At 56.1% G+C, this 225,517-nt stretch carries 228 protein-coding genes, 12 tRNA genes, 3 rRNA genes, 3 pseudogenes, 1 riboswitch and 1 other annotated feature (2 of these 248 cut by a window edge); of the genes and pseudogenes, 166 read left to right on the top strand and 80 right to left on the bottom strand.

From position 1 onward, the window contains the following. Positions 1-259, top strand: a pseudogene (mobQ, locus tag EFB11_RS13550) (MobQ family relaxase) (its annotated part extends 986 nt beyond the left edge of the window); the annotation flags it as partial. Positions 260-271: 12 nt separating this feature from the next. Here the strand turns inward: mobQ and EFB11_RS13545 are convergent. Further along, positions 272-586: pseudogene (locus tag EFB11_RS13545) on the bottom strand (plasmid mobilization protein); the annotation flags it as partial. 201 nt (positions 587-787) lie between these two features. Continuing rightward, positions 788-1,144 (bottom strand): helix-turn-helix transcriptional regulator, encoded by a 357-nt coding sequence (locus tag EFB11_RS13540; RefSeq protein WP_002584957.1) that lies wholly within the window; start codon positions 1,142-1,144, stop codon positions 788-790. A 398-nt stretch (positions 1,145-1,542) separates the two neighbouring features. Between EFB11_RS13540 and EFB11_RS13535 the strand changes: the two genes are divergently transcribed. The 11 genes from EFB11_RS13535 to EFB11_RS13480 all read left to right on the top strand — a co-directional run bounded on the left by EFB11_RS13535 (position 1,543) and on the right by EFB11_RS13480 (position 10,797). After that, positions 1,543-1,728 (top strand): cysteine-rich KTR domain-containing protein, encoded by a 186-nt coding sequence (locus tag EFB11_RS13535; protein ID WP_003431289.1) that lies wholly within the window; start codon positions 1,543-1,545, stop codon positions 1,726-1,728. A gap of 16 nt (positions 1,729-1,744) precedes the next feature. After that, the gene (rlmN, locus tag EFB11_RS13530) at positions 1,745-2,728 is read left to right on the top strand and encodes a 23S rRNA (adenine(2503)-C(2))-methyltransferase RlmN (RefSeq protein ID WP_002584956.1); all 984 of its coding nucleotides are present in this window, start codon (positions 1,745-1,747) and stop codon (positions 2,726-2,728) included. A 473-nt stretch (positions 2,729-3,201) separates the two neighbouring features. After that, positions 3,202-3,639 (top strand): sigma-70 family RNA polymerase sigma factor, encoded by a 438-nt coding sequence (locus EFB11_RS13525; protein ID WP_002604474.1) that lies wholly within the window; start codon positions 3,202-3,204, stop codon positions 3,637-3,639. Further along, a complete protein-coding gene (locus tag EFB11_RS13520) occupies positions 3,623-3,865 on the top strand; it encodes a helix-turn-helix domain-containing protein (RefSeq protein WP_002604473.1) in 243 nt (80 codons plus the stop codon). The genes EFB11_RS13525 and EFB11_RS13520 overlap by 17 nt, the downstream gene beginning before the upstream one ends. A gap of 47 nt (positions 3,866-3,912) precedes the next feature. After that, positions 3,913-4,599 (top strand): DUF6870 family protein, encoded by a 687-nt coding sequence (locus tag EFB11_RS17245; protein ID WP_205123935.1) that lies wholly within the window; start codon positions 3,913-3,915, stop codon positions 4,597-4,599. Positions 4,600-4,694: 95 nt separating this feature from the next. Then, on the top strand, positions 4,695-6,377 hold the full coding sequence (locus EFB11_RS13505) for a recombinase family protein (protein WP_007860184.1): 1,683 nt from the start codon (positions 4,695-4,697) through the stop codon (positions 6,375-6,377). Positions 6,378-6,926: 549 nt separating this feature from the next. Beyond that, positions 6,927-7,232, top strand: a complete 306-nt coding sequence (locus EFB11_RS17240) for a hypothetical protein (protein WP_243115236.1) — start codon at positions 6,927-6,929, stop codon at positions 7,230-7,232. 63 nt (positions 7,233-7,295) lie between these two features. Further along, on the top strand, positions 7,296-7,652 hold the full coding sequence (locus EFB11_RS13495; RefSeq protein ID WP_122790699.1) for a DUF4186 domain-containing protein: 357 nt from the start codon (positions 7,296-7,298) through the stop codon (positions 7,650-7,652). 202 nt (positions 7,653-7,854) lie between these two features. After that, positions 7,855-9,255: an MATE family efflux transporter gene (locus tag EFB11_RS13490; RefSeq protein WP_122790698.1), complete on the top strand. Its 1,401-nt coding sequence runs from the start codon at positions 7,855-7,857 to the stop codon at positions 9,253-9,255. Between the two features lie 64 nt (positions 9,256-9,319). Then, positions 9,320-9,730 carry an acyl-CoA thioesterase gene (locus tag EFB11_RS13485; protein WP_122790697.1) on the top strand — a complete coding sequence of 137 codons (411 nt, stop codon included), beginning with the start codon at positions 9,320-9,322 and terminating at the stop codon, positions 9,728-9,730. A gap of 20 nt (positions 9,731-9,750) precedes the next feature. Beyond that, positions 9,751-10,797, top strand: coding sequence for an alcohol dehydrogenase (locus EFB11_RS13480; RefSeq protein WP_122790696.1), 1,047 nt, complete (start codon positions 9,751-9,753; stop codon positions 10,795-10,797). Positions 10,798-10,837: 40 nt separating this feature from the next. Here the strand turns inward: EFB11_RS13480 and trxB are convergent, their stop codons facing one another. Further along, positions 10,838-11,764, bottom strand: a complete 927-nt coding sequence (gene trxB, locus EFB11_RS13475; protein ID WP_122790695.1) for a thioredoxin-disulfide reductase — start codon at positions 11,762-11,764, stop codon at positions 10,838-10,840. An 18-nt stretch (positions 11,765-11,782) separates the two neighbouring features. Further along, entirely contained in the window at positions 11,783-12,100 is a 318-nt protein-coding gene (locus EFB11_RS13470) for a thioredoxin family protein (protein ID WP_122790694.1), read from the bottom strand. A 466-nt stretch (positions 12,101-12,566) separates the two neighbouring features. Here EFB11_RS13470 and EFB11_RS17405 point away from each other — a divergent pair, with 466 nt between their 5' ends. After that, entirely contained in the window at positions 12,567-12,689 is a 123-nt protein-coding gene (locus EFB11_RS17405) for a hypothetical protein (RefSeq protein WP_279220547.1), read from the top strand. Between the two features lie 196 nt (positions 12,690-12,885). Here the strand turns inward: EFB11_RS17405 and EFB11_RS13465 are convergent, their stop codons facing one another. Both EFB11_RS13465 and cls read right to left on the bottom strand, forming a co-directional pair. Further along, a complete protein-coding gene (locus EFB11_RS13465; RefSeq protein WP_243115235.1) occupies positions 12,886-13,788 on the bottom strand; it encodes a DMT family transporter in 903 nt (300 codons plus the stop codon). A 123-nt stretch (positions 13,789-13,911) separates the two neighbouring features. Continuing rightward, positions 13,912-15,438: a cardiolipin synthase gene (cls, locus tag EFB11_RS13460; protein WP_164706777.1), complete on the bottom strand. Its 1,527-nt coding sequence runs from the start codon at positions 15,436-15,438 to the stop codon at positions 13,912-13,914. Between the two features lie 147 nt (positions 15,439-15,585). Between cls and EFB11_RS13455 the strand changes: the two genes are divergently transcribed. The 3 genes from EFB11_RS13455 (at position 15,586) to EFB11_RS13445 (ending at position 18,709) form a co-directional block, all read left to right on the top strand. Continuing rightward, positions 15,586-16,533, top strand: coding sequence for a calcium/sodium antiporter (locus EFB11_RS13455; RefSeq protein WP_122790692.1), 948 nt, complete (start codon positions 15,586-15,588; stop codon positions 16,531-16,533). A gap of 95 nt (positions 16,534-16,628) precedes the next feature. Beyond that, positions 16,629-17,828, top strand: a complete 1,200-nt coding sequence (locus tag EFB11_RS13450) for a M24 family metallopeptidase (protein WP_122790691.1) — start codon at positions 16,629-16,631, stop codon at positions 17,826-17,828. Between the two features lie 11 nt (positions 17,829-17,839). Further along, a complete protein-coding gene (locus tag EFB11_RS13445; RefSeq protein ID WP_122790690.1) occupies positions 17,840-18,709 on the top strand; it encodes a DegV family protein in 870 nt (289 codons plus the stop codon). A 93-nt stretch (positions 18,710-18,802) separates the two neighbouring features. On the opposite strand, the gene pgsA is transcribed toward EFB11_RS13445, so the two are convergent. The 9 genes from pgsA to EFB11_RS13400 all read right to left on the bottom strand — a co-directional run bounded on the left by pgsA (position 18,803) and on the right by EFB11_RS13400 (position 28,150). Beyond that, the gene (pgsA, locus tag EFB11_RS13440; protein ID WP_122790689.1) at positions 18,803-19,429 is read right to left on the bottom strand and encodes a CDP-diacylglycerol--glycerol-3-phosphate 3-phosphatidyltransferase; all 627 of its coding nucleotides are present in this window, start codon (positions 19,427-19,429) and stop codon (positions 18,803-18,805) included. Then, on the bottom strand, positions 19,426-20,763 hold the full coding sequence (gene rimO, locus EFB11_RS13435; protein ID WP_122790688.1) for a 30S ribosomal protein S12 methylthiotransferase RimO: 1,338 nt from the start codon (positions 20,761-20,763) through the stop codon (positions 19,426-19,428). The genes pgsA and rimO overlap by 4 nt, the downstream gene beginning before the upstream one ends. A gap of 114 nt (positions 20,764-20,877) precedes the next feature. After that, the gene (locus tag EFB11_RS13430; RefSeq protein ID WP_122790687.1) at positions 20,878-21,354 is read right to left on the bottom strand and encodes a regulatory protein RecX; all 477 of its coding nucleotides are present in this window, start codon (positions 21,352-21,354) and stop codon (positions 20,878-20,880) included. Further along, a complete protein-coding gene (gene recA, locus EFB11_RS13425; protein WP_122790686.1) occupies positions 21,355-22,545 on the bottom strand; it encodes a recombinase RecA in 1,191 nt (396 codons plus the stop codon). It abuts the gene before it with no gap. Between the two features lie 134 nt (positions 22,546-22,679). After that, positions 22,680-23,540, bottom strand: coding sequence for a peptide chain release factor N(5)-glutamine methyltransferase (prmC, locus tag EFB11_RS13420; RefSeq protein ID WP_164706776.1), 861 nt, complete (start codon positions 23,538-23,540; stop codon positions 22,680-22,682). Positions 23,541-23,628: 88 nt separating this feature from the next. Next, on the bottom strand, positions 23,629-24,582 hold the full coding sequence (locus EFB11_RS13415; protein ID WP_122790684.1) for a DUF1385 domain-containing protein: 954 nt from the start codon (positions 24,580-24,582) through the stop codon (positions 23,629-23,631). After that, a complete protein-coding gene (locus EFB11_RS13410; RefSeq protein ID WP_122790683.1) occupies positions 24,579-26,111 on the bottom strand; it encodes a sensor histidine kinase in 1,533 nt (510 codons plus the stop codon). Before EFB11_RS13410 ends, EFB11_RS13415 begins: the two co-directional genes overlap by 4 nt. Then, on the bottom strand, positions 26,108-26,797 hold the full coding sequence (locus EFB11_RS13405; protein WP_122790682.1) for a response regulator transcription factor: 690 nt from the start codon (positions 26,795-26,797) through the stop codon (positions 26,108-26,110). Before EFB11_RS13405 ends, EFB11_RS13410 begins: the two co-directional genes overlap by 4 nt. Positions 26,798-26,827: 30 nt before the next feature. Then, positions 26,828-28,150, bottom strand: a complete 1,323-nt coding sequence (locus EFB11_RS13400) for a hypothetical protein (protein WP_122790681.1) — start codon at positions 28,148-28,150, stop codon at positions 26,828-26,830. Between the two features lie 208 nt (positions 28,151-28,358). Here EFB11_RS13400 and EFB11_RS13395 point away from each other — a divergent pair, with 208 nt between their 5' ends. Beyond that, positions 28,359-29,039 carry a DUF554 domain-containing protein gene (locus EFB11_RS13395; RefSeq protein WP_122790680.1) on the top strand — a complete coding sequence of 227 codons (681 nt, stop codon included), beginning with the start codon at positions 28,359-28,361 and terminating at the stop codon, positions 29,037-29,039. A 42-nt stretch (positions 29,040-29,081) separates the two neighbouring features. Here the strand turns inward: EFB11_RS13395 and EFB11_RS13390 are convergent, their stop codons facing one another. Together EFB11_RS13390 and EFB11_RS13385 are read right to left on the bottom strand one after the other, a co-directional pair. Beyond that, positions 29,082-29,990, bottom strand: coding sequence for an asparaginase (locus tag EFB11_RS13390; RefSeq protein WP_122790679.1), 909 nt, complete (start codon positions 29,988-29,990; stop codon positions 29,082-29,084). Between the two features lie 28 nt (positions 29,991-30,018). Continuing rightward, the gene (locus EFB11_RS13385; protein WP_122790678.1) at positions 30,019-31,176 is read right to left on the bottom strand and encodes an iron-containing alcohol dehydrogenase; all 1,158 of its coding nucleotides are present in this window, start codon (positions 31,174-31,176) and stop codon (positions 30,019-30,021) included. Positions 31,177-31,915: 739 nt separating this feature from the next. Here EFB11_RS13385 and EFB11_RS13380 point away from each other — a divergent pair. From EFB11_RS13380 to EFB11_RS13340, 9 genes are all read left to right on the top strand, one after another. After that, complete coding sequence (locus tag EFB11_RS13380; RefSeq protein ID WP_122790677.1) at positions 31,916-32,758, top strand: GIY-YIG nuclease family protein; 843 nt, start codon at positions 31,916-31,918, stop codon at positions 32,756-32,758. A gap of 467 nt (positions 32,759-33,225) precedes the next feature. After that, positions 33,226-34,753: ribosomal RNA gene (locus EFB11_RS13375) — 16S ribosomal RNA — on the top strand. A 277-nt stretch (positions 34,754-35,030) separates the two neighbouring features. Next, positions 35,031-35,106 (top strand) — tRNA-Ala (locus EFB11_RS13370). 39 nt (positions 35,107-35,145) lie between these two features. Next, positions 35,146-35,222: transfer RNA gene (locus tag EFB11_RS13365), tRNA-Ile, on the top strand. A gap of 213 nt (positions 35,223-35,435) precedes the next feature. Continuing rightward, positions 35,436-38,272 (top strand): 23S ribosomal RNA (locus EFB11_RS13360). 166 nt (positions 38,273-38,438) lie between these two features. Next, a 5S ribosomal RNA gene (gene rrf / locus EFB11_RS13355) occupies positions 38,439-38,555 on the top strand. The 16S, 23S and 5S rRNA genes sit together here with 2 tRNA genes alongside, the layout of an rRNA operon. Positions 38,556-38,813: 258 nt before the next feature. Continuing rightward, positions 38,814-39,737, top strand: coding sequence for a calcium/sodium antiporter (locus tag EFB11_RS13350; RefSeq protein WP_122790676.1), 924 nt, complete (start codon positions 38,814-38,816; stop codon positions 39,735-39,737). A gap of 211 nt (positions 39,738-39,948) precedes the next feature. Then, complete coding sequence (gene secA, locus EFB11_RS13345) at positions 39,949-42,690, top strand: preprotein translocase subunit SecA (RefSeq protein WP_122790675.1); 2,742 nt, start codon at positions 39,949-39,951, stop codon at positions 42,688-42,690. Between the two features lie 149 nt (positions 42,691-42,839). Continuing rightward, positions 42,840-43,958 carry an FprA family A-type flavoprotein gene (locus EFB11_RS13340; RefSeq protein WP_122790674.1) on the top strand — a complete coding sequence of 373 codons (1,119 nt, stop codon included), beginning with the start codon at positions 42,840-42,842 and terminating at the stop codon, positions 43,956-43,958. 43 nt (positions 43,959-44,001) lie between these two features. Here the strand turns inward: EFB11_RS13340 and EFB11_RS13335 are convergent, their stop codons facing one another. The 9 genes from EFB11_RS13335 to EFB11_RS13295 form a co-directional block, all read right to left on the bottom strand. After that, the gene (locus tag EFB11_RS13335) at positions 44,002-44,595 is read right to left on the bottom strand and encodes a thiamine phosphate synthase (protein ID WP_122790673.1); all 594 of its coding nucleotides are present in this window, start codon (positions 44,593-44,595) and stop codon (positions 44,002-44,004) included. Beyond that, positions 44,582-45,781, bottom strand: a complete 1,200-nt coding sequence (thiH, locus tag EFB11_RS13330; protein WP_122790672.1) for a 2-iminoacetate synthase ThiH — start codon at positions 45,779-45,781, stop codon at positions 44,582-44,584. Before thiH ends, EFB11_RS13335 begins: the two co-directional genes overlap by 14 nt. A 14-nt stretch (positions 45,782-45,795) precedes the next feature. Next, complete coding sequence (locus EFB11_RS13325) at positions 45,796-46,563, bottom strand: thiazole synthase (protein ID WP_122790671.1); 768 nt, start codon at positions 46,561-46,563, stop codon at positions 45,796-45,798. Positions 46,564-46,586: 23 nt separating this feature from the next. Next, a complete protein-coding gene (gene thiF, locus EFB11_RS13320; RefSeq protein ID WP_122790670.1) occupies positions 46,587-47,219 on the bottom strand; it encodes a sulfur carrier protein ThiS adenylyltransferase ThiF in 633 nt (210 codons plus the stop codon). A 1-nt stretch (position 47,220) separates the two neighbouring features. Continuing rightward, positions 47,221-47,418 carry a sulfur carrier protein ThiS gene (thiS, locus tag EFB11_RS13315; RefSeq protein ID WP_122790669.1) on the bottom strand — a complete coding sequence of 66 codons (198 nt, stop codon included), beginning with the start codon at positions 47,416-47,418 and terminating at the stop codon, positions 47,221-47,223. A 148-nt stretch (positions 47,419-47,566) separates the two neighbouring features. Next, positions 47,567-47,761: a PspC domain-containing protein gene (locus EFB11_RS13310; protein WP_122790668.1), complete on the bottom strand. Its 195-nt coding sequence runs from the start codon at positions 47,759-47,761 to the stop codon at positions 47,567-47,569. 33 nt (positions 47,762-47,794) lie between these two features. Beyond that, on the bottom strand, positions 47,795-48,067 hold the full coding sequence (locus EFB11_RS13305; protein WP_122790667.1) for a hypothetical protein: 273 nt from the start codon (positions 48,065-48,067) through the stop codon (positions 47,795-47,797). Beyond that, complete coding sequence (locus EFB11_RS13300; RefSeq protein WP_122790666.1) at positions 48,064-48,708, bottom strand: DUF1700 domain-containing protein; 645 nt, start codon at positions 48,706-48,708, stop codon at positions 48,064-48,066. The genes EFB11_RS13305 and EFB11_RS13300 overlap by 4 nt, the downstream gene beginning before the upstream one ends. Positions 48,709-48,714: 6 nt before the next feature. Further along, the gene (locus EFB11_RS13295; RefSeq protein WP_122790665.1) at positions 48,715-49,023 is read right to left on the bottom strand and encodes a PadR family transcriptional regulator; all 309 of its coding nucleotides are present in this window, start codon (positions 49,021-49,023) and stop codon (positions 48,715-48,717) included. Positions 49,024-49,270: 247 nt separating this feature from the next. Here EFB11_RS13295 and EFB11_RS13290 point away from each other — a divergent pair, with 247 nt between their 5' ends. The 16 genes from EFB11_RS13290 to EFB11_RS13215 all read left to right on the top strand — a co-directional run bounded on the left by EFB11_RS13290 (position 49,271) and on the right by EFB11_RS13215 (position 62,630). After that, entirely contained in the window at positions 49,271-50,338 is a 1,068-nt protein-coding gene (locus EFB11_RS13290) for a D-alanine--D-alanine ligase family protein (protein ID WP_122791318.1), read from the top strand. Next, complete coding sequence (gene murI / locus EFB11_RS13285) at positions 50,331-51,128, top strand: glutamate racemase (protein ID WP_122790664.1); 798 nt, start codon at positions 50,331-50,333, stop codon at positions 51,126-51,128. Before EFB11_RS13290 ends, murI begins: the two co-directional genes overlap by 8 nt. Before the next feature lie 19 nt (positions 51,129-51,147). Further along, positions 51,148-51,588, top strand: a complete 441-nt coding sequence (locus tag EFB11_RS13280; RefSeq protein WP_164706775.1) for a DUF1934 domain-containing protein — start codon at positions 51,148-51,150, stop codon at positions 51,586-51,588. Between the two features lie 17 nt (positions 51,589-51,605). Next, complete coding sequence (gene argS / locus EFB11_RS13275; protein WP_122790662.1) at positions 51,606-53,300, top strand: arginine--tRNA ligase; 1,695 nt, start codon at positions 51,606-51,608, stop codon at positions 53,298-53,300. A 90-nt stretch (positions 53,301-53,390) separates the two neighbouring features. After that, on the top strand, positions 53,391-54,881 hold the full coding sequence (locus EFB11_RS13270) for a S41 family peptidase (RefSeq protein ID WP_122790661.1): 1,491 nt from the start codon (positions 53,391-53,393) through the stop codon (positions 54,879-54,881). A gap of 26 nt (positions 54,882-54,907) precedes the next feature. Continuing rightward, the gene (locus EFB11_RS13265) at positions 54,908-55,933 is read left to right on the top strand and encodes a hypothetical protein (protein ID WP_122790660.1); all 1,026 of its coding nucleotides are present in this window, start codon (positions 54,908-54,910) and stop codon (positions 55,931-55,933) included. A 28-nt stretch (positions 55,934-55,961) separates the two neighbouring features. After that, a complete protein-coding gene (prmA, locus tag EFB11_RS13260; protein WP_122790659.1) occupies positions 55,962-56,930 on the top strand; it encodes a 50S ribosomal protein L11 methyltransferase in 969 nt (322 codons plus the stop codon). Positions 56,931-57,070: 140 nt separating this feature from the next. Beyond that, the gene (locus EFB11_RS13255; protein ID WP_122790658.1) at positions 57,071-57,802 is read left to right on the top strand and encodes a 16S rRNA (uracil(1498)-N(3))-methyltransferase; all 732 of its coding nucleotides are present in this window, start codon (positions 57,071-57,073) and stop codon (positions 57,800-57,802) included. Positions 57,803-57,857: 55 nt separating this feature from the next. Continuing rightward, complete coding sequence (locus tag EFB11_RS13250) at positions 57,858-58,619, top strand: hypothetical protein (RefSeq protein WP_164706774.1); 762 nt, start codon at positions 57,858-57,860, stop codon at positions 58,617-58,619. 61 nt (positions 58,620-58,680) lie between these two features. Beyond that, entirely contained in the window at positions 58,681-59,451 is a 771-nt protein-coding gene (locus EFB11_RS13245) for a transglutaminase domain-containing protein (protein WP_164706773.1), read from the top strand. A 126-nt stretch (positions 59,452-59,577) separates the two neighbouring features. Further along, positions 59,578-59,654, top strand: a tRNA-Met gene (locus tag EFB11_RS13240). A 5-nt stretch (positions 59,655-59,659) separates the two neighbouring features. After that, positions 59,660-59,734: transfer RNA gene (locus EFB11_RS13235), tRNA-Glu, on the top strand. A gap of 2 nt (positions 59,735-59,736) precedes the next feature. After that, positions 59,737-59,812 (top strand) — tRNA-Val (locus tag EFB11_RS13230). Between the two features lie 456 nt (positions 59,813-60,268). Next, positions 60,269-60,529 carry an HPr family phosphocarrier protein gene (locus EFB11_RS13225; RefSeq protein WP_122790655.1) on the top strand — a complete coding sequence of 87 codons (261 nt, stop codon included), beginning with the start codon at positions 60,269-60,271 and terminating at the stop codon, positions 60,527-60,529. Positions 60,530-60,560: 31 nt separating this feature from the next. Then, the gene (locus tag EFB11_RS13220; RefSeq protein WP_122790654.1) at positions 60,561-62,171 is read left to right on the top strand and encodes a BglG family transcription antiterminator; all 1,611 of its coding nucleotides are present in this window, start codon (positions 60,561-60,563) and stop codon (positions 62,169-62,171) included. A 3-nt stretch (positions 62,172-62,174) separates the two neighbouring features. Further along, positions 62,175-62,630 carry a PTS sugar transporter subunit IIA gene (locus tag EFB11_RS13215; protein WP_122790653.1) on the top strand — a complete coding sequence of 152 codons (456 nt, stop codon included), beginning with the start codon at positions 62,175-62,177 and terminating at the stop codon, positions 62,628-62,630. A 164-nt stretch (positions 62,631-62,794) separates the two neighbouring features. Here the strand turns inward: EFB11_RS13215 and EFB11_RS13210 are convergent, their stop codons facing one another. Then, the gene (locus tag EFB11_RS13210) at positions 62,795-64,018 is read right to left on the bottom strand and encodes an IS110 family transposase (RefSeq protein ID WP_122788753.1); all 1,224 of its coding nucleotides are present in this window, start codon (positions 64,016-64,018) and stop codon (positions 62,795-62,797) included. Positions 64,019-64,359: 341 nt separating this feature from the next. Between EFB11_RS13210 and EFB11_RS13205 the strand changes: the two genes are divergently transcribed. The 6 genes from EFB11_RS13205 to EFB11_RS13180 are packed head-to-tail and all read left to right on the top strand — an operon-like array spanning position 64,360 to position 69,455. Then, on the top strand, positions 64,360-64,653 hold the full coding sequence (locus tag EFB11_RS13205) for a PTS fructose transporter subunit IIB (RefSeq protein ID WP_122790652.1): 294 nt from the start codon (positions 64,360-64,362) through the stop codon (positions 64,651-64,653). Positions 64,654-64,691: 38 nt separating this feature from the next. Next, positions 64,692-66,092, top strand: coding sequence for a PTS galactitol transporter subunit IIC (locus EFB11_RS13200; protein ID WP_122790651.1), 1,401 nt, complete (start codon positions 64,692-64,694; stop codon positions 66,090-66,092). A gap of 28 nt (positions 66,093-66,120) precedes the next feature. Continuing rightward, entirely contained in the window at positions 66,121-67,209 is a 1,089-nt protein-coding gene (locus EFB11_RS13195) for a 2-hydroxyacid dehydrogenase (RefSeq protein ID WP_122790650.1), read from the top strand. 32 nt (positions 67,210-67,241) lie between these two features. Further along, entirely contained in the window at positions 67,242-67,889 is a 648-nt protein-coding gene (locus EFB11_RS13190; protein ID WP_122790649.1) for a class II aldolase/adducin family protein, read from the top strand. A 12-nt stretch (positions 67,890-67,901) separates the two neighbouring features. After that, on the top strand, positions 67,902-69,086 hold the full coding sequence (locus tag EFB11_RS13185) for an iron-containing alcohol dehydrogenase (RefSeq protein ID WP_122790648.1): 1,185 nt from the start codon (positions 67,902-67,904) through the stop codon (positions 69,084-69,086). 21 nt (positions 69,087-69,107) lie between these two features. Then, entirely contained in the window at positions 69,108-69,455 is a 348-nt protein-coding gene (locus EFB11_RS13180; RefSeq protein WP_122790647.1) for a hypothetical protein, read from the top strand. Positions 69,456-69,489: 34 nt separating this feature from the next. Here EFB11_RS13180 and EFB11_RS13175 read toward each other — a convergent pair whose 3' ends face one another. From EFB11_RS13175 to EFB11_RS13165, 3 genes are all read right to left on the bottom strand, one after another. Beyond that, positions 69,490-70,011 (bottom strand): DedA family protein, encoded by a 522-nt coding sequence (locus EFB11_RS13175; RefSeq protein ID WP_122790646.1) that lies wholly within the window; start codon positions 70,009-70,011, stop codon positions 69,490-69,492. A 98-nt stretch (positions 70,012-70,109) separates the two neighbouring features. Beyond that, positions 70,110-70,385, bottom strand: coding sequence for a hypothetical protein (locus EFB11_RS17050; protein WP_206424192.1), 276 nt, complete (start codon positions 70,383-70,385; stop codon positions 70,110-70,112). A gap of 66 nt (positions 70,386-70,451) precedes the next feature. Further along, entirely contained in the window at positions 70,452-72,809 is a 2,358-nt protein-coding gene (locus EFB11_RS13165) for a SpoIIE family protein phosphatase (protein WP_122790645.1), read from the bottom strand. A gap of 318 nt (positions 72,810-73,127) precedes the next feature. Between EFB11_RS13165 and dusB the strand changes: the two genes are divergently transcribed. The 4 genes from dusB to EFB11_RS13145 all read left to right on the top strand — a co-directional run bounded on the left by dusB (position 73,128) and on the right by EFB11_RS13145 (position 76,262). Next, positions 73,128-74,096, top strand: a complete 969-nt coding sequence (dusB, locus tag EFB11_RS13160) for a tRNA dihydrouridine synthase DusB (protein ID WP_122790644.1) — start codon at positions 73,128-73,130, stop codon at positions 74,094-74,096. A gap of 18 nt (positions 74,097-74,114) precedes the next feature. Then, on the top strand, positions 74,115-74,726 hold the full coding sequence (locus EFB11_RS13155) for an RNA polymerase sigma factor (protein ID WP_122790643.1): 612 nt from the start codon (positions 74,115-74,117) through the stop codon (positions 74,724-74,726). Continuing rightward, positions 74,713-75,702, top strand: a complete 990-nt coding sequence (locus tag EFB11_RS13150) for an anti-sigma factor family protein (protein WP_122790642.1) — start codon at positions 74,713-74,715, stop codon at positions 75,700-75,702. Before EFB11_RS13155 ends, EFB11_RS13150 begins: the two co-directional genes overlap by 14 nt. Before the next feature lie 86 nt (positions 75,703-75,788). Further along, a complete protein-coding gene (locus EFB11_RS13145) occupies positions 75,789-76,262 on the top strand; it encodes a YbaK/EbsC family protein (RefSeq protein ID WP_122790641.1) in 474 nt (157 codons plus the stop codon). 651 nt (positions 76,263-76,913) lie between these two features. On the opposite strand, the gene EFB11_RS13135 is transcribed toward EFB11_RS13145, so the two are convergent. After that, positions 76,914-77,117 carry a helix-turn-helix domain-containing protein gene (locus tag EFB11_RS13135; protein WP_122790639.1) on the bottom strand — a complete coding sequence of 68 codons (204 nt, stop codon included), beginning with the start codon at positions 77,115-77,117 and terminating at the stop codon, positions 76,914-76,916. A gap of 84 nt (positions 77,118-77,201) precedes the next feature. Here EFB11_RS13135 and EFB11_RS13130 point away from each other — a divergent pair, with 84 nt between their 5' ends. From EFB11_RS13130 to EFB11_RS12955, 36 genes are all read left to right on the top strand, one after another. Next, positions 77,202-77,459 (top strand): hypothetical protein, encoded by a 258-nt coding sequence (locus tag EFB11_RS13130; protein ID WP_122790638.1) that lies wholly within the window; start codon positions 77,202-77,204, stop codon positions 77,457-77,459. A gap of 365 nt (positions 77,460-77,824) precedes the next feature. Then, on the top strand, positions 77,825-78,136 hold the full coding sequence (gene rpsJ / locus EFB11_RS13125; protein WP_122790637.1) for a 30S ribosomal protein S10: 312 nt from the start codon (positions 77,825-77,827) through the stop codon (positions 78,134-78,136). Positions 78,137-78,278: 142 nt separating this feature from the next. Continuing rightward, positions 78,279-78,977, top strand: a complete 699-nt coding sequence (rplC, locus tag EFB11_RS13120; protein ID WP_122791317.1) for a 50S ribosomal protein L3 — start codon at positions 78,279-78,281, stop codon at positions 78,975-78,977. Between the two features lie 18 nt (positions 78,978-78,995). After that, positions 78,996-79,619, top strand: a complete 624-nt coding sequence (gene rplD / locus EFB11_RS13115) for a 50S ribosomal protein L4 (RefSeq protein WP_122790636.1) — start codon at positions 78,996-78,998, stop codon at positions 79,617-79,619. Then, the gene (rplW, locus tag EFB11_RS13110; protein ID WP_122790635.1) at positions 79,619-79,912 is read left to right on the top strand and encodes a 50S ribosomal protein L23; all 294 of its coding nucleotides are present in this window, start codon (positions 79,619-79,621) and stop codon (positions 79,910-79,912) included. The genes rplD and rplW overlap by 1 nt, the downstream gene beginning before the upstream one ends. A gap of 136 nt (positions 79,913-80,048) precedes the next feature. Beyond that, positions 80,049-80,882, top strand: coding sequence for a 50S ribosomal protein L2 (gene rplB / locus EFB11_RS13105; protein ID WP_122790634.1), 834 nt, complete (start codon positions 80,049-80,051; stop codon positions 80,880-80,882). A gap of 18 nt (positions 80,883-80,900) precedes the next feature. Continuing rightward, entirely contained in the window at positions 80,901-81,182 is a 282-nt protein-coding gene (rpsS, locus tag EFB11_RS13100; RefSeq protein ID WP_122790633.1) for a 30S ribosomal protein S19, read from the top strand. A gap of 14 nt (positions 81,183-81,196) precedes the next feature. Continuing rightward, a complete protein-coding gene (rplV, locus tag EFB11_RS13095) occupies positions 81,197-81,532 on the top strand; it encodes a 50S ribosomal protein L22 (protein WP_122790632.1) in 336 nt (111 codons plus the stop codon). Between the two features lie 14 nt (positions 81,533-81,546). Next, positions 81,547-82,323, top strand: coding sequence for a 30S ribosomal protein S3 (gene rpsC, locus EFB11_RS13090; RefSeq protein WP_122790631.1), 777 nt, complete (start codon positions 81,547-81,549; stop codon positions 82,321-82,323). Then, a complete protein-coding gene (gene rplP, locus EFB11_RS13085) occupies positions 82,323-82,751 on the top strand; it encodes a 50S ribosomal protein L16 (RefSeq protein WP_122790630.1) in 429 nt (142 codons plus the stop codon). Before rpsC ends, rplP begins: the two co-directional genes overlap by 1 nt. Next, a complete protein-coding gene (gene rpmC / locus EFB11_RS13080; RefSeq protein WP_122790629.1) occupies positions 82,751-82,948 on the top strand; it encodes a 50S ribosomal protein L29 in 198 nt (65 codons plus the stop codon). Before rplP ends, rpmC begins: the two co-directional genes overlap by 1 nt. 14 nt (positions 82,949-82,962) lie before the next feature. Then, the gene (gene rpsQ, locus EFB11_RS13075) at positions 82,963-83,220 is read left to right on the top strand and encodes a 30S ribosomal protein S17 (protein ID WP_122790628.1); all 258 of its coding nucleotides are present in this window, start codon (positions 82,963-82,965) and stop codon (positions 83,218-83,220) included. Between the two features lie 12 nt (positions 83,221-83,232). Beyond that, positions 83,233-83,601, top strand: coding sequence for a 50S ribosomal protein L14 (rplN, locus tag EFB11_RS13070; RefSeq protein WP_122790627.1), 369 nt, complete (start codon positions 83,233-83,235; stop codon positions 83,599-83,601). 15 nt (positions 83,602-83,616) lie between these two features. Beyond that, entirely contained in the window at positions 83,617-83,934 is a 318-nt protein-coding gene (rplX, locus tag EFB11_RS13065; RefSeq protein ID WP_122790626.1) for a 50S ribosomal protein L24, read from the top strand. A 14-nt stretch (positions 83,935-83,948) separates the two neighbouring features. Continuing rightward, positions 83,949-84,491, top strand: coding sequence for a 50S ribosomal protein L5 (gene rplE, locus EFB11_RS13060; protein WP_122790625.1), 543 nt, complete (start codon positions 83,949-83,951; stop codon positions 84,489-84,491). Positions 84,492-84,510: 19 nt separating this feature from the next. Then, a complete protein-coding gene (locus EFB11_RS13055) occupies positions 84,511-84,696 on the top strand; it encodes a type Z 30S ribosomal protein S14 (RefSeq protein WP_016148784.1) in 186 nt (61 codons plus the stop codon). A 166-nt stretch (positions 84,697-84,862) separates the two neighbouring features. Next, positions 84,863-85,354 (top strand): hypothetical protein, encoded by a 492-nt coding sequence (locus EFB11_RS13050; RefSeq protein ID WP_122790624.1) that lies wholly within the window; start codon positions 84,863-84,865, stop codon positions 85,352-85,354. A gap of 43 nt (positions 85,355-85,397) precedes the next feature. Next, positions 85,398-85,574, top strand: coding sequence for a hypothetical protein (locus EFB11_RS13045; RefSeq protein WP_206424191.1), 177 nt, complete (start codon positions 85,398-85,400; stop codon positions 85,572-85,574). 733 nt (positions 85,575-86,307) lie between these two features. Beyond that, complete coding sequence (gene rpsH, locus EFB11_RS13040; RefSeq protein ID WP_122790622.1) at positions 86,308-86,706, top strand: 30S ribosomal protein S8; 399 nt, start codon at positions 86,308-86,310, stop codon at positions 86,704-86,706. 15 nt (positions 86,707-86,721) lie between these two features. Beyond that, positions 86,722-87,267 (top strand): 50S ribosomal protein L6, encoded by a 546-nt coding sequence (gene rplF / locus EFB11_RS13035; RefSeq protein ID WP_122790621.1) that lies wholly within the window; start codon positions 86,722-86,724, stop codon positions 87,265-87,267. Positions 87,268-87,285: 18 nt separating this feature from the next. Continuing rightward, on the top strand, positions 87,286-87,645 hold the full coding sequence (rplR, locus tag EFB11_RS13030) for a 50S ribosomal protein L18 (protein ID WP_122790620.1): 360 nt from the start codon (positions 87,286-87,288) through the stop codon (positions 87,643-87,645). 18 nt (positions 87,646-87,663) lie between these two features. Next, positions 87,664-88,173 carry a 30S ribosomal protein S5 gene (gene rpsE / locus EFB11_RS13025; RefSeq protein WP_122790619.1) on the top strand — a complete coding sequence of 170 codons (510 nt, stop codon included), beginning with the start codon at positions 87,664-87,666 and terminating at the stop codon, positions 88,171-88,173. A 19-nt stretch (positions 88,174-88,192) separates the two neighbouring features. Continuing rightward, the gene (rpmD, locus tag EFB11_RS13020; protein WP_122790618.1) at positions 88,193-88,375 is read left to right on the top strand and encodes a 50S ribosomal protein L30; all 183 of its coding nucleotides are present in this window, start codon (positions 88,193-88,195) and stop codon (positions 88,373-88,375) included. Between the two features lie 4 nt (positions 88,376-88,379). Next, the gene (gene rplO / locus EFB11_RS13015; protein ID WP_122790617.1) at positions 88,380-88,820 is read left to right on the top strand and encodes a 50S ribosomal protein L15; all 441 of its coding nucleotides are present in this window, start codon (positions 88,380-88,382) and stop codon (positions 88,818-88,820) included. A gap of 1 nt (position 88,821) precedes the next feature. Next, a complete protein-coding gene (gene secY / locus EFB11_RS13010) occupies positions 88,822-90,111 on the top strand; it encodes a preprotein translocase subunit SecY (RefSeq protein ID WP_122790616.1) in 1,290 nt (429 codons plus the stop codon). A 25-nt stretch (positions 90,112-90,136) separates the two neighbouring features. Further along, on the top strand, positions 90,137-90,766 hold the full coding sequence (locus EFB11_RS13005) for an adenylate kinase (RefSeq protein WP_122790615.1): 630 nt from the start codon (positions 90,137-90,139) through the stop codon (positions 90,764-90,766). 6 nt (positions 90,767-90,772) lie between these two features. Next, the gene (gene map / locus EFB11_RS13000) at positions 90,773-91,537 is read left to right on the top strand and encodes a type I methionyl aminopeptidase (RefSeq protein WP_122790614.1); all 765 of its coding nucleotides are present in this window, start codon (positions 90,773-90,775) and stop codon (positions 91,535-91,537) included. A gap of 2 nt (positions 91,538-91,539) precedes the next feature. Next, positions 91,540-91,809 carry a KOW domain-containing RNA-binding protein gene (locus EFB11_RS12995; RefSeq protein ID WP_122790613.1) on the top strand — a complete coding sequence of 90 codons (270 nt, stop codon included), beginning with the start codon at positions 91,540-91,542 and terminating at the stop codon, positions 91,807-91,809. Between the two features lie 47 nt (positions 91,810-91,856). Next, a complete protein-coding gene (gene infA, locus EFB11_RS12990) occupies positions 91,857-92,075 on the top strand; it encodes a translation initiation factor IF-1 (protein ID WP_122790612.1) in 219 nt (72 codons plus the stop codon). Positions 92,076-92,176: 101 nt separating this feature from the next. Next, a complete protein-coding gene (gene rpmJ, locus EFB11_RS12985) occupies positions 92,177-92,290 on the top strand; it encodes a 50S ribosomal protein L36 (RefSeq protein ID WP_016148768.1) in 114 nt (37 codons plus the stop codon). Positions 92,291-92,453: 163 nt separating this feature from the next. Continuing rightward, positions 92,454-92,822, top strand: a complete 369-nt coding sequence (gene rpsM, locus EFB11_RS12980) for a 30S ribosomal protein S13 (protein ID WP_122790611.1) — start codon at positions 92,454-92,456, stop codon at positions 92,820-92,822. Positions 92,823-92,838: 16 nt separating this feature from the next. Further along, positions 92,839-93,243 carry a 30S ribosomal protein S11 gene (gene rpsK, locus EFB11_RS12975; RefSeq protein WP_122790610.1) on the top strand — a complete coding sequence of 135 codons (405 nt, stop codon included), beginning with the start codon at positions 92,839-92,841 and terminating at the stop codon, positions 93,241-93,243. Positions 93,244-93,264: 21 nt separating this feature from the next. Further along, positions 93,265-93,858: a 30S ribosomal protein S4 gene (gene rpsD, locus EFB11_RS12970; RefSeq protein WP_122790609.1), complete on the top strand. Its 594-nt coding sequence runs from the start codon at positions 93,265-93,267 to the stop codon at positions 93,856-93,858. A 147-nt stretch (positions 93,859-94,005) separates the two neighbouring features. Further along, entirely contained in the window at positions 94,006-94,953 is a 948-nt protein-coding gene (locus EFB11_RS12965; protein ID WP_122790608.1) for a DNA-directed RNA polymerase subunit alpha, read from the top strand. A 130-nt stretch (positions 94,954-95,083) separates the two neighbouring features. Further along, the gene (rplQ, locus tag EFB11_RS12960) at positions 95,084-95,425 is read left to right on the top strand and encodes a 50S ribosomal protein L17 (protein WP_122790607.1); all 342 of its coding nucleotides are present in this window, start codon (positions 95,084-95,086) and stop codon (positions 95,423-95,425) included. Positions 95,426-95,583: 158 nt separating this feature from the next. Further along, the gene (locus tag EFB11_RS12955; RefSeq protein ID WP_122790606.1) at positions 95,584-96,660 is read left to right on the top strand and encodes an S-layer homology domain-containing protein; all 1,077 of its coding nucleotides are present in this window, start codon (positions 95,584-95,586) and stop codon (positions 96,658-96,660) included. Positions 96,661-96,679: 19 nt separating this feature from the next. Here the strand turns inward: EFB11_RS12955 and EFB11_RS12950 are convergent, their stop codons facing one another. Continuing rightward, positions 96,680-98,668 carry an LTA synthase family protein gene (locus EFB11_RS12950; RefSeq protein ID WP_122790605.1) on the bottom strand — a complete coding sequence of 663 codons (1,989 nt, stop codon included), beginning with the start codon at positions 98,666-98,668 and terminating at the stop codon, positions 96,680-96,682. Between the two features lie 361 nt (positions 98,669-99,029). Here EFB11_RS12950 and rimP point away from each other — a divergent pair, with 361 nt between their 5' ends. From rimP to eno, 17 genes are all read left to right on the top strand, one after another. Beyond that, entirely contained in the window at positions 99,030-99,494 is a 465-nt protein-coding gene (gene rimP / locus EFB11_RS12945) for a ribosome maturation factor RimP (RefSeq protein WP_122790604.1), read from the top strand. Between the two features lie 19 nt (positions 99,495-99,513). After that, on the top strand, positions 99,514-100,626 hold the full coding sequence (nusA, locus tag EFB11_RS12940; RefSeq protein ID WP_122790603.1) for a transcription termination factor NusA: 1,113 nt from the start codon (positions 99,514-99,516) through the stop codon (positions 100,624-100,626). Between the two features lie 22 nt (positions 100,627-100,648). Then, positions 100,649-100,927 carry an RNase P modulator RnpM gene (gene rnpM, locus EFB11_RS12935; protein WP_122790602.1) on the top strand — a complete coding sequence of 93 codons (279 nt, stop codon included), beginning with the start codon at positions 100,649-100,651 and terminating at the stop codon, positions 100,925-100,927. Beyond that, positions 100,917-101,303 (top strand): L7Ae/L30e/S12e/Gadd45 family ribosomal protein, encoded by a 387-nt coding sequence (locus EFB11_RS12930; protein ID WP_164706772.1) that lies wholly within the window; start codon positions 100,917-100,919, stop codon positions 101,301-101,303. The genes rnpM and EFB11_RS12930 overlap by 11 nt, the downstream gene beginning before the upstream one ends. A gap of 64 nt (positions 101,304-101,367) precedes the next feature. Beyond that, positions 101,368-103,683 carry a translation initiation factor IF-2 gene (gene infB, locus EFB11_RS12925; RefSeq protein ID WP_122790600.1) on the top strand — a complete coding sequence of 772 codons (2,316 nt, stop codon included), beginning with the start codon at positions 101,368-101,370 and terminating at the stop codon, positions 103,681-103,683. A gap of 74 nt (positions 103,684-103,757) precedes the next feature. Further along, on the top strand, positions 103,758-104,135 hold the full coding sequence (gene rbfA / locus EFB11_RS12920) for a 30S ribosome-binding factor RbfA (protein WP_122790599.1): 378 nt from the start codon (positions 103,758-103,760) through the stop codon (positions 104,133-104,135). Next, entirely contained in the window at positions 104,132-105,100 is a 969-nt protein-coding gene (locus EFB11_RS12915; RefSeq protein WP_122790598.1) for a DHH family phosphoesterase, read from the top strand. Before rbfA ends, EFB11_RS12915 begins: the two co-directional genes overlap by 4 nt. 9 nt (positions 105,101-105,109) lie before the next feature. Next, a complete protein-coding gene (truB, locus tag EFB11_RS12910) occupies positions 105,110-106,027 on the top strand; it encodes a tRNA pseudouridine(55) synthase TruB (RefSeq protein ID WP_122790597.1) in 918 nt (305 codons plus the stop codon). Positions 106,028-106,049: 22 nt separating this feature from the next. After that, positions 106,050-106,949, top strand: coding sequence for a riboflavin biosynthesis protein RibF (ribF, locus tag EFB11_RS12905; RefSeq protein WP_122790596.1), 900 nt, complete (start codon positions 106,050-106,052; stop codon positions 106,947-106,949). 93 nt (positions 106,950-107,042) lie between these two features. After that, entirely contained in the window at positions 107,043-107,642 is a 600-nt protein-coding gene (locus EFB11_RS12900; RefSeq protein WP_122790595.1) for an RNA polymerase sigma factor, read from the top strand. Continuing rightward, complete coding sequence (locus tag EFB11_RS12895; protein WP_164706771.1) at positions 107,533-108,495, top strand: hypothetical protein; 963 nt, start codon at positions 107,533-107,535, stop codon at positions 108,493-108,495. Before EFB11_RS12900 ends, EFB11_RS12895 begins: the two co-directional genes overlap by 110 nt. Positions 108,496-108,626: 131 nt before the next feature. Next, a complete protein-coding gene (gene trmL, locus EFB11_RS12890) occupies positions 108,627-109,127 on the top strand; it encodes a tRNA (uridine(34)/cytosine(34)/5-carboxymethylaminomethyluridine(34)-2'-O)-methyltransferase TrmL (RefSeq protein ID WP_206424190.1) in 501 nt (166 codons plus the stop codon). Between the two features lie 21 nt (positions 109,128-109,148). After that, positions 109,149-110,024, top strand: a complete 876-nt coding sequence (locus EFB11_RS12885) for a DegV family protein (protein ID WP_122790592.1) — start codon at positions 109,149-109,151, stop codon at positions 110,022-110,024. 267 nt (positions 110,025-110,291) lie between these two features. Beyond that, positions 110,292-111,482, top strand: coding sequence for a phosphoglycerate kinase (locus EFB11_RS12880; protein WP_122790591.1), 1,191 nt, complete (start codon positions 110,292-110,294; stop codon positions 111,480-111,482). Positions 111,483-111,610: 128 nt separating this feature from the next. Then, on the top strand, positions 111,611-112,384 hold the full coding sequence (tpiA, locus tag EFB11_RS12875; protein WP_122790590.1) for a triose-phosphate isomerase: 774 nt from the start codon (positions 111,611-111,613) through the stop codon (positions 112,382-112,384). A 90-nt stretch (positions 112,385-112,474) separates the two neighbouring features. Beyond that, positions 112,475-114,268, top strand: a complete 1,794-nt coding sequence (gene gpmI, locus EFB11_RS12870) for a 2,3-bisphosphoglycerate-independent phosphoglycerate mutase (protein WP_122790589.1) — start codon at positions 112,475-112,477, stop codon at positions 114,266-114,268. A 51-nt stretch (positions 114,269-114,319) separates the two neighbouring features. Further along, positions 114,320-115,633, top strand: coding sequence for a phosphopyruvate hydratase (gene eno, locus EFB11_RS12865; protein WP_122790588.1), 1,314 nt, complete (start codon positions 114,320-114,322; stop codon positions 115,631-115,633). A 53-nt stretch (positions 115,634-115,686) separates the two neighbouring features. On the opposite strand, the gene EFB11_RS16915 is transcribed toward eno, so the two are convergent. The 8 genes from EFB11_RS16915 to EFB11_RS12830 form a co-directional block, all read right to left on the bottom strand. After that, a complete protein-coding gene (locus EFB11_RS16915; protein ID WP_164706770.1) occupies positions 115,687-115,890 on the bottom strand; it encodes a hypothetical protein in 204 nt (67 codons plus the stop codon). 12 nt (positions 115,891-115,902) lie between these two features. Next, a complete protein-coding gene (locus EFB11_RS12860; RefSeq protein WP_122790587.1) occupies positions 115,903-116,859 on the bottom strand; it encodes a hypothetical protein in 957 nt (318 codons plus the stop codon). Positions 116,860-117,129: 270 nt separating this feature from the next. Continuing rightward, positions 117,130-120,657, bottom strand: coding sequence for a pyruvate:ferredoxin (flavodoxin) oxidoreductase (gene nifJ / locus EFB11_RS12855; protein WP_122790586.1), 3,528 nt, complete (start codon positions 120,655-120,657; stop codon positions 117,130-117,132). Positions 120,658-120,752: 95 nt separating this feature from the next. Continuing rightward, positions 120,753-121,913, bottom strand: a complete 1,161-nt coding sequence (locus tag EFB11_RS12850; RefSeq protein ID WP_122790585.1) for a UxaA family hydrolase — start codon at positions 121,911-121,913, stop codon at positions 120,753-120,755. Positions 121,914-121,925: 12 nt separating this feature from the next. Next, positions 121,926-122,216, bottom strand: coding sequence for a UxaA family hydrolase (locus EFB11_RS12845; RefSeq protein ID WP_122790584.1), 291 nt, complete (start codon positions 122,214-122,216; stop codon positions 121,926-121,928). Between the two features lie 30 nt (positions 122,217-122,246). Then, positions 122,247-123,614: a GntP family permease gene (locus EFB11_RS12840; RefSeq protein WP_122790583.1), complete on the bottom strand. Its 1,368-nt coding sequence runs from the start codon at positions 123,612-123,614 to the stop codon at positions 122,247-122,249. Positions 123,615-123,716: 102 nt separating this feature from the next. Next, positions 123,717-125,000, bottom strand: coding sequence for a lactate racemase domain-containing protein (locus EFB11_RS12835; protein ID WP_122790582.1), 1,284 nt, complete (start codon positions 124,998-125,000; stop codon positions 123,717-123,719). A gap of 372 nt (positions 125,001-125,372) precedes the next feature. After that, entirely contained in the window at positions 125,373-126,134 is a 762-nt protein-coding gene (locus EFB11_RS12830) for an IclR family transcriptional regulator (RefSeq protein ID WP_122790581.1), read from the bottom strand. Positions 126,135-126,374: 240 nt separating this feature from the next. Here EFB11_RS12830 and EFB11_RS12825 point away from each other — a divergent pair, with 240 nt between their 5' ends. Together EFB11_RS12825 and EFB11_RS12820 are read left to right on the top strand one after the other, a co-directional pair. Next, positions 126,375-127,049, top strand: a complete 675-nt coding sequence (locus tag EFB11_RS12825; RefSeq protein WP_122790580.1) for a response regulator transcription factor — start codon at positions 126,375-126,377, stop codon at positions 127,047-127,049. Further along, positions 127,046-128,254, top strand: a complete 1,209-nt coding sequence (locus tag EFB11_RS12820; protein WP_122790579.1) for a sensor histidine kinase — start codon at positions 127,046-127,048, stop codon at positions 128,252-128,254. The genes EFB11_RS12825 and EFB11_RS12820 overlap by 4 nt, the downstream gene beginning before the upstream one ends. Before the next feature lie 40 nt (positions 128,255-128,294). Here the strand turns inward: EFB11_RS12820 and EFB11_RS12815 are convergent, their stop codons facing one another. From EFB11_RS12815 to EFB11_RS12740, 16 genes are all read right to left on the bottom strand, one after another. Further along, entirely contained in the window at positions 128,295-128,927 is a 633-nt protein-coding gene (locus EFB11_RS12815) for a winged helix-turn-helix domain-containing protein (protein WP_122790578.1), read from the bottom strand. A gap of 4 nt (positions 128,928-128,931) precedes the next feature. Beyond that, positions 128,932-129,222, bottom strand: coding sequence for a TolC family protein (locus EFB11_RS17230; protein WP_243115252.1), 291 nt, complete (start codon positions 129,220-129,222; stop codon positions 128,932-128,934). Next, positions 129,219-129,929, bottom strand: a complete 711-nt coding sequence (locus EFB11_RS12805; RefSeq protein ID WP_122791316.1) for an efflux RND transporter permease subunit — start codon at positions 129,927-129,929, stop codon at positions 129,219-129,221. Before EFB11_RS12805 ends, EFB11_RS17230 begins: the two co-directional genes overlap by 4 nt. Then, entirely contained in the window at positions 129,926-130,618 is a 693-nt protein-coding gene (locus tag EFB11_RS12800; protein WP_122790576.1) for an efflux RND transporter periplasmic adaptor subunit, read from the bottom strand. The genes EFB11_RS12805 and EFB11_RS12800 overlap by 4 nt, the downstream gene beginning before the upstream one ends. A 39-nt stretch (positions 130,619-130,657) precedes the next feature. After that, positions 130,658-131,233 carry an efflux RND transporter periplasmic adaptor subunit gene (locus EFB11_RS12795; protein WP_122790575.1) on the bottom strand — a complete coding sequence of 192 codons (576 nt, stop codon included), beginning with the start codon at positions 131,231-131,233 and terminating at the stop codon, positions 130,658-130,660. A gap of 183 nt (positions 131,234-131,416) precedes the next feature. Continuing rightward, positions 131,417-131,863, bottom strand: coding sequence for a BCCT family transporter (locus EFB11_RS17400; RefSeq protein WP_122790574.1), 447 nt, complete (start codon positions 131,861-131,863; stop codon positions 131,417-131,419). 4 nt (positions 131,864-131,867) lie between these two features. Next, complete coding sequence (locus tag EFB11_RS12785) at positions 131,868-133,031, bottom strand: BCCT family transporter (RefSeq protein WP_122790573.1); 1,164 nt, start codon at positions 133,029-133,031, stop codon at positions 131,868-131,870. 91 nt (positions 133,032-133,122) lie between these two features. Continuing rightward, positions 133,123-134,535, bottom strand: a complete 1,413-nt coding sequence (locus EFB11_RS12780) for a trimethylamine methyltransferase family protein (RefSeq protein WP_164706769.1) — start codon at positions 134,533-134,535, stop codon at positions 133,123-133,125. Positions 134,536-135,065: 530 nt separating this feature from the next. Next, on the bottom strand, positions 135,066-136,256 hold the full coding sequence (locus EFB11_RS12775) for an IS256 family transposase (RefSeq protein ID WP_122790571.1): 1,191 nt from the start codon (positions 136,254-136,256) through the stop codon (positions 135,066-135,068). A gap of 209 nt (positions 136,257-136,465) precedes the next feature. After that, positions 136,466-136,541 (bottom strand) — tRNA-Val (locus tag EFB11_RS12770). A gap of 3 nt (positions 136,542-136,544) precedes the next feature. After that, positions 136,545-136,620 (bottom strand) — tRNA-Lys (locus EFB11_RS12765). Between the two features lie 98 nt (positions 136,621-136,718). Continuing rightward, a tRNA-Gln gene (locus EFB11_RS12760) sits at positions 136,719-136,793 on the bottom strand. Positions 136,794-136,844: 51 nt separating this feature from the next. Beyond that, positions 136,845-136,921, bottom strand: a tRNA-His gene (locus EFB11_RS12755). A 34-nt stretch (positions 136,922-136,955) separates the two neighbouring features. Beyond that, a tRNA-Arg gene (locus EFB11_RS12750) sits at positions 136,956-137,032 on the bottom strand. 90 nt (positions 137,033-137,122) lie between these two features. Continuing rightward, positions 137,123-137,196 (bottom strand) — tRNA-Gly (locus EFB11_RS12745). A 181-nt stretch (positions 137,197-137,377) separates the two neighbouring features. Then, on the bottom strand, positions 137,378-137,548 hold the full coding sequence (locus EFB11_RS12740; protein WP_122790570.1) for a DUF362 domain-containing protein: 171 nt from the start codon (positions 137,546-137,548) through the stop codon (positions 137,378-137,380). 366 nt (positions 137,549-137,914) lie between these two features. Here EFB11_RS12740 and EFB11_RS12735 point away from each other — a divergent pair, with 366 nt between their 5' ends. From EFB11_RS12735 to EFB11_RS12720, 4 genes are all read left to right on the top strand, one after another. Then, on the top strand, positions 137,915-138,367 hold the full coding sequence (locus EFB11_RS12735; protein WP_122790569.1) for a CtsR family transcriptional regulator: 453 nt from the start codon (positions 137,915-137,917) through the stop codon (positions 138,365-138,367). Between the two features lie 64 nt (positions 138,368-138,431). Further along, complete coding sequence (locus EFB11_RS12730) at positions 138,432-138,974, top strand: UvrB/UvrC motif-containing protein (protein ID WP_122790568.1); 543 nt, start codon at positions 138,432-138,434, stop codon at positions 138,972-138,974. Continuing rightward, positions 138,971-139,978 carry an ATP--guanido phosphotransferase gene (locus EFB11_RS12725; protein ID WP_122790567.1) on the top strand — a complete coding sequence of 336 codons (1,008 nt, stop codon included), beginning with the start codon at positions 138,971-138,973 and terminating at the stop codon, positions 139,976-139,978. The genes EFB11_RS12730 and EFB11_RS12725 overlap by 4 nt, the downstream gene beginning before the upstream one ends. Before the next feature lie 34 nt (positions 139,979-140,012). Next, on the top strand, positions 140,013-142,505 hold the full coding sequence (locus tag EFB11_RS12720; protein WP_122790566.1) for an ATP-dependent Clp protease ATP-binding subunit: 2,493 nt from the start codon (positions 140,013-140,015) through the stop codon (positions 142,503-142,505). A 45-nt stretch (positions 142,506-142,550) separates the two neighbouring features. Here EFB11_RS12720 and EFB11_RS12715 read toward each other — a convergent pair whose 3' ends face one another. Continuing rightward, entirely contained in the window at positions 142,551-142,874 is a 324-nt protein-coding gene (locus tag EFB11_RS12715; protein WP_122790565.1) for a hypothetical protein, read from the bottom strand. Positions 142,875-143,211: 337 nt separating this feature from the next. On the opposite strand from EFB11_RS12715, the gene ppdK reads away from it, so the two are divergent. Both ppdK and EFB11_RS12705 read left to right on the top strand, forming a co-directional pair. Beyond that, positions 143,212-145,845 (top strand): pyruvate, phosphate dikinase, encoded by a 2,634-nt coding sequence (ppdK, locus tag EFB11_RS12710; protein ID WP_122790564.1) that lies wholly within the window; start codon positions 143,212-143,214, stop codon positions 145,843-145,845. Positions 145,846-146,009: 164 nt separating this feature from the next. Beyond that, a pseudogene (locus tag EFB11_RS12705) lies at positions 146,010-146,162 on the top strand (AbrB/MazE/SpoVT family DNA-binding domain-containing protein); the annotation flags it as partial. A gap of 76 nt (positions 146,163-146,238) precedes the next feature. Here the strand turns inward: EFB11_RS12705 and EFB11_RS12700 are convergent. Next, positions 146,239-147,234 (bottom strand): sugar ABC transporter substrate-binding protein, encoded by a 996-nt coding sequence (locus EFB11_RS12700; RefSeq protein WP_164706768.1) that lies wholly within the window; start codon positions 147,232-147,234, stop codon positions 146,239-146,241. 411 nt (positions 147,235-147,645) lie between these two features. Between EFB11_RS12700 and EFB11_RS12695 the strand changes: the two genes are divergently transcribed. Beyond that, complete coding sequence (locus EFB11_RS12695) at positions 147,646-148,656, top strand: LacI family DNA-binding transcriptional regulator (RefSeq protein WP_122790562.1); 1,011 nt, start codon at positions 147,646-147,648, stop codon at positions 148,654-148,656. 121 nt (positions 148,657-148,777) lie between these two features. Then, entirely contained in the window at positions 148,778-149,524 is a 747-nt protein-coding gene (locus tag EFB11_RS12690; protein ID WP_206424189.1) for a sulfite exporter TauE/SafE family protein, read from the top strand. A gap of 33 nt (positions 149,525-149,557) precedes the next feature. Here the strand turns inward: EFB11_RS12690 and EFB11_RS12685 are convergent, their stop codons facing one another. The 3 genes from EFB11_RS12685 to EFB11_RS12675 all read right to left on the bottom strand — a co-directional run bounded on the left by EFB11_RS12685 (position 149,558) and on the right by EFB11_RS12675 (position 152,337). After that, the gene (locus EFB11_RS12685; protein ID WP_164706767.1) at positions 149,558-150,928 is read right to left on the bottom strand and encodes a D-alanyl-D-alanine carboxypeptidase family protein; all 1,371 of its coding nucleotides are present in this window, start codon (positions 150,926-150,928) and stop codon (positions 149,558-149,560) included. Further along, positions 150,918-151,154, bottom strand: a complete 237-nt coding sequence (locus EFB11_RS12680; protein ID WP_122790560.1) for a hypothetical protein — start codon at positions 151,152-151,154, stop codon at positions 150,918-150,920. The genes EFB11_RS12685 and EFB11_RS12680 overlap by 11 nt, the downstream gene beginning before the upstream one ends. Positions 151,155-151,233: 79 nt before the next feature. Next, a complete protein-coding gene (locus EFB11_RS12675) occupies positions 151,234-152,337 on the bottom strand; it encodes a nucleoside recognition domain-containing protein (RefSeq protein ID WP_164706766.1) in 1,104 nt (367 codons plus the stop codon). Between the two features lie 92 nt (positions 152,338-152,429). On the opposite strand from EFB11_RS12675, the gene EFB11_RS12670 reads away from it, so the two are divergent. From EFB11_RS12670 to EFB11_RS12660, 3 genes are all read left to right on the top strand, one after another. Further along, the gene (locus EFB11_RS12670; protein WP_122790558.1) at positions 152,430-152,702 is read left to right on the top strand and encodes a YabP/YqfC family sporulation protein; all 273 of its coding nucleotides are present in this window, start codon (positions 152,430-152,432) and stop codon (positions 152,700-152,702) included. A 12-nt stretch (positions 152,703-152,714) separates the two neighbouring features. Further along, positions 152,715-153,947: a sporulation protein YqfD gene (locus tag EFB11_RS12665; RefSeq protein WP_122790557.1), complete on the top strand. Its 1,233-nt coding sequence runs from the start codon at positions 152,715-152,717 to the stop codon at positions 153,945-153,947. A gap of 80 nt (positions 153,948-154,027) precedes the next feature. After that, positions 154,028-155,038 carry a PhoH family protein gene (locus tag EFB11_RS12660; protein ID WP_243115234.1) on the top strand — a complete coding sequence of 337 codons (1,011 nt, stop codon included), beginning with the start codon at positions 154,028-154,030 and terminating at the stop codon, positions 155,036-155,038. A gap of 78 nt (positions 155,039-155,116) precedes the next feature. Here the strand turns inward: EFB11_RS12660 and EFB11_RS12655 are convergent. From EFB11_RS12655 to malQ, 4 genes are all read right to left on the bottom strand, one after another. Continuing rightward, positions 155,117-155,192, bottom strand: a tRNA-Gly gene (locus tag EFB11_RS12655). An 88-nt stretch (positions 155,193-155,280) separates the two neighbouring features. Continuing rightward, positions 155,281-155,910, bottom strand: a complete 630-nt coding sequence (locus EFB11_RS12650; protein WP_122790555.1) for a helix-turn-helix domain-containing protein — start codon at positions 155,908-155,910, stop codon at positions 155,281-155,283. A gap of 99 nt (positions 155,911-156,009) precedes the next feature. Beyond that, a complete protein-coding gene (locus EFB11_RS17045; protein WP_206424188.1) occupies positions 156,010-157,236 on the bottom strand; it encodes an HAD-IIIA family hydrolase in 1,227 nt (408 codons plus the stop codon). A 36-nt stretch (positions 157,237-157,272) separates the two neighbouring features. Then, positions 157,273-158,853: a 4-alpha-glucanotransferase gene (gene malQ / locus EFB11_RS12635; protein ID WP_122790554.1), complete on the bottom strand. Its 1,581-nt coding sequence runs from the start codon at positions 158,851-158,853 to the stop codon at positions 157,273-157,275. A 262-nt stretch (positions 158,854-159,115) separates the two neighbouring features. Between malQ and trmB the strand changes: the two genes are divergently transcribed. The 4 genes from trmB to EFB11_RS12615 are packed head-to-tail and all read left to right on the top strand — an operon-like array spanning position 159,116 to position 162,480. Further along, positions 159,116-159,799 carry a tRNA (guanosine(46)-N7)-methyltransferase TrmB gene (gene trmB / locus EFB11_RS12630; RefSeq protein WP_122790553.1) on the top strand — a complete coding sequence of 228 codons (684 nt, stop codon included), beginning with the start codon at positions 159,116-159,118 and terminating at the stop codon, positions 159,797-159,799. Next, positions 159,796-160,719: a TIGR01212 family radical SAM protein gene (locus EFB11_RS12625; RefSeq protein ID WP_122790552.1), complete on the top strand. Its 924-nt coding sequence runs from the start codon at positions 159,796-159,798 to the stop codon at positions 160,717-160,719. The genes trmB and EFB11_RS12625 overlap by 4 nt, the downstream gene beginning before the upstream one ends. A gap of 17 nt (positions 160,720-160,736) precedes the next feature. Then, the gene (locus EFB11_RS12620) at positions 160,737-161,720 is read left to right on the top strand and encodes a sodium:calcium antiporter (RefSeq protein ID WP_122790551.1); all 984 of its coding nucleotides are present in this window, start codon (positions 160,737-160,739) and stop codon (positions 161,718-161,720) included. A gap of 16 nt (positions 161,721-161,736) precedes the next feature. Next, positions 161,737-162,480, top strand: a complete 744-nt coding sequence (locus EFB11_RS12615) for an EFR1 family ferrodoxin (protein WP_122790550.1) — start codon at positions 161,737-161,739, stop codon at positions 162,478-162,480. Between the two features lie 49 nt (positions 162,481-162,529). On the opposite strand, the gene EFB11_RS12610 is transcribed toward EFB11_RS12615, so the two are convergent. Next, positions 162,530-164,632 carry a hypothetical protein gene (locus EFB11_RS12610; protein ID WP_122790549.1) on the bottom strand — a complete coding sequence of 701 codons (2,103 nt, stop codon included), beginning with the start codon at positions 164,630-164,632 and terminating at the stop codon, positions 162,530-162,532. After that, positions 164,616-166,880: an efflux RND transporter permease subunit gene (locus EFB11_RS12605; RefSeq protein ID WP_243115233.1), complete on the bottom strand. Its 2,265-nt coding sequence runs from the start codon at positions 166,878-166,880 to the stop codon at positions 164,616-164,618. The genes EFB11_RS12610 and EFB11_RS12605 overlap by 17 nt, the downstream gene beginning before the upstream one ends. Before the next feature lie 190 nt (positions 166,881-167,070). On the opposite strand from EFB11_RS12605, the gene EFB11_RS12600 reads away from it, so the two are divergent. After that, positions 167,071-167,619, top strand: coding sequence for a TetR/AcrR family transcriptional regulator (locus EFB11_RS12600; protein ID WP_122790547.1), 549 nt, complete (start codon positions 167,071-167,073; stop codon positions 167,617-167,619). Between the two features lie 32 nt (positions 167,620-167,651). On the opposite strand, the gene recQ is transcribed toward EFB11_RS12600, so the two are convergent. Further along, positions 167,652-169,682 carry a DNA helicase RecQ gene (recQ, locus tag EFB11_RS12595; RefSeq protein WP_122790546.1) on the bottom strand — a complete coding sequence of 677 codons (2,031 nt, stop codon included), beginning with the start codon at positions 169,680-169,682 and terminating at the stop codon, positions 167,652-167,654. 109 nt (positions 169,683-169,791) lie between these two features. Between recQ and EFB11_RS12590 the strand changes: the two genes are divergently transcribed. The 25 genes from EFB11_RS12590 (at position 169,792) to EFB11_RS12475 (ending at position 197,790) form a co-directional block, all read left to right on the top strand. After that, a complete protein-coding gene (locus tag EFB11_RS12590; RefSeq protein ID WP_122790545.1) occupies positions 169,792-170,931 on the top strand; it encodes an exonuclease SbcCD subunit D in 1,140 nt (379 codons plus the stop codon). Then, positions 170,928-173,687: an AAA family ATPase gene (locus EFB11_RS12585; RefSeq protein ID WP_122790544.1), complete on the top strand. Its 2,760-nt coding sequence runs from the start codon at positions 170,928-170,930 to the stop codon at positions 173,685-173,687. The genes EFB11_RS12590 and EFB11_RS12585 overlap by 4 nt, the downstream gene beginning before the upstream one ends. A 99-nt stretch (positions 173,688-173,786) precedes the next feature. Continuing rightward, complete coding sequence (gene ybeY / locus EFB11_RS12580; protein ID WP_122790543.1) at positions 173,787-174,284, top strand: rRNA maturation RNase YbeY; 498 nt, start codon at positions 173,787-173,789, stop codon at positions 174,282-174,284. Continuing rightward, entirely contained in the window at positions 174,281-174,757 is a 477-nt protein-coding gene (locus EFB11_RS12575) for a diacylglycerol kinase family protein (RefSeq protein ID WP_122790542.1), read from the top strand. The genes ybeY and EFB11_RS12575 overlap by 4 nt, the downstream gene beginning before the upstream one ends. A 12-nt stretch (positions 174,758-174,769) precedes the next feature. Then, on the top strand, positions 174,770-175,666 hold the full coding sequence (gene era, locus EFB11_RS12570) for a GTPase Era (protein WP_122790541.1): 897 nt from the start codon (positions 174,770-174,772) through the stop codon (positions 175,664-175,666). A gap of 166 nt (positions 175,667-175,832) precedes the next feature. Continuing rightward, positions 175,833-176,618 carry a DNA repair protein RecO gene (gene recO, locus EFB11_RS12565; protein ID WP_122790540.1) on the top strand — a complete coding sequence of 262 codons (786 nt, stop codon included), beginning with the start codon at positions 175,833-175,835 and terminating at the stop codon, positions 176,616-176,618. Continuing rightward, the gene (locus EFB11_RS12560; RefSeq protein WP_122790539.1) at positions 176,615-179,005 is read left to right on the top strand and encodes an endonuclease MutS2; all 2,391 of its coding nucleotides are present in this window, start codon (positions 176,615-176,617) and stop codon (positions 179,003-179,005) included. Before recO ends, EFB11_RS12560 begins: the two co-directional genes overlap by 4 nt. A gap of 236 nt (positions 179,006-179,241) precedes the next feature. Beyond that, on the top strand, positions 179,242-179,505 hold the full coding sequence (locus tag EFB11_RS12555) for an HPr family phosphocarrier protein (protein WP_122790538.1): 264 nt from the start codon (positions 179,242-179,244) through the stop codon (positions 179,503-179,505). Between the two features lie 76 nt (positions 179,506-179,581). After that, a complete protein-coding gene (locus tag EFB11_RS17395; RefSeq protein ID WP_279220545.1) occupies positions 179,582-179,713 on the top strand; it encodes a hypothetical protein in 132 nt (43 codons plus the stop codon). A gap of 56 nt (positions 179,714-179,769) precedes the next feature. Further along, entirely contained in the window at positions 179,770-181,632 is a 1,863-nt protein-coding gene (uvrC, locus tag EFB11_RS12550) for an excinuclease ABC subunit UvrC (protein WP_122790537.1), read from the top strand. A gap of 1 nt (position 181,633) precedes the next feature. Further along, positions 181,634-182,203: a 16S rRNA (guanine(966)-N(2))-methyltransferase RsmD gene (rsmD, locus tag EFB11_RS12545; protein ID WP_122790536.1), complete on the top strand. Its 570-nt coding sequence runs from the start codon at positions 181,634-181,636 to the stop codon at positions 182,201-182,203. Next, complete coding sequence (coaD, locus tag EFB11_RS12540) at positions 182,200-182,685, top strand: pantetheine-phosphate adenylyltransferase (RefSeq protein ID WP_122790535.1); 486 nt, start codon at positions 182,200-182,202, stop codon at positions 182,683-182,685. Before rsmD ends, coaD begins: the two co-directional genes overlap by 4 nt. A gap of 5 nt (positions 182,686-182,690) precedes the next feature. After that, a complete protein-coding gene (locus tag EFB11_RS12535) occupies positions 182,691-183,152 on the top strand; it encodes a hypothetical protein (RefSeq protein ID WP_122790534.1) in 462 nt (153 codons plus the stop codon). A gap of 288 nt (positions 183,153-183,440) precedes the next feature. Continuing rightward, the gene (gene mraZ, locus EFB11_RS12530) at positions 183,441-183,857 is read left to right on the top strand and encodes a division/cell wall cluster transcriptional repressor MraZ (RefSeq protein ID WP_330510784.1); all 417 of its coding nucleotides are present in this window, start codon (positions 183,441-183,443) and stop codon (positions 183,855-183,857) included. 34 nt (positions 183,858-183,891) lie between these two features. Continuing rightward, entirely contained in the window at positions 183,892-184,839 is a 948-nt protein-coding gene (gene rsmH, locus EFB11_RS12525) for a 16S rRNA (cytosine(1402)-N(4))-methyltransferase RsmH (RefSeq protein ID WP_122790533.1), read from the top strand. 22 nt (positions 184,840-184,861) lie between these two features. Next, complete coding sequence (locus EFB11_RS12520; RefSeq protein ID WP_122790532.1) at positions 184,862-185,332, top strand: hypothetical protein; 471 nt, start codon at positions 184,862-184,864, stop codon at positions 185,330-185,332. A 111-nt stretch (positions 185,333-185,443) separates the two neighbouring features. Further along, positions 185,444-187,873, top strand: coding sequence for a penicillin-binding transpeptidase domain-containing protein (locus EFB11_RS12515; RefSeq protein WP_122790531.1), 2,430 nt, complete (start codon positions 185,444-185,446; stop codon positions 187,871-187,873). 13 nt (positions 187,874-187,886) lie between these two features. Further along, the gene (locus EFB11_RS12510) at positions 187,887-189,332 is read left to right on the top strand and encodes a UDP-N-acetylmuramoyl-L-alanyl-D-glutamate--2,6-diaminopimelate ligase (RefSeq protein ID WP_330510783.1); all 1,446 of its coding nucleotides are present in this window, start codon (positions 187,887-187,889) and stop codon (positions 189,330-189,332) included. A 79-nt stretch (positions 189,333-189,411) separates the two neighbouring features. Continuing rightward, positions 189,412-190,776 (top strand): UDP-N-acetylmuramoyl-tripeptide--D-alanyl-D-alanine ligase, encoded by a 1,365-nt coding sequence (locus EFB11_RS12505; RefSeq protein ID WP_122790529.1) that lies wholly within the window; start codon positions 189,412-189,414, stop codon positions 190,774-190,776. 3 nt (positions 190,777-190,779) lie between these two features. Continuing rightward, positions 190,780-191,838, top strand: coding sequence for a phospho-N-acetylmuramoyl-pentapeptide-transferase (gene mraY, locus EFB11_RS12500; RefSeq protein WP_330510782.1), 1,059 nt, complete (start codon positions 190,780-190,782; stop codon positions 191,836-191,838). A gap of 43 nt (positions 191,839-191,881) precedes the next feature. Beyond that, positions 191,882-193,063: an FtsW/RodA/SpoVE family cell cycle protein gene (locus EFB11_RS12495; protein WP_243115232.1), complete on the top strand. Its 1,182-nt coding sequence runs from the start codon at positions 191,882-191,884 to the stop codon at positions 193,061-193,063. A gap of 23 nt (positions 193,064-193,086) precedes the next feature. Next, positions 193,087-194,214, top strand: a complete 1,128-nt coding sequence (gene murG, locus EFB11_RS12490; RefSeq protein WP_122790528.1) for an undecaprenyldiphospho-muramoylpentapeptide beta-N-acetylglucosaminyltransferase — start codon at positions 193,087-193,089, stop codon at positions 194,212-194,214. Positions 194,215-194,242: 28 nt separating this feature from the next. Continuing rightward, entirely contained in the window at positions 194,243-195,262 is a 1,020-nt protein-coding gene (locus tag EFB11_RS12485) for a cell division protein FtsQ/DivIB (protein WP_164706765.1), read from the top strand. Between the two features lie 280 nt (positions 195,263-195,542). Next, on the top strand, positions 195,543-196,661 hold the full coding sequence (ftsZ, locus tag EFB11_RS12480; protein ID WP_122790526.1) for a cell division protein FtsZ: 1,119 nt from the start codon (positions 195,543-195,545) through the stop codon (positions 196,659-196,661). Between the two features lie 184 nt (positions 196,662-196,845). Beyond that, positions 196,846-197,790, top strand: a complete 945-nt coding sequence (locus tag EFB11_RS12475) for a magnesium transporter CorA family protein (RefSeq protein WP_122790525.1) — start codon at positions 196,846-196,848, stop codon at positions 197,788-197,790. Between the two features lie 28 nt (positions 197,791-197,818). Here the strand turns inward: EFB11_RS12475 and EFB11_RS12470 are convergent, their stop codons facing one another. The 9 genes from EFB11_RS12470 to potA all read right to left on the bottom strand — a co-directional run bounded on the left by EFB11_RS12470 (position 197,819) and on the right by potA (position 204,747). After that, complete coding sequence (locus EFB11_RS12470) at positions 197,819-198,022, bottom strand: helix-turn-helix transcriptional regulator (protein WP_442906886.1); 204 nt, start codon at positions 198,020-198,022, stop codon at positions 197,819-197,821. Next, complete coding sequence (locus EFB11_RS12465; protein WP_122790523.1) at positions 198,022-198,435, bottom strand: hypothetical protein; 414 nt, start codon at positions 198,433-198,435, stop codon at positions 198,022-198,024. Before EFB11_RS12465 ends, EFB11_RS12470 begins: the two co-directional genes overlap by 1 nt. Positions 198,436-198,514: 79 nt before the next feature. Beyond that, positions 198,515-198,733 (bottom strand): helix-turn-helix transcriptional regulator, encoded by a 219-nt coding sequence (locus EFB11_RS12460; RefSeq protein ID WP_122790522.1) that lies wholly within the window; start codon positions 198,731-198,733, stop codon positions 198,515-198,517. Then, on the bottom strand, positions 198,730-199,047 hold the full coding sequence (locus tag EFB11_RS12455) for a DUF6442 family protein (RefSeq protein ID WP_122790521.1): 318 nt from the start codon (positions 199,045-199,047) through the stop codon (positions 198,730-198,732). Before EFB11_RS12455 ends, EFB11_RS12460 begins: the two co-directional genes overlap by 4 nt. 127 nt (positions 199,048-199,174) lie before the next feature. Further along, the gene (locus EFB11_RS12450) at positions 199,175-200,572 is read right to left on the bottom strand and encodes an alanine/glycine:cation symporter family protein (RefSeq protein WP_122790520.1); all 1,398 of its coding nucleotides are present in this window, start codon (positions 200,570-200,572) and stop codon (positions 199,175-199,177) included. Positions 200,573-200,690: 118 nt separating this feature from the next. Then, positions 200,691-200,783, bottom strand: a riboswitch (glycine riboswitch). A 225-nt stretch (positions 200,784-201,008) separates the two neighbouring features. After that, positions 201,009-202,034 carry an ABC transporter substrate-binding protein gene (locus tag EFB11_RS12445; protein ID WP_122790519.1) on the bottom strand — a complete coding sequence of 342 codons (1,026 nt, stop codon included), beginning with the start codon at positions 202,032-202,034 and terminating at the stop codon, positions 201,009-201,011. Further along, positions 202,035-202,838, bottom strand: a complete 804-nt coding sequence (locus EFB11_RS12440; RefSeq protein ID WP_243115231.1) for an ABC transporter permease — start codon at positions 202,836-202,838, stop codon at positions 202,035-202,037. Beyond that, the gene (locus EFB11_RS12435; RefSeq protein WP_122791309.1) at positions 202,835-203,674 is read right to left on the bottom strand and encodes an ABC transporter permease; all 840 of its coding nucleotides are present in this window, start codon (positions 203,672-203,674) and stop codon (positions 202,835-202,837) included. Before EFB11_RS12435 ends, EFB11_RS12440 begins: the two co-directional genes overlap by 4 nt. Positions 203,675-203,682: 8 nt before the next feature. Continuing rightward, a complete protein-coding gene (gene potA, locus EFB11_RS12430; RefSeq protein ID WP_122790518.1) occupies positions 203,683-204,747 on the bottom strand; it encodes a spermidine/putrescine ABC transporter ATP-binding protein in 1,065 nt (354 codons plus the stop codon). 375 nt (positions 204,748-205,122) lie between these two features. Here potA and EFB11_RS12425 point away from each other — a divergent pair, with 375 nt between their 5' ends. The 5 genes from EFB11_RS12425 (at position 205,123) to EFB11_RS12405 (ending at position 209,902) form a co-directional block, all read left to right on the top strand. Then, entirely contained in the window at positions 205,123-205,635 is a 513-nt protein-coding gene (locus EFB11_RS12425) for a GerMN domain-containing protein (RefSeq protein ID WP_164706764.1), read from the top strand. Between the two features lie 135 nt (positions 205,636-205,770). Continuing rightward, positions 205,771-206,565: a DUF4358 domain-containing protein gene (locus EFB11_RS12420; RefSeq protein WP_164706763.1), complete on the top strand. Its 795-nt coding sequence runs from the start codon at positions 205,771-205,773 to the stop codon at positions 206,563-206,565. A gap of 82 nt (positions 206,566-206,647) precedes the next feature. Continuing rightward, on the top strand, positions 206,648-208,012 hold the full coding sequence (locus tag EFB11_RS12415) for an MBOAT family O-acyltransferase (RefSeq protein ID WP_122790515.1): 1,365 nt from the start codon (positions 206,648-206,650) through the stop codon (positions 208,010-208,012). 15 nt (positions 208,013-208,027) lie between these two features. Continuing rightward, positions 208,028-209,140 (top strand): DHHW family protein, encoded by a 1,113-nt coding sequence (locus tag EFB11_RS12410; protein WP_122790514.1) that lies wholly within the window; start codon positions 208,028-208,030, stop codon positions 209,138-209,140. A gap of 87 nt (positions 209,141-209,227) precedes the next feature. Continuing rightward, complete coding sequence (locus EFB11_RS12405) at positions 209,228-209,902, top strand: YoaK family protein (RefSeq protein WP_243115229.1); 675 nt, start codon at positions 209,228-209,230, stop codon at positions 209,900-209,902. On the opposite strand, the gene EFB11_RS12400 is transcribed toward EFB11_RS12405, so the two are convergent. Beyond that, on the bottom strand, positions 209,899-210,279 hold the full coding sequence (locus tag EFB11_RS12400; protein ID WP_164706762.1) for a DUF4363 family protein: 381 nt from the start codon (positions 210,277-210,279) through the stop codon (positions 209,899-209,901). The genes EFB11_RS12405 and EFB11_RS12400 overlap by 4 nt on opposite strands. A 4-nt stretch (positions 210,280-210,283) precedes the next feature. Further along, entirely contained in the window at positions 210,284-210,958 is a 675-nt protein-coding gene (locus EFB11_RS12395) for a DUF421 domain-containing protein (RefSeq protein WP_122790512.1), read from the bottom strand. Between the two features lie 150 nt (positions 210,959-211,108). Next, positions 211,109-211,363: a binding site (T-box leader), on the top strand. Between the two features lie 65 nt (positions 211,364-211,428). Here EFB11_RS12395 and ilvB point away from each other — a divergent pair. From ilvB to ilvD, 5 genes are all read left to right on the top strand, one after another. Then, the gene (gene ilvB, locus EFB11_RS12390) at positions 211,429-213,093 is read left to right on the top strand and encodes a biosynthetic-type acetolactate synthase large subunit (protein ID WP_122790511.1); all 1,665 of its coding nucleotides are present in this window, start codon (positions 211,429-211,431) and stop codon (positions 213,091-213,093) included. Between the two features lie 13 nt (positions 213,094-213,106). Then, complete coding sequence (gene ilvN / locus EFB11_RS12385; protein WP_122790510.1) at positions 213,107-213,583, top strand: acetolactate synthase small subunit; 477 nt, start codon at positions 213,107-213,109, stop codon at positions 213,581-213,583. A 54-nt stretch (positions 213,584-213,637) separates the two neighbouring features. After that, complete coding sequence (gene ilvC, locus EFB11_RS12380) at positions 213,638-214,633, top strand: ketol-acid reductoisomerase (RefSeq protein ID WP_122790509.1); 996 nt, start codon at positions 213,638-213,640, stop codon at positions 214,631-214,633. 30 nt (positions 214,634-214,663) lie between these two features. Then, positions 214,664-214,861 (top strand): hypothetical protein, encoded by a 198-nt coding sequence (locus EFB11_RS12375; protein WP_122790508.1) that lies wholly within the window; start codon positions 214,664-214,666, stop codon positions 214,859-214,861. 114 nt (positions 214,862-214,975) lie between these two features. Next, positions 214,976-216,640, top strand: a complete 1,665-nt coding sequence (gene ilvD / locus EFB11_RS12370; RefSeq protein WP_122790507.1) for a dihydroxy-acid dehydratase — start codon at positions 214,976-214,978, stop codon at positions 216,638-216,640. Positions 216,641-216,679: 39 nt separating this feature from the next. Here ilvD and EFB11_RS12365 read toward each other — a convergent pair whose 3' ends face one another. Beyond that, positions 216,680-218,611, bottom strand: coding sequence for a YgiQ family radical SAM protein (locus EFB11_RS12365; protein ID WP_122790506.1), 1,932 nt, complete (start codon positions 218,609-218,611; stop codon positions 216,680-216,682). Between the two features lie 239 nt (positions 218,612-218,850). Here EFB11_RS12365 and EFB11_RS12360 point away from each other — a divergent pair, with 239 nt between their 5' ends. The 8 genes from EFB11_RS12360 to EFB11_RS12325 form a co-directional block, all read left to right on the top strand. Further along, positions 218,851-219,714: a class I SAM-dependent methyltransferase gene (locus EFB11_RS12360; protein WP_122790505.1), complete on the top strand. Its 864-nt coding sequence runs from the start codon at positions 218,851-218,853 to the stop codon at positions 219,712-219,714. Between the two features lie 16 nt (positions 219,715-219,730). Next, positions 219,731-220,579: an energy-coupling factor transporter ATPase gene (locus tag EFB11_RS12355; protein WP_122790504.1), complete on the top strand. Its 849-nt coding sequence runs from the start codon at positions 219,731-219,733 to the stop codon at positions 220,577-220,579. A 26-nt stretch (positions 220,580-220,605) separates the two neighbouring features. Beyond that, positions 220,606-221,475: an energy-coupling factor transporter ATPase gene (locus tag EFB11_RS12350; RefSeq protein WP_122790503.1), complete on the top strand. Its 870-nt coding sequence runs from the start codon at positions 220,606-220,608 to the stop codon at positions 221,473-221,475. After that, positions 221,469-222,272 carry an energy-coupling factor transporter transmembrane component T family protein gene (locus EFB11_RS12345; protein ID WP_122790502.1) on the top strand — a complete coding sequence of 268 codons (804 nt, stop codon included), beginning with the start codon at positions 221,469-221,471 and terminating at the stop codon, positions 222,270-222,272. Before EFB11_RS12350 ends, EFB11_RS12345 begins: the two co-directional genes overlap by 7 nt. Beyond that, positions 222,269-223,078 (top strand): tRNA pseudouridine(38-40) synthase TruA, encoded by an 810-nt coding sequence (truA, locus tag EFB11_RS12340; RefSeq protein ID WP_330510781.1) that lies wholly within the window; start codon positions 222,269-222,271, stop codon positions 223,076-223,078. Before EFB11_RS12345 ends, truA begins: the two co-directional genes overlap by 4 nt. A gap of 87 nt (positions 223,079-223,165) precedes the next feature. After that, positions 223,166-224,392 carry a DUF5711 family protein gene (locus EFB11_RS12335; protein WP_122790500.1) on the top strand — a complete coding sequence of 409 codons (1,227 nt, stop codon included), beginning with the start codon at positions 223,166-223,168 and terminating at the stop codon, positions 224,390-224,392. A gap of 2 nt (positions 224,393-224,394) precedes the next feature. Next, the gene (locus EFB11_RS12330) at positions 224,395-225,018 is read left to right on the top strand and encodes a CvpA family protein (RefSeq protein ID WP_122790499.1); all 624 of its coding nucleotides are present in this window, start codon (positions 224,395-224,397) and stop codon (positions 225,016-225,018) included. A 28-nt stretch (positions 225,019-225,046) separates the two neighbouring features. Further along, positions 225,047-225,517 carry the beginning of an ATP-dependent Clp protease ATP-binding subunit gene (locus tag EFB11_RS12325; RefSeq protein WP_122790498.1) on the top strand. The gene runs 1,866 nt beyond the window's last position, so the window shows 471 of its 2,337 coding nt (coding positions 1-471); it begins with the start codon at positions 225,047-225,049; its stop codon lies off the right edge, out of view.

Raw genomic sequence — 225,517 nt, 5'->3', positions numbered from 1 at the left:
CAAGGTCATGGAAGCCCTTGACTTCCTGCGGCAGAAAGAGATCTCCACCGTGGAGAGCCTTGACGCCTATCTGGATAAGGTCAGCGGGGAGATACTTTCTGCCAAAACCGACATCCGAAAATCGGAACGCCGGATAAAGGCCATCGACACCACCCTTTCCCATATCGCCAACCACGGAGCCTACAAAGAGGTTTACAAGAAATACGCTTCCATCGGCTGGAAAACCCGAAAGGAGAAGTTTGCCGCCGAACACCGGGAGGAACTGGACGCCTAGGGTGCGTCTTTGTAACCGCCATATCTCGTCCACCGCCTTTTTTATATCCTCAATGTCCTGCTGGTAAACCGCCCCCGTCGCGTTGGCGCGTTTGGCAATTTGGTTGATGTTCCGGCTCACCGCTTGCAGTTCCCGGATATATGCTTTCGTGTCGCTTCGGTCAATGACAAGGATATACCCGTCAATCGCCATTTTGCGCAGATATGCCCCGTACTGCTTTATGGGAAGCTGCTTCATCTTCTCGTCGATCAGCCGCTTTTCTTCTTCCGTAACGTAAAACTTCATTTGGATATTTCTCTTTCGGTTTTCCATTTCCGCGCCGCCTTTCGGTATAAGGGTTTGGGATTATCCCAAAAAGCATTTTTCGCAAACGGGTACTCGTTTGCTGTGCTTGCTATCTACTCCATACCCCCACCGAAAGGCGGTATTTGTTGCGCGTTCCTTTGATTTTGGACGCAAAAAAAGATTGCAGCCGCCATGCGCTGCAATCTCCCGATTTCTCATATTGTGAGGTTAATCCTCTGCTTTTTCGACTTCCGTTATCTCCCTTGCTGTTGCGGTTACAATCCGTATGCCTTTATCGCTCATACCGTCCAGCAGCGCGTCAAGCTGCCGCCGCCCGGTGGATTTCTCCGCATTGCTGTTCGGGAAGAAAAATTGATCTACCGAAATATGATACCGGGTTACAAGGTCATAGAATACCTGTAAACTCGGCTGTTGTCCCTTGTTCTCGATATTCGCAAGGTAGCGCGGGGAAATATATAACTCGTCGCTTACCTTTTTGCGGCTCTCGCCGTATTCATTTCTCGCGGCTTTTATAGCTGCCCCGAAAGCCTTAAAGTCGTACAATGGTACGGGTCTTTTTGCCATTTTCATTCACCCTGTTACATTTTACAGTTCACCTTTCTTTTTGGATATGTCCACACAATTCATATCATTAGGTTAAATACTTCCTGTTGTGTATTGACAGTAGACTGATTTTCTGATAAAATAAAATTTATGTAAAAGGAGGCGGCGTTTATGTTGCATAGCATGCGTATTAGATAAGCATTGAAAAAAAGGATTTTCCCATTTTCAACATGGGCTTTTTTGTCATGCTTATTTTGCGGATGCTATACAAAAAACTAACGACGTATAGATATAGTATAGACATAGTGCAAGCTATGCCTTAGTTTTGTTGTACTGCTCTGTGCATTATAAATGCAGGTCAATGCTCATGTTGAGGATTGACCTGCATTTTTTTGTGTAAAAAGGACGAGTGAAATATAATGCTTAAAAAATATTGGATAAAATGTCCGATTTGTAACGGAAAGACGAGAGTTCAAGTATTTCATAATACTGTATTAAAAGATTTTCCTCTTTTCTGCCCTAAATGCAAATTGACGCATATCATTGATGTAGAAAAATTAGAGATTGTAATCAAAAATACAGAAAAACAAACTTTTATTATTTAGAAGAAAGGATATAAAAATGAAACGTTTACCTAAATATACGCCTGCGGAAGTACGGAATGATCCATACGGATTTACTTACAAAGAAATGTCGGAAGTTATTGGCGAGAATGAAGCAAAAGCCTTATATGAAGAATTATATAAGCAATTACCACGCAAAAAAAATCTATCAATGTTGGTAAAAAATATTTGCAAAAGCAGTGATACTGAAAAGTATGTTTACGAACTGAAAGACAACAAATACATTGAAACGGTTTTTATCAAGCGGCGAGATGGTGGAACTGTTTGCGTGAGCACACAAGTCGGTTGTCCTGTTGGTTGTATTTTTTGTGAGTCCGGGCGAAATGGCTTTGTTCGTAATCTAACATCGTCAGAAATCGTACAACAGATTATATTGTTGCGTCGAAAAGTAAACCGTATCGTTTTTATGGGTATGGGAGAGCCTTTATTCAATTATGACAACTTGATAAAAGCAATCCATATTCTCCGAGATAGATATGGGCTCAACTTTCCAACCGACGGCATTACCATATCAACAGTTGGTCCGGTCGATCAATTAAAAAAATTGCGCGAGGAACATCTTAAAATTCAGTTGACAATATCTTTACACGCAGCAACACAATCTGCAAGAAATCGTATTATTCCTCACATGCGCATATATGCTATTGAAGATGTTGTTAAGCAAGCCTTATCCTATTCTGAAAGGCATAATCGCAAAATTGTCTTTGCGTATTTGCTTTTACCGGGTATAAATGACCGGCCCTCAGATGTAAGACAACTTGCAAAATGGTTTCGGGGCAAAAAAGTTATGATTAACGTGTTACAATACAACCCAACAAGCAATTCAAGAATTAAAGCACCACAGAAACGGGAAATAGTTGCATTCAAACATCAATTAGAGCAAGCAGGACTTGAAGTTACTATGAGAGTTTCTCATGGCAGAGAGATTAACGCGGCTTGTGGACAGTTAGCTAACACATATAATAAATTCAAAAAAAAATGATTAAAAGTGCCAGACGCATAGACGCAGAGCCGATAACGCATTAGGTCAAAAAACCTATGTGTTATCGGCTTTTTTATTTAATATTGCGCAAAAGCCGCTGTTCCCTATTATAGAATGGATTGCGGGTAGTGTATTAAAGTCGCCCTTTTTTAAGGATACGGCGGTATCGGGGAGGTATCGCCGTGTCCATTTTTATTTACTGTAACCCGCCTAATGCTTTGCGGTCAAAAAAAGCTATGCTCCGCAAGCGGGATATTCCGGCTATGAATGTGAACTGTCAATACATTTAGCTACTGCTTACATTTCCTTTGCGCCCGTCCGCGTCTTGCGGACGGGCGCATTTTGCTTTTTTCAACTTTTTTCTGAAAAGCGCACTCAAGAGCCATCTCCCGAACGGGTACGGAGCGAAAGGGGCAGAGAGGACAAGCCCTTAACTCCCGTCCTCTACTCCACGCGGGAAGGAGGTGAACTCTATGGAGCTATCTTCTTCCGACAAGGAAAGAATACAACATCAGTACGACGCATTAGCAAAGAAAACTTTGGTCGGCGAAGCGAAAAGCCACCGCCGCACTCTTGCGAAACGCGCAGCACGCGAAGTTACTTTTTCGGATTTGAGCGAAAGCGAACTCGCGCAGCTTTTCACAACGGACGAATACGAAAGCGATTATTTCCGTTTTCAAGTGTCCGGCTTTGATGTACTCGTCAAAAATGAACTGCTTGCCGAAGCCCTTAACGCTTTGCCCGAAAGGAAACGCGACATTATCCTTTTGTCCTACTTCTTGGATATGAGCGACGCGGAAATTGGCGAACTGCTGAATGTTGTACGCACGACGGTTTTCCGGCACAGGAAATCCGCGCTTGCGAAAATCAAACAGTATTTGGAGGGAAAAGCAGATGATGAATACCGTTAGGAAATCTGAAAATCTGTTGCCGTTCCCTGTCATTTCCGCAGCGGCAAACGGCGACACAACCGCCATGTGCGCGATCTTGAAGCATTACGAGGGTTACATAGCGAAACTTTGTACCCGCACGCTGAAAGACGACGCGGGCAATACCTATTCCTATGTGGACGAGGAAATGCGTAACAGGCTGCAAGTGCGCCTTATTACCCGCACCCTTGCTTTTCATGTAGGATAATCTTTTAGCCCATGCGGGGAGCGTGTCCCCTTTCCACGATTCCCGTTATGGGCTATTTGTCGTTCCGCAAAAGCATATCCGCTGTTGATGTGCTTTTGCAGGCCGACAAAGCCTATTGTAACTTGACAAAGAAAGCGACCTTTGGTGCGCAGCATAACAGGCAACGGGTACATTCCGTCTGTATCGAGCCAGTCGGCGGGTACGCCATGACAGCTTTTCCCCTACGGGGAAAAGTCGAGCGACAACTACCGCGCCGTAAAACAGGTTTAGCAGCTTGTGGGCGACGACATACAAGGCGGCACAATGATACTCCCGCGTTGAACACCCTCAAAGTATTGCGCGGCGCACCCATAAGCATGGGCCGGGGTGAAACTCCCGTGAGGTTGCAGCTAACAACCGCCCGTTTCAGCCTTATTTCTCATATCGTACAAGCCGGAGCGCATATTCTGTACTATGCCGCTAACCGGGAGGGAAAGAAGATGATTACCAAGTTACAACTTCAACAAATGAGAAATGTTGATATTACACAGGTTGACCGCAGCACTTTGGTTGATATTCGTAATATCCATATTGACAGTTCTTTGCCAGCAGCAAAGAAAATGCAAAGCTACTTTGAGCAGATTGTAAATCCATACTGTTTTCTTTGTGGTGATACACCCGTAAGAATACGGTTTGTCGCAGAGGATAGAACGCTAAAGCAATCATTGTGTGATTACTTTTTAAGTCTGAAATAACCGCCGACTTTCCCTAACTCTACGGGTAAAGACCTTGTGATTACGGGGCGAAAATGGTATAATTAACTCGTAATTATAGGGGGAAAGGAGGTATAATGCCCCGCATACGCAAAGACAAAATGGCACGCAGTTATGCAGAGCCGTTTTGGAAAATTGGGCTATACATTCGACTATCCAGAGAGGACGACAACGAGGACGAAAGCGAGAGTGTTATCAACCAAGAAAAGATACTCCGCGACTTTGTAGACAGCTATTTTGAGCCGGGAACCTATGTGATTGTAGACGTGTTTGCCGACGACGGATTGACAGGCACCGACACAGCGCGACCAAACTTCAAACGGCTTGAGGGCTGCATTGTCCGCAAAGAAGTAAACTGCATGATTATCAAATCCCTTGCACGCGGTTTCCGCAACCTTGCCGATCAACAAAAGTTTTTGGAGGAGTTCATACCCATTCACGGCGCAAGGTTTATTTGCACAGGCACGCCATTTATTGACACTTACGCTAACCCCCATTCTGCAAGCGGTCTTGAAGTACCTATTAGGGGAATGTTCAATGAGCAGTTTGCCGCGACCACTTCCGAAGAAATCCGCAAAACATTCAAGATGAAACGGGAGCGCGGCGAGTTCATAGGCGCGTTTGCCCCTTATGGCTACAAGAAAGACCCAAACGACAAAAACAGCTTGATTGTAGATGAAGAAGCAGCGGAAGTTGTCAAAAGCATTTACCATTGGTTTGTCAATGAGGGGTACAGTAAAATGGGGATTGCAAAGCGGCTTAACCAAATGGGAGAGCCGAACCCCGAAGCCTATAAGAAGAAAAAAGGCTTTAAGTATAACAACCCTAATTCCGACAAAAACGATGGTTTGTGGTCTGCCAGCACGATTGCAAGGATATTGCAAAATGAAGTTTATACGGGCGTAATGGTGCAAGGCCGTAACCGCGTAATAAGCTACAAAGTACACAAGCAGATCAACGTCCCCGAAGAAGAATGGTTTGTCGTCCCCAACACACACGAAGCGATTATTGACAGGGAAACATTCGAGAAAGCGCAAGCCCTACATAAGCGCGACACAAGGACAGCCCCCGGCAAACAGGAAGTCTATCTCATGTCCGGCTTTGTCCGTTGCGCGGATTGCAAAAAGGCCATGCGGCGCAAAACCGCCCGTGATATTGCCTACTACTCTTGCCGTAGCTACACCGATAAGAAGATTTGCAGCAAACATTCTATCCGGCAAGACAAGTTGGAAAACGCGGTATTGGCAGCGTTGCAAATGCAAATTGCCCTTGTAGATCGGCTTGCAGAAGAAATTGAACGGATTAACAACGCGCCTGTTATCAACCGGGAAAGCAAGAGATTATCCCATTCCTTGAAACAGGCAGAAAAGCAGCTAAAACAGTACAATGACGCTTCCGACAGCTTGTACCTTGATTGGAAAAGCGGTGAGATTACCAAAGAGGAATATCGCCGCTTGAAAGGCAAGATTGCAGAACAGATACAACAGCTTGAAGCGAACATCTCCTATCTGAAAGAGGAAATGCAGGTAATGGCTGATGGTATCGGAACCGACGACCCGTATCTAACCGCCTTTCTGAAATACAAAAACATTCAGAGCCTTAACCGCGGGATTATGGTTGAACTCGTAAAAGCGGTTTGGGTGCATGAGAACGGGGAAATAACGGTTGACTTCAATTTTGCCGACGAGTACCAGCGAATTATTGATTACATTGAGAATAACCACAACGTTATCCGAGTGATTGAGAACAAGGCAATCTAACGGCTTGCCTACTCAACACAAAGGAAAATCTAATGTTGTGCATAAATACACGGCTCTACGGGACCCACCGGCCCGACGGGTGTTACAGGTGCAACCGGCCCCACCGGCCCAACAGGTGCCACAGGTGCAACGGGTCCGACCGGCCCGACAGGTGCCGCAGGTGCAACGGGCCCCACCGGCCCAACAGGTGTCGCAGGGGCAACCGGCCCCACCGGCCCCACCGGTGCAACGGGTCCGACTGGCCCAACCGGTCCCACCGGCCCACGAGGGGCAACAGGGCAGGATGGAACAGCAAGTACGGTTGCAGTTGGTACCGTCAAGACAGGTGATCCGGGCTCGGAGGCTTCAGTAACCAATAGTGGTACCAATCAAAATGCCATTTTGGACTTTGTCATTCCGCAGGGGCAACCAGGCACTACGACCACACCGGATCTTTTGTCGACAAACGATGTGCCTCCACAGCCGAGCACACAAAATCAAGCACTGCTGTTCCAAAACAATAATGTAACATCTGGCACATCGATCACGCATCAAGCGGGGAGTGGTCAGGTGACGATTCAGCAGCCAGGGATTTATCAGCTCTTCTTCTCGGGTGTTGTTGGAGTGCCGTCCGGCACTTCGCTTCCGGTATCGATCGGTATTTCGTTGCAGCAGAATGGAAACAACATTCCAGGCGGTGCGATCAATGAAGTCTTTTCCAACAGTGGCGAATCGAACAGCATCTCGCTGAGTGTACCATTTACGGTGACAACGACCCCGACAACGATCCAAGTCGTACCGACACAAAGCAATTTCCTGTTTAGCGATTTGACCATGACCGTTCTTCGCTTGGGCGATACGACTACTTCGGAATAAGTATTCCGGGTAGCACTGGAACACCGGATGTGCTATGATGGATATAGAAAGGGGGAACAATCGATGCAAACCATTTCACAGGCGCTGGATAAATTGCAGACTTCGGCATTCCGTTCCCGCTTTCATTTGTCGGAGACCGAAAAAGAGTATGTTCGGCAAAAAGGGATGGAGACCATCCGCCGGCATGCAAAAGATTTTATTCGGCAACGTCTGGCTCCGGTGGGTCTGCAAAACGATGGCCGTCAGACCCCGATGCATGGACATCCGGTCTTTGTCGCGCAGCATGCCTGTGCCTGCTGCTGCCGTAAATGCCTGCAAAAATGGTACCGTGTGCCAGTCGATGTGCCGCTGAATGCCAAGATGCAGCAGCAGATTGTCGATTTGTTGCTGACATGGATTGAGCGGGAAATGCAGGGTTAAGACCTGCCGGTATCGTGCAAACGAACAGGTAACGATTGCGACGATTTTGTGCAAAATTGCCTTTGCGCTGACTGCCGGAAAATCGATATAATAAAGATACCTGCTGTGGCAGCGGAAAATAAAAGAAAAGTCGAGTAGCGAAAAGCGTAAATCCAGACCATGGATTTACGCTTTTTTTTCGGCTTGTTTTAGGAGGATTTTTATGGAATCAGGACAAAACACACATAAATTAGGCAGCCAGCCGGTTGGGAGACTGCTGCTCACCATGGGGGCGCCGATGATCGTTTCCATGGTTTTGCAGGCCTTTTATAATATTGTGGACAGTGCTTTTGTTTCGAACATGCCAGAGGCAGGCGAAGCAGCGCTGAACGCGTTGACCTTGGCATTCCCCTTGCAAATGCTTATGGTTGCGGTGAGCATCGGCACCGGCGTTGGTGCCGGCGCCTTGCTTTCCACCAGCTTGGGCCAGGGAGACCGGGAAAAAGTCAATCATACAGCGGGAAATGCTTTGTTTCTGGGATGTGTGATCTATGCCATCTTCTTGATTTTTGGCCTGTTTGGGGTACATAGTTATATTGCTTCGCAGACAGTCAACCGCCAAATTGCCGGTATGGCAACAGATTATTTGCAGATTTGCTGCGTGATTTCGTTTGGAATCGTCTTTTTCTCCGTTTTTGAGAAACTATTGCAGGCAACTGGCCGGTCGATGTATTCCACCATTGCACAAGTCGCAGGCGCCTTGGTCAATATTGTATTGGACCCTATCATGATTTATGGATATTTGGGCTGCCCGGCATTTGGAGTGCGCGGTGCGGCATATGCCACAGTTCTTGGGCAATGTGTATCCTTTGTGCTGGCGTTGATGTTCCATGTGCGATATAATCGGGAGGTTCAAAATAAGTTAGTCTATCTCAAACCGCAGTTCAAGATTATTGGAGAAATTTATGCGATCGGCCTGCCTGCCATCGTGGCCCAGGCGTTGATGTCTGTCATGACTTATGGACTCAATATTATTTTGGTCAGCATCAGCGAATCGATGGTCACGGCATATGGCTTATATTATAAAATCCAGCAGTTCATCTTATTTGCTGCCTTTGGCCTGCGCGATGCCATCACCCCGACCATCGCCTTCAGTTACGGTATGGGCCATCCCGCGCGTATCCAGGATGGCATTCGATATGGGATGCTGTACACTCTGGCAATCATGCTGATTGGCCTAGTCATTTTGGAATGTTTTGCAGCACCCTTTGCAGCCCTGTTTGGCCTTTCCGGGCAGACACAAGACCTATGTGTCAGTGCGATGCATGTGGTATCCACCAGCTTTCTGTTTGCAGGCGCTAATATTGCTTTCCAAGGTATTTTTCAGGCATTGGGCGGCGGGATTCAATCGCTGGTCATCTCTTTCTGCCGGCAATTGATTTTTGTGCTGCCGGTCGCCTGGTTCTTTGCACAGATCGGCGGCCAATCGATCGAACAGGCTTGGCTGGTCTGGCTGACTTTTCCGCTGGCCGAAGGCTTGTCGGCGGCGCTGGCCTGTGTCCTGATGCAGCGGCTGTATCAAAAACGGGTGCTTCCGCTGCAAGTGAAAAAACAAAGCAGCTGATCGGTTATACTTTGCGGTTTCGGGAAAAATCTGTTATGATAAAAACAAAAACGAGGCGAATGCAATGATCGAACATGTCCACAAGGTGCAGTATTATGAAACCGACCGCATGGGTGTGACCCACCACTCGAATTATATCCGCTGGATGGAGGAAGCACGGGTGACGTTTTTGGACGCCATCGGCTGGAACTATGCGCGGCTGGAGCAGCAGGGCATCAGCTCTCCGGTTGTCAGCGTCCAAGGCGATTTTAAGAACACCACGACTTTTGACGATGCGGTTGTGATTAAGGTGTGGGTCAAAGAATGCAGCGGGGTCAAATTGGTGGTTTCCTATGAGATGCACAACCAGGCGACCGGACAACTGGTCTTTACCGGAACATCTTCCCACTGTTTTTTAGGGCAGGATGGCAAGATCATCCGATTGCAGCGCAGTTTCCCGGAATTTTATCAGGCGCTGCAAGACCAAAAGGCATAAAAGAAGGAAGGGATGGTTCTATGCTCGCTTATACGTATGTGAATCCCGGAGAATTTCGCTTGCTGGAAAAGCCCAAACCGGTCCTGCAAGACGAGCGGGATGCGATTGTGCGCGTTACCCTGGCCAGTATCTGTACGAGCGATTTGCACATCAAGCATGGTTCGGTACCGCGTGCGGTGCAAGGGATCACGGTGGGCCATGAGATGGTGGGTATTGTCGAGCAAGTGGGCTCCAAAGTGCAGAATGTGCAGCCGGGCGATCGGGTGACCGTCAACGTGGAAACCTTTTGCGGCAGCTGTTTTTTCTGCCAGCATGGGTTTGTCAACAACTGCGAAGATGAAAATGGCGGCTGGGCGCTGGGATGCCGCATCGATGGTGGGCAGGCAGAATATGTGCGGGTGCCGTATGCCGACCAGGGCTTAAACCGCATTCCCGATGCGGTATCCGATGAGCAAGCGCTGTTTGTCGGGGATATTTTGGCGACCGGTTTCTGGGCGGCCCGGATTTCACAGATCGGCCCGGAAGATACCGTTCTGGTCCTGGGCGCTGGCCCGACCGGGATTTGCACCCTGCTGTGTGCACAGCTCTATCATCCGGAACAGATTATCGTATGCGAAGCCGACCCTGTCCGGCGGCAATTTGTGTCCGGGCAGTATCCGTTTGCTACCGTGATCCCGCCCGAGGGGGCAGGTGATTTTGTGCGCAGTCATAGCCGGCACGGCGGCGCAGATGTGGTACTGGAAGTGGCAGGAACCGAGGAATCCTTTGCGCTCGAGTGGCAATGTGCGCGGCCCAATGCGAGCGTGACCATTGTGGCACTGTATGACCAGCCGCAGATCTTGCCGCTGCCATCCATGTATGGCAAGAATCTGACGTTCCGCACCGGTGGCGTGGATGGCTGTGACTGCGAAGAAATTTTGCGCCATATCGCTGCCGGACAGCTGGATACCACGCTGCTGATTACCCATACCTTTCCGCTGTGCCGTATTGAAGAAGCCTATGCCCTCTTTGAGCAAAAGCGCGACCGTGTGATGAAAGTCGCCATCGTGCCGGACGGCGAGAAATAACAACAACCGCCTGCTTCCAAACGAAGCAGGCGGTTGTTTGTTATGGAGCTTGAGTCGCTAGATAGTGGTCAGCAAAGTGGGCAGCTACCGCGCCATCGGCAGCCGCGGTGATGATCTGCCGCAGCGGCTTGGTGCGTACATCGCCAACTGCGAATACGCCCGGCAGACTGGTGCGGGTGGTCTCATCGGCCTGGATGTAGCCCTGTGCATCCAGCTCCAACACGCCCTGGAACAGCGCCGTTTCCGGAACCCGCCCGATGGCGGCAAATACGCCGTCACAAGCCAGCTCGGTTTGCGCCCCGGTTTGCGTATCTTCCAGCCGCAGGCCGGTGATGTGCGTATCGTGCAGCAGTTCGATGGGGCGTTTGTTCCAGATGATTTCGATGTTATCGGCAGCTTCGAGCGGTTTGGTATAGACCTGATCGGCCCGGAGGCTGTCCCGCCGATGGATGAGGTATACTTTCTGTGCCAGCTTGGACAGCGTGAGCGCTTCTCCGACTGCGGAATTGCCGCCGCCAATGACGGCGACCGTTTTACCGCGGAAGAACATCCCATCGCAAGCAGCACAATAGGCCATGCCGTGGCTGCGCAGCGCCTGTTCTCCGGGGAGGCCGAGCAGACGGGGGGAAGCGCCGGTCGCCAGGACCACCGTTTTACCCTGGAAGGTCCCCTCATCGGTGACGATTTCCTTGATGGGGCCGTCCAGTTTGACCGCGCTGGCCGAAGCAAGTACAGTTTCAGCGCCAAAGCGTTCGGCGGTCTGCTGCATGCGTTCGCCCAGTTCAAACCCGTCGATGCCTTCGGCAAAGCCGGGATAGTTGTCAACTTGCTCGGTGGTCGCCATCTGTCCGCCGGCCGAGAGTTTCTCAATTACCAGCACCGACTGTCCGGCGCGGGCGGCATAGAGGGCCGCGGTATAACCGCCCGGCCCGCCGCCTAAAACGAGCATATCATAAATTTTCGGCATGGCTGATTTCTCCTTTGTTTATACGCCCTGCTCGCTGAGCCAAGCTTCGATCGCCGCTTTGGAATCCGGGGCAATCAGTGCCGGACCGGGTTTGCCATCGCGGAAGAGCAGGAAGGTGGGAATGGTGTCGATGGAAAACTGAGCCGCCAAAGAAGGCTGCTCATCAATATTGACCTGGCCGACGGCAACTTTGCCTTCGCCCGCCAGCTTGTCCACAACCGCAGACAGACGGCGGCAGTATACGCACCAGGGTGCCCAAAACTCAACCAGAATCGGATGATCGGCCGCTGCAACAGCGCCTGCGAAATTTTCCTGCGTGATTTTCTGTATTGCCATTTGTATCGCTCCTTTGAATCGGGTGATTGTCTGTGTACTTGATTGGTATGCTTTTATTATACCCATTTTCTCCGGCCGTTCCGTGAGAAAATCACAATTTGCAGAAAAAGATTGCCGAGCCGTCTAATAAGAAACGATTTTGACAGATTTAAAATCAGTACGAAAAAAATCATCCCGATGGACAGCGAGCCGCAGAACGAAAGCACAAGCAAAAATTCAAAGAAATTTGTTAAATAGTTAACATGTTATTCAAAAAGATGCGAAAGCATGATTGTTCTCTGCTGAAAAAAGCCAACAAAAACACAGAATATAGCGAAATGCACAAAAAATAAACCATGATTATAGGTATATTGGATGAAAATACTGCTTGCTTTTTGGGGATATCCGCCTATAATAATACATGTAAAACAAAGAGGCCGATAAGGCACATAACCAGTTTGAATGTTATATGAATGGAGGGTCTACCATGAAAAAGAAGATGTCGTTTTTCCGTCAGCTCGTGGATGCGAACTATGCCTTCGCCTGCCAGAACAGCAGAGGCACGCGCACCAACACGCTTCAAGGCCGAGGCCCAGTGGAACATAATTGATATAAAATAACAAATCCACTGCGATAAAAGAAGGTGAAGGAGTATGAAGAACCTGTTCCGCATGTTGGTAGATGCCAACTGCAACATGATGGTTGCTGCAAACTATCATGGTGTACGCGAAAAGAACAAGGCCGCTCATAACGACCGGATGGAGAAGTAACAAAATAGCCGCCCAGGTAACTGGGCGGCTATTTTGCTATTTACGCAAAGCCAAAAGGACGATGGTAAGCAAGATACAGGCGAAGCCAAGCAGATCGGCTACGGTCAGGGTGACACCGAGCCAGAACACCGTAAACAGCGCGGCGCTGACCGGCTCAATGGAGGAGATCAGGCCAACGATGGATGGTCCGATGTGGCGTACGCCTTCGACGTACAAGGTAAAGGCGAGCACCGAACCAAAAACAATGACGCAGCCGATAAAGAAGATGGCTTCCCCATCCAGTACGACTGGGGTTCGCCAAGGTTGCTGCCAAAGCATGACCGCAATGCCGCCGACGAACATACCCCAGCCGACCACGGCAAACGAGTCATAATTGGCCAGCAGGGTGACCGGCGACACGGTATAGATGGCGACAAAGACCGCGCCGAGCAGTCCCCAGAACAGGGCCTGGCTGGAGAGCGCCAGCGAATGAAAGCTGCCATGCGTGGCAATTAGGAAAATACCGGTCAGGTCCAAAAGAAGCACAATGATCTCCACCGGCCGGGGGGCACGGCGGGTACGGATGCACATATACAGCATAATCAGGGCAGGCCCCAGATATTGCAGAACGGTTGCCGTACCAGCATTGGAATATTGAATGGAAGTCAGGTAGCTGTATTGGCAGCCGCTGATGCCCAGCAGGCCGAACAAAATGAGCAGCCGCACATGGCGCGGATTGCGCCAAATGGCGAAAGCCTCCCGCCCTTTGCGCAGGATCAGGATCACCACCATCAAGGTGCCGGCGATCATGAGTCGCCAAGGCACCAGCCAATCGCTCGTCAGGTTTTTATAGGTAAATAAGAATTGGCTGCATGCGCCCGAAAATCCCCAGAGGCAGCCGCCAGTAAAAGCCATCAAAAAGCCGAGCCATTGTTTGGTCTGCTGCTTTTGCGTTTCCATGATGCTCCGTCCTTTCGACAAATGGGTGTCTGATGTCTAGTATAGCAGCCCCAAATCGGGAACACAAGACAAAAAACTCCGGCAAACCGGAGTTTTTTGTATACCCATTTTTGGTGAATGTTACTATAAGAGCGGTGCGAACAAACGCATGATCGATGCCAGGATGGACGAGAGCCACGGCACATGCCGGAACCATTCCCGGTCGACCGAACGCGACTGGGCCATGATATCGAGCATATCGTTTTTGATGTCGTGGATGACCTGGCCGCCATACAGCACCGTGCCGCATTCAAAGTGCATGAAGAATGAGCGGAAGTCCATATTGATCGTGCCCACCACGCCCACGTCGTCATCGGATACGATCATTTTGGCGTGCAGGAAACCGGGGGTGTATTCATAGATGCGCACCCCGGAGCGCGAGAGCTGCTGATAAAACGAGCGGGTTGCCAGATATACCAGCTTTTTGTCCGGGATGCCCGGCGTGATGATGCGCACATCCACGCCGCTTTGTGCGGCCGTGGTCAGCGCCTGAATCATTTCGTTGTCCAGGATGAGATATGGGGTGGTGATATAGACATAATTGCGCGCATTGTTGATGATCTGCATGTAGACAGTTTCGCCGACGTTGAAGTCGTCCAGCGGCGTATCGCCAAAGGATTGCACATAGCCGTCGCCGGGACGGGACAGGGTGGGACGGTATTGCAGATGGTCGGCCGTCACAACGCCGGTGGCGTATTCCCACACCTCCAAAAACAGCTCGGTCATATTGGCGACCCCGGCGCCGCGCAGTTCCAGGCTGGTATCCTTCCAGTGACCAAAGGGCGAACTGCGGTTGATGTATTCGTCGGCAATGTTGGTGCCGCCCATGTAACCGACGTTGCCGTCGATGACCATGATCTTTCGGTGGTCGCGGTAGTTGAGATAGGTGTTGAGGGTGGGGATGAAGCGGTTAAAGCGTACCACCCGCATGCCCAGCGAGCGCAGATAACGATCATAGCCGGCCGGAAGTTTGGACAGACACCCCGCATCGTCATACATGATGCGCACTTCGACGCCCTGCTCAACTTTCTGCACCAGAATATCCAGAATGGCGTTCCACATTTCGCCGGGCTCGATGATGAAATATTCCATGAAGATAAAGCGCTTGGCTTTCTTCAGTTCTAAGCACATGGCTTCAAATTGTTTTTCTCCCACCGGGAAATAGCGAGTCGTCGTTTCGCCCCAGGCAGGCATACCGGTGAGCGATTCGATATAGTTGGTGCGGCGGGTATGGCGCGGCATGGCCGCGATTAACCGCCCGCCGGCCGGATGGGAAACGCCGACCGAAAAATCCGGCCGGGTATTGGGGAATTTGTGTTCCACCCGGGCACGGTTGAAGGGGGTGTTGCCCCAGAGAAGATAAAACAGTCCGCCAAACAAAGGGAAAAGCAGGATCAGGATGATCCAAGGGATCTTATAAGACGGATTGTCGTACTTGCGCACAAGCCAAATGATGATGACAACCGAAAGCATGGTGCAAAAGCGATCGACCCAAGGAACGTGTTCGATCACCTTGCTCATTCCCCAAACGACCAGAAAAGCCTGCAAAATGAGCAGAATGCCCCCCATAATGCGGCGGTCGCCTAAAAGTTTTCCCAGTTGCCTTTTCATAGTTGCCTCCCGTGAATTTGTTTGCGGCATTCCGATTTCATCATACCGCGTTCGCCCTCTTCTGTCAATCTTTGCACTGTGAAGTTCCCGTATAGTTTTTCTGTTTGGCGCATAGGGTGTAGGGAAAAGAAATGGGGGGATCGTGCCATGACGACCGTTTTGTTGGCCGCTGCGTTTTTTACCATCGGCCTGTATCTGACCATGCGCGGGGGCGACCAGTTCGTGGATGCTGCCGCCCGGCTGGCCGAGGCCAGCGGTATCCCGCGCTTTGTGGTGGGGGCCACTCTGGTCAGCCTGTGCACCACAGCGCCCGAGCTGACCGTGTCCGTGCTAGCCACGCTGCGTGGCTCGACCGATCTGGCGGTCGGTAATGCCGTAGGGTCAGCGGCCTGCAACACCGGTCTGATCCTAGGCCTTTCGGCCCTGCTCGCACCGGCCGCTTTCCAGGCGCGCGAAGCGCGGACCAAAGGCGGACTGATGCTCGGCGCGACCATCCTGCTGGGCTGCATGGCCGCCGATGGGATGCTCAATCCGGGCGAAGCGCTCGGCTTGCTGGCTGTTTTGTTCGCCTTTTTGGCTATGAACCTGCAAGGCGCGGCCAGTGGACGGCCGGATGCTTCGGTGCGCCGCTTCGCCCCTGGCGAGCGCGGGCGCACGATCATGCAGTTCGTGCTGGGCGGCGCGGCGGTGGTGCTCGGCGCCAAACTGATGGTCGACCATGGCGTCATTCTGGCGCGTATGCTGGGGGTACCGGAAAGTGTGATCGGTCTGACGCTGGTGGCGCTGGGCACTTCGCTGCCCGAACTCATGACCGCCCTGGCCGCCATCCGGCGGCGGGAGAGTACGCTGTCGGCCGGGAATATCGTGGGCGCCAATATCATCGATCTGACGCTCGTGCTGCCTGCCAGCGCGGCGGCAGGCGGCGGGGTGCTGCCCGTGAGCACCGACACCTTTTTGCGCGATTTGCCGTTTACCGTGACGCTGATGGCGCTGGCTATGCTGCCGCCCATGTTCGCCGGACGTCTGCGGCGAGCGCAGGGCGCTTTGCTTCTGGCGGTATATGGCGCGTATGTGTATTGTTTGACGCGGGGGTAGATGGAAAAATCCTTCATCTTTCGAGGGTGATGTGGTACAATAGGGGTATTATCATAGGGGTGAGCCATCCCCCTTATATAAAGGAGTATACCACGATGTTTGATTTCCATGCCCGTGTGCCCAAGGAAGAGCTCGACAATCGGCTCGCTGCTTTGCGTGCAAAGCTCCAAGAAACCGACCCGGAATGGTCGTTTGTCCTCATCTGCGATAAAATCAATTTGTATTACCTGACCGGCACGGTCCAGCAGGCCGCGCTGACCATCACCCCCGACGAGGCCATTTTGTGGGTGCGCCGCAGCCTGGAACGCGCCCAGCAGGAATCCTATTTTGCCGACATCCGGCCCATGCGTTCCTACCGCACCCTGGCCGAACATTTTCAGCATATGCCGTCGTGCGTGTATTTGGAAGCCAAAAACGCCACGCTCGACTGGCTGAACATGGTGCAGTCGCGCCTGCCGTTTGATTCTTGGAAGTCCATTCATCCGGTCATCGACTCCCTGCGTGCACGCAAGAGCGCCTATGAGATCGAATGCCTGCGCAAGGCCGGGGAAATTCTGGCTGACGTGACCGAGAGATTTATGCCCACCATCCTGCGCGAGGGGATGAGCGAATCCGAACTGTGCGGGGAAACCTTCTTAGAGCTGCTGCGTCAGGGTTCGATGGGCATTTGCCGGTATAACCAGTCGATGGGTGAGGACGCTGCCGGGATGGCTGGATTTAGCGAAAGCACGCTGGCCCCGCTGGCATTCGATGGTCCGGATGGCTGCATCGGCACCTGCGTTTCGGTACAGGCCATGGGTTCGCCCACGCGGTATCTGAAAAAGGGCGATCTGGTGATGCTCGATCAGGGCAGCGGTATTTTGGGATACCATTCGGACAAGACGGTCGTTTACTTCTATGGCAAGCTGGACGAGCATCCGCAGGCTGACCGCATCCGGCATGCCTATGACGTATGCGCGCGCATCGAAGCCTGGGCGGCATCGCAGCTCAAGCCGGGCGCCATTCCGGAGGAAATCTATGAAAAGGCTCTGGAAATGCTTCCGGAGGAATATCACAAGGGCTTCATGTCGGGCGCGAAATTCCTGGGCCATTCGATTGGTCTGGCGATGGACGAGGCTCCGGTGCTGGCCAAATCCTTCCGCGAGCCGATCGAAGAAGGCATGATCTTTGCCATTGAGCCCAAGATCGCACTCGATGGCATTGGTATGGTGGGCAGTGAAAACACCTATCTGGTCACCGCGAACGGCGGTGAATCGCTCAGCGGACATATCCTGCCCTTGACCGAAATCGAATAAAGGAGGGCGTTATGCGCAAATTTGTGTTGGTTGCCAACTCGACTACCGACGAAACCGGAGAATACTACGAAAAGAATGAGATTCGCTGTGCGCCCCTGTCGTTCACTATGGACGGGCGCACGGTGCGCGAGGATTTTGGGAAAACCATCCCGTTTCCTGAGTTTTATGACAACCTGCGTGCCGGCAAACTCAGCCAGACCTCCCAGGCCACGATGGAGGAATATCAGGAACATTTCCGCGCCGCCTGCCGCGAGGGGATGGACGTGCTGTATGTCGGTTTTTCGTCTGGTTTGTCCGGCTCGTTTCAGGCGGGCTGCATCGCAGCCGCCGAAGTGCGCGAGGAATTTCCCGACCGGGTCATTCGGTGCGTCGATTCGCTGGCTGCGGCTGGCGGCGAGGGCCTGCTCGTTGAGCGGGCGCGTCAGCTCCGCGACGCAGGCTATACCGCCGATGAAGCGGGCGATGCCATTGAAGAATTGCGGCTGAAAGTCATCCATCTGGTGACGGTCAACGACCTCAAACACCTGTGGCGCGGCGGCCGGGTGAGCAAATCGGCGGCGATTGTGGGCAGCCTGATCGGCATTAAGCCGATGATCTATGTCGATGATGCGGGTAAGCTGCAAGTGTGCGGCAAGATTCGCGGCCGCAAAAAAGCGCTCGATAAGCTGGTGGAAACCGCACTGGCACAAGTCGTCGAGCGGGATACGCCTATGCGCATCAGCCATGGCGACTGCGAGGAGGACGCGCGTTATGTTGCGGACAAGCTGCAAGCCGCTGGACTTCAGACCGAGATCCGCATGCTGGATACGGTCATCGGGTCGCACACCGGGCCGGGCGTGATGACCGTGTTCTTTGTGGGGAGCAAGCGCGGGCCGTTTTAAGCGGGGCTCTGCCCCACACCCCGCAAGCCTTTGAAAAGGCTTGACCGAAACTTAAAAAGCCCTCGGAATCTTAGATTCCGAGGGCTTTTTGTGTTAGTTCTTGGGCTTGACCGCGCCGTCTTTGATGAGGTCCCAGTTTTTGTACAGGTAATCGATGCCCGCATACAGCGTGACGAGCGTGACCACCCAGGCCACAATGGTCGTAAGCGGCAGGCCGCTGGTCATCACAGCGGTCGGACCGTCTGCGCCGCCGATGACGCCAACGCTGGAAGCGACGACCGCATCCGAAGTGCCGGTGACGATCAGGAACAGGAAGTCGATGATAATGCCTGCGATCTGGATGCAGGTCTTGACCTTGCCCGTCCAGGTGGCGGCGAGCACGCGGCCTTTGGCGGCCGCGACGTTGCGCAGCGAGGTGATGATGAATTCACGCGCCAGGATGATGAAGACCATCCACGCCGGGAAGATACCCTTTTCGATAAAGATGAGCAGGGCCGCGGTGACGAGCAGCTTGTCCGCGAGCGGGTCGACGAACTTGCCGAAGTCGGTCACCTGATTGTATTTGCGCGCAACATAGCCGTCTAAAAAGTCGGTGAACGATGCCAGGCAGAACAAAACGAGCGCCACAATCAGGCTGGTCGAGTCGTTTTGCAGAGCAAACCAGATAAAGAACGGGATCATGCAGATGCGCACAAGCGTGATTTTATTAGCTGTGGTCACGAAGCAGAACCTCCTACACGGACGCCTTCCAAATCAGCGCCCAAACTATTTTCCATACGGACCGGCACAAAGTCGCCGGGTTTGACCGGGGTTTCGGATGCAAAATAGACCTTGCCGTCGACTTCGACCGAATCGGCATAGGTGCGCCCGAAATACAGTCCCGAATCATTATCCCACCCTTCGCACAAAACGTCAAGCGTTTCGTGCATACGGGACAGGTTATAGTCGTCGATAACGCCCGATTGCAGCTCTTCGATGATCAGACGGCGGCGCATTTTGGTATCGTCGTCGATCTGGCCCGGCAGTTCGGCGGCTTCGGTGCCTTCTTCGGGGGAGAATTCAAACACGCCCGCGCGCTCGATACGGGTTTCCTGCAAAAAGGCACACAGTTCGGCAAATTCTTCTTCGGTTTCGCCCGGCAGGCCGACAATCAGGCTGGTGCGCAGCACCAAGCCCGGGATGCGCTCGCGCAGCATGTGGATGAGGGCGGTCAGTTCGTCGCGGTCGCCCGGTCGGTGCATGGCCCGCAGGATACGCTTCGACACATGCTGAAGGGGGATGTCCAGATATTTGACGATCTTGGGTTCCTGCGCGATCACATCCACCAGTTCGTCGGTGATCTGGTCGGGGTAGAGGTAGTGCAGGCGTACCCAGGTAAAGTCCATCTGGCACAGCTGCCGGAGCAGTTCGGGCAGTAGGCGCTTGTGTTCGGGCAGGTCCAGACCGTATTTGGTGATGTCCTGCGCGATGACGATGATCTCCTTGACGCCGGACGCAGCCAGTTCACGCGCTTCAGTGAGGACATCTTCCATCTGGCGGCTGCGATACGGTCCGCGCAGCTTGGGGATGATGCAGTAGCCGCACCGGTTGGAGCAGCCCTCGGCGATTTTCAGGAAGGCGGTGTAAGAGGGGGTCAGGCGGTCGCGTTCGCCTTCGAGCGCTGCGGCAGCCATGTCGCGCATGTAGACTGCTTTTTTGCCGTCCAGCACGTCGCGCACCGCGTCCACGATGTTTTCATAGCTACCCGTGCCGCAGATGGCGTCCACCTCGGGCAGGTCGCTTTCGATCTCGGCGCGGTAGCGCTGCGCCAGGCAGCCAGTCACGATCAGGCCCCGCAGTTTACCCTGCTCCTTATAACGTGCCACGTCCAGAATGGTTTCAATGGCCTCGGTTTTGGCCGCTTCGATAAAGCCGCAGGTGTTGACGATGCCGACCTCAGCTTCGGTGATGTCGTCGGTGATAGCATAACCCGCATCGCGCAGGCGGGCCAGCATATGCTCGGAATCGACCAGGTTCTTGGCGCAGCCGAGCGAGATAAGTCCGATCTTAGTCACAAAAACGGTTCCTCCTATTGATTTTTATTCATACCATTCTATCATATTCTGCCCCACTTGTCAGCACAAAAAAGCGCCGTTCGGGTTTGCCCCGAACGGCGAAAATGAACAATTTCAGTCAAACGATTCATCGATTGCGGTGCCATAGTCTTTGAGCGCCTGCCGGATGTCGCCCCAGGAAAAGCCGCGCCGCTGCAAAAAAGCGACCGCCCGCTGGACCGCTTTGGGATCGGAAGCATCGCCATTGAGCTTTTTGTCGAGCAGAGCGCGCAAAGTGTCCGGGTCGGGGGAAAAGTCCTCGAGCGCGGCGTCCGCGTCTTCGCGGGACACGCCGCGGCGGTGCAGTTCCTGCCGGATGCGGTGTTCGCCGTAGCCGCGTCGCTCATACGAGCGCACGGCCGTATCGGCAAAGCGGCTGTCGTCGAGCAGACGGCGTGCCTGCAAATAGGCGATGGCATAATCGGCGGCATCCTCGCTGTGGCCTTTTTTGACTAATTTTTCGCGCAGGGTCTGCGCGCTCAGGTCACGGTAAGAAAGCTGGCGGGCCGCTTCGTCCAGCGCGGCCCGGTAGGCTTTTTCCAGTTCTTCCATTTAGATTTCCAGATCGTCGTCAAAGTCGTCGGCGTCAATCGACACCGCCTTGGACGCGGTGACTGGGGCGGCCTTGGGGGCTGCCGGGGGTTCAGGCTTGCCGGACGCCGGTGCAGTATCGGCCTTGCCGCGGCCAGCTTTGCCGCCCTTTTTGAGCGCTTCCTCGCGCTCAGCCAGGATGGCCTGTTCGATCTGCTTGTGGACTTCTTCGGCTTCTTCGGGGTGTTCTTTAAAGTACAGCTTGGCATTGTCGCGGCCCTGGCCCAGACGGGTATCGCCCATGGAGAACCATGCGCCGGCCTTTTGGATAATGCCGTATTTGACGCCAAGATCGACCAGTTCGCCGGTGAACGAGATGCCTTCGCCGTACATAATATCGAATTCGGCTTCCTTGAACGGAGGCGCGACCTTGTTTTTCACGATTTTGCAGCGGGTATGGCTGCCGATGAGGTTGGCACCGTCCTTGAGGTGTTCGGTGCGGCGCACGTCGATGCGCACCGACGCATAGAACTTGAGCGCACGGCCACCGGTGGTGACTTCCGGGCTGCCGTAGATGACGCCCACCTTTTCGCGCAGCTGGTTGATGAAGATGACGCAGCAGTTGGATTTGGAGATCGAGCCCGCCAGCTTACGCATGGCCTGGCTCATCATGCGGGCGTGCAGGCCGACGAACGAATCGCCCATATCGCCCTCGATTTCGGCGCGCGGCACCAGAGCTGCGACCGAGTCCACGACCACGATATCGACCGCGCCCGAGCGCACGAGCGCTTCGGCGATTTCGAGGCCCTGTTCGCCCGTGTCCGGCTGGGATACGAGCAGGCTGTCGATGTCCACGCCCAGCGCCTTGGCATAGACCGGGTCCAGCGCGTGTTCGGCGTCGATGAAGGCCGCTTCGCCGCCCAGCTTCTGGGCCTGAGCGACCGCATGCAGAGCAACCGTGGTCTTACCGGACGATTCCGGCCCATAGATCTCAATGATACGGCCGCGCGGCAGGCCGCCGATGCCCAGCGCCATGTCCAGCCCGATCGAGCCGGTCGGGATGTGCTCGACGTTCATGCTCGAGTTTTCGCCCAGGCGCATGACCGCGCCCTTGCCGTAGTTCTTTTCGATCAGCCCGAGCGCCTGCTCCAGGGCTTTCTTTTTATCGGATACCGGTGCGACCAGTTCCAGATGCTTCTTCTTGTCTGCCATATACGATGACCTCCTGTAAGAGAACGCGCCCGCGGGCGCGGATGGTTTTCGGTTCTGCTGTCATCATACCATGGGTGAAGAAAATTTGCAAGAAGAATTTCGAAAATATGTTCGAGAAAAATAGATTCCAGAATTTACATTTTCGCCTTGACCACCACGATGCGCTGCACACCCGACAGGTCTTCGGCCAGGAAGATGTCGCGCATGCCGCGGGCCGAAAAAATATCGGCCACATCGGCCGCCTGCCGGTAGCCGCATTCGAAGTACATTCGGCCGCCTGGATTCATCATCTTGGCCCAGTGGCGGGCGATGTTGCGGTAAAAATCCAGACCATCCTCGCCGCCATACAGCGCCATGCGCGGCTCGTATTCGCTCACACTGGCGTCGAGTTCCTCCATTTCAGCGGCGGTGATATACGGCGGATTGCACAGCATGATGTCGAACGTGCCCAGATGTTCGTCCGGCAGGCCGAGCGCATCCCCGCACACCGAAAAATACCGGGCAGTTACGCCCAGACGGCGGGCATTTTCGCGCGCCACGATCAGCGCATCTTCGGAAAGGTCGACGGCTGCAATGCGCGCATCGGGCACCTCGGCGGCCAGCGTCAGGCCGATGCAGCCCGAGCCGCAGCACAGGTCGAGCACCTTGGGGCTTTCCAGTGTCTTGGCATCCTCGATGGCCAGCTGACACAGCGGTTCGGTGTCCGGCCGGGGAATGAGCACACTTTTGTTGACCACAAAGGTGCGGCCGAAAAAGTCCCATTCGCCTAAAATATAGGCCAGCGGTTCACCGGCCAGCCGGCGCGCGGCCATGTCCTCGGCTGCCTGCACGGTATCCGGGTCCAGATAGCGATAGCCCCAGTCGGCGGTTTTGTGCTTGTCAGCGCCGGATACAAAAGCCGCTAGTTCCCGGGCTTCCAGTTCGCCCATGGAGATGTCTGCGGCGCGGAACCGGCGGCGCAATTCGATGTATAGGTCGTTGATGGTCATGGTCATATATTTCATCCTCACTACTGTTTATTTCTCTCTTTTTCGATAGGGGAACCATAGAAAAGCTTCCTCCAAAGGGAGGAAGCTAAGGGGTTTACCATGTGTCGCTGTCGTCCGGGGGGATGACCCGCTGCATGCCTTCGATGGCAACTTCGATCATGCTGTCATCCGGTTCAAAGACGGTCAGGCGCTGGATCATCAGGCCCGGCCAGCGCAAAATGCGGCACAGCAGGTTGTCATGCCGTCCGGCGTAGCGGTTGAACTCATAGGAGATGCCAACGACGAGCGGCAGGATGATCAAATGGGTCAGCGCCCGCAAAAACGGGTTGGTGATGGTGATCAGCGAAAAGACAATGGACGATACCACGGTAGCCACAATGATGAGTACGAACATAAAACTCGTGCCGCACCGCGGATGGAACCGGGGCATTTTGCGCACGTTTTCGACCGTGAGCGGCAGTTCGGCTTCGTAGCAGAAGATGGTTTTGTGTTCGGCACCGTGGTATTCAAAGGTGCGTTTGATATCCTTCATGTGGCTCACCGACCACATGAACGCCAGGAAGATCAGGATACGCAGCGCCGCCTCGACCAGGTTGCGCGCGATGTTGGACGTACCGCCCGGCAGCAGGCCGCTGACAAACGAAGGCAGCAGCATGAACAGGCAGACCGGGATGGCGATGCCGACCACCATGGCAAAGCCCATGATGGCTTTTTCCAGCTTTTCCGAGCCCAGCTTGCGTTCCAGCCAAAGCTCGAATTTGGAAGGCTCGGTATCCTCATCGTCCTCGATGAATTGCGAAGAATAATCGATATCTTGCAGGCCCTCTTTCAGGGCCATGAACAGGCCAAACGCGCCGCGGCAGATGGGCAGCTTCCAAAACCGACTTTTGGCCACCGCGCTGTCGCGCTCCTTGATTTCCAGCGTGCCGTCGCCTTTGCGCACGACCACGCAGGTGCGTTTGGGGCCTTTCATCACAATGCCTTCGATGATGGCCTGTCCGCCAATGGTGGTTTTGCGGCGGCAGACCGGCATTTCATATTTGCTCATAGTGTGTTGTTCTCCTCCAGGGATTCGGGATCGTCTACATCATCCATCTGGATGGCCGGGACGCGCACATAAACAGCCGTACCGGCGCCCGGTTTGCTGGTGATGTCCAGCGAGCCGCCGTGCATTTGGACGATCTCGTCGGTGACGGCCAGGCCAATGCCGCTGCCGCGTTCCTTGGACGAGCCCTTGTAGAATTTTTCCTTGACAAAAGGAAGTTCGGCCTCCGGGATGCCCGGGCCCCAGTCGCGCACGCAGACGACGATGGTGTCCTCGGTGCGGCTGAGCGAAACTTCGATTTTGCCGCCCGAGCGGCCGTATTTGGCGGCATTGTCGATGATGTTGAGGAAGACCTGCTTCATGCGGTGCCGGTCGCCCGAGACAAAATAGCTGCCCGGCTCCTGGCTGTAATGCAGGGTCATCTCCGAGCTGCGCAGCAGGTTTTCATACATATAAACGGCTTCGTAAAGTTCAAGCGAAAGGTCAAAGACTTCCATTTCCAGCGTCATGCGGCCCGATTCGATGCGGGCGAAGTCCAAAAGTTCTTCGACCATCTGGGTCAGGCGGCGGCTTTCCTTCTGGATGATGTCCAGGCCCTGCATGATTTCTTCCGGGTCCTGGGCGCCGCCGGCGGCCAGCGTTTCGCTCCAGCCGGCAATGGCGGTCAACGGGGTGCGCAGTTCGTGCGACACCGAGGAAATAAAATCGTTCTTCATGCGCTCGGCGCGGGCAATTTCGTCCGACATGTGGTTGATCGAGTCGCAAAGCTGGCCGATCTCATCGTCGTAGGTCTTGTGCAGACGCATGCCGTATTGGCCGGAGGCGATCTCCTTGGCCACCTCGTTGATGCGCGTGACCGGCAGCAGAATAGAACGGATAAAGTAACTGTTCGACGCAATGACCAGGATCAGAAAAATTAGGCAGGCCGAAATCGAACACAGGATGACGATGGTAATTTGACGTTCGGCGATCCCGAGCGAGGAGATCATGCGCACCGCGCCGATCAGTTCGCCACGGGACGAGTACATGGGCTCGGATACGCTCATGATGCGCTCGCCGGTCAGCGGGTCCTCGCCCGAAAAGCTGCAAACGGTCTTTTCGGTCAGGGCGCGGCGGGCATCGTCGGTCGACGGGTTGGATTCGGTCGTCAGGTCCGAGGTCGAGCGGATGATGCGACCGGAATTGTCGATGAACTGCAATTCGACCTTGTCTTTGTCTTCGTAACTGAGCACATACTGGTCGATACCGCTCAGATATTGGTCATAGGTGTCGGTAAAATTGTCGCGGATCGAGGACATGGTGCTGTGCACCCGGCTTTTGAGGTTGTCCCGGATGCTGGAATAATAATAGCTCGAGATACCGACCGACACAAAGATGATGATGACCGCCAGAATGATGACGACAAAGCTCAGGGAGTTGACCAGCCAGCGGCCTTTCAGGCCGCCGGGCGCATGCTGCACGCGGTCTTCTTTGGGGGGCGCGGCGGCCGCCGAAGCATGCGGCGGGGAAGCGGCCTTCCAGCGATATTTCATGCTTCCCACATGTACCCATACCCGCGCACGGTGACGATATAGCGCGGGTGGGCCGGGTCATCCTCGATTTTGATGCGCAGACGGCGGATATTGACGTCTACGATCTTCAGTTCGCCCACATAGTGGTGCCCCCATACCATCTCCAGCAGATCATCGCGCGAAAGCGCCTTGCCGATGTTTTGCAGGAACGCCTTGAGGATGCCGTATTCGATCTGAGTCAGTTCGATCTTGCTGCCATTCTTATGCACTTCGCGGGCGCGCAGGTTCAGTTTGAACGGCCCGGACTTGATGATCTCCTCATCGGCGAAGCGGTTGCCGGAAACGCGACGGAACAGCGCGTCCACACGGGCGACCAGTTCGACCACCGAAAACGGCTTGGTGACATAGTCGTCCGCACCGGTCATCAGACCGGTGACTTTATCGGCCTCCTGGGTGCGCGCGGTGAGCATGATGACGCCCGCCGAATAGCCCTGCGCACGCAGGGTGCGGCAGACCTCATAGCCGTCAATGCCGGGCAACATCACGTCGAGTACGGCCACCGAGATGTCGGGATTTTCTTCATATTTGGCCAGCGCTTCTTCGCCCGAACCAGCCTGCACGATCTCATATCCGGCGCGCTTGAGGTTCAGGACAACGAAGCTGCGGATATTTTCTTCGTCCTCCAGCACTAAAACTTTGCGTTTCATGGAAAAAAGGCTCCTTTCCGTGCCTGTATTTTAATTGCTCCACGCCTGGGTGATGATGGAGAAGCGTTGCAGGATCTCTTCTTCACTCAGCGCAAACGAGCTGCCAGCCGCCTCAGGTGCGATGGAGGCGGTATAGATTTCCGAGCGGGTCTTGACCAGTTCGATCATGCTTTCCCGGGACGCATAGTAGTTGCGCATGTCGCCGGTCAGGCGGTAGATGGTAAAGAGCGGGACATTGGCTCCCTCTTCGACGTATTCATAGAACGTGGTCGTTGTCATATTTTCGCTGGTATTTTTGCTGACCGTGACATGGCTACGCCAGTTTTCCGGGAACAGGAACTGCCAGTTTTCCGATACATTCTGATAGGTGGTGCACACGCGCACCGGATCGTCCCCGGGGCTGTAAGCATACCAGTCGAGCATATAGATGGCATCGCTGGCCGAGGTGCCCGGCATGACGACCGCGGCAGGCACTTCGGTGACCTGGTCGCTGTTGACGTCAGTCGATGGGATGGAAACCGGGCGATAGGTGCCCTGTTCGCTGACCTCATCGCCTTCGAGCGCGATGTTGCGGAAGCCGTCCTCATCGTAGGTGAAGATATCGGTCATCAGGCCGGCGCTTAGTTCCAGTTTGCTTTCGGCAAAGACGGCCGGCTGATAGCCGCGCAGCCAGCCCTTTTTCAGGCTGACGACCGTTTGGCCTTCGGGGGAAAGCGAGGTTTCGCCCTTAAATTCCAGTTTGTTGTTCGCGTAGCTGTACAGCTGGGCGATGCGGCGGTCGGTCGCGTCGGTCGTGAGCAGGACCAAATCGTCGGCGCCATCGGTATCCAGATCGGAAGTGATGAACGACGTATAGGTGGTTTCAAGCAGGGTCTTGAGTTCGCCGTCCTGGAAGCAGCATACCGTCATGCCAAACAGGGCGCTTTCGCCGCTGAGTTTCCAGGACACGATGATGCCCTTTTCCCCGGTGGGCAGCAGGGTGGGGTAGGACACCGAGGCGATCTGCACGCCGGTGCCGGTCACGCTGCCGATGGTCGTATATTCGGTGCCATCCTTTTTAAATACATACACATGGAACTGGTCGGGATTGCGGGCCTCGCAGAAGAAGGCGATGGCCTCATCTTCGCCGTCCAAATCGAGGTCTTTGAGCTGCACCGAGGTGCGGTTTTCGCCTGTCTGCGGGGCGACCTGCACGGCGCCGTCGTCAATGATGCCGTTGATGCGCTTTTGCAGCGATTTATAGGTGGTGCTGGGCTGTGGCGCCTGCAAAAGCGCGTCGCCCGATTTAAATTCGCAGCCGCCGAGCGTCAAAAGTAGCCCGCACACGACGGCCAGAAAGAGTATGCGTTTCATAATTCCCTCCCAAAATGGGGTCGGGCCTGTCTGCATGGGCAAACAGGCATTCTCCATTTATTCTAACACAGCTTTCCCGGCCTGCATAGCTTGTTTTTCTCTGCTACATGGAAAAAATGCAACCGTCAGCTGGTCGATTTATTGCTTTTTTAAACTAAAGTTGTTATAATGGCAAAAGACAAAAAGCCAACCGGAAAGGGGACATGTTATGCTGGGTACCATCGTCAATACCGGGGCCATTTTGTGCGGCAGCCTGATCGGCGGCACGCTGCGCAAGGGCCTGCGCGAAGATTGGCAGGAGGCGATGATCCGTGCCATGGGCTTGGCCGCAACTGCGCTGGGCGTGAGCACGATTGCAAAAAACATGCCGGATAGCGTCTATCCGGTGTTATTTATTGTCAGTTTAGGGCTGGGCAGCGTGGTGGGCACGGCGCTAAAGCTGGAAGAACGGTTCACCGGCTTTGCCGACCGGCATTCCAAAACCAAGCTGGGCAAGGGCCTGTCGACCGCGGTGCTGATGTTCTGCATCGGGACGCTCTCCATCTTGGGCCCTATCGAAAGCGCGCTGCGGGGCGATAATACCTTTTTGTTCACCAATGCCACGCTGGACTTTATCACATCTATGGCGCTGGCTGCATCCTATGGGTATGGCATTGCGTTTGCCGCGCCCATCCTGTTTTGCTGGCAAGGGTCGATTTATCTGGGCGCAGGCGCGCTGAGCGGGTTCCTGAGCGGCGGCCTGCTGACCGAAATCTCGATTTTGGGCGGTATTTTGATCTTTGCTTCGGGCATCTCGATTTTGAAGATCCGCGACTGCAAAACCATGAATCTGCTGCCCGCTCTGCTGGTGCCGCCCCTGTGGTTTGTATTGGTATCTATATTTAGATAAACGAAAACCCGGAACGATTTGTTCCGGGTTTTTTGTGTGTTTTTAAATTTCGCCGCATTGGATGGATGCAATGGCATCTTCCACCGTGCGGTGGCCGAGAGAAACGGCGCCCATGGCTTCGGCGCGGCGGCCAACCGCATATTTGTGCAGGTCGACTTCGCCTTCCAGGCACTGGGTCGTGATATAGACCTTGGTGCCGGACAGAATGAGCTTCTGCACGACCTTTTCCAGACGAATCGGGATACCGCCTGCACCATAGCCTTCCAAAATGACCTTGTCATACCGGCGCAGGAATTCGATAATCGAGGGGTCGAGGTCGGGGACCAGCTTGAGCACAACAAAACTGGAATCGACGATGTCGACAAATTCCGGTTCGCCGCCCAGACGGGGCGGGATGTTCAGCAGCACCTTGCCGTCGTCGCGGATGGTACCCGCGAGCGGGGCGTTGATCGAACGGAACGCATTCATGGCTTTGGAGTGCACCTTGACCACATGGTTGCCGCGGATGACCTGGCCATGCAGCACGGCAGCGACGCCGGTCCAGCCCACGCAGGCAACGCGGAAGGAATCGAGCATATTGCGCTCTGCATCCGAACCGGGTTCACCCATGGGCCGCTGCGCACCGGTGATGATGACTGGCTTGTTGAAGTTGCGCAGCATGTGATAGAGCAGAGCGGCTGTATAAGCCAGCGAGTCGGTGCCGTGGGCAATGACGAAGCCGTCATACCGGTCGTAGTTTTCCCAAATCATCATCGCCAGTTCCCGGCGCTGGGACGTGGTGATGTCGGTCGAGTCCACACTAAAGGGATTGTCCACAAAAACGCGGCAGATCTTGCGAATCTCGGGCAGGAACTCGAGCAATTCCTCCCCGGTCAGAGAAGGCGCCAGACCACGTCCGCTTTCCCGGCAGGCAATCGTGCCGCCGGTTGCAATGAGTAAGATGTGTTTCATAATAAACCTGCCTTTATGGAAAAGATAATCAGCGATAGCTGCGCGTCAGGATGCCGATGATATCCTCACGGGAAACTTCGCGTGCGTCAAACCCGAACAGGCCGCCCATGGTCGTGCGAGCATTGTCGGCATATTCGCCGAAGCGGGACGGATCGACACCGTAGTCGCTCAGCTTAATCTGGTCGACCTTGCAGGCAACCTGCAAATCATGCAGCGCATCGATAAAGTCGGCGGGCTTGGAAGCATCATGCTTGCCCAGCGCACGCGCCATATCGACCAGCTTGCCTGCGCAAGCCTGCGTAAAGAGTTTATAGTACTCGAGCGAAATGGAGATCAGACCAGCGCCGTGCGGCAGGCTGGGATGATAAGCCGACAGAGCATGCTCGATCGAGTGCTCGGACGTGCACGAGGACATGCTCTCAACAAAACCAGCCAGGGTATTAGCCAGAGCGACATCGGCGCGCGCATCCTTGTCGGCGCCGTTGGCAACCGCACGGGGCAGGCTCTTGCCGATCAGTTCAATGGCCTTGAGCGAGAACATTTCCGAAATCGGGCTGGCGATGTTGGCAATGTATCCTTCGCAAGCATGGAACAGAGCATCGAATCCCTGGTAAGCGGTCAGATGCGGGGGTACGGTCATCATAAAGTCCGGGTCGACGATCGACAGGGTGGGGAAGGTCTTATCTCCGCCGCCGCCGATCTTTTCTTCACCGTTGGTGATGACCGTCCACGGGTCGGCCTCGGTACCCGTGCCGGCTGTGGTGGTGATGGCAACGATCGGAAGCGCGGGATTGGGGATCTTCTGGCCCTTGCCCGAGCCGCCGAATACATAATCCCACCAGTCGCCGTCGTTGGTAGCCATAACAGCTGCCGCCTTAGCGGTATCGATCGACGAGCCGCCGCCCAGACCAACGACAAAGGTGCAGCCCTGCTCGCGGGCCAGCGCTGCGCAAGCGCGCACGCCTTCAATGGTGGGGTTGGGCTGTACGTCCGCATATACAACGGTTTCGTGACCGCCTTCAGCCAGCGCCTGCGCAACCTTGTCGACATAGCCGAGCTTGCGGGTGGATGTGCCACCGGTGATGATCAGACCCTTGCCGGCCGGCAGCGCCGCCCGGGATAATTTTTTAACGCTGCCCGCGCCAAAGAAAATGCGGGACGGCATAAAGTAACTGAAATTTCTCATAGTTTCGGACCTCCTGAATAGAGGGCGTAAAATTGCCCTCATACATCCTTATTATATCAAAACCAGAAAGGGATAGAAAGAGTGAAAAGTGTAGAAATCACGGTGCTTTTTTGTACATTTAAAATGCCGATCGGGTGTTGACGCCCTGGGGCCTGCGTGCTATCATATAGTCACAGAAAAGAAAACCCCACTACCAAGAACCACTGAAAAGTTTCATATATATGTAAGCTTTCCAGGAAATTCGAATGAAAGGATGTGAGTCCAATGGTAAGTGAAAGTTCATATTTCGTTTCGTCGGGGCTCACCGCCAGAGACTGAGCAAGAAGTTAGCAAGAGCGACGGAATCCAAGATCCCTACTCCCGAAGGCCGAGGGGCATACCGATGGGTATGGAGAGGGCACACACCGTACGGCTAAAAACGAATGACCGCTGTGTTAAGCCAGCATGAGCGGCAGCTACCACGAAACGAAATCCATTCAGCGTCTTGTATTCGGGAATGTGGGTTGACTGGATGCAGGACAGAGCCAAAGCATCTATATAGATTTCGATAAGACATCAAGACTGGACACCTCCTTTTTATTACCGTTCTATTGAAATCGCAAAATAGGAATTGGCGAGAAAATTAAATATCTAAGATTTTAAAGGGCTCCGTGGGTTGCACACGGAGCCCTTGGTGCGTTTGATTGCGCTTTTCGTTCGGCTTTGCTATAATAGGGCAAAGAGAATGGAGAACGAGAAAATGAATTGTGTTTATATACTCCGCTGTGCGGATGATACGTATTATACCGGATGGACCAATGACTTGACCGCGCGGCTGACCGCGCATAACCGCGGCGTGGGCGGGGCTAAATATACGCGTTCCCGGCGACCGGTGCAGCTGGTTTATTGTGAAGAGCAACCCGACCGGCAGGCGGCCATGAAGCGGGAAGCGCAAATCAAGGCATACACTCGGGCAGAAAAGCAAAAACTGATCGATACCATGGTCGAAGGTGAGCGACTGACTATTTACGATGCGGACGAGCGGGTATGCGGAGTCATCCCGCGCGTGCTGGTGCACCGGCTGGGTTTGCGGCATCATGTGTGCCATTTGTGGTTGGTGCAGGAACAAGACGGCGTCTTGGGGCATTGGCTGCAACAACGCGGACTCGACCGGCCGCTGTATCCGGGAAAATATGATCTGGCAGCCACCGGGCATATCGATCCGGGAGAAACGGAATTGGAAGGCGCGCTGCGTGAGGCGCGGGAGGAAATTGGTCTGCACTTTACGGAAGAACAGGTATTGTCGATTGGCACCGCCGAGCAGAAATATTCCCGTCCCGATGGCGGATTGGACGATGAACAGGTGCATGCGTTTGTCGTGCGGGTGGACGATACGCCGGAGTTTGCGATTGGCAGCGAGGTAGAGCGGATGCTTTGGGTACCGTTTGAAAGCTTTTATCGGGCCGAAAACGGCGCGGAACAGATTGAAGTCCAGGGAGAAACCATCCAGGCCGAGCAGATGTGTTGCCTGCATAAAGGCGAGTGGGCGCTGTTCGAACGCCACCTGCAAAAAACTTTCTCGAAAACGGGAAAAAGGTGTTGACAAAAGAAGAAAGCTGGCGTATACTAATTAAGATGCTTTTCGGAAGCGGCGACCGTGAAAAGAAAACTTCGGAAACAATGAAAAAAGTTGTTGACAAGTGATTCGAAATGCGGTATACTAAATAAGCTGTCCGAAAGGATAGCGAACCGGCTCGAAAAGTTCCGAAAGAACTTGATAAACTAGATTCGAAGTTGAAAAACTTCGAAAAAAGTTAAAAAAGTTCTTGACAGAGCGAAATAAGTCTGGTATAATAAATAAGCTTTCACTCGAAAGGGTGAAGCAAATATTGCACCTTGCAAATTAAACAACGAAATGCTTACTTTAAATAGTATGTGACGAACCTGAAAATTCGCTTGAGTTTTTACTCTGGTAGAATCCAAACAGAAGTCGGAACTCTGTTTTAAAAGTCAAACCGACACGTCAGACTCTAAAGTCGATTAGATGAGCTTTTAGCTCTTTTAATAACATTTTTAGAGAGTTTGATCCTGGCTCAGGATGAACGCTGGCGGCGTGCCTAACACATGCAAGTCGAACGGAGTTATTTTGGAAATCTCTTCGGAGATGGAATTCTTAACTTAGTGGCGGACGGGTGAGTAACGCGTGAGCAATCTGCCTCGGAGTGGGGGATAACAGTCGGAAACGACTGCTAATACCGCATAATGCATCGAGATCGCATGGTTTTGATGCCAAAGGCTTGTCTGCTCTGAGATGAGCTCGCGTCTGATTAGCTAGTTGGCGGGGTAACGGCCCACCAAGGCGACGATCAGTAGCCGGACTGAGAGGTTGAACGGCCACATTGGGACTGAGACACGGCCCAGACTCCTACGGGAGGCAGCAGTGGGGAATATTGCGCAATGGGGGCAACCCTGACGCAGCAACGCCGCGTGATTGAAGAAGGCCTTCGGGTTGTAAAGATCTTTAATCAGGGACGAAATTTGACGGTACCTGAAGAATAAGCTCCGGCTAACTACGTGCCAGCAGCCGCGGTAATACGTAGGGAGCAAGCGTTATCCGGATTTACTGGGTGTAAAGGGCGAGTAGGCGGGCTGGTAAGTTGGAAGTGAAATCCCGGGGCTTAACCCCGGAACTGCTTTCAAAACTGCTGGTCTTGAGTGATGGAGAGGCAGGCGGAATTCCCAGTGTAGCGGTGAAATGCGTAGATATTGGGAGGAACACCAGTGGCGAAGGCGGCCTGCTGGACATTAACTGACGCTGAGGAGCGAAAGCGTGGGGAGCAAACAGGATTAGATACCCTGGTAGTCCACGCCGTAAACGATGGATACTAGGTGTGGGAGGTATTGACCCCTTCCGTGCCGGAGTTAACACAATAAGTATCCCACCTGGGGAGTACGACCGCAAGGTTGAAACTCAAAGGAATTGACGGGGGCCCGCACAAGCAGTGGAGTATGTGGTTTAATTCGAAGCAACGCGAAGAACCTTACCAGGTCTTGACATCCCTCTGACCGCCCTAGAGATAGGGTTTCCCTTCGGGGCAGAGGTGACAGGTGGTGCATGGTTGTCGTCAGCTCGTGTCGTGAGATGTTGGGTTAAGTCCCGCAACGAGCGCAACCCTTACGGTTAGTTGCTACGCAAGAGCACTCTAGCCGGACTGCCGTTGACAAAACGGAGGAAGGTGGGGACGACGTCAAATCATCATGCCCCTTATGACCTGGGCTACACACGTACTACAATGGCAGTCATACAGAGGGAGGCAATACCGCGAGGTGGAGCAAATCCCTAAAAGCTGTCCCAGTTCAGATTGCAGGCTGCAACTCGCCTGCATGAAGTCGGAATTGCTAGTAATCGCGGATCAGCATGCCGCGGTGAATACGTTCCCGGGCCTTGTACACACCGCCCGTCACACCATGAGAGCCGGTAATACCCGAAGTCCGTAGCCTAACCGCAAGGAGGGCGCGGCCGAAGGTAGGACTGGTAATTAGGGTGAAGTCGTAACAAGGTAGCCGTATCGGAAGGTGCGGCTGGATCACCTCCTTTCTAAGGAGACCTGCGATATGAAAGACTATCGCATATCCTATGGTCAATCGAGTTCGTTTAGCAGATCGTTGTTTAATTTGGAAGGTGTAAGCCTTCGAAAGAAGGAATGTACCTTCAAAAAGTGGAAATTGAGAAGAAAAACGTTCCGGAAGCCCTGCCGAAAATCATTTCGAAGCCCAGCGAAGCGGGTTTGGAATGAAGAGGAGGCGCAAGGAAGCATGTGAAGCTTTCAGATTTATCTGGAAGCGAAACAAAGCGAACTTTGCGATGACGACATGGGGGTGTAGCTCAGCTGGGAGAGCACCTGCCTTGCAAGCAGGGGGTCAGGAGTTCGATCCTCCTCATCTCCACCAAGGGCGAAGGAATGAAGAACCAACGTCCGTGATAACTATGGGCTTGTAGCTCAGGTGGTTAGAGCGTACGCCTGATAAGCGTAAGGTCGGAGGTTCGAGTCCTCTCAAGCCCACCAATTGCACCTTGAAAACTGAACAATAACGAAAGCAATAAGCAACAATAGAGGAAACAATTTGTTATTCCGCTTAAGAAATTAAGCAAAAAATAAATGGTTTTTCTGAATATTGTTGGGATACGATCGAAAGATCGTACTACAAATAGCTAAAATAACCGAGATAATCCTAATTCTTGCAATATAACAGCCATGATCGAAAGACCATGCCGAAGAGGTCAAGCTGTAAAGGGCGCAAGGGGAATGCCTTGGCACTGGGAGCCGATGAAGGACGTGACAAGCTGCGATAAGCTACGGGGAGCCGCAAATAGGCTTTGATCCGTGGATTTCCGAATGGGGAAACCCGGCAGAGCAATACTCTGTCAGCGTTAACTGAATCCATAGGTTAACGTGGGGAACCGCCTGAACTGAAACATCTAAGTAGGGCGAGGAAAAGAAATCAACCGAGATTCCGCTAGTAGTGGCGAGCGAACGCGGAAGAGGCCAAACCGTGAGGAGCAATCTTTGCGGGGTTTGGACAGCAATATGTAGTCTGTTTTGGTAGCCGAACGCTTTGGGAAGAGCGGCGATACAGGGTGATAGCCCCGTAGGCGAAACTGATAGGACGCTAGCTGGATCCAGAGTACCACAGGACACGTGAAACCCTGTGGGAAGATGGGGGGACCATCCTCCAAGCCTAAATACTACTCAGTGACCGATAGAGGAGCAGTACCGTGAGGGAAAGGTGAAAAGGACCCCGGGAGGGGAGTGAAATAGAACCTGAAACCTTGTGCCTACAAGCACCGAGAGCACGTTCATGTGTGATCGGGTACTTTTTGTAGAACGGTCCGGCGAGTTAATGTAAGTAGCAAGCTTAAGGTATTGGAATACCGGAGGCGCAGCGAGAGCGAGTCTGAATAGGGCGCTTAAGTTACTTGCATTAGACCCGAAACCGGGTGACCTATCCATGAGCAGGCTGAAGCGGTGGTAAGACACCGTGGAGGGCCGCACCCACGTCCGTTGAAAAGGCCGGGGATGACTTGTGGATAGCGGAGAAATTCCAATCGAACTCGGAGATAGCTGGTTCTCCCCGAAATAGCTTTAGGGCTAGCGTTATGATAGATTACCGGAGGTAAAGCACTGAATGGGCTAGGGGCCGCGAGGTTACTGAACCCTATCAAACTCAGAATGCCGGCTAATTGGTTCATGGCAGTCAGACTACGTGAGATAAGTCTCGTGGTCAAAAGGGAAACAGCCCAGATCTACAGCTAAGGTCCCAAATAGATGCTAAGTGGAAAATGATGTGAAACTGCGAAAACAACCAGGATGTTGGCTTAGAAGCAGCCACTCATTTAAAGAGTGCGTAATAGCTCACTGGTCGAGTGGTTTTGCGCAGAAAATGTAACGGGGCTAAGCATCTAACCGAAGCTTAGGCAGACGCAAGTCTGGGTAGGGGAGCGTTGTATGCGGGGTGAAGTCAGAGCGAGAGCACTGGTGGACTTCATACAAGTGAGAATGCCGGAATAAGTAGCGAGAATTATGTGAGAATCATAATGGCCGAAAATCTAAGGTTTCTTGGGGAAGGTTCGTCCGCCCAAGGTTAGTCGGGAGCTAAGGCGAGGCCTAACGGCGTAGTCGATGCACATACGGTAGAAATTCCGTAACCACCGAACTTTAAGCATAAGGGACGCTTTCATTAAGGTGAACCCGGGCGATGGTTGCCCCGGGCGTAAGGGACCGAAATTTAGTAGGGAAGTCACTGGCGTGAGAGACGAGAAAAGCTTATGTGTATACTAAGGTGCCCGTACCGCAAACCGACACAGGTAGATGGGATGAGTATTCTAAGGCCAACGGGAGAAGGGTTGTTAAGGAACTCGGCAAATTGGCCCCGTAACTTCGGGATAAGGGGCGCCTGCGAGAGTAGGCCGCAGTGAAAAGGCCCAAGCGACTGTTTAGCAAAAACACAGCTCTCTGCTAAATCGAAAGATGACGTATAGGGGGTGACGCCTGCCCGGTGCTGGAAGGTTAAGGGGAGTGCTTAGCGCAAGCGAAGGTGCGAACTTAAGCCCCAGTAAACGGCGGCCGTAACTATAACGGTCCTAAGGTAGCGAAATTCCTTGTCAGGTAAGTTCTGACCCGCACGAATGGCGTAACGATTTGGGCACTGTCTCAACAGCCCGCCCGGCGAAATTGTAGTACCGGTGAAGATGCCGGTTTCCCGCAACTAGACGGAAAGACCCCATGGAGCTTCACTGTAGCTTGATATTGGATTTCGGTATTCCATGTACAGGATAGGTGGGAGGCTTGGAAGCACGGGCGCCAGCTTGTGTGGAGTCAACCTTGGGATACCACTCTTGGGATACTGGAATTCTAACCTGCGGCCATGAATCTGGTCGGGGGACACTGTCAGGTGGGCAGTTTGACTGGGGCGGTCGCCTCCTAAAAGGTAACGGAGGCGCTCAAAGGTTCGCTCAGCACGGACGGAAATCGTGCAATGAGTGTAAACGCAAAAGCGAGCCTAACTGCGAGAATGACGGTTCGAGCAGTAACGAAAGTTGGAGTTAGTGATCCGGCGGTATGTGAATGGAAATGCCGTCGCTCAACGGATAAAAGCTACCCTGGGGATAACAGGCTGATCTCCCCCAAGAGTCCACATCGACGGGGAGGTTTGGCACCTCGATGTCGGCTCATCGCATCCTGGGGCTGAATTCGGTCCCAAGGGTTTGGCTGTTCGCCAATTAAAGCGGTACGCGAGCTGGGTTCAGAACGTCGTGAGACAGTTCGGTCCCTATCTGTTGCGGGCGTAGGAATATTGAGAGGAGCTGCCCTTAGTACGAGAGGACCGGGGTGGACGTACCTCTGGTGCACCAGTTGTTCTGCCAAGGGCATAGCTGGGTAGCTAAGTACGGACGAGATAAACGCTGAAGGCATCTAAGCGTGAAACTTCCCTCGAGATAAGTATTCCCATCCTTCGGGAGTAAGGCCCCACGTAGACTATGTGGTTGATAGGTCAGGAGTGGAAGCGTGGTAACACGTGCAGCGGACTGATACTAATAGGCCGAGGGCTTGACCTAAAATGAATTAGGAAAAAGCATCTCGATAAAAAAGCGATTGCGAGTAGGTATTGTTCAGTTTTCAGGGTGCAAACCTTTAAAAACCTTTGTGAAGGAAAGAAAAAAGAAACCGCGCAAAGCGCAAGTAAAGTTTCTTTTGCTCACTTTTCTTTACAAAGAAAAGTGAGTGCGTGTCAATGGTGACGAGGGTACACCTGTTCCCATCCCGAACACAGTAGTTAAGCTCGTTAACGGTGACAATACTTGGCTGGCGACGGCCCGGGAAGATAACTCGGCGCGCACACAAACCGGACAAATTTTTGTCCGGTTTTTTCTTTTCTTTCGAAACAAATGAATCTTGACGAATGTCCCATTTTCGGGTAAAATACAATCAATGAAAGGGAGTAGCTCACGAAAATAGCGTAAAGTATTTCCGTCATTACGGCGACACCGCCCGGAGTGCTTTGAAAGTAGCAAGACTTTTATTGCAGAACTTTTTCTGCAATAAAAGTCTTTTTTATTTTGCCTAAAATTGTGAGCGCTTTTGGAATGGAGGAACAATATGATTTCAATTGTGTATTTGGTGGTCGGCTTTGTGCTGCTGGTAGTCGGTGCCGACCGGTTTGTGGCAGGCGCTTCGTCTGCGGCTCACAAATTGGGCGTCCCCTCGCTCATCATTGGTTTGACCATTGTGGCGTTTGGTACATCGGCACCCGAATTGGCCGTCAGCGTTACGGCAGCGCTCAAAGGCGCCAACGAAATCGCGGTCGGCAATGTGTTGGGGTCCAATATCTTTAACTTATTGGGCGTTGCAGGCGTCAGCGCTATCGTCTGTCCGCTGGTGGCCAGTCGGGAACTGACCCGGCGCGATTGGCCGCTTTCCATTGCGGCAGCCGCGCTGTTGGGTATCTTCTTGCTGACCGGCAGCACCTTGGCCCGGTGGGAAGGCGCTATCTTGCTGGTGTTCTTCGCTGCACTGCTGGCAGCACAGCTGCGTCCGGCACTCCAGAATCGGCAGGTGGAAACAACAGAAGATCAGGTCATGCGCACCAGTAAAATCATTCTGCAGATCGTTTTCGGTCTGGCTGCGATCGTCATTGGCGGCGATTTGTCGGTCGATGGTGCGACCGGTCTGGCCCGAATGATCGGCCTGAGCGAAACGGTCATTGGTCTGACCATCGTGGCTATCGGTACGTCGCTGCCTGAACTGGTCACGTCGCTGATGGCCGCTCGCCGCGGGGAAAACGATATTGCGCTGGGCAATGTCATCGGTTCGAACCTGTTCAATATTTTGTTTATTTTGGGCGTTTCGACGGTGCTCAATCCGATTGGGGTGCAGTTCACATCGGTTTTGGATACCGTGTTCCTGATTGCGATTTCGCTCATCTTCCTGGTGCCCGCCTGGCGCGGTAAATTGTCCCGCCCGGTCGGCGCCTGCATGGCGCTGTGCTATGTGGGATATACGGCATGGCTGCTGGTGCGGTAAATGAAATTGTAGGGGCTGGCAAATGCCAGCCCATTTTTTTCTTTTCCACCGACAACTTGCCGAAACTTTCCGTTTTTCGGGATGGAAAAGCGCAGAAAACGCGCGTTTTAAATTTATTTACAACTTTTATATTTTGTTTGGGCGAGCGGTGTGTTATAATAAACGTTGGATTGCAATATTCAGAATAAGGAAAGTGAAAGGCTGATTTTCGATGGCGAAATTACTCGAAAAAATCTTTGGCACCTACTCCAGCCGTGAGGTCAAAAAGATTGAGCCTCTGGCCGATAAAGTGCTTGCGCTCGAAGACGAATACCGCGCGCTGACCGATGAACAACTGCGTGCGAAAACCGATGAATTTAAAAAGCGTTACCAGGACGGCGAAAGCCTGGACGATCTGTTGCCCGAAGCATTTGCGACCTGCCGCGAAGCGGCCGACCGTGTGCTCGGCATGCGCCATTACCGCGTACAGATCATTGGCGGCATTGTGCTGCATCAGGGCCGTATCGCGGAAATGAAGACCGGTGAAGGTAAGACCCTGGTGGCGACCCTGCCGGCATATCTGAATGCCCTGACCGGCAAGGGCGTGCACATCGTTACGGTCAACGATTACCTGGCCAAGCGCGACAGCGAATGGATGGGCAAGGTTTACCGTTTCTTAGGGCTCAAGGTGGGCCTGATTATCCATGCAGTCGACCCCAAGGACCGCAAGGCGATGTACGACGCCGACATTACCTATGGCACCAACAATGAGTTTGGTTTTGACTATCTGCGCGACAATATGGCGATCTATATGGCGTCCCGCGTACAGCGTGACCATGCCTTTGCCATCGTCGACGAAGTCGACTCCATCCTGATCGATGAAGCGCGTACCCCGCTGATTATTTCCGGGCAGGGCGATAAATCCACCCAGCTGTACCAGCTGGCCGACCAGTTTGCCGCTCGTTTGACCGCTTTGCGCGTCAAGGAAGTGGATGCCAAGGAGGAGCAGGACGATATCGACGCCGATTACATCGTTGATGAAAAGGCGCGTACCGCTACCCTGACCCCCAAGGGCACCGCCCGCGCAGAAGCATACTTTAAGGTTGAAAACCTGGCCGACCCGGCCAACACCACCCTCCAGCACCACATCAACCAGGCCATCAAGGCGCGCGGCGTCATGCAAAAGGACGTCGATTATGTGGTGCGCGATGGACAGATCATCATTGTCGATGAATTCACCGGCCGCTTGATGTTTGGCCGCCGGTATAACGAAGGTCTGCACCAGGCGATCGAAGCCAAGGAAGGCGTCAAGGTCCAGCACGAAAGCAAGACCCTGGCGACCATCACCTTCCAGAACTTCTTCCGTCTGTATGGCAAGCTGTCCGGTATGACCGGTACGGCGCTGACCGAAGAACAGGAATTCCGCGACATCTACAAGCTGGATGTCATCGAAATCCCGACTAACAAGCCGGTCATCCGTAAGGATAACCCGGATGCGGTGTATAAGAACGAAAAGGGCAAGACCATGGCGATCATTCGCCGCATTGAGGAATGCCACGCCAAGGGACAGCCCATTCTGGTCGGTACGGTATCCATTGAAAAGTCGGAAGAACTCAGCAGCCTGCTCAAGCGCAAAGGCATCCCGCATACGGTGCTCAATGCGAAGTATCACGAAAAGGAAGCCGAAATCGTTGCACAGGCCGGTAAGCTGGGCGCTGTTACCATTGCGACCAACATGGCAGGCCGTGGTACCGATATTATGCTGGGCGGCAACGCCGAATATCTGGCCAAGGAAGAAATGGCCAAGGCCGGTTACACCGAAGAAGTGATCGTGGAAGCCACCGGCCATGCGGATACCGACAACGAAGAGATTCTGGAAGCGCGCAATAAATACAATGAACTGTATAAGAAGTACAAGGAGCAGACCGACGCGGACGCCGAAAAGGTACGTGCTGCCGGCGGCCTGTACATCCTGGGCACCGAGCGGCATGAATCCCGCCGTATCGACAACCAGCTGCGCGGCCGTGCCGGCCGTCAGGGCGACCCGGGTGAATCCTCGTTCTACATCTCCATGGAAGACGACCTCATGCGCCTGTTCGGTTCCGAACGCATCCAGGGCATGATGGATTCCCTCGGCCTGGAGGATGATGAGCCGATCGATCAGAAAATCTTGTCCGGCGCCATCGAAAACGCGCAGAAGAAGGTCGAATCGCGCAACTTTGCCACTCGTAAGCACGTGCTGGAATATGACGATGTCATGAACAAGCAGCGTGAAATCATCTATGGCCAGCGTCTCAAGGTGCTGTCCGGCGAGGATGTCAGCGAGAACATCAAGAGCATGATCGATGACACCATCGATAAGGCGGTCGATACCGCGGTTGGCGAACAGCGCTTTATCACCGAAGAGATGATCGCGCAAATCGCCCGCCGGTTCCAGGGTATTTTCCTGGCGCCCGATGAACTGCACTTTGAAAAAGAAGAACTGGACGATCTGTCTGCCGACCAGCTCAAGAATCAGCTCAAGGACAAGGCACATGAAGTCTATGCCGCCAAGGAGCAGGCACTGGGTTCCCAGATCATGCGCGAACTCGAGCGCGTGGTTCTGCTGCGCAATGTCGATACCAAGTGGATGGACCACATCGACGCCATGACCGAACTGCGTAACGGCATCGGCCTGCGTGCTTACGGCCAGTATAACCCGGTTATCGAGTACAAGCGCGAAGGCTTTGATATGTTCGACGTGATGATCGACAGCATCCGGGAAGATACTGTGCGCATGATCTATCTGGCACAGGTACGCACCCGCGAAGAACCCAAGCGTGAGCAGGTCGCCAAGGAGACCGCAGCGGTGGGTGCCGACGACGGCACAGTCAAGAACCAGCCGGTGCGCGCGGCGAAAAAGGTCGGCCGCAACGATCCGTGTCCGTGTGGCTCGGGTCTGAAATATAAAAAGTGCTGTGGTAAGAACGAATAAGTGTTAAAAATTTGTCATTTTACAAAATGACAACCATGGCTAACTGTGATATACTAAGGGCAGAGAAAAGTAATGCCGGCCTTTGGGGCCGGCTGCCCTGGCACAGGTAAGGCCGTGCGGGGATAGAAAGAAAAAAGGAGAAATCGACAATGAGTGCTATCAAACTTCGTGATAATATTTACGCGGTCGGCGCCGTCGACCCTGAGGTACGTATCTTCCATGGTTATGAGACCCCGTTTGGTGCAACCTATAACTGCTATCTGGTGATCGACGAAAAGATCACTCTAATCGATAACGTCAAGGCTCTGTTTACCGAACAGTTCATTCAGAACATCGAAGAAATTGTACCGCTGGAAAAGATCGATGTGCTCATCCAGAACCACATCGAGCCGGACCACTCGGGTTCTTTCCCGGAAATCCTCAAGCGCAACCCCAATCTCGAGGTCTATCTGACTTCGGGTTCCAAGAACGGCATCAAGGCTTACTATGGCCTGGAAGATTACAACGCGCATGTCGTCAAGCTGGGCGATACCCTGTCGACCGGCAAGTATACCTATCATTTTGTGCCTGCACCGATGGTACACTGGCCGGATTCCATGCTGACCTACCTGGCCGAGGAGAAGATTCTGTTCTCCAACGACGCCTTCGGCCAGCACGTCTGCACCGGCGAAACCTATGACGACGAGATGGGTCTGGAACGCCTGATGGAGCGCGCCATGGACTACTACGGCAACATCGTGCTGCCCTTTGGCAACCAGGTGCAGAAGGTGCTCGAACAGGCTGCTGGTCTGGACATCGGCATGATCTGCCCGTCGCATGGCGTCATTCTGCGCAGCTACATCAAGGAAATCGTAGAAGCGTATGGCCGCTGGGCTCGGAATGAGTGCGACATGGACAAGGTCGTTATTGTTTATGACTCCATGTGGGGCTCGACCGAGGAAATGGCGTACAAGATCAAGAAGGAATATGAAGATCTGGGCAAGAAGGTGCACATGCACTGCCTGCGCGACGAGCATTATTCCCAGGTGATGGGTGATGTGGTCGAAGCCAAGTTCGTTTTCCTGGGTGCATCCACGCTCAACAATAACATGATGCCGACCATGGCAGCCTTTGTGACCTACATGAAGGGCCTGCGTCCCAAGGACCGCATCGGCCTGGCCTTTGGCTCTTACGGCTGGAGCGGCGAAGCCACCAAGCAGGTGGACGAGATCATGCAGGGCCTTGGCTGGCACACCATGCCGATTCGCAAGCAACTCTATCGCGGTTAAAACAAAAATCCCTCGCAGGGTTTCTGCGAGGGATTTTTTTGCGTCAGAGGGCCGCGCGTAAGCGGGCGACCTCGGCGGCTGGGTCGGGACAGACCATGAGGCCGCTCATCAGACAGGCGCCCGCCGCGCCTGCGTCGCGTACCGCGGCCAGATTTTCGGCTGCAATGCCGCCGATGGCATACACCGGAATGCACACCGCGCGGCAGGTTTCCCGCAGGAAGTCCAGCCCCCGACCGGGCAGGCCGCGCTTGCAGTCGGTCGCAAACACATGCCCAGCGGTCACATAGTCGGCGCCCAGCGCTTCAGCGCGGACGGCTTCCTCGGGCGCGTGGATGGATACCCCGAGCAGGTCTACTTGCTGCCGCAGTGTCGGGTTTTCCACAAGCTGTGGAAAAGAAACGTGCAGCCGCGGCGCGTGCAGGGCCGCGCAGGTAGACGGGAAGTGGTGCAGGACCACCCGGTCGCCGCCCGCGTCCAGCGCTTGCCGGGCGAGAGTAAGGTAAGCATGCTCAGACAAATCCTTTTCCCGCAGGATGATGCGGTCGATACCCGCCTCCGCCAGTGCGCCGATGCGCGCGATGAAATCGTCCGTGCACAGCTCGCGGCTCGTCACACAGATGAGATCAAACGTAGACATAGTCGTTCATCACCGGCTGCAAGCCTTGCGTCTGGATGGCGGCCACAACCTCGTCGACCGTGCGGTTGTCCGCGATCTCGAACTGGTCGTCGCCCTCCTCTTCGCCCGTGTGACCGCCGATGCCGGTGGATACCCCGGCCGAAATCTTGGTGGCCGCGATGTCGATGACCCGGTCGCGGAAGCCCGCGCGTTCGCGGGTCGAGATGGTCATACCGGCAAACGGCATGAACAGACGATAGGCGCACATGACCTGCAACAGCTGACGCTCGTGTACGTCCTTGGGGTTGATTTTATCGTTGTTGACGATCGGGCGCAGCCGCGGGCAGGAGAACGAGATCTCGGCGTGCGGATACTTGCGCTGCAAGAGATAGGCGTGCATGCCGGTCGCAAAGGCGTCGCGGCGGAAATCGTCCAGGCCGAGTAGGGCGGCGAAGGCTACGCCGCGCATGCCGCCCATCAGGGCGCGCTCCTGCGCCTCGATGCGATAGGGGAACACGCGCTTATGGCCTGCCAGATGCAGCTGCTCATAGCGGTCGGCATGATAGGTCTCCTGGAATACGGTCACATAGTCGACACCGCACTCGTGCAGATAGGCATATTCGTCCGAGTTCATCGGATAGACCTCAATGCCGACCATTTTGAAATACTTGCGCGCGATCTTGCACGCTTCGCCGATGTATTTCACATCGCTCATCGAGCGGCTTTCGCCCGTGAGGATGAGGATTTCCTCCAGTCCGGTCTGGGCGATGGCCGCCATTTCGCGCTCGATGGCCGGCATATCGAGTTTGGCGCGACGGATTTTGTTGTGGCAGTTAAAACCGCAATAGATGCAGTAGTTTTCGCAGTAGTTGGAGATATAAATAGGCGTGAACAGATAGACATTATCGCCGAAGTAGCGGCGCTTTTCCTGCCGGGCCTTTTCGGCCATCTCCTCGAGGAAGGGCGCAGCCGCGGGCGAGAGCAGGGCGGCAAAGTGTTCGGGCGTGCGGATGTCCGCGTCCAGCGCGGCGCGCACATCGGCGGCGGTGTAGGCGGTTTCGTCGTAGCTGTCGCGCGCGGCGACCACCTGATTACGGATGGTCGGGTCGATCTGCTCCATACCGGGCATATAGGCCATATGGTCGGTCTTGTTCTTGACTTCAACGACTTCAATACCCTCCATGGGCTGGTTGGTCTGGTTCTCCATGAATGTGTACCTCCTTAGTCGGCCAAAAAGCCGGTCAGCGGAGAGGAAGCCGACGCGCCGTGCTCAATGACGCGGCCCAGGCCGGACAGATAGGCCGTGCGGCCGGCTTCGATGGCTTTCTTGAACGCTTCGGCCATGGCCGGAATGTCGCCCGCCGTGGCGATGGCGGTGTTGGCCATCACAGCAGCAGCGCCCATTTCCATGGCTTCGCACGCCTGGCTCGGACGGCCGATGCCCGCGTCCACGATGATCGGTAGCTCGATCTCGTCGATCAGGATGCGGATAAAGTCGCGGGTCGCCAGACCTTTATTCGAGCCAATCGGCGCGCCGAGCGGCATCACGCAGGCTGCGCCCGCATTCACCAGGTCGCGCGCAACGTTGAGGTCTGGGTACATATACGGCATGACGACAAACCCTTCGTTTGCCAGGATTTCGGTGGCTTTGATGGTCGCCTGGTTGTCGGGCAGCAGGTATTTGCTGTCGCGCATAATTTCGATTTTGACAAAGTCGCCGCAGCCGCATTCGCGCGCCAGACGCGCGATGCGCACGGCTTCCTCGGCGGTGCGTGCGCCCGAGGTGTTGGGCAGCAGGGTGACGCCCTGCGGGATGTGGTCGAGAATGTTGTCGGTGTCCGAGTTCGCGCGGCGCAGTGCGAGGGTGATGATCTGCGCGCCTGCGTGCTCGACCGCAGCGCGGATGAGATCGAGCGAATATTTGCCCGAACCTAAGATAAAGCGGGAGGTAAATTCATGCCCGCCTAAAATCAGTTTGTCGTCCTTCATAGTTGTCATCCTTTCGGTTTTGTTTATGGATTGGTTTGCCCCAGCAGCAGGCGCATGACCATGGTCGCCTGATGGGCGGCGCACACGGCCACTCGCGGCGCAGTCAGCCCGACGCCGTCTGCAATGTCGCTTTCGCCGTCGCCGCAGACGTAAAAATGTCCGAATCGGCGCACGGTCTCAATGGCATTGGCCGAGCCCCAGCCCGCCATGCCCGAACCGGACACCAGCGGCGTGTCCGGCAGGCCGGTCAGGATGGCTTCGGTCAGCATAGCCTTCTGGTCGGCCTGGTCAAAGGCCTCGCAGATGACGTCACACCCGGCAAACAGGGTACAGGCGTTGTCCGCGGTCACGCGGACGGTGCGTGCGATATAATGCTGATAGGGATTGATGTCCGCCAGTTGTTCATAGAGTGCTTCGGCTTTGGGGCGGCCCAGATGCCGGAGAAAATAGTGCTGGCGGTTTAAGTTGGTGATGTCGACCGTGTCAAAATCGGCCAGCACCAGATGCCCGACCCCCAGTCGGGCCAGGGATACCGCGATATGCGAGCCCAGACCGCCCAGTCCGGCGATGCCGACCGTGGCGCGGGCGAGGATTTGCTGGTTTTCCGCGCCATGCCGGGCAATCAGGGCATTTGTCAGTTGTTCTTTGGTGACCATATCAGCCGCCCCCGACAAAATGGACGATTTCGATTTTGTCGCCGTCGGCAAGCAGCGTTTGTGCAAAATCGGCGCGGCGCACAATGGCGCCGTTTCGTTCGACCGCTACCCGCGCCGGGTCCAGCCCCCGGCTTTGAAGCAGCGCTTCGACGCTCGTCCCAGGCTCCAGGGCGGTCGATTGGCCGTTTACTTGGATCATGGATGTCCCTCCTTGTGTTCAGACAAACAAAAAAAGCGTCACGAAAAAATACACCCGCGGTGGTGTACCCCTTCGTGACGCTTTGTTCGTTCACTCTATTAGTATTATAAACCAATGGGCACGGCCCTGTCAAGCGGGAAGCGTCCGGTCAGGACGCTTCCTCGGGCATGATGACAGCCGCAATGATATACAAGATGATCCCCGTAAAGCAGCTGCACACGCAGACAACGGCAAACAGCAGCCGCACAATGGTAGGATCAATGTTGAAATATTCGCCCAGACCACCGCATACGCCGCAGAGCATGCGGTTTACCTGGCTGCGGAAAAGCTTTTTCCCTTGCATAAAAACCGTCCTTTCTTAAAAAAACGGGGAAAGTTAATCGTCAAAATGATGGAAATCGTCGTCCCAGTTGTCGATGTGCTCATCAAACCAGTCATCGCCTTTTTCAAACCAGCCGCGATGGTAGCCATCGTCATCATACCATTCGTGCAGCACGTAGTTTTTACCGGCGTCGAACGTTTCCCGCCAGGTGTGCATGGTGCCGTTCCACCAGGAGGAATAAACCGTGCCGCCCATGATCGCACCGCCCAGGCACAGCACTAGCCCGATGCCGAGCAGTCCCAAACAGAAATTGCGCAGAATTTTCATCGGAATAACCCCCTTATTTTGCCGCAGATCCAGCGGATGCCGTTCACGATGCCCCGGCATACCGGTGGCACGACCAGACGCAGGATCTTAATGATGAGCAGCGTGACCAGACCGCCGACTGCGAGCAGCACCAGACCCACGCCGAGCGTGAGCACGGCTGACGCCGGGGTCGCCCAGACGAAAAAGGAAAAGAAACACAGGGCAAGGCCCGCAAGCACCAGTCCGGCCGGCAGGGCGGCCAGAGCCACAACGGCTGCCACGATGACACCGACCACAGCGCCCACCAGACCGACGATCACCCCGAGCAGTCCTCCTGCGAGCGGGATGCCGAACAATAGGGCAGTCGGGACGGCCAGCAGCACCAGCACGATCAGCAGCCAGGGGCTGATGCCCGTGCGGCGCGCCGCTGTTTTGGCGCCGCCCGATGCGCTGCCCGACCGGGGCTGCAATTCGCGGTAATCGCGCAGAATGTCCTCGGCGATCTTTTGCGGGTCGCCCAGCCCGCGGATGATCTCCTCGTCGCTTTCCCCTTCGGCATCCAGGAAATAGTCTTCGTAGTATTTTATCACATTATCCCGCTCTTCATCCGGCAGCGCGGCAAGCGCCCGACGCAAGGCGGCGAAAAACTCCTTTTTGTTCATGGTTTGTTACCCTCCGAAAAATACTTTTTCGATCGAATCCCGATAGGCGGCCCAATCCTTGAGCGCTTCGGCCAGCCGCATGCGGCCGATCGGGGTGATGTGATAGTAACGCCGGATACGGCCGTCCACCGCCTGATCGTGTGTGGACAGGCAGCCGTCTTTGAGCAGCCGCCGCAGGACCGGATACAGGGTGGAATCGGAAACCTCCATCACCTGCCGCACATCCTGGGTGATCCGGTAGCCATAGGTGTCCTCCCGGGACACGATGGCCAGTACAATCGCGTCCAGCAGGGACGCGGAGATCGGAAACGACATGCAGGTTCACCTCACTTTGTGCCTATACTATACATCATATAATATTATCCGTCAAGCATTATTGTAGCAAAAATAGTGTGAACAAATTTTGAACAAGCGGGCGTTCGGTCTGTTTGCACAGATTTTCGCGCCCATCGGGGGGCGATTTGTCGTGTATTTTTTGTGTAAGGATTTGTTTTTTTGCAGATTATAGCGTATACTTAATACTGAATACTTATGGACACAAAAGGAGCGTCGGTTTTTGAAGATGAAGCTTTTGATTCTATTTGGCGGACTGTCGAGCGAACACGAAGTCTCGCGTGTTTCGGCGTCGTCGATTGTGCGCAATGCAGATAAAGAGAAATATGACCTGGTGACCGTGGGCATCACCAAGGATGGCCGCTGGCTGCTGTATGAAAACCCCGACCCGGACAAAATGGCGTCGGGCGCGTGGGAGCAGGACGCCTGCATCCCGGCGCTGCTGTCGGCCGACCGTTCGGTGCACGGGCTGACCATCCTGCGCGACGGCGCGGCCCAAACCATGCGCATCGACTGCTGCTTCCCGGTGCTGCACGGCTTTGGCGGCGAGGACGGCACCATCCAGGGCCTGCTGACCCTGGCCGGAATCCCGTTTGTCGGTCCGGGTGTGGCGGCGTCGGCCAACTCGATGGACAAAAGCCTGACCAAGGTGCTGGTCGACCGCGCCGGCGTCCGGCAGGCGGCTTATTATGTTGCGCTGCGCGCCGACTTTGAAAAAGATGCGCAGGCGCTCATGCAGGGCGTCATGCATACGCTGAGCCATTTCCCGGTGTTCATCAAGCCCTGCTCGTCCGGTTCTTCGGTGGGCGTACATAAGGCGACCGATTTGGAGACCCTGCGCGAAGGCTTGGAAGAGGCGTTCCACTGGGACGAAAAGGTCATGGTCGAGGAATTCATCGCGGGCCGTGAGATCGAAGTTGCGGTAATGGGCAACACCGAGCCGGTGGCCAGCCTTGCGGGCGAAATCGCACCGACCCAGGAATTTTATACCTATGACGCTAAGTATAAGGACGAATCTTCGGCGCTTTATATCCCGGCGCGCATCCCGGAGGAGGCCATGCAGACCGTGCGGCAGAATGCGCTGCGGGTCTATCAGGCCATGGGCTGCCGCGGCCTGTCCCGCGTGGACTTCTTCTGCACCTTTGAAAACAATGAGATCATCTTCAATGAGATCAATACCATTCCGGGTTTTACTTCGATCAGTATGTACCCCAAGCTGTTCGGCCATGCAGGCTATTCCTATCCGGCGCTGATCGATGCGCTGGTAGACCTCGCCATGGAGGCACAGCATGGATAACAGACCGATCGGCGTATTCGATTCCGGGATGGGCGGCCTGACCACCGTGCGCCGGATGCACGAGATCATGCCGCATGAAAATATCATTTATTTTGGCGACACCGGGCGCGTCCCCTACGGCACGCGCTCGCCCGACGCCATTTTGCACTATACCCGCCAGGATGTGGCGTTTTTGCGCTCGTTCGACATCAAGGCCATTGTCGTGGCCTGCAATACCGTGTCGGCCGTGGCGCTCGAAACCGTGGCGAGCGAAATCGACGTGCCCATGTTCGGCGTCGTTTGGCCGGCCTGCCGCAAGGCGGCCGAAACCACCCGCACCGGCCGCATCGGCGTGATCGGCACCGCGGCGACCGTGCGCTCGGGCGTGTATGAACGCATGCTCCAGCGGGCGCGCCCCGAACTGGAGATTTTCACCAAGGCCTGTCCGTTGTTCGTGCCGCTGGTCGAAAACGGCCGCGTGCAGCCGGGCGACATCGTCATTGAGACCGTGGTGGCCGAATATCTGGAGGAACTGAAGCAAAAGGGCATCGATACCCTGATTCTGGGCTGCACCCATTATCCGCTGCTGCATGACGTGATCGCCGCTTATATGGGACCGGAGGTTCGTTTGATCGATTCGGGCGCCGAAGTGGCCGATTTTGCGCGGCGCATGCTCATCCCGGCCCAAGGACAGGGCAAGACCCGCTATTTTGTATCCGATGACCCGGAATGTTTCCGCAGCCTGGCCGGTCTGTTTTTGCATGGGGAGATCGCCGACGAGGTCGGCCGTGTGGACATTGCGAAATATTGAGAGAAATAATGAGGAAGGCATGAAAAAGGACGTACTGTTGTCGATCGCTTCCACGCAGCGGTTTGAAGGCTGCGAAGAGGAGCACATCGACCTGATGACCCAGGCGCGGCTGTATGAGCGCCATGGGAAGTTTTATATCTCTTACGACGAAAGTGAACTGACCGGACTGGACGGTACCCGCACCACGGTCAAGCTGGACGGAGATACCGTGTCCATGATTCGCACGGGCACCTATCCGTCCGAGCTGCTCTTTGCCAAGGGCCAGCGCCATGTGGGCCTGTACCAGACCGAGTATGGGGCGATCACCATCGCCACCCATACCACCCAGCTGGACAACTCCATCGGCGAGTACGGCGGCGAGCTTTCGATCGATTACACCATTGAAGTGGACAATTCCCTGGTTGGGCGGCACCGGTTCCGCATGAGCGTGGCGCCGATCAGTGAAAATCTGGATAACTGAGGAACGGAGCGTATACAATGAACGTGATGGAAAATGCAAGACAGCAGGCAGCGGCGATCGTCAAGGCTGCCTACGAAAAGGCGGTCGCTCAGGGCGAACTGCCGCAGGCCGGACTGCCGGCCGTAACGGCCGAGACCCCCAAGGATGCCGCCAACGGCGACTGGGCATCCACGGTTGCCATGCAGTGTGCCAAGCCGCTGCGCATGGCCCCGCGCAAGATCGCCGAGAGCCTGGTCAAGAACATGGACCTTGCAGGCACCTGTTTTGAAAAGGTCGAGATCGCAGGTCCGGGCTTTATGAACTTCACGTACGCCCCGGCCTGGTATCAGGAGGCCGTACGCACCACGCTGACCGAAGGCAAGGATTACGGCCGTACCCACGTCGAAAAGCCGGAAAAGATCATGGTCGAGTTCGTATCGGCCAACCCGACCGGCCCGATGCACATGGGCAACGCCCGCGGCGGCGTGCTGGGCGACTGTCTGGCCGAAGTGCTCGATTGGGCGGGCGCGGATGTGACACGCGAATTTTATATCAATGACGCGGGCAATCAGGTCGATAAGTTTGCCCATTCGGTCGAAGGCCGCTATATCCAGGAGCTGCGCGGCGAGGATGCCATCGAGTTCGACCCCTCGTGGTACCAGGGCGCAGACATTAAGGAGCTGGCGCATATGCTGGTCGAGCAGCACGGCGACAAGCTGCTCACCATGACGCCCGAGGAACGCTTTGACGTGATCGTAAACTTCGGTTTGCCGCACAACATCGCCAAGATGCAGAAGGACCTCGAGCGGTACAAGATTCACTATGATGTATGGTTCCGCGAATCGACGCTGCACGACTCAGGAGCGGTCGAGGAAACGGTCAAGATGCTCACCGATGCGGGCGTCACCTACGAGCAGGACGGCGCGCTGTGGCTGCGCTCGACCGATTTCGGCTGCGACAAGGACGATGTTCTGCGCCGCGCCAATGGGTTCTACACCTATTTTGCCGCCGACATCGCCTACCACCGCAACAAGTTCCAGACCCGCGGCTTTGACCGTGTTATCAACATCTGGGGCGCCGACCACCATGGCCATGTGGCCCGCCTGAAAAAGGCGCTCGACGCCATTGGCCTGAACGGTTCGGAGCGGCTGGAAATCGTCCTGATGCAGCTGGTGCGCATGATGCAGGGCGGCGAAGTCGTGCGTATGAGTAAGCGTACCGGCAAGAGCCTGACCCTTTCCGATCTGCTCGATGAGATTCCGGTCGATGCAGCCCGCTTCTTCTTTAACTCCCGCGCAGCCGAGACCCAGATGGAGTTTGATCTGGACCTCGCCGTCAAGCAGGACTCGGACAACCCGCTGTATTATGTACAGTACGCGCATGCGCGCATCTGCTCGGTGCTGCGCGCCGCCGAAGAGGCTGGCATCGCGCTGCCCGACGCAGCAAAGACCGACCTGACCGTCCTGACGCACGAGGATGAAAAGGCGCTCATCAAGGCCATTGCGCTGCTGCCCGAGCAGATTCTGCTGGCCGCTCGTGACCGCGACCCCTCGCAGCTGAATAAATATGGCGTTTCGCTGGCATCGCAGTTCCACCGGTTCTACAATGCCTGCCGTATCAACGATGCCGAGCCCGCCCTGCGCGATGCCCGTCTGGCGCTGTGCATGGCAACCGTGCAGACGGTCAAGAACGTGCTGCACATCATCGGCGTCGACGCACCTGAGCACATGTAATCCACCCGCCCGCCCCGGTGGGAGGGGCGGACGGCATGGGGCAGCCTGTCCGAACCGGGCTGCCTCCGGCCTTCAAAGGAGGCGCTTTCTATGAAATCCCGTATGCGAAAGACCCTTGCTCTGCTGCTGGTGCTGACCTTTGCGATCGGCAGCGTATCCGCCTCGGCGGTGAGCACGATTACCACCAAGTTTGATTATGTGCTCCAGCAGATCGAGAGCAACAGCCTGTACACCCAGGACAAAGGCATGAGCCAGTCCGAAATCGACCAGTGGAACAGCTATCTGACCGAACACCCCGACCAGTTCAGCAAAGTCATCAACGACTATCTGGCGACGCTGGACACCCATTCGATGTATCTGACCAAAGAGGAGTATGAACAGGGCTTTTCCCAGCTGACCGGCTATGTCGGTGTGGGACTGGGCATGGAACAAAAGCCTGAGGGCGTGTTTGTATCCAGTGTCAACCGCTCGGGTCCGGCGTATGTGGCCGGCGTACAGGTGGGCGACCGCATTGTAAAAATTGATGGCAAGGATGTCACCAGCCTGACCAGCACCGATCTGTCGAACCTGCTGCGCGGCGAACTGGGCACCAAGCTGACGCTCACCATCGAGCGAAACGGCACCCAGATGGACTTTGTCCTCACCCGGCAGCAGATTCAGGAGGAATATGTTTCTTCGGAAACCGTGTCGGACGGCGTGGAGTACATCCGCATCGAAGCCATGGGCTCGAAAAACGATTTGGAGACCTTCAAGCAGATCTGGGACGGTCTGGATGAAAAGAATACCCGCGCGGTCATTTTGGACCTGCGCTCCAATGGGGGCGGCCTGGTGGATGACGCCTGGGGCATGGCAGATGCCATGATCGAACAGGCGGGCGTTTATATGGGCGCTATCCAGTGGCGCGAGGACCAGGGCGGCTTGGAAAAGCATTATTCGACCGGCGGCGGTCTGACGCTCAATGAGATTTGCGTGCTGGTCGATGGCAATACCGCATCGGCAGCCGAACTGCTGACCGGCATCTTAAAGGAAGCGGCCGGCGCCGAAGTCATCGGTACGACGACGTACGGCAAGGGCCAGGGCCAGTATCACATCAGCATGATGGACGGTTCGCGTCTGGTCATCACCTGCATGGAGATGAACCTGCCCCAGGCAGGTTGCTGGGAAGGCAAGGGCATTGAGCCGACCATCAAGGTGACTGGCAGCACGTCGGTACAGGGTTACTTACAGCAGCTGCCCGCACTCGACACCACGGCGACCATCCGGTACGGCGAACAGTCCGAGCAGGTGCGCGCGCTGTCCGGGCGTCTGTTCCTGCTGGGATACACCGAGGGCGCAAGCGATGTGTTTGACACCGAACTGCTCAGCGGCCTGCGCAAGTTCCAGAAGGAGAACGGCCTGACCGGGCGTATGGTCGCCGACCCGGCGACTTTGCAGGCAGTCGCACAAAAGACGACCGAACTGGGCAACGGCGCAAACCAGCTGGACAATGCCTATTATAAGGCGCTCGACCTGTGCAAACAGGCAGCGGCGCAGCCGCAGCGTTACACCAGCCTGGCCGATGGCAGCTGGCGCGCGGCCTAACCTGTGACAACAGAATTGGAGGAATTATGGAACCCATCCCTTTATGCACCCGGCAGGTCTTAGCGACATCCCGGGAGGATTATGTACTGCAAGAGCAGGCCGCCGGCGCACTAGCCGGCGGGCTGGCGACGTCCATGCACACCTTTGAACAGATCTTGCAGGAGAACGACGGCGTGCCGGCTGGCGTGACTTTGCCGTGCCCGGCCGTGCCCGAGGATATGGAATATCCGGCTACCGAACGGTACATTACCCTGTGCAAAAAGGCGTTCCGGCCGCGCATGCATGACAAAGCGGCCTTTTATTACTTGCGCGGCGCGGAGGATTTCCGCGCGCTGCGCGCTGCGGTCCTGGCGTTTACCGACATGTCCGGCCGTACCCTGATCGCCGAGCTGCCCGCCGGGGAGGAAGGCTGTATGCCCGACGGCACCGACTGTCTGGCTGCCGTGGGCGTTTTGCAGCGCATCGGCGTGTCGACGGTCATCTTTACCGCCGACCAGCCCGACTGGCTGGAAGAAGCGCTCGAGCGGGTCGCGCCGTATGCGCGGCTGTCGATTGGCGCCAGTGTGCCTACCCGCTGGCTGCGGGAAGGCATCCGGCTGACCAATGTGGAATTGCTGCTGCCGGCCGCGCACGAAAATGCGCGGCGGGTCTGGGAGGCTCTGCAAGAGTATACCGGCGGCCGTACGGTGGGCCGCGACCACGACGACTACATCCTGGCGCCCGATGGGCGCAACGCTCACTTCATCGATGCTGTGACCGGCATTTCGGACGAGATCGAGTGCGATCACCGGCTGGAAGAACGGCTGCTCGAAGTGGAGGATGAGGAAGCGGCAGCGCTCAAACTGGTGCTGTACGAAGAGGACGACCTGTACAATCTGGAAAACGATCTGTATATGCTGTCCCGGCCGGTGTGCCTGTGCGCCGAAGACCCGGAACTCTTAGAAAAGGCGCTGCGCATCTATGTCGGGCTGGCGCTGTATGACGGCACCTGGGAACAGGACCCGGCGGTCGTCAAGTATTTCTGTGAAAAGTACGGCATGATCTGGCTGTAACATGAGGGATGAAAGAAAGGATGAATCCATGGACTGGACCGAAGTGACCATCTTCACGACCACCGAAGGCATCTGGCCGGTGACCAACCTGCTCGATGACCTGGGGATCGAGGGCTATGCTCTGGAAGATGCGGCAGATTTTGAAGAATTTTTACACGACACCGAGATCTATTGGGACTATGTGGACGAAAACCTCAAAAAGGAACTGTCCAGTCAGGAAACCAAGATCAAGATTTATTTGTCGGACGACGCCGAAGGAAAAGACAAATTGCGGGAACTAAATGCGGGTTTGTCCGTCTTAAAAGAAGGAGACCATGAAAATACGCTGGGCCGTTTGACGACCGAAACCAGCCTGACCCGCCAAGAGGACTGGGAGTGGGGCTGGAAACAGTATTTCAAACCCTTCCCGGTGGGCGAACGGTTCCTCATCAAACCGTCCTGGGAGACCGTGGACGACCCCATGGGCCGCACGATTCTGGAAATTGACCCGGCGTCGAGCTTCGGCACCGGCACGCATGACACCACCCAGCTTTGTATGACCATGCTGGAGAAAACGGTCAAAGGCGGCGAAAAGCTGCTTGATATGGGCACCGGTTCGGGCATTTTGGCCATTGCAGCTGCTATGCTCGGCGCGCATGCGGATACAGCGGTCGACATTGATGAACATTGCTTGACCTGTGCGACCGAAAACGCAGAGCGCAACGGCGTGACCATTGGCCGGACACTCCATGGCGATGCGCTGCGCGACCCCGCGCTGGCCGAGGATATCGGCGACGGGTATCAGATCATTGTCGCCAATATCGTGGCCGATGTCATCATTGGTATGGCGTCCCTGTTTTGGGACAAGCTAAATGCAGGCGGTACGCTCATCTGCTCGGGCATCCTCAACGAGCGGGCAGACGAGGTGCAGGACGCTTTGCAAAAGACCGGGTTTGCCATCCAGGAACGCCGCGCCAGCGACGATTGGACAGCGTTTACCGCACAAAAACCGGTGTAAAAACCCGGCCAGAGCACAAAAATATCTGGACAATCGCACGCGATTTTGCTAGAATAAGAAAGTAGCCGCAAAAATGCGGCTGCGGGTGCTGCCTGCACGCCGGCATCGTTCGACGGCGGCGAGAACAGGAGGGAAGCCCCATGCCAAGGTTTTTTATCGATTCTCCACCGGTGGATGGCAAGGCCGTTGTCACCGGGGAGGACGCACATCATATGCTCAAAGTGCTGCGCATGAAGGCAGGCGAAAGCCTGATTCTGTGCGACGGCCAGGGGCACGATTATTCCTGCACATTTATGCAGGCAAACGGCGACACAGCCGAATGCCAGGTGCAGGAGGTTTTACCATCGCAAGGCGAACCCAATGTGCGGGTGACGCTGTATATGGGCCTGCCCAAAGGCGATAAAATGGATTTTATCGTCCAGAAGGCAGTCGAACTCGGCGCGGTCGAAATCGTACCGTTTTTAGCCGAGCGGAGCGTATCCCGCCCGGATGCAAAGACGCTTCGTAAAAAATGCGAACGGTGGCGCAAGATCGCCCGAGAGGCTGCCATGCAATGCGGCCGGGGCTGTGTGCCGGTTGTGGGGGAACCGCTCACACAGAAGCAGGCTGCCGAACAGGCAGCGACCTGCGATGCGCCGTTGTTTTTATATGAGGATGAACGGGAAGTTGGCATCCGGCAGGCGCTTCGGGGAAAGCAGCCGCGCTCGGTGGCGCTGATGATCGGCCCGGAAGGCGGGTTTGCCCCCGCAGAGGCCGAAACGGCCAAACAGGCCGGGATGCAAAGCGTATCCCTTGGCCCGCGCATCCTGCGGTGCGAAACCGCGCCGCTCGCCGCGCTGAGCGTGGTGATGTATGAGACCGGTAACCTGTAAGGCCGGAATAAAGAAATCTTGAAGACTGGAGTTGGTTTTTTTGGCGGCAAAAAACATGCCTCAAAAGAAGGAAGATTACATTACAAATAAGGTGCTCGCCGTATTTACCGTCTGCTTGGGCGGCGTGCTGATCTTGATGGGCCTGAAAAAGCTGATCGATTTCGGTACCACCTTCCTGATCGGCATGATGGTAGTCCGTATCCTGATGGGGGTCGCGGCTTTGGGCGTACTGGTCGGCATTTTCCTGGCCGTGCGCGAAAAGAAAAACGGTGTGGATAACACCTATCGCATCCTGACAGGACGCAATATCATCATCGTGTTTGCGGCGGCCTTTGTCATTCTGGCCTTGGTGCATCACTACGGTTTCCCGATTTTCAAGGTGTTCTATGGCCTGCTGCCGGTGCTGGCAGTGTATTATCTGATCTACCACTCCTATCAGCCGGAATTTTGTGTGATGTCGGTCGATTGTGGAGTCGCGATCGCGATGCTGCTGATCGTGCGTCGTGCACAGATCAGTGCTAACGTGAAGTATCTGGCGTGGGTGGCTGCGGCGCTGTGCATCGCGCTGGCCATTGTACAGATTGCAGCAGTGCTGCAGATCAAAAAGGCTGGCAGCAAGCTCAAGCTGGGCACCCATAAATGGGATTTCCGCTTCTCGTCCAATGCCTACGGCATGATGCTGGCAACGCCGGTCATCATGGCAGCGTTGGTTACGCTGGGCGCGGCTATGGGGCTGACTATTGCGCTGTATGCGATTTTTGTAGCTGCTGCGTACCTGTTTGTCACAGCGGTCTATTATACGGTAAAACTCATGTAAGAGGAAAAAGAGGCGGATGGCTCGGAGCTGTCCGCTTATTTTTTTCAGAAAGGAGTGCGCCATGAAACGGTGGCTTTGTCTGTTGCTGCTTGTGGGGACCTTGTCCGGATGCAGTTTGCTCATGCCTGCAGAAACCGCATCGACGCCAATCGATGCTGCGATGAAAACGGTGGACGTGTTAGCCGATGGCTCGGACAGCATCCGTCTGCGTGGCGCAGAGCTGGACGGGGATGAATTATTCCAGGCCATGGAGGCCGTATGGCCGTATGCCTTTACGATGGGTATGACGGTCTATGGCGATGGGACGACCGAAGTGAAGATCGAAGTGGCCGACCAGGCACGGCAGGAACAGGCTGCGACCCTGGCGCGTGGGATGGCCGAGCAGGCGACCGAGGGGCTCACCGACGAACGGGAAAAGCTGCGGGCGCTGCACGATGCTCTGGTGCGGCATTGCGTGTATGACGTGGAGACCGCTGAGAATGAGAGCAGCGTGGATGGCTCCAGTGCGCCCTTTACGGCATACGGTGCCCTGATCGATGGCAAGGCGGTCTGTGCGGGCTATGCGCGCGCCTTTGTGCTGCTGTGTCAGGCCGCGGGACTGGACGCCATTTATGTGGCCGACGATAGCATGAACCATGGATGGAATGCAGTGCGTGTGGATGGAGAAACGTACTTCATTGATTGCACCTTTGACGACCCGGTACCCGACCAGGGGGAATATGTTTCCGACGATTATTTTATGCTCACGACCGAGCAACTGCAAAGTACCCATGTTTGGGATGCAGAATTTTATGAACGGGTTATGGACGCAAAATGGGGCGTTTCGACGTAAAAACAGCATATATTCTGGTGCATCAGAAAAAACAAAAAAATATGAAAAAATATGTTGACAAATGGGTAGTGATGCCGTATAATAAATCATGTCGCTGGTGAGAACAAGCCGGTGAGCAAAAGAAATGGCGGTATAGCTTAGTTGGCTAGAGCGTTCGGTTCATACCCGAAAGGTCACTGGTTCAAGTCCAGTTACCGCTACCATATTCGGCCCGTTGGTCAAGTGGTTAAGACACCGCCCTTTCACGGCGGTAACACGAGTTCGAATCTCGTACGGGTCACCAATGGAAGTTTAGCTCAGCTGGGAGAGCATCTGCCTTACAAGCAGAGGGTCACAGGTTCGAGCCCTGTAACTTCCACCAGAAACGAAGGCATTCACAAACGTGAGTGCCTTTTTTCGTGTTTGCGAAAGGCCAAAGGAACGGGCTTCGTTCATCACAAAAAGCACTCACAAAAGTGAGTGCTTTTTTTATGCTCGTCACCAAGAGGAAAACACAAGATTTTTTATACTCCGAATGGCAAAGAGCAAGAATTGTGTTCCAAAAAAGAGTTAACATGAAAAAACAGGGTGAAAAATAAAAATATAGGAAATTTATTGGTAAAAACCAATAAATAAGCTTTTGGATATCGGATGATTTGACGAATCAAAAATGTGTAGAATTCAATATTTGGAAACAAAAAATGTGATTTTTAAAGCGACACAATCTTTGCACAAACTGCTGAAAATGATCAAAAACTTGGTATTTTTCCCGAGAAACCGGTGTGATATCATGAAATCACCAAGCAGATGACAGACGAAATGCAAGGGAGGAATCGATGTGGTTACAAAACGAATCATCATACAAAACAAAACCGGGATTCACGCCAGACCGGCGAGCGATCTGGTGAATTTGTGCAAGCAGTTCCCATGCGACATAAAGATCCTGGCAAATGGCAAAGCCCATGACGCTAAAAAAATTATGAACCTTCTTTTGGCCGGTCTAGTGAAGGGTACAGAACTCACCGTTCAGACCAATGGGCAGGAAGAAAAGGAAGCATTGGAAAAAGTCACCGCGTTCATTTTGGATCTGAAAGAATGATCTCGTAAACCCAAGACAGGAGGGATGAGGAATGGAGATAAATAGTCGGATGAGTTCCATTCTATATCTGATATTGGCGTCCAATGGCCAGATTCATACGGATAGCCTGTTGGACGAGATCGGTTTATCCCGCCGGGCACTGCAGTATGACCTTACCAAGATCAATACCTGCTTAGCCGATCATCATATCCCACCGATCCAAGTGAAAAATGGAAATTGCATCGTGCAAACCGAAAGCATCCCCGAAATCGAGCAGCTTTTGCAGACCCGGGCATCCTACTTGGCTTCCAGCCAGGAACGGATGACATTGGAAGCCATTTTCATTGCCCTCGATAACAATCAAACCACATTGGAAGGATTGCGGCAGGAATTGGATGTAAGCAAAAATACCATTCAATCGGATTTGCGTGTACTCAAGGAGCGGGTGACCGACAGCGGATTGCGGCTGCAATTTTCCCATAAGGACGGCTATTATTTTGAAGGCAAGGAACTGGCGATCCGTAATTTTATCTCGGATGAACTCAGTACAGTGAAAAATCGCGGCGTATGGCAGATGATCATTCAGCTGCTCAACCGGTCGGTGTGTCAAGTGCTGCAATGCAAGGAATGGGATGCCTATCGCACGGTGATTGCTGCCATTCAGCGCTATGGGGATGCGATTGCAGCCAGCTTTGTGGAGCAGTTTGTCCGGCATACAGCGGTGATGATCCTGGCAGCCGTTATCCGTGATCATATGACCGGACAGCCAATCGCCTTTGATCCCATGGAACGAAGGACATTGTGCTATACCGAAGAATTGGAACAGGTCAAAGATATGCTGCGGCAACTGGCTGCGGACCAGATTGTCCTACCCAAAGACGAAGAATTCTATGTGGCGTATTTGCTGCTGGGTATGAAACGTTTTGCGTTTGAAGGACAGTCCAATGGCGACATCATGGAAATGGTCGATGCTTTTTTGCGGAATTTGGAGATCAATCTGGGAAAACCCATTGAACGCAAACAGCAATTGCGGGAAAAAATAGCGTTGCACATGGGACCCATGTATTATCGGCTCAAACTGGGGTTTCACAGCAGCAATGCCTTGTTGGAAGATATCAAACAGATGTATCCGTGGGGCTTTGCCATTGTAGAACAGAGCATTGAGGGGATGGAAGGTGAAATTGCCAGCCTGATTACCGAAGATGAAATCGCATTTTTGGTAATGTTTGTCGAAAGCCATATGGCAGAACTGAAGATCGATGAGACCCGCCGGGATGCCTGCAAAATCCTGATCGTTTGCGGCGCCGGAGTCTCCACTTCGGTTTTTGTGCGCGCACAGCTGCAAGACCTGGTGGGTGAGGGATATCAATTTGAATTGAGCTCTGCATCTAAGCTGCAAGAACGAGATTTGACCGAATACAATCTGATCATTTCTACTATACGGGATACTCGTTTGCCGTCGGGAACCATCTATGTATCGGCTATTTTGGATGAAAAAGACATCGCGGATATCATTGACCGGTTATGTGATACGCCCTTGTCCATTACGCATACAACGGTCAATGAAATTGTAGAAGCATTTGCGGGGCATGTGAAGTCCAAGGACGAGCTGAAAAATATTAAGCAGAGCCTATTTGAATACTTTTGCAAAAGGAGGGATTGATCGGTGTCAATTATTGACAGACGACATGTATTGGTAGGGCTTTCGGCTTCCGGAAGGGAAGATGCACTGCGTAAAGTAGCTGGCCTGCTGCGCAGTACGGACTGTGTCAAAGAAAGTTTTACCGATGCGGTCTTGGCACGGGAGGAGGTTTATCCAACGGGACTCAACCTCAAATACAATGCCATTGCCATGCCGCATACCGATCCTCAGCATGTCAACCGACCGGGCATTGCCTTGGTGAAGCTGGACAAGCCGGTGGAGTTTTGGCATATGGGCGGATCAGGTGAACTGGTACAGGCCGAGATGATTTTTATGATGGCCATTACCGACCCAGAAGAGCAGATCAACAATTTAAAAAAAGTGATGCAGGTTTTTTTGGATGCTGATCTGGTCGCGAAATTCCGCAATGCGCGGGATGCGGATGAACTTTATGCCTTGGGCAAACAATATTTCGAATAATGGTTTTAGTCCAATGGTATGAAGTCAAGTAGGTGATGCAAGAAAATTTCAAATGGGAATGAGTAAAAAGGACCATGTAGGCAGGAAAAAGACAACACCAATCCAAGCCCTGTCCCTGAGTTTTTTGAAACAGGGCCTATGCGCCAGAGCGGCAAGCGGTACGCTCAGCCCTCCGGCAGGATATACAGGCGGTTGTCCTTCAGCAGCCGAAAGATCAACCGAACCAGTTTTCTGGCAGTGAGAGCGAGTGCGCGTTTATGCTGATACTTGTTGACCTCTTGATACTTGAGGTCATAGTAGCGCCGGAACTCGGAATCGCATCTTCTCACAGAGTTGGCGGCTTCCAGCAGGTAGTAGCGGAGATAGCGGTTGCCGGACTTGATCATCCGGGAGTGTTCAGCCTCAAATTCACCGGACTGGTGCTGTGTCCAGACAAGGCCGGCGAACTTGGCAACCGAGGCTTGAGAGCTGAAACGGTGAATGTCGCCGATCTCGGCGATGATCCCGGCGGAGTAGACCTTGCCAATCCCGGGGATAGAGGTCAGGGTGTTGGGAATGATTTCAAACTGCTGTTCAATGGCCTTGTCCAACACCTTGACCTGCTTTTCCAGAGCCCGCATAGAGGCAATAGAGACTGCCATCGCCTGATTTACAGAATTGTTCACAGTAACAGGCAGGCGGTAAGAGTCTCTGGCGGCAGTTCGAATAACCTTGGCTTTGGCAGCCGGGTCAGCGAAGTTTCTGCCCTTCTCATCCAGAAAGGCAGTCAGTTCGTCCAGGTCGGCGTTTGCCAGATCATCCACAGTTTCAAACCGCTCCATGAGCGCGATAGTGGTGGCGCTGGTGTTCTGGATGTCCTTGTCCTGGGCTATGCCGGAGCATTTGAGGAATAAGTAGTTAGCGAATCTCTGTTTCTCCCGGGTCAGGTTTTGGATCACGTCAAACCTGGCCCTGGTAAGGGTCCTGAGCGCCTGGTAGCGGTAGTCGTCCATATAGACCTCCTTGGCGATCCTGCCGAAACGGAGATGGTCGGCAATCACAAAGGCGTCCACAAAGTCATTCTTGGGCAGGTCGGGATAGGCTTCCTTGAACTTTTTGACCTGCTTTGGATTCAGGACATGGATCTTCCGCTGGAACCGGCCCAGGCTGCCATCCTCCCGGAGAGCGTAAACCAAGCTGTCTCCGTAGATGGAGGTGGCCTCCAGGCCGATCACCACATCGCTGAGCTGCATGGAACGCAGTGCCGACACGATCTTCTCTGATAACAGTTTAGCACCACCCAGGTTGTTCTGTATGGAAAAGCTGGAGTGCTTGCTGCCGTCGGGTTTCATCAGGTAGGCCACATTGTTTCTGCTGCTCACATCAATGCCAACGAATAGTGGGTTCATAATTTTCACCTCCCCACATGGAGATTTCAGGCCAGCAGGCTTTGAGATACCCATGATAACCGAAGCATCCGCAACCTCGCGTATCAGAATCATTCCGGGGCAGACCAATGCGAAAGCCCTCACTGCTGAAAGGGCGGCCTTGCCTCCGGCAAACAGCCAATGAGTTTGCAGCTGACTTCCGGCTCAGGGGAACAGACTAAAAATGAAGCAGCCTTGTGGCTCAACAAGGAGGTGGAGAGCTTGACCCTGCTGTCCTACAGCTATTGTATCACGGGCATCTCAATGCCTGCTGATGCCTGAAATTATTAACTTTGAATCTTATTATACGAGGAGGTTTTGATATGAAAAAGGTATGTGTATTGTGCGTTTGTGGTTCGGGGACCGTCACTTCTTCGATGCTGGCAGCCAAGCTCAAAGAAAAACTGGCTGAAAAGGGCTATGATGCCGATTGCATCGAAACCAATCCGGGCGGCGTAGAATCGACGATGAGTTCGCATCCGGTCGATTTCATGGCATGTTCCAGCCCGGTACCGGGGGATTATGGTGTGCCCAAATTGGCTGCGACCTCTTTCCTGATCGGGCTGGATGAAGAAGGCTTTATGGAAGAGGTTTTGGAAGTGCTCAAGGATAAATAAAGGCAAGCCGGGATGAAGGTGGGAAAGGAGCAATCTTCATGTTAGATGCAATGCAAAATATATTCAATGCGTTTGGTGCGATTGTATTTGTGCCAATCATCCTGTTCATTGTGGCAAAATTCATGGGCGTGCCCAGCAAAAAAGCAATCGACTGTGCGATTCTTTCGGCCATCGGCCTGGAAGGGTTTACGCTGATTATCAATTCGTACTCCGGAATCATTAGCCCCATCATTGAACAAATGGTAGAAACCACGGGCGTCAGCCTGGAAATCGTGGACATCGGCTGGCAGGCTACCTCGGTGGTGGCGTATTCAACGACCATTGGCGTCATTTTCTTTGCCATTGCAATTGTCTTGCAGCTTGTCCTGTATTTCTGTAAGTTTACCAATGTCTTTATGGTCAGTGATTTATGGAACAACTATGGCTTTATGGTTTGGGGCTCCATGTTGTATCTGCTGACCCATAACATCTTCCTGGCGTTCCTTCTGATGATTGTTCAGAACCTGTATTGTCTGCTGTTTTCCGAAGTGCTCGCCAAACGGTTTTCGACATATTATGGCTATCCCAACTGTTGCATGAGTGTGCCGATGCACATGGACGCGGTCCCGTTTGCGATTGTGATGAATTTCCTGCTCAATAAACTGGGCTTTCATAAGATCAAGGCCAGCCCCAAGGCATTGGCGGATAAAGCCGGTATGCTGGCAGACCCCAAGGTCATTGGCATGATCTTAGGCGCTATTATTGCGATCATCAGCTATTCAGGAAGTTTGGGCGAACTGGGAAGCTGGGGTGCAATTGCGACCTGCGCGATTGCCACGTCGGCGATTATGACCATTTTCCCCAAAGTCGCCGGTATTTTTGCTTCGGCGTTTACACCGTTGTCGTCCGCATATGCCAAAAAAGCCGCCGCAAGTGGCAAGGGACGCACCTGGTATATTGCTATTAACGATGCGGTCGCCTATGGCGAAACGGCAACCCTGACCACCGGCATTATCTTAATGCCGATTCTGCTGGTCATCGCGTTCATTCTGCCCGGCAACAAGTTTTTGCCGCTGGTTGATTTATGCGCAATTCCGTACATGATTGAAGTATTTATTTGCGTCACCAATGGCAACATTGTCAAGAGCACCATTTGCGGCACCATCTGGTATACCATCGGCCTTCTGTGCATTACCGCAGTATCTCCCTATTTTACCCAGGTCGCGGCATCGGTCGGTGTTGAGATGGCCATTGCGGGTACATTGGTGGCAAGCTTTGGTGTTATGGGACGTCCGCTCAACTGCCTGTCGTTCTTGGCGTTCCTCAGCGGCAATCCAGTCATCATTGGTGGTGTCATTGTCCTATATGTCATCCTATATGTGGCCTTTAAATGCAAAGGGCAAGTTCTGGTCGACTACATGGAAAACTGCAACGAAATTCCCCAGACGGGCAGAGCCTGAAAATTTTTAGACAAAGGGAGGAAGTTAGATGTTGGATACACTTATCCAGAATAAGGAGAACGTTCTGGTGATTGGCGATGTGTTTGTATCGTGCGAAACCATGGCGGATGCTGTCCGGCAGTCAGCCATTCCGGTGGGACAAATGCACACGGTTTTTTGGGGCGAGCATTCGGTGGAGTCCTTCTCGCAAAAGCAGGTCAATATCGAAAAAAATGGACCGGATGCCGAGCCGTATCCGGCTGAGATCGATGCCTGCATTCAAGATGTCCATGTGTTGATGACCCATTTTGCTCCCATTCCAGGGCACCTGATTGAAAAAGCCAAAAATCTGCGCTGTATCCTGACCTGCCGCGGCGGATTGGAACACATCGATGTGCAGGCCGCCAGTGCGCGCAATATTCCAGTAATCAACGTCATCCGCAACGCCGAACCGGTGGCTGATTTTACCTTGGGCCTGATCCTGGCGCTCACGCGCAACATTGCTACCGCCCATACCAAATTGATCGCAGGGGAATGGTCCAAGTCTTATCCTAATTATGAGTATACGACCACGCTCAGCAATCTGACGATTGGTCTGGCTGGACTGGGGAATGTAGGATTGGAAATTGCCAAGCGGCTGAAAGCCCTTGGGGTCAAGACCTTGGGATTTGATGAGTATGTAACGCAGGAGCGGCTGGAGAAGAACGGATTGGGCGATCTGGTACGGGTAGACCGGCTAGAGGACTTGTTTAAAACAGCCGATGTTATCAGTTTGCACCTGCGCCTGACCGAAGAAACACGGGGGATGATCGACCGGCGGTATTTCAGCCTGATGAAGCCAAGCAGTTATTTTATCAATACCTCGCGCGGCGGACTCGTCAAGCAGGCCGACCTGATCGAAACGCTGCGCGCGCACCGGATTGCCGGGGCAGCGCTGGATGTGTTCGAAAAAGAGCCAGTAACACGGGAGACCGGATTTGTCGGGCTGGATAATATCATCGTTACTCCGCACATTGCCGGGGACACGGTCAGCGCTGTGCCCAAATCCCCGTATCTGCTCATGCGCGAATTTGACAGCATGTGCCGGACCGACAATCCGGAACGAATGGTCAATTTTAAAAACATCCGGCTCAGCTGACCGGAAAAATCGAGAAAAGGAAGGATGCAATTATGAAATACCAAGAGATCCGAGAAAAAGTTCTGGCGGCAGCACAGCAGGCCAATGCAATGGGACTCATCCATGGCACTTGTGGCAATATCTCGATGCGTGACGCCACCGACGATGTCGTTGCGATCACCCCAAGCAATATGCCCTATGATTCATTGAAGCCAGAAGATATCACGGTGATTGACCTGCACGGTAACATCGTGGATGGCGCTTATATTCCGTCGTCCGAAACCCCAATGCATACCGCGGTTTATCGCGCACGACCGGATATCCGAGCAATCGTACATACCCATTCGCTGTATGCGACGGTAATGTCTATGCGGCTGGCTGACTTGGATCGGGCGACGGTGCCGTCGAATATGTATTACCCCATCCATACGGCGCCGTTTGCGATGCCGGGCTCGCAGGAACTGGCCGATGCCGCCGTCCACGCATTGGGTGAGCAAGGGGATGTTACCCTGCTGCAAAACCATGGCTTGCTGGCTACGGGATCGGATATGGAAGCGGCTATGAACTGTGCGGTCTATGTGGAAGAGGATGCACAGGTCGGGTATTATGCGGCGTTGCTGGGCGTTCCGGCCAGCCGGTATATCCCGGAAGAGGCTGCCCTGAAAATCCGTGCTACGGCGCTGTCCGGCCGCGCGGTATAAGAGGTGCAGACGATGCTCAATTTTCAATTTTGTTTCCCGACTCAGGTGATCTTTGGCGCCGGTGAATTTGCAAAGCTGGGCGATGAGGTCGCGAAATATGGACACCGTGCTCTTTTGGTTGAGCAGCCGGGTCCTTTGGAGAAAAACGGACTGTTTGCACGCGGCGTGCATTTGATGGAACAGGCAGGGATTTCTGTGCTGGAGCTGTCGGGTGTCGAAAGCAACCCGCGCTTGACCAAGATCGAAGAAGGTATCCAGTTGGTGCATGACCATGCGGTGGAAGTCATTGTCGCGATTGGTGGCGGTAGTACCATTGATACTGCCAAGGCCATTGCCCTTGGTGCAGCCGACCCGGCAAGGGGTGATGTTTGGGACTTTTTTGCCGGCGTACGGCCGGTGGAGCAAACACTGCCGGTGGTCGCGGTTTCCACCATTTCTGCAACCGGGGCCGAAACCAGCTGCCATTGTGTGGTGACCAACAACCGAGTGTCCGATCACACTGCCTGGAAAAAATGGGCGGTACACAATACGATCTTATGCCCCAAAACAGCGATCATCGATCCGGAACTGTTGGTATCTGTCCCAGCGCGGCTGACGGCAGCCGGCATGGCAGATACCATCTCCCACATCATTGAAGGTTATTTTGACGGTGTAGACGGCAATCCGATCTCGGATGCGATTGGCGAAGGTATTGTGCGGACGGTTTTGGAAAGCGAAGGCGTGCTGGAGCATCCGGAAGATGTGAATTTACGGGCACAGATCGCTTGGGCTTCCACGCTGGCGATGGGCGGCATTCAGGACTGTGGTCGCTTGAACGCCGGATGGCCAGCCCATTGGATTCAGCATGCCATTGGCGCGCTGACCGATTCTTCCCATGGAGAAGGCCTGGCAGTTATTAACCCGGCGTGGCTGGACTTTATCAATGAAGAAAACCCTGCAAAGTTTGTTCAGTTTACCGAGCGTATTTTCGGCTTGGAGCGTCCGCAGGGCATGCCCGATGTGGAATATGGTCAACTGGGACTGGATGCGCTGCGCGAACGGTTCCGTGCTTGGGGACTGCCGACCTGTTTGCAGGAACTGGGCGTCACGCGGGACATGTTCCCGGCTATCACGGATAGCATTCTTACGAATAACGAATCGTTTCAATTTACCCGCGATCAGATCGAGCGGGTGCTGGAGCGGTGCTACGAAGCATAAAACGATCAAGGAGGGAGCACAGTGCCGGAAAAGGATTGGATGTTATTGGTGGCCCTGATTGTCACCGTCGTTCTGACCCAATGGATGCGGTGTCATAAACAGCAGTTCTATACCCCCATCGCACAAAACCCCAGGATGGAAGGGCATGTGCTCAATCGAAAATATCACCTGCATACCAAACCAGGGGTCAATTACCGCAAAATCAACCGTTGGTATCTGGCAGCTTCGTTGGGGTCCTTTTTGACCGCGGCCGGTGTGGCGGTATGGATGGGATACCTAGCTGGTGCAGCCGCATTTTTGGCGTTTTATCCGCTTGGTTATGTTTTGGTGACTCAAATCGTGGCCCGCACAAATGGTCAGGTCCATTAAAAAAACAGGCGCCCCACAGGGGTGCCTGTTTTCTTTATAGAAAGGATAAGAAACCGCCGTTTAAAAACGCTTCGCTGAAAAAGTAACCGCAGGAAATCAAAATTGTATTCCAAATGGCGATACCCGCCGTCGACCAGACGACATATTCGTGCAGCGGCATGCGGACCAGGCCGGCGGGAATGGATACAATGGTGCGCAGCACCGGGATGAGTCGGCAGACAAACAGTCCCCGTCCGCGTCCCTTTTCCAGATAGTCGTGGCAGCGGTCCATGAAGTGATGAAATTTCGGGCTTTTGCTAAAAGCTTTCGTCAGAAGCGGCGCGCCGCCATAATAACAGATCGCATACATAACAAGGCATCCGGCCAGACTGGCTGCAATCGATATTCCAATCGACAAAATCAAATTGAGCTGACTTTGGCCGATCAGGATACCGACGGCGGGCATGATCACACCGGCCGGAAAACCAGGCAAATTTAGATATTCACAAAAAAACACGGCCGCCATCATCGGCAGGCCATACTGCTGAAAAAGGTCGATAAAATGCTGAACGGTCATAGATGCGCCATCCCCAGATTGTTTTCTTTCATGATAACAACCGGCGGCGGTCTATGCAAGAGCCGCCGCCGGTTGTTTAAAAAGAATTCACAGATCGGTCAAAAAATCCCCAAGATTGCGGTTGCCGCCCATAAAGCACCGACCGCGCTGCTGCCGCCCAGCGCCGCCAGGCCAAGCTGCACCCGGGTATACCGTTTGCGGGAATATCGCCGCACGCGCGGCGTGTGCAGATACCGTTCGGCGACCGCACAGGCCTCCCGCAACACATCGCGTGTGGCATCCTGCTGTTCCCGTACAATGAAAAACGCTTCTTCAAATACCTTGGAGTCGGGCGGCCGCACCACCACGACCCGGCGGGAAATCCCCTTGACCATAACTGCCTCCTCGTTCTTGTGATTTCCCTACCAGTATGCCCAGGACCCGCCAGCTTATACCGGATTTTACAGCGAAGATGGCCGGTGTTCCAGCCGGCATACCAGCGCGGTCAAATCGTCGTTGGAACCCCGTTCGGCAGCCGCGACCACCAGCCGTGCGGCCAGTTCTTTGGGCGTTTCCTTAGCATGCTGCTGCACCAGCGCGCGCAGCCAGCCATCGTCCGAACCGTCGCAGATGCCGTCGGACACCAGGACGAACAAATCTCCCGGCCCCATGCGGATGGGTACGCTCTGGTCGGCGGCCGGTTCGTCGGATAAGCCGACCGGCAGATTGCCGCCCGAAATGCGGATAACCCCGCCGCCGTTTTTCAGGAAGCTGGGCGCGGCTCCGCATTTCAGACACGTCCCCTTGCCGGTAAACAGGTCGAGCATCAGGATGTCGAGCGTCACACCCCGCGTGCCGTCGCAGCGCAGCCGGAAGGCCGGGGCTACCGTGCGCAGCGCGTCGGCAGGCGGGATATTGGCGCGCAGGAATCGCTCCATGAGCGATAGGATGGTGCGGCTGTCCTGGGCGGCCGCGGCACCGGTTCCCATGCCGTCGGCCAGCAGCAGGCAGGCATGGCCGGTTTCGGTGACAAACGACCGCGCCGTATCGCCCGAGACCTTTTCGCCCTGCTTTTGCCGCTGACCGATGCCGACCACGGCGCGATATGGCGCCTGTTCGCGCAGCATCAGGCGGGTGCCGAGCTCGTCCGAAATGCGTTCAGGCTCGGTCAGGCCGACCGATAACACCGCCGACAGCCCGGCGGCAAAGCCCTTTCGCTCGTGCAGGATGGCTTCCATTCCCTCGCCGTCTAGCTCGACCCGCAGCCGCCCGGAGCCGTCGCGGAATACGGCGACTTTATCGATGCGGCCAAAGGCCGACGCATAGCTGCGCACCTGCCGTTCCCGGGCGGGCAGGGAAGCTTGGTCGTGGCCGAGCGTGCCGCCGATCTGCCGTAAAATCCCGGTCAGACCGGCGTATTGCTGGGCAATGAGCGACCGGTTTTCATCACACCGGCGGCGGTATTGCTGTCGCTCGCGCAGCGCGAAAAGCGCCTCGTTCACCGCGCGCAGCAGTTCGGGGAAATGGATGCACCGCTCGGAAAAATGGCGGGGAAAGTCGCCTGCTTCGGCTCGGCCCCGCTTGAGCATGGGGCCGGAGACATCACCCAGCGCGGATAACGTAGCCACATAATCGCGCTGCCAGCAGTCCTTGCAGATCTTGCAGCGGCGGCAGACCTTGTCGGCCGCGCAGTCAAAGATGGCGTGGATGTCCTCGTCAGCCGCCGCCCGGCCGGTCTGGGCGCCGCTCATCATGGCGAGATACATCTCATAAAACGCATCCGACGCTTCGGCAGCATACCGCCCGGCCGAGTGGCGCATGCGCTCAATAGAATCCACGGTATCCTGCCGGGTGGGTAACAGGGTATCGCGTATGTACTGCCAAAGGGTATCGGGTACCATCCAAAACACCAGGGCGGCCAGGGCGCATTCATACAGCGCCGACAGAAACAGCGGATGGTCAATCCCCAGCAAACTGGCCGCGCCGGCAGCCAGCAGGCTGCTGCACACAAAGGCCGGACGGCCCGCGGTGCGGAACGCACCAGCCAGTAGGGCACTGAGCCCATACACACAGGTCAAAAAAGCGCCGCTGCCCGCCGTGACATCCATGGTCACGCCAAAGGCCACACCCAGCGCCGCACCGATGGCGCTGCCACCCAAAAACGCACCGGCCAACGTCATGGTGAAGGCAACCACCCGCGCTGGGGAAACCGCCCCAAACAACACCACATCGCCCAGCGCGACCAGTACGCTGGCCACGACAGCCAGCAGGCCGCCCGGATGCCGCAGATCGCCGCGGCCGCGCGGCGGGGACAGGGCCTGGATGTAACACCAGCTCAGCCCGCCGGTCAGCACACAGGTCGCCAAAAAGCGGAACACCTGTGCCGGCCGCAGCACATCGGGGGTGGGCAGCAACACAAAGTTGCAGCAGGCCATCATCAGGGCGCTCATGAGCGGCATGAACCAGGTGCGCCGGGACCCGGCTGGACGGTGGAAAATCTGTGCGCACACCAGCGTCAGCAGGGAAGCGGCGGCTGCGGTGATCCCCGTCATGCCGCCGCGCAGCAGGATGGCGCCAAAAAAAGCGCCGGCAAACGCGGGATAGCCTTTGCCAAGCGCGGCATATGCGCCGGTCATCGCAACGCCAAGGGGGGCAAACTCCCCGAATACCACGCCGCGCGCAAGCACGGCGCATAGCAGCAGCTGTTTCAGGCCGCCGCTGATCTGGCGCACCTCATCGGTGCGCGTCAGGCGCGTCCAGGTCTCGGCGGCGCGCGCCGCGGCCCGGAAGCTCCTCCTCTCTAAAGTATGCTTGTCCATGGTCGAACCTCCTTGTTTTCCCAGTATAGGCCGCGCCCCGGGGCGCGTTTTGTTGGAAAATACCCAGGGAAATGGCAGGATGAGATTTTGCCGGCTTTTTTTGTGCGCGATCAGGCCGCAAACAGCGGGAAATGGCGTCTTGCAGCGGGCAATGGCGACCGCAGGACAGCGGGAAATGGGGGCGGGCTTGTCATCGGTTTGCAATTTGCAATACCGGGCAAGCTGTGCTATAATATACCGTATTCATGTTAAGTTTTGAAAAGATGCCCGCCCCTTTTGGCGGGCAATTTGCCGAAAAAACGCAGCGGGAGGACAGGTATGCACATTGCAAACGTACCCATCCGCGGCCGGCTCATCCTGGCCCCGATGGCCGGCGTGACCGACCGCGCATTCCGGCAGATCTGCCGGGAGCAGGGCGCAGCCCTGACCGTGACCGAAATGGTCTCGGCCAAGGCCCTGCACTTTGGCGATAAGAAGACCCCGCGCCTGCTGGCGCTCGGCGCAGGTGAGCATCCGGCGGCCGCGCAGATCTTTGGCTCAGAACCCGAAACCATGGCCGAAGGCGCGGTGCGCGCGCGGGAGATTTCGGGCTGCGACATCATTGACATCAACATGGGCTGCCCGGCACCCAAAATTGTAAACAACGGCGACGGCTCGGCGCTCATGCGCGACATCAAAAAAGCCGAAGCCGTCCTGCGCGCGGTGCGCGCGGCGGTCGACTGCCCGGTCACGGTCAAATTCCGCCGGGGCTGGGACGAAAAAAGCGTCAACTGCGTGGAGTTCGCGCAGATGTGCGAACAGGCCGGAGCCGATCTGATCGCCGTCCACGGCCGCACCCGTGCCCAGCAATACGAGGGCAAAGCCGATTGGGACGCCATCGCCCAGGTCAAGCGGGCGGTGCACATCCCGGTGGCCGCCAACGGGGATGTCTTCACCCCCGAGGACGCGGCCGAAATTTTGTCGTACACGGGCGCGGATTTTGCCATGATCGGCCGGGGCGCGCTGGGCAATCCGTGGTTGTTTGCGCGGGCCAATGCCCTGCTGGAAACTGGCAGCGTGCCGCCCGAACCGTCCTTTTTGGAGCGGGTGGACACTGCGGTGCGCCAGATCGAGCTTGCGATGGACGACAAGGGGGAACGGGTCGCGCTGCTCGAAGCGCGCAAACACGTCAACTGGTATCTCAAAGGAGTACCGGGTCTGAAAGAATTTAAAAAGCGGGTCAGCACCCTGACCACGATGGACGAATTATATGCGCTGGCGCAGCAGCTGCGCGCGCTGGCAGACTGACAAAAAGGAGGGCTGTGGATGACAGGGGAGAAGGTACTGCTCCAGCGCGCCAAAAAAGGCGAGATCGCGGCATTTGAAGCGTTGGTGTCTGCCTACGAACGCCGTGTCTATGCGCTGGCCCTGCGTTCGACCGGGTCGGAGGACGATGCAGCCGATATCACCCAAGAGGTCTTTTTGCGCGCCTACCGGTCGCTGGATACCTTCCGGGGGGACAGCGGCTTTTCCACCTGGTTGTACCGCATTACCACCAACCTGTGCGTCGATCTGGCACGTAAAAAGAACAGTGCGCCCACCGATCCGCTTGATGAGGAAGCCATTGGCCGGGTGCCCGAAACGCGCAGCGAACACCGGCCGGAAGAAGCGCTGGAAAGCAGCGAACTACGGCGGGAACTGGACATCGCCCTAAGCATGGTGTCCGAAGAGCATCGCAAGATCGTCATTTTGCGCGATGTGGCGGGCATGACGTATGCCGATATTGCATCGGCACTGTCGATCGAGGAAGGCACGGTCAAGTCGCGTCTGGCGCGGGCACGCGCGGCGCTGCGAAAAATATTGATCGAACGTGGGAACATTTCCTTGCCATCCACGTCTAAACAGACAGGAAGGAGGCGGGAAGATGCCGAATTGTGAATACTTTGAAGAACTCTGTTCGTCCAGTCTGGACGGTGAATTGACCCGGGCCCAAAAGCGGGAGCTGGAAGCCCATTTGGCCGAATGTCCCGCCTGTGCGGCATATTTGGAGGACCTCAAGCTGATTCGTACCGCGTGGGGCGATTTGAAAGAACCCCTGCCCGAACAGCTGCATGAAAAGATCATGAGCGGTATTTTGGAAGAAGCCCAGAGTAAAGTTGTGCCGATGGAAAAGAAGAAACGCCGTCCGCCGGTGTTTACGATGATTGCAGCGGCAGCAGCCTGCGTGATGCTGGTCATGTCCGGTGCGGTCAATGACTTGCTGGGCGGTGTGAAGGTGGAAAATTCGTCGACCGGTGTCGCGGATACCGCGACCGGCGGCGCAGCGATGGAAGAGATTCCGGAATCGGAACAGTCCGACACAATGCTGCCGGAAACGACCGAAATTGTGCCTTCTACCATTGAACCGGCGCAAAGTGCGCAGCCCCAGCCCGAACCGGAGACCGATTCGCAAACCCAGGAAACCTATGGGCGTCAGGCTCCGCCACCGGTGGAAGAATCGACCCAGCAGGAAGAAACAACCGCAGGGGCAGGTTCATCGGCCGCATCCAGTTCGTCGGGGAATGCACCGGCTACGGCTTCGGCAGGTGTACCGCAGATGAATAACCGGCTTGCTGCCGTGAATGGTGCGGAAAAACAAGCGATATCGCTGCCGGAAAATCTTCGGACCCATCAGTTTAGCGGCTGCTATGTCGCGGTGGGCAGCGGAGATGTATCGGTGCTCAAAGACGCATCGCTGTTGGAAAAAATCGATAATGTGTACTATTTCGAAATCCGCAGCAGTGTCAGCAGCATGGATTCCTGCTTGAAAACCTTGCAGGAGAACGGTTTCGAAACCGCTCTGCGGCGGGATGTCGGCGTCACGATCAGTGACAATGCCGAATCGGTTCTGCTCATCCTGGTGCTCCAAGAATGAATCAAACGGAAGGGAGGAAGCCCCCCTTCCGTTTTTGTTTGTTTGCTGCTATAATGGGGAAAAAAGAAACAAAGGAGTCTTTTCCGATGTCCATGGAGCGTGCCAAGGCACATTTGCAGAAAAAAGGATTTTTAGACCGGGTGATCGAACCCGAAGTGCAGACGGCAACCGTAGCTGAAGCGGCGGCAGCGCTTGGCTGCGCGGAAAGTCATATTGCTAAGACGCTGTCTTTTTATGACGGTGAGGACAGCGCGATTCTGATTTTGGCGGCTGGCGATGCCAAAATCGACAACCGCAAATTCAAAGACAAGTTCGGCCGGAAGGCCAAGATGCTGGCGGCCGAGGATGTGGAGCCCATGACCGGGCATGCCATTGGTGGGGTGTGTCCGTTTGGCGTGAACGATGGCGTGCAGATTTACTGCGACGAGTCGCTCAAGCGGTTTGACTATGTATACCCGGCGGCGGGCAATGCGCATTCGGGGGTCAAGCTCACCTGTGAGGAGTTGTTTGGTGCAGCCGATGCGCTGGAATGGATTGATGTTTGCAAGGGATGGGAATGAAATCGATTTTCTGTGCCGCGCGGCGGGGAATGGTTGCCTGACCATTATGCAGGGCACCAAAAGAGGGGGAGGGACCCATGGTCCCTCCCCCTCTTTTGCAATCACCCGCACCCCCTTTTCCCGGCCTACGCATTTTGCAGGCAAAATGCTACTCGGCCATAGGAAGGGCATGGCGTTACGGCAAAATAGTTTATATCGATGGAATGCGGCGGCGCAGTCGCCGCTGCGAGCCGCTACTTTGAGGGTGCGTCGTCCCACCACGGCAAAAGTCGTTCGCTTTTTTGGTGCAGCGCCAATGAGCGTGTGCAGCTTTGTGCCGTTGGCCACTGGTGCGAGCCAGCTCTTGGCGTGCCCCAGCGACTAGCGGCACAAAGCTGCGCCAGTCCCAATACCGTCAGTACCCATACCGCGGGCAGCACCCTGAAAATAGCGGCTCGCGCGGGCGTCCACGCGAAAGAGCAGCAAAAAGCACCCGTGCGGCCCAAAGGCCGCACGAACTAGAAACGCGTAGCAGCACATTTGCTGCATGGCCGGGTAGCTTTTTCGTGAAAAAGCGTAGGCCTGGGGCAAGGAGGGATGAGGGATTGCAAAAGGGGGAAGGGAAACATGGGTTCCCTTCCCCCTTTTGGCTGCCGAGCCAAGGATGAAGCATCATCTTTCGTTGGTCAGACCGAGCAGGTAATCGGTGGTGACGCCATAGAACTGGGCAAGCTGGATCACGGCCCAAACCGGTATTTCGCGCTCACCTTTTTCATAACGACGATATACTTCACGATTTAGGTGCAGCATTTCGGCAACATCGCGCTGCGTTAAATCGGCATCTTCACGCAAATCTTTGAGTCTTTGGAAATACATTCCCATCACCTCTTGATAATGCTACTATTTGGTGGCATAATGGAGAAAGAAAAGCCACCATATGGGTGTCAAGGAGGATGTTCTATGTATATCTGTTATGCTTGCCTGAAGGAGCAGTGCGACCAGTACGGCTTCGCCGTCTGGAAAAGTGACCTGCAATATTCCGCGCATCCGCAGACCTGCGCCTTTTGCGGCTGCCACGAGAAAGTGGTGCAGGGCGTGCACCTGAATCTGCTGGGCAACCCGCGGCTGACGCGGCATCTTTACCGCATTTACAACGCCACCGAACGCGACCCCGCGGGAATCGCAAAAAAATCCAGAAAATTTTACATTTGCCCTTGACAAGCGGCGCGAAATGCTGTAATCTATAAAAGCACCTGCGAGAAAAGCAGGCAAAACGCGATGATGCCGGAGATTGCTGGCCAGGCCAGGTAACTTCGGCGGAGTAGGTCCGACAATCGGGCGGTTGAGACAACTGCTTATTGTAAAACGACAGTGTTCCTGCGTAAATTCGGAACTTCCGGCGCGTGCGCCGAAAAGCCGATGGCACGAACCTCCTGCGTTCCTAAGACCGGATCGATACACCTGTGTGTGGCCGGTTATTTTCATGCCCCGACGCGATACGCCGGGCGGGGTTGCAGTATCTCTCCGTAACGAGTCGACACATTTATTAAGATGTACGACATGTACGAGGAGGAAAACCAAAAATGGCAAACGCTGAAAAGATCCGTATTCGCCTAAAGGCATACGACCATGAGCTGATCGACCAGTCCGCAGAGAAGATCGTTGAAACCGCAAAGCGCACCGGCGCAAAGGTTTCCGGCCCGATCCCGCTGCCGACCGAGAAGGAGATCATCACCATCCTGCGCGCTGTACACAAGTACAAGGACAGCCGTGAGCAGTTCGAGCGCCGCACCCACAAGCGCCTGATCGACATCGTAAACCCGGGCCAGAGGACCGTTGAGTCCCTGATGACTCTGGACCTGCCGGCTGGCGTTGAGATCGAGATCAAGCTCTAATCTCTACTTTATTATGCAACAAACCTGCCGGACTAACCCAACCGGCGGTTTGCACCTAGCCGCGATACGCGCGGCGGGGTCATGTTGGCGGGAGAAGAATGGGCCCGTCAACCAATAACCTTTAAGGAGGAAAACAAAAATGCTGAACAAGGCAATCATCGGCAAGAAGGTCGGTATGACCCAGATCTTCGACGCTGACGGCAAGGTTATCCCGGTAACCGTCATCGAAGCAGGTCCCTGTGTTGTAACTCAGGTCAAGACCGTCGAGAAGGAAGGCTACAATGCTGTACAGCTCGGTTTCGAGGACGTAAAGGAAAAGAAGCTCAACAAGCCGGAGCTCGGCCATCTGAAGAAGGCTGGCGAGGCTGTGAAGAAGTACCTCAAGGAGTTCCGTTTTGACGACTGCTCGATGTTCCAGGCAGGCGACGAGATCAAGGCGGACATGTTCGTAGTTGGCGATTACGTAGACGTAACCGGCATCTCCAAGGGCAAGGGCTTCGCTGGCGTTATCAAGCGCTTCAACGCAGGCCGCTCCCCGATGAGCCACGGTGCTGGCCCGATGCACCGTCACCAGGGTTCCATGGGCGCTTGCTCGGACCCCTCTAAGATCATGAAGGGCAAAATGATGCCTGGTCACCTGGGCAACGAGCAGGTTACCGTACAGAACCTGGACGTTGTAAAGGTTGATCCGGAACTGAACCTGATCGCCGTTTGCGGCGCCATCCCCGGCCCGAAGGGCGGCATCGTGTTCCTGAAGAACACGGTCAAGAAGAACCCGGAGAAGAAGGGTCCTGCTTCTTCGATCAGTAAGAACCCGCAGAAGGCTTCTGCAAGAAAGTAAGGGGAGGAGGAACTACAAATGCCTACCGTTAAGGTTTATAATATGGCTGGTCAGCAGACCGGCGAAATGGAGCTCAACGCTGCCGTATTCGGCATCGAGCCCAACGTATCTGCTATGCATGCAGTAGTAAAGAACCATCTGGCGAACAAGCGTCAGGGCACTCAGTCCACCCTGACCCGCGCAGAAGTGCGTGGCGGCGGCATCAAGCCGTGGCGTCAGAAGGGCACCGGTCGTGCCCGTCAGGGTTCCATCCGCTCTCCGCAGTGGACCCACGGCGGTATCGCGCTCGGCCCGAAGCCGCGCACCTACCGTTACAGCCTGAACAAGAAGCTGCGCCGTCTGGCTCTGCTGTCCGCTCTGAGCGCAAAGGCTGCCGCTGGCGAAATCATCGTCATCGACGACCTGAACATGGGCGAGATCAAGACCAAGACTTTCGCAGGCTTCCTGAAGGCCGTTGAAGCACAGGGCAAGAGCCTGGTCGTTACCCCCGAGTCCCGCGTGAACGTTGTAAAGTCTGCGGCGAACATCCCGGGCGTACGCACCACCATCGCGTCGACCCTGAACGTTTACGACATCCTCAACGCTGACAAGTTCATCATCGACAAGGCAGCGGTTGCCAAGCTCGAGGAGGTATACGCATAATGAAATTCGCACATGACGTAATCAGAAAGCCGGTCATCACCGAGCGTTCCATGGAAGGCATCGCGGATAACAAGTACGTGTTCGAAGTTGCTCCGAACGCAGGCAAGATCGAAATTAAGAAGGCTGTGGAAGAGATCTTTGGCGTGAAGGTTGCCAAGGTCAACACCATCAAGCTGCCGGGCAAGTGGAAGCGCATGGGCGTTTACCGCGGCAAGCGCCCGGACATCAAGAAGGCTGTCGTCACCCTGACCGCCGATTCCAAGAAGATCGAGATCTTCGAGAACATGATGTAATTCCGGCCCAGCCGGAACCCTCCCGAACCGAAACCGCCTGCCGGTGGGGGACGGGAAGGGCACACATTGCGGCGCCAGGCCGCAGGTATGGGGAAGCCACCCCGATAAGAAACAGTTTTAAGGAGTTGAAAACACAATGGCGATCAAGACTTTCAACCCGACGACTCCGTCCCGCCGTAACATGACGACCCTGTCGAACGCGGGCCTGTCCAAGGTGAAGCCCGAGAAGAGCCTTCTCGAGAAGCTGAAGAAGACCGCTGGCCGTAACAGCTATGGCCGCATCACCGTACGCCACAAGGGCGGCGGAAACAAGCAGAAGTACCGTATCATTGATTTCAAGCGTCAGAAGCTGGATATGCCGGCAACTGTTCTGACCCTGGAGTATGACCCGAACCGTTCGGCTAACATCGCTCTCGTTCAGTACGAGGACGGCGTAAAGGCTTACATCCTCGCTCCCGAGGGCCTGAAGATCGGTGACAAGGTCATTTCCTCCGCTACCGCCGACATCAAGCCCGGCAACTGCCTGCCGGTGAGCGCGATCCCGGTTGGTACCATGATCCACAACATCGAGCTGTATCCCGGCAAGGGCGCACAGCTGGTTCGTTCGGCTGGCGTTGGCGCTCAGCTGATGGCAAAGGAAAACGGCAAGGCAATGGTTCGTCTGCCCTCCGGTGAGCTGCGCTACGTGCGCCTGGAGTGCAAGGCTACCATCGGTGTTGTCGGCAATTCCGACCACTCCAACGTACAGCTGGGTAAGGCTGGCCGTACCCGTCACATGGGCATCCGCCCGACCGTCCGCGGTTCTGTTATGAACCCGTGCGATCACCCGCACGGCGGTGGTGAAGGCAAGTCGCCGATCGGTCGTCCGTCTCCGGTTACTCCGTGGGGCAAGCCGGCTCTGGGTTACAAGACCCGCAAGAAGAATCATCGTACCGACAAGCAGATCGTACGTCGTCGTAACGGCAAGTAAGGAAAGGAGAACAGAAATATGGGCAGAAGTGTTAAGAAGGGCCCTTTTGTGGCTCCTGAGCTTTACAAAAGAGTCGTTGCTATGAACGAGGCCGGCGAGAAGAAGGTCCTCAAGACCTGGTCGCGTGCCTCCACCATTTTCCCGGAGTTCGTCGGCCACACCATCGCGGTTCATGACGGCCGCAAGCATGTCCCGGTATATGTCACCGAGGATATGGTAGGTCACAAGCTGGGCGAATTTGCGCCGACCCGCACCTACAAGGGCCACGCGGGCAGCAAGACCTCCAACAACGGTAAGTAAGGGAGGACGAACAAATGGAAGCAAGAGCAATCGTTAGAAACGTCCGCATGACCCCCCGTAAGATGAAGCTGATCTGCGATCTCATCCGCGGCAAGGACGCGGGCACCGCAATGGCTATCATTATGAATACCCCCAAGGCTGCCTCTGAAGTTATGGCAAAGCTCCTCAAGAGCGCGGTTGCCAACGCAGAGAACAACCATGGCATGAACACCGACAAGCTGTATGTCAAGGAAGTTCATGTAGCACCGGGCCCGATCATGAAGCGCATCATGCCGCGTGCACGGGGCCGTGCATTCCGTATCCTGAAGAGAACCTCTCATGTAACTCTGGTTCTCGCAGAGAAAGAATAAGGGGAGGTTAAACAATGGGCCAGAAAGTCAATCCGAACGGTCTCCGTGTCGGCGTAATTAAGAATTGGGATTCCCGTTGGTTCGCAAAGGACAATGTCTTTGGCGATCTCCTCGTGGAAGACTACAACATCCGTAAATACCTGAAGAACCTGCTCAAGGACGCAGGCGTTCCGGCAATCGAGATCGAGCGTACCACCAAGGACGTTAAGATCCTCATCCAGTGCGCTCGTCCGGGCTTCGTGATCGGCCCTGGCGGCGAAAAGATCGAGAAGCTGCAGGCTGACGTTGCCAAGATGATCGGCAAGCCGGTTAAGATCTCCATCATCGAGATCAAGAACCCGGATACCAACGCAACTCTGGTTGCCGAGAACATTGCCGCTCAGCTTGAGAAGCGTATCTCGTTCCGTCGTGCGATGAAGCAGTCCATGGGCCGTGCAATGCGCATGGGCGCTAAGGGCATCAAGACCTGCTGCTCCGGCCGTCTGGGCGGCGCAGAAATCGCGCGTACCGAGCACTATCATGAAGGCACCATCCCGCTGCAGACCCTGCGTGCGGATATCGACTACGGTTTTGCTGAGGCGAACACCACCTACGGCAAGATCGGCGTCAAGGTTTGGATCTACAAGGGCGAGGTTCTCACCGGTGGCCCGCGTCTTGGCCGTTCGATCGAGGCTCCGAAGCCGGCATTCGAGCGCCGTGACCGCCGCGACCGCCGCGATGGCGACCGTCGCCGCAGAAATAACGACCGCGGCGAGCGCCGCGCACCCCGCCAGGAAGGAGGCAACCGCTAATGCTGCTCCCCAAGAGAGTTAAATACCGTCGCGTGCATCGTGGCCGCCTGAAGGGCAAGGCTATGCGCGGTAATTTCGTTGCATATGGTGATTTCGGCCTACAGGCTACCGAGCCGTGCTGGATCACCTCGAACCAGATCGAGGCTGCCCGTATCGCCATGACCCGTTACACCAAGCGTGGTGGTAAGGTTTGGATCAAGATCTTCCCCGACAAGCCGGTTACCGAGAAGCCTGCTGAAACCCGAATGGGTTCCGGTAAGGGCTCGCCGGAGTACTGGGTTGCTGTTGTAAAGCCGGGCCGCGTTCTCTTCGAGATCGGCGGCGTATCCGAGGAGGTTGCACGCGAGGCACTCCGTCTGGCCAGCCACAAGCTGCCCTGCAAGACCAAGTTCGTTGCCCGTGAGACCAAGATTGGTGGTGAAGAATGATGAAGGCAAAAGAGATTAGATCGCTGACCGCTGAGGAACTGCAGAACAAGCTGGCAGATCTCAAGAAGGACCTCTTCAACCTTCGTCTGCAGCACGCAACCAATCAGCTTGACAACGTCAACAAGATCACGGAAGTGAAGCGCGACATCGCGCGCGTCAACACCGTTCTCCGCGAGCTTCAGCTTGCGGCAAAGTAAGGAGGTAAGCGAAGTTGAGCGAGAGAGCGTTACGTAAGACCCGCGTGGGGCTGGTCGTATCCGACAAGATGGATAAGACCATCGTAGTTGCGATCGAGGATAGCGTACAGCATCCTCTGTATAAAAAGGTTATGAAGAACACCTACAAGCTGAAGGCGCACGACGAAAACAACGAGTGCAAGGTTGGCGACAAGGTGAAGGTAATGGAGACCCGTCCGCTGTCCAAGGACAAGCGCTGGCGCCTGGTCGAAATTATTGAGAAGGCGAAGTAAGGAGGGGAACACATGATTCAGCAGGAAACTTTTCTGCGTGCAGCTGACAACAGCGGCGCTAAGGAACTGAAGTGCATCCGTGTTCTCGGCGGCTCCACTCGTAAGTACGGCAATATCGGCGACGTAATCGTTTGCTCGGTGCGCAAGTGCACCCCGGGCGGCGGCGTGAAGAAGGGCGACGTTGTCAAGGCTGTTATCGTTCGTTCGGTAAAGGGCCTGCGCCGTGCGGACGGCAGCTATATCCGTTTCGATGAGAACGCGGCTGTTATCATCCGTGAAGATAAGAACCCGCGCGGCACCCGTATCTTTGGGCCTGTTGCGCGCGAGCTGCGCGACAAGGATTACATGAAGATCCTGTCCCTGGCTCCCGAAGTACTGTAAGGAGGTCGCCGTCATATGAACAATTTGCATGTTAAAACGGGCGACACCGCCGTTGTCCTCTCCGGCAAGGAGAAGGGCAAGAAGGGCAAGGTTCTGTCCGTAAACCCGAAGAAGGGTATGGTCGTAATCGAGGGCGTAAATATGGTAACCTGCCATACCAAGCCCCGCCGTCAGGGTGAGCAGGGCGGCATCGTAAAGCGCGAAGGCGCTCTGCGTGCTTGCAAGGTCATGAAGGTTTGCCCCAAGTGTGACAAGCCCACCCGTCCGGCACACAAGATTCTGGACAATGGCGCAAAGGTTTGCGTTTGCAAGCACTGCGGCGCTGAAATTTAAGGGGAGGAAAAGCTATGCCTAGATTAAAGGATAAATATGAAGCAGAAGCTCGTCCTGCTCTGATGAAGAAGTTCGAGTACAAGAGCCCGATGCAGATCCCGAAGCTTGACAAGATCATTGTCAATGTCGGCTGCGGTAAGGAAGCAAACGGCAACGCAAAGGTTATCGAGGCAGTTGTACGCGATCTGACCGCGATTACCGGCCAGAAGCCGGTCGTAACCCTGGCGAAGAAGTCGGTTGCGAACTTTAAGCTCCGTGAAGGCATGCCGGTTGGCGTAAAGGTTACCCTGCGCTCCGACCGCATGTGGGAGTTCCTGGACCGTCTGTTCAACGTGGCTCTGCCGCGTGTACGTGACTTCCGTGGTATCTCGGCGAACTCCTTCGACGGCCGCGGCAACTATGCCTTTGGCCTGAAGGAACAGCTCATCTTCCCGGAAATCGAGTACGATCAGATCGACAAGATCCGTGGTATGGACATCATCATCTGCACCACGGCTCAGACCGACGAAGAAGCACGTGAGCTCCTGACCATCATGGGCGCTCCGTTCGCGAAGTAAGAAGGAGGAGGATTCTAACATGGCGAAGAAGGCAATGGTACTCAAGCAGCAGAAGACTCCGAAGTTCTCTACTCGTCAGTACAACCGCTGCAAGATCTGCGGCCGTCCGCATGCTTATCTGCGCGATTTCGGCATCTGCCGTATCTGCTTCCGTGAACTGGCTTACAAGGGCCAGATCCCGGGCGTGCGCAAGGCATCCTGGTAATCAGAATACGAGCAAACAGCGTGAAACCATTCGGTTTCACGCTGTTTTTTTATTTCCTCTGCGATTTTGAGTAGCTTGACAGAAATGCAAGAAACTAGTAAGCTGAAGATGTTCAAAGAAGGTGTCCGCTGCGGCATCAAACACCATGCGGAAGGAGGGGAGCGCTATGTGTAAAACCGGAAAACGAATATTCCTTTGTATGTTCTTGATTTTGTGTTTCATCGGCCTGCCATTTGCCGGGGCAGTGGATAAAAATTCCTCCCAGACAGGCGAGGGTTACGCCGTCGAATTCGAATGGCTAAGCGATGTAGACTTTATCGTCCGTGGTTATCAGGATGGTGTTCTGCTGCATGAAGCAGTGGGTAAAGTTGGCGGCGAAACGATGCTGTCCAGGGAATTTGACGAAGATGGTAACTTGATTCGGGAGGAAATCATCCAGGTATCCGATGTGATTGCCCCAGCACCAGAAGAAATCGTGCAGGAATTACGCATCTATGAAGCAGCGGAAAGACTCCGAGCTGCTTTGGTCCCGTATTTGGCATACACCACGACACAAAGCCCATATGGTCCTTTGATTTTTTCATCGACCGCTTTGCTGCAATGCGTGAACGGTAACGACCTGTGCAGCCTTTGGCGTGCCCAACAAGGAGGAGCATGATGAAGAATACGAAAAGTGCCCCAAATGCGGAAGCAGTGTCATTTTGGAAATTGATTATGGCTCCAAAATATTGCGCAATCAGTGGGTTCATACCGGTTCGACATTGCTTTCGTCTGTCGTTGTGACGCGCTATGTGTGCGCGGACTGCGGTTACAGCGAGGAATGGATTGACAAAGACGATCTCCCCAAGCTGCGCGAAAAGTTCCCACGTGTGTATTGAGGAAAGAGGGGCTGCGGCCGGACGCACCCTCAAAATGGCGGCTCGCAGCAGCGGTCGCGTCGCCAGCATTCTACCGGAACAAACTATTCGCACGTAACGCCGCATTTTTCCTATGGCCGGGTAGCGTTTTCGCCGAAAACGCGTAGGCCGCGGCAAGGAGGGATGAGGGATTGCAAAAGGGGGAAGGGAACCATGGGTTTCCCTTCCCCCTTTTGGCGGCATGCGCGACGTACACGGCAAGTATGCCCTGTTTTCGCCAAAGGAAAATCAAACGGAAGTTTAAAAAATTTTTTTCAGAAAAATGAAAAAACGCTTGCAAACGCCCCCGGGTGTATAGTATACTAATTTATAGTCACGTGTACGCGTGAAACCGGCGAAAACACTCCCATGGTGAGGGAAAATTTCGTCCGCCCGTTGGCCGTTAACCGGGGAAAAACCGGCGCGGTCTTCCGAGAGCGAGAAACACGGCCGACCTGCCGTTATATCAGGGTATTCCATGCAAAATGACCGCAAATAGGACCTAAACTGCGCAAAAATCGGCAGTTTTCACCTTGCGGATGTTTTGCTGCCATGATATAATTATCGTTGGTTCGGCATGTTTCCGGCCAACGATTTTTTATACCCCAGCACCCGCTGTGAAAGGGTCACGGCGGCGTAGTAAGAAAAGTGGGCGGCAACCCGGGGGCGTACCTCCACGAAGTACCGCCAAACTTCTGAAAGGAGCAAGTAAAGAATGCAGATCACCGATCCCATCGCGGATATGCTGACCCGTATCCGCAACGCGGCCGCTGCTCGTCACGATTCGGTTGACGTGCCGGCGTCCAAGATGAAGAAGTCCATCGCGCAGATCCTGCTCGACGAGGGCTACATCAAGAATTTCCAGATCGTAGACGACGGCACTCAGGGCATCATCCGTATCACCCTGAAGTACGGCGCAAACCGCCAGAAGGCGATCACCGGCCTCAAGCGCGTGTCCAAGCCGGGCCTGCGTGTCTATGCCGGCGCACAGGAGCTTCCGAAGGTTCTCCGTGGCCTCGGCATCGCAATCGTTTCGACTTCCAAGGGCGTCATGACCGACAAGAAGGCTCGCGAGCTGAATGTCGGCGGCGAAGTCCTGGCATTCGTTTGGTAAGGAGGGTAATGAATCATGTCTAGAATCGGCAGAGCTCCCATTGCCATCCCGGCCGGCGTAACTGTCACCGTAGACGGCACCACCGTCACTGTCAAGGGCGCAAAGGCTACCCTGACCCGTGACGTACACCCGAACATGACCGTAAAGGTCGAGGGCAATGAGATCCTGGTTACTCGTCCGAACGACGAGAAGCAGAACCGTGCACTGCACGGCCTGACCCGGAGCCTCATCAACAACATGGTAATCGGCGTAACCGAAGGCTTCAAGAAGGAGCTGGAAGTAAACGGCGTAGGTTACCGTGTACAGAAGCAGGGCAAGGACCTGGTTATGAACCTGGGCTACTCGCATCAGGTTACCATGAGCGAAATCGAGGGCATCACCATTGAGTGCCCGAGCGCAAACAAGATTGTAATCTCCGGTCCTGACAAGCAGAAGGTTGGCCAGTTTGCAGCTGAAGTACGCGAGAAGCGTCCGCCGGAACCCTACAAGGGCAAGGGCATCAAGTACGTTGACGAGTATATCCGCCGCAAGGAAGGCAAGACCGGCGCTAAGAAGAAGTAAGGAAGGAGAGTGTGCTAAATGGTTTCCAAGAAGGATTCTAACAAGGCGCGCCTGAAGCGCCATAAGAGAGTACGCAGCAAGGTTTCGGGCACCGCACAGCGCCCCCGCCTTGATGTTTTCAGAAGCGCGAAGAACATCTATGCACAGGTTATCGACGACGTAGCCGGCGTAACCTTAGTCTCCGCATCGACCACCGAGAAGGACTTCACCGAGTACGGCGGCAACAAGGACGCGGCCAAGAAGGTCGGTCTGATGATCGCTGAGCGCTGCAAGGCCAAGGGCATTGAGAACGTCGTATTTGACCGCGGCGGCTATCTGTACCACGGCCGTGTGAAGGAACTCGCAGAGGGTGCCCGCGAGGGCGGCCTCCAGTTTTAAGTCGGGAGGAGGTAAAACATGGCTAAGTTTGATCGTAACGATAGAAGAGAGAAGGAAGACGAGTTCAAAGAAACCGTCGTATCCCTCAATCGTGTATCCAAGACCGTTAAGGGCGGCCGTATCTTCAAGTTTGCGGCTCTGGTAGTCGTAGGCGATGGCAAGGGCACCGTTGGCTTCGGTCTGGGCAAGGCCTCCGAAGTCCCGGACGCAATCCGCAAGGGCATCGAGGACGCTAAGAAGAACCTGATTAAGATCTCCCTGAAGGGCACCAGCATTCCGCACGAAGTGATCGGCGAGTTTGGCGCTGGCCGCGTTCTGCTGAAGCCCGCGGCTCCCGGCACCGGTGTTATCGCCGGCGGCGCAGTTCGTGCTGTTGTAGAAGCAGCTGGTATCAAGGACATCCGTACCAAGTGCCTGCGCTCGAACAACCCGCAGAACGTTGTTACCGCAACGATCGAGGGTCTGAAGAGCCTGCGCGACGCGGCTCAGGTAGCTGCGGTTCGCGGCAAGGCTGTCGAAGAACTGTAATATAGGAGGGTAATGAACAATGGCAAACATCAAGATTACCCTGAAAAAGAGCCTGGTCGGCCGTAAGGACAACCACATTGCGACCGCACACGCTCTGGGTCTGAAGAAAATCAATGACGTGACCGTTCAGCCGGACAACGCTTGCACCCGCGGCAAGGTTGCCAAGATCGGTTACTTGCTCGAAATCGTAGAGGAGGTGTAAACCTATGAAGCTTCAGGATTTACAGCCCTCTGTGGGCGCAACCCGTCCGGCATACCGCAAGGGCCGTGGCGCAGGTTCTGGCAACGGCAAGACTGCTGGCCGTGGCCACAAGGGCCAGTGGGCTCGTTCTGGCGGCGGTGTCCGTCCGGGCTTTGAAGGCGGCCAGATGCCTCTGGCACGTCGTCTGCCGAAGCGTGGCTTCAACAACATCTTTGGCACCACGTACGCTCCGGTGAATGTAGAGGTTCTCAATCGTTTTGAGGACGGCACCGAAGTAACCGTCGAGCTGCTGCTCGAAACCGGTGTGATCTCCAAGGCGCTCGACGGCGTCAAGATCCTCGGTAACGGCGAGCTCACCAAGAAACTGACGGTCAAGGCAGCGGCTTTCTCGGCTTCCGCAAAGGAAAAGATCGAAAAGGCAGGCGGAAAGGCCGAGGTGATCTAAGGTGTTCGAGACACTGAAGAACGCATGGTGGAACGCGGAGATGCGTAAGAAACTGCTCTATACGCTGTTTATCCTGTTCATATTCCGCCTTGGCGCTTCGATTCCGGTGCCGTTTATCAACACGGAAGCGCTGAGCGAATACTTCGCGACGCTCGATGCAGCAGGTGGTATGCTCAGCTATATCAACGTATTTACCGGCGGCGGCTTATCGAATGCGACCTTGTTCGCCATGTCGATTACCCCGTATATTAACGCATCGATCATCCTGCAGCTGCTGACAGTTGCAATCCCTGCGCTCGAGCGCATGGTAAAGGATGGCGGTGAGGAAGGCAGAAAGAAGATTGCATCCTGGACCCGTTATCTGGCGGTTGTCCTCGGTCTGATCCAGGGCTTCTCGTACTACGTGATGCTCCGCAGCTATAATCTGCTGAACAACACTGGCGTTTGGGCTGCTATCGTTATCATCATGACCTTCACCGCTGGTACGGCGCTGATCATGTGGCTGGGCGAACACATCACCCAGAACGGCGTTGGCAATGGTATCTCGATCATCCTGTTTGCGGGCATTATCTCCCGCGGTCCCTCGCTGGCGAACAGCCTGCTCAACCTGGTCAAGAACGGCGGCACCGGTGCACTGACTGCAGTGCTGATGGTCATCATCGGCCTGGCACTGATCGTGTTCATCGTGTATATGTCGAACGCCGAACGCCGTATCCCGATTCAGTATGCAAAGCGTGTGGTTGGCCGTAAGATGTACGGCGGCCAGTCCACCTTCCTGCCCATCAAGGTCAACGCGACCGGCGTTATGCCGATCATCTTCGCGTCGTCCATTCTGTCGCTGCCCTCGACGGTATTCGCGTTCTATACGCCCGAAGCCGGTTCGATCGGCAGTGTCGTAAAGGATCTGTTCTCGCAGAGCAATCCGTTCTATATCGTACTCTACGCCATTCTGATTGTTGCATTTTCGTATTTTTATGCTTCGATCCAGTTTAATCCGGTCGAAATTGCCAATAATCTGAAGAAGAACGGCGGCTTCATCCCGGGCTTCCGTCCGGGCAAGCCCACCGCCGACTTCATCACCAAGGCGCTGGCTAAGGTGGTCTTCGTCGGTGCGCTGTTCCTTGGCGTTGTTGCCCTCCTCCCGCTGATCGTTGGCGCGTTCTCTTCGAGCCTGTCCAACGTTGCCGTTGGCGGTACGTCGGTTATCATCGTAGTCGGCGTTGCGCTCGAAACGGTCAAGCAGATCGAGGCACAGCTCATGATGCGTCATCATAAGGGCTTCTTGGAATAAGAAGCTTTGACTGGAGGCATTTTTCGTGAATTTAATTTTACTTGGCGCTCCAGGCGCCGGTAAAGGCACCCTGGCGGCATTCCTCATCGAAAAGATGGGGGTGCCGTCGGTGTCCACCGGCAACATCCTGCGCGAGGCCATTGCAAACAATACTGAACTGGGCCAGAAGGCCAAGCAGTTCATGGATGCCGGACAACTTGTCCCCGACCAGCTGGTTATCGACCTGCTGCGTGACCGTATTGCGCAGGACGACTGCAAAAACGGTTTCATTCTGGACGGGTTCCCGCGCACCATTCCCCAGGCGGAAGCACTCGACACCATCGCCAACATCGACGTGGCGCTGTCGCTGGAAGTGCCCGATGAAGTGATCGAAGGCCGTATGACCGGCCGTCGTGTCTGCCTCAAGTGCGGTGCGACCTATCACATCAAGGCCAACCCGCCCAAGGTAGAAGGCGTTTGCGACAAGTGCGGCGACAAGCTGCACATCCGCAAGGACGATCATCCGGACGTTGTCCAGCATCGTCTGGCCACCTACCACGAACAGACCGAGCCGCTGAAGGACTACTACGGCAAGCAGGGCAAGGTCAAGAGCATCGACGGCACACAGGGCATCCAGCAGACCGAGCGTTTTGCGGTGCAGGCGTTGGGGCTTTGATGCATTATGATTCAAATTAAAACCGAAAAAGAACTGGAGCTGATGCGCATTGCCGGGCGGATTACCGCACTGGCGCGCAAGGCGGCGGCAGATGCCGTAGCTCCGGGGGTCACGACCGAGGACATTGACCGCGCGGTCCGCAAGACCATTGAGTCGCACGGCGCCAAGCCGTCCTTTTTGGGCTATGCCGGTTTCCCAGGCAGTGCCTGTGTCTCGATCAACGACGAAGTTATCCACGGCATTCCCTCTCCCAAGCGGGTGATCCACGAAGGCGATATCGTCAAGGTGGATGTGGGCGCGTATATCCATGGGTTCCATGGCGACTGCGCGTGCACGGTCGCATGCGGCGAGGTGTCCGAGGAGGCCAAGCGCCTGATCGAAGTGACCCGACAGAGTTTCTATGAGGGTATCAAATTTGCCCGCGTGGGCAATCGGGTTTCCGACATCTCCAGCGCGGTGCAGGCGTATGTTGAGGCCCACGGGTTTTCGGTGGTACGCGATTTCGTCGGCCACGGTGTGGGCGCCGAATTGCACGAAAGCCCCGAGGTCCCGAACTTCGGCCGGCCGGGTCATGGAATCCGTCTGGAGCCGGGTATGACCCTGGCGATCGAACCCATGGTCAATGTGGGCGTATATGGCGTGAAAGTCCTCGCGGATGGCTGGACAGTCAAAACGCGGGACGGCAAGCTGTCGGCCCACTACGAAAATACGGTAGCGATCACCGACGGGGAGCCTGAAATCCTCACGGCCATCGACGGAGAGGTACTTTAAACGTGCAGTCCCATGTTTCCGATATTGTTCTGTCGCTGTCCGGCCGGGACCGGGGCAAGCCGATGCTGGTCATCCGCGAGGATGACACGTATCTTTACCTTGCCGACGGCAAAGGGCGGCGGGCGGAAAACCCTAAACGCAAAAAGCGAAAGCACACTGCGTACCAGGGCCCGTGCGACGAATGGACACGCGAGCGGCTGTTTGTAAACGGCCGTCTGACCAATAGCGAAATCCGTAAGGCCCTTGCCCTCTGGGCGGGAGGCATTGACTAAGGGGCACGGCCCCCAATCAAATTGACCGAGGAAGGTAAGATTACTTTATGGCAAAAGACGACGTAATTGAGCTGGAAGGTACCGTCATAGAGGCGCTGCCAAACGCCACGTTCAAGGTGGAGATCCCGGGCGGGCACCAGATTCTGGCGCACATTTCCGGCAAACTCCGCATGAACTTTATCCGCATTCTCCCTGGCGACAAGGTCACCGTTCAGATGTCGCCCTACGACCTGACCCGCGGTCGTATCACTTGGCGTTCCAAGTAAGTTTTTTCAGCGGGCGGAGGCGCGTATGTGACCCGAGCGCCAGCGGTCGCCGGTTTTCCGGTGTCCCATCCCACCAAAATTTTTGATGGAGGTAAAAAGCAATGAAGGTAAGACCGTCTGTAAAGCCGATCTGCGAAAAGTGCAAGATCATTCGCCGCAAGGGCCGCGTAATGGTTATCTGCCAGAACCCGAAGCACAAGCAGAAGCAGGGCTAATTTGTTTTGGTGGAGCTTTCGCTCCCCAAAGCGCAAATTTGGTTGTTCATACGGAACCGACAAGCACGTGGGGCGTTCCCCACGGCGCTGCAGGGGCGGAGGCGGCCTCTATACTGGTTTCCGACACACGCCTCAGTGATAAACTTTGGAGGTATAGATTCCTATGGCACGTATTGCCGGTGTTGACCTTCCCCGTGAAAAGCGCGTAGAGATCGGCTTGACCTACATCTACGGCATCGGACGGAAGCTGTCCAATGACATTCTTGCAAAGACTGGTATCAATCCGGATACCCGCGTAAAGGACCTGACCGAGGACGAGGCTGCTAAGCTGCGTGAAGTCATCGAGCGTGACTACACCGTAGAAGGCGACCTGCGCCGTGAGGTTGGTCTGAATATCAAGCGCCTGGTTGAAATCGGCTGCTACCGCGGCCTGCGTCACCGTCGCGGCCTGCCGGTTCGCGGCCAGCGCACCAAGACCAATGCGCGTACCCGCAAGGGTCCGAAGAAGACCATTGCGAACAAGAAGAAGTAAGGAGGGAGCGATTTAAATGGCTAAGGTACAGAAAAAGGGCGCACAGGTCCGCACCAAGCGTCGTGAGCGCAAGAACATTGAAAAGGGCGCAGCGCATATCCGCTCCTCCTTTAACAACACCATCGTTACCATCACTGACCTGCATGGTAATGCAATCTCCTGGGCTTCTGCTGGTGAGATGGGCTTCCGTGGTTCCCGTAAGTCCACCCCGTTCGCAGCACAGACCGCAGCAGAAACCGCTGCCAAGGCTGCAATGGAGCATGGCCTGAAGACGGTTGAAGTATACGTAAAGGGCCCGGGTTCCGGCCGTGAGGCTGCGATCCGTGCGCTGCAGGCGACCGGCCTCGAGGTAACCATGATCAAGGACGTTACCCCGATCCCGCACAACGGCTGCCGCCCGCCCAAGAGAAGACGTGTATAATTAAAAGGAGGAACCAAAACTATGGCAAAGAATATGCAGCCCGTTCTCAAGCGTTGCAAGACGCTGGGCCTTTCCCCGGCCGTCCTTGGTTACTCCAAGGAGACCAAGCGTAACCCGAAGCAGTCCCGCCGCAAGCAGTCTGAGTACGCGATGCAGCTGAACGAAAAGCAGAAGGTTAAATTCATCTACGGCGTTCTCGAGAAGCAGTTCCATGCTTACTACGAGAAGGCTGAGCGCAAGCAGGGCGTAACCGGCGAAATCCTCCTGCAGGAGCTGGAGCGCCGTCTGGACAACGTGGTATTCCGTATGGGCTTTGCGAACACCCGCCGCGAGGCGCGTCAGCTCGTAAACCACGGCCACTTCACCGTAAACGGCAAGCGCGTGAACATCCCGTCTTTCCAGGTAAAGCCGGGCGACGTAGTAGCTGTTTGCGAAAAGTCCCGCACCACCACCAAGTTCAAGTCCCTCATCGAGGAGCAGGGCAAGAAGCCGATGCCCAAGTGGATCGACAAGGCTTCTGAGTCTTTCGAAGGCAAGATCGTGGCTATGCCGGCTCGTGACGACATCGACTACGAGGTAGCTGAGCACCTGATCGTCGAGTTGTACTCCAAATAAGCCAAACCCTCGTTTATGGATTTTTGGACGAACCCAAGGAATTTGCGCAGCGGCAGCCTGGTTTTTGGCTTGCCGCGCGCGGATTCCCCGCGTGATTCCATCCATTTTTTCAAGTTTATTGGCCGAACGTAAAGGAGGGTACCATATATGATCGAAATCGAAAAGCCGCGCATCGACTGTGAGGAACTCGCTGAGGACGGTTCCTACGGTAAGTTTGTCGTGGAACCCCTGGAACGGGGCTATGGCACGACCTTGGGTAACTCCCTGCGCCGCATCCTGCTGTCCTCCCTGCCGGGCACCGCTGCAAGCTCGATCAAGATTGCGGGCGTGCAGCATGAGTTTTCCACCATCCCGGGCGTCAAGGAAGACGTCACCGAGATCGTCCTGAACGTCAAGGGCATCATTGCTAAGCTGCATTGTGACGGCCCCAAAACGGTTTATATCGAAGCCGCAGGTGAGGGCGAAGTTAAGGCGGGCGACATCCATTCGGACGGTGAGGTTGAGATCCTCAACCCGGAAATGCACATTGCCACTCTGATGAGCGATGCGCGATTGTCCATGGAAATCACCCTGTCTTCCGGCCGCGGGTATGTTCCGGCCGAACGCAACAAGCAGTACCAGACCGCAATCGGCGTCATTCCGGTCGACTCGATCTACACGCCGGTTTACAAAGTCAACTACACGGTGGAGAACACCCGTGTCGGCAACATGACCGACTACGACAAGCTGACCCTGGAAGTTTGGACCGACCGCACCATTGCGGCCAAGGATGCCGTTTCGCTCGGCGCCAAGGTTCTGCGCGACCATCTCGATCTGTTTGTTGACCTTTCCGAGGAGATCGGCTCGAAGTCCACGGTTGTGGAAAAGGCCGAAGCGCAGCATGACAAGGTGCTGGAAATGACCATCGAGGAGCTCGACTTCTCGGTTCGTTCCTTCAACTGCCTCAAGCGCGCGGGTATCAACACCGTGGAAGACCTCATCAATACCTCGGAAGAGGATATGATGAAGGTGCGTAACCTGGGCCGTAAGTCCCTGGAAGAGGTTATCGGTAAGCTCGAGGCCATGGGCCTGAGCCTTGCAAAGTCTGAGGAGTAACATGCCTCAGCCGGTCATCCCCGCCAAACTGGGGGGATGCACCCTGAATTTGATGAAGCACTATCGCGGCGGCGTTTTGCCGCGCTGCCGCTGATCTTATTTTTGACCTTATTTTAGGAGGTACACTACCATGGCAAAGAATCGTAAGCTCGGCAGAACGAGCGACCACCGCCGCGCAATGCTCCGCGCGATGGTAACCTACCTGCTGGAGAATGGCCGCATCGAAACCACCCTGGCTCGCGCTAAGGAAGTTGGCCCGATGTGCGAAAAGATGATTACCCTGGGTAAGAAGAACACCCTGGCTTCCCGCCGTCAGGCAATGGCTTACATCACCAAGGAAGCTGTTGTTGCAAAGCTGTTCTCGGAAGTTGCGCCGGGCTATGCAGAGCGCAACGGCGGTTACACCCGCATCATTAAGACCGGCCCGCGTCGTGGCGACTGCGCGGAAATGGCAATCATCGAGCTTGTTTAAGTAACGGCCCGAGTTGTTTTCAAAGAGCTTATCCGGAGGAGTGCTTCTCCGGGTAAGCTCTTTTTTTGTGCACCGATAGGCAATGTGCCCAAATTCTATTGATTTAGCAGAGTGAATGATTTATAATATAGACAAAATTAGAGGAAAGAAGGGTACTTATGAAAAAGATCGGAAAACTGCTTCGCATCGGGGGAATGGCAGCGGTCTTGGCAGCGCTCCTGTGCGTTTCCGCGGGGGCATTCAGTACAAGCGATGTCGAAGGCTCGTGGTATGGTCAGTACACCGGATATTATGATCCGACGAGCGGTCCGACGGTCAATGTGGAACGGTATATCGATCTGACCATTGACACCTGTGACAGCAGCGGCGATTTCAGCGGCAGCGCCAAGGTTACAACCGTCGAAGGCCAGGGGTATGATAGCCAGTGGTTCAATTATGATTTTGAGGGCACCGTAAATCTGGATACAGGCGCTTTTTATTTTAAGGGAAACCGCATTACGGGCGGGAGCAGCAGCACAACTTGGCGAACGGTTCCCTTTGACGGTACGCTGCGCATCGGGTCGACTGGCGACCTGACCATCAGCGGCTATGTGGATGATGATACTTCCCGTCTGTTCCGGCTCAACCGGATTTCGGGCTGGGTGCGCGACGAGATCACCGAAGCGAATATCGCAGGCCTGATTCCGGACACTCTCCAGGAAGCTGACCTGTCCAAGCGCATCACCCGCGCCGAGTTTGCCGCGGTATCGGTCAAGCTCTATGAAGCGCTGAGCGGCACAACGGCCAGCGCAGGCAGCACGCCCTTTACTGACATTGCGTCTGACCCCAACAAGACCGACATTGCTAAGGCTTATCAGCTGGGCATTGCGGTCGGCGTGTCGGATACCGAGTTTGAACCGGATGTCAGCATCAACCGCGAGCAGCTGGTTACCATGCTGACCCGTGCGGTCAAGAAATACAGCTTTGATGGCTGGACGATCGAAAACGACGATGAGTATTATCTGGACACGAGCGGCGTACCCAAGTTTGCGGACGATGCGTATATCTCCGACTTTGCCAAGCCGTCGGTCTATTACATGACCAAGATGAACATTATTGCCGGTGTGGACAGCACCCACTTTGCACCGCAGAATATCACGCCCGCGCAAGAAGCACAAGGCTATGCGACTGCAACCCGCGAACAAGCGATTGCGCTGTCGCTGCGTATCTTCAAACTGGGCGATGCGTGGAAATAACAGAAAAAAACGGGACCATTTAGGTCCCGTTTTTTTCTGTTTCGGCGGGGAAGAAGAAGCTGTCCACACGGTCTTCGTCCCCAAAGAGATTGTTATGTGCAAGCAGGCGATACTGCTGCATGAGATATTTTTCCTCGCCGGTCAGGTTTTCTTCTTCGGGAGAAGAATAGCGGCCATCGGCGGTGATGTAGCCCACCGGTGTGATGACCGGCACCTTGGCGGCCACTTCGGACAAAAACTGCTGATAGCCGGTCAGCGGCAGGCCGGCGACCTTGGCGGTCAGCAGACCCAGCGCCCAGGACGAAAGGGTCACATCCTGCGCTTCCGGGATGTCGTAGTTGGTCCAGATGAAGAAGGGCGTGCCGTACTGGTCAAAGACCTCCTCAGTGGTGCGGTCGTCGAGCGGTTTGCCGGTGATGTCCTCATAAAAATCGTTGCCGAGCGGCGGTTGATGGTCGCCGAAAAAGACGATCAGTGTCGGCACATCCGACTGGGAATAGTGCGAAATGAGATTGCGCAGCGCATCGTCGGAGGCGCGCATGAGCGAAAAGAACTGGTCGGCCGCCGGATATTGTCCGGCCAGGTCGCCGGTCAGTTCGACCGTGCGTTCCAGATTAGTCCAGGGCAGCTGATACCCGCTGTGGTTCTGGATGGTCACATTAAAGACGAACAACGGGTCGTCCCCTGCTTCATCGGTCATGCGGTACAGCTGTTCATAATCGCACTGGTCGGAGATGAAACCACGGATATAAGCTGGCGAAACAACATCTTCCTCATAAAGTTGCGTATCAAAACCCATCCATTTGTAAACCGACGTGCGGTTCCAGCCCGAAGAATCGTACGGGTGGAAAGCGGTCGACGAAAAACCGAGGGCTTTGAGCTGGGACACCAGCGAAGGCGTGCCGTCCTGGAGATAAAGCTGATAGGCGACCGTGGACGAGGGCAGGAAGGCCAGCGGATTGCCGGTCAAAAATTCAAACTCCACATTGGCCGTGCCGCCGCCGGTCACGGGCGAGATCATGGTGCCCTTGACCGTGTTTTCGGTCAGGCTGTGCAAAAAGGGCGTGGGGTCGTCCGACAGGGGGATGTCATAAGCGTCCAGGTCGGCAAACGACTCGTTCATAATGGCAATAATGTGCACCGGCTGAGTGACATCTGCGGACGTTTGGTCCTCGGTGGGAACGGTATCGATGATGTTCTGAACCGCGGTCGTCGAATATCCCTCCGGCTCGGTGACCATGCTGTACCGCACGGACGCGGTGAAATTGAGCACAAATCCATTGGCCTGGGTCTTCCACTGCTGGGAATAGATGCCCAGCCAGGTCAGCATGGGCGTACAGAAAAACAGCAGACCATACACGGCAGCGCCTGCGCAGATAGATAAGACCACGCGTTTGCGCGGACGGCGCGCTTTTTTCTGGGCGGGCAGCCGCCAGAGCAGCACCAGATAGGCCAAGGCAAACAGGGCCGCGCGCAGGATGGTTTCATCGGGGGTATAATCGTAGCCGCCTGCGACATTATACGCCGTGCGCCAGGCGACCAGGTCACAGGGGAAGATAATCCGCCCACGGAAGGTCAGCACATAGTGATTGATCAGCCCCACGGCAAAGCAGATCACCATGGCCAGTGCCGCCGACCGGCGGATGCGGCCAAAGAGCAGGGCCAGCAGGCCGAAAAAGAGATAATACCAAATGAGGTTGAGCGTGCACTGAGTGACCGACAGGGCGTCAAATGGGTTGGTGTTGTTGAGCAGTTCGACCACCAGCAGCGCACAGGGTGCGCCGAGCGCCCAGATGATACGCGGCACCCAGATAGTCGTGCGACCGAGAAGCGGCCGGGGGATCAGACCCGCCGCGCCAAAGCTGGCCGCCAGCAGGATGGTCATGGCAGGATATTGAATAAAATACTGATCCAGTACGAACCAGGCCGCCAGAAACAGGAGAGCGGCTCGTAAAACAAGGAGTTGCCGCCGGGCATGGCCGGACGGTGGAAGGGAAAAACGCTTCATGGGATGCTCCAATGGATGTATAAAAATTTCCGAAAACCGGACATATTATAACTGTACCTCTTTTTGCGCGTCATTGCAAAAAAAATTTTCGTCCGCTGCCGCAAAAAAGCACAAGCTGGGGGAAATCCATAGAAACCGCATGAAAAATTTGTCGAAACCGCCCAAAACGGCCCGATGCACCCGCATCCAGGCATGGGAAGGGCGCAAAAATGGAAAAATATTTGCATTTTCCTTGCAATGGCATGCGGCGCGTGGTATACTATGTACGTAAGTTTGTATGAATGTTCAAGAGTGGGGCGACCCACTCTTTCTTATTGACCGGACGCGGGCAGCCCCCGGCCGGGGACAGAAGGAGGAAATGATGCAGGCAAAGCAAGTTGTGGCACGTGTTGCGGAGCTGGCCGAGCCGGTCTGCGAAAAGGCCGGCGTGACCCTGTGGGACGTGGAGTTTGAAAAAGAGGGTGGCCAGTATATGCTGACCGTCACCATCGACCGCGACGAAGGCGTGGACATCGACCACTGTGAGGCGGTCTCGCGCGCACTCGACCCCATGCTCGACGCGCGGGAGTTCGATTCCCTGCCCGCCTATACCCTGTGCGTCTCTTCGGCCGGACTGGAGAGAAGGCTCAAAAAGCCCGCGCATTTTGAAAAATTTCTGGGCCAGGCCGTGGAAGTCAAGTTTTATAAGCCGGTCGACGGCGCCAAAACCGTCGAAGGCACCTTGGTCGGTTATGACAATGGCTGCGTGAGCGTCGAAGTGGACGGTACGCGCCGTGTCTATGAGCCCCAGGACATCGCAGCCGTCCGGCTGACCGTACAGTTTTAAAAGGAGTGATTGGGACAAGATGAACGCAGAGTTTTTTGCAGCCCTCGAGCAACTGGAAAAGGAAAAGGGCATTTCGGTCGATTACATGCTCGAGCGCGTCGGCCAGGCGCTGATCGCCGCGTATAAAAAGATGAACGACGGCATGACCGATAACGTCTATGTCGAAACCGACCGCGTCAAAAAGGAAATCCGCCTGTTTGTGCGCAAGACGGTTGTAGACGATGTCTATGAGCCGTACGAGGAACTGAGCCTGGAAGAAGCGCGCGAATACAAGAAAAATGCCATGCTGGGCGACGTGATCGACATCGACATCCCGCCCAAGTCCTTTGGCCGCATCGCGGCCCAGTCGGCCAAGCAGGTCATCATCCAGGGCATCCGCGAAGCCGAACACGGCATGGTGCTTTCGGAGTTTGAATCCAAGGAACATGAGATCTTGAACGCTACCGTCAGCCGGGTTGACCCGCGTACGGGCAACGTCATCCTGGAGATGATCTCCCAGGGCGAAAAGACCGAAGCGGTGCTCACCGCCGGTGAGCAGGTGCGCAGCGAAACGCTCAAGGAAGGCGAGCGCGTCAAGGTTTATGTCATCGAGGTACGCCGCGGCACCCGCGGCCCGCAGGTCATGATCTCGCGCACCCATCCGGGTCTGGTCAAGCGCCTGTTTGAACTGGAAGTACCCGAAATCCACGACGGCATCGTCGAAGTTAAGTCGATCGCCCGCGAAGCAGGCAACCGCACCAAGATCGCCGTCTGGTCGCAGGACGAAAACGTCGATCCGATCGGCGCTTGTGTTGGTACCCGTGGCGCCCGCGTGGGCAACATCGTCGACGAACTCGGCGGCGAGAAGATCGACATCATCAAGTGGTCGGAGGATATGGCCCAGTTCGTTTCCGCGGCGCTCGCGCCCGCAGACGTCATCTCGGCCACCATGCAGCCGGATGGCAAGTCCTGCCGCGTGATCGTGCCCGACGACCAGCTCAGCCTGGCGATCGGCAAGGAAGGCCAAAACGCCCGTCTGGCCGCCAAGCTGACCGGCTGCAAGATCGATATTGCACCTGCATCCCAGGCCGAACCGGCCGTGTCCGAGCCGGAGACCGAAGCACCGGCGGAGGATGCGCAGGAAGCGGAATAAGCCGGGAAAAGGGGGATCACCCATGCAGAAACGAAAAATCCCCATGCGGCAATGCCTAGGGTGCCGCACCATGTTTCCCAAGCGGGAACTCATCCGTGTGGTGCGTTCGCCCGAAGGCGAATTGTCGCTCGATTTTAAGGGCAAGGCGCCCGGCCGCGGCGCGTATCTCTGCCCGAACCTCGAATGCCTGAAAAAAGCGCGCAAGGCGCGCGCCATCGAGCGGGCGTTCGAGATGACCGTGCCCGACACGGTTTATGAAGCCCTGGAGCAGCGCATGGAGGAAGAAAACCATGGAAACTAATCCGGTGCTCGGGCTTTTGGGCCTGTCCCGCCGCGCCGGCAAGCTGGCCTGCGGCGAAGAACAGGTGGGCGAAATGGTGATGGCCGGAAAATGCCGGGCCATCTTTCTGGCCGAGGACGCGGGCGATGCCACGCGCCGCAAGGTCATGCGGCACGATGCGCGTGTTCCGGTGTTCTCCATGCCCTGCACGCGGGAAACGCTGGGCAATGCGATCGGCGTGCCCGGATGTGTGGTCTGCGCCATAAGCGATATGGGCATGGCCGCGGCTCTGGCAGGCAAATTGGCCGATACCAGCGCCCAAAACAAGGCGGCCGCCGCGCGTGTTTCGGAAAAAAAGGCGCGCATTGACCGCCGCAAGGGGAAAAAGAAGAAATAACGACTTTTTCCGCCTTTTGCGAGGCTTTGGCCCCGCACCAATCATCATCAGGAGGTGAGCGCCAATGGCGATTGATAACAAGTATAGAGTCCATGAAGTGGCGAAGGATTTCGGCCGGTCGACCAAGGAAGTGACCGACATCCTCACCAAGTACGCAAAAGCGCCCAAAAATCATATGCAGGTTTTGGACGATCACGAACTGAGTATTATTTTTGAGTATTTTACGCAAAATCATCAGGTAGATGATTTGGAGCGCGTGCTGGGTTCCCAGCAGGCAGCCCCGGCAGGCGGCAAGAAGGAAGCCGCTCCGGTCAAGGAAGCTGCGCCCAAGGCGGACGAAGGCGAAAGCAAAGAAGAAAAGAAGGAAGCGCCGCGTTCGTCCCGCGTCAAGCAGGTCCACCGCATCGATACCCGTGGCGGCGGCGACGTCAACCTGGCCAAGTACGACGAGCGTATCGATTCTCTGGTTTCCGAAAAGGCTGAACGTATGCAGTCGAGCGGCCAGAAGAAGCAGAAGCTGACCAAGAAGTCCGACCAGCGTGCGCGCCAGCAGTATGGCTCCAAGCGCCGTCAGGAGGAGCAGGAGAAGATGAAGCGCCTGCAGCGCCAGCAGCAGATGGCCAAGAAGGTACAGCTTAAGGTCTCCATCCCGGATGAGATCAATGTCGGCGAGTTCGCGCAGCGCATGAAGCGCACCGCAGCCGACGTCATCAAGGAACTGATGAAGCTGGGCGTCATGGCGTCCATCTCCCAGACCATCGACTTTGACACCGCGGCCATCGTTGCCGAAGAAATGGGCGCCAAGGTCGAGCGCGAAGTGCATGTCACCATCGAGGAAAAGCTGTTTGACGAATCCGAGGACAAGGAAGAGAACCTGCAGCCCCGCGACCCGGTCGTTGTGGTTATGGGTCACGTTGACCATGGTAAGACCTCGCTGCTCGACGCCATCCGTAAGACCAAGGTCACCGAAGGCGAAGCCGGCGGCATTACCCAGCACATCGGTGCATACCGCGTCAAGGTTGGCGGCAAGCCGATCACCTTCCTCGACACCCCGGGCCATGCGGCATTTACGTCCATGCGTGCCCGCGGCGCACAGGTTACCGATATCGCGATTCTGGTCGTGGCAGCCGACGACGGCATCATGCCGCAGACTATCGAAGCCATCAACCACGCCAAGGCAGCCAATGTGCCGATCATCGTGGCCGTCAACAAGATCGATAAAGACGGCGCGAATCCCGAGCGCATTTTGCAGCAGCTGACCGAGTATGAACTCGTGCCCGAAGAATGGGGCGGCGACACGATCGTCTGCAACATTTCGGCTAAGTACGGCCAGGGCATCGAAAACCTGCTCGAAATGGTCCTGCTGACCGCCGAGGTCGCCGACCTCAAGGCCAACCCCAACCGTCAGGCCAAGGGTACGGTCATCGAAGCCAAGCTCGACAAGGGCCGCGGCCCGGTTGCGACCGTTCTGGTCCAGAACGGTACCCTGCACACGGGCGACAGCATCATCGCCGGTACGGCGGTCGGCCGTGTCCGCGCGATGACCGACGACGACGGTCGCAAGATCAAGTCCGCAGGCCCGTCGGTTCCGGTCGAGATCATCGGTCTGGCTGAAGTGCCGGGCGCAGGCGACATCTTCTACGCGGTCGACGACGAGAAGATGGCCCGTCAGCTGGTCGAACAGCGTAAGGAGAAGGAAAAGGAAGAGCGCAACAAGGCTTTCCACAAGGTTACGCTCGACAACCTGTTCCAGTCCATCCAGGAAGGCGAGATGAAGGAACTGAACATCATCGTCAAGGCCGACGTACAGGGTTCGGTCGAGGCCATCCGCGCCAGCCTGGAAAAGCTGTCCAACGAAGAAGTGCGCGTCAAGGTCATCCACGGCGCAGTTGGCGCGATCAACGAATCCGACGTTATGCTGGCCGCGGCTTCGGGCGCGATCATCGTTGGCTTTAACGTTCGTCCCGACCGTACGGCGACCGATTCGGCAGCCCAGCAGGGCGTCGACATGCGCATGTACCGCGTCATCTACGACTGCATCGAGGAGATGGAGCAGGCTATGAAGGGCATGCTCGCACCCAAGTTCCGCGAGGCTGTGCTCGGCCATGCCGAAGTGCGCACCACCTTCCGCGTATCCGGTGTGGGCACCATCGCAGGCTGCTACGTGCAGGACGGCAAGATCCAGCGCCATGCGCAGGTGCGCATCGTGCGCGACGGCATCGTCATCCACGAGGGCGTGCTGTCCTCGCTCAAGCGCTTCAAGGACGACGTCAAGGAAGTTGCATCCGGCTATGAGTGCGGCTGCGGCTTTGAAAACTTCAACGACATCAAGGAAGGCGACGTATTCGAAGCCTTTGTTATGGAAGAAATTCCGGGATAAAGAACGTATTCACTCACAGGGCGGGCCTGTCGCCCGCCCTGTTTTGTATTCCCCCGAAAAGGAGGTCAATCCATATGGCAAGCAATCGCATCACCCGCATTTCCGAAGAGGTCATGCGCGCGCTGGCCGAAGCGCTGCGCGCGGTCAAGGACCCGCGTGTGCAAAACGGCCTGGTTTCGGTCACCCATTGCGAAGTGACCAACGACCTGCGCTATGCCAAGGTTTATATTTCGGTGCTCGGCACCCCCGAACAGGCCAAGGACGTGATGAAGGGCTTGAAATCCGCGTCCGGCTGGCTGCGCCGGGAAGTTGGCCACAAGGTCCAGCTGCGCTATGCGCCCGAGCTGGTCTTTGAACTGGACGAGTCCATCACCCACGGCGCACACATCTCTCAGGTCATCCACGGACTCGAGCGCGAAGGCAAGATGGGCAGCGGGGAGGACGAAGCATGAACGTCACCGTAGCCGAAGCCGCCGCCCTGCTGCGGCAGGCGGACGATATTCTCATTCTGTCCCATCGCCGGCCGGACGGCGACACGACCGGCTGCGCGGGCGCGCTGTGCCGCGGCCTGCGGCAGCTGGGCAAGAACGCTTATGTGCTGGAAAACCCCGAGATCACCAAGCGGTATGAATCGCTCATCGTACCCTGCTACCCGCCGGAAGGCTTTGTGCCTGCTTTTGTCGTGACCACCGACATCGCGGACACCAACCTATTTTCCGACAATGCGCAGGGGTATATCGGCAAGATCGACCTTGCGCTCGACCATCACCGCTCTAACCCCGGCATCGGCAAGCACAACCTCATCCGTCCCCAGGCGGGCGGCTGTGCCGAGGTCATCTACGACGTACTCAAGGCACTGGGCGTGACGCTTACGCGCGACATCGCGCGGTGCATCTATATCGCCATCTCGACCGATACCGGCTGCTTTAAATTCTCCAACACCGTGCCGCACACGCTGCGCGTGGCGGCCGACTGTCTGGAAGCCGGCATCGATGGGGGCGAAATCAATCGCGCGCTCTTTGAAGTCAAGAGCTGGCCGCGGTTTGAGATGGAGCGCATCATTTTCGACACCATGGAGTTTGCCATGGACCGCAAGGTCGCGCTGGCCCTTCTGTGGCGGGCGGACATCGACCGCACCGGCGCAGACATGGACGATTTGGACTCGATCGCGTCGCTCACCCGCCAGATCGAAGGCGTGCAGGTCGGCATCACCCTGACCGAAAACAAGGATGGCACCATCAAAGCATCGGTGCGCACGACCAAGGAAGTGGACGCTTCGGCCATTTGCAGCAAATGCGGCGGCGGCGGCCATCTGCGCGCGGGTGGTGCATCTTTCCCGGCTGGAGTGGACATGATGCAGGCCAAGCAGCGTCTGCTGCTGGCCACCAAGGAAGTCTACCAGCAGAGCAGCCTTTGAGGGCAGACGATGGAACAACAGACGCTAAACGGGATTTTACTGATGAACAAGCCCCAGGGCTTCACATCACACGACGTGGTAGCCAAGCTGCGGGGCATCTTAAAGACCCGCCGCATCGGTCACGGCGGCACGCTCGACCCCATGGCGACCGGTGTGCTGCCCGTCTTTGTAGGCGGGGCGACCAAAGCGGCCGATTTTGCGGCCGCGCAGGACAAGGAATATGTGGCCGGGTTCACGCTGGGCCTGGCCACTGACACTCAGGATACCACCGGACAGACCCTGCATACTTCGGACAAGCGGGTGGATATCGCCGCCGTGCGGCAGGCGCTGGCCGGGTTCCAGGGCGTGCAGCAGCAGCTGCCGCCCATGTATTCGGCGGTCAAGGTCGGCGGCCGCAAGCTGTACGACCTGGCCCGCAAGAGACAGGAGGTCGAGCGCCCGACGCGCGAGATCGTGGTGCCGGAGATCGAGCTGCTGGACTTTGACGAGGCCGCGCAGCGCGGTACCTTCCGCGTGGTAGCCAGCAAGGGCACCTATGTGCGCACGCTGGTCAACGACCTGGGTGAAAGACTTGGCACCTGGGCAGCCATGCACAGTCTGGTGCGCACGCGGTCGGGCGCGTATGCGCTCGAGGAGACCACGGACTTTGCCGCGGTCGAGCGGGCGATGGAAGCCGGCCAGATGCAGTCGCTTTTGCGGCCGACCGACAGCCTGTTTCTCGAGCATCCGGCCGTGTATTTGACCGCCGAGGGCGGCGAACGCGCGGCGCGCGGGGCAGTGGTATTCCCGCGTCAGGCAAAGGGCCTGCCCGAAACGCCGGACATGCTCGTGCGGGTATACGAGGGGGACCAGTTCCGCATGCTCGGCCAGGTGCGCACGCTGGACAAAGGCGGCGTAGGATTATTTGTGTATAAAAATTTCCGGTAAGAAATACAGGGGGAAAGACCCAATGCATATCGAAAACCGACCGCGCGCCATCGCGCTTGGATATTTTGACGGGGTACATCGCGGCCATCAGGCTCTGATGGAACGGGCTATTTTGCGGGCAAAAGACATCGGCGGCATCTCGTCGGTGTTCACCTTTGACCAGCATCCCAGTTCGGTCATGTCGGGCGTCCCGGTGCCCATGCTGACCGCTCATGCGGGCCGTGCCGATGAGATCAAACGGCTGGGCGGCGTGGATGAAGTTATTTTCGGCCACTTCACCGAATTGCGCACCATGGATTGGCGTGATTTTATCCACAAGCTGCTGATTGGTAAATTTCATGCCAAATACATCATCTCGGGCCACAACAACCGCTTTGGGTATAAGGGCCTGGGAACCGCGGAAGGCATGGCCGAAGAATGCCGCAAAGCCGGCATCGGTTATGACTGCATCCAGGACGTGAAGATCGACGGTGTCGTCGTTTCGTCCACCTACATCCGGCAGCTCATCCGGCAGGGGGATATGGAACGGGCTACCGAATTTTTGGGCCATCCCTATACGATTTCCGGCATTGTCGAACATGGACGCAAGGTTGGCACCCGCACGCTGGGCGTGCCGACGGTCAATCTCGCGCTGCCGGAAGAGATGGCGTTGCCGCCGTATGGCGTGTATGCCACCCGTGTGGTCGTCGGCGACCAGTCCTATCTGGCGGCGACCAATATCGGTGTCAAGCCCACCTTTGTCGATGGCGGTGGGCCGACCATTGAACCGCATCTGCTCGACTTTGACGGCGACCTGTATGGGCAGTTCATCCATGTCGAGCTGCATAAGTTCCTGCGTCCGGAGCAGGCGTTCGAGTCGGTCGACGCACTCAAGGCCGCCATTGCCGAAAATGTGCGGCAGACCCGGGAATTTTTCGCATAATAAAAAACGCGCCTGCGGGCGCGTTTTTTTCTGTTTTCCGGGAACAATCGAGCGCCCTCAATCGTGTTGTTTGCAGAAAGGAGGAGGGACAGCATGGAGGATACTTCGCAGCGCACCGACGCATTTTTGCTGCGGGCGATGAAGCTGTGCGGGGATGCGGTATACCGCCTGGCGTTGTGCCGCCTGGGTTCCCGGGCCGACGCCGAGGATGTGTATCAGGATGTCTTTTTGCGGCTGCTGCGCGACACGACTGCGTTTGCCGATGACGAGCACCTCAAAGCCTGGCTGCTGCGGGTGACCGCCAGCCGGTGCAACGATCTGCGGCGCGCGGCCTGGTTCAAACGCACGGCACCGCTGGAGGCTCTTCCGGATGCGGCAGCGCCGGAAGACGAGGACTATACCGCGCTGTGGCAGGCGGTGGCGAGCCTGCCCGCACGGCTGCGCACGCCGGTCTATCTGCATTATGTGGAAGGCTATGGTACCGAGGAGATCGCGCACATCACCGGCTGCCGGCCAGCGACCGTACGCACCCGGCTGCACCGGGCACGCAAACAACTCAAAGAGATTTTGGAGGGCGATGACGATGAAACAAACCAAACGACTGAGCGATTTACAGAAGATGCAGGCGCCCGAATCGCTGCGGACGCGCACCCTTTGGGCAGCGCATCAGGCGCGGCAAAACCCGGCGTCTGATGCAGCAAAAGCACCGCGGTTTCGTGGGATGAAACGCATTTTGGCAGCCGCCTGTGCGTTTGGCATTTTGGCAGGCGGTGCGGCAATCCGAACCCAGACACCGGACAGCGCAGGCGGAGTGGCGGTCAGCCATACGTTTGGTCTGGTGGCGTATGCGGCCGATACCGGCGAAACCATGGAACCGAAAAACAGCACCATCGTGTTTGCCGATGGCGCAGGCGTGGATGATTCGGAGCAAGGCTTTTTTTCCGGCTGTCTGTTCCGGGTGACCGGGGACAACATTGCGACAGTCAGCGCATCCATCGATCAAGGGGCGCTTTATCGCACCAAAACCCTGACCGATTTCGATCCAGATGCCTATTACCAGATGGCATCGGCGGCCGATGCCGCCCTGCGGGATGGCAAAAGTTCGGCTGCGGCGGCTGCGGACGCCATTTCAGACCCCCGCTTGGAGGGCGCCGATGTGGTGATGCCGTATGGCCTGGGCGATACCGAGGACGAGATGCAATGGTGTGCCGATGTTTGCTGGAAGCTGGAAAACGGCTTTGAGGAACTCTATGACCCGGACACCAGCTATGGATTCTGGGCAGCGCCTGAGCAAATGGAGGAAACCGCCGACCTGCGGGAAGCATGGCACAGCCGGATCGATACCTTCGAAGGCGCCAAACTGACCGTCACGGTCACGTTCACCGATGGCGCACAGCAGACCCAAACCATGACCCTGCACACCGGCAAGCTGGCGGTGATTTACCCGGATTCCGGAAGCGGCCGGCAACTGACTGGCGAAGTGCTCACCGACGAGCAGGCCCAAACCGAAGGCTATGTTTACGGCGTGTACGCCCAAATGGACTGACCTTTTTTCAAATATCCCCCGATTTTTCCGGATTGGGGGATGTTTTTTTGCGCAAAAGGATATAAAGTCCTTGAAAAATCACGTAAAATCTCATAAAATAAAAGCGTACTTCGTAAAAAAAGAGGATTGTTATGTTCCATATCGTTTTGGTCGAACCCGAGATCCCGCAGAACACCGGCAACATCGCGCGCACCTGTGCCGCGACCGGTTCGGTGCTTCATCTGGTGGAACCGCTCGGGTTTTCGATTGACGACCGGCAGCTCAAACGCGCCGGTCTGGATTACTGGCATTTGCTGGACATCCGGTATTATAAAAACCTAGCGGATTTTTTTGAGAAAAATCCCGCAGGACCCTATTACTATCTGACTACCAAAGCGCCGCGCGCCTACACCGAAGCATCGTTTGCCGATGGCTCTTATCTGATGTTCGGTAAGGAAACCCGCGGCCTGCCCGAAGACCTGCTCACCCAGCATCCGGAGCGCTGTCTGCGTATCCCCATGCGGGAAGGAGCACGCAGCCTCAATTTATCCAATTCGGTGGCCGTGACTGTGTTTGAAGCGCTGCGGCAGACCGGGTTCAAAGGCCTCGAAGAAGCCGGCCGTTTTCCGGCCGATCTCGGGCCGGCGCTGTAACAGGCAGCAAGGAGAAGAAGGATGGAAAAGATCTATATTTTTGCCGATTCGGCCTGCGATATCCCGCGAGAACTGGCTGTAAAATATCAAATCGACATTCTGCCGGTGCAGATCACGCATGAGGGACGCACCTTCCGGGAACACTATGACATCACCCCGGAAGAATACTGCAAACTGCTCGGCAGTACCGACGAAATCCCCGTGACCGCGCAGATCACACCGGTACAGTTTTTGGAGCACTACCGCCAGATGCACGAAGCCGGTTATACCCATGCGCTGGGCATTATCATGAATGGCAAAGGCTCGGGCTGTTTTCAGTCGGCCTGCGTCGCGCGGGATATGTTTTACGAGGAATACGGCCAGGCCATGCGCATTGAAGTGATCGATTCGGAAAGCTATTCGATGATTTACGGGCGAATCATTCTGGATGCGGCCAAAATGCGCGATGGTGGCGACAGCTTTGACGCGATTCTGGGTGTGGTCCGTTCGCGCCTTCAGCGCAGTGAGGGGGCTTTGGGCGTATATTCGCTCAAATTCCTCAAAAAATCCGGGCGCATCTCGGGCGGCGCTGCCTTTGTCGGCGAAGCGCTGGGCATCAAGCCCATCAGCCATGTGTATGCAGGCGGTGTGACCGTGTGCGGCAAGGCGCGCGGAGAGAAAAATCTGGTCCCGGCAATGGTGGATTTTGTCCGCAAGCGGGTGGTCAGTCCGGAGACCCAGATCGCCGGTCTACTCTATGGCGACGTGCCCCAAAACCGGATCGAAGAACTGGAAAAAAAGCTGCTTGAGATGGGATTTGCTGCGGTGGAACGCTGGCCGATCGGCGTGTCGGTGCTGACCAACACCGGCCCGCAGGCACTGGCTGTCATGTACTACGGCGAACCGCGCGAAAGCTAGTCTGCACGGAGAAAAAGCACACCCGCAGGCGCTGCGCTAGGGCAAATATCACCAGAAATTTATTTTTTCCGGCCCCACAAAATAAAATAATCGCCAAAGCGCGGATTTTTTGCGATATTTTTCGAAAATTCTATTGATTGTTAGTGGTAAAACAAGTATAATGCTGTCTTAGGAAGAAGGAAGTGCAGATTCCGGGAGATTCATCCCCGAATCGCATGGTTTAGAGTTGGTTTTGATAAAAATATTCTGTCCCAAAGGAGAGTTAATATGGATTACAACAAGAAGAACGTGGAAGACATCGACGTAAGCGGTAAGAAGGTCATTGTCCGTTGCGACTTCAATGTGCCGCAGGATGAAACCGGCCGCATCACAGACGACAAGCGTATCGTAGCTGCGCTGCCGACCATCAAGTATCTGCTCGAGCACAACGCTGCTGTGATCCTGTGCTCGCATCTGGGCCGCCCGAAGGGCGAAGTCAACATGAAGTATTCGCTGGCGCCGGTTGCAGAGCGTCTGGGCGAGCTGCTGGGCAAGCAGATCAAGCTGGCGAAGGACGTTGTTGGCGAAGACGCAAAGCGTCTGGCTGCTGAAGTAAAGCCGGGCGAAGCCGTCATGCTCGAGAATGTTCGCTTTGAAAAGGGCGAAACCAAGAACGATCCGGCACTGGCTAAGGCTTTCGCTGACATGGCTGACATCTATGTTAACGATGCATTCGGCACCGCACACCGTGCCCATGCTTCTACCGCTGGTATTGCCGACTACCTGCCGGCTGTTTGCGGTTACCTCATCAACAAGGAAATCTCCATCATGGGCAAGGCGCTGGCAAATCCGGCCCGTCCGTTCGTTGCCATCCTGGGCGGCGCAAAGGTTTCCGATAAGATCGGCGTTATCAACAACCTGATCGAAAAGTGCGACACCATCATCATCGGTGGCGGCATGGCTTACACCTTCATGAAGGCGCAGGGCGGCAAGATCGGTACCTCTCTGTGCGAAGAAGATAAGCTCGATCTGGCCAACGGTCTGGTCAAGAAGGCAGAAGAAAAGGGCGTTAAGCTCCTGCTGCCGATCGACAATGTTTGCGCAGACCACTTTGCAGCCGATGCAGAGCCGGTTGTTTACGGCGCAGGCGAACTGCCGGACAACATGATGGGTCTGGACATCGGTCCGAAGACCATCGAACTGTTCTCCAATGCCGTGAAGGATGCTGGTACGGTTGTTTGGAACGGCCCCATGGGCGTATTCGAATTTGACGCTTTCGCAGTTGGCACCAAGGCTGTTGCCAAGGCTATCGCATCTTCGAACGCTGTTTCCATCATCGGTGGCGGCGACTCGGCAGCAGCGGTTGAAAAGCTGGGCTTTGCCGACAAGATGACTCACATCTCCACCGGCGGCGGCGCTTCGCTCGAGTTCCTGGAAGGTCTGGAACTGCCGGGCATCGCTTGCCTGAACGACAAGTAAGAAATTGTTTTTCATCCGGGCGAAAGTCCCGCCCGGATGAAAATCGCTTGATTGCGGGGCAAACCCGTATAAATACATACATTTACGAGAACAAATAGAATCGTAAATACTGAAAGGGGTATATTAACATGAATCGCAGATATCGCAAGACCATTATTGCTGGTAACTGGAAGATGAACAAAACGCCGAGCGAGGCAAAGGCTCTGATCGAAGAAATGAAGCCGCTGCTTTCCAAGACCAAGTGGTGCGAAATGGTTCTTTGCGTACCGTTTACCGATATCCAGGCTGCTGTAAAGGCTGCAAAGGGCTCCAAGATCGCCATTGGCGCAGAGAACATGCACTTTGAGAAGTCCGGCGCTTTCACCGGAGAAATCTCGGCCGACATGCTCAAGGAGCTGGGCGTCAAGTACGTGATCATCGGCCACTCCGAGCGCCGTCAGTACTTCAACGAGACCGACGAGAACTGCAACAAGAAGGTCAAGGTTGCCATCGAAAACGGCCTGCGTCCGATTCTGTGCGTTGGCGAAAGCCTGACCGAGCGCGAGCAGGATGTTACCATGGAAGTCATCCGCAAGCAGGTCAAGATCGCTCTGCAGGGCGTTGCCGTAGAGGATATCAAGAAGGTTGTTATCGCATATGAGCCCATCTGGGCAATCGGCACCGGTAAGACTGCAACCAGCGAGCAGGCCGGCGAAGTATGTGCGAAGATCCGCGATTGCCTGCGCGAACTGTACGGCGCACGTGCAGCTCGTGCCATCACCATTCAGTATGGCGGTTCGATGAACGCAAAGAATGCAGCAGAACTGCTGGCACAGCCCGATGTAGACGGCGGCCTGATCGGCGGCGCGTCCCTGAAGGCTCCGGACTTTGCGGCAATCGTAGAGGCAGCAAATCAGAACTAAACCGGCGCTTCCCGGCGCCGACCGGAGTAGGAGGGGGAGGAGCCAATACGCTTATCCCCCTTTTTTACAGGCAGAGGAGAGTTGGAAATTATGAGAAAGATCAAGCAGGAGGACATCATCGCAGCATCCAAAGCCAAGGCCGCGACCAAGGCTGTAGCAGATGCAGCGGTCCTGTCCACCTCCGCAGTACAGGCTGCGGAACCGGCGGAAGCCGCAACCGATGCGGTCAAGACCGCCGAGAAGCCGGCGGCAAAGCGTACCCGCCGGACCACCACCCGCAAGACCGCGGAAAAAGAACCCACCACCGAAAAGAAACCGGCGGCAAAGCGTACCCGCCGTACCACGACTAAGACAGCTGCCAAGCAGCCGCTGGCCCTCATCATTCTGGATGGCTTTGGCCATCGGGACAGCGACGCTGGCAATGCCATCCACGCGGCAAAGACCCCGCGTCTGGATAAGATCTTCAGCGAGTGCCCGCACACCCTCATTGGCGCATCCGGTATGGATGTCGGCCTGCCGAACGGCCAGATGGGCAACTCCGAAGTCGGCCATACCAACATTGGCGCTGGCCGCATTGTTTACCAGGAACTGACTCGCATCACCAAGTCGATTGAAGACGGTGATTTCTTTGAAAACGAAGCATTCCAGCATGCCGTTGACCAGTGCCTGTGGTTTAATTCCACCCTGCACATCTTTGGCCTGATGAGCGATGGCGGCGTACATTCCCACATCGATCACATCTGCGCTCTGCTCGAACTGGCCAAGAGAAAGGGCCTGACCAAGGTTTGCGTTCATTGCTTCATGGACGGCCGTGACACCCCGCCGACTTCGGGCGTGGAATATGTCAAGAAGCTCCTGGATAAGATCAAGGAACTGGGCGTTGGCTGCATTTCGACCATTTCGGGCCGTTACTATGCAATGGACCGCGACAAGCGTTGGGATCGTCTGGAGCGCGCTTATGACGCCATCGTTCTGGGCGAGGCTCCGGTTTATGAGGACGCCGTACAGGCCGTCCTGAACAGCTACGAAGCGGACGTGACCGACGAATTTATCGAGCCGGTTATCGTGACCCCGGGTGCCAATGTCCAAAAGGACGATGCGGTCATCTTTGCAAACTTCCGTCCCGACCGTGCGCGTGAAATCACCCGCGCGATCGTTGACCCGGACTTCGACGGCTTCTTCCGCGAACAGGGCAACCTGCCGGTCAAGTTCGTCTGCATGACCCAGTACGACGCGACCATGCCGAACGTCGAAGTGGCCTTCAAGCCGCAGAGCCTGACCAATACCTTCGGCGAATACATCGCCGAAAAGGGTCTGACCCAGCTGCGCATCGCCGAAACCGAGAAGTACGCGCATGTTACGTTCTTCTTCAACGGCGGCGTTGAAAAGGAATACAAGAATGAAGACCGCGCGCTCATCAAGTCGCCGTCGGTTGCAACTTATGACTTAAAGCCCGAGATGTCGGCGCCCGAAGTCACCGATGAAGTGCTCAAGCGCATTGAGTCGGATAAATATGATGTCATCATCCTCAATTACGCCAACTGCGATATGGTTGGTCACACCGGTGTGTTCGATGCAGCCGTCAAGGCAGTCGAAACCGTGGACACCTGTGTCGGCAAGGTCGTGGACGCTCTGCTCGCCAAGGGTGGCACCGCGCTCATCACCGCGGACCATGGCAATGCCGACCGCATGCTCGAGGATGACGGCGTAACCCCGTTCACCGCGCACTCGACCAGCCCGGTACCGCTGGCGCTGGTTGGCCGCGACAACATCAAGGCCCTGGCAGAGGGCGGCGTGCTGGCTGACCTGGCACCGACCATGCTCGAACTGCTCGGTCTGGACAAGCCGGAAGAGATGACCGGCAAGAGCCTGCTTGTGAAGTAAGACAGAATTTCTGTCTGACTATATAATTTGTTTGTAAAGGAGAAGGTTAGTATGAAGGGTTATATTGAGATCGTTGACGTGATCGGCCGCGAAGTCATGGACTCCCGTGGCAACCCGACCGTTGAAGTTGAGGTTTATGTTGAGGCAGACACTGGCGCATATATGGGCCGTGCAGCGGTTCCGTCTGGCGCTTCCACCGGTATTTTCGAAGCTTGCGAACTGCGTGACGGCGACAAGGACCGTTACATGGGCAAGGGCGTTCTGAAGGCAGTTGACGCTGTCAATGGCGAGATCGCAGAAGAGATCATCGGCATGAACGCACTCGACCAGCAGGCGATCGACAAGGCAATGATCGCACTCGACGGCACCCCGAACAAGACCAAGCTGGGCGCAAACGCAATCCTGGGCGTATCGCTGGCAGTTGCAAAGGCTGCTGCAGAAGCACTGGGCCTGCCGCTGTACAACTACATCGGCGGCTGCAATGCGAAGACCCTGCCGGTTCCGATGATGAACATCCTGAACGGTGGCGCACATGCAACCAACAACGTAGAAATTCAGGAATTCATGATCATGCCGGTATCGGCTCCGTCCTTCCGCGAAGCTCTGCGCCGTTGCGCTGAGGTATTCCACACCCTCAAGAAGACCCTGAAGGAAAATGGCACTCCGGCTGCTGGCGTCGGCGACGAAGGCGGCTATGCTCCGAACCTGAAGAAGGATGAGGATGCTCTGAAGGTTATCGTTCAGGCAATCGAAGAAGCTGGCTACAAGCCGGGCGAAGACTTCATGATCGCCATCGACGCTGCTTCCTCCGAATGGTGGAACGACGAAGAGAAGTGCTACATCCAGCCGAAGTCTGGCAAGAAGATGACCCAGAAGCAGCTGGTTAACATGTGGAAGAACTTCGCTGAGAAGTATCCGATCATCTCTCTGGAAGACGGCATGGCCGAAGAGGACTGGGAAGGCTGGGATATGCTGACCAAGGCTCTGGGCGACAAGATCCAGCTGGTTGGCGACGATCTGTTCGTAACCAACGTAACCCGTCTGAAGAAGGGCATCGACCTGGGCGTTGCAAACTCCATCCTGATCAAGGTAAACCAGATCGGTTCTCTGACCGAGACTCTGGACGCTATCCAGATGGCAAACCGCGCTGGTTACACAGCAGTTGTATCGCATCGTTCGGGCGAAACCGAGGATGCTACCATCGCAGACCTGGCTGTTGCACTGAACGCTGGCCAGATCAAGACCGGTGCACCGAGCCGTACCGACCGTGTTGCAAAGTACAATCAGCTGCTCCGCATCGAAGAGGAACTGGGCGATGTAGCACAGTACCTGGGCCGCGATGCTTGGTTCAACCTGAAGAAGTAAGATTTACAGCATAAAAAAACTCCCCGCTTATCGAAAGAAAAGCGGGGAGTTTGCTATTTGTGGAATTTTAGATGATAAAGGATGACGGCTGTACAGCCGACCGTCACAAGATTGGAATACAGCATGGAAAGCCCGATTTCATGATTGGCACCATAACTCGCCTGCGGGTTGGTAAAAAGCCTCTGGAATACAATATTCCCCAAGGGTACCGCCAGCAAAATGAGAAGCGTGATAAGCCAGAATTTTAATTTTTTCATATAGAGCGCCTTTTAAGATGAAAATCTTACAGTCGTTTCCCTGCGTCCATATTCTGTTTGGCCAAACTTTAAATCAAAAGAAAGGCTAGCACTTGCGTTTCGATATTGAAGAGTAGCACTCAAACTGGGGGAAACTTGAACCGAACTCACTACATATAGACCAGAAATACCAGTCTGTCGGTCACCGTTCAGATTGTCAAATTCAGCAATCATGTAGCCAGAATCAATGTTATACACCGTTTGTGTGGTTGTACCTACTGTAATACTGTGATCGATGTCAACACCGGCACCATGACCATTACACTTTTGCATTCTTACGACAGGTGCGTAAGTGCTTCGAACGGTGCTTGTCGCAGTAGAGTCATAGTATAATAACGCATCATTTTTGGAAGATCCTTCTATTAAATAAAATAGTTCAGAATTAATGGCAGTTAAGTGTTTGTACGAAAAGCTAACGGCTCCATTCCAGGCAAATGTGTACTTAGCAGTAAATTTACGAGTTGTTCCAACGGTGCTTTGACTTAAAATCGATAGATTCCCAGAAACAGTTGCAGAAGCCCGATAGATGGCATCTTCAGAGCCGTCAAAATTTAGGATTGCATTGATTTGGGTTTCCGAATATCCATGTTCCCGTAAATAGGGTTCACCTTTTTCTTTTAATTCATAAAAAATGGCCACTGGGTCGATTGCAAGAATATCAACAGCTTCCTGATATTCTTCTTGCGTTGTATTAATAGAGTTTTGGCGAAGAAGTTCGCGGGCTTCAGCTTGGCGCTGCTTCAAAGCATCGTACTCATTGGTAACCACGGTATCAGGTGAGTTTTTAAGGAATTGTTTGATTTCCTCAGGAGTTTGTACTTCAGCAGCAGACAAAACTTGCGAAGAATCGGAAACGCTTGCAGCAAAAGCTGGGCTCGCAAAAGAACACAAAAGTGCAAAAGAGAGAATCGCGCTGATTAGTTTTTTCATAAGAAAGCCTCCTTAATGAAAACCATCTTTTTAACCGACGTCCTAGCATGCGCATACCTTATGTTTGCACTATAACATAAGGTGTATAAAATGTCAAATGAATACAGGATATAAAAAGAAAAAATGACATATTAAATAAATTTTAAAGGCGGAATATGTAGAAGATATAAGAAAGCAGATAGGATTTCATATAATGAAAAAATAAAGACAGACAAGGCTCCGGGATGTCCCGGAGCCTTGTCTGTGCTTAGAGATTTTAGTTAGGAGATATTAGGTAGGATCTTGCGCCAATTTGCGATACTTTGCATACCGCGCCTTGACGTCCGCTATGGTCTTTTCATACAGGGCATCCGCACGTGCCGGGAAGTTGTTCTTCAGCGACGCGAAGCGGTTTTCACCCATGAGGTAATCCATCAGCTTGCTGGTGTCCGGTTCGGGCGAATCCAGCTGGAACGGATTCTTGCCTTCGGCTACCAGGCGCGGATCGTAACGATACAGCTGCCAGTAACCGCATTCGACGGCCTTCTTCATCTCGGTCTGCGAGCAGCCCATACCAGCCTTGATGTGCTGTTCCAGACACGGGCAGTACGCGATGATGATGGACGGACCCGGATAAGCCTCGGCCTCACGGATGGCCTTGAGGGTCTGTGCCTGATCGTAACCAATGGCAACCTGTGCAACATACACATAGCCATAGTTCATGAAGATCGCGCCCAGATCCTTCTTGGCGATTTCCTTACCGCCGGATGCAAACTTCGCAACCGCAGCGGCCGGGGTCGCCTTGGACGACTGTCCGCCGGTGTTGGAGTATACTTCGGTATCCAGAACCAGGAGGTTAACATCCTGATTTTGTGCGAGTACATGGTCGATACCGCCAAAGCCGATATCGTAAGCCCAGCCGTCGCCGCCGATCGCCCAGACCGACTTCTTGGCCAGGTATTCCTTGTTGTCCAGAACGAATTCGACATCCGCCGTCTTTTCCGCCTTCTCAAGCGCTGCAATCAGGGCATCGGAAACGGCGCGGGACTTCTCCCGGTCGTTCCAGTTTGCCGTGTAATCCTGGATGGCATCGACAGCCACGCCAGCCTGCTCGAGTGCTTCCAGACGAATCAGGATTTCCTTGCGGATGGAATCCTGCGCATGGTAGAAACCAAAGGCAAATTCGGCGTTGTCTTCAAACAGGGAGTGTTCCCAAGCCGGGCCAAAGCCGCGGTTGTCCTTGCAGTACGGCAGGATGGGAGCGCCGCCGCTGTATGCCGACGAGCAGCCTGCGGCATTGCCGATGTACATATGGTCGCCAACCAGCTGGCTCACCAGCTTGATGTAGGTGGTTTCTGCACAGCCTGCACAAGCAGCCGAGAACTGGAAGTACGGCTTGGAGAACTGGATGGACTTCATGTTCTTGTCGCTGATGACGTCCGGCTTCAGATACTTTTCGTTCATCGCAACCTTGTCGAAGTTCTCCTGCTCGGGCTTCATTTCTTCGAACGAAGTCATGGTCAGTGCGCCTTCGACCGGGCAAGCAGTCAGGCAGACGCCACAGCCCAAGCAGTCATACGGCGAGATCTGCACGCGGTATTCGTATGCCGGTGCATCCTTGCCCAGACCCTTGGCCGGTACGGTCTCGAAGGAAGCCGGTACGCCAGCCTTCTCCTCGGCGGTCAGCAGCACCGGACGGATGGCTGCATGCGGGCAGGTAGCTGCACAACGGTTGCACTGTGCGCACTTGCTGCCGTCCCACTTGGGTACCTTGGTAGCAACGCCGCGCTTGGAGTAAGCCGAAGTGCCGTTCTCCCAGGTGCCGTCCAGAACGCCATGCTTCTGGAAGACCGATACCGGCAGCTTGTCGCCCTGCTGGCGGTCCATCGGGAGCACGATGTCCTTGACAAACGGAGTAGCCTCAATTTCGGCAACCGGAGCATCGACGGCGTCCGCCCAGCTTGCCGGGATATCGACCTTGACTGCGGCGCTGATACCGACATCAACCGCCTGGTTGTTCAGGTCAACGATCTTCTGACCAGCCTTCTTAAAGTAGGAGTTGTAGTTGTTCTTCTTCATATCCTCGACCGCAACATCGAGCGGGATGACCTTGGTCAGTGCAAAGAATGCTGCCTGGAGGATGCTGTTGGTACGCTTGCCCAGACCGATTTCGCCAGCCAGCTTAGCGGCGTCGATGATGTAGAACTGAGCATGCTTGCGAGCAAGGTCACGCTTGACCTTGGCCGGCAGACGGGTTTCCAGTTCGTCTACGCTCCATGCGCAGTTGAGCAGATAGATACCGCCTTCCTTGAGGTCCTCGGTGGTATCGTACTTGCTGACATAGGTGGGTGCATGGACGGCCACGAAATCAGCGGCGGAGACCAGATAGGTCGAGCGGATCGGCTCATCACCAAAGCGCAGGTGCGACTGGGTCAAACCGCCGGATTTCATGGAGTCGTAAGAGAAATAGGCTTGGGCATATTTATTGGCCGTTAGGCCGATGGTGGTAATGGCATTTTTGTTGGCGCCGACCGTGCCGTCGCCGCCCAGACCCCACAGCTTGCAGGATACCTGGCCCGGATGTGCCATTTCCACTTCCGTGTAGTCGAGGGAGGTATGGGTCACGTCGTCGTTGATGCCGATGGTGAAGCTGTTCTTCGGGGTTTCCTTCTGGAGGTTGTCGTAAACCGCGATCAGCTGGCCCGGGGTGGTGTCCTTGGAGGACAGACCGTAACGGCCGCCAACGATCTGGATGTCGGTGCGGCCTGCCTGGTTGAGCGCCGTGCAGACGTCCAGGTAAACCGGTTCGCCGACCGAGCCCACTTCCTTGGAGCGGTCGAGGACTGCGATCTTCTTACAGGTTGCCGGGATGGCAGCCGAGAAATGCGGAACCGAGAACGGACGGTACAGGTGGATCTGCACCATACCGACCTTGCGGCCATGGGCATTGAGGTAATCGACCGTTTCCTTGAGAGCTTCGGAAGCCGAGCACATGACAACAACGACTTCTTCGGCATCGGGTGCGCCGTAGTAGTTAAAGAGCTTATAATCGCGGCCGGTCAGTTCGCTGATCTTGTCCATATAGTGCTGGACGGTCGCCGGGACCGAAGCGCTCTTGACGTTTGCGCCTTCCTTGCACTGGAAGTAGATGTCCGGGTTGACGTTGTTGCCGCGGTTGGTCGGATGTTCGGGGTTGAGGGCATTCCGGCGGAAATCCTTGATGGCCTCGTAATCGACCAGGCCGCGCAGGTCCTCATAATCCAGCGCTTCGATGCGCTGCATTTCGTGGGAGGTACGGAATCCGTCAAAGCAATGCATGAATGCATATTTTTCGTGGATGGCCGACAGATGCGCTACCGCGCCCAGGTCCATCGCCTCTTGAGGAGAGGAGGACATGAGCATCGCATAACCGGTGGTACGGCAGGTCATAAAGTCGGTGTGGTCGCCGAAGATCGAGTGGTGGTTGGAAGTGACCACGCGCGATGCGATGTGCATAACGTTGGGCAGGAACTGGCCGCCCATGGCGTACATGGCCGGGATCATCAGCATCAGGCCCTGGGACGACGTAAAGGTCGTGGTCAGAGCGCCCGCCTGCAAGGAGCCGTGGCAGGTACCGGCTGCGCCGGCTTCCGACTGCATCTGGATGACATCCACCGTGGAGCCAAACAGGTTCTTACGGCCCTTAGCCGACCATTCATCCACCTTTTCCGCCATCGGCGAAGAAGGGGTGATCGGATAAATGGCTGCTACTTCGGTGAACGCATAGGCCACATGGGCCGCAGCCGTATTGCCGTCCATAACGGCATAATTTTTTTTCATCGGATCATTCATCTCCCATAAATCTTGTATGGTAGCACGGGACAGCCAAAGGCTGTCCCGGCAAAGCTGGCACAAGAGTGCGAGCAGTTATATGGTTATACAAAGTTGCAGACGCGGGCAATGGCCATTTCGGTAAAGCCCAGCGATTCGGCCTTGGTCTGCTTGCCGCTGGCCACATCGGCCATCAGCTTGAGCAGATCGTCGCCCAGCTGCTTAAGGTCCCCGCCATAGATGATCGGAGAAGCATCTACGTCGATGTTGTCCTCCATGTTGGCGAAGGTGATGCGGTTGCCGGTGATCTTGATGACCGGCGCGATGGGGTTGCCAGTCGGGGAGCCCCGACCAGTCGAGAAGACGACAACTTGTGCGCCGCCTGCTACCATCGCAGCAACCGACGACGGGTCATTGCCCGGCGTGTCCATAATGACCAGGCCACTTTTCGGCGTGACCTGCTTGGCATAATCGTACACGGCATTGATCGGGCTATGACCGCCCTTGTGGATGCAGCCGAGCGACTTCTCTTCGAGCGTGGTGATGCCGCCGGCCTTGTTGCCGGGCGAGGGGTTGCCCTCGCGCACTTCCTCGCCGACCAGCTGCAGCGCTTTTTCGTAGCGGTGAACGATCTCGAAAATCCGGTCATGGACTTCCTTGTTCGCCGCACGGCGGGCCAGAATGTGTTCGGCACCGATCAGTTCGGTGGTTTCCGACAGGATGGAAGTACCGCCTGCGGCAACCAGACGGTCGCTCAGTTCACCGATGAGCACATTGGCCGCCAGACCGCTGGTCGGGTCAGAACCGCCGCATTCGGTGCCCAGGATCAGCTCCGAAATCGGGAACTCTTCCTTTTGCAGGAGCGATGCTTCTTCGACCAGTTCCTTGGCGTAGCGCACGCCCTGGTCGACCGCCTTGATCGTGCCGCCGGCCTCCTGAATGATGACCTGCCGGATGGGCTTGTTGGTGCGTTCCTGAATGGCTTTGACCACCAGATCCATCTGGCAGTTTTCGCAGCCCAGGGAAACGACGACCGTGCCGTATACGTTGGGGTTGGCCGCATAACCGGCCATGACATCCATCGTATACTGCTGGTCCGATGCCACCTGCGAACAACCAAGCTGGTTGCTGAAGGTGACCGTACCGACCACCTGCTGGGCAATGATGCGGGTGGTGTCGGAGGCGCAGACGCTGGCGGGCAGGATCAGCACTTTGTTGCGAACGCCTACGCGGCCATCCGGCCGACGGTAGCCATAAAAAGTCATGTCTGTTCCTCCTTATTCTTTCTCTTCCAGGTTTTCGCGGCGGCCTTCCACGTTGTGCACATGGACATGCTCGCCGGCCCGGATGTCACAGGTGGCTACGCCGATATGTTCCCCATACTTTACCACAGGTTCCCCCTTGGCAATATCGTGGGCAGCCAGCTTGTGATAGATGATGATATCCTCCAGAGCAGGAAGGGACTGTTCGGCACCGTCACACAGGTAGGTGACCGTGTCCCCCTTGGAGATCGGTTCGATGGCGACGACGACATTGTCCTTACCATCGATGATCATGGCATTACGCATGTTGATTCGCTCCTTTGTGTGCTGTTTCAATTACAGCGGAATAACCAGGGCGCCGATGATCGCCAGCACGAAGATACATACCGAGGAGATAAAGGAACCCAGGGTGTAGGTCTTCAGACCGCCGGTCACGGTCAGGCCGGACATGTTGGTCGCAACCCAGTAACCGGAGTCGTTGACGTGGCCGATGGAGTTACCGCCCGACAGGCAAGCCAGTGCGATCCATACCGGATGGCAGCCGATGGCCGGGGCAATGGTCGCCATGATGCCCATGGAGGTCATACCAGCAACCGTACCCGAACCCTGTGCCACACGGAAGATCATGCCGATGCCGTATGCCAGGAACATGGCCGGGAGGACCGAAGTGGTGTCGGTGCCCAGCAGGCCAACGATGACGTCACCGATGCCGGTCGCCGTGATAACCGAAGCGAACGAACCGCCCGCACCGGTGATGAGCAGAACAACGCCTGCGCTCTTGAGCGCTTCGCCAGCAGACTTTTCAAAGTTGTCGCGGCCGATGTAGGGCAGGCTGACCAGATAAGCGCCCAGGGTACCGAGCAGCATGGCGATCAGCTTGTCGCCGAGGAAGGTGCAGATAACCGGCGGTTCTTCAAACAGAGCGCCGCCCAGCGTACCGAACAGAATGCAGATAACCGGGATGATGATGGGCAGCAGAGAAGCGAACATGCCGGGCATGGGCTTGTTGGGGTCCTGCGCCTTGTGGGCAGCGACCAGTTCCTGTGCTACGTTCGAGCTGTGGTTTACGTCCTTTTCATCGTTCCAGATGCCACGGTCATGGATCTTGATGTAGATGAAGTTGGAGATCATAACGGTGATGAAACCAACGACCAGGCCGACGATGAGCATGATGCCCAGGTCAAAGCCAAAGATGTCAGCCGCTGCGAGCGGGTTGGGCGTCGGCGGAACAACGCAGTGCGCGGTGGTTGCACCGATGGTCAGGCAGCCGGTGACATAGCACATCTTCAGATTGATCTTGGAGGCAATCGTGATGCCGATCGGGATCAAAATAATGAAGGTTACGTCAAAGAATACCGGAATGGACAGAATAAAACCGGCAATGCTCAGGCCCCAGATGGAGCGCTTTTCCGGGAAAGCCGATACCAGTTTGTCAGCAATGACAGAGGCGGCGCCGCTGTCACTCATTAGCTGGCCGAGTATGGTACCAAAGCCAACCGGAAGACCGATGCTGGTCATCATGCTGCCGAAACCGGACGAAATGGTGGAAGCTGTGGTGAGCAGATCCAGGCCGCCAACCAGACCCATAAACAGGCAGGCGATGACCATGCCGATCGCAGCGTTGAGTTTGAGTGCAATAATACAGACGAGAATAATGGCGATTGCGCCGATCAGAGCGCCAATCAGTATACCGGGACTTGTCATATCATTTTACCCCTTTCATCTTGTGAATCATACGATGTATTCAAACACCCGGGGTACGGCAGTCCTCCTGCCCACAGAGACCTGCCGGTTCCGGGAAGTTTGTCAGAACAGGTTGCCTTCTTCGTCGAAGGGCAGGTCGTAAGGCTCGGACAGGATCTCAATGTTGGGATTGGCTTGTGCCAGCGGCAACAGACCTTCCGAGATCTCGATGTATTCAATGTGCATGGTGTCGGGAATGCGGATCATCTTCATGTTGTTCTGATCCTCGGCATCCGGGCAGCAGCACAGCGCCAGCTGCAAAGCTTCCCGGTCGTTGTCCATAATCATGGGGATCTTCATCAGATGCAGGAAGGTGTTGGTCACGCCGGTGGGATAGGTCATTTCCAGCTTCATCTTATTGAACAACCGGCGGGTGGTGACCTCAGCCAGGCCAATGCCCTGTGCATTGCCATGGGTCTCGTCGGTCAGGTCCAGAATGACGACCTTCTCGGCATCGATGCCGCCCGAGCAGTACTTGGGCTGTACAAAACGGCCGGAGATGTTCGGGTCCATGCCGTCGCCCGAAATGTTCTTGCCGATCTTGTCCACAACCAGAACATCGCACTTGTCAAAGAGCAGATGTGCAATGGTTTCATAGGACAGGTCGCGCAGCTTGGGTTCTTCGGTGATGATCTCATCGGGCGTCAGGCCGCGGATGAGGTAGGTTTCGTCGTAAGCGTTTTCGATGATGGCGATACCGCCCAGAATGGGGCAGTTTTCCAGAATCGTGCGGCCGTATTCTTCGACCAGCTCGTGCATGATCCCCGGGCTCTGGTGATGGATGCTCTCCGCACCGTGCTGCTTGCCCAGACCAATGGCCATCATCTTCATCAGACCGCTTTCATACCGGCCGCGGAACGAGGTGTGCGGCTTGATGCGGTTAAACAGGATGATGCCGTCCGCTTCAGCAGCGAACTTATCCACATAGACCGGCTGCTTGCGGATACCCGACAGGCCGACCTGTACGGTTTCCATCGAGCTCTTGATGGGGCAGCCCATGTTCTCCTCGGTGATGCCATAGTCGGCAAGGATCTGGGTCTGGCCTTCGGCGGTTGCGCCACCGTGGCTGCCCATGGCGGCTACAATGAACGGCTCAGCACCCTTGGATTTAACAAAATCGACAATGGCACGCGCCATCAGCTGGTAGTGATGGATGCCGCGGCTGCCGCAGGTGATAGCAATGCGCATGCCGGGCTTGATCTGTCCGCCGAGCGCGTCACGGCTCAGTTCTTTTTGTACGGTGTCCGCAATGTCCTCTTCGGCGATGTGGGAGTTGTCGAATACCTCCCGGATCTTCACCATTTTGGGCACCGGAACATTTTTAATAAGATCAGTGATTGTTTTCAAAAAAATCCTCCTCTCGCATTCCTCAAAATCTCGAAGCTCGGAAGGCGCTGCGGGTTTTGCCCATTTGCCGCAGCCAGGCCCGGACTCTGGAACAGTCGGGCGGAACAGCTTCCGAATGTTTGATGTTCGTAATTAAGAACAATGTTCTTAATTACGAATTTATGCTTTGATTATAGCACCGAATTCACAGTTTGTCAAACCGTAAATCCGCTGTTTTTGTTATATTTGACAAAAACACAACGCACATACCATGCTTTTGCCACAGGAAAATACTCAAGACATACTCATGCGGCCATAAAAAAACGGACTCCCATTCGGAAGATGGAAGTCCGTTGGCGCCGTTTCACAACCGATCTGGGCCAAGATCCCAGGTCAATGAAAGTGCGGGATGTCTGTCAAATGTTCAATTTCTGCTTGGGCTTCCCGCAGGCAGCGGCAAACCTCATTGATTTTTTCTTCCGCACAGCGGAAGAGAGGGACCGATACGCTCAGGGCAGCAAAGACCTGTCCTTGAAACCGCAGCGGTACCGCCCAGCACGCCAGCTGTGCGGTCGATTCTTCACATTCTGTCGCAATGCCGCCACGGCGGATGGCATCCAGCTGGGACAATAAAAGCTGCATATCCGAGATCGTATGCTCGGTCAGTTGGGGAAGGCCCTGGGAATATAAAGCCTGTACCTCATCGTCACCAAGCCCGCTGAGCAGGGCCTTGCCAATCGCAGTTGCGTTGGCGGGTAGTCGGTTGCCCACCCAGGAGATCATCCGAATGGCCTGCTTGGAATCCTCTTTGCCAATATACAGGACATTGCCCTGGTCCAAAATACCAAACTGACAGGTTTCCTGGCATACCGCAACCACATGCTTCATGACCTTGAAAACATCCTCCATGCCACGCTCTGCCGAGAAGGCAGCACCCAGTGCCAGACAGCTTGCGCCCAGAGCATACCGGCCGGTAGGCAGGTCCTGCTGCAAATAGCGGCGTTCTTCTAAGGTATGGACAATGGGGAACAGACTGCTTTTGGGGGCTCCCAGTGTCTGCGACAATTCTGTCAGGGTCATACCACCTTCCGAAACCGACAGGTGTTCAAGAATATCTAAGATGCGGCCCGTTGTGCGATGCTGATCCTGTGCCATCGATCGTTACCCCTTCCTTATCCAAAAGCAAAAGTGTGCCGCTTTTTGTGTTCATATGTATCTTATCATAGCAAATTTGGCGTGTTTTGGCAAGCAATGTTCTCAGAAATACTCAAAAAATGCACAATTCTATCCAATGAAATGGAAAGATGGATGAAGTCTCACTCCAAAATCCCCAATCTTTAGCCTACCTTTAGGAGATTATGCTATGGTATACTTATCCATAGAGGAGGTGAGAGCATGCGATTGTTGGTTGCAGAGGATGATCCCAAACTGCTCAAATCACTGCTTCACATTTTTGAAAGTAACAAATTCAGTGTCGACGGCGTATCGACAGGAGAAGATGCACTGGCCCATGGCCAGTCGGAAGAATACGATGGATTGGTGATGGATATTATGATGCCGGGCCTGGACGGCATTCAGGTTTTAAAGCGTTTGCGAAAGCAAGGCATTACGACACCGGCGTTATTTCTGACCGCGCGCACCGAGGTTTCCCAGCGGGTGGAAGGTTTGGATGCCGGCGCGGACGATTACCTGCCCAAGCCGTTTTCCACGATTGAATTGTTGGCGCGGGTCCGGGCGATGCTGCGCAGAAAAGAAACCTATTTGCCCGATTTGCTGGTGTTCGGACCCGTGACCTTGAACCGGTCCACCTATCAACTGGGCTTTCAAGACCGCTTGCAGACCTTGAGCGGCAAAGAATTTCAGATTTTAGAGATGCTCATGCAGACACCAGCGACCATCATTCCCACCGAGCGATTTATGACCCATATGTGGGGGTGGGATGCGACCGTGGATACCAGTGTGGTCTGGGTCCATATTTCCAATCTGCGCAAGAAAATCAGTGCACTGGGTGCACCGGTTGAAATTCGTTTTATGCGCAATGCGGGATATATTCTGGAGGTTAAGCCATGATCGGCAGCCTGCGCAGAAAATTCATCCGAATCAGCGCCATCTCAATTTTTCTAGTGTTTGCAGGCATCTTTTTGCTGCTATTCATATCCGCAAAGGTGCCCATGAATCGCCTGATGGATGAACTGACCGATACGATTGTCGCCAACGGCGGCAGTTTTCCGGAATTTGACCCTTCCGAGCAGCATTTGCCCGAATTTATCAACGCAGAAACCCAGTATAGCACCCACTTTTTTACCGTATGGCTGGATGATGCGCAACAAATTACCCGCATCAACATGGATTCGGTTTCCGCCATTTCGGAAAGCGAAGTGGAGGAATACACTCAGCGCGCGCTGGACAAAGGCAGGGAGCGCGGCTGGATTGCCGAGTACCGCTATAAAATCGCCGAAACCGAAGACGGTACAAGCGTGGTTTTTGTCAATGGGGCGATGACCCAGATGACGACCAATCGCGTGCTGTTTACAGCATTTTTCGTTTTGCTGGGCAGCGCATTTCTGATTTTGGCGTTGACGATCATCTTTTCCAAGCGGGCCGTACAGCCGGTGGCGGAAAGTTTTGAGAAGCAGAAACAGTTCATTACCGATGCCAACCATGAACTCAAGACCCCCTTGACGCTGATTCTTTCCAATCTGGATATCGTGGAATCGGAATTTGGCAAGAGTGAATGGCTGGACGATATCCGCAGCGAAGGGGAACGGATGGGACTGCTCATCAATCGGCTGGTCACGCTGTCCCGGATGGATGAGAGCGATGCCCGGTTGACCTATACCACCTTTTCACTCAGCGATGCGGTGGCAGATGTGGTTTCTGAATTTGAAATGCTGGCCGCCGAGCGGGACAAGACCCTGTCGGCTGACATTGCGCCGTCCCTTCGCTGCCATGGCGACGAAGGGCTGATTCGGCAGCTGATTGCGATTTTGCTGGACAACGCGGTCAAATATTGCGACCCGAACGGTTCCATTCAGGTGCGGCTGTATGCGCGGCGGCATCCGATTCTGATTGTGGAGAACACCTATGCCGAAGTGGACACGCTGGAACTGGACCGTCTGTTTGACCGATTTTACCGGGCGGATAAAGCAAGGACCTTTTCCGGCAGTTTTGGGGTCGGGCTATCAATTGCCCGGTCGATTGTCAAAACACATCATGGAACCATCAACGCCTATCGAAAGGCGGGACGCATTGGTTTCCGTACCGACCTGAAATAAAAGGAATCCCCTGTATCGGTTTTCCCGATACAGGGGATTTTCAGTTGTTGGGCGGGTACAGGAAAGGGGAGATTGCGGCATATCCCACCCCACATATGGTCGCAATATAAAATTCTTCCCATCGCTGAAAGGTACGCCGCAGTTTGCTGATATAGGTGCCCACCCGTTCGTTTTTGACAACGTCCTCGCCCCAAATATCCAGCAGCATCTGTTTGCGAGTGTGTACCGTATTGGGTTCCCGCAGCAAATACAGCAGTACCGTAAAGCTGCAATGGGATAAAGAAATCTGTTCGGTGCCGCGGCAAACGGTTCGTTTGCCGCAGTCTAAAACAATATACTGAAACGGAGGGTCACGCCGCGGGGTTTCCTGCATCGTAGAGCGGCAGAAAAGTTTGACGCAGGGCATATCCTTTTGTGCTGGGGGGCTGCCGGATTTTCGCCGGGCGGACGATTTTTCGCCCACAATCCATATCACCGGGCAATGATACCGGCAGCACTCCATATACCGGTGGGGCGCTTGCTCTTTGCGGCGGGTATGCACGACCACAAAATCCTGTTTTCGGATCGTATCCGATGCCAGAAGCTGCTCTTCTGTCCATTGCTCTGCCGGATCTTCTGCCTGTGCAGCCTGCCCTCCAAGCGAATCATTGCGCCGGATTACCTGAATATACACCTTTTCAGTCCTGCGTCATGACGCCGCGGATGGCCCACTGATAATCGTTGTATGCGGTGAGCAGATCGGTCCGGGCTGTGATGGCGGCTTCTTCTGCGGCAGCCAGGGTTTCCTGAGCTTCGATATAATCCAGTTCAGAAATCATGCCGCTTTCATATTTGGTCTGCTGGATGGAGAAGGTCTTTTGTGCCATGGCCAAATCGGACTCGGCGGCGGTCAAGGTGGACTGCTGCTCCTGCAAGGTCTTGTACAGCGAACGGAAAGAAGCGGTTACGCTTTCTTTTTCGGCTTTCAGTTCGATCTGGGCAGCTTCGTAGGCATAGAGATTGTTCGTGATACCGTCTTCATAATCGTTCGAGGCTTCGCGTACCGCATCCTCCTTGGCCCAAATGGAATAGCTGTTTGCAAGGGCCTGTTCCAGATCGGCGGCATAATCGATGGCATCCAATTGATTTCGACCTCGTTTTCATAACCGCCCGAAATATCGACCGATGCGACGCCGGACAGGCGCTCGAGATACGGGCCGATTTCATCTTCGGCGATCGACTGCATTTCGGCAAGGTCCTGGCCCTGCAAACCGATGGTGACCACCGGCATGGCGTCCGGGTCCATCTTCATAATGGAGGGACTGTCCGCACCGTCGGGCAGACGGCCTTCGACGCGCGATACCTTATCGCGCAGGTCGGTAACCGCCTCATCCAGGTCGGTTTCGTCGGTGAACTGGACCGATACCATCGATTGTCCTTCGGACGAAGTACTGGTCAGTTCATCCAGACCGGATACACTCGAACATGCCGATTCGATAATGCGCGTGACCAGATTTTCGACTTCTTCCGGACCTGCGCCCGAATAGGTGGTCACGACCACGGCCATTTTGACTTCCATGCTGGGCATGAGGGCGAGCGGGAGCTGGGCATAGCACAGATAGCCGAAAATCACGACCAGAATCGCCGCTAGGGTCGTTGCGACCTTGTGTTTGATACTGAATGCTGCGAACTTCATGCCGGAGCGCCCTCCTCTCCGGCGGCTTCATCCGGCTGCGCCACATCGGTTGGAGTTTCCTCGTCGGCCGTTTGGGTGACATCTTCGCCGTCCCGGGTGACAACGCGGACTTCAGCGCCGTCGGCTAAGTAGCTTTGGCCGACGATGACCAGTTCATTGCCTTCTTCCAGACCAGCTTCTACCTGGGTCACACCGTCGCCCACCAGGCCGCTCTCAATGTCCACCCGCACAGCGGTGGTGCCGTCCTGCACAATGAATACATACTGCGATTCGTTGTCGGTGAGGATAGCATCAGTCGGGATGACAATGGCGTTTTCGCGCGGGTCGGTATCCACGGTGACGGTGGCAAACATGCCATAAGCGGCGTCAATGTTTTGGGGCAGATCGAGCCGTACATCGTATAACTGGGTCTGCTCGTTGACCGCCGATGCAACCGAAGCGATAGTTGCCTGGAAGGTGTCATTGCCAAGGGCAGAGATCTGCACATCGACCGTATCGCCAACGGTCAGCCAGGGCTGAATGGTTTCCGAAACCGACATGGAAATTTGCGGTGCTTCATCGGTTGCGATGACAACAGCAGCTGTCTGCACCGAGGCCTTGCCGCCCTTGACCACATTGACTTCGGTCACGGTTCCGGAAACCGTAGCTTTGATGGACTGATCCGCCTGGTTATCGGCCAGATCGGCCAGCGTTTTGTCGTAGGTAGATAGTTGGTTGGTTTTTTCGGTCTACAACTGGCTGACCGAAACGCGGGCCGAATTGATCGACTCGTCCGCGTTTAATTGGGCTTCGGAATAGGTGGATTCGGCCTGGTCAAGTTCCAGGTCAGAAGCGGCGCCTTGCTCATGCAGTTTTTGGGTATTGTCCCAATCCTGCTTGGCCTGCCGCACCTTCTCTTCCATGAGCGTTTGGGTATTTTCTAACTGTTGCTGCGCCAGGGAGATCTGCTCATCGTAAAGCGCAGCCGTACGGCTGCGTTCGCCCTGTACTTGTTCGATCTCGCGTTGGATGGAGGACGAATCCAGCGTGACGAGCGTTTGCCCGGTTGTGACCTGGTCGCCGACCTCCACGTGTACGGTCAGCACATCGCTTTCCTGCGGCGCAAAGATCGAAACCGCATTGCGCGGAACGACTTTGCCGGAAAGCTGGTTGTGTGTAGCGATATTCGATCGTGTGACCGTCTGCGTTTCGACTGGGGTGCCGGTTGAGGTGGCTGCCTGTTGGGGCGAGGCGCCGCAGCCGGTTAGCAGGACCAGTAGCGCCGTACCGGCAGCCAGGCATTTGAAATGTGATGAATAACCCATAGCGCATCAATCTCCTTATTGCGAACATGATTCAGTATGGAGATATTACCACAGAGCACTAAAGCCAGCCTAAAGACTCCAAATATATCCAACGCATGTCATGCGGAAACAAAAACAGACCGTGAAATCGTCGATTTCACGGTCTGTTTTCAAATGGGTATTTGGCTTGTCTGCGTGATAATTTTAAGGATTTTTTTCGGAAACTTCATTTTGCACGGTCAGTTTTTGTTCCTCTTCCAGCTCTTCGATGTAAGTCATATCGTATTTTTCGCGAGGCATCAGCATTTTAATCGTCGAAAGAACAATCAGGAACATCAAAATGCCAAAGGGGAATGCAAGGAATACCATCATTTCGCTCAGCGCATCATAACCGCCAACATACAGCAGAACGAAGGACAGAGCGCCCATGAAGATGGCGATGGCTGCATTCATCAGCTTCGGAACCTTGGTTTGCGAGGCGTCCACTTCGGTCTTTTTCATAAACAGCATGGGGAAGGAGAAGGCCTTGGAGTCGGAATAGGTGATGAAGGTCATCATCGCGAGCAGGATAAACAGCCACTTGAGGATATCGCCGCCCGGCAGGGTTTCGAGGAATGCAAAGGTGGCAATGCCGTCGCCGAACTGCTGCATTTTCTCATACAGGCCGCTTGCCTTCTACGACGCCAAACATGGCCGAACCGCCGAACAGAACATACCACAAGCAGGTTACCAGGCCAGGAGCCACACAGTTGACCAAAATGAACTGACGCAGGGTACGGCCGTAAGCAATCGAAACATAGAACAGTGCGTGCAGGAAGGCCGGAACAATGTTCCAGGAGTAATAGTACATGGTTGCGGTGGTCTGCCAACCGGTCTGATCGATCGGGTCGCCGAAGGAGATCATGGGGATGAAATCGCGGACAAATTCGCCCATCGAGGTAAAGAAGGTGCAAAGCAGACGGTTTGCGCCGACTGCGCCGAAGACCAGGATCACGCCCAGGATTACAAAATAGGCAATCGCATTGATATCACTTAGCTTACCCATCAGTTTGTGCACGCCGGAGGTCGCAAAAAGAATGGTGATGACGGTGTAGAACAGAATGATATACGGTTCAAACGAAGGAGTCTCCGACATGCCTGCGACCGTACCGATGCCAGCATTGAGCTGAAGGACGGCAAGGCCCATGTCTGTACCAGTTACCAACAGGGCAACCACGCTAAAGGTATTGATGACAGAACCGAGAACCCCCTGCGAACGTTCGCCCAGCAACGGATACAGGGTATCGTTGGCGCGCAGGGTCCGTTTGCCGTTGTAGTAGATCAGAGCAATCATCATCGCAAACGCAACGATGATAAAGAATACCGGGAAGGCATAATGCAAATAGCAGTATTTCAAAACTGGAATGATCGCTTCTTTGGTACCGGCTTCCACGCCCATAAAAGAAGGCGGGTTCATCAGCATATTGACAGGGCCAGATACGCCGTAGAAGCAGATACCAACTGCGATGGTACCAGTCATGGACAGAGTAAACCAGGTGCTGGTTTTCAGACTGGGCTTTGCTTTTTTGCCGCCCAGACGAATATCGCCCAGCTTGGTAAAGCAGATGGCTGCGAACAAGCCACAAATCAAGATGACAAGCAGAATATAGAACCATTTAAAATGATCCATGATCCAAAGCACACCGGTGTGCAGTGCATTATAGAACTGATTTGGGAAGAAAATACCGACGGCAATCACCAAAAGGATAACCGCCATACCCGGAACAAAGACTTTCATGTCGATCTGATTCCAGATACTCTCTTTTTGATTCTTTTCCATGAATATACCCCTTTCTCTTTGACATATCACGGTGTATCGCTGTGAAAAAAGGAAACTTAACGTGCTTTTCTAGTATTATGTACCCCCAGATTTAAAGCATTTCAATTGCGTCAAGCTGCTGCGGAGAAACCCCGTTTTCCACGAAAATGGCTTTCACCTTGTCCAGTGTTTGGCTGTCCAGATGCGGGCGATGGCTTTCGTATTCTTCCATAAGCCGTGCATATTCTTTGTCGATGCTGTCTTCAAAATAAGTGGCAGATTTGGCATCACGGGAACCAATGCGCGGCATATAGAGCTCCCGGAAGTTATCCAACGTGCTGTCCGCGGTCACATAACTGCCATTGTGCCCGATGGCCTTAATATCATCCAGACACAAGGTCTCCTCGCTTACTTCAAATGGCGTGGATGCGAATTGCACCTGTCGGATGATTTCAAAATCCACAATCATCTTATCAAACGAAGTCGCATTCACACTGGCCAGCACGCCGCCGGCCTCCATAACCAGGTTGATGCCGTGCTGCATTGCAGAAGAAAAAGTCAGCATGGACTCATACCCTGCCTGTGCATTCACGACCGGAGCATCACACTGACTGCCGCCGCCGCGCGAAGGCAGATGATAGAACCGGGCCATATTTGCGCTAAATCCCTGCATCAAGGTACCTTCCGGCGCAGCACAGGCAAACGTCAGGCCATGCATGTCGACGGCAGTGGACTGAATCCCAAAGACACAGGGCGTACCCGGCCGGATCATCTGCGCAAGCGCAATCCCAGCAAGGGATTCTGCGGTTCCCATGGCAACCGTTCCGGCCATAAATATAGGCCCGGTCGCTCCCAGCATGGCCGCGGGGCAAAGAATGACCGGCTGACCGTAACGCGCCAGAACCATCAGGTTATCCAACATCTTGCCATCCAGTGATAGGGGAGAATTCGTGTTGATCAGCGCAATCATGCGAGGCTTTTTGATCAGCTCCTTTTGGCCTCCGAATATGGCACAAGCGGCTTGTACCATGGATTCCATAATGCACCGATCGGACGTAGGAAGCATGATGATTTTGTCAGAATGCGTGATGGTTGCGTAGAACATTGCCAGAGGTGCAAGCGTATCTTCCATATCGCTTGGCTGAATCAGAATGCCGCCGTCAATAGTATAAACATCACTGGCATGAACGAGTTTGACCGCTTTGACGTAGTCCTCCATGGTGCCGGGGCGCTGTGTTCCGTCCCGTTCGGCGATAAAGGCGCATCCGTACGTCGGAGAAGGATGCGTGGAACCGTCTCCCAATGTCATTTTGTACGTTTCATTGCGGCCATACAGCGTAAATTGCTCTGGAGCCATACCCACCCAATGCATCACCTGCTCTTCGGTGAAGTAGGCGACGGCATTTTCAACACGAATTCCGTTTTCTTTCAAAATGCGGCATGCTTCTTCGTTATGGAACTGAACGCCGACATCTCGTAAGATTTCCATCGCAGCATGATGGATTATTTGTTCTCTGGACTGCATATTTCCTCCTTTTCTCTCAGCGTTGCATAACCGAGCCGTGAGCCCAATTACACACCATTTTGTCAAGTGCAATCCATTGCCATAGAATTGCCTTGTACCATTTTTGTAGCAAAATGCGTGCCAACTCTGCATCTTGTCTGCTTTTTCGTGATATAAAACGATATTTTTGTGATAATTGTCAAACTTTGATTTGAGATTTTATGCAAATCACGCAAGGATTCTTGGTGGAAAGAGATGTACACCGCAGAAAAAGAGGGCCTTCATTTTAAGGTAAACATCTGTGCCCGCAATCGAAAAGGAGAATGAGAACAAAAAAGGGCAAAATAGTTTTGCGTATTAAAAAAATAGACGCAAAAGTATTTTGCCCTTATCGTATTTTCTGAAATTTTAGTTTTTATTTTATAACGCTGGATTACATTTTCTATCCATATACAAGCTTTTAGCGGCCCTATTAAAGAAAGTGTGTCAGATAAAGGTAGTGTCAATAGTTTTTCGCAAATTGGTTTGCAGATCCTGGCATGAGTGTGAAGTCAGCCAGCAATGGAGGCATCTTCAAGGACTGCCTCCAGGTGCTTCATGTTCATGTACTTCTTGCTGCCCCACTGGGTACCGGCCACATGGCGCAGCCGGGCACAGACCAGCATCAGAGCAGAGTTGCCATCCGGAAAACTGCCCACCACAGGAGTGCGGCGACGGATCTCCCGGTTCAGCCGTTCAATGACATTGTTGGTGCGGATACGAGTCCAGTGCTCGCTGGGAAAATCGCAGTAAGTCAGCGTTTCCTCTATGCCATCCTCCACCTTTTTGGCGGCCTCCTTCAACTTCATAGAGCGCAGTTGCTCCACTACGGCTTTGGCTTTCTCCCGGGCAGCTTTCTTACTTTCCTGGGCGTGGATCGCCTTGAGCATTTTGGCTACCAGTTTTACCTTGGAACGAGGAGTGACTGAGAACACATTGCGGTAGAAATGGACAGTACACCGCTGGTACTTGGCTTCAGGGAATACTTCTTCTACAGCCTCCAGCATACCAAGGCACTTGTCGCCAACAATGAGTTTCACTCCGTCCAGGCCACGCCCGCGGAGCCACTGGAAGAAGCTGACCCAGCTGGCCTTGTCCTCTTTCATGCTCTCAGCGGCACCCAGAACCTCACGGTATCCGTCCTCATTGACCGCAATTGCCACAAGAATGGCTACGTTTTCAAATTCGCCGCCCCAGTTACGGCGCAGATAGATCCCATCCACATAGACATACGGATATCGTCCGCCTTGCAGAGGACGGTTCCGCCAATCCTCGATGTGGACATACGCTTTCTTGTTTAACTCACTTATAGTGGAGGGAGAGACTTTGCTGCCCCAGAGGGCCTCGGTAATATCCTCCACACGCCGAACGGATACGCCGGCCAGGTACATCTCAATGAGCGCCTCTTCCACGCTGCTCTCACGGCGGCGGTACCGCTCAATGATGGCAGTTTCAAAGGAAATTCCCTTGAGCTTGGGTACCTTGAGCGTGACATCTCCGGAAGTGGTAGTGAGGCTGCGGTGGTAGTGGCCGCTGCGGTAGCCCTGGCGCTGCTCATTGCGCTCATACCGGGCTGCCTGGGTCAGCTTCTCCACCTCGGCCTCCAGTAGTTCGTTGAGGGTTTCCTCTACGCTGCCGCGCACAAGCTCCTTAAGCTGCCCCTTGATAATTTCCTCGTTTAGCTGTACAATTTTCTCGGACATGGTTTGCTGTCTCCTTTCAGAATGGTGTGTCGCAACTTCATTCTACCAGACATCTGCAAACCATGTCTCTTTTTATCTACTTTTCAATTTGCGAAACTTATTCTACCTTATCCAGATAAATGCAAAATTTTTTTGCATTTCAAAAGCCGTGATATACAATTTCCAGAAAAGAAAAAAAGACCGTGAAATCATTGATTTCACGGTCTTTTTGGTGGAAGTTACAGGGCTCGAACCTGTGACCCTCTGCTTGTAAGGCAGATGCTCTCCCAGCTGAGCTAAACTTCCAGATGGTGGCCCATCGGGGGCTCGAACCCCGGACCCTCTGCTTAAAAGGCAGATGCTCTGCCAGCTGAGCTAATGGACCGAACGGTAACCCCTAAAGCACCGAACCTTGAATAGTATATCACACTAAAACAGGTTTGTCACGTCTTTTTTTGAAAAAAACGAAAAAAATAGGGGAAATGGCTGGGACGGCTGGACTCGAACCAGCGGATGGAGGAGTCAAAGTCCTCTGCCTTACCACTTGGCTACGCCCCAATATAGGGAAGTTAGACATAACGCGCTGCTTTGAGCAGCGCGTTATGTTAATGGGGTGAGTAATGGGATTCGAACCCACGGCCTTCAGAGCCACAATCTGACGCTCTAACCAACTGAGCTATACCCACCATATAAAGATCAGAAAAAATCGCGCTATGTATGTGGCGCGCCAGGAGGGACTCGAACCCCCGGCCTACTGCTTAGAAGGCAGTTGCTCTATCCAGCTGAGCTACTGGCGCATGGTCGGTCCTCCAGCGGATTCCCAAAACTGCAAAAGCAGATACATACCGCTTTTCTTTTGCTTAGCTTTTCTGGAAAAGAAAAGTAAGTGGAGCGGGTGATGGGAATCGAACCCACGTGTTCAGCTTGGAAGGCTGACATTCTACCATTGAACTACACCCGCGGGTTTTCTGACACTTAAATATTTTAACAGAAGGTACAGCACTTGTCAACAAAAAAATAAAACTTTTTTGGACTTTTTGGAACCGGCTAAAAAGTTCGGGAAATCTTGCAAAAAAGAAAGAAAAAGCCGGCTTCCAACGAGAAGCCGGGCTTTTATCTCAAATCTTTGGTTTGCAAGGCAATTAGCCCTGAGAGATTGCGCCTACCGGGCAACCGCCAGCGCAGGAGCCACAATCTACACAAGTATCCGGATTGATCTCGTACTTGCCGTCGCCTTCCGAAATCGCACCTACCGGGCACTCGCCAGCGCAAGCGCCGCAGCTAATGCATGCACCAGAAATAACATATGCCATTGGAACAGCACCTCCTATAGAAATTACATTTTCATTGTAACACATGTTTTCGAAAATACAAGGGATTTTGAACATGTTAGCCGTCTATAACCTCATGTTAGCAATAGGTAACTGGAAAACTGACGTTTTTTCCCCATTTTAAATGGATAGAATAAAAGAGAAGAACAGAAAATTTAAAAAACAGAGAAAAAAAGAGTATATAAGAGTATTTGGGAGAAAATCAAGAATAATCCGCCTGGATGAAAAAACAAAAGTCAGGAAAGGTCAAAAATAATGCTTGCAATTTGGGGACGGGGGTGTATAATAGAAGCATAGAAAGTCAAAGAAAGTCAAAGTCAGAGAAATGGAACGAAGGAGATGAGATCCATGAAAATGAGCGATATGATCGCCGATTTTATCGCCGAGATGCTCACCGACGGCGGCGGCGTCGCCGAACTGCAGCGGCGGCAGGTGGCCGACCGGTTCTCCTGCGTGCCCAGTCAGGTCAATTATGTGATCGAAACCCGTTTTACCCCGGAAAACGGTTATCTGGTAGAAAGCCGGCGGGGCGGCGGCGGCTATATCCGCATCATCCGCATGATGGACGATAAGCAGCGCACGCTGGTCGAAGCGGCGCGCGGCGTCGGCGGGCGACTGACCCAAAACAATGCCGCCAAACTCACACGCGCTCTGGTTTCCGCCGAGCTGCTTTCCGCCCGGGAAGGCAACCTGCTCTTATCCGCTTGTTCGGACGGCGCGCTCGCGGAGGTCCCAACCGAATACCGGGATCAGATCCGGGCCAGCGTGTTCCGATGCGGCATTCTGGGCATGGCGACCTAGAACAATAACAAATCGTAATCAAATAACCTTATGTATAATATAAGCTGTGAAAGGAAGATGTCTTATGTTGTGCCAGAACTGCAAGAAAAACGAAGCGACTACCTATTATAAAGAAAACATCAACGGTCAGACCCGGGAACTGCATCTGTGTCCCGAATGCGCAGCCAAGCTGACCGGCGGCGCACCCGATTTCGGCTCCTTCTTCAGCGAACCGTTTTTCGGGCATTCGTTCCTGAATGACCCGTTCTTCAGCCAGCCGTTTGGCTCCATGTTGTCCAGCCCGTTTGCTTCTACGACCCAAGCCATCGGCGGCGGACGCCGCTGCCCGACCTGCGGCATGACCGAAAGCGAACTGCGGCGCAGCGGCCGGGCCGGCTGTGGCGACTGCTATAAGAACTTCAGCGACATCCTGCTGCCGTACATCAAAAAGCTGCATGGTGCGGCTGCGCATGTGGGCACAGCACCCAAGGCAGCCGAGAACCAGGCACCGGCCGATCCGGTCGCAGGCCTGAAAGCCAAGTTGTCCGACGCTGTGCAGGCAGAGAATTATGAAGAAGCTGCGCGGCTGCGCGATGAGATCCGTCGATTGGAGGGTGAAAATAAATGAGTACATTTAAAATTCAAGGCGGCTTTACCGGCCTGGCAGCCAGCACCCGTGTGCGTCTGGCGCGCAATGTCAAAGGATACCCTTACCGCGGTTTGACCGCAGAACAATATAAAGAGATCGCCGATAAGATCTGGAACGCTTTGCAGACCGCACCGGCCATTGCTTCCGATTTTACCATGACCGAGATCCGGCCCAATTCGGCCGAAGGCGCATCGCTGGTCGAAACCCACCGCATTTCGCCCGAACTGGCGCAGGCGGGCGGCTGGCTGATCGCTTCCCGCGACGGCGGCGTAGCCATCATGGTCGGCGAAGAAGACCACATGCGCTTGCAGGTCATCGGCTCCGGCCTGTGCCCGAAGGAGTGCATGGAGGAAGCTCGCCGCTTGACCGCGCTGATCGAAAGCCAGGTGCCGATGGACTTTGACGAGAACCTTGGCTACCTGACCGCATGCCCGAGCAATCTGGGCACCGGCCTGCGGGCTTCGGTGATGCTCCATCTGCCGCTGCTCAGCGCGGCAGGGCGCATCCAGGGCGTCATTTCGGCGGCTGGACGGCAGGGCTTTACCGTGCGCGGTGCGTACGGCGAAGGCTCGCAGGCGGTCGGCGGATTCTATCAGATTTCCAACCAGGTCACCTTGGGCGTATCCGAGGATACCATTGTCGATAAGCTGATCGAACTGACCACCGAGGTCATCGAAGCCGAAAAGAAGCTGCGCGAACAGGCCCGCAGCCAGAACGAAACCGCGTTTGCCGACCGCATCTGCCGGGCAGCCGGTGTTCTGAAGACCGCCCGTCTGATCGAAACCAACGAAGCGGTCGATTGCCTGTCCAATGTGCTGGTTGGTCTGTCGATGGGCTACCTGTCCGGCGTATCGCCGACCGAGGTATGCGACATCGAACAGGCGATCCGTCCGGCGGTGCTGGGCGGCCAGCCTCAGGAACGCGACCAAAAACGCGCCAGCCTGCTGCGTCAAATGGCAGCCAAGCTGGTCATCCACGAATAAAGATTTCTTCTTTTAGAAAGGAAGTGCTGACTTTATGTTCAATCAAAATAGATTCACCGAACGTGCGGCCGACGCCCTGCGTCTGGCCCAGGAAACCGCAGGCCAGATGGGCCACAGCTATGTTGGTTCCGAGCATCTGCTGGCCGGCCTTGCCAAGGAAAACGGCGGCATCGCCGGGAAAACGCTGGCTGAATTTGGCGTGACCCCCGAAAAGATCGAAGCCGAGATCGAAAAAATGACCGGCAAGGGCGCACCCGACCAGAACGCCCCGCAGGGCCTGACCCCGCGCACCAAGAAGATCGTAGAACTGGCCGTCATGACGGCCAGCCAGCTGGGTGTCAGCTATGTGGGCACCGAGCACCTGCTGCTCGGCCTTATCCGCGAAGGTCAAAACGTCGCGCTGAGCGTACTGAACGCGCTGGGTGTCGACGTGCAGAAGCTGTACACCACCTTGCTGCAAGCGGTCGGCGGCGCCGAAGAAGATGTCACCATGGCACAGCAGGGTCCGGCACGCGGCTCGAACGGCAATGCAGCTAAGACCATTGAAAAGTACGGCAAGGACCTGACCAAGGCCGCTCGCGAAGGTAAGCTGGACCCGGTCATCGGCCGTAAGGACGAGATCGATCGCGTCATCCAGATTCTGTCCCGCCGCACCAAGAACAATCCGGCTCTGGTCGGTGACCCTGGCGTCGGCAAGACGGCGGTTGCCGAAGGCCTGGCACAGAAGATCGTCTCCGGCGACGTACCGGAAAACCTCAAGAATAAGCGTCTGATTGCGCTCGATTTGACCGGCATGATCGCAGGCACCAAGTATCGCGGCGAGTTCGAGGAACGCATCAAGAGCGTGCTGGATGAACTGCAAAACTCCAAGGATGTCATCCTGTTCATCGATGAGCTGCACATGATCGTTGGCGCCGGCGCTGCCGAAGGCGCAGTCGATGCAGCCAACATCTTAAAGCCCGCCCTGGCGCGTGGTGACATTCAGGTCATCGGCGCGACGACCCTGGACGAATACCGCAAGAACATCGAAAAGGATTCGGCGCTCGAACGTCGCTTCCAGCCGGTACAGATTGGCGAACCCTCGCCCGAGGATGCCGAAGAGATTCTGCGCGGCCTGCGTGACCGTTATGAAGCCCATCACCGCATCAAGATTTCGGATGAAGCCATCAAGGCTGCCGTGAAGCTGAGCGTGCGGTATGTATCCGGCCGTCAGCTGCCCGATAAGGCCATTGACCTGATCGATGAAGCCTGCTCGCGTGTTCGCATGAAGAGCATGACCCCGCCGCCCGACCTGCAGAGCCTGGAGGATGAACTCAAGGCCATCCAGGCGCACAAGGAGGAGGCTGTCAAGGCACAGGACTACGAACAGGCCGCCAAACTGCGCGATGAAGAAAACGCCAAGAAAACCGAGATCGATGACAAGCGCAAGGCTTGGGAAGCAGAACAGACCAAGACCCATGGCGAAGTCACCGAAGAGGATATTGCCGAAGTCATCGCCGGCTGGACCGGTATCCCGGCAGCCCGCATCACCGAAGACGAGGGAGAGCGCCTGCTGCATCTGGAAGACACCCTGCATGCCCGCGTCATCGGCCAGGACGAAGCCGTTACGGCGGTTTCCAAGGCTATCCGCCGCGGCCGTGTCGGTCTGCGCGACCCCAAGCGTCCGATTGGTTCGTTTGTCTTCCTTGGCCCCACGGGCGTCGGCAAGACCGAACTGTGCAAGGCGCTGGCCGAAGCGTTGTTCGGCGATGAGAACGCCATGGTGCGCATCGATATGTCCGAATACATGGAGAAACACAGCGTGTCTCGTATGATCGGCTCGCCTCCGGGCTATGTCGGCTACGATGAGGGTGGCCAGCTGACCGAAAAGGTCCGCCGCAAACCCTATTCGGTCATCCTGTTCGATGAGATCGAAAAAGCCCATCCGGATGTCTTTAACATCCTGCTGCAAATCCTGGAGGACGGCATCCTGACCGATGGCCAGGGCCGCAAGGTCGACTTCAAGAACACGGTTGTCATCATGACCTCCAACATCGGCGCGCATAAGATCACCGGCAAAGCACGCAAGTCGCTCGGTTTCTCGGAAGGCTCGGACGAAGAAGAGCAGACCTTTGAGAAGATTAAGGAAGAAGTACTCGCGGACCTCAAGCAGGCCTTCCGTCCCGAACTACTCAACCGTATCGATGACATCATCGTCTTTAACCGCCTGACCGAGGACGAAATCGCTCAGATCGCAGACGGTATGCTGCGAGCAGTTGCGGCTCGTATGACCGATATGGAAATCACCATGACCTGGACCGATGCGGCGAAGAAGCATCTGGCGGGGGCTGGGTTTGACCCGATTTATGGCGCGCGTCCGCTGCGCCGGGCCATCCAGTCCCAGGTGGAAGACCTCGTTGCGGAGGAATTCCTGAAGGGCACCATTGCCCGCGGCCAGAGCGTTGTGCTGGATGTGCAGGACGATAAACTCACCCTGCACCCGGCGGACGCAGAACCCGCTGCACCTACAACCGAACAAGGGGAATAATTGAAAAAAGGGTCCGCTTTCCACTTGGGAAAGCGGACCCTTTTGCTATCGCAGAAAGTGATACCAGATCAGTCCGGCGAGCAGTCCAAGAGGCACCAAAAGCGACAAAAAGGGTTCCCACCGTGACGCTTTGTTTTGCACGGTCCAAATACACCAGAAAACCGCGCATCCGGCGCACAGGCACCAGGCGAGCAGCGAAAAGGAAGAATGGCCAAGCGCCATACTTGCCGACAGGAGGGCAAAGCACCATACCAGAATGCGAAACTGCACCGGCAAGGGCAGCGGAACTTTTTTTCGGCCAGCAAAGTAGAAAATCAGCACAAGAGCGACCACGATTTCAGCGGCTGTCCAAAACAGTGAAGCGTTCATACAGCATCCTCTTTTCAAACCCCTGTTTTTGTATAGTATAGCAGCAATTTCAAGCTAGAACAAGCGGCCGATTTCATATTTTGACCGGATGCAGTACCTTTCAGGAAAGGCCCAAAACGGCAATTCACAGCGGATTTCATTGGAAGAAGTAGCGCAAAACAGAGGAAAAAAGGCGAAAATGGAAAAGACGTTCAGCGTTTTGCACAAAATACAAATGGAAAATAAGTGAAATTGCCATAGTAGCAATTTATTTGTGTATATGTTATAATAAACTGGAGTGAGAGAATTGTAGATTTAGACGAAACGCGAAAAAGAACGAAACGGAGGAACCCCAGCAATGAAGAAGTTTGTTTATCTGTTCTCGGAAGGAAACGGCTCGATGCGTGAGCTGCTCGGCGGCAAGGGCGCAAATTTGGCCGAAATGACCAATCTCGGCATGCCGGTGCCGCAGGGCTTCACTATCACCACAGAAGCCTGCACCCGGTATTACCAGGATGGCAAGACCATCTATCCGGATATCCAGGAACAGATTATGGAATATCTTGATAAACTCGAAAAAATGACCGGCAAGACTCTGGGCGATCCGGAGCGTCCGCTGCTCGTTTCCGTGCGCTCGGGCGCACGTGCTTCCATGCCCGGCATGATGGACACCATCCTGAACCTGGGTATGAACGATGAGATCTGCGAAGCTGTTGCCAAGCTGACCAATAACCCGCGCTTTGCGCGCGACTCTTATCGCCGCTTCATCCAGATGTTCTCGGATGTTGTAATGGAACTGCCCAAGTCCACCTTTGAAACCTTTATCGATCAGGTCAAGGAAAAGAAGGGCGTCAAGCAGGACAACGAGCTGGATGCCGACGATATGAGCGAACTGATCGTGCTGTTCAAGGAACACTACAAGAAGTCCCTGAGCCACGATTTCCCGCAGGACCCCAAGGCACAGCTGATGGAAGCTGTTCGTGCCGTCTTCCGCTCGTGGGATAACCCGCGCGCAAACACCTACCGCCGTATGAATGATATTCCGCATTCGTGGGGCACCGCCGTCAACGTTCAGTCGATGGTATTCGGCAACATGGGCGATACTTCGGGCACCGGCGTTGCCTTTACCCGCAACCCGGCGACCGGCGAAAAGAAGCTGTATGGCGAATTCCTGATGAATGCACAGGGCGAAGACGTGGTTGCTGGTATCCGTACCCCGCAGCCGATCACCGCACTGGCAGACACCATGCCGGAAGTATACCAGCAGTTCGTCGACATCTCCAGCAAGCTGGAAGCACATTACGGCGACATGCAGGATATGGAATTCACCATCGAAAACGGCAAGCTGTACATGCTCCAGACCCGTAACGGCAAGCGCACCGCACAGGCAGCGCTCAAGGTTGCGGTTGATCTGGTCGACGAAGGCGTTTGTACCAAGGAGCAGGCCATTATGAAGGTAGAGCCCAAGCAGCTCGACGCACTCCTGCACCCGACTTTTGTTCCGGCAGCCCTCAAGGCAGCCACTCCGATCACCACCGGCCTGCCGGCATCGCCTGGTGCAGCTTGCGGCGCGGTTTACTTCACCGCAGAAGAAGCTGCCAAGGCACATAAGACGGGCGAAAAGGTTGTTCTGGTTCGTCAGGAGACCTCGCCGGAAGACATCGACGGCATGGCTGTTTCCGAAGGCATCATGACCGCCCGCGGCGGTATGACCTCGCATGCTGCGGTTGTAGCACGTGGTATGGGTACCTGCTGTGTTGCTGGTGTCAATGAAATCAAGGTTTCGGAAGAAAATAAGACCATCACCTTTGCCGACGGCACTGTTGTGAAGGAAGGCGACTTCATTTCGCTCGACGGCTCGACCGGCAATGTATATCTTGGCAAGATCGATACCCAGGAAGCTGAACTGACCGGCGACTTTGGCCGTTTCATGGGCTGGGCCGATGAGATCCGTACCCTCAAGGTACGCACCAACGGCGATACTCCGCGTGACGCGACCCAGGCTCGCAAGTTCGGCGCCGAAGGTATTGGTCTGTGCCGTACCGAGCATATGTTCTTTGAGCCGGCTCGTATCAAGGCAGTACGCGAAATGATCGTTTCCGAAACGGTTGCACAGCGTCGTGCGGCGCTCGCTAAGATCCTGCCCATGCAGCGCGGCGACTTCGAAGCCATCTATCGTGCCATGGGCGGCCTGCCGGTAACCATCCGTCTGCTGGACCCGCCGCTCCATGAGTTCCTGCCGCAGGACGATGCCGATATCCATGAGTTGGCCGATGAAATGGGTCTGACTTATGAGAAGCTCAAGAGCGTTGTTGACGGCCTGCATGAGTTCAACCCCATGCTCGGCACCCGTGGCTGCCGTCTGGACGTTCTCTATCCGGAGATTGCCGAGATGCAGACCGAAGCCATCATTTCGGCTGCAATCAATGTCACCAAGGAAGATGGCCTGCACATCGTGCCGGAAATCATGGTTCCGCTGGTATCCGAGATCAACGAACTGCGTTTTGTGAAGAAGGTCATCAAGGCCAAGGCAGACGAACTGATCGAAGCATCGGGCCTGAAGATGAAGTACATGATCGGTACCATGATCGAGACCCCGCGTGCCGCAGTGACCGCGGACGAGATCGCACAGGAAGCCGAGTTCTTCTCCTTCGGTACCAACGACCTGACGCAGATGACGTACGGCTTCTCGCGTGATGACGTGGGCCGTATCCTGGATACCTATTTTGAAAAGAAGATTCTGGAATCCGACCCGTTTGCTCGTCTGGACCAGAATGGTGTCGGCAAGCTGGTTAAGTATGCGGTTGAAAATGGCCGCGCGACCCGCCCGGACATCAAGCTGGGTATCTGCGGCGAACATGGCGGCGACCTCTCGTCGGTTGAGTTCTGCCACAATGTTGGATTGAACTATGTTTCCTGCTCGCCGTTCCGTGTGCCGATTGCCCGTCTTGCAGCGGCGCAAGCGCGCGTAAAGGAACTGGGCCAGGCATAAATTTATACAATTAAGAAAACGGCTGTCTGTCAAAGACAGCCGTTTTTTTACAGAAAAATGCGGACAATCTTCCAGTTAAATCCAAACCTATGGACTGCATACTCGGGAAAATCCTGCGGATACTAGGGATGTTGCCACTTGGAAGTACAGGAGGAGATTGAGATATGAAAGCAACAGGAATTGTCCGCAGAATCGACGACCTCGGGCGCGTGGTGATCCCGAAGGAGATCCGGCGCACCATGCGTATTCGAGAGGGCGACCCCTTAGGATACATACGGATACGAACAAGCCGCCTTTCCGATAAGGAAGGCGGCTTGTCTGGTTAAGAAGGAGAGAGAAGAAAAAAGAATTCTTTGAAAAGCGGCTGCAGGGTTCTGCAACCGTTTTTTAGGTTTATTCACCCATTTTTTTCTTTAGATCTGCTACAAAATCAGCTGCATTTTCAGGAGTTACCATCTTGGCACCTGTATCGATGCGCGGTTCTACTGCTTCACCCTTAGCAGCCTTTACCGCTTCTTCAACACCTACAACACCCATGTTATAGGGATCTTGTGCAACGGTGCCCATGAACTTACCTTCGGCTGTCATTTCTGCTACTGGAATTGTTCCATCAAATCCAAGAACAGGAATATCAACTCCGGCTTGTTCAATCGCACGCTGCGCACCTTGAGCCATAGAATCTGCGGTTGTGCAGACAACATCAATGTCGGAATAGCGGTTCATCAAATCCTGCATCGCATTCATTGCTTTTTCAGATTCAGAGTCACAAGCGCGAACTTCAAGGATTTCTACACCTCCAGCTTCCAGGCCCTTGCGGAAACCGGATTCCCGTTCGTCGTGGTTGCTATCACCCAAACGACCACGCAGGATAATAGCCTTACCGCCTTCACCGATTTGTTCGGCAGCATATTGACCACCAATTTCACCCGCAGCTTCACTGCCGGTACCGATGAAGGTAACCTTATGCTCAAATGTAGTGTCATTGTCTACTGCAAGCACGGGAATATCCGCACTGTAAGCCTGCTCAAATACAGGCAAAACGGCTTCTGGAGAAGAAGGGGATACGCATAGTGCATCGATATCCTGCCCAATCAGATTTTGGATCATATCCACCTGGGCTTGTACATCTGACTCTGAGTTTGGCGCAATAAAGTTCAAGGTAACCCCCATTTCCTTGGCTTTTTCTTCTGCGCCAGCCTTCATCAGTACATAGAAGGAATCCGAAAGAGATTTTACGACAAACCCAATCGAAATGTCGTCATTACCTGCTGAACTGGAAGCAGCTGCGTCTGGAGAAGATGCATCACCAGTTCCGCTACCACAACCGGGAAGTGCGCCGGCAAACATGAATCCTGCCAAAAGTGCGGCCAATCTTCTTTTGTTTTTCATCTGTATTCTCCTGCCTCTCAAAGTAAATTGGATTCCCATTCAAATTTTACCAGAATGAGTGGGGCGGATTTCAAATTCTAATAAAAATTGAAATGAAATCTCTATGGATATTTAAGCACGGGCTGTGTAAAATGTCAATATTCAATTCGGAATAAAGGATATTTAAAAGTATATTTGTACAAAATATCTAAATTAATATAAAAATATTGTAAGAACAAAATAAATTTGAAATAATTTAATAAAATTTTAATTTAAAATTCATTGTAGATGCAGGATAAAATTAAGATATATGAAATTTCGTATGAACAATCGAATAGAATTTTGCAGGATATAAAAGAATATGCTATAATGAAAACAATTATACAGTATCCTTGAATGACTGCATGAAATTGTGAAACGGAGCAGGTGTTTATGAATCTGAAACAGATCGCCCAAGCCGCCAATCTGTCCTTATCGACCGTATCATTGGTCCTGAATGGGAAACCTGGCGTAAAACCGGAAACGCGGGAACGAGTCACGCGGATGCTGGAGGAGCAGGGCTATACCATTCGGACAGGTCAAGCTGCGCCTTCTCAAAATGCGCGCAGTCTGTTGTTCTTGCGCTATCGAGGCTCAGGGTGTTTGATGGAGAGCAAAGATGATTTTTTCATCCAGATCCTGGACGGTGTAGAGTATCAAGCGCGCCGGTCGGGGTTTAGCCTGCGGATTGCAAACGCCGACCATTCCAACCTCAAGGAAGAACTGATGGGCGCGGCCGAACATGCCGAAGGCGTGGTTTTGTTTGCTACCGAATTGGAATTGCAGCATGCGCCATTACTCGAAAAATGTCCGGTGCCGCTGGTGGCCATCGATGCGACCTTTCCTCATACACAGATCAATACCGTGTCGGTTGAAAACATGGATGCCATGTATCATGCGGTCGCTTATCTGTATGATTTAGGGCATCGGAATATCGGCTATCTGCACAGCATTGAGCAGACCGGTGCGATTCCAGAGCGAGAGCAGGGATACTATGCCGCCATGCAGGATCTGGGGCTGGAAGTGAAACCCGAATCGGTTTATAAGCTGTATCTGTTTATCGACCGGACCTATGACCAGATGGGGCGGATTTTGGACGATCATCCGGCATTGCCCACAGCTTTTGTGGCGGATAACGATGTGCTGGCGGTGGGTGCAATGCGTGCGCTGCAAGACCACGGATATAGAATCCCGGAAGATGTTTCCATTGTAGGCTTTGACGATTCGTATATCTGTACGGTAGCCAATCCGTTTTTGACCACCATGCGCTCTCCCAAAAATGCAATGGGCCGCATGGCAGTCAAGCGAATCCAGGAGATGCTGGAAGAACCGGACGGTACGGTCATCAAAGCGCGGCTATGCACGGAATTGGTGACGCGCGATTCGACGGCACCCTTGGCATAAGCAAAAGGCCCCGGTCATTCGGCCAGGGGCCTTTTTGCACAAAAGTACAAAAAAAGCGCAAGAAAAGCAATGCCATCCTTGGAAGGGTGTGCTATGATAAGATTGGATAGGGGGCAACATTATGACTATGACATTTTCACTGGGATGTTATATTTTTATCATCGTGGCCTGTGCCTTTGTGGTCAAAGGTTTGGCCGGTTTTGGCGATCCGCTGATCTCCAATCCGCTGCTGGCATTAAAGTTGGATAACCGCGATATTACACCCGGTTTGCTGCCGGTTTCGCTGATTTTAAATGCCTATATCGTTCTCAAAAACCGAAAGAATTTCTGTTTTAAGATCGTGGCATCCATCGCTTTGTGGGTGCTGCTGGGTATCATCCCCGGTACGCTGCTGCTTAAACTGGGCGCGCCTTGGATCATCAAGGTCATTCTGGGTATCCTCATCATCGGGCTGGGCGTAGAGATGCTGACCCGCGACAAGTCCAAGAAATTTCAGCCCAATCCGGTCATCAAAGCAATTATGTGCTTTTTGTCCGGCGTGACGGCAGGGCTCTTTGGCATCAACCTGCTGTTTGTCATTTATTTGGAACGCTCGTCGACCGACCGGCATGCTTTCCGCGCCAACACCTGCTTTGTTTTCCTGGTGGAAAACTTCGTGCGCACGATCGTTTATATCGTTACCGGCGTGTTTACCATCTTTACTTTGCAGATCACCGCTGTTACGATTCCGGCGGCGGCCTGCGGCATGTTTGTCGGCAGCCAGATCGACAAGCATATCGGCGAAAGCAACATCCGCAAATTCATCATTTGGATTTTTATTTTGGGCGGCGTCAGTACGCTGGTCAAAGCACTGATTTTGCACGCATAAAAAAAGCATGGCTCCAAAGGAGCCATGCTTTTTTTAATCGCGTCGGTCGCGTTTATCGTATTCGCGGTAACGAGCTTGTTTGGATTTCATCATCTGCTGCCGACGCTTTTTCTTGCGGCGCGAACGCAGGACGAGAAGGGTAAAATACACGAAGAACAGCAGAATGATGACTAGCACTAGAATTTTAAAGACCGTGCTTTGGAAAAAGTGCTCGATCTTATCGGCATAGTACAGTACTTCCGAGCGGGACACATCGCTGAGCGCCACCAGATTGACGGTGCCATAATCTACGCCATTGTAGCTGATGCTCAGGGTGCCGATCTTCTGGCCGGCTTCGATGGGAGCATCTACCGACTTCGGGACATCAATGGTGCGCTCCACCTGGGTCAGGTCAATGTCCGAGGGGACGGTACCCGACAAGCTGCCGTCGGTCACCAGCACCAGTTTATCCTCTTCGGTGGACAGGCGGACTTCAATCTGCTCGATTGTTTCTCCTTCGGCGACCAGTTCCTTGCTTTCAAAGTTTTCAAAACCCCACTCAAAGAGGTTCTTGGTTTCGCTGAATGTAACCGGCTGGGTCGCGCCCTGGGGCTTTTCGCAGCCAAGCATGACCGAAATCAGGCTGCCGCTGCCCTTTTTGGCCGAGGCAACCAGACAATACCCGGCCTGGGATGTGTGGCCGGTCTTAATGCCGGTCGCATAGGCATAATATTCGGGCTGGTTGCGGCTGTAAATGAGCATATTGGTCGTATAGACCTTGAGCGCCTTGCCGCGCTGCGGGGTCATATTGGTCTCGCTCAGGGTTTTTTGAGCGGTGCTGGCAATATCCTGGAAGGTTTCGTCTTTCATAGCCTGGCGTGTGATCGTATACAGATCGCGGGCCGTGGTGTAGTGGTTATCGTCATGTAGGCCGTTCGGATTGGCGAAATGGGTGTTTTTGCAGCCCAGTTCTTCGGCGCGGTCGTTCATCATCTGGACGAACTCGTCCACTGAGCCGCCGACATAGCGCGCGAGCGTATTGGCCGCTTCGTTACCGGACGGCAGCATCAGGCCATACAGCAGGTCGATCACCGGGATTTGCTCGCCTACCATGAAGCCCGCCTGAGAGGTGTCGGCTTCGACGCCCTTAAAATCCTCTTCGGTTACTTCCACCAGCGCATCCAGGTCGTCCACATTTTCGAGAACCAGCAGGGCGGTCATAATCTTGGTGGTCGATGCGGGATACTGTTTTTGGTCGGCGTTCTTTTCATACAGGACAAATCCGCTTTCCGGGTCAGCCAAAAAAGCGGCTTCGGCCTGGGGATTGGGGTCGATCAGGGCCGAAGCACCTGGCACGAGATAGCAGACAAATACAAAAATCGCCAAAAGGGCCACAACCCACTGGCGGGTGGGGTTACGTTTCATCATATTCCTCCAAATGGAAATCAGCGTCGGAAAAGTTGGTGCGCAGCACAGCCGGCTTGGGCGGGATGCGCCGGATGGGGTCATAGCGGAACGAGCGGCAGCTGCCGCTGGCGGGCACGATGCCGCGTTTGCGGCAGGTCATGCGCGATTCATCGAGCACATTGGCGCGCGTACAATAGGCGCAACGCGGCTCGATATCCCGCCGGAACAATTTATTTCGAAACATGGCAAAGCCTCCATGGTGAAGAAAAGTGAGCCCAGGGTCATCGGCCTGCGCTCACGGGTGTTTACAAGGAACAGTTTCATTATACCGTATGGCGGCGGTGTTTTCCATAGGTGATTGTTAACAAAATCATGACAAATAGCGCCCAACGTCCCCATACAGGCACGGTCGGAAGCTGGATTTCCAAGGGGGCAAAAGCGGGTACCACATGGGGCATAGCAGCCCCGCACAAGACCGCGAGTGCAGCCGCAAACAATGCGTGTAGCACCTTGCCCAAGGCCAGTCGGGTGAGCGACAACCGGGTCCCGGCGATGACGCTCATCGACTGGCACCAGACCGACAGACCGCCAAAGGCCAGCAGGGCACTCGCGACCGGCAATACAAAATGGCTGTCCAGCGCCGCTTCGGGCAGCACGGCCAGCCCCCGCGTCAGTTCGAGCGCACCGTAGAGGAGCGGCCAGACAGCTTCCTCCGGCATCCCGACCAGCGTGCACACAGGGGCCAGCAGCTGGGCCAAACCAGTGAGCAGGCCGCTTTGTTCGGCCAGGGCGGCCAAGGCAGCAAATAGGGTCAAAAAGGCCGCGACCTGGATGCTGGTGTGCGCGGCTTTTTCGCAGGCCGTGACCAGGGCCTGCGAAAAGGGGACCGACCCGCGCGGCTGGGACCGTTTGACCGGCGCCGGGCCGTGGCCCGGATGGGTCATGATGAGACCGACCAGCAGCGCCGCCGCGATGTGGATGGCATAGAGCAGCAGCCCGGTGGTCACCGAGCCCAGCACCCCGGCGCCGCAGACGCCCACAATAAAGGCCGGGCCGGTGTTGTTGCAGAAACCGAGTAGACGGCTGGCCTGGGAGGTATCCAGACGGCCGTCCCGGTGCAGGTCGGCGACTGCCGCCGCGCCGACCGGATATCCGCCGGTCAGCCCTAGCACCAGCGCCCCGGCCGCGTCGCCGGGCAGGCCATACAGCCGCCACATGGGCCGTGCACAGGCGCGGCCAAGCGCGGCCAGCACGCCGGTCTGGCTGAGCAGCGAACTGGCCACAAAGAACGGAAACAAGGCCGGGATGGCCGTGCCAAACGCGAGCGACAAGCCGTATTTGGCCCCTTCACGGGCCGCATCGGCCCCGAAAATCAGCGCGGCAAAGAACAAAAGCGCGGCCGCCGCTGGTATCTTTTGGTGTTTCATGCGCATCCCTCCCGTCGGTTCACTGTATGCAGGCAGGCGGCGGCATATCACCGGCTGTTGCCGCATAGGTTTGTGAGAAGGGAGGCGAACGCATGGGCGAATGGATGGAAAAAATGCGGGGTAACTTCCTGGCCGAAGACCTCAATCCCAAGCTGCCGCATGTGGAGGTCGTCGGCGACCGGCGGGTCTTGATTGAAAACCACAACGGCATTTTGGAATACAGCGATACGGTCATGCGGGTGGCGCTGGGGGGTATGGAATTGTGCATTGCGGGGGAAAATATGGATCTATGCGTCCTAACCCTTCATGAACTGACCATCGAAGGCAAGATCCACACGCTGGAATACATCCGCCGGAACGGCTGAGGGGGAGGGCACATGGTAGGCAAAACATTGGACCTGCTGGCGGGCGAAGTGCGCATCCAGGTGCGCGGCGCTTCGGTGGAGCGGTTCCTCAATCTGTGCGCGCGCAGCGGCATCCGGCTGCGGCGCACCCGGCGGGTGGATTTTGGCGAACTGCATGCGACCGTGCCGGTGCGCGATTTCAAGCGCCTGCGCGGCCTGATGGGCCGCACCGGCTGCCGGGTGCACATTTTGAGCCGCCGCGGCGCGCCGTTTGTGGTCCACCGCCTGCGCCGGCGGTATGTGCTGTTTGGCGGTCTGGCCGCGCTTATCCTGTTGTTCTTGGCCCTGACCCAGTTTATCTGGGTCATCGAAATTCATGCCCAGCCGGGCATTTCGACCTATCGGTTGCGGCAGGTCTTGTGCGACGCGGGCGCCTATGCGGGCGTGCCCATTGCGTCCGTGGACGAAACCGCCATCCGGGAATATGTGCGGGTACAGATGCAGGACACGGTCGATTTTGTGACGGTCAGCCGCATTGGCAATGTGCTCACCGTGGAGGCCTTTGGCGGCGAGGAACGCCCCAAGGTGCTCGATGACAAGGCGGTGACTGGCGTGGTCGCGTCCCGCGATGGGCAGATCGTCGAGATGCAGGTGCTCGGCGGTCATCCGCTGGTGGAAACCGGCGATGTGGTCACGACCGGGCAGCCGCTGGTGTCCGCCGTCACACCGCCGACCACCGAGCAGGGGCTCGGGCACATCGGCCACGGCGCGGCCAAAATCCTGGCACAAACCAAGCGCATTGAAACCTCGGTCCAGCCGCTGACCACCACGGAAAAGCAGTATACCGGCAAGACCAAGACCCAGTTTGCCCTGGTGGTGGGGGATTTTCGCATCAATTTGTACTTTGGAAGCGGCATTTCGGTCGGCGAGTGCGACAAGGCGGTCAGTATCCACCGGCTGGCGTTTGGAAAGGGCACCGTGTTCCCGGTCGCGCTCGTGCGGCAGGACTACACCTATTATGACGCTGCCGAAACGCAGCTGGACACCGAAGAATTACGCGCCCAGATGGAGCAGGACGCGCTGGCGCGCATACAGGCCAATATGGTGGATGGCACGATCGATTCCTGGTACAGCGAAGCCGAGGAGCGGGACGGCGGGCTGGTCGTCACCGTCCATGCCACCTGTACCGAGGACATTGCTCGCGAGATTTCCGAAGACGGGGCGGTTTTGCCGGAAAAGCAAACCGAAGAGCCGCCGGAGGATTAAGCCGCTTGTTTTTACCGGGGCGGCATGATAGAATAAAGAAAAAAACACAGATGCCGTGTTGTCGGAGGAGGACGACCCATTTGCATAGTGAAAAAGTATCCCTGGACGTATCGGTCATGCAGGATTTGTTCGGCGTGGGCGATACGAATATCGCCGCGATTGAAACGGCGTTATCGGTCAGTGTTTCCACCCGTGGAGGCTTTGTGGAGGTCAGCGGGGAGGAAGCCAACGTGCGCTTGGCGCTCGATACGCTGCGCACCTTGGAAAAAATGCACAAGAACGGCGAAACGCTCAATGATTTTGCCGTATCGCGCGCCATTGAACTGGTGCGGGAAGGGCAGGGCGACGCCATGGTGGCTGCCATGCAGGACACCATCGCCATTGCGCACAACGGCGCGCCCATCAAATGCCGCACCATCGGTCAGCGCAAATATGTAGACGCCATTCGGAAAAATACGGTCACCATCTGCATTGGTCCGGCGGGTACGGGCAAGACCTATCTGGCGGTTGCCGCCGTGGTGGGCATGCTCAAGCGCAAGGAGATCGAGCGTATCGTGATGTGTCGTCCGGCCGTGGAAGCCGGGGAAAAGCTGGGCTTTCTGCCGGGCGACCTGCAAAACAAGGTCGACCCCTATCTGCGACCGCTGTATGACGCGCTAGACGAACTGCTGGGGCATGATACCGTGCAGCGGTACATCGAAAACCGCACGATCGAAATTGCGCCCCTAGCCTATATGCGCGGTCGAACGCTCAAAAATGCCGGCTGCCTGATCGACGAATGCCAGAACATGACGCTCATGTCGCACAAGCTGATTTTGACCCGCCTGGGCGAGGGCTCGCGCATGATTCTGACCGGCGACATCACCCAGATCGACCTGCCGGACGGCACCGAATCCGGCCTGGCCAAGTGCGCCGAACTGCTCAGCGACATTGAGGGCATCGGCGTCGTGCGGCTCAACAGCCGGGATGTCATCCGCCATAAGCTGGTCGGGCAGATCGTCAAGGCGTTCGATAAATACGAAGGGCAAAAGAAAGATAAGAAACCGCTCAAGGCGGACAAGTACCGTTTCCGTAAGATGACCGGAAGATAAGAAAAGGAGGGCATACGCCCTCCTTTTTCGGTTCGACGGAAAAACAAAAAACCTCTATCCGAAGATAGAGGTTTTTTCTGGAGCGGATGACGAGGCTCGAACTCGCTACCTCCACCTTGGCAAGGTGGCGCTCTACCAGATGAGCTACATCCGCATGTCTTTTTGTTCGCTCGGAACGATATTTATTATAGCAGGCAGATGCAGGGGAGTCAAGCATTATTTTCAGAAATTTTCGATTTTTTTTACATGGTCTTTTTCCGCAGTGTCCAGGCAGTCACCAGGCCGCAAAGCAGCAGGTACAAAACAAATCCGGCGGCAACCGGAACCAGTGCCCAATACGGCCGCGGGTAAAACGAAACCAGCAGTCGCATGCCGGCCATACACGGCAGCGGCAGGACCAGCCAGACCGACAGGCGCAGAAAAAGCCGCAGGAAGCGTTCGCCCACGGTGGGGCTCGTATGTCGAAGCTGCACGAAGCAGGTCAGCCCGCAGGCAAAGCAGACGATCTGCAAAATGACGCCGACGAGCGACGGCCATTCGCTGGCGGAAATAAAGCGCCCGTGGTATTGCAGCAGCAGACCGACCGCGCAGCCGGTGAGGGATACGCCGAGCGAGGGGATGGGACTGGACTGCCGGGAGTTGGATGGCTGCGTCGGTGCCGGAGGGGCCTCGGCATCCGTGCGCAGCAGATAGTCGGTGGTCACGCCATAGAAGTCGGCAAGGGATTTGATTTTGTCGATTTCGGGCGCTGCGGCATCCAGTTCCCATTTGCTGACCGCTTGCCGGGATACGCCGATGGCTTCGGCAAGTTGTTCCTGCGACAGGCCGCGTGCCCGCCGCAGAGCGGATAGTTTACTTCCAAGTGTTGTCATCGAAAAACCTCCTTTGGGATACCCTCAGGATAGCAAAAGCCCGGCCGGAATGCTACCAAGCCGGGCTGGAAATCCCCGCAACCAGTGGTTGCGGCGGGTTTAATATCCCAAAATTTCGCCGATCAGCACGATTTCATACCGCTCGAACGACAGGGGCGGCGCCAGGTGCACCACCAGGCTGCAACAGATGCGTTCCGGGCTGCGGCAGTCGTGGCATTTGCCGTCCATCACGCAGGGGGTCTTGCGCCCGAGCCGCTGCGCGTTGCGCGGCGCGGCGATGTTGCGCGCACGTTCGACGGCCGCTTCCAGCGTGGGTGCAAGCTTGTTCAGACCGCACACCTGGAAACAGGTCTTGGCGCCATAGAGCGACGCGGCCACGCGGTTGGACGCGCCGTCGATGTTGACCACTTCGCCGGTGGCGGCCAGACCGTTGGCCGAGGTCAGGAACACTTCGGCATCCACACACGGCGGCTCGCCCTTCCAGTGCCAGTGCACGTCAGCCTGCTCGGACAGGGCTTCATACGCGCCCATTTCCTCGAGTGTCATCGACCCGCCAAAGCCCACACGCTTGCCTGCGCAGGCCTGCGCCAGATAGGCCACCGCCTGCTCCTTGGCATCAAAGTAGGAGAACGCAAACCCGTGGCCGGTGAACGCTTTTCGCAGCGCTTCGACATCGGGTCCGAGCAGCAGGGATACCAGTTCATACGGTCGGTCGATCAGCTGTCCGGCACCCGCTTCGGTCAATACGGCGCGGCTGCGGAAGCCCCAGGTCACGCCGATCGAATCCAGACCGGCATTTTGGGCGGTCTGCATATCCACCGCGCTGTCGCCGATGTAGATAGTCTGTTCGGGCTGGGCGCCCAGGCTGGTGAGGATTTCCTGACAGGAGGTCGGATCGGGCTTGCGCGGCACATCCGGACGCTCGCCAAAGGTCAGATCGACCAGCCGGGGGAAAAAGTGGCGGATGAGCGCCTTGGCGGCCGGGTCATATTTGTTGGACAGCACCGCGATGCGCATACCGGCATCTTTAAGCGCGGTCAGCACATCCAAAATCCCATCATAGGGATGGGTGCGGTGCATGAGGTGTTCGTTGTAGTAGGCGCGGAACACCTCCAGGCAGGCGTCGATGTCGGCGTCTGCTGTGCCTTCGGGCAGAGTGCGCTCGATCAGCTTGCGGATACCGTTGCCCACGCGGTCACGTACCTGGGTCTCAGTGACCGGCGGCAGGCCGCGCGGTTCGATCGCGGCGTTGACTGCATCGGTCAGGTCGCCCAGGGTGTTGAGCAGGGTGCCGTCCAAATCAAAAATGGCGGTGGTATACTTCATGGGTAAAAAACGTCCTTTCGAGAAAACAGGGGAAAATTAGTCTTGGGCTGCTGCTTCGGAAACTTCGGCGGTTTCGGAAGCTTCGGGCGCCTTGCGGGGCTTGGGCCGCTTGGGCGGCTGATAGGGTCGATACCGCTTGTAGGTTTCGGTGATTTCGCGCAGCATGCGGGCCACTTCGCGGTTGATGCCTTCCTTGCGCACGCGCCAAGACCAGTTGCCGCCCACAGTGGACGGGACATTCATGCGTGCATCAGCGCCCAGACTGAGCACATCCTGCATGGTGGTCATGGTGATGTTGGCACACGACGCCCACACGCTCTTGATGGCGCTCCAACCGAGCGCTTCGCTGGTGGACGAGCGCAGATAGCGATAGGCGAACTGCTTTTCGTCCTCGTTGCAGATGTCCATGACCTGTTCGCACACGCTCTGACTGTCGTGGGTGGAGGTATATACGATCATATTGGGCTTGTAGTTGTGGGGCAGATGCTCGTTGTCGTTCCAGACATCAAAGGCAAAAATCAGGACTTTCATGCCCGGGAACCCGCTTTCGTCCAGCAGGGCGCGTACCTTGTCGGTGATGATGCCCAAATCTTCGGCGACCACCGGCAGCTTGCCGAGTGCGGCTTCCAAGGCGTTTAACAGCTTCATGCCCGGCCCCTTGCACCAGCGGCCCTTGATGGCGTTTTCGGCCCCGGCCGTAACCTCCCAATAGGATTCCAGACCGCGGAAATGGTCGATGCGGATGACGTCAAACAGTGCCATATTGCTCTTCATGCGCCAGATCCACCACTGGAAGCCGCTTTCTTCGTGGGCCTTCCAGTCATAGACCGGGTTGCCCCAAAGTTGGCCGGTTTCCGAATAATAATCGGGCGGGACACCCGCGACCTTCTTGGGGCTGAAATCGGGCTTGAGCTTGAACAGCTCGGGATGCTGCCACACGTCGGACGAGTCGGGCGACACATAAATCGGGATGTCGCCAATGATCTGCACGCCGTGTTCGTTGGCATAGGTGCGCAGGGCGGTCCACTGCTCGAAAAACAGGTATTGCAGGAGCACACGGAAATCGATCTCATCTTTCAGTTCGGCCTTGGCGCGGCGCAGCGCGGCCGGCTGGCGGCTGCGCACGTCCTTTTCCGGCCAGTCCCACAGCGCACGGCCTTCGTATTTTTCTTCTTTGAGCGCCATGAACAGCGCGTAATCTTCGATCCAGTCGCGGTTTTTGCGGCGGAACAAGGAGATCTTTTTCTGCATCTCCTCGTCCACCCGCGCAAAGGCGCGGCGCAAAAGCGACGGACGGGTTTCAGCAAGCGAAATATAATCAACCTTGTCAGGCGTGTGCTTGAATTCAGCCGCCCGCACTTCGGCTTCGGTCAGCAGGCCATCCTTGACCAGGGTGTCCAGGTCGATGAGCAGATAATTGCCCGCAGCCGCGGAAAAACACTGGTAGGGCGAATCGCCAAAGCCGGTATGGCCTAAGGGGAGCACCTGCCAATAACGCTGGCCGGCCGCTTCCAGAAAATCAACAAAATCATAGGCGGCGTTGCCAAGCGTGCCGATGCCGTGCGGCGAAGGCAGGGATGTAATGTGCATCAGGATGCCGCTGGTACGTTCAAACATGGGGAAAACCTCCGGGATGTGGATTTATAACAATGCCTTTACCATTATAAAAGCCAAAGGGGCATTTGTCAAATATGCTGATTTAAAAAGAGAAAAAAAGTGGAAATCGGTCTTTTTGCACAAAGAAAGTCGGCGGCGGGCAAATCGCCGGACAAGCTGCCGCTGCACGGGGCGCCGAACGGCAAAAGCTACTTGCAGCGCCCCATCGGGTTGGCTATAATAGTACAAGAATGGACTGTTCAGAAAGAGAGGAAACGCATCCATGCGCATGCGAAAAAAGAAGAATTTGGACACCCGCCTGGCGGCCTGTGCGGCCGTGATGGTGGACGATCCGGCCGCGCAGCGTGGCCAGTGGCGCGCGCTGTTCGGCAATCAAAACCCCATCCATCTGGAGATCGGCTGCGGCAAGGGCCGTTTTATTTTGGAGATGGCCAAGCGGCATCTCGATGTAAACTTTGTCGCCATCGAGCGCGAAGAAGGGGCGCTCATCATGGCCACCGAGCGGGCCATGCACGAAAACCTGCCCAATCTGCGGTTTTTGAGCTTTGACGCCGCCGCTCTGGGCGAGATTTTTGACGCCGGCGAAGTCAGCCGGATTTATCTCAATTTCTCCGACCCGTGGCCGCCCAACCGGCAGCGCCGCCGCCGTCTGACCCATGCCGACTATCTGGATGTCTACAACCAGATCTTGGAGCAGACGGGCGACATCTGCTTTAAGACCGACAACCAGCGTTTATTCGAGTGGTCGATTTCGTCCATCTGCGAATACGGCTGGCTGGTGCAGAACATTTCGCTCGATTTGCATCACTCCGACCTCGCGGCCGAGAATATCATGACCGAATACGAGGAAAAATTCTCGCAGCAGGGCTATCGGATTTACCGGCTGGAGGCGCGCCGCCGCCTGCCGCAGTTCATGGACCGCCGCCGTCCAGCGCATCGGCCGTGAACCCCTTTCCCTATACCGCGGACAACAAGCGGTATCATACCTATGCGTACTTTTTAAAACAGAAATATGGCGGACGGGTGGCACGCGTGCCGCTCGATGCGGGCTTTACCTGCCCCAACCGCGACGGGACCAAGGGCACAGGAGGCTGTGCCTTTTGTTCCCCGCGCGGCAGCGGCGACCAGGTCGTGGGCGGCATGGATTTGCCTGCCCAGTATGCGGCTGGCATCGCCAAGCTGCAAAAATGGCGGGACGCCCGCTATATCCCGTATTTGCAGGCGTTTTCAGGCACCTATGCACCCATCGAGCGACTGCGGGAAGTGTATGACCAAGCACTCCAGCTGCCCGGCGCGGTCGGGCTGGCGGTGGCGACCCGCGCCGACTGCATCGACGAGGCACGTGCCGCCCTGCTTTCATCTTATGCGCAAAAGACCGACCTGACCGTCGAACTCGGCTTGCAGACTATCTACGACCGCACGTCGCAGGCCATGGGCCGGGGCGAAACCTTCGCGGATTTCACCCGCGCCGTGAAGCTGCTGCGCAAAAAGGGCATTGCGGTCTGGGCGCATCTGATCAACGGCCTGCCCGGCGAAACGCGCAAGATGATGGTGCAGTCGGCTGCAACCCTAGGCCAGATGGACGTGCAGGGGGTTAAGATTCATTTGCTGCATTATCTGCGCGGCACCCGGCTGGCAGGGCTTACCCATCTGGCCATGTCGCAGGAAGAATATGTTGGGACCGTGTGCGACCAGCTCGAAGTGCTGCCCGGCCGCATGGTCATCGGTCGCCTGACTGGCGACGGTCCAGCGGAGTTGCTGCTGGCGCCCCAGTGGAGCCGCCGCAAACGGGAAGTGCTCAATGCCATCGACCAGGAGCTTGTCCGGCGGGACAGCTTTCAGGGCAAACGGCTGCAAACCAAATAAAAGGAGGAACCATCCCTATGTGGATTTTTGCCGCATATCTTTTGCTGGCTTTGTGTGTGATTTTCTTTTCGGCCCGGCTGGGCCATTATGTCGACCTGCTCGACCAGAAAACAACGTTGGCCTCGGCCTTCATCGGCGGCGTGATGCTGGCAGCGGTCACGTCGCTGCCGGAATTGTTTACGTCCATCACCTCGGTGGCTGCGGTTGGCAAACCGGCCCTGGTGGTGGGCAATATTTTGGGCAGTGATTTGTTCAATGCCTTTGTGCTCGGCCTGGTATTTCTGGTCTGGTTCCGCGGCCTGATGGCCGCGCGCGTGACGCGCAGCCATGTGACGACTGCCGTGTGCGTACTGGCCGTGTATCTTATTTTGGGCGTGACCTGTCTGTGGGGCCGCAGCCTGCTGCTGATTGGCGTAAGCGCCATTTCGCTGGTTATTGCGGTGCTGTACGCGGTGAGCATCAAGATGATGTCCGGCGACGAGGATACGGGCGATAAGGAAGATATCAGCCCGCTGTCGGTGCGGCAGGTGGCCGCGCGCTTTGCGTGCTATGCCGTGCTGTTGGTCATTGCGTCTATTTTGATTACCTATGCGTCCGACTACATCGGCGAAACCCTGGGTCTTGGCACGACGCTGGCCGGTGCGCTGCTGCTCGGCATCGTCACATCGCTCCCGGAAATGATCTCCTGCTTTGTGCTGGCACGTGTGGGCAACTTCAACGCTATGATCGGCAACATTGTCGGGTCGAATATGTTTAATTTTATCATCCTGGTCGTGGCCGATGTGGTATACTGGAACCATGATCTCTATGTTTACGACGGCCAGGGCCGTCTGCTGCTGCTGACCGGCGTGGTCAGCGCCGCGGCCGTGCTCGTCCTGACCAGCCTGCTCGCACGCACCGGCTCCGGTCAGCGCAAGCGTCCGGCTTTGCCGGTGGCGCTGCTGTCGGTGGTCCCGGTGGTGTGTTATGGGGTGTTCGTGACCCTGAGCGCCGGACTTTAAAATCGGAGGGACGCCTATGATTTGTTACTTTTCGGCAACTGGCAACAGCCGCTATGTGGCAGAGCGTCTGGCCAAAGCGCTGGACGATGAGCTGTTCAGCCTGAACGATGCCATCAAGCAGCACAAGCCGGGCGACTGGAATTCGGACAAGCCCTATGTGATCGTTTGCCCGATCTATGCCTGGCGCATCCCGCGTGTGGTGGAAGAATATCTGCGCACCGCGCGGATGCGCGGCAGCCGGGATGTTTATTTTGTCGTCACCTGTGGACAGGATGCCGGAGCGGCTGCGTCTTACGTGGCGCTGCTGTGTCAGGAAAAGGGGCTGGCGTTCCGGGGGCTGACGCCTATTGTGATGCCGGACAACTATCTGGTGATGTTCCCGGTGCCCGACCAGTCCGAGATCGACCAAAAGGTACAGGCCGCCGGGCCGCAGATCGATGCCGCGGCTGCGCGCATCCGCGACCGGCAGGCGCTGGACGCCGTACCCGCCGGAGCATCCGGCCGCCTGAAGAGCGGACCGGTCAATCAGATGTTTTATCGGTTCTTTGTGTCGTCCAAGGGCTTTTATGCGACCGATGCCTGCACGGGCTGCGGCAAATGCCAGACACTCTGTCCGACAAACGCCATCCGCATGCAAAATGGCCGGCCGGTGTGGGGCAGCGGCTGCACCCACTGCATGGCCTGCATCAACCGCTGCCCGGTTCGGGCCATCGAATACAAAAAAGGCACCCGCAAAAAAGGGCGCTACCATTTGGATTAAAGCAAAACCGCCCGCGTGGAAACCACGCGGGCAGTTTTTGTTTGCCGGTTTAAAAGACGCTGGCAATGGCGGCAGCGATCTTTTTGAAAATGTTCACGATACGGCCCCAGACGCCGACATCAGTCTCTTCGGCTTCGGCGGCCTGGACTTCGGCCATCTCATCGACCGAAATCTCGCTGGTGCGCAGGATAAACTGCAAGCTGGAAGGCGAGGCGTTCTGGTCCGAGGTGAACGAACGAAATGCCAGAGAATTGTCGATGTTCAGAATGTTGCTCTCGTCTTCGATGTCGTTGACCTCATCCGAAATCGTGTTGTGAATGGAATCGGTCGCAGTTTGCAGGCTGTTTGTTGTGCTGCCCGAATTGGCCGCGCGCTGCATGACATCGATCAGGCCATCGAGTGATTGCTGGGTGCTGGCATCCGCCTGATCGCGCAGCGAACGCAGCGTGTCGCGCGTGTCGGTCAGCAGCGTGTTGGCCGCTTTGACCGTGTCATTGAGCGCAGTTGCGGTGTCGGTGATTTTGGGGATGGCAGCATTGAGATCGGTGTTGGTTTTGTTGAGGTTTTCCTGAATCGGCTCGATCAGAGCAAGCAGCTCATCCAGACGGGTCAGGGAATTTTCGGCCAGTTCGGTCGCTTCCTGACCGAGCGAAGCCATGTCGCCGCCCAGGCCGCGATAATCGTCCAGTACTTCCTTGAGGTCCTCGAGTTGGCCGACCATCGATGCCGAAGCATCGGTCAGTTTGCGCAGGCTGCCGCACAGGTCTTCGAGGGCCTGGAAGGTGTTGCCGGTTTCGTTAGCAATCGGAGCGAGCGTATAAAGCAGACGGGAAATCGGTTCACTCAGCAGACTGCCCTCGGGCAGAATACTTAGGATTTCTTGCAGAATGGTTTCCACATGCCGCAGATTGGACAGCGCGCTGCGCAGGTCGCTGAGCTGGTCGGACAAATTGTTGGCATCGGTGCCCAGCGATTTGAGGGCCGACTGGATTTGGCTGAGATAGAGGTCATCTGATGCCTGTTCATCCAGATCTTCCATCAAGTCTTCCAAACTGGACAGATCATTTCGCAGGTCGGTCAGCAGGGTCTTGTAGCTGTCGATGTCCTCTCGGGAATCGGAAAGCTGGGTGAGCACTTCGGTTATGTCCGCATGGAAGGTATTGAGATTGGTCTGCGCGGTGTTCAGCTCCGGGATGAGGGCATCCGAACTGCCGGCGAGCAGTTCCAGCTGCGACAGAGCGGCATCAATATCCGGATCAATGGTGCCGCGCGAGGCGATGAGCTGCTGGCGCACTTCATTGATGCCCGAAATGCCGTCGGTCATGGACTGCAAGCCGTTTTGCATACCGCTCATGGTGGTGAGCATGGCCGAAAGCCCGTTGTAAAGGTCGTCGTGCGCGCCGCTGAGCGTATCGCGGGCATTGCGCAGGTCGGTGATGGTATCCAACTGGGACAGGGTGGCGGGCGCCATGAGCATATAAACACCCATGGACTCAAAATCATCCGAGCCGATGCGTACCGTGTAGGTGTTTTCCTCACCGGGCAGGCCGAGGAACACCGCGAATTTGTACGAGCCGAGCGACTGGATCTGCGCGCCCGGTGCTTCAAGCGACTTGGTTTCGTCCATGTTGGCACCCGTGGCAACCATGAGCGTCATGTTGTTGCGATAATATTCGTCGGCAGCCGGGTTGGGGATGGCATGAATGGTGATCTCCACCAGACCGGACACACCCGCCAGATCTTCGGCCTTGGCCGGCACGCCGTCCAGCTTATAGGACACGTCGAAGGTCCACGGCATTTGCAGGGCTGTCGGGTCGCTGGGCACGCATTCATAGTAAAACCGGGAACCGGTCACATCATTTAACGTAAAGTCCACGCCGTCGGTGCGCAGCTGGGGTTCGTCGTGCGAGGTCAGGTTGTTGACCTCGGAGTAGCTGCCATAGTCGGACAGGCTGGTCGCGCCGTTTAAGGTGACGCTTTTAACCACGCGCATGTCGCTCAAGGCACCGTACTCGTCCAGATTGACATAGACCGCCTCATCGGTCGCAGGCTGGGGCGCTGCGGCCAGCGCCAGGGGCGCGGCCTGCGGCGCCAGAAGGACACCGGTCAAGGCCAGGGCCGTGCAGCGCAGGAATTTACTTTTTGTCTTCATCTTGTTGCGCCTCACTTTCGCTTGGTTTATGGCCCCGCAGACGGTTCCAAAGCGCCTGCCGGCGGGCTTTGCGGTTTTTCCGAATCTGCTCGCGCAGCGCAAGACGCTGCTTTTGCAGGGCAGACAGGGTGGGGAAGGTCAGTTTATTCTGTCGGATGCGGTTCATGCGTGCATGCTTCTTTTGAGCATGGTCGGGCTTGATGATAAAGCGGTCAAAGGCCAGCAGGCAAGCGGGCAGCATGAACAGTACCAAAAACATACTCAGCAGAGCACCGCGGCCAATCAGGCGGCCCAGACTGCCCACCGCCTCAATCGAGGTCAGGAAGTACAGGCCATAGCCGGCCGCCGCCAGAATGAAGCCCGAGGTCAGGATGGACAGCGCGCTCTGGGTGACCGTGCGGATGGCAGCTTCCTTTTTGTCCCCTTGGGCGCGGGCGTCGAGGTAGTTGCCGGTCATCAAAATGGAGTAGTCGATCGTCGCGCCGAGCTGGACGCACGATACGATGATAAAGCCCAGGAACATGGTGCGCTGGCCGTAGATATACGGCAGCGCGGTGTTGATGAACACCGCCGACTCGATGGGGATGAGCACCACGAGCGGCAGGAACAGCGATTTGTATGTAATCACGACCACGAGCGCGACGCCGAGCAGCGACAGAATGTTGACGAACGCATAGTCATCGGTGATGATGTCGCGGATGTCCTCGGTCGCCGGGGTCACACCGACCACATACGTCTTATCGTTGGGATAATACTTTTCCACAATGCCGCGGATTTCGTCGGTGTACTGGAACGCTGCTGTACTTTCCCCCGCCGAACGCACATTGACGATCACGCGCGCCCAGTTTTCCGAATGCAGCTGCCCGGTCAGGCTTTCGGGCAAAAATTCTTCGGGGATGCCGGACGGCAGCATGTCGGCAAGGCCCATGACATACCGGGTATAGGGCAGCGCATCCAATTCTTCGGTCATGGCTTTTTCGGTGACATTGTCGCCCACGGGCACCAGCGCCAGCATCATATTGCTGCGGCCGAACTTTTCATTCATGAGGTTTTCGTTCTCGTAGATGTCCGTGCCGGGCGAGTTGGTGATGGCCTCATTGCCGTAGGTAAAGTCGGCCATGCCCTGGCCGACATAGCACGGAATGACGAGCAGCAGCACCAGAACGGTTAGCGGAATGCGGATTTTATACGCAAATTCGCCCATCTTGCGGAAGCCCGGCAAAAACGGCCGGTGCGCCGTGCGGTCGATGACGTTCTGAAACCGCAGGATGAGCGCCGGCATGAGCAGCAGTACGGTGAGCAGGCTGCAAATGATGCTCTTGGCCAGCACAAAGCCCATATCCGGACCAATGCCGAAGCGCATGACCGCCAGCGCAAGGAAGCCGACCACCGTAGTCGCGCCCGAAGCGCCGATGGACGATACGGCCTGCCGCAAAGCGTTGGCCATGGCCTGTTCGGGCTCGATGCCGTTTGCTTTTTCGCGGGTGAACGAATGCAGCAGGAAGATGGAATAGTCCATCGAGCAGGCCAGCTGCAAGACCGCACCGACCGCATTGGACATGAACGAAATCTCCCCGAAAAACAGGTTGGTGCCCATGCCGATGACAATGGCAATGCCCATGACCAGCAAAAACAGGGCCGGTTCAAACCAGGAAGTCGTGGTGATCATCAAAATAAGGAAGATGACCACAACAGCCAGCGCCATGACGCGCGCGACCTCGCTATTGATGGTCGGGCCAAGCATGGTGTCCGACGCTGCCGAACCGGCCATGATGCCCTTGCCCTCGATGATGGACTGGATTTCATGCACCGCTTCATGGGTGCGGTCGGAGGAGTCGCTTTCCAGGAAGGTGATGTCCATATAGGCATCGCCGTCCTTGTAGTAGTCCTCGATGTTGCTGTAATCGATGAATTCACTCGAACCATAGATGTTGGTCGTGGTGTCGCACCACAAGACCATGTCGACCCCATCGACCTTGGCAATCTGATCCTTGATCGCCTTGGCTTCCCGCAGCGTGACATCCTGGAGCATCACACGGCCCATGCCGGGATAGGTGAATTCTTTCTCCATGATGTCGAGCGCCTGCGCCGAAGGCGCAGAGTCGGGAAGGTATTTGGTCAGGTCATAGTTGACGCCTACAAATGGAATGCAGGCCAGGTTGAAGATAAACAGGATCAGGAAGAGCTTTTCGATCACCTTCCGCTTGCGGATGATCAGCTCGACCGGACGCCGCCCCTCTTTTTTCACAAACAAAACACCTGCCTTGGCGCCCAGCGGTGAGATCGCCGGTTGCGCAAATCTTTTTTCTGTGATATAGTATATTACATCCAATAACCATACACAACATACAATTATGGTCCAGATGTACGAAAATGAACAAATGTAGCTATAAGTGTTCATTATTTGAAAAATTTTAACAGGTCAAGGAGGTTGGGTCATGCAAGAAGACAAGCGGATCCGGCGGACCAAAAAGCTGCTGCGGCAGGCGCTGGCCAGCCTGATGCAGGAGAAGGAATTTCAGAACATCACGGTAACCGATGTAGTGCGGCGGGCCGACATCAACCGGGGCACCTTTTATGCCTATTACCGGGATGTGTTCGACCTGCGCGAAAAGGTGGAAAACGAAATTGTGGATGTGCTGCGCGACCTGATCTCCCACGCGCTGCCCGGCCCCGACGCCACCACCATCCGGCCGCTGATCGAGCAGTCGGTCGCCTATCTGGAAGAAAACCACGACCTAACGTATGCACTGATGAGCGACCGCAGCATGGGCAGTTTTGAACAAAAGCTGATGAACCTGATGGAGGAATGCAGCTGCCTGCTGCGTCCGCCGCGTGAGCCGGAGGACTATTTTTCCATCTGGTTTGCGGCCGCGGGCTGCATCGGGGTGATGAAAAAATGGATGACCCGCGAAAAACCCGCCGGGCGGGATGCAGTCATCCGACGTATGGACGATATGCTGTGCAGCATCCTGCACATGGCCTAACAAAAAAACCGCACGAAACCGTGCGGTTTTTTCTATCTTGTGATGGGCAGCCCCAGTTTTTTTAACCGGGCGATGACCGAACCGAGCGGGCGCTCGTGCCGGGATGCGATCTCGAGCACGGTCAGGTGCTGGGCGGCTTCCTCCCGCAGATAATCGTCCTCGCGGTCCGACCAGGGCTTTAACAGCCCCTGGTCGCGTGCGCTGATGCGCTGGGCAGACGCCGCACCCGGCGGGGGCGGCTCTTTTCCGGCTGCCTTTTGCACATGCCGTTTGATGAGCGCGACAAATTCTTCGCCGTATTTGTCGGCCTTGGCGCGGCCGACGCCCGACACCTCCAGAAATTCGCCTTCGGTGATCGGCTGGCGGGTACACATGTCCTGCAAGGCCGCATTGGAAAAAATTACATAGGCCGGTACGCGCTCGCGCGCGGCGATCTCGCCGCGCAGCGCGCGCAAAGCTTCGTACAGGCTGCTCTGTTCGATTTCGCGCATATCCTTTTTGCGCTTGTCGCGCGGCAGCTTGACCGTAAAAGGCAGGCGCTTGCGGATGATGTCCGCCGACTTGGGACACAGGTGCACGGTCGGATATTGGCCGCCCGAGCTTTCCAGATAGCCGCCTTCGAGCAGGCGGTCGATCAGGTCGCGGATGCGTTTTAATGAGTCCTCGCGCATGATGCCGTAGGTGGACAGGGTATCAAACTCATTTTGCCGGATGCGCTCGTTATCTGCGCCGCGCAGGATGTCGGCGATCAGTGCCTTGCCGGCCGTGCGGCCGCGCTGCTGCAAACGGTAGACACAGGACACGATCTTCTGCGCTTCCAGCGTGGCATCGACTTGCTCAAATTGAGTCAGGCAGCTCGAGCAGTTGTCACACGAAAGCGGCGCATCCTCCCCGAAATACCGGAGCAGGAACCGCCGCAGGCAATCGGTCGTGGTCGCGTAAAAGACCATCTGCTGCAAGCGTTCCTTGTCGCGTTCGCGCAAGGTGCGGCGGGTGCGCTCGTCGAGTTCTTCGTCGTCGTGGCCGTGCTCGATGAGAAATTCACAGGTGCGCACATCCTGTGGGCTGTACAGCAGGATGCAGTCAGCCGGGGAGCCGTCGCGCCCGGCGCGTCCGGCTTCCTGGTAATAGCTTTCGATGTTCTGCGGCAGATTATAATGGATGACAAACGACACATTGGATTTGTCGATGCCCATGCCGAAGGCGTTGGTCGCCACCATCACTTGCAGCCGGTCGAACAGAAAATCCTCCTGGCTTTCGCGGCGGCTGGCCGCGTCCATTCCGGCGTGATAGCGTCCGGCGGCAAAGCCGCGCGCGACCAGCATTTCATGGACGTCATCGACCGCCTTACGGGTCGCGCAGTAGACGATGCCGCTCTGACCCAGCCGTTCGCGCAGCAGCGTGACCAGATGTTCGCGTTTGTCGTGCGGTTTTTCGGTCATAAAGGTCAGGTTGGGCCGGTCAAAGCCGGATACGCATACGAGTGGGTCACGCAGCCCAAGCAAACGGACGATGTCCTGCCGCACGGCTTCGGTGGCCGTGGCCGTGAACGCGCCCACCGGCGGCCGCTCGGGCAGGGCGTGCAGGAAATCGACGATCTTGCTGTAACTCGGCCGGAAATCCTGTCCCCATTGCGAGATACAGTGTGCTTCGTCCACGGCCACGTAGGCCAGCGGTACGCGTTCAAACAGCGCCTGAAAACCGCTCATCTCCAATCGTTCGGGGGATACGTACAATAGACGCAGTTCTCCGCGGTACGCGCGGGCATAGACTGCCCGCTGCTGCTCGGCCGAGAGGGCGCTGTTGAGATACGCAGCCGGGATGCCCGCCTGCGTCAGCGCACCCACCTGGTCTTTCATCAGCGAAATCAGCGGGGACACCACCACGGTCAGCCCGGGCACGAGCAGGGCAGGCACCTGAAAGCACACCGATTTGCCCGCGCCGGTCGGCATGACGCCGAGTACGTCGCGGCCCTCGAGCAGGGCGTCCACCAGCTCCTTTTGCCGGCCGCGGAAGGCCGCATGGCCGAAATATTCCTTTAAGACCGCTTCGGGCGTGTGCATGAGCGGGTTCCTCCATTCCTCAAAATCAACGCTTATTATACGAAAGATTTGGAGAAAATGCAACGGCTGCCCGATCTATGCTATAATAGCGGGGAAAGGAGATGCCGCCATGAGATTCATCCACTTAGCCGACCTGCATCTGGGCAAGCGCGTGTGCGAAATGTCCATGCTGGACGACCAAACCTACATCTTAGACCAAATTTTACAGCTGGTGCAGGAGCACCGCGCGGACGCGGTACTGATTGCCGGGGACGTGTACGACCGCCCGGTGCCCCCGCCCGAAGCGGTGGCCGTGCTGGACCGTTTTTTGACCCGTTTGCAGGCGCAGGGCGTCGCCTGCCTGCTCATTCCGGGCAACCACGATTCGGACGAGCGTCTGGCCTTCGGCGCGCGGCTGCTGGACGGCGCGGGTGTATATCTCGCGCCGGTCTTTGACGGCACGGTGCGCACGGTCACGCTGCGCGACGCGTGGGGGGACGTGCAGTTTACCCTGCTGCCCTTCCTGCGCCCGGCGCAGGTGCGGCGGTATTTTCCGGACGTGGAACCGGGTGATTATGAGGGCGCGGTGCGCGCGGTGCTGGAAACCGTACCGGCAGCGCCCGATGCTCGCCGGGTACTGCTCGCCCATCAGTTTGTGACCGCCCGTGGTGTGGCGCCCGAACGGTGCGAATCCGAACTGGCCTCCGTGGGCACCCTGGACAATGTGGATGTTTCGGCGTTTGACGGCTTTGATTATGTTGCCCTCGGGCACATCCACGGTCCGCAGCGCATCGGCCGGGATACGGTGCGCTATGCCGGGTCGCCGCTCAAGTTTTCGTTTTCCGAGGTGCACCACAAAAAATCGGTGCCGCTCGTCACGCTGGGTGCCAAAGGGCAGGTCGAAATCGAACGTCTGCCGCTCACGCCCCAGCGCGACCTGCGCGAGATTCGCGGCGCGCTGGACGACCTGCTGCACCCGGAGCCAGGCGCCAAGACCGACGATTACCTGCACATTACCCTGACCGACGAGGCCGTGCTGGACGCTATGAACAAGGTGCGCACCGTGTACCCAAACACCCTGCGCCTGGACTTCGACAACACGCTCACTCGCCAGACGGGCACGCCCGAACTGGAAAACCGTCCGGCCCTGCGCGCGCCGTTTGAACTGTTTTCCGAATTTTATGAAAAGCAGAACGGCCAGCCCATGGATGCCGACATGCAGGCGCTGGTGCGGACCATGCTGGACGAAATGGGGGAGGGGAACGCATGAAACCGCTGCATTTGACCATCAGCGCCTTTGGGCCGTATGCGGGGCGCACCGAGGTCGCCTTTGAGGACTTCGGCGAGAGCGGCCTGTATCTCATCACGGGCGATACAGGCGCGGGCAAGACCACGCTGTTTGACGCCATCACCTTTGCCCTGTACGGCGAAGCCAGCGGGCAGACGCGCGACAGCGTCATGCTGCGCAGCGACTACGCGGACGCGACGGCCAAGACCTTTGTGGCGCTGACCTTCCGCTACCATGACAAGGTGTACACGGTCGAGCGCAACCCGCAGTATACCCGTCCCAAGCAGCGCGGCGAGGGCGTGACCACCGAAGCGGCGGGCGCGACGCTGACCTATCCGGACGGACGGGTCGTGACCGGCGCACGGCAGGTGACCGAAGCCATGACCGAACTCATCGGCATCGACCGCGCTCAGTTCGGCCAGATCGTGATGATCGCTCAGGGTGATTTTTTGCAGCTGTTGCTGGCCGATACCCGCCAGCGGGCGGGCATTTTCCGCCGCATTTTTTCGACCGAGCACTTCCAGCGGTTCCAGCTGGCGCTCAAAGACCGCGCCAAACAGGCATCACGCCAGTATGACGACCTGAAAAAGGGTGCCGAACAGTACATCGCCCAGATCGTGTGCGACGACCGGGACACGCTGCGCGATGCCTGTGCCGCAGCCGACGCACATACGCTGGATACCTTGCTGCCACAACTGACCGATGCGGTGGCAGACGACCGCGCGAGCCAAAAGCAGCTGGCGGACAGCCTGGAAACCGGGCGGCAGGGTCTGGAAGCCCTGGCCGCCGCGGTGTCCAAAGCCGAGCAGGAGGCCGCGCTGCGCGCCCAGGCCGCCGAGGGCGAAACCAAATACGGACAGCTTCAGCAGGCACAGGCAGCACTGGAGCAAGCGTTGCAGGCCGAGCAGGCCAAGGCGGACACGCGGCAGGCTCTCACCGACCGCATCGCGCGTGCCCAGGCCGAGCTGCCCGCGTATGACGAACTGGACGCCGCCGTCCGCGCCTTGCAGCAGGCCGAAATCGAAGGGAAAAAGGCGGCGCAGGCCTGTGCGCATGCCAATCAACAGGCCGAACAGCTGGAAGCGCAGCGGCAGGCGCTGACCCAGCAGCGCGAGCGCGTGCAGGATGCGCCCGTCCGGCTGGTCGAGGCACGCGCCGCACAGGAAAAGGCCGCCACGCGTCAGCAGGCACTGGCCGGGCTGGCCCGTACCTACAACGAAACCCGTGCGCTGGTGCGCACCTATCAAAACGAGAAAAAAGCGTATCTCGAGCGGGAGCAGGAGAACGAAACCCGGCAGGCGGCTTTTCAGGAAATCGAGCGTGCCTTTTTGCGCGGCCAGGCGGGTGTGCTGGCCGCCGGACTGATCGAGGGGCAGCCCTGTCCGGTGTGCGGTTCCACCCATCATCCAGCGCCCGCCCGGCCTTCCGGCCGGGACGTGACCGAAGCCGCGCTGGACGAAGCCCGCACCCAGGCCGAGCACGCACGTCAGCAGGCGCGCACGGCCAGTGAACAGGCAGCCGCTGCCCGAGCGGCGGCCGATGCCGGGAAAAACCGGCTGCTCGCCGATGTACAGGCGCTGTTGGGTACCGATATTGGCTTGGAAGGTCTGAAAGAACGGCTTTCGGGCGAGATTGAACAGAGCAAAGCGGCCAGCGCGGCGCTTTTGGAGCAGGTGCAGGCGCTGACCGAGCAGACCCAGACCCATGCCGCGTGCGAAAAGAGCCTGCACGAACTGGACGAACAAACCGCCCGGCAGCAGCAGGAACAGGCGGCCTTGGAGCGGGCGCAGGTCGAGAGCAGCGAACGCCGTGCAGCGGCCGCTGCCGCCGTACAGGCGCTGCGGGGACGGCTGGCCTTTGCGGGCAAAAAGGAAGCTATGCAGGCCCTAAACGCCGACCGCAAACAGTTGGAAACCCTGCAAGCCGCGCTCGAACAGGCCGAGCGCGCCCGCATAGCGGGCGCGGAAGCGCTCGCGCGGCAGGCCGCAGCACTCGAAACCCTGCGCGGCCAACTGCCGTCCGGGCAGCCGGCTGACTTGGATGCCCTCCGGCAGCAATACAAGGAAGCCGACACCGTCCACCGGGCGCAGACGCAGGCCTATAACGCCATCGACCGCCGCCGCGACGCCAACGAGCGGTTGCTGCAAAACCTCACCCGCCAGCGCAGTGCGCTCGAAAATCAGGAAAAGGTGTGCCTGATGCTGTCCCGCCTGGCCGATACGGCCTGCGGCGAACTGACCGGACGGCAAAAGCTGGCCTTTGAAAATTATATTCTGGCGTTTTACTTCGACCAGGTTATCGCGGCCGCTAATGAGCGGTTCCATCCCATGACCGGCGGGCAGTACCGGCTGCTGCGCCGTCAGGAAGCCATGAACCAGCGCGCCCAGACCGGTTTGGAACTGGACGTCATCGATTATTATACCGGCAAGACGCGCAGCGTGCGCACCCTGTCAGGCGGCGAATCGTTCCAGGCGTCGCTCGCGCTCGCGCTCGGCCTGTCCGATGTCATCCAGCGCGCCGCGGGCGGGGTGGAAATCGACGCCATGTTCATCGACGAGGGCTTTGGCTCGCTCGACGAGGAATCGCTTGACCAGGCGATGAACATTCTGGCGGGACTCGCCGGCAGCGACCGGCTGGTGGGCATCATCTCCCACGTCGCCGAGCTGCGCACGAGGCTGGACAAAAAAATCGTCGTGACACGCACGCGCACGGGCAGCCGCCTGCGTCTGGAGGTGTGAAAACGGGGAAATGCCCCCTTTGCAAGCGGCTTTTGAGGGTGTATAATGGCATTGCCATATTTTCAGGAGTCCGGCGATAGTCGTCGGCAGGAGGCTTTTATGGAGCATTTGATTCGCGTCACCGCCGAGGTGCCGCTGGAAAACGAAGAAGAGGTGCGCGCACTCATCACCCGCTGCGCGCTGGGCGCGCTCGAGCGGGAGCAGGTCGATTTTGCCGCCTTTGTCGATGTGACCATTGTCGACGATGAAAACATCCGCGCGCTCAACGCCGAATACCGGGAAAAGGACGCCGTGACCGATGTGCTCAGCTTCCCGATGTATGAATTTCTCAACGGCGCGCCCCAGGAGGACCTGGAGCCCGACCCCGAATCGGACCGGGTCATGCTGGGCGACATGATCTTAAACTACGAACGTGCCCGGCAGCAGGCGGCTGAGTTTGGTCATTCGGCGGCACGCGAATGCGGCTTTTTGACCGTGCATTCGGTGCTGCATCTGCTGGGCTTTGACCACGAGCGGGACGAAACCGACCGCGCGCTCATGCGCGGCGAGGAAGAAGCCATTTTGGCCGCGCTCGGCCTGACCCGGGAAAGCGTATGAACCGGGAGATTCGCAAACTGCGGCAAAGCTTTCTGTATGCCATCAACGGCCTGCGCGCGTGCATGCGCACCGAGCGCAATTTCCGCATTCACCTGACCGCAGCCGTGTATGTTTCGGTGTTTGCCGCGCTCGGCGGGCTGAGCGCCACCCGGTACGCGGTACTATGCCTGTGCTTTGCGCTGATGATGGCCGCCGAACTGCTCAATACCGCCATCGAGCGCCTGTGCGACCGGCAGGCGGCCTGCTATGACGGTCTGGTCAAAGAGGCCAAGGACATCGCAGCTGCCGCGGTCTTTTTGTGTGCGCTGTTCTGCGTGGTGATCGGCGCGGTATTCTTTTTGCCGAGCGGCGCCCTGTGGCAGGCCGTGCACGTGCTTTTGAAACATCTCTGGGGCCTGGGGCTGCTGGTGCTGTCGCTGCCGGTTGCCCTGTGGTTCGTATTCGGCTTTGGCCGCTATCCCATGAAACATTAAAGGAGGACATCTATGTCCAGCATTACAAAAACCGCCATCATTTCGGTCGTTGGCCGGCCGAATGTCGGCAAATCCACTCTGGTCAACCGGCTGGTCGGCTTTAAGGTGGCCATTGTGTCCAATAAGCCGCAGACCACCCGCACCCGTATCACCGGTGTGCTGACCCGGGAGGACTGTCAGTTTGTCTTTCTCGACACGCCCGGCCTGCACAAGCCGCGCTCCCGTCTGGGCGATTTTATGGTCAAGGTGGTCAGCGATACGGTGGCCGAAGTGGACGCCGCTGCGCTGGTCGTGGAGCCGAATCCGAATATCGGCCCGGCCGAAGAAAGCCTGATTGCCCAAATCAAGACCGCCGGCATCCCGTCGGTGCTGGTCATCAACAAGGTCGATACCGTGCCGCATGAAAGCCTGCTTGCTGTCATCGCGGCCTATGCCGAAAAGCATGACTTCGACGCGGTCGTACCCGTTTCGGCGCGCACGGGCGAAGGAACCGACGCCCTCTTGGGCGAATTTGAAAAATTTGCGCTCGAAGGCCCGGCGCTGTTCCCCGAGGACATGGTGTCCGATCAGCCTGAGCGTCAAATCGCGGCTGAAATCATCCGCGAAAAGCTGCTGCGCATGCTCGACCGCGAGGTGCCGCACGGTGTGGCCGTGGGCATCGAGCGCTGGAACGAACGCAGCGACGGTCTGACCGAAGTAAACGCCACCATTTATTGCGAAAAGCCCAGCCACAAGGGTATCATCATCGGCAAGGGCGGCGAAATGCTCAAAAAGATCGGCAAGGCCGCGCGCATCGAAATGGAACAGAACTTCGACCGACGCATCTTCCTCGAGCTTTGGGTCAAAGTCAAGGAGGACTGGCGCAACAATACCTTCCAGATGCGCAACTTTGGCTACGAAAACGAATAAGGGTAACATTCCCTTGGGTCAGGCGGCGACTTTCGGCGCATGCTAAAGCCGGAAGGGAGTTGGAGCCTGATGACCCGAAAAGAATACTGGCAAACATTTTTGCGCACCGGCGACCCGATGGCGTACCTGGCGTACCGTCAGCAGCCCGGCGCAGGTGGGGAGGACTATGCAGCATACAACAGTGAAGGGTCTTGTCATCCGCGAGACCGATTTTGGTGAGGCCGACCGGTACATAACCGTACTGACCGAACGCGGCGCGCGCATCGAGGTGTTGTGCCGGGGCGTGCGGCGGCGCGGCGGTCGGCTGTCGGCCGCGGTGCGCCTGTTCTGCTGGAGCGAACTGACGCTTTACGAAGGCCGCGGCGGCAAATTCACCTTAAACGACGCGGCCATCGTGCATTCGTTTTGGGACGTGACGCGCGATATGGAAACCTATGCGCTCAGCTGCTATTTTGCAGAACTCGCGGGCGCGATGACCGACACCGGCGAGGAGATGCCCGCCGTGACCCGTCTGTTTTTGTATGCCCTGCGGGCGGTCGCCGAGCAGAAGCGCGACCCTGCGCTGGTCAAGGCGGCGTTTGAACTGCGGCTCATGGCCGAATCGGGCTTTGCGCCCGATCTGTCGGTTTGCGGCGCGTGCGGGAGCCTCATCGAAGGCGCGGTCTATTTTTCGGTGCGCGACGGCGCGGTGCTGGATGCGGACTGTTTCCGTCGCCTGGGCAGCGGGAATTTTCATCCGCTGCCGCGTGGGGCCTATGCGGCCATGGCGCATATCGTAACAAGCGACCTGCCGCGCGTGTTTGCCTTTGCGCTGGGCGGCGAATCGCTTCAGGCGCTTGGCACCGTGTGCGAAGCGTATGCGCTGTATTATGCCGACCGGGGCTTCGGCAGCCTGGATTTTTATCACTCATTATTCCCCGCTGAGGGGCTTTCAAAAGGAAAGGAACTATGAACCGACTGGGAGAAAAATCACTCAAAACATTAGAATATTTTACCGTCCTCGATCTGCTGGCCGGGCAGGCTTCGAGCGAGCGTGGACGCGAACTGTGCCGCGCGCTGCGGCCGGTGACCGACCGCGAGGAAGCCGCGCTGTGGCTCAAACAGACCTCGGACGCCAAAGACCTCATGGTCCGTCAGGGCAGTCCGTCGCTCGGCGGCATCCGCAATGTCCTAGGCGCACTCAAGCGCGCGGACATCAGCGGTGTGCTCAATTTAAAGGAACTGCTGGACGTGGCGTCGCTGCTGCAATGCGCGCGGCTCATGCAGGGCTACTTTGCCGAGCAGGAGGAAAAAACGTCCTTAACGCCCATCTACCGGCTGCTGACCGGCAACCGTGCGCTCGAGGAACACATCACCTCGTGCATTGTAAGCGAGGAGGAGATTGCTGACGGCGCAAGCCCCGAACTGTCTTCCATCCGGCGGCAGATGCGGCAGATCTCGGGCAAGGTGCGCGAAACGCTCGGCCGCCTGATTTCGGGCGAGCGGGCCAAATACCTGCAGGAAACCATCATCACCCAGCGCAACGGGCGCTATGTTGTGCCGGTCAAGGCCGAGCACCGCGGCGACGTGCCCGGCCTGGTGCATGATACCTCGTCCTCGGGCGCGACCGTGTTCGTCGAACCGGCTGCGGTCGTGGAGATCAACAACCAGATCAAGGTGCTCGAAGGCAAGGAACAGATGGAGATCGAGCGCATCCTCGCCGAACTGTCGAGCGAGGTGTCCATGAACGCCGAATCCATCCGCCAGGACTATGAACAGCTGACCGTGCTGGACTTCATCTTTGCGCGCGCCAAGCTGTCCTTCCAGATGAACGCCGCGGCCCCGCATTTCCGGGCCGAGGGCTATGGCGTGGACTTAAAGCGTGCCCGGCATCCGCTGCTCGACCCCAAAAAGGCAGTGCCCATCGACATTGCCATCGGTGCCGATTACGACACGCTGGTCATCACCGGCCCGAATACGGGTGGTAAGACGGTATCGCTCAAGACGCTCGGCCTGCTTAGCCTGATGGCGGCCTCCGGCCTGCACATCCCGGCCAGCGAGCTGAGCGAAGTCTGCGTGTTTGAAAACGTCTACGCCGACATCGGCGACGAGCAGAGCATCGAGCAAAGCCTGTCCACCTTCTCGTCCCACATGAAGACCATCGTGGGCATGATGGAGAAATGCGCCAAGGGCGACCTGGTACTGTTCGACGAACTGGGCGCAGGCACCGACCCGGTCGAGGGCGCGGCGCTAGCCGTATCGGTCATCTCTTACGCGCGGCAGATGGGCGCTTTCGTGGCTGCGACCACCCACTATTCCGAGCTGAAAACCTTTGCGCTGACCACCGAAGGCGTGGAGAACGCCTCGTGTGAGTTCGACGTGGGTACGCTGCGGCCGACCTATCGTCTGCTGACCGGTATTCCCGGCAAGTCGAACGCCTTTGCCATCGCAGCGCGTCTGGGGCTCCAGCCCGCCATCTTGGAGCGCGCCAAAGAGCAGCTTTCGAGCGAGAACACCCGATTTGAGGATGTTCTGGCGCAGCTGGAAAAAGAGCGCAAACTGCTCGAAAAATACAAGGCCGAGGCCGAGCGTTTACGCTCGGCGGCCCAGAGCGAGCGCGACAAGGCCGAAAACCTGCGCGGCAAGTCGGAGGACGAGGCCGACCGCATCGTGGAGAATGCCCGCCTGAAGGCCGACCGCATCCTGAAGGACGCGCGTATGACGGCCGAAACCGTCTTTACCGAGCTGGATGAGATGAAAAAGAAAGCCAGCGAAAAGGCGGCCGACCAGAATCTTGCCGCGGCCAAGGCCGCGCTGCGCGGCGTCATCACCCAGACCGAAACCGAGATTCGTCAAAAGAAGGAAAAGCGTACCGTGGCGCCCGAGGAGCAAAAGCCCATTCGCCGGGGCGATGAGGTGCAACTGCTCAATGTATCGAATATTGTGGCCACCGTGCTGACCGACCCGGACAAGGACGGCAACATCCAAGTCCAGGCCGGCATCATGAAAATGACCGTTAAGGTCAGCGAAGTACGACCGGTGCCCAAGGCGCAGAAACCCAAGCCCAAGACCTTCCGGGCAGGGGCTGGCGGCGTCAAGGAACTGCGACTGGCGACCACACCGAGCGAGATCGACGTGCGCGGCATGTGCGCCGAAGACGCCATTTTGGAGGTTGACCAGTTTATCTCGGGCGCCTTGCTCTCTGGCCTGCCGACGGTGCGCATCATCCACGGGAAGGGGACCGGTGTGCTGCGTGCCGCGATTCAGCAGCATCTCAAGCCCAATAAGCGGATCAAGACCGTACGCAGTGGTGTCTATGGGGAAGGCGAAAACGGCGTAACGGTTGTGGAATTTAAATAAAGAGAAAAACATAAATTTGTTATTGTGAAATGTTTTCGGCGGGAAATTGTCGAAAAGATACAATTAAACAGCCATTTTCTCGGAATTTTCTACAAAATTAAAACCGCGCAAATCAAAAAGGGTGTTGACGAAAGGTCAAAAAAACGGTATTCTATTTGTAGACTTCATTTTGAGAGCGTAGAGTTCGTATTATTTTTGATTTGGATCATTCTAAAAGAATAGGGAGCGATGAGGAAATGTATTCGAAAGAGGTACAGGTTACAAACCAGGTAGGTCTGTATGCAAGACCGGCAACGTTTTTTATTCAGAAGGCAAACGAGTTTAAGAGCACGATCCTCGTCGAGAAGGAAGAGCGCCGCGTGAATGCAAAGAGCCTGCTGGGTATCCTTTCCCTGGGCATCACCAAGGGCACCACGATCAATCTGATCGCTGACGGCCCGGATGAAGAAGATGCGGTAAACGCTCTGGTTGAGCTGATCACCTCGAATTTCACCGACTGAGTTTCTTTTTGCAATTTTGGAAGAGCACCGCATGGAGCGGTGCTCTTTCTGTATGTGAGTTGTTGGAGGCAGCGCGATGAGCGAACAATTTGACGAACTGAAAAGCTGGGTGTTAGCGCTGCCGTATGAGCCAGGCCAAACAGCCCGGTGGGCTGTTTGGCGGCAGCCCTGCCGCGAAAGCGGCATGCTGCCGGAAAAGAACGTGTGACAGACAGGTGAGCATTTTCCGCGGGCAGGTACAAAGGAACGGAAGGAGGCAGCGCGATGAGCGAACGATTTGACGAACTGAAAAGCAGAGTGCTGGCGCTGCCGTATGAGCCGGGGGTCTACATCATGAAAAACCGGCAGGGTGAAGTCATCTATGTCGGCAAGGCCAAGGCGCTGAAAAACCGCGTCAGCCAATATTTTCAGAGCGATTCACGGCACAGTCCCAAAACCCGCAAGATGGTGTCCAACATCTGGGACTTTGACATCATCGTGACCGAATCGGAGTTCGAAGCCCTGGTGCTGGAAAACTCCATGATCAAAAAATACAAGCCCAAGTATAACATCCTTTTAAAAGATGACAAGGGCTATCCTTATATCAAGGTCACGACTTCCAAGCCCTATCCGGCGTTCTCCATCGTGTCCAAGCCGCAGGCCGATGCCGACCGGTATTTTGGTCCCTATCCGAGCCGGAGAGCTGCCCGACAGGCCATTGATACCATCTGTGAAGCCCTCAAACTAAAAACCTGTCGCCGGGTGTTTCCGCGTGACATCGGCAAGGATCGGCCCTGTTTGAACCATCATTTGGGCCGCTGCGTCGCGCCCTGCACCGGCAAGGTGCCGCCCGAAGAATACGCGGCCCTGATGGGTGAGGCCATCGCCCTGCTGGAGGGCGATTATAAGCGTCTGGTGCGCGATTTGGAAGCGCGGATGCTGGAAGCTTCCGAGGAATTGCAGTTTGAACGTGCTGCGCTGCTGCGCGACCGCATGAAGGCGGTCAGTGCGCTGGGCGAAAAGCAGAAAGTCGTTGCCGGGTCGTTTGCCGATCTGGACGCACTGGCCTTTGTACAGGGCCAGACCAAGGGCTGTGTGGTGGTGCTGCATTACCTGGGCGGCTCCTTGCAGGACAAGGAATATACCATCATCGACGGCGCGACCAGCGAGGACGCCGGTGAGGTGCTGGGCGCATTTTTAAAGCAATATTATGCGCTGCGGCAGGCGGTGCCCAAAACCGTGCTGCTGAGCGACGCCATTGAGGATATGCCTGCTGTGGCCGATTTTTTGGGGTCGATTGCCGAACGAAAGGTCGAACTGGCCGTGCCGCAGCGCGGCAAGCGGCATGACCTGACCCGTTTGGCGGCCAAAAATGCGGCGGAAGAGATTTCTCGCGTGGAAACCGGGCAGGAGCGGCGACTCAAGTCGCTCGAACTGCTGCAAGGCATGATCGGGCTCGACCATGCGCCCGAACTGCTCGAAAGCTACGATATTTCCAACTTTGCGGGCGCGGATACGGTCGGCTCCATGGTTGTTTTTGAACATGCCCAGCCCAAACGCAGCCGGTATCGCCGGTTCCAGATCGAGCGCGCGGCCCAGGGCCAGGACGACTATGCGTCCATGGCTGAAATGCTCACCCGCCGCTTGCAGCGTTGGAAGGATGGGGACGAAAAATTCACCCCGCTGCCCGATGCATTTCTGATTGACGGCGGCTTGGGGCATGTGCGCACGGCGCAGACCGTGCTCGATTCCTTTGGCGTCACCACCCCGTGTTTCGGCATGGTTAAGGACGACCATCACCGCACGCGCGGCCTGGTCGCGCCCGACGGGCGCGAATTCGGCATCTCGACCGTTCCGGCCGTGTTTGCCCTCATTGGCCGCATTCAAGAAGAAACCCACCGGTTCGCCATCACCTACAACCGTTCGCTGGGCGCCAAGCGCATGCGCGGTTCGACGCTCGACAAGATCGAAGGCGTCGGCGAAAAACGCCGGGCCGATCTTCTCAAACATTTTAAGACCATTGACGCCATCAAGCGCGCCTCGGTCGAAGAACTGCGGCGCGTGGTGCCGCTCAACACCGCGCACGCGGTGTATGACTTTTTCCACGAGGCAGACCCGGCGTCTGCTGCTGAAAACGAAAGGATGTAATATGCGAGTCATCTCAGGAAGCGCACGCGGCTGCAAACTGCATCCCGTGCCCGGTATGACCACCCGCCCGACCACCGACCGGGTCAAAGAATCGGTCTTTAACATCATCCAAACCCATATCCGGGACGCTCGTGTGCTCGATTTGTTCGCCGGCACCGGCCAGCTCGGCATCGAGACCCTCAGCCGGGGCGCGGCCTTGTGCGACTTTGTCGATCAGGACCGAAAAGCGCTGGGCGTTATCCGCAAAAACATCGAGTTGGCGCGTGTGGGAGACCGCGCCCGCGTGCATGCCGGCACGGCGGCGGCTTTTGTGTCCCGCTGCCCCAAGGCCGCGTATGACCTCATTCTGCTCGACCCGCCATACGGCGGAAAAATTCTAAATGATACACTTTTTGCGCTCAATCAGTTTGACATTTTGTCCCCCTCTGGTATAATATTATGCGAAAGCGCGATCGAAGACGAAATTTGCGCACCCTTTGCCCGGGGCCGGGAATACCGATACGGGGCGATTAAAATCACCGTGCTGCACCGTGAGGACAGCACGCCCGAAGAAGAAAGAGAAAGCCTATGAAGATCGCCATTTACCCGGGCAGCTTTGACCCGGTGACGCTCGGACACTTGGACATCATCGAACGCGCGTCAACGTTGTTTGATAAACTGATCGTTGTGGTGATGCACAACGCGGCCAAATCTCCGATGTTCACCGTCGAAGAACGTATGGATTTTTTACGCTGCACGACCAGCCATCTGAATAATGTAGAGGTGGACGGTTTCAGCGGATTGCTGGCCAACTATGCGGCCCAGCGCGGCGCCTGCACCATTGTTAAAGGCCTGCGCGCTATGAGTGACTTTGAATATGAATTCCAAATGGCACTCACCAACCGAAAGCTAAACCCCGATGTGGAGACTGTATTTTTGACAACAAGCGCGAAGTATATGTACCTGTCCTCCTCGATGGTCAAGGACATCGCGCAACATGGCGGAAAGGTTGCCGACTTTGTGCCGGCACAGATCGAGGAAGAAATTTTTCAGCGGATGCGAAAGGATGGATAAGGATCATGGCAACAGTAGAAGAACTGGTCAATAATCTGTACGAGATGGTGCAGGACGCAGGCGCGGTCCCGTTTACCGACAAGTGCATGCTCGAGCGTGACCATGTGCTCGATATGCTGGACGAACTGCGCGTATCCCTGCCGGCCGACCTGAAAATGGCGCAGGACATCGTAGAGAAGCGCAATGAACTGATCGCTGCCGGCAAGCGCGAAGCCGACGCAATGAAGCAGCAGGCGGAGGAAGCTGCCCACACGATGGTCAGCGAAACCGAGGTGGTCAAGGCTGCCCGCGCCAAGGCCAAGGAGATTCTGGGCAATGCAGAAATCCAGGCGCGCGAGCTGCGCAAGGTCGCCAACGACTACTGCGAAGACATCCTCAAGCGCACCGAAGAGTCGGTTACGCTTGGCCTGGGCGAGGTCAAAAAGGCGCGGCAGCGTTTCCGTGATCTTGCTAGCAAAAACCAGTAATTACAGAATTTATCTTACGCAAAATCACACAGAAAATGTACGTATGAATGGACGGGGGTTGCCAAGTGCAGCCCCTGTTTTTTAACGCCAAAAATTCGAACGATAGTTCGAAAACAAAAAATGGTGCATGATTCTGCGGAAACTAACAAGAAAACCGCCTGTATGATTTCAAAAAAGTTATAAGCTAGGGTTGCAAAATGGTGACAAACAGGGTATAATAAATCCAAGGTGGCGAAGAGTGGGGCAAAGTGCACCAAGATGCAAGCCCGAGAAATGGGGGTGGCAGACGTGAAAGGCGAGTTCCGACATTCGATCGACGCCAAGGGACGTCTGTTCATTCCAGCCAAGCTGCGCGACGAATTGGGAGAGCGTTTCACCGTCACGCGCGGCCTGGACAAATGCCTTGCCATCTATCCCGAATCCGAATGGAACATCCTTGAAGAACGCATTCAGGCGCTGCCCATGAGCCGGGCACGTGACTTGCAGCGTTTCTTCTTTTCTTCGGCATTTGATGCCGAGCTGGACAGCCAGGGCCGTATCTTGCTGCCCGCCGGGCTGCGCAAATATGCCGGCCTGGAAAAAGAAGCCGTCATCATCGGCGCGGCCAGCCGCGCGGAGATCTGGGACGCAGGCCGCTGGGCGGCCTATAACGACGCCATCACCGAGGAACGTGTGATCGAAGCCATGGAAGAACTCGGCTTCTGATCCTGCCCGCGATGTGCAAGAGAAAGTGTACAATATGAATTCAAAATCTTTTCACCATATATCGATCTTACTGGATGCCTGTCTGGACGCCTTGTGCATCCGGCCGGATGGCGTGTATCTGGACGCCACGCTGGGCGGCGCCGGGCATTCGCTGGCGCTGGCCGGGCGGCTGGGCCCCGGCGGACGCCTGATTTGCACCGACCGCGACGACGAAGCGCTGGCCAATGCCGAAATCCGGCTGGCACCGGTGCGCGACCGGGTCACGCTGGTCAAAAGCGATTTCCGCAATTTGGACCAGGTGCTTGCGGGCCAGGGCCTTTCCGGCGTGGACGGCATCTTATTTGACCTCGGCGTTTCCTCGCCCCAGCTGGACGAGGCCGAGCGCGGCTTTTCCTATATGCAGGATGCGCCGCTCGACATGCGTATGGACCGGCAGCAGAGCCTGACCGCCTATGAAGTGGTCAACACCTGGAGCCGGGAGGACATCCGCAAAATCTTGTTTGAATACGGCGAAGAGCGCTATGCGCCCCTGATCGCAGCCGCGATCGAGCGCAGCCGCGCACAAAAGTCGATTGAAACCACCGGAGAACTGGTGGACATCATCCGTGCGGCCATGCCTGCGGCCGCCCGGCGTGAAAAACAGCATCCCGCCAAGCGTTCGTTTCAGGCCATCCGCATTGCGGTCAACGACGAACTGGGCGCGGTGCGCGAGGCCATGGGCAAAGCAGTGGATGCATTGAACCCCGGCGGACGGCTGGCGGTCATCACCTTCCACTCGCTGGAGGACCGGATTGTCAAGGACGTATTCCGGCAGGCGGCGCAGGGCTGCACCTGTCCGCCCGATTTTCCCGTCTGTGTGTGCGGGAAAAAGCCGCGCGTGAAGCTCATTGGCCGCAAACCCATCCTACCGTCGGCGCAGGAAGTGCAGGAAAATGCGCGCGCCCGGTCGGCAAAGCTGCGGGTTTGCGAAAAACTCGATTGAAACGGAAAGGGGAGAAACTGGTATGGCAAACACCAAAAGCGTGGTGCAGCAGGACCAGGAACTGCCGAATATGGAATTGCCGGAAGGCGCTGTGGTGCGGGTACACCGTAGAAAACGCAACATCCCGCGTGCGGTCACATTCCCGCGGGTGCTGTTTGCCGTATTGGTATCCGGCCTGTGTATGGCGCTTCTTTATAACAACATGTACCTGACCAGCCTGACCAAGGAGATCGGGGAAAAACAAACCGATCTGGAAAATCTGCAAAGCGAATATGTTTCGCTCAAATCGCGGCAGGAACAGGCGCTGAGCATCGGCTATGTCGAGCAATACGCCCAGGACAAGCTGGGGATGGTCAAGTTGGACCCCTCCCAGATCGAGTACATTGAAATGACCAATCCGGAAATAACCGAAGTTTCGGGTACGGCCACGTTGGGGGACGCGGTTGCAAATTTGATGCGCGGCTTTACCGCCGTGCTGGAATATCTGCGGTAAAGCGCAGAATAAGATGGTACTACGGGAGTGAGAGGTGGTAAACGCTTCTGACTCCCCTTTCTTTGCTTTTTCGACATCGGCCGGCGGGCCGGCTATGGAGGACAAAACGATATGCGGATTCCGAAATTTAGAAGACGCCCCAATACGCAAATGCGCGGCCGCATTGCCGTGCTGATCATCTGTCTGTCGTGCTTGGGTTTTCTGGCCGTGGCGGCACGCCTGTTTTGGATGCAGGTCGTGCGGTATGACTATTATCAGGACAAAGCGCTCAATTTCCAGACCCGTGACGACATCATCGAACCCAAACGCGGCACCATTTTTGACCGCAATATGAAAGTTCTGGCCGAATCGGCGGCGACCGAGTCGGTCATGTTTAACCCCAATGGTCTGTCCGAATGGGTCAAGACCAGGAACAAGTCGGTTAAGGAAGGCGAAGTCGAACTGGATCTCGAACTCGTTCAGCAGCAGGCCGCGCAGATCCTCAGCAACAATCTGAACCTGAGCTATGACAGCGTGCTGGAAAAGGTGCAGCGCACCGACCTGAAATCGATCAAGATTCAGGGCCAGGTCGAAAAAGACATCGTCAACAAGATCTATGAGGATATGAAAGCCGCGAACATCAAGACCGGTTCGAGTAACTCGGTTTATACCACACCGGACACCAAGCGGTATTATCCATATAGTTCGTTTGCATCCCAGGTCATCGGCTTTTTGAATGCCGGCGGCGCGGTTGGCGGCATCGAACTGAAATACGATGAAGAGCTTTCGGGTACCGCGGGCCGCATCGTCCGCGCCCAGAATGCGCAAAACTCCGACATGCCCTATGAATATGAGCAGTATATCCCGGCAGAGGACGGCGCTTCGGTCGTCACCACGCTGGATGAAACCGTGCAGCACTATCTGGAAACCCATCTGGAAACCGGCCTGGCAGACAATCCGCAGGCCCGCGGCGGTGTTTCGGGTATTGTCATGGATGTCAAGACCGGCGAAATCCTAGCCATGGCCAATATGCCCGATTTTGACATCAATGAATATAGCACCATCGAGAAGGACAGCCTGTACTATAATGAACTTTTAACCGAGATTCAGCAATATTTTACCGAAAACGGCCTGAACGGCACGGTGACCGACGAATACCTGTGTGAAGGCAAGTGGGTCGGTCTGCCGAACGGCCTGTCGGACGATCAAAAGAAAGCGATCGACGAACTGCGCACCGAAAAGTTGCAGGCCATGTGGAGAAACCACATCGTTTCCGACACCTATGAACCGGGTTCGACCTTTAAGCTGATGACCGTGGCAACCGCGCTGGAATCGGGTGCGATCAGCGAAGATGACACCTTCTTCTGCGGCGGCGTCATGCACTTCCAGGACTGGGATATCCACTGTCACAACACCAGCGGCCATGGCCAGCAGACGCTGACCGAGGCGCTGATGAACTCGTGCAACGTGGCCATGATGCAGATTGCGGCCAAAACCGGGCCGGATACCTTCCGGGAATACATGGAAGCCTTTGGCCTGACCGAAAAAACCGGCATCGACCTGCCGGGTGAAGTCAATAACGCATCGCTGGTGTTCACCGCAGAAGATATGACCATCCGGCCGACCGACCTTGCGGTATCGTCCTTTGGTCAGCGCTTCCAGGTGACTCCGCTTCAAATGATTACGATGGTATCGGCCATCGTCGATGACGGCAACCTCAAGACCCCGCACATCGTCAAGCAGATTCTCAATGCGGACGGCACGGTGCGCGAAACGATCAACAGCGAAGTCAAGCGCCAGGTAATTTCGGCCGAAACGTCGCAGTTCATGCGTGACGCGATGGAGGCCGTTGTTTCCGAAGGTACCGGTAAAAACGCATACGTTGCCGGCTACCGCGTGGGCGGTAAGACGGCAACTTCGGAAATTCAGGGCCAGCCGGACGATGAAGAGAAACGCTATACGGCATCCTTTATCGGCGTGGCGCCCATGGATGACCCGCAGATCGCAGTTCTGGTCGCGATTCAGGACCTGCCCGAAAGCGCACCCCATGGCGGCGGTGCGATTGCGGCGCCGATTGTAGGCCGTATTTTGTCCGATGTGCTGCCGTATCTGGGCGTTGAGCAGGTATATGACGATTCGGAAGAGGATCGTCGTGAAATCGAAGTGCCCAGTCTGATCGGCCAGACCGAAGACGCGGCAACCAAGGCCCTGACCGATGCAGGCTTCCGCTGCAAGATCGTCGGCGAAGGCGATAAGGTCACCGACCAGGTACCGTCCGGCGGCGTGAAGATCCCGATCGACAGTGAGGTCATCTTGTACATGGGCGGTGAAAAGCCGACCGAGATGATCGAAGTGCCCAACTTGTTGGGCGAGCATCCGTCCACGGCCAAGGACCGTCTGGAGAATGTCAACCTGTATATGCGCCGGACCGGCATCAAGACCAGCCAGACCAACAGCGGTACGATTGCCGTCCAGCAGAACCCGGCCGCAGGCACAAAGGTGCCCATCGGCACGGTCATTACGGTTTCGTTTGAGAACTCGACTGGCGTCAGCGACCGTTAAGAAAAAGGAGATTATGATGAAATTATCCGCTTTGCTGCAAGATATCGATATCCTTCAAAATACCGTTCCGGGTGATCCGGACATTGGCGAGGTGCGCTACGATTCGCGCCAGGTACAGCCGGGCGACCTGTTTGTCGCCATCCGCGGCTACGCCACCGACGGTCATCAGTTCATCGCTTCCGCGCTCGAAAAGGGCGCGGCGGCGGTCGTCTGTGAAGAAGCGCCGGACGGCGTTCCGGCGATTGTGGTCGCCTCGTCCCGTCGGGCGCTCGCGCAAATCGGCGGCAACCGCTTTGGGCATCCGTCCCGGAAGCTGACCATGGTGGGCGTGACCGGCACCAACGGCAAGACCACCACGACCTATCTCATCAAACACATTTTGGAGGCACAGGGCATCAAAACCGGCCTCATCGGCACCAATCAGAACCTGATTGGCGACGAGATCGTGCCCACCGAGCGCACGACGCCCGAATCCTATGAACTGCACCGTCTGTTTGCCCACATGGTGGAGGCCGGCTGCACCCACTGCGTGATGGAGGTTTCCTCCCATTCGCTGGTGCTCGACCGCGTGTATGGCATTGACTTTGCCGTGGGCGTCTTCACCAACCTGACCCAGGACCATCTGGACTTCCACCATACCATGGAGGAATACCGCAAAGCCAAGGCGATTTTGTTTACCATGTGCGACAAGGGCGTCATCAATATGGACGATCCGGCCAGCGAAAAGATGATGCTGGATGCTGCCTGCCCGGTCGAGACCTTCTCGGCCAAACTGGACGCTGCCGACCTGACCGCCAAGGACATCCGGCTGCATGCCGACAGCGTGGACTTTGTCGCGTCGGCCGACGAGGGCATTGCCCGCGTGCATCTGGGCATCCCGGGCGAATTTTCGGTATCCAATGCGCTGGCGGCGCTGGGTACCTGCCGCGCACTTGGTGTGCCGCTCGACAAGGCAGCCGATGCCATGCGTACGGCGCACGGTGTCAAGGGCCGCGCCGAAGTCGTGCCCACCCCGACCGATTATACGGTTTTGATCGACTATGCTCATTCGCCGGACGGCGTGGAAAATATCCTACGCGCGGCGCGCGGCTTCACCAAGGGACGGGTCATCGCCCTGTTTGGCTGCGGCGGCGACCGCGACAAGACCAAGCGCCCCAAGATGGGCGCCATTGCAGCCCGGCTGGCTGATTTCTGTATCGTGACCAGCGATAACCCGCGCACCGAACAGCCCGAAGCCATTGTCGAGGACATTGTGGCCGGCATGCAGGATTCCAAGACCCCGAAGGAGGTCATTGTGAATCGTCCCGAAGCCATCCGCTTTGCGCTGGATATGGCGCAGAAGGATGATACCCTGGTTCTCATGGGCAAAGGGCACGAAACCTACCAGGAGATCAACCACGTCAAGCATCATCTTGACGAAAGGGAGATTGTAGCCGAATATTTCGCACAAAAATTCTGATTTTCCAGGAAAAACGTGCTATCATGTTAGGGTACGCCTGTAAAGGGCACAACCTGCATATTTGGGGTGGAGGATAAGAATGGAGAAATTTACACTCAGCGAGGCGGCTGCCTGGACTTCGGGCCGCGCCGTAGGGGAAGCCGAAATTGCGTCGGTGTCCAAAAACACCGACGAGATTGGAGAAGGCTGCCTGTTTCTTGGCATCAAGGGCGAGCGGTTCGACGGACATGATTTTATCCCCAAGGCGATCGAAAACGGCGCCGTGGCGGTCATGAGCCACCGCAAGGACGAAACCTATCCGGTTCCGGCACTGTATGTGGACGATACCCGCCAAGCCATTTTGGATTTGGCCGGCGGATACCGGGATCAGTTTGAATGCCCGGTCGTGGCCATCACCGGTTCGGTCGGCAAGACCACCACGCGCGGCATGACCGCGTCGGTGCTGTCGCAGCGGTATGACACCTGTGCGACCAAGGGCAACCTGAACAACCAGCTTGGTCTGCCGCTGAGTGTATTGACATTGGAACACCATCACGATGCCGCTGTGTTTGAAATGGGCATGTCGGGCTTTGGCGAAATCGCCTCCATGGCCGACTGCGCCAAGCCGAACATCGCAGTCATCACCACCATCGGCACGTCGCACATCGAGTTTTTGGGCTCCCGCGAGGGTATCTGCCGTGCCAAGATGGAGATTTTGCTCGGCCTTGCCGCCCGGGGTGGCATTGCGGTCTTAAACGGCGACGAGCCGCTTCTCTGGGACAAACGCGACGAGATTTTCGGCCGAAAAATCTGGTTCGGCACCGAAAATCCGGACTGTGACGTGCGCGCGAAGGACATCGTACAGACCGAAGATGGCGTCAAGTTTACGTCCGTGACCCCGGACGGGGAATTTGCCGCGCAGCTGCACCTGCCGGGCACGCACAATGTCGGCAATGCACTGGCCGCGATTGCGGTTGGCTTCCTGCTCGGTCTGGACGGGGAGGAGATCGCCGCCGGACTGGACGCTTTCCAGCCCGAAGGACGGCGGCAGAAGCTGTATGCGAAAAACGGCTTTACGATTTATGAGGATTGTTACAACGCCAGCCCGGATTCCATGAAAGCCGCGCTCAAGGTGCTCGGCACACAGACCGGACGGCGCTTTGCTGTGCTCGGCTCCATGCTCGAGCTGGGTGACTATGCCGCAGAAGGCCACCGAGAAGCGGGCCGGGCAGCGGCACAGAATGCCGACGCGGCCTATCTCTATGGCGTGCATGCGTCCGATATGGCCGAAGGCGCACGCGAGGGCGGCATGAAAGAGGAGAACATTCAAATTTTTGACAGCCATGAGGCGCTGGCCGCTGCGCTGCGTGCTGCGGCGCAGGAAGGGGACGCGCTGCTCTTTAAGGGCAGCCGCGGTATGCGCATGGAGCAGGCGCTTGGACTGTTTCTGGGGGAGGAAGTTTAAAGCATGACACCGATGATGATTCCCGTTTTGGCGGCTGTGATCGCGTTTGTCGTGACCGCCGTGCTGGGCAAGCCGGTCATCCACTGGCTGCGTAAGATGAAGTTTGGCCAGAAGATTCTGGAGATTGGCCCCAAGTGGCATATGAACAAGCAGAACATCCCGACCATGGGCGGCTTTATGTTCATGATCGGCATTGCGGTGAGCGTGCTCGTTATGGGCGCATATCTGTTCTTTGGACAGGGCAGCGTGTCGGGCGACACCGCCGCGCAGGGGGCAATCACCCGGTTTGGGTGGCTGCCCGGCCATGGAGCGGTCTATTTTTCGGTGCTGCTCATCGCGCTGGCATATGGTCTGGTCGGCATGATTGATGACTGGGCCAAAATCAAGAAAAAGCAGAACGCGGGCCTGACCCCCATGCAGAAGCTGCTGCTGCAAATCGTGGTAGCGGCGGTCTTTCTGTCCCTGCTGCGACTGACTGGTGGCTTAACCGGCAACGTGTGGATTCCGGGCGCGAATGTGACCATTTTGCTGCCGTGGGTGGTTTATCTCATTTTGGCGATTGTGGTTGTGGTCGGCTGCGACAATGCGGTCAACCTGACCGACGGCATCGATGGCCTTGCGGCCAGCGTGACCGTTCCGGTGGCGATTTTCTTCACCGCAGTCGGCTATCGGCAGGGCAACGCGGGCGTAACCGTGTTCGCCGCCGCACTGGCAGGCGGTCTGCTCGGCTTTTTGATCTTTAACTTTAACCCCGCCAAGGTCTTTATGGGCGACACCGGTTCGCTCTTCCTGGGCGGTGCGGTCGCCGGACTGGCATTTGCGTGCGATATGCCGCTGATCCTGATCCCGGTGGGCCTGATTTATATTGTGGAAACTTTGTCGGTCATGCTGCAGGTCACCTATTTCAAGGCGACCCATGGCAAGCGTTTGTTCAAGATGGCGCCCATCCACCATCATTTTGAGATGTGCGGCTGGAGCGAACGCAAGATCGTTGGTATTTTTACACTGATTACCATTGTGATGTGCATCCTGGCGTGGATGCTGGTACAGGGCGTGCTGTAAAGTGCGTGACCCGCGGCGCGCCGGATGGGAAAGGAACGGTTTCATGCCCAGACAATCGGTACAACTTTACGAACCGGAAAAGCGCGCGCCGCAGCCGGTCAGCAAGCCGCGCAGCACGGGACATAAGATGGACCTGAGCACGCTCATCATGATCATCCTGCTGATGATCGTGGGACTGATCGCGCTGTTTTCGGCCAGCTATCCCACGGCGCTGTATAAATACGGCAAGCCTTTGATGTTTCTCACCAACCAGAGCATCTTTGCTGCGGTCGGCTTAGCGGCCATGCTGTTTATCTCTAAGATCGATTATCACATTTACGGACGTTTTCAAAAGCATCTGTTTATCCTGGGCGTTGGATTGTTGGTGCTTGTGCTCATCCCTGGGGTGGGTGTCAACCACAACAACGCTACACGCTGGCTGAATGTCCCCGGTTTGGGCGAATTTCAGCCTTCGGAGATTATGAAGACCGGCGTTATCATCTCGTTTTCTTATTACGCCGCCAAGGCGGGGCCTAAAATTCGCACATTTCGTTATGGCATCCTGCCCTTTTTCTTTGCTCTGGCAGTCATTGCAGGCCTGCTGTACTTTGAACCCCACCTTTCGGCCACGATGATTATTTTGGGTGTAGGCCTGTGCATCCTGTTTGTTGCAGGCATTAAAATCTGGTATTTCTTCCCGCTGGGTGCAGCCGCAGGCGGTGCGTTTGCCGTCGCTTATAATACTCCCATGTTTGCCCACGTGCGCGACCGTATCGCCGTATGGCTCGACCCGTTTATCGACCTGACCGACAAGGGCTGGCAGGGCGCTAACAGCTTTGTCGCCATTGGGTCGGGCGGCTTTTGGGGCCTGGGGCTTGGCCAGGGCCGGCAGAAGCATCTGTACTTACCCGAACCGCAGAACGACTTCGTATTTTCCTCCTGGTGTGAGGAAGTCGGCTTTGTGGGTGCCGTGCTGGTCATGCTACTCTTTGCTTATCTGATTTACCGCGGATTTTATATCGCGCGCAACAGCAAGGATAAATTCGGCTGTTTGCTGGCCGTAGGCATCACGTCCAAGCTGGCGATTCAGACCCTTGTCAATTTGTTCGTTGTATCCGGCCTGTTCCCGGTTACGGGCGCAAGCCTTCCGTTTTTCAGCTATGGCGGCACAGCGTTGCTCGTTCAGCTGGGGGAAATGGGGATTCTACTCAATATATCACGCCACATGACGCGCGAAAGTTCTTAAAGTCGCGCGGGAGGGGGACCTTTATGAAACTGTACATCACCGGCGGCGGCACCGGCGGGCATGTCACGCCCGGTCTGGCGATCGCGCGCTATTTTCAGCAAAAGCGCCCGGATACCGAGGTGCGTTTTGCCGGGACATCCAAGGGCATTGAATCCAAGCTGGTGCCGCGGGAAGGCTATCCGCTGGATATTCTGGAGATCACCGGCCTGCGGCGCTCGATGAGCCCGAAGGCCATTGGGCACAACTTAAACGCGATGTATCAGACCCTGACGGCGCAGAACAAGGCCAAAAAGCTGCTCAAGACCCATCGGCCTGACTGCGTGATCGGCTGCGGTGGGTATGTCAGCTTTCCGATCGTGTCGGCCGCGCAGAAGATGGGCATTCCGACGGTATTGCTGGAAGTCAACGCCCTGCCCGGCGTGACCACCAAGATGCTGGCCAAAAAGGCCAAAAAGGTGCTGATCTGTTTTGAGGAAGCCCGCGCCTTGCTCGGCGGCGGGGATAACATTTTTATGACCGGTTCGCCGGTGCGCACCGAAATCGTGTTTGCCGACCGCGAACGCGCCCGTAAGAAATGCGGCCTTACGGAAAACGACCGGATGGTCGTATCGTTCTGGGGCTCCATGGGCGCCAAATACATGAACGAACATATGGCGGATATGCTCGCCTGGGAAGCCAAGGAAGGCACGACCTTCCGGCACGTCCATGCAACCGGTTCGGCGGCCTATCGCTGGCTACCGCAGATGGTGCGCGACAAGGGCGTCGAACTGGAAAAGCATCCGAATATCCGCCTGACCGAATACATTTACGACATGGCAGACCAGATGGCGGCAGCCGATCTGATCATCTGCCGCGCCGGGGCCGCGACCATTGGTGAATTGTGCGCCCTGGGCCGCGCCAGCATTATGGTGCCGTCGCCCTATGTGGCCGAAAACCATCAGGAAAAGAATGCGCGTGCGCTGGAAAAGGCAGGCGCTTGCCAGGTGCTTCTAGAAAAAGAAGCAAGCGGCGAAAAGCTACTGGCCATGACGTCGGCCCTGCTCGCCGATGATGCAGGCCGTCAGGCGATGGCAAAGCAAGCGGCCAAGCTGGCGACCCTGGATGCAGGGGAAAAGATTTATCAACACATTCTCGAGGCGATCGGTTCCTGACCGCCTGCTTGCAGGACAGGAGGAGAGCATGAGCAAAAAACGAGCACGCCCCCGTCGGCAGCGCACGCTGCCGCCTGGGAATCAGCCGGCTGTGGGGCAACAAATGCCGCCGGACGGCGCGCCGATGCAGCAGCCTGTCCAGGCCGATCGTCCGGCCGCCAAACCGCGCAAAAGGCGCCGCAAAGTCCCGGTGCAGCAGTTATCCCGTTCGGAACGCCAGCGCCGGCAGGTCAAGCGTAGCTTCCGGCGGAAGGTGACCCGGCGACTGGTCTTTTTGCTTTTGACGCTGGGCATGGCGTTTTTGGCAGTTACGATTTTCTTCCGGGTCAATACCCTGGACATTACCGGCACCCCCCACTATTCTGCTGAAGAGATTTCCAAAGTGCTGGGCGTGGAAAAAGGGGACAACCTCTTTACCTTCCGCACGGGCGCATTGGAAAAAAAGATTTTGAAAAAATATCCCTATTTGAGTGATGTATCGGTCGAGCGGCAGCTTCCCGATACACTGGCCGTCAAGGCGACCGATGCGGTGCCGGTTGTGGCGCTGGATATGCAGGGCGGTGGATATTTTCTGGCCGATGCCGATGGCAAACTGCTGGAACAGACCGCCCAAATCCCGGAAGGGGTGGCCAGTGTCACGGGCGTGATCTTGAGTGACGCGACCCCCGGACATTTTTTGTCCAGCGAGGATACCGACCGCGCTGCACCGCTGATCGCGCTGACCCAGGCACTGGAAAAGCAGAAGATGATCAGCGACGTCGATTTTATCAATGTATCGGCGCTGTATGATGTGCGTTTCAGTTATCAGGGCCGCCTGGATGTGCGGCTGGGCGAAACCACACAGTTGACCGAAAAGCTGCGTATGCTGGAACGCATTGTGCAGGACGAGCTATCGCCGTCGGATGTCAACATTGTATACCTGAGCGACCCGACCACCGCCTATTGTCCGCCCACCACGCCCGATCAGATCGAACAGTCGGCGCTGCCGATTGCGGAAGAGATTCCGACGACCGAACTGATCGAACCGGCAGCAAGCGGGTCTTCTTAAGGCATAAAATGGGCCGAAAAAGGGAAAACCAAGTGAAAAAAACAGGGGCTTCTAGTCAAGTCTGCCGCATTTGAGAAATACAGGGCGGCTGCCTTCTGCATTTTCAACAATTTTTCTTGATTCCGGCAATTTTTGTTGCAAAATTCGGCGCGAAGATGTAAAATTATAACGATAGGGCATCGCGCCCTTTTTGCACCCTTTTGCGACACCAAAGCGGAGTTTATCAGCTTTTGATTGGGATATATTTGATCAGGACGAAAAGTAACGGAGGACGGCAAACATGAGCTTTAAATTCGAAGAGACCATGGATAATGTGGTAAATATTAAAGTAATCGGTATTGGCGGCGGCGGCAACAACGCAGTCAATCACATGATTACGAGCGGCATGCAGGGCGTGGAGTTCATTGCGATCAACACGGACAAGCAGGTGCTCAACCACTCCCAGGCAGGTACCAAAATCCAGATCGGCGAAAAGCTGACCAAGGGCCAGGGCGCAGGTTCCAATCCGGCCATCGGCCAGAAGGCTGCCGAAGAAAGCAAGGACGAGATCACCGCAGCACTCGAAGGCGCGGATATGGTCTTCATCACCGCCGGCATGGGCGGCGGCACCGGCACCGGCGCAGCGCCGGTCGTTGCGGAGATCGCACACAACATGGGCATCCTGACCGTTGGCGTTGTGACCCGTCCGTTCAGCTTTGAAGGCAAGAAGCGCATCGATCAGGCGCTCCAGGGCATTGAGGCGCTGCGTGAAAACGTCGACTCCCTGGTCATCATCCCGAACGAACGCCTGAAGCTGGTTTCCGACCAGAAGATCACGTTCAAGAATGCATTCGACATCGCCGACAGCGTTCTGCGTCAGGCGGTATCCAATATTTCCGACCTTATCACCGTACCGGGCTTCATCAACCTGGACTTCGCAGACGTTACCAGCGTCATGAAGGATGCCGGCTTTGCACACATCGGTACCGGTAAGGCTGCTGGTAAGGAAAAGGCTGCCGAAGCTGCCAAGATGGCGATTTCCAGCCCGCTGCTGGAAACCTCGATCGAAAACGCCCGCGGCGTCATTCTTTCCATCATCGGTTCGGACGACATCGGTCTGGACGAAGTCGAAACCGCAGCTGGTATGGTACAGCAGGCAGCGCATCCGGACGCACACATCATCTTCGGTGCTTCGATCGACGAAGAGCTGGATGACGAACTGCGTGTCGTTGTCATTGCAACTGGCTTTGACAAGGTGCCGAACTCGGCCGTTGGTCCGGAGGACAACCAGGCAGGCGCTAGCCCGTATGCTGGTGCACGCGGCAAGGCAGAGAAGGATGCCAAGGATAAGGACGCAGCTGCATCGGCTGACCCGTTCCAGGCAATTATGGACATCTTCAACCACAGCAATACGCTGTAATCTACATATTTTGCAACCAAACAGCCCTTTCAAAAGAAGGGCTGTTTTTACCGCTACGAATAGTGAGTTTCAAACAAAGGGGGTATCGCGCCGTGAGTGCTGATCCTGGTAGTAGACGAAAACAGAATCGAACAAACGGCGGGATGCGCTAATTTTGCAGTCTGCCGTTGGAAAGGCGGACGCTATGATTGAATACTTCAAGACAATGGCTGGGCGTGTTGTGCCCATCAAAGGCCCGGAGCACGGCTGCTGGATCAATGTCGTGCATCCAACTTCGGAAGAACTGAGCCGCATCATCTCGCAAACGGGCGTGGAAGAGGACTTTGTGTATGCAGCCCTCGACCCGGAAGAGAGCTCGCGTGTGGAGATCGAGGACGATCAGGTCCTCATGATCGTGGACATTCCGACCGTGGAGAAGGAAAAGGAAAATGACGAAGGCAGCCAGATTTTTGGTACCATCCCAATGGGCATCGTCATCCTGTCCGGCACGGTCATCACCATTTGCTTGCAGGACACGGTCATCCTGCGGTCGATCGCCGAAGGCGCGGTCAAGGACATCCATATTTCGCTCAAGGCACGGTTTGTGTTCCAGATCCTGCTGCGCGTAGCTGGACGGTTCCTGAAAAATCTGCGCTTAATCGAGCGCGACTTTACTAAAATCGAGAAAAGATTGTATGACTCGCTCAAAAACGAGGAGCTCATCCAATTGCTTGGTCTGTCCAAATCGCTGGTTTACTTCTCCGCATCCCTCAAAGCCAACGAAGTGACCATGGAAAAGGTCCTGCGCGGGCGGGTACTCAAGCTGTACGAGGACGACCGCGACATCCTCGAAGACGCCCTGATCGAAATTCGACAGGCGATCGAGATGTCAAACATCTACTCGAGCATTTTGGCGGGCACCATGGACGCCTATGCGTCGGTGGTATCCAACAACCTGAACATCATTATGAAGGTGCTGACGGTCATCACCATCATCATGACTATCCCCAATATCATCTTTGGCTTCTATGGTATGAATATCGAGGGCAGCGGTTTGCCGCTGGCGGCTTTTTGGTGGCTGCCGGTGCTGCTCGCTGCATTGGGCATGACAGGTGCCTGGCTCTATCTTAAGAAAAACAATCTGAACTGAAAAAACGCTGGCATATGCCAGCGTTTTTTTATTCTTCAAACGAAAAGAGGTCTTCCACCGTCACGCCAAACACTTTGGCAATATCCATTGCCAGCTTGAGAGAGGGGTTATATTGCCCCTTTTCCAGTCGGCCGATGGTTTCCCGCCGCACGCCGACGAGTCCCGCCAGCGTGGCCTGGTCCATATCCCGCGCAGCGCGGAATTCTTTGATGCGTGTTTTTAACATACGAATTACTTCCCAAAGCGTTCATAAAGTAAGAAAACGCCGTCGTGCAGGCAATTGATCGCTGCGAACAGCAGAATGATTTGGCTGCGGGAAACGCTCAAAACATCCCAGCCCCACTTGCCGCCAAATAGCACATACAGGGCAAACAGGAAAAACACCAGTTCAAACAGGGCAGAGTTGGCGCGGTAATTGTTGTAAGCTGCACGTTCGTCCGGCCGTTCGATCCGGGAGCTCACGGTTGTGTAGACGATCACAAAAATGGTCGCGATCAGGAGCGCTGTAATGCCAACGCGCACGGCAAACGGCAGGCCACGTACCGGAAAATGCAGGGCGATGGTCTGGAACAAGACCACGATTGCCCACGCGATTGTGCTGGAAAGCTTGGCCTGTGTCAGGGTGAGTTTGGGAAAGAGAGTCATGACAATCGACCTCCTTGTGTGATGTATTTGTATCTTTGTGAGATAAATATATCACATAAGAAAAAGACTGTCAAGCACGTTACTCAAAATAAAACAACTCTTCAAAGCGTTTCTCCAGGGCTAGACACAGCAGGAGCGCAAGCTTGGCGCTGGGGCAGAATTGCAAATTTTCAATCGAACTGATCGTCTGACGGGATACCCCGACCATCTGCGCCAAATCTCCCTGACTTAGACGCTTTTCGGCGCGTGCCATCCGCAGCCGGTTTTGCAGGATCAGGTTATTTTCCCGTTCGCTCATAGAAATACACTCCGCACATACATACTTAGGTAGTATACCAGCATCAGCAGGGAAAAGATGCCGGTCACACACTGGACTTTGCGGCGGGTATAATAGAAATCCACAAAGCAGGTTGTGGACAAGTATACCCAGTATAGAATCAGGATCTCCGTGATTTTACGGCCATGCAGACCGCTGACCAGCATCAGGGCAATTGCGGACAGGGTAAAGGCCACGGCACCGATTGCGCTGGCGCGGTTTTGAAAATATCGTTGCCCTTCGTCGGTCTTTCCGGCTTGGGCCTGGGCGCGGGTGAGAATTTCCTTGCGATCCATGTAAAGCATCTCCTTCCAATTGGTATGCCCTTAGTATAAAGTACACTTTACTTTATGTCAAGTATACTTGTCAAAATGGTCAAAGAAAAGGCCGCAGTCTAATGGACTGCGGCCCGGTGAACAAGGCTTACTTTTTCTTGTTGAAGAAGGACAGGTTGTTATCCTTGAGCACATCGCCGCCCTTAGCAGCCCGGGATACGATGCCCGAAAGCGCCAGCAGCGCGATGAGGTTGGGGAATACCATCAGTGCATTGAACAGGTCGGACAGGTTCCAGACCAAATCGACCTTGAGCGTGGAGCCAAGAACGACGAATACGACGACGATAGCGGCATAGATCTTGGTCGCCTTTGCGCCAAAGAGCGCTTTGACGTTGGTTTCGCCGAAGAAGTACCAGCCGATGATGGTCGAGAATGCAAAGAACAGCATGCAGATGGCGATAAAGACATTGCCAAACGAGCCGAAGGCCGACTGGAACGCTGCCTGTGCAAGCTGGGTGCCCTGCAAACCGCCTTCCACACCAGCCTGAAGCTGGCCCGAGGTGAGGATGACCAGAGCGGTCAGCGTCAGCACGATGAAGGTATCGATGAATACACCGATCATGGCGATAACGCCCTGATCCTGCGGCTTTTCTACCTTAGCCAGCGCATGGGCGTGGGGGGTGGAACCCATACCGGCTTCGTTGGAGAACAGGCCGCGGGCAACACCATAACGCATGGCTTCGCGTACCGAGATACCGACCGCGCCGCCGAGCACTGCCTGCGGGTCAAAGGCTGCGACGAAGGTCGACTGGATGGCGTCGAGCAAAACTGCACGATTGATGATCAGAATGATCACACAGCCAATGATATAGAATACCGCCATAACCGGTACTAGCTTTTCGGTGACCGAGGCAATGCGCTTGACGCCGCCCAGGAAGATAAAGCCTGCAATCACAGCCACGACGATACCGATGGCCAGCTTCGGGATGCCAAACGCCGTGTGGCAGGCATCGCCGATCGAGTTGGACTGCACCATATTGCCGGTAAAGCCCAGCGCAAAGATGATCGCCAGCGAGAAGAAGCCAGCCAGCGCCTTGCCGAATTTGCCGGTAAAGCGTGCCTTGATGTAGTAGATCGGGCCGCCGGTTACATGACCGGTCTCATCGGTGGTCTTGAACTTCTGAGCCAGAATGGCTTCGCCATAGATGGTGGACATGCCGAAGAAAGCGGACAGCCACATCCAGAAGATGGCGCCCGGGCCGCCCGAATACAGAGCGGTTGCACAGCCGGTGATGTTACCGGTACCGACCTGCGCGGCAATGGCGGTGGTCAGAGCCTGGAAGGAGGACATGCCTTCGTGGTCAGCCTTTTTGCCGTTGAGCGAAAAGCCGCCGAACATACGACGGAAGCCTTCGCCGAACTTGCGCACCTGCACGAAGCGGGTACGCACGGAGAAGAGGATACCGGTGCCGACCAGCAGATACAGCAGCAGATTGTTCCAGACAAAGCCGCTGATGGTGCTGACGGTTTGCGCTAATTGATCCATAGTTTTGCTTTCCTTTCTACCCCACCGACAAGCAAAGAAAAAGCCAAATCATGCATGCATGATTTGGCTCGGAAATCGTTGAAACCCCCACAGGACGTGTAAAAACGTCCGGAAATCGTTACGATACTCTGTCCTTTTGCCTGAGAGATTCACGCGCTTTCGCGCGCTTGCACCTTCGGCACCCATCCTGGGATTCTCCAGAGCCACATCCGTCCATAGTCGCTGCCCGGCAGACCCGGGCACCTGAGAGTGTTACTCCTTCGGCGGACGCGGTGCGCGTCCTTTTCCTACGGACTTCGTTTGTCGGTATGTTTTTCTGTTAGATACGATACCACAGCCGGGCAGGACTGTCAAGATAAATGAAAACAGTTTGTTAAAAGTGACCGCAAAAAGTGCCTGATATCCGGGCAAATCGCCGGGATACAGGCACTTTTCCTCAGGTCAAAATCCAGATCCACAGATCGGAATAATATTCGTTGATCTCCTCGGGAAGGTTTTCAAACGTATCGGTCGAATAGGCGGTCACATCCGGATAATACAGCGGGTCATTCTGCACATCCGCGGGTGCGTTTTCGTACACTTCGCGCTGCGGGCTGGAATAACCGATGTATTCCCAGTTTTTCTGCGCCGCTTCGGTCGAGCACAGGAAGTTGATGAACTTTTCTGCGCCCTCAACGTTCTGCGCATTGGACGGGATGCACATGGCGTCTACAAACAGGTTGGTGCCCTCCTGGGGCACGTAAAACGCCAAGTCCTCGTTTTCCTCGATCATGGTCACCGCATCGCCGTTGTAATAGGGCGCGGCGACGATTTCTTCGCTGGGCAGCTTTTCCAGAATCTGATCCATCCAGATGCCCTGGAACAAAGGCTTCTTTTCCTTGAGAAGAGCAGCCGCCTGGTCGAGTTCCTCTTTGTTGGTGGTGTTCTGCGAATAGCCCAGATACTTGAGCGCCAGACCAATCGCGTCGCGCGGATTGTTGAACATGGCGGTCTGGTTCTGGTATTTGGGGTTCCAGAGCAGGTCCCACGAGCCAATATCGGCCTCATCAACATACTTGGTGTTGTACACCACGCCGACCACGCCCCAGGTATAAGGCACCGAATATTTCTGCTCGGGGTCAAAGGCCAGATGGGTGTATTTTTCGTCAATCAGAGCCATGTTGGGGATATGGTCATAGTTGAGCGGCTGCACCAGCCCTTCGTCGATGAAGCGGGATACCGCGTAATCGGACGGGATGATGACATCATAGCTGGTGGTCTGGATGCGGGAATACAGGTTTTCGTTGGAGTCAAAGGTATTATAGACCACATCGATGCCGGTTTCTTCCTCAAACTGCCGGATGAGGTCCAAGTCGATATATTCGCCCCAGTTGTACACGTTGAGCACCTGCGCGCTGCTTTTACCACATCCGGGCAGGAGCAGCGTGCCGCACAATAGGGCAAAGGCAAGCAGACGTTTCATTTAGCCCGCCCCCTTTCGCTGCGCCGCTTCCCGGCGCTTTTCTTCGCGGGCCTGCCGCACATTGACCGCAATGAGCAGCACCAGCACGAACAAAAACAGCAGCGTGGACACGGCGTTGATCTTGGGCGACATGCGGTGACGGGTCATCGAGTAGATGACCACCGACAGCGGCTGGCTGGTCGTGCCGGCGGTAAAATAGGACACCACGAAATCGTCCACCGAGATGGTGAAGGCCATGATGGCGCCCGTGATGATGCCCGGACGGATTTCGGGCAAAATCACCTTGCGCAGCGCCTGCCGGGGCGTGGCGCCCAAGTCCAGGGCAGCTTCGTATGAGTTTTTGTCCAGCTGCCGCAGCTTGGGCATGACGTTCAAAATCACATACGGTGTGCAGAAGGTGACGTGGGCCAAAATCAGCGTCAGATAACCCTTGTCCAGCCCAATGGCGGCAAACAGCAGCATGAAGGTCACGCCCATGATGGTGTCCGATGAGCTCATCGGGATGGAGTTGACGGTCAGGTACGCCGACCGCGTGCGGCGGCGTAGGTTGTGGATACCGATGGCAGCCACGGTGCCGATCAAAGTGGCGATCGCGGCCGATACCACGGCCACAAGCAGGGTCACATACAAGGAATGCAGCAAATCAGCGTCCTGGAACAGTTCGATATACCAGCGGGTGGTAAAGCCGTTCCACAGGATGCGCGATTTGGAGTCATTGAACGAAAACAGCATGAGCACCAAAATGGGTGCATACAGGAAAATAAAGATGACCACCAGATAGAAGTTCTGCAAGAATTTTTTCACAGCAGCAGACCTCCTTCCTCGGAAGAGCCATCGTCAAATTTGTTCATCAGGAACATACAAACAAAGATGAGCACCATCATCACCAGCGCAATGGCCGAGCCCAAATGCGGGTTGTAGGCATTGCCCATGAATTGCAGGTCGATCAGGTCACCGATGAGCAGATACTTGCCCGAGCCGAGCATCTGGGACATGATGAATGTGGACACCGCGGGGACAAATACCATGGTCACGCCCGAAATGACACCGGGCAGCGACAGCGGAAAAATGACCCGGCGGAATACCAGCCGGGGCGGCGCGCCTAAGTCCTGCGCGGCCTCAATCAGCTTGTGGTCAAGCTTGATGAGAATGGTGTAAATGGGCAGCACCATAAAGGGCAGGAAATTATAGACCATGCCCAGGACCACGGCGCCGCCGGTGTTGATGAGCGGAATATAGTCGAGCGAATACCCAAAGGCATTTTGCAGCAGGGAAATGAGCCCGATGTGCCGGAAGAACTGATTTAAAAACCCGTTGTTTTCCAGAATGGACATCCAGGCATAGGTGCGCAGCAGGAAGTTCATCCACATGGGCAGCATAATGAGCATCATGCACAGGTTTTGCCGGCTTTTGGACAGGCGGCTCATCACATAGGCCATCGGATACCCGAGCAGCAGGCAGACGGCCGTGGAAAGCAGCGCCAGCCAGAACGACCGGCCAAAAATCGGCAGATACCCGATGATCTTTTGGAAATTGGCGACCGTAAACGCACCCGATTTGTCGGTGAAAGCATACACGGCCACCAGGAGGATGGGCACCACAATGAAAATTCCCATCCATACCCCATAGGGGTAAGCCATCCATTTTTTCAACCCTCTGCCTCCTCCGATGCACTGTGCGGCTTGTGCATGATGTGGATGTCCGAAGGGCCAATCGTCAGCCCCACCGTTTTGCCCACCGGCTCGGCCTGGGTGGAATGCACCATGAACGTAAAATGTTCGCTGCGGATCATCATTTCATAGTGGACGCCCTTAAAGACGATCGATTCCACCACACCTTGCAGCTGGCCGTCGCCCGGATAGACCAAGCGGATGTCCTCGGGACGGATGACCACATCCACCGGCGCGTTGTGCCCAAAGCCGCCGTCCACACAGGCAAACAGATGGCCGCAGAATTCGACCTCCCGGTCGGCGGGCATCATGCCATCCACAATATTGGACTCACCGATAAAGTCCGCGACAAAGGCGTTTTCCGGTTCGTTATAGATGTCGGTCGGCGACCCAACCTGCTGGATGACGCCCTGGTTCATGACCACCACCCGGTCGCTCATGGTGAGCGCTTCTTCCTGGTCGTGGGTGACGTAGATAAAGGTGATGCCCGTGGACTGCTGGATGCGCTTGAGCTCGATCTGCATGTCCTTGCGGAGCTTGAGGTCCAAGGCGCCCAGCGGCTCGTCGAGCAGCAGCACACGCGGTTCGTTGACCAATGCGCGCGCAATCGCGACGCGCTGCTGCTGGCCGCCTGACAGGCTGGTGGTGTCGCGCGTTTCAAATCCGCGCAGGCCGACCAGTTCGAGCATTTCGGCCGTTTTGCGGCGGATGGTCTTTTCATCCACCTTTTTGATGCGCAGACCAAAGGCGATGTTCTCGGCCACGTTCAAGTGGGGGAACAGGGCGTAACGCTGAAAGACCGTGTTGATCTCGCGCTTGTACGGCGGCACATCGTTGATGCGCTGGCCGTCAAAAAAGACATCGCCCGCGTCCGGCGTGACAAAGCCGCCCAAAATGCGCAACGTGGTCGTTTTGCCGCAGCCCGAAGGGCCAAGCAGGGTCACAAATTCGCGGTTGCGGATGGAAAGGGAGATGCCCCGCAAGATGGGTTCCCCATCGAATTGTTTTTGAATATTGCAAAGATCGACCAAATTCCGGTTCAATCTGTATCATCCTCCCGTTTGTACAAACTAAATCATCTTACATATTAAAAGTATCTGCGCGGAAAGTCAACATAAACCGTCGGAAAACCGCCGAAAATATCCGATTTCCCCGAAATTTGCGAAACTGGGAAAGAATCTTCCATGTGGAACAGCTTGTACACAAAATGTAAATTTATTTTAAACCGCAAGCAAATGACGCGCCGTCTGCAAACCGATTGTGTTATAATGGCCACAAGCTGCCGCAAAACGACCGGATTCCGCGCAACCGGACAAAGGGTCCCCGCTTCCAAAAGCGGGGGCAGCTGTGGTATAATATAGAAAGACAACATGGGCAGCCTGCGGCCGTCCATACCGTGTTTGGAGAGGTGGTTTTTTATGAAAGCAAGGATCGTAGCACTCATCTTGGCGCTGGGCCTTTTGACGGTGACCGGTTGCCAGTCGGCCGCCGCCCCGGCGGCCAGCTCGTCGGGCGGGACGAGCGCGGCAGAAACCGTGGAATACGAAGAAGTCACGCTGTATGTGCCCAACAGCACCGCTGACGGTCTGGAAGAAAAGACCGTACAGGTGGAAAAGACTGATGCACCGGTCGAAGAACTGGTGCAGGCACTTGTCGGCGAAGGGGCGTTGCCCGCGGGCAGCGAAGTGAAAAAGTGGTCGTCGGATGAAGCCGACCCGCCGGTACTGAAACTGGATCTGAACGCAGCGTTTGCCGGTGGCATCCTCAACCAGGGCACAGCGGGCGAAACCTTGATCTTAGCATCGCTGGTCAATACGATCTGGGCTTATTATGAGCCTGCCGAGCTGACACTTACGGCAGAGGGCGACCCGGTCGTAACCGGACACAATATCTATGATACCCCGTTTACCAGCCCCATGACCCTCGGATAAATCCAGACAGCACGCACATCCGTTTTTTGGATGTGCGTGCTTTTTTTATGACAAGAAAAAATATTTCCGCACTTTGGGGAACCTTTTTCGATGCCTGCCGTCTATACAGACAGAATCAAAAAGGAGAGTTTGCAGATGAAAAAGAAATTTGCTTTTGCACTTGCACTGATGATATTGCTGACCAGCCTGACCGCTTGCGGTTCCAAGGGAAAGGATGGTGCCTCCTCATCGGCAGACGATGCGGCCGTATCCAGTGAGGTATCCTCGGCAGAGGGTGGTGCATCGTCGTCGGGTGCAGCGTCCAGCCAAATCGATGTACAGGACCCGGCGGCATCCAATCCGGCGGGCTCGCAGACGGCTACCACGCCGGAAGCGACCACCCCGCAGCAGCCGGCAGGCAATGGCGGCGCCGCAGCAGGGCAGACCACGCAGCAGCAGCCGGCAACCCAGAAGCCGTCCACGGGCGGCGGCACTTCGTCCGGCCAGACGGCTAAGCCCCAGCCTCAGCCGCAGCCGACCCCGCAGCCTCCGGCAACCGAGAATAAGGGCCCGGCCGTATCCGATGTTGCCAGCGCCGTCGAAGGCGCACTGGCGCCCGAAGGCCAGATGATGAGCCTAACTGACAGCGATCTGTCGTCGCTCTATGGTCTGGATTCGTCGTCGGTCGAAGGCTTTGTGGGCAAGGTACCCATGATGAACGTCAAGGCGACCGAATACCTGGTGGTCAAGGCGGTATCCGGCAAGGCCGAAACGGTTAAGAACGGCATGCTCAAGCGCCAGGCCGATCTGGATGCGACCTGGAAGCAGTATCTGCCCGAACAGTATGAACTGGTCAAGAATTACAAGCTGGTCACCAATGGGGACTATGTCCTGTTCGCCGTGGGCGAGAATGCACAGGCGGCTGTGGATGCGTTCAACAGTGCGACCTGATTTGTTGATTGCGGCAATCCGATGAAAAGCACAGGGCGGTTTGGACCGCCCTGTTGCTGTGTTTGAGTAAAGGGGGAATCCAATGGTCTTCAGCAGCATGACCTTTCTGTTTGCCTATCTGCCCGTGACGCTGGCGCTGTATTGCCTGTGCCCGCTGCGCGCGCGCAATCTGCTGCTTTTGGTGGCAAACCTGATTTTCTATGGCTGGGGCGAACCGAAATATATCGTCATCATGTTCGCATCCATCCTCATCGACTATATCCACGGCGCGCTCATCGACAAATACCGTGCCAATGACCGGCTGGCCCGATGCTTTGTGGCCTCGTCGGTGGTGTTTAACTTAGCGCTGCTGTTTTTCTTCAAGTATTGGGACTTTTTTGCCGCGCAGCTTGGCCTGCCGGTGCTCGGCGTGCCGCTGCCGCTGGGCATTTCCTTCTACACCTTCCAGACCATGTCCTATTCGATCGACGTTTATCGCGGCGAAGCCGAGCGCCAGAAGAGCCTTCTCAAGTTCGGCGTATTCGTGACATTGTTTCCGCAGCTCATCGCCGGGCCGATTGTCCGTTACCGCGAGATCGCGCGCGAACTGACCGATGGCGTCCATCCGCGGGTGCGCGACTTCAGCGAAGGCGCGCTGCTGTTTACGGTAGGCCTGAGCAAAAAGGTGCTGCTGGCCAACAACATCGGCAAGTTGTGGGAGACCCTGCAAGCCAGCCCGGATTTGACGGTGGCAGGCGCCTGGATGGGCGCGGTGGCCTTTTCGTTCCAGATCTACTTTGACTTTTCCGGCTATTCGGATATGGCTTGCGGTCTGGGACGGATGCTGGGCTTCCACTTCCCGGAGAACTTCCGCCATCCGTATATCGCCCGGTCGGTGACCGACTTCTGGCGGCGCTGGCACATGACGCTGGGCAGCTGGTTCCGCGAATATGTCTACATCCCGCTGGGCGGCAACCGGGTGCCTGCGCTGCGGCAGTACTGCAACATTTTCGCTGTCTGGGCGCTGACCGGCCTGTGGCACGGGGCCGACTGGAACTTCCTGGCCTGGGGCGTGTATTTCGGCATCGTGCTGGTGCTGGAAAAGAAGTGGCTGGGCGACTTGATTGCCCGCGCGCCGCGGGCGGTGCAGCACCTGTATACGCTCGTGCTGGTCGTGGTGTCCATGGCCATCTTTGCAAACCCCGGCAGCTTCTGGGAGTATGTCGCGAAGATGTTCGGCGGCGCGCCGCTGTGGAGCGCCGAAACCGGTTATTATCTGTTTAGCTTCCTGCCAACGCTGCTCATTCTGGCAGTGGCGGCGACGCCGCTGCCGGCGCGGCTGTTTGGTCGCCTGCCCGAACGGGCGCGCGGTGCCTGCGGCAGCGTGCTGATGGTACTTGGACTGGCGGCATCGACCGCTTTCCTGGTATCGGACAGCTACAATCCGTTTTTGTATTTCCGCTTTTAAGAAAGGGGGCAGACCATGAAAAACCTTTCCGAAAAAGTCAATACGCTGCTGTTTGGCGGCTTTTTGGGGGTGTTCGCCCTGTGCGGCCTGCTGCTGCCCGATAAGGAGTTTTCCGAGATGGAAAACCGCACCCTGGAGCAGACCCCGCAGTTTTCGCTGAGCGCCCTGTTTGACGGCACCTATGCCGACCAAACCGAAACACATCTGGCCGACCAGTTCGTGCTGCGCGATGCAAGTGTGGCCGCCAAGACGGCCATGGAAACGCTGGTAGGTCGGCACGAGTTCAACGGCGTGTATCTGGCGGATGGCCGCCTGATCGAGCGCATCGACGAACCCGAGGAGGAACGCCTTGCCGCCAATATTCAGGCAGTGCAAAACCTGGGGCAGGGGCTCGAGGTACCGGTCACGCTGGCGCTCGCCCCCACGGCTGCTTCGGTCTATGCCGACACCCTGCCCAAGGGCGCGCCCTCGGCCGATCAGGACGCCCTGCTGTCCCGCATTTATGACGCCTGCGGTGTGCAGACGGTCGATTTGGCAAGCGCTTTGAGCGCGCATAAGGACGAATATATCTTCTACCGCACCGACCACCACTGGACCAGCCTGGGCGCATATTATGGCGCCGAAGCGCTGCTTTCGTCCTTAGGGCTGGAGGGCAAGGACCTCGCGGACCTCACGCCCGAGCGGGTGACCGAGGACTTCAACGGCACGCTCTTTTCCTCGTCGGGCGTGCGTACCGTGCAGCCGGACGCGATTGACTTATATGTCCCGCAGGGCAAGGCGCAGGTCGAATCGTGGCGGACGGGCGCGCCCGAAGAAGGTACGCTCTACGATTTGTCCTACCTCGAGAAGAAGGACAAGTATTCGCTGTTCCTGGGCGGCAATCAGCCGCTTTGCATCCTACGTACCGGGAACCCGGGCGGCAAGCTGCTGCTCGTGCGCGACTCGTATGCGGACAGTCTGGCGCCCTTCCTGCTGGACTCGTTTTCAGAAATTCATCTGTTTGACGCGCGGTATTTCAAGCAGCCGCTTACAAGCTATGTGCAGCAAAACGACATCGACCAGGTCGTGCTGCTGTTTTCGCTGAAAAATTTCCTGACCGACACCGATTTGCAGCTGGTGTGCAAGTAAACAAAAGCCCTCCTTTTCCGGGAGGGCTTTCGCTTTACACCACCGGACGGCTGTGGTATCCTAAAAAACGGATAAGGAGGGATTCTCATGAGAACGCTGCACGAACCCGCCCAGATGTCCGAGTCGGTGCGCCTGGGGGCGGTGCTGGCCGTGACGGGCGGTTTTTTTGATGCCTATACCTATTTGTGCCGGGGCGGGGTATTCGCCAACGCCCAGACCGGCAATATGGTGCTGCTGGGCACCGATTTGGCGACCGGACAATGGGCGCATGCCATGCACTACGTGCTGCCTATTTTGGCGTTTGCCCTGGGGGTCGCGGCCGCCGAATGGGTGAAACTGAATTTTAAGACCCGCCCCATCGGCGTACACTGGCGGCAGATCGTCATTTTGGCCGAGCTGCTTCTGGTGGTGCTGGTCGGTTTTCTGCCTCAGTCGGCCAACATGGCGGCCAATACGCTGGTATCGTTTATCTGCGCGTTGCAGGTCGAGTCGTTCCGCAAGATGCGCGGCAGCGCCTTTGCGACTACCATGTGCACCGGCAACCTGCGCTCGGCCACCGAGCAGTTCGTGCGCTGGCGCACCGATGGAGATGACGAAGCCCGGCGCAAGGCCGGGCGGTATGCGGTGATTATTGTGTATTTTATCGCGGGGGCCGCCCTGGGCGTCGGATGCGTCCACCTGTGGGGCGACCGGGCGGTGCTTCTGTGCTGCGCGCTCCTCGCGTTGGCGTTTGGGCTCATGTTCCGCGAAAAGACCGCTTAAATCAGGTTGGAATAGATTGGCCGCTCCATCTCGGGCAAATGAGCGAGCAGGGCGCGCAGATCGCGCAGTTGCAGCAGCGATTCATTGGCATCGTGGTTGTCCAGCGCCTGCCGGGCGCGCTGGAACAAACGCTCGGTGTCGTCGATCTCATTGTGGCGCACGAGTGTGCTCAAGCGGTTGTAATGCTCGCGCCACAGCGCATAGCTGCGCTCCATATCGGCCCGTGCGGCTGTGAAGTCCCCGGCTTCCACGCTTTGCTGGGTGACCGTCAGCGCGTCACGCACCGCGGTGGTGGAGTTTGTGATATAGCGGTACGAGCCGAAACAGGCGGCTACGACCAAAAGCAGCAAAATAACGGCAGTGATGACCCGTTTCATCGTGTTAGACCTCCTTGCGCTGGATGAATTCATTGCCGCAGTCGTCCAGCGTCATGAGGAAGACCTCGGACAAAGACGGGATGCGCGCTTTGCGGATGCGTTTTTCGATGTCGCTGATCTCCAGACCGAGCTGCCGGAGATTGCCCAGAATGGGTTTGCCATCCGATACGACGATGAGCGGCAGGCCCTGCTGCGGCGGGTCCAAATCGAGCATGGAAGCCGTGACCGGCTGGCTCTTGGGGTAGAGCACATAGGACAGCTGGCCGCTCGGCTCGATGACCGCGCATTTGACCTCGGCCGGGGAGGCGATGTTCTTTTGCCGAAGCGCCTCCATCACTTCGTCGGTCGTCAGGCGCAGGTCGGCCATTTTTTTGCGGTTTAATTTGCCGTTTTGGATGATGACCGCCGCGCGGCCGTTGAATACCCGCCGCAAGCGGCGGTTTTTCAGGCACAGGAAGGAAATGAGGATTTCCAGCGAGATCAGCGTCAGGATGGGGATGACGCCTGCAAACAGCGATACGGTCACATCCTGCATGGGGATGGCCGCCAGTTCGGAGATGAGGATGGTCACCACCAGTTCGGACGGTTCCAGTTCGCCCACCTGCCGCTTGCCCATCAGCCGCAGCGCGATGATGATGGTGGCATAGAGGATGAGTGTGCGGAGAAAAGAAATAGCCATAAAAAAACGCTCCCAATCGATACGGATATTGGTTAGAATGACCGGAAAACGGCAATTTATACACGCTCTTTTCCAGAGTATTACGAAAAAGTGAAAGAAACGGTTGACATTTGGAAGCGGTGTGCTTATAATGAAAAACAATTACAGAAGGTAAATGCGATGACCGGGGAAGTAATACCTCCGAAAACCCGCACAGAGAGCCGTCGGTTTGGTGCGAGACGGCGGGGTGGAGCGTATGAAAGTCGCCCGTGAGCGGCTGCGTCGAAAAGGGGAAAGCCCGTAGTAGGCGTGGACGGCTGACCGCCGTTATACGGTTCGGTATTCGGTTTTCGGATGCCGGCAAAGGGGCCGCGCCCGGCGCGGCAATAAGAGTGGTACCGCAGAGCGCAAGTCTTTGTCTCTTAATGAAGAGGCAAGGGCTTTTTCTTTTTTGTGGCGCCGATATGTTTCAACGGAATGAGGGTAGAACAATGAAAATCAATGGCTCGCAGATCTTTGTCGAAGTCCTGGTTGAGCAGGGCGTCGATACTATTTTCGGATATCCCGGCGGCGCGGTGCTGGATATCTACGATGCGCTGTATAAAAACAGCGACCGCGTGCGCCATATTCTGACCGCGCACGAACAGGGCGCCGCCCATGCGGCCGACGGTTATGCCCGCGCCACCGGCAAGACCGGTGTTTGTCTGGCAACGAGCGGTCCGGGTGCGACCAACCTGGTCACCGGCATCGCAACGGCCTATATGGATTCCATCCCCATGGTTGCCATCACCGGCAACGTCGGCACCAAGCTGATCGGCAAGGACTCCTTCCAGGAGGTCTACATCGCCGGTATCACCATGCCGATCACCAAGCATAATTTCACTGTTCGCCGGGTCGAAGAACTGGCCGACGTGCTGCGCGACGCGTTCCGCATTGCCCAGACCGGCCGCCCGGGTCCGGTTTTGGTCGATATCCCGAAGGATGTCATGGTGGCCGAGTGTGAGTTTGAAAACAAGGCGCCGCTGGACACCAGCGTTCATTTCGAGGTACAGGACAGCGACTTCCAGCGCATTGCAGCGGCCATCAACGCGGCTGAGCGTCCGGTTGTTTACTTTGGCGGCGGCGTTGCCACCGCAGACGCCGGCAAGCAGCTGAGCGAACTGCTGCACAAGGCCAACATCCCGGCGGTCAGCACCATCATGGCCATCGGTGTTCTGCCGGCCGACGACCCGTTCAATCTGGGCATGATCGGCATGCACGGCAAGGTATCGTGCGGCTTTGCCGTCGATAAGGCCGATTTGGTCATCGCGCTGGGCGCGCGTTTCTCCGACCGCGTGGCGACCGACCCGAACGCCTTTGCTCCCAATGCGAAAATCATCCACGCCGACATCGATGCGGCGGAAATCAATAAGAACATGGCGACCGACGACTCGATCGTCGCAGACGCCAAGACCTTCCTGGAAGGCGTGCTGCCGTATGTCGAAGCGCGCGAGCACAAGGAATGGCTGGCGCAGATCGATGACTGGAAAAAGCGCATGGACTACCGCGCCAAGGATGACGCCAGCGTCTTGAAGCCGCACCAGGTCATCGGCACGATCGCCGATTTGGCGGGCGACGATGCAATCATCGTTACCGACGTCGGCCAGCACCAGATGTGGGCAGCTCAGTACAGCCGCCGCAGCCACACCCGACAGTTCATCACTTCGGGCGGCTTGGGCACCATGGGCTTTGGCTATGGCGCCGCCATCGGCGCACAGATCGCCTGCCCGGGCAAGCGTGTCGTACATATCACGGGCGATGGCTCGTTCCACATGAATTTGCAGGAGATGTGCACCACGGTTTCCTACGACCTGCCTGTCATCACGGTCGTCATGAACAACCAGGTGCTCGGCATGGTTCGCCAGTGGCAGACCATGTTCTACGGCAAGCGGTATTCGGCTACCGACCCGCACCGCAAGACCGATTTTGTCAAGCTCGCCGAAGCCTTTGGCGGTCAGGGCATGCGCTGCACCAATCTGGAAGAATTCCAGCAGGCGTTTGCCAAGGCACTGACCAACCAGGGCCCGACCCTGATCGACTGCGTGATGGACTGCGACGAGCGCGTCCTGCCCATGATCCCGGCCGGCAAGTCGGTCCGCAACATCGTCATTGATTAAGGAGGCGCGACAAATGCAGAAATATATCCTGTCGGTCATGGTGAAGAACAACGCCGGTGTTCTGGCGCGTGTGTCCAGCCTGTTTGGCCGCCGCGGCTTCAACATCGATTCGCTGACCGTATCGGCGACCACTGACCCGACCATTTCGCGTATGTCCATCATCGTCCAGGGCGATGAGGCAACGCTCGAACAGATCATCAAACAGGTATCCAAGCTGGAAGAAGCTATTTGGGTCGAACAGCTTTGGGAGGACGAAAGCTACTGCAAAGAGCTGGTATTCGTCAAGGTTTTGGCCGAAAATGCGGCGTCGCGGGAAAGCATCCGCGAGGTGGCGGAGGTCTATAATGCCAACATCGTCGAATCCACCCACAACGCCATCATCGTGGAACTGACCGAGGTGCCCAGCCGTATCGACGCGTTCCTGGATGTCATCTCCAACTTTGAGATCATCGAGATGTGCCGTTCGGGCGTGACCGCGATGATGAAATAACACTCGCTATATAAAAATTTTTTATATAAAACCTTTCTTTAGGAGGAAACAAAAATGGTAAAGATGTACTATGATTCCGACTGCAATCTGTCCCTGCTCGACGGCAAGACCGTTGCCATTCTGGGCTTCGGTTCCCAGGGCCATGCTCATGCCATGAACCTGAAGGATTCGGGCGTCAATGTTGTTGTTGGCCTGCGTCCGGGTTCCAAGCATGAGAAGAAGGCAAAGGACTACGGCCTTCAGGTTATGACCATGGCGGAAGCTGCTGCTGCCGGCGACATCGTTATGATGCTGGTTCCGGACGAAAAGCAGGCAGACATCTATAAGGAAGTGGTAGAGCCCAACCTCAAGCCGGGCAACGCACTGGCATTTGCACATGGCTTCAACATCCACTTCAAGCAGATCATCCCGCCGGCTGACGTGGACGTTATCATGATCGCTCCGAAGGCTCCGGGCCACACGGTACGTCGTACCTACGTAGAAGGCAAGGGTATCCCGGATCTGGTTTGCGTACATCAGGATGCAACCGGCAAGGCAATGGACATCGCTCTGGCTTACGCTGCTGGCATCGGCGGCGGCCGTGCAGGTATCCTGGAATCCACCTTCCGCACCGAGACCGAAACCGACTTGTTCGGCGAGCAGGCTGTTCTGTGCGGCGGCGTATGCGAACTGATGAAGGCTGGTTTTGAGACTCTGGTAGAAGCTGGCTACGCACCGGAGAACGCATACTTCGAATGCATCCATGAGATGAAGCTGATCGTTGACCTGATCAACGAGGGCGGCTTTGCTAAGATGCGTTACTCGATCTCTGACACCGCAGAATACGGCGATTACCGCACCGGTAAGCGCATCATCACCGAGGAGACCCGCAAGGAAATGAAGAAGATCCTGCGCGAGATCCAGGACGGCACCTTCGCTTCCGAATGGATTCAGGAGAACCGTGCAGGCGGCCGTGCGAAGTTCCTGGCAACCCGTCAGCTGGAAGCTGAGACCGAACTCGAAGAAGTTGGTAAGAAGCTGCGCGGCATGATGAGCTGGATGAAGAAGTAATCTTTTTGGAAGAACAAGAAGGTATATCGTATGGCATGTTCCAATGTAAGCGATTGCCCCTGCACGGTGGATTGCCCGCGTCACGCCAAGTGCTGTGAATGCGTGGCTCATCACCGCGACCACGAGGGCGGCATCCCGGGCTGCTTCTTTACCAAAGAAGGCGAAGCCAAGTGGGACCGCAGCCTGGAAGCGCTGTGCGCTGACCGTGGCCTGAAGGTGCAGAACTAAATCGTATGAGGCGGGGGAGGGCGCACGCCTTCCCCTGTTTTTTTCAGCCCATCCGTTGCGGGTGGGCCGAAAAAAGCAGAAACTTTAAGATTTATCATAGAGGAGGAACCCACAATGCCCAGAAGAAGCGACAACATCACCGCAGGTCCCGAACGTATGCCCAACCGTTCGCTGCTGCGTGCCTGCGGCCTGACCGACGAGGAAATGAACCGCCCGATCATCGGCGTGGTATCGGCCTATTCCGAGATCATTCCCGGCCACATCAACCTGGATAAGATCGCCGACGCCGTTAAGGCGGGCGTGCGCATGGCAGGCGGTACCCCGGTGCTCGTTCCGGCCATCGGCGTATGCGACGGCATCGCCATGGGTCACATTGGTATGAAATATTCGCTCGCCTCCCGCGAGCTCATCGCTGACAGCGTGGAAACGCTGGCACAGGCCCATCAGCTCGACGGCCTGGTACTGATTCCGAACTGCGATAAGATCGTGCCCGGTATGCTCATGGCAGCCGCACGTCTGAATATCCCGGCTATCCTGGTATCCGGCGGCCCGATGTTGGCCGGTCACTTCGGCGGCGAAGAGGTTTCGCTGTCCAAGACCTTCGAGGCAGTTGGTGCGTACAAGGCCGGCATCATGGACGAAGCGACGTTCTATGAAGCTGAATGCAATTCCTGCCCGGGCTGCGGCTCGTGCGCAGGCATGTACACCGCAAACTCCATGAACTGCCTGTCCGAAGCCATCGGCATGGCTCTGCCCGGCAACGGTACCACCCCGGCGGTATCGGCGGCGCGTATCCATCTGGCCAAGCATGCCGGTATGCAGATCATGGAACTGGTTGAAAAGGACATCAAGCCGCGCGACATCCTGACCCCGGCTGCCTTCCGCAACGCGCTGTGCTGCGAAATGGCCATCGGCTGCTCGACCAACTCGGTGCTGCACCTGTTGGCCATCGCCAACGAAGCCGGCGTTCCGCTGAAACTGGAAACGCTCAACGAACTGTCCGCACAGGTGCCGAATATCTGCCATCTGGCACCCGCTGGCCCGCACCACATTGAACAGCTTTACGCCGCAGGTGGTGTGCCGGCCATCATGAAGGAACTGACCAAGCGTGATTTCCTCGACCTGTCGCTCATCACCTGCACGGGCAAGACCGTCGGCGAAAACCTCGAAGGCGTCGTGAATAAAAACCCCGAAGTCGTTCGTCCGATCGAAAATCCGTATTCGCAGACCGGCGGTATCGCGGTTCTGTGGGGCAACATCGCCAAGGACGGCTGTGTCGTCAAGCGTTCGGCGGTTGCACCCGAGATGATGGTGCATGAAGGTCCGGCACGTGTCTTTGACTGCGAAGAGGATGCCATCGACGCCATCTACAACGGCAAGATCGTGGCTGGCGATGTGGTCATCATCCGCTACGAAGGCCCGAAGGGTGGCCCCGGCATGCGTGAGATGCTCAATCCGACTTCGGCGCTGGCTGGCATGAAACTGGACACCACGGTAGCGCTCATCACCGACGGTCGTTTCTCCGGCGCGTCCCGCGGTGCATCCATCGGCCATGTATCGCCCGAGGCGGCATCCGGCGGCGAGATCGGCCTGGTGCAGGAAGGCGACATCATCGCCATCGACATCCCGAACAGCAAGGTCAATGTCAAGGTATCCGACGAAGAACTGGAAGCCCGTCGCGCGAAGTATGTACCGCGCGAGCCCAATGTCAAGTCGGGCTGGCTGTACCGGTATTCTCGTCAGGTCACTTCGGCCGACCAGGGCGCCGTACTCCGATAAGCAATCAAAAAGGCGAGAGCATTTTGCTCTCGCCTTTTGTTATTTCTTTTTCTTAGGCTTGGCCCAGCCCTTTTTGCGCGCCATCGGCTTGTACCGTCCGGCATCGGCAGAACCGGCCGCTTTGCCGTCGCGATGCGGGGCGTTTTTGCGTCCTGTGCTCGGCGCGCTCTGGCCCCGTGCGGGACGGATGAGGCATTCCTTGCCGAATCCAATCAGGTCTTCGCGTCCGGCCTTCTTGAGCGCCGCGAGGACGATGGGCCGTTTGTCCGGCCGCCGCCATTGCAGCAGCGCGCGCTGCATGGCCTTTTCCTCAGCAGTCTTGGCCACATAGACTGGCTTCATCGTGCGCGGGTCCAGACCGGAATAATACATGGCCGTGGACAGGGTGCCCGGAGTGGGATAGAAGTCCTGCACCTGTTCAGGCATGTAGCCGACCCGGTTGAGGTATTCGGCCAGCAAGATGGCGTCATCCAGCGTCGCGCCCGGGTGCGAACTCATCAGGTAGGGCACCAGGTATTGCTTTTTGCCCAGCTTTTCGTTGATGCGCGTATACCGTTCGCGGAATTTCTCATAGATCGAGAAGGACGGCTTGCCCATGTAATAGAGCGCGTGGTCGCTCATGTGTTCGGGCGCGACTTTGAGCTGCCCGGAAATGTGATATTTGATGAGTTCGAGGAAAAACTCGTCGTTGTTGTCCGCCATCATATAGTCATAGCGCAGGCCGGAGCGCACAAACACCTTTTTGACACCTTCGACCTGCCGCAGTTTGCGCAAAAGCGACAGATAATCGCGGTGGTCGGCTTCCAGATTGCCGCAGGCCTCCGGGAACAGGCAGCGCTTTTTGGCACACAGGCCGTGCTTTTCCTGCTGCTTGCAGGAGGGGAACCGGAAGTTGGCCGTCGGCCCGCCGACATCGTGGATGTATCCCTTGAAATCCGGGTGTTTGGCGATCTGTTCGGCTTCGTGTACCACCGATTCGTGGCTGCGCGCCTGGATGTACCGCCCCTGATGAAAGGCCAGGGCACAGAAGTTGCAGGCGCCAAAGCAGCCACGATTGTGGATGATGGAAAACTGCACTTCCTGAATGGCGGGCACGCCGCCCAGCGCCTCATAGGACGGGTGATAGGTGCGCATATAAGGAAGGCCATAGACCTTGTCCATTTCGGCCGTGGTCAGCGGCAGAGCGGGCGGATTTTGCACAAAAATACGCTTGCCGTGGTGCTGCAAGACCGCTTTGCCGCGCACATGGTCGGCCTGTTCATATTGCAGCATGACCGAACGGGCATAGGCTGCCTTGTCGGCCAGCACATCTTCATAGGATGGGCATTCAACGGCCGGGAAGGGGATGTCCTCGCCTGGATGGGCGAAATACCCCATGCCGCGGATGGTGCGCCACAAATCATTGCCCTTTTTGCCGGCCTTAAACGCGCGCGCCAGTTCGACGACCGAGTGCTCGCCCATGCCGTACATCAGCGCGTCCGCGCCCGAGGAGGACAAAATCGAGGGCATGATCTGGTCGGACCAGTAATCGTAATGCGCAAACCGCCGCAGGCTGGCTTCGATGCCGCCCAGAATGACCGGTGTATCCGGAAAGGCGCGGCGCGCCAGCATGGCATAGACGGTCGCCGCGCGGTCGGGACGCTTGCCGCCCATCCCGCCGGGAGTGTAGGCATCATCGTGGCGACGCTTTTTGGCGGCCGTATAGTGGGCAACCATGGAGTCGATGTTGCCCGCATTGACCAGCACCGCATAGCGCGGGCGGCCCATGGCGAGAAAGTCGGCTTCACTGGTGAAATCGGGCTGGCTTAAAATCGCCACGCGGAACCCGGCGTCCTCGAGCACGCGCGAGATGATCGCGGTGCCGAACGACGGATGATCGATGTACGCATCGCCGGTGACCAGCAGAAAATCACAATAGTACCAGCCGCGGTCCACCATATCCTGTTTGCTGATCGGGAGAAAACCGTTCATACATCCACCTGCTTTCCGAGTTTCCACGGGACAAGGGGCCAAATCGCCGCGCTGCCCATAGGTGGACACAATTATAGCATGGAGTCTGCCAAAACGCAAGAATCCGTCAAATCGGGGGAAAATTCGGCGGGGTTGTTTGCGCGGTTTCACCGTTGCATATGGGACGTATAGATGATAAAATAGGTAGGTATAATGTGATACTATGCCATAATTATAAGTAGAAATGGGGACATGCCCACATGTGGATTGCAAACAACTGGTCGGATTATGCTGTTTTGGATTGCGGCGGCGGGGAAAAGGTCGAAAAATGGGGACCGCATATTCTGGTGCGCCCGGACCCGCAGGCGATCTGGCCCAAGATCGATTCGGTAAACGCTTGGAAACGGGCGAACGCGATCTATCACCGCTCCAAATCGGGCGGCGGTCAATGGGAGATTCGCAAGCTGCCTGCCCAGTGGACCATCTCTTATAAAGAACTGACCTTCAACTTAAAACCCATGAGCTTCAAGCACACCGGTCTGTTCCCCGAACAGGCGGCCAACTGGGACTTTATCATGGACAAAGTCCGCACCGCCGGTCGGCCGGTGAATGTGTTAAATCTGTTCGCCTACACCGGCGGCGCGACGCTGGCGGCGGCTGCCGCGGGCGCGAGCGTGTGCCATGTCGATGCGTCCAAGGGCATGACCCAGTGGGCGCGGGAAAACGCCGCGTCGTCCGGTCTGGCCGATCGGCCGATCCGTTGGATTGTGGACGACTGCAAAAAGTTCGTGCAGCGGGAAATACGCCGGGGCCGTAAGTATGACGCCATCATCATGGACCCGCCGTCCTATGGCCGCGGGCCGTCGGGCGAAACCTGGAAGATCGAAGAGGATGTGGCCGACTTTGTCAAGCTCACCATGGAGCTTTTGAGCGACCATCCGCTCTTCGTGCTCATTTCCAGCTATTCGACCGGCCTGGCCCCCAGCGTGATGGCCTATCTGCTCGGCATCACGGCGCGGGTGCAGCATGACGGTTACATCGAAGCCCAGGAACTCGGCCTGCCCGTGCAATCGACCGGCCTGGTGCTGCCGTGCGGTTCGTCTGCGCGGTTTATTGGACGCTGAAAAAGGATGAAACACCATGTCTGAAATCATCAAAACCGAAAACCTGACCTATGCCTATCACGACGAAAATGGGAACTCTCATTTTGCGCTGAATGGCATTGACTTATCGATTGGCCGCGGCGAGTTTGTTGCAGTGCTCGGCCACAACGGTTCGGGCAAATCCACGCTGGCCGGACATTTTAACGCCATCCGCCTGCCTACAGGCGGCAAGGTCTATGTCGACCAGATGGATACAGCCGACGAAAGCAAGCTGTACGACATCCGCAAGACCTGCGCGATGGTTTTCCAAAACCCCGACAACCAGATCGTTGCCACGGTCGTGGAGGAGGACGTCGCCTTTGCGCTGGAAAACATGGGCTTGCCGCCCATGGAGATCCGCCGCCGGGTGGATGAAGCGCTCAAAGCTGTGGGTATGTACGAATACCGCGGGCATGCGCCGCACAAATTGTCGGGCGGCCAAAAGCAGCGCGTCGCCATTGCGGGCGTCATTGCCATGATGCCGCGCTGCGTAGTCTTTGACGAACCGACCGCCATGCTCGACCCTGCGGGCCGCAAAGAAGTCATGCGGGTCATCCGGCAGCTCAACCAGCATTTCGGCATCACGGTCATCCTCATCACCCACCACATGGACGAGGCCGTTCAGGCCGGGCGCGTGGTGGTCATGCACAAGGGCAAGGTGCTCATGGACGGCGTGCCGCGCGAAATCTTCACCCGGGTGGACGAATTGCGGCGGGCTTCGCTGACCGTACCGCAGACGATTGAGGTGCTTTACGACTTGCGGCAGCAGACAGGCGCAGACCTGCCGATCGGCGCGATGAGCGTGGAGGAGTGCGCAGACATTTTGCAGCGGTATCTGACCGCTTGAATCTTGTACACGAAAGGAAATTCATCGTGTCTTACATCTTAGAAACACGGGGCTTGACCCAAGTCTACGGGGCAGGCACCCCTTTTGAGCGCAAGGCGCTCGACCATGTAGACCTGCAAATCAAACAAGGCGAGGTGCTGGGCATCATCGGCCATACCGGTTCGGGCAAATCTACCCTCATCCAACATTTTAACGGGCTGTTAAAGCCCACCGAAGGCGAAGTGCTGCTGGCCGGGCAGTCCATTTGGAATGCCAAAGGCAAATGCAGCCGGGAGACCCGTTTCCGGGTCGGTCTGGTGTTCCAGTATCCCGAGTATCAGCTGTTCGAAGAGACCATTGCCAAGGATATCGCCTTTGGTCCGACCAATATGGGACTGAGCCAAAATGAGATCGACGAGCGGGTGCGCGAAGCCATGGCCTTTGTCGGTCTGGCGCCCGAGCTGGCCGACCAGTCACCGTTTGCCCTGTCGGGTGGACAAAAACGGCGTGTGGCCATTGCGGGCGTCATCGCTATGCGGCCCGAAGTGCTCATTTTGGACGAGCCGACCGCAGGCCTCGACCCGGCTGGCCGGGACGAGATCTTTGCCGAGATCCAGGAATACCACAAACAGACCGGCGCGACCATTTTGTTCGTCACCCACTCGATGGAGGACGCGGCGCGCATGGCCGACCGGATGCTCGTGATGAAGGACGCCAAGGTCATGCTGCTCGGCACCCCGCGCGAGGTATTTTCGCACGCCGAGGAGATCATCGCGGCTGGGCTGGACATCCCGGAGATCACCAAGGTCATTTTGGAACTGAATCGCCGTGGCCTTTCGCTCGACCCGTCCATTTTCACGGTCGAAGACGCCGTGCGCGCGCTGGCCGCCTGCAAAAAGGAGGGGAAGACATGCTGAGAGATATCACCATCGGGCAGTTTTTCCCCGGAAACAGCGCGGTACACCGGGTCGACCCGCGCGTGAAAATCGTGCTGGTCATCGCCATGATCGTCACTCTGTTCTTGGCAGGCGGGCCGATTTCCTATGGGCTCATGGTTTTGTACCTGCTGGCGGTCATCCGCATTTCGCGGGTCCATCTTAAGATGGTCGTGCGCGGTTTGAAACCCATTTTGTTTATTGTCATCTTTACCGCGGTCCTCAACCTGTTTTATACCCCGGGCGATGAGCTCTGGTCGTGGGGCTTTCTGCACATCACCAAGCAGGGCATTTTTGCTGCCATCCAGATGGTGCTGCGCATTATGCTGCTCATCATCGGCACGTCCATGCTGACCTATACCACCTCGCCCATCGACCTGACCGACGGGCTCGAGCGGCTGATGGGTCCGCTGAAAAAGATTCATGTGCCCGTGCATGAACTTTCCATGATGATGTCCATTGCGCTGCGGTTTATCCCGACCCTCATCGAGGAAACCGAGAAGATTATCGCCGCCCAGAAGGCGCGCGGCGCCGATTTTGAATCGGGCAACATTTTGCAGCGTGCCCGGGCAATGGTGCCTATTTTGGTGCCGCTGTTTATATCGGCTTTCCGCAGAGCCGACGAACTGGCGACCGCGATGGAATGCCGCTTGTACCGCGGCGATGAAGGCCGCACCCGCATGAAGCAGCTCAAGACCGGCCGGGTGGATTATCTGGCCATCCTGATTTCGGGCGTGATGTTTGCCGCCATCATCACAGGAGGGAGAATGGGCTGGTGAACATTGCACTGATTTTATCCTATGACGGCACGGCCTACCACGGCTGGCAGGTGCAGAAAAACGGCGCGTCCATCCAGCAGACCCTGACCGAAGCGGTGGATAAGCTGCTGGGCTGCCAGACCTATGTGTCGGGCGTGGGCCGCACCGACGCGGGCGTCCATGCCAGACGGTATGTCGCCAATTTCAAGGCCGACTGCACCATCCCGCTGGACCGCCTGCCGCTGGCGCTCAATGCCCAGCTGCCGGACGATATTGCCGTTTCGGCGGCCGTGCAGGTGCCCGAAGATTTTGATGCGCGGTTTTCGTGCACCAAAAAAGAATATGCGTATTATGTCTATCCATCGCGTCTGCCCGACCCGTTTTTGGCCGGGCGCGCGTATCGCTATACCTATCCGATCGACCTGGCCCGCATGCAGGCTGGCGCGCAGCGCTTTGTCGGCAAGCAGGATTTTGCCGCTGTGCGTTCGGTCGGTACTCCGGTCAAATCCACGGTGCGCACGATCTTCCACTGCGAGGTGGAAGCCTGTGAAGCACCCGGCTTTACCGCCCAGCGCGACATGGAGAAAGAACCGCTCATCCGCATCCGTGTGTGTGGGGATGGGTTCTTGTATAACATGGTGCGTGCCATCTCGGGGACGCTGCTGTATGTCGGCAGCGGCAAATTATCGCCCGACGATGTGACCGCCATCCTGCGCGCCGGCGAGCGTGCCGAGGCGGGACCGACCTTGCCTGCCCATGGGCTGTATATGAACCGGCTGTGGTACGAGGACACGCCTGAGCTTGCCCCGTACCGGCTGGACGCGTAAATCTGGCTTTTTCCGAACGGCATGAATTTTTCATGAGTTGTTCACATTTTTGCCGTTCGTCTGCGATACAATGAGGAAGGAGTCCCTATGGTTCAAAAACCGCATACCGCCCGCGTGGACCGGCGGGCCCGCCGCCGGATGATCCGAAACGCGGCTGACAAACGCCTGCGCGTGGTGGCGCGGCTGCACCGGATTTTTGGCTTTCTGACCATTGCGGCGGCCATCTTATTTTTTGCGGCCAATATGTCGCTGTTTTCCAAAGAATCGCTGCGGCAAATCGGCACCTATCTGACCGCTGGGTTTTCGGCGGGCCAGGCGGGCGATCGCATCGGATACGAAGCTGGCAATTCGGCGGCCATTCTCCCGTTTGGCGATGGGGTCGCTGTGGCGGATAACGATAACCTGGTGTTAAAAACGCCGGGCGGCACCCAGCTGACCGAGCCCCTCGGCTATTCATCGCCCGAACTGTGCGTCAATGACCGCTATGTGCTGGTGTATGACCGAGAGGGAAGCAGCGCAGTGCTCACATCAAGTATGCTGGTCGCCAGCCGTCAGAAGCTGGAATCCCCGATTTTATCGGGCTGCCTGGGAGATAGCGGCGATTATGCGCTCATTACCAACGAAACCGGTTATAAATCGGCTGTGACCGTCTTTTCCAGCGGCGGCAAGCAGATTTTCAAATGGGCAACCCCGGATGCCTATTTCCAGGCAGCAGCTCTGTCGCCGGACGGCAAGGGGCTGGCGGTTGCGGCTTTCCAGCAGACTGGCACCGAACTGGAAGGCAAACTGTACTTCCGCGATTTGGATAGTGAAAAGATCATCAGCGAAGTGTCGCTGGGGTCGGTGGTACCGCTTGCGGTCGGCTATCTGGACGGTAGTACGGTGGCCGTGGTCGGCGATTACAGCACGTCGATCATCAACCGCAAGGGCGAGATCATTACAACGATCTCCTATTCGGTCGATGACCTGAACGCCTATTGCTTCGGCGGCGGCAAATTGGCGCTGGCGATCCACTCCTATTCGGGTCAGGCCCGTTCGGAGCTGACCATTTTGGAGGCGAGCGGCGCCCAGTCGGAACCGCTGGCGATTGAAGAAGAATTGCAGGCCATTGATTATGACGGCGCGCGTTTGGCGCTGCTGACGAGCAGTGGACTGACCGTTTATGACAGCGCCCTGCGGCCGCTGTGGGCAAACACCAGCGCGGCAGGTGCCGGCGGTGTGGGCCTGACCGGCGATGGCGGGGTTTGGCTGACGTATCCCAAGCAAGCAACCTTTGTTTCTGCCGCGTCGGATACCTCGGAGGAATTGAAATAACCATGGATATTTATGAAACCCTGCCCTCGGTTCTCCAAGGGCTGCTCAACATGCCGGACCTGATCTTGCTGGCCATTATTCTGGTCAGTGCGATCCTGGGCGCTTCACGCGGTCTGGTGCGTACGGTATGCAACTTTTTGGGCCGGATCGTCGCTCTGGCGGGCGCAACCCTGGCCGCCCGGCTGATTGCGCCCGCGCTGGCTCGCTATCTGGTCACACCGATCGTCGGCCAGGTGTTTGAGATCCGCGCGACCGATCTGCTGTCCCGCATGCCCGAACTCGCCGACACCCTGCAAACCACCGCCACCGATATGGCGGCATCCATGGCCGAGAGTCTGGCGTTTTTCTTACTGTTTTTTATTTTCCTGATCGTGATGAACGTGGTGGTGCATATGGTCGCCACAGCGCTCAAAATCGTTACCCGCATCGGGCCGATCGGCTTTTTGGACGGCCTGGGCGGGTTTGCCTTGGGCGCCGTGTTTGGCCTGGTGCTGTGTTTGCTCGGTCTGCTCGCGCTGACCATCTTTTCGCCGAGCACCTTTGGCGAACTGGGCTGGCTGAGTCCCACCCGCGTGGAGGGCACCAGCCTGACCGCATTCCTGCTCGGCCTGCTGCCCACCATCTAGTCCCGATCGAAAGGAGAGGATGCTTTTTATGAATATGCCAATGTGTTCCCGCTGCGGTAAGAACGTCGCAGTGGTGTTTATTACAAAAATCGATCAGAACAATAACTCCACCCAGGAGGGCTTGTGTCTGAAATGCGCCAAGGAGATGGGGCTCAAACCCATCGATAACCTGATGGAGCAGATGGGCATCACCGATGCCGATCTGGACGCCCTGGCGGGCGAAATCAGCGCCTTTGGCGATTTGTCGGGTCTGGTACCGGCTGGCAACGACGGCGAGGAGCAGGACGCTCCCCACGACCGCGCGGACGATGAGGACGAGGAAAAGAATTCCATGCCGCTGCCGTTCCAGATTTTCCACCCGGAAAAGAAGGAATCGTCCGGTTCGGAATCCAAGCGCAAGAAGGAGCCCAAGCGCGATAAAAAGCGCAAGTTCCTGAGCACCTATTGCGAAGATTTGACCGGTAAGGCGCGCGATGGCCGCATTGACCGCATCGTCGGA

The sequence above is a fragment of the Intestinibacillus sp. Marseille-P6563 genome, from assembly GCF_900604335.1.
In the GTDB taxonomy this organism is placed as follows: Bacteria; Bacillota; Clostridia; order Oscillospirales; family Butyricicoccaceae; genus Butyricicoccus_B.
Note: the sequence above shows the minus strand (reverse complement) of the source record. Positions and strands in the feature narration are given on the sequence as shown.

Excerpts from the sequence above, each read along its gene's own strand:
- EFB11_RS12600 (WP_122790547.1), top strand. The coding sequence starts at position 167,071 with ATGCAAGAAGACAAGCGGATCCGGCGGACCAAAAAGCTGCTGCGGCAG.
- EFB11_RS13405 (WP_122790682.1), bottom strand. The coding sequence starts at position 26,797 with ATGAAACGCAAAGTTTTAGTGCTGGAGGACGAAGAAAATATCCGCAGC.
- EFB11_RS13465 (WP_243115235.1), bottom strand. The coding sequence starts at position 13,788 with ATGGAAACGCAAAAGCAGCAGACCAAACAATGGCTCGGCTTTTTGATG.
- EFB11_RS17400 (WP_122790574.1), bottom strand. The coding sequence starts at position 131,863 with ATGCAGCAGTTCGGCGACGGCATTGCCACCTTTGCATTCCTCGAAACC.
- EFB11_RS13525 (WP_002604474.1), top strand. The coding sequence starts at position 3,202 with ATGGAGCTATCTTCTTCCGACAAGGAAAGAATACAACATCAGTACGAC.
- EFB11_RS12590 (WP_122790545.1), top strand. The coding sequence starts at position 169,792 with ATGAGATTCATCCACTTAGCCGACCTGCATCTGGGCAAGCGCGTGTGC.
- EFB11_RS12505 (WP_122790529.1), top strand. The coding sequence starts at position 189,412 with ATGGAGAAATTTACACTCAGCGAGGCGGCTGCCTGGACTTCGGGCCGC.
- ilvC (WP_122790509.1), top strand. The coding sequence starts at position 213,638 with ATGGTAAAGATGTACTATGATTCCGACTGCAATCTGTCCCTGCTCGAC.
- EFB11_RS13540 (WP_002584957.1), bottom strand. The coding sequence starts at position 1,144 with ATGGCAAAAAGACCCGTACCATTGTACGACTTTAAGGCTTTCGGGGCA.
- EFB11_RS13245 (WP_164706773.1), top strand. The coding sequence starts at position 58,681 with ATGAAACGGTGGCTTTGTCTGTTGCTGCTTGTGGGGACCTTGTCCGGA.
- rpsC (WP_122790631.1), top strand. The coding sequence starts at position 81,547 with ATGGGCCAGAAAGTCAATCCGAACGGTCTCCGTGTCGGCGTAATTAAG.
- rpsE (WP_122790619.1), top strand. The coding sequence starts at position 87,664 with ATGGCTAAGTTTGATCGTAACGATAGAAGAGAGAAGGAAGACGAGTTC.
- EFB11_RS13220 (WP_122790654.1), top strand. The coding sequence starts at position 60,561 with ATGGAGATAAATAGTCGGATGAGTTCCATTCTATATCTGATATTGGCG.
- EFB11_RS13480 (WP_122790696.1), top strand. The coding sequence starts at position 9,751 with ATGCTCGCTTATACGTATGTGAATCCCGGAGAATTTCGCTTGCTGGAA.
- rpmD (WP_122790618.1), top strand. The coding sequence starts at position 88,193 with ATGGCAAACATCAAGATTACCCTGAAAAAGAGCCTGGTCGGCCGTAAG.
- EFB11_RS13190 (WP_122790649.1), top strand. The coding sequence starts at position 67,242 with ATGAAATACCAAGAGATCCGAGAAAAAGTTCTGGCGGCAGCACAGCAG.
- EFB11_RS12365 (WP_122790506.1), bottom strand. The coding sequence starts at position 218,611 with ATGAACGGTTTTCTCCCGATCAGCAAACAGGATATGGTGGACCGCGGC.
- EFB11_RS12845 (WP_122790584.1), bottom strand. The coding sequence starts at position 122,216 with ATGCGTAATGCCATGATCATCGATGGTAAGGACAATGTCGTCGTCGCC.
- EFB11_RS12680 (WP_122790560.1), bottom strand. The coding sequence starts at position 151,154 with ATGTTTCGAAATAAATTGTTCCGGCGGGATATCGAGCCGCGTTGCGCC.
- EFB11_RS12560 (WP_122790539.1), top strand. The coding sequence starts at position 176,615 with ATGAACCGACTGGGAGAAAAATCACTCAAAACATTAGAATATTTTACC.
- EFB11_RS12665 (WP_122790557.1), top strand. The coding sequence starts at position 152,715 with ATGGTAGGCAAAACATTGGACCTGCTGGCGGGCGAAGTGCGCATCCAG.
- rplB (WP_122790634.1), top strand. The coding sequence starts at position 80,049 with ATGGCGATCAAGACTTTCAACCCGACGACTCCGTCCCGCCGTAACATG.
- EFB11_RS13340 (WP_122790674.1), top strand. The coding sequence starts at position 42,840 with ATGAGTGCTATCAAACTTCGTGATAATATTTACGCGGTCGGCGCCGTC.
- EFB11_RS13305 (WP_122790667.1), bottom strand. The coding sequence starts at position 48,067 with ATGAAAATTCTGCGCAATTTCTGTTTGGGACTGCTCGGCATCGGGCTA.
- EFB11_RS12735 (WP_122790569.1), top strand. The coding sequence starts at position 137,915 with ATGAAAATGAGCGATATGATCGCCGATTTTATCGCCGAGATGCTCACC.
- EFB11_RS12930 (WP_164706772.1), top strand. The coding sequence starts at position 100,917 with ATGGAAACTAATCCGGTGCTCGGGCTTTTGGGCCTGTCCCGCCGCGCC.
- rpsK (WP_122790610.1), top strand. The coding sequence starts at position 92,839 with ATGGCTAAGGTACAGAAAAAGGGCGCACAGGTCCGCACCAAGCGTCGT.
- rnpM (WP_122790602.1), top strand. The coding sequence starts at position 100,649 with ATGCAGAAACGAAAAATCCCCATGCGGCAATGCCTAGGGTGCCGCACC.
- EFB11_RS13130 (WP_122790638.1), top strand. The coding sequence starts at position 77,202 with ATGTATATCTGTTATGCTTGCCTGAAGGAGCAGTGCGACCAGTACGGC.
- rplX (WP_122790626.1), top strand. The coding sequence starts at position 83,617 with ATGAACAATTTGCATGTTAAAACGGGCGACACCGCCGTTGTCCTCTCC.
- ilvD (WP_122790507.1), top strand. The coding sequence starts at position 214,976 with ATGCCCAGAAGAAGCGACAACATCACCGCAGGTCCCGAACGTATGCCC.
- nifJ (WP_122790586.1), bottom strand. The coding sequence starts at position 120,657 with ATGAAAAAAAATTATGCCGTTATGGACGGCAATACGGCTGCGGCCCAT.
- EFB11_RS12780 (WP_164706769.1), bottom strand. The coding sequence starts at position 134,535 with ATGCAGTCCAGAGAACAAATAATCCATCATGCTGCGATGGAAATCTTA.
- EFB11_RS12840 (WP_122790583.1), bottom strand. The coding sequence starts at position 123,614 with ATGACAAGTCCCGGTATACTGATTGGCGCTCTGATCGGCGCAATCGCC.
- EFB11_RS13205 (WP_122790652.1), top strand. The coding sequence starts at position 64,360 with ATGAAAAAGGTATGTGTATTGTGCGTTTGTGGTTCGGGGACCGTCACT.
- trxB (WP_122790695.1), bottom strand. The coding sequence starts at position 11,764 with ATGCCGAAAATTTATGATATGCTCGTTTTAGGCGGCGGGCCGGGCGGT.
- ppdK (WP_122790564.1), top strand. The coding sequence starts at position 143,212 with ATGAAGAAGTTTGTTTATCTGTTCTCGGAAGGAAACGGCTCGATGCGT.
- EFB11_RS12445 (WP_122790519.1), bottom strand. The coding sequence starts at position 202,034 with ATGAAACGTCTGCTTGCCTTTGCCCTATTGTGCGGCACGCTGCTCCTG.
- mraY (WP_330510782.1), top strand. The coding sequence starts at position 190,780 with ATGACACCGATGATGATTCCCGTTTTGGCGGCTGTGATCGCGTTTGTC.
- EFB11_RS12515 (WP_122790531.1), top strand. The coding sequence starts at position 185,444 with ATGCGGATTCCGAAATTTAGAAGACGCCCCAATACGCAAATGCGCGGC.
- EFB11_RS13310 (WP_122790668.1), bottom strand. The coding sequence starts at position 47,761 with ATGCAAGGGAAAAAGCTTTTCCGCAGCCAGGTAAACCGCATGCTCTGC.
- truB (WP_122790597.1), top strand. The coding sequence starts at position 105,110 with ATGGAACAACAGACGCTAAACGGGATTTTACTGATGAACAAGCCCCAG.
- trmB (WP_122790553.1), top strand. The coding sequence starts at position 159,116 with ATGCGCATGCGAAAAAAGAAGAATTTGGACACCCGCCTGGCGGCCTGT.
- EFB11_RS13325 (WP_122790671.1), bottom strand. The coding sequence starts at position 46,563 with ATGAAGGACGACAAACTGATTTTAGGCGGGCATGAATTTACCTCCCGC.
- EFB11_RS12730 (WP_122790568.1), top strand. The coding sequence starts at position 138,432 with ATGTTGTGCCAGAACTGCAAGAAAAACGAAGCGACTACCTATTATAAA.
- murI (WP_122790664.1), top strand. The coding sequence starts at position 50,331 with ATGGATAACAGACCGATCGGCGTATTCGATTCCGGGATGGGCGGCCTG.
- cls (WP_164706777.1), bottom strand. The coding sequence starts at position 15,438 with ATGAAAAGGCAACTGGGAAAACTTTTAGGCGACCGCCGCATTATGGGG.
- rlmN (WP_002584956.1), top strand. The coding sequence starts at position 1,745 with ATGAAACGTTTACCTAAATATACGCCTGCGGAAGTACGGAATGATCCA.
- rplQ (WP_122790607.1), top strand. The coding sequence starts at position 95,084 with ATGGCAAAGAATCGTAAGCTCGGCAGAACGAGCGACCACCGCCGCGCA.
- rplP (WP_122790630.1), top strand. The coding sequence starts at position 82,323 with ATGCTGCTCCCCAAGAGAGTTAAATACCGTCGCGTGCATCGTGGCCGC.
- EFB11_RS13390 (WP_122790679.1), bottom strand. The coding sequence starts at position 29,990 with ATGAAACACATCTTACTCATTGCAACCGGCGGCACGATTGCCTGCCGG.
- murG (WP_122790528.1), top strand. The coding sequence starts at position 193,087 with ATGAAACTGTACATCACCGGCGGCGGCACCGGCGGGCATGTCACGCCC.
- EFB11_RS13410 (WP_122790683.1), bottom strand. The coding sequence starts at position 26,111 with ATGAAATATCGCTGGAAGGCCGCTTCCCCGCCGCATGCTTCGGCGGCC.
- EFB11_RS12355 (WP_122790504.1), top strand. The coding sequence starts at position 219,731 with ATGTCTGAAATCATCAAAACCGAAAACCTGACCTATGCCTATCACGAC.
- EFB11_RS17405 (WP_279220547.1), top strand. The coding sequence starts at position 12,567 with ATGAAAAAGAAGATGTCGTTTTTCCGTCAGCTCGTGGATGCGAACTAT.
- EFB11_RS13385 (WP_122790678.1), bottom strand. The coding sequence starts at position 31,176 with ATGAGAAATTTCAGTTACTTTATGCCGTCCCGCATTTTCTTTGGCGCG.
- EFB11_RS13175 (WP_122790646.1), bottom strand. The coding sequence starts at position 70,011 with ATGACCGTTCAGCATTTTATCGACCTTTTTCAGCAGTATGGCCTGCCG.
- EFB11_RS12795 (WP_122790575.1), bottom strand. The coding sequence starts at position 131,233 with ATGGGTTATTCATCACATTTCAAATGCCTGGCTGCCGGTACGGCGCTA.
- EFB11_RS12690 (WP_206424189.1), top strand. The coding sequence starts at position 148,778 with ATGACTATGACATTTTCACTGGGATGTTATATTTTTATCATCGTGGCC.
- coaD (WP_122790535.1), top strand. The coding sequence starts at position 182,200 with ATGAAGATCGCCATTTACCCGGGCAGCTTTGACCCGGTGACGCTCGGA.
- EFB11_RS12895 (WP_164706771.1), top strand. The coding sequence starts at position 107,533 with ATGAAACAAACCAAACGACTGAGCGATTTACAGAAGATGCAGGCGCCC.
- uvrC (WP_122790537.1), top strand. The coding sequence starts at position 179,770 with ATGAGCGAACGATTTGACGAACTGAAAAGCAGAGTGCTGGCGCTGCCG.
- ilvN (WP_122790510.1), top strand. The coding sequence starts at position 213,107 with ATGCAGAAATATATCCTGTCGGTCATGGTGAAGAACAACGCCGGTGTT.
- rplV (WP_122790632.1), top strand. The coding sequence starts at position 81,197 with ATGGAAGCAAGAGCAATCGTTAGAAACGTCCGCATGACCCCCCGTAAG.
- EFB11_RS13395 (WP_122790680.1), top strand. The coding sequence starts at position 28,359 with ATGCTGGGTACCATCGTCAATACCGGGGCCATTTTGTGCGGCAGCCTG.
- EFB11_RS13470 (WP_122790694.1), bottom strand. The coding sequence starts at position 12,100 with ATGGCAATACAGAAAATCACGCAGGAAAATTTCGCAGGCGCTGTTGCA.
- ribF (WP_122790596.1), top strand. The coding sequence starts at position 106,050 with ATGCATATCGAAAACCGACCGCGCGCCATCGCGCTTGGATATTTTGAC.
- ftsZ (WP_122790526.1), top strand. The coding sequence starts at position 195,543 with ATGAGCTTTAAATTCGAAGAGACCATGGATAATGTGGTAAATATTAAA.
- thiF (WP_122790670.1), bottom strand. The coding sequence starts at position 47,219 with ATGGTCACCAAAGAACAACTGACAAATGCCCTGATTGCCCGGCATGGC.
- EFB11_RS12535 (WP_122790534.1), top strand. The coding sequence starts at position 182,691 with ATGGCAACAGTAGAAGAACTGGTCAATAATCTGTACGAGATGGTGCAG.
- EFB11_RS12900 (WP_122790595.1), top strand. The coding sequence starts at position 107,043 with ATGGAGGATACTTCGCAGCGCACCGACGCATTTTTGCTGCGGGCGATG.
- EFB11_RS12950 (WP_122790605.1), bottom strand. The coding sequence starts at position 98,668 with ATGAAGCGTTTTTCCCTTCCACCGTCCGGCCATGCCCGGCGGCAACTC.
- eno (WP_122790588.1), top strand. The coding sequence starts at position 114,320 with ATGAAGGGTTATATTGAGATCGTTGACGTGATCGGCCGCGAAGTCATG.
- EFB11_RS12585 (WP_122790544.1), top strand. The coding sequence starts at position 170,928 with ATGAAACCGCTGCATTTGACCATCAGCGCCTTTGGGCCGTATGCGGGG.
- EFB11_RS13195 (WP_122790650.1), top strand. The coding sequence starts at position 66,121 with ATGTTGGATACACTTATCCAGAATAAGGAGAACGTTCTGGTGATTGGC.
- EFB11_RS12375 (WP_122790508.1), top strand. The coding sequence starts at position 214,664 with ATGGCATGTTCCAATGTAAGCGATTGCCCCTGCACGGTGGATTGCCCG.
- secA (WP_122790675.1), top strand. The coding sequence starts at position 39,949 with ATGGCGAAATTACTCGAAAAAATCTTTGGCACCTACTCCAGCCGTGAG.
- EFB11_RS13055 (WP_016148784.1), top strand. The coding sequence starts at position 84,511 with ATGGCGAAGAAGGCAATGGTACTCAAGCAGCAGAAGACTCCGAAGTTC.
- EFB11_RS12775 (WP_122790571.1), bottom strand. The coding sequence starts at position 136,256 with ATGTCCGAGAAAATTGTACAGCTAAACGAGGAAATTATCAAGGGGCAG.
- EFB11_RS12720 (WP_122790566.1), top strand. The coding sequence starts at position 140,013 with ATGTTCAATCAAAATAGATTCACCGAACGTGCGGCCGACGCCCTGCGT.
- EFB11_RS13520 (WP_002604473.1), top strand. The coding sequence starts at position 3,623 with ATGATGAATACCGTTAGGAAATCTGAAAATCTGTTGCCGTTCCCTGTC.
- rpmJ (WP_016148768.1), top strand. The coding sequence starts at position 92,177 with ATGAAGGTAAGACCGTCTGTAAAGCCGATCTGCGAAAAGTGCAAGATC.
- gpmI (WP_122790589.1), top strand. The coding sequence starts at position 112,475 with ATGAGAAAGATCAAGCAGGAGGACATCATCGCAGCATCCAAAGCCAAG.
- EFB11_RS13290 (WP_122791318.1), top strand. The coding sequence starts at position 49,271 with ATGAAGCTTTTGATTCTATTTGGCGGACTGTCGAGCGAACACGAAGTC.
- rimP (WP_122790604.1), top strand. The coding sequence starts at position 99,030 with ATGCAGGCAAAGCAAGTTGTGGCACGTGTTGCGGAGCTGGCCGAGCCG.
- argS (WP_122790662.1), top strand. The coding sequence starts at position 51,606 with ATGAACGTGATGGAAAATGCAAGACAGCAGGCAGCGGCGATCGTCAAG.
- EFB11_RS12860 (WP_122790587.1), bottom strand. The coding sequence starts at position 116,859 with ATGAAAAAACTAATCAGCGCGATTCTCTCTTTTGCACTTTTGTGTTCT.
- recO (WP_122790540.1), top strand. The coding sequence starts at position 175,833 with ATGCAGCATACAACAGTGAAGGGTCTTGTCATCCGCGAGACCGATTTT.
- EFB11_RS12785 (WP_122790573.1), bottom strand. The coding sequence starts at position 133,031 with ATGGAAAAGAATCAAAAAGAGAGTATCTGGAATCAGATCGACATGAAA.
- EFB11_RS12700 (WP_164706768.1), bottom strand. The coding sequence starts at position 147,234 with ATGAAAAACAAAAGAAGATTGGCCGCACTTTTGGCAGGATTCATGTTT.
- rbfA (WP_122790599.1), top strand. The coding sequence starts at position 103,758 with ATGGCAAGCAATCGCATCACCCGCATTTCCGAAGAGGTCATGCGCGCG.
- EFB11_RS12335 (WP_122790500.1), top strand. The coding sequence starts at position 223,166 with ATGGTTCAAAAACCGCATACCGCCCGCGTGGACCGGCGGGCCCGCCGC.
- rsmD (WP_122790536.1), top strand. The coding sequence starts at position 181,634 with ATGCGAGTCATCTCAGGAAGCGCACGCGGCTGCAAACTGCATCCCGTG.
- trmL (WP_206424190.1), top strand. The coding sequence starts at position 108,627 with ATGTTCCATATCGTTTTGGTCGAACCCGAGATCCCGCAGAACACCGGC.
- rpmC (WP_122790629.1), top strand. The coding sequence starts at position 82,751 with ATGAAGGCAAAAGAGATTAGATCGCTGACCGCTGAGGAACTGCAGAAC.
- nusA (WP_122790603.1), top strand. The coding sequence starts at position 99,514 with ATGAACGCAGAGTTTTTTGCAGCCCTCGAGCAACTGGAAAAGGAAAAG.
- EFB11_RS12825 (WP_122790580.1), top strand. The coding sequence starts at position 126,375 with ATGCGATTGTTGGTTGCAGAGGATGATCCCAAACTGCTCAAATCACTG.
- EFB11_RS12915 (WP_122790598.1), top strand. The coding sequence starts at position 104,132 with ATGAACGTCACCGTAGCCGAAGCCGCCGCCCTGCTGCGGCAGGCGGAC.
- map (WP_122790614.1), top strand. The coding sequence starts at position 90,773 with ATGATTCAAATTAAAACCGAAAAAGAACTGGAGCTGATGCGCATTGCC.
- EFB11_RS13485 (WP_122790697.1), top strand. The coding sequence starts at position 9,320 with ATGATCGAACATGTCCACAAGGTGCAGTATTATGAAACCGACCGCATG.
- EFB11_RS12610 (WP_122790549.1), bottom strand. The coding sequence starts at position 164,632 with ATGAAGACAAAAAGTAAATTCCTGCGCTGCACGGCCCTGGCCTTGACC.
- rpsH (WP_122790622.1), top strand. The coding sequence starts at position 86,308 with ATGCAGATCACCGATCCCATCGCGGATATGCTGACCCGTATCCGCAAC.
- EFB11_RS12520 (WP_122790532.1), top strand. The coding sequence starts at position 184,862 with ATGGCAAACACCAAAAGCGTGGTGCAGCAGGACCAGGAACTGCCGAAT.
- rpsS (WP_122790633.1), top strand. The coding sequence starts at position 80,901 with ATGGGCAGAAGTGTTAAGAAGGGCCCTTTTGTGGCTCCTGAGCTTTAC.
- EFB11_RS12955 (WP_122790606.1), top strand. The coding sequence starts at position 95,584 with ATGAAAAAGATCGGAAAACTGCTTCGCATCGGGGGAATGGCAGCGGTC.
- recA (WP_122790686.1), bottom strand. The coding sequence starts at position 22,545 with ATGGCAGACAAGAAGAAGCATCTGGAACTGGTCGCACCGGTATCCGAT.
- EFB11_RS12885 (WP_122790592.1), top strand. The coding sequence starts at position 109,149 with ATGGAAAAGATCTATATTTTTGCCGATTCGGCCTGCGATATCCCGCGA.
- EFB11_RS12395 (WP_122790512.1), bottom strand. The coding sequence starts at position 210,958 with ATGGCTATTTCTTTTCTCCGCACACTCATCCTCTATGCCACCATCATC.
- EFB11_RS12345 (WP_122790502.1), top strand. The coding sequence starts at position 221,469 with ATGCTGAGAGATATCACCATCGGGCAGTTTTTCCCCGGAAACAGCGCG.
- rplR (WP_122790620.1), top strand. The coding sequence starts at position 87,286 with ATGGTTTCCAAGAAGGATTCTAACAAGGCGCGCCTGAAGCGCCATAAG.
- EFB11_RS12555 (WP_122790538.1), top strand. The coding sequence starts at position 179,242 with ATGTATTCGAAAGAGGTACAGGTTACAAACCAGGTAGGTCTGTATGCA.
- EFB11_RS12360 (WP_122790505.1), top strand. The coding sequence starts at position 218,851 with ATGTGGATTGCAAACAACTGGTCGGATTATGCTGTTTTGGATTGCGGC.
- EFB11_RS12420 (WP_164706763.1), top strand. The coding sequence starts at position 205,771 with ATGAAAAAGAAATTTGCTTTTGCACTTGCACTGATGATATTGCTGACC.
- EFB11_RS12650 (WP_122790555.1), bottom strand. The coding sequence starts at position 155,910 with ATGACAACACTTGGAAGTAAACTATCCGCTCTGCGGCGGGCACGCGGC.
- EFB11_RS13380 (WP_122790677.1), top strand. The coding sequence starts at position 31,916 with ATGAATTGTGTTTATATACTCCGCTGTGCGGATGATACGTATTATACC.
- EFB11_RS13430 (WP_122790687.1), bottom strand. The coding sequence starts at position 21,354 with ATGGAAGAACTGGAAAAAGCCTACCGGGCCGCGCTGGACGAAGCGGCC.
- EFB11_RS17245 (WP_205123935.1), top strand. The coding sequence starts at position 3,913 with ATGGGCTATTTGTCGTTCCGCAAAAGCATATCCGCTGTTGATGTGCTT.
- EFB11_RS12435 (WP_122791309.1), bottom strand. The coding sequence starts at position 203,674 with ATGGCTTACCCCTATGGGGTATGGATGGGAATTTTCATTGTGGTGCCC.
- EFB11_RS13200 (WP_122790651.1), top strand. The coding sequence starts at position 64,692 with ATGTTAGATGCAATGCAAAATATATTCAATGCGTTTGGTGCGATTGTA.
- EFB11_RS13210 (WP_122788753.1), bottom strand. The coding sequence starts at position 64,018 with ATGAACCCACTATTCGTTGGCATTGATGTGAGCAGCAGAAACAATGTG.
- thiH (WP_122790672.1), bottom strand. The coding sequence starts at position 45,781 with ATGGAGAACCAGACCAACCAGCCCATGGAGGGTATTGAAGTCGTTGAA.
- EFB11_RS12850 (WP_122790585.1), bottom strand. The coding sequence starts at position 121,913 with ATGACTTTTTATGGCTACCGTCGGCCGGATGGCCGCGTAGGCGTTCGC.
- EFB11_RS12465 (WP_122790523.1), bottom strand. The coding sequence starts at position 198,435 with ATGACTCTCTTTCCCAAACTCACCCTGACACAGGCCAAGCTTTCCAGC.
- EFB11_RS13455 (WP_122790692.1), top strand. The coding sequence starts at position 15,586 with ATGACGACCGTTTTGTTGGCCGCTGCGTTTTTTACCATCGGCCTGTAT.
- EFB11_RS12695 (WP_122790562.1), top strand. The coding sequence starts at position 147,646 with ATGAATCTGAAACAGATCGCCCAAGCCGCCAATCTGTCCTTATCGACC.
- EFB11_RS12965 (WP_122790608.1), top strand. The coding sequence starts at position 94,006 with ATGATCGAAATCGAAAAGCCGCGCATCGACTGTGAGGAACTCGCTGAG.
- EFB11_RS13415 (WP_122790684.1), bottom strand. The coding sequence starts at position 24,582 with ATGAGCAAATATGAAATGCCGGTCTGCCGCCGCAAAACCACCATTGGC.
- EFB11_RS13250 (WP_164706774.1), top strand. The coding sequence starts at position 57,858 with ATGCCTCAAAAGAAGGAAGATTACATTACAAATAAGGTGCTCGCCGTA.
- prmA (WP_122790659.1), top strand. The coding sequence starts at position 55,962 with ATGGACTGGACCGAAGTGACCATCTTCACGACCACCGAAGGCATCTGG.
- EFB11_RS12615 (WP_122790550.1), top strand. The coding sequence starts at position 161,737 with ATGATTTGTTACTTTTCGGCAACTGGCAACAGCCGCTATGTGGCAGAG.
- EFB11_RS12455 (WP_122790521.1), bottom strand. The coding sequence starts at position 199,047 with ATGGATCGCAAGGAAATTCTCACCCGCGCCCAGGCCCAAGCCGGAAAG.
- EFB11_RS12805 (WP_122791316.1), bottom strand. The coding sequence starts at position 129,929 with ATGAAGTTCGCAGCATTCAGTATCAAACACAAGGTCGCAACGACCCTA.
- rpsJ (WP_122790637.1), top strand. The coding sequence starts at position 77,825 with ATGGCAAACGCTGAAAAGATCCGTATTCGCCTAAAGGCATACGACCAT.
- EFB11_RS12495 (WP_243115232.1), top strand. The coding sequence starts at position 191,882 with ATGCCCAGACAATCGGTACAACTTTACGAACCGGAAAAGCGCGCGCCG.
- ilvB (WP_122790511.1), top strand. The coding sequence starts at position 211,429 with ATGAAAATCAATGGCTCGCAGATCTTTGTCGAAGTCCTGGTTGAGCAG.
- EFB11_RS13495 (WP_122790699.1), top strand. The coding sequence starts at position 7,296 with ATGCAAACCATTTCACAGGCGCTGGATAAATTGCAGACTTCGGCATTC.
- EFB11_RS12410 (WP_122790514.1), top strand. The coding sequence starts at position 208,028 with ATGAAAAACCTTTCCGAAAAAGTCAATACGCTGCTGTTTGGCGGCTTT.
- rplE (WP_122790625.1), top strand. The coding sequence starts at position 83,949 with ATGCCTAGATTAAAGGATAAATATGAAGCAGAAGCTCGTCCTGCTCTG.
- EFB11_RS13265 (WP_122790660.1), top strand. The coding sequence starts at position 54,908 with ATGGAACCCATCCCTTTATGCACCCGGCAGGTCTTAGCGACATCCCGG.
- tpiA (WP_122790590.1), top strand. The coding sequence starts at position 111,611 with ATGAATCGCAGATATCGCAAGACCATTATTGCTGGTAACTGGAAGATG.
- rplF (WP_122790621.1), top strand. The coding sequence starts at position 86,722 with ATGTCTAGAATCGGCAGAGCTCCCATTGCCATCCCGGCCGGCGTAACT.
- EFB11_RS13295 (WP_122790665.1), bottom strand. The coding sequence starts at position 49,023 with ATGTCGTTTCCGATCTCCGCGTCCCTGCTGGACGCGATTGTACTGGCC.
- EFB11_RS13445 (WP_122790690.1), top strand. The coding sequence starts at position 17,840 with ATGCGCAAATTTGTGTTGGTTGCCAACTCGACTACCGACGAAACCGGA.
- EFB11_RS13335 (WP_122790673.1), bottom strand. The coding sequence starts at position 44,595 with ATGTCTACGTTTGATCTCATCTGTGTGACGAGCCGCGAGCTGTGCACG.
- EFB11_RS12685 (WP_164706767.1), bottom strand. The coding sequence starts at position 150,928 with ATGAAACGTAACCCCACCCGCCAGTGGGTTGTGGCCCTTTTGGCGATT.
- EFB11_RS12670 (WP_122790558.1), top strand. The coding sequence starts at position 152,430 with ATGGGCGAATGGATGGAAAAAATGCGGGGTAACTTCCTGGCCGAAGAC.
- EFB11_RS12400 (WP_164706762.1), bottom strand. The coding sequence starts at position 210,279 with ATGAAACGGGTCATCACTGCCGTTATTTTGCTGCTTTTGGTCGTAGCC.
- EFB11_RS12725 (WP_122790567.1), top strand. The coding sequence starts at position 138,971 with ATGAGTACATTTAAAATTCAAGGCGGCTTTACCGGCCTGGCAGCCAGC.
- EFB11_RS13505 (WP_007860184.1), top strand. The coding sequence starts at position 4,695 with ATGCCCCGCATACGCAAAGACAAAATGGCACGCAGTTATGCAGAGCCG.
- EFB11_RS13155 (WP_122790643.1), top strand. The coding sequence starts at position 74,115 with ATGACAGGGGAGAAGGTACTGCTCCAGCGCGCCAAAAAAGGCGAGATC.
- thiS (WP_122790669.1), bottom strand. The coding sequence starts at position 47,418 with ATGATCCAAGTAAACGGCCAATCGACCGCCCTGGAGCCTGGGACGAGC.
- era (WP_122790541.1), top strand. The coding sequence starts at position 174,770 with ATGTCCAGCATTACAAAAACCGCCATCATTTCGGTCGTTGGCCGGCCG.
- EFB11_RS12415 (WP_122790515.1), top strand. The coding sequence starts at position 206,648 with ATGGTCTTCAGCAGCATGACCTTTCTGTTTGCCTATCTGCCCGTGACG.
- EFB11_RS12485 (WP_164706765.1), top strand. The coding sequence starts at position 194,243 with ATGAGCAAAAAACGAGCACGCCCCCGTCGGCAGCGCACGCTGCCGCCT.
- infA (WP_122790612.1), top strand. The coding sequence starts at position 91,857 with ATGGCAAAAGACGACGTAATTGAGCTGGAAGGTACCGTCATAGAGGCG.
- EFB11_RS12450 (WP_122790520.1), bottom strand. The coding sequence starts at position 200,572 with ATGGATCAATTAGCGCAAACCGTCAGCACCATCAGCGGCTTTGTCTGG.
- EFB11_RS12715 (WP_122790565.1), bottom strand. The coding sequence starts at position 142,874 with ATGAACGCTTCACTGTTTTGGACAGCCGCTGAAATCGTGGTCGCTCTT.
- rpsD (WP_122790609.1), top strand. The coding sequence starts at position 93,265 with ATGGCAAAGAATATGCAGCCCGTTCTCAAGCGTTGCAAGACGCTGGGC.
- EFB11_RS13280 (WP_164706775.1), top strand. The coding sequence starts at position 51,148 with ATGAAAAAGGACGTACTGTTGTCGATCGCTTCCACGCAGCGGTTTGAA.
- infB (WP_122790600.1), top strand. The coding sequence starts at position 101,368 with ATGGCGATTGATAACAAGTATAGAGTCCATGAAGTGGCGAAGGATTTC.
- EFB11_RS13490 (WP_122790698.1), top strand. The coding sequence starts at position 7,855 with ATGGAATCAGGACAAAACACACATAAATTAGGCAGCCAGCCGGTTGGG.
- EFB11_RS13135 (WP_122790639.1), bottom strand. The coding sequence starts at position 77,117 with ATGTATTTCCAAAGACTCAAAGATTTGCGTGAAGATGCCGATTTAACG.
- EFB11_RS13165 (WP_122790645.1), bottom strand. The coding sequence starts at position 72,809 with ATGGACAAGCATACTTTAGAGAGGAGGAGCTTCCGGGCCGCGGCGCGC.
- EFB11_RS12575 (WP_122790542.1), top strand. The coding sequence starts at position 174,281 with ATGAACCGGGAGATTCGCAAACTGCGGCAAAGCTTTCTGTATGCCATC.
- EFB11_RS16915 (WP_164706770.1), bottom strand. The coding sequence starts at position 115,890 with ATGAAAAAATTAAAATTCTGGCTTATCACGCTTCTCATTTTGCTGGCG.
- EFB11_RS13400 (WP_122790681.1), bottom strand. The coding sequence starts at position 28,150 with ATGAAACGCATACTCTTTCTGGCCGTCGTGTGCGGGCTACTTTTGACG.
- EFB11_RS17045 (WP_206424188.1), bottom strand. The coding sequence starts at position 157,236 with ATGAAGTATACCACCGCCATTTTTGATTTGGACGGCACCCTGCTCAAC.
- rplD (WP_122790636.1), top strand. The coding sequence starts at position 78,996 with ATGCCTACCGTTAAGGTTTATAATATGGCTGGTCAGCAGACCGGCGAA.
- EFB11_RS13145 (WP_122790641.1), top strand. The coding sequence starts at position 75,789 with ATGTCCATGGAGCGTGCCAAGGCACATTTGCAGAAAAAAGGATTTTTA.
- rplN (WP_122790627.1), top strand. The coding sequence starts at position 83,233 with ATGATTCAGCAGGAAACTTTTCTGCGTGCAGCTGACAACAGCGGCGCT.
- recQ (WP_122790546.1), bottom strand. The coding sequence starts at position 169,682 with ATGCACACGCCCGAAGCGGTCTTAAAGGAATATTTCGGCCATGCGGCC.
- EFB11_RS12880 (WP_122790591.1), top strand. The coding sequence starts at position 110,292 with ATGGATTACAACAAGAAGAACGTGGAAGACATCGACGTAAGCGGTAAG.
- EFB11_RS12330 (WP_122790499.1), top strand. The coding sequence starts at position 224,395 with ATGGATATTTATGAAACCCTGCCCTCGGTTCTCCAAGGGCTGCTCAAC.
- EFB11_RS13150 (WP_122790642.1), top strand. The coding sequence starts at position 74,713 with ATGCCGAATTGTGAATACTTTGAAGAACTCTGTTCGTCCAGTCTGGAC.
- EFB11_RS12820 (WP_122790579.1), top strand. The coding sequence starts at position 127,046 with ATGATCGGCAGCCTGCGCAGAAAATTCATCCGAATCAGCGCCATCTCA.
- dusB (WP_122790644.1), top strand. The coding sequence starts at position 73,128 with ATGCACATTGCAAACGTACCCATCCGCGGCCGGCTCATCCTGGCCCCG.
- prmC (WP_164706776.1), bottom strand. The coding sequence starts at position 23,540 with ATGACCATGACCATCAACGACCTATACATCGAATTGCGCCGCCGGTTC.
- EFB11_RS12405 (WP_243115229.1), top strand. The coding sequence starts at position 209,228 with ATGAGAACGCTGCACGAACCCGCCCAGATGTCCGAGTCGGTGCGCCTG.
- EFB11_RS13185 (WP_122790648.1), top strand. The coding sequence starts at position 67,902 with ATGCTCAATTTTCAATTTTGTTTCCCGACTCAGGTGATCTTTGGCGCC.
- malQ (WP_122790554.1), bottom strand. The coding sequence starts at position 158,853 with ATGTTTGAACGTACCAGCGGCATCCTGATGCACATTACATCCCTGCCT.
- EFB11_RS13050 (WP_122790624.1), top strand. The coding sequence starts at position 84,863 with ATGTGTAAAACCGGAAAACGAATATTCCTTTGTATGTTCTTGATTTTG.
- EFB11_RS12460 (WP_122790522.1), bottom strand. The coding sequence starts at position 198,733 with ATGAGCGAACGGGAAAATAACCTGATCCTGCAAAACCGGCTGCGGATG.
- EFB11_RS12620 (WP_122790551.1), top strand. The coding sequence starts at position 160,737 with ATGTGGATTTTTGCCGCATATCTTTTGCTGGCTTTGTGTGTGATTTTC.
- EFB11_RS12740 (WP_122790570.1), bottom strand. The coding sequence starts at position 137,548 with ATGGCATATGTTATTTCTGGTGCATGCATTAGCTGCGGCGCTTGCGCT.
- EFB11_RS12425 (WP_164706764.1), top strand. The coding sequence starts at position 205,123 with ATGAAAGCAAGGATCGTAGCACTCATCTTGGCGCTGGGCCTTTTGACG.
- EFB11_RS17395 (WP_279220545.1), top strand. The coding sequence starts at position 179,582 with ATGAGCGAACAATTTGACGAACTGAAAAGCTGGGTGTTAGCGCTGCCG.
- rplW (WP_122790635.1), top strand. The coding sequence starts at position 79,619 with ATGAAATTCGCACATGACGTAATCAGAAAGCCGGTCATCACCGAGCGT.
- EFB11_RS12830 (WP_122790581.1), bottom strand. The coding sequence starts at position 126,134 with ATGGCACAGGATCAGCATCGCACAACGGGCCGCATCTTAGATATTCTT.
- EFB11_RS12475 (WP_122790525.1), top strand. The coding sequence starts at position 196,846 with ATGATTGAATACTTCAAGACAATGGCTGGGCGTGTTGTGCCCATCAAA.
- ybeY (WP_122790543.1), top strand. The coding sequence starts at position 173,787 with ATGGAGCATTTGATTCGCGTCACCGCCGAGGTGCCGCTGGAAAACGAA.
- EFB11_RS17050 (WP_206424192.1), bottom strand. The coding sequence starts at position 70,385 with ATGGTCAAGGGGATTTCCCGCCGGGTCGTGGTGGTGCGGCCGCCCGAC.
- rplO (WP_122790617.1), top strand. The coding sequence starts at position 88,380 with ATGAAGCTTCAGGATTTACAGCCCTCTGTGGGCGCAACCCGTCCGGCA.
- EFB11_RS13350 (WP_122790676.1), top strand. The coding sequence starts at position 38,814 with ATGATTTCAATTGTGTATTTGGTGGTCGGCTTTGTGCTGCTGGTAGTC.
- EFB11_RS13270 (WP_122790661.1), top strand. The coding sequence starts at position 53,391 with ATGAAATCCCGTATGCGAAAGACCCTTGCTCTGCTGCTGGTGCTGACC.
- rpsM (WP_122790611.1), top strand. The coding sequence starts at position 92,454 with ATGGCACGTATTGCCGGTGTTGACCTTCCCCGTGAAAAGCGCGTAGAG.
- EFB11_RS12510 (WP_330510783.1), top strand. The coding sequence starts at position 187,887 with ATGATGAAATTATCCGCTTTGCTGCAAGATATCGATATCCTTCAAAAT.
- rsmH (WP_122790533.1), top strand. The coding sequence starts at position 183,892 with ATGAATTCAAAATCTTTTCACCATATATCGATCTTACTGGATGCCTGT.
- EFB11_RS12675 (WP_164706766.1), bottom strand. The coding sequence starts at position 152,337 with ATGAAACACCAAAAGATACCAGCGGCGGCCGCGCTTTTGTTCTTTGCC.
- EFB11_RS13535 (WP_003431289.1), top strand. The coding sequence starts at position 1,543 with ATGCTTAAAAAATATTGGATAAAATGTCCGATTTGTAACGGAAAGACG.
- EFB11_RS13300 (WP_122790666.1), bottom strand. The coding sequence starts at position 48,708 with ATGAACAAAAAGGAGTTTTTCGCCGCCTTGCGTCGGGCGCTTGCCGCG.
- EFB11_RS13450 (WP_122790691.1), top strand. The coding sequence starts at position 16,629 with ATGTTTGATTTCCATGCCCGTGTGCCCAAGGAAGAGCTCGACAATCGG.
- EFB11_RS13255 (WP_122790658.1), top strand. The coding sequence starts at position 57,071 with ATGCCAAGGTTTTTTATCGATTCTCCACCGGTGGATGGCAAGGCCGTT.